Consider the following 222,886-nt stretch of genomic DNA (forward strand, 5'->3'; position numbering starts at 1 on the left):
GCTCGCCGTCGACAGGTAGTCGGCGGCGAAGCCCTCCATCTGCTCGGCGGTGACCTCGCCGTCGCCGGCCGGGGCGGGTTCGTCCTCGGTCGACGCGGATCCCGAGCCCGCCGAGGAACGCTCTCCCGCGGCCCTCGGCGCGTCGTCGGCGGATCCGCCGCGCAGGCCGACGAAGGAGACGACGGCGATCAGCGCAGCGACGGCACCTGCAGTGATCAGCCACGGCGTACGGGACCTCGTCGGCGAGGCGCGGCGCCCCGGGGCGGTCGCCGCAGGCGTCGGTTCCGCGGCCACCGCCGGCGCGACAGGCGGCACGGCGGGTTCCACGGGAGGCTCCAGCGGCCTGAAGGCTGTCGTGGCAGTGGGTCGGGCCACCGCCGTCGCTGCGGGCATCGCCTGCGTGCTCTCCAGATCCAGCTCGACGCCGGACTGCGTGGACACCGCCTCCTCGACCGCGGCCATGGTGGGTCGCGCGTCAGGGTCGTGCTGCATCATCGCCGCGACGAGCGCCGCGAGCGGCCCACCGGCCTCCAGCGTCGGCGGCGCCTCGTTGACGATGCGGTACATCGTGCCGAGCAGGTTGTCACCGACCTCGTACGGCGGGTGACCGGCCAGGGCGTGGAAGACGGTCGCACCGAGCGACCAGACGTCGCTCGCCGCCGTCGCCGTGCGTCCACTCGCGACCTCGGGCGACAGGTACGCGGGCGAGCCCGTCACCAGACCGGTCTGGGTCAGCGAGGCGTCGGCCTGTGCGCGGGCCACCCCGAAGTCCGACAGCTTGGCTACGCCGTCGTGAGTCAGCAGGATGTTCGACGGCTTCACGTCCCGGTGGACGATCCCGTGCTCGTGGGCCGCCGCGAGGGCCGCGGCGACCTGCTTGACGATCGGCGCGACCTCGGCCGGATCGAGTGCGCCGCGCTCCGCGATGAGGCCGGCGAGGCTGGGACCGTCGACATGCTCCATGACGAGCCACTGGTGCCCGCCCTCGTCGACCAGGTCGAACACCGCGACGACGTTCTGGTGGTTGATCCGCGCGGCCAGGTGGGCCTCGCGCTCGGCCCGCTGCAGGTCAGGCTCGCCGCCGCCCGGGCCCATGCCGATCTGCTTCACTGCCACGACGCGGTGAAGCACCACGTCCCGGGCCAGCCACACCGTGCCCATCCCGCCGCGACCGATCTCATGATCGAGCTCATATCTGTCCGCGAGCATCCGGCCTCCTGTCCTCGATCAACCAAACTAGGCGGTGATCGCCCAGGGGAGCACATCGACGTGGGCGCCGGGATGCGGAGAGTTCCCGATGAGCAGCCGGTCCTGTCCTGGGTCAGGGGCCAAACCCGCCAAATTTTGGCTGGAATCGCAGAGAATTAATTGGCTTCAGCTCTTGTGATCGAACACACATTCGAGTAGTGTGGGGGTATGAATCCGAAGCCCACGATCGACGCGATGCGCACTGCTGCGCAGGCGCTCTCGTCGGGTGACGTGCGCGAGACATTGCATGCGGTGCAGATGGCGCAGGACGCGTTGGATGCGGTCAAGGGTGTGCTGCTGGCGGAGCTGCAGGCCTCGAAGGATTTCGAGCTGGACGGTGCGTCGACGCTGAACACGTGGGTGCGCAACCAGCTGCACCTGAAGTCGGGGCAGGCCACGGTGCTGGTGAAGAGCGTGGCGGCGTTGCGTGACCTGCCTCTGGTGGCCGAGGCGGCGACGTCGGGGCTGATCAGCGCCGCGCACGTGCAGGTGTTCGTCTACGGGCTCGCCCACGTCGGGCTGGAGCCGATGCTCCAGCACGAAGAGGTGCTGGTCGCCGTGGCGGCCGAGAATGAGCCCGGCGTGCTGTGGGAAGCGGTCAAGCACTTGAAGGACCTCGCGCACCCTGAAGACCTCGACGAGGCCTGGAAGGGTGGGATGGACAAGGAAGACTTCGCTGTCGACGCCCTCCCCGATGGGTTCCATGTCACCGGCTTCCTCAACACCCTGACCGGGCTCAAGCTCAAGAAGGTGATGGACTCGGTGTCCGCACCGCGGGACGCCGATGACACCCGCACCGGCGCGCAGCGTCGGGTGCAGGGGTTGGACGACTTGTTGGACAGCATCCTGGGCAACGGGCTCCCGTCGGACAAGGGTGTGCGCCCGCACATGTCGGTGTTCGTGGACGCCGAGACGTTGGAGGCAGCCGCCGAACGGGTCGAGCAGGAGACCGAGCATCCCCACCTGACCCCGACCCGATGCCCGAGAGCGAACCGGCCACACTGGCCGGGCACGGGGCGATCGGCCCGCACCTGCTGATGTTCTTGTTCTGCCTGTCGGGGGTGACCGGGTTCGTGCGCGAGCAGGACCAGATCCTCAACGTCGGCCACACCAGGTACGAGCCGAACATGAAGCAGCGCAAGGCGGTCCTGGCCCGCCAACGCGGTGTCTGCGCCACCCCCGGCTGCAACCACACCCATCTGGAGGTCCACCACTCCGTGTGGTGGTCGCTGGGCGGTCGCACCGATCTCGACCAGCTCGTCGGGCTCTGCGTCCGATGCCACCACCTGGTGCACCGCGGTCTCCTGCACGTCGCGGGCAACGCGGTCGACGGGTTCGAGTTCACCAACCGCCACCAGCGGCCCGTTCGACGTCGACGACGAACCGGCTACCGCCGAGCCGCCTGACCCCGCCGGTCCGGCGGCCCGCCGGCACGTCGTCGTGCTCAGTCTCGTGCGTCGACTGCGGCGATCCGTCAGTCAGGCCCCAGCGCCCCACGCGGTGACCGAGCCGCTGATGCCGACCGTTGTCCGACCCCCGACCCAGAGCACGTCGTCGACCAGGTCGACGTGCACGCGGCCGCGCCGACCGAGGCGCGTCCCCTGCGCGGCGACGTACGACGCGGGGGCCCGGCCGGTCGACGTCAGCCACTGGCCGATCGACGCGTTGAGGCTGCCGGTCACGGGGTCCTCGCCGATCGAGCCGGGCACGAACGCCCTGACCTCGAACGCGGTCTCCCCGCCGGAGGAGTGCGGACCCACGACACCGACCTTGTCGAGCACGCCGAACGCCGAGGGGTCGGGCTCGAGCGCCAGGACGGTCTCGGCGCTGTCGAGCAGCAGTGCGGCCCAGCCGGGCCCGTTGTCGACCCACGCGGCGTCGATGACCTGGGACGGATCGAGCCCCAGGGCGGCCGTGGCCTCGTCGAGATCAGCAGCGTCGACGGGCCCGCTGCGGACCAGCGGAGGTGCGGCGAACGCGAGCCGGTCACCGTCCATGCGTACGCGCACCAGCCCGGCGGCGCACTGCTGCACCAGCTCCCCGGCGTGGGCGGGCTCCCCGCCGGCCTCGAGCCATGCGCGCGCGGTGCCGAGCGTCGGGTGGCCGGCGAACGGCAGCTCGCGCGCGGTCGTGAAGATCCGCACGCGGTAGTCGGCCTGCGGCGTCGTCGGGCGCAGCAGGAATGTCGTCTCCGACAGGTTGGTCCAGCGTGCGAACGCCGCCATCTGGGCCTCGTCGAGGTCGTCGGCGTCGTGGACGACGGCCACGGGGTTGCCGAGCGTGAGCTCGGCGGCGAACACGTCGACCTGGCTGAACGGGTGCATGAGCCGACGCTAGCAACTCCGGGTCATGCGGACCGGAACGACGGGGACCGGCTCGGGCCGTCGTCGGCGCCCTTGCGCAGCATCGGCAGGACGCGAGGTGGCACCAGCTCGGACAGCACGATCACGCTGGTGGACCGGGCGACCGATCCGGACTGGCTGATGTGCAGCAGGGTGTCCTTGAGGTCCTCGTGCGAGGTCGCGGCGATCTTGCACACGACGTCCGCATTGCCGCTCGTGATGTACGCCTCGAGGACGTTGGGCAGCGAGTCCAGCTCGGCCGTCACGGCGTCGAGTGAGCCCTGCATGATCTCGAGGGTCACGAAGGCCAGGACCGGGTGGCCGGCCGCGACGAGATCGACCGAGGGCCCGTAGCCGGTGATCACGCCGGCCTCCTCGAGCTTGGCGAGCCGGGACTGCACCGTGGCCCGAGCGACGTGGGTCAGCCGCGAGAGCTCGAGGTCCCCCACGCGCGGATGGGCGTGCATCGCCTCGACGAGCGCGACATCGAGCTGGTCCATCGTGTCTCCATCCGGTCAATCTGCCTAGTACAGGCACCCCATGGTGCACCGAGCTGGGGGGTTTGACCACCTCGAGGTGGGCCAGTTGTCCACGGCGCGGGCGTGCGGTGTGCTGGGTCACATGACCCTCGACCTCACGGATGCCGAACGCCTCGCCGATCTCGACCTCGCCCAGCTGCAGCAGCTCGTCGGACTGGTCGAGCACGACCCCACGACCGACCCGTTCCCGGTCACCGGCTGGGACGCCGTCGTGTGGGCGGTGGGCAACGCGACGCAGTCCGCCCACTTCTACATGTCGGCGTTCGGGATGGACCTCGTGGCGTACTCGGGCCCCGAGACCGGCAACCGCGACCACCACGCGTACGTCCTGGAGAGCGGCGCGGTGCGGTTCGTCCTGCGCGGCGGCGTGGCGCCGGACAGCCCCGTCGCGGACCACCACCGCCTGCACGGTGACGGCATCACCGACATCGCGCTCGAGGTGCCCGACGTCGACGTGTGCATCGACCACGCGCGGGCCGAGGGGGCCACGATCCTCGAGGAGCCGCACGACGTCAGCGACGAGCACGGCACGGTGCGGGTCGCGGCCATCGCGGCGTACGGCGACACCCGCCACACGCTCGTGGACCGCAGCCGTTACGACGGGCCCTACCTGCCCGGCTACGTCGCGCGGTCCTCGTCGCTGGTGCGCGCGGACGACGCGCCCAAGCGGATCTTCCAGGCGCTCGACCACGTCGTCGGCAACGTCGAGATCGGCCGCATGGACGAGTGGGTCGACTTCTACAACCGGATCATGGGTTTCACCAACATGGCCGAGTTCGTGGGCGACGACATCGCGACCGAGTACTCCGCGCTGATGAGCAAGGTCGTGGCCAGCGGCAACCACCGGGTCAAGTTCCCGCTCAACGAGCCGGCCGTGGGCAAGAAGAAGTCGCAGATCGACGAGTACCTCGAGTTCTACCAGGGGCCGGGCGCCCAGCACCTCGCGCTGGCCACGAACGACATCCTGGAGACGGTCGACCGGCTGCGCGCCGCGGGGATCGAGTTCCTCGCGACGCCCGACTCCTACTACACGGATCCGGCCCTGCGCGAGCGCATCGGCGAGGTGCGCGTGCCCATCGAGGAGCTCCAGTCGCGCGGCATCCTGGTCGACCGGGACGAGGACGGCTACCTCCTGCAGATCTTCACCAAGCCGATCGGCGACCGGCCCACGGTGTTCTTCGAGCTCATCGAGCGCCACGGCTCGCTGGGCTTCGGCAAGGGCAACTTCCAGGCACTGTTCGAGGCGATCGAGCGCGAGCAGGCCCGACGAGGCAACTTCTAGGCGAGGGAGCAGCTGACATGGCGCACTACCGCAGCGCGGGCCACGTCCCGCCCAAGCGCCACACCCAGCACCGGGCGCCGGACGGGGCGCTGTACCGCGAGGAGCTCATGGGGGAGGAGGGCTTCTCCTCGGACTCCTCCCTGCTCTACCACCGTGGTGTGCCGTCGGCGATCGTGGACGCCCGGCGCTGGGAGCTGCCGGACCACACCACGACGCCCAACGAGCCCCTGCTCGCGCGGCACCTCAAGCTGCACGACCTGTTCGACGGAGGTGCAGGACGGGACCTGGTCACCGGACGGCGACTCGTGCTGGCCAATGCCGACGTCCGCATCTCGTACGCCGTGGGGGCCGAGACGTCCCCGCTGTACCGCAACGCCACGGGCGACGAGTGCGTCTTCCTCGAGGACGGGTCCGGGACGCTCGAGACGGTCTTCGGGCACATCGCCTTCGGCCCCGGCGACTACCTGGTCGTCCCGCGCGCGACGACCCACCGGTGGGTCCCGGCCGGGGACGTCCGGGCGTACTGCATCGAGGCCAACAGCCACATCGCGCCGCCCAAGCGCTATCTCTCGCGCTACGGCCAGCTGCTCGAGCACGCACCGTACTGCGAGCGCGATCTCCGCGGGCCCGGTGATCCCGAGATCCGCGAGGACACCGACGTCGAGGTGTTGATCAAGCATCGCGGCTCAGGCCCGCTCGGCCTGGCCGGCTCGGTGCACGTCGTGCCGCAGCACCCGTTCGACGTCGTGGGGTGGGACGGCTGCCTGTATCCGTACGCCTTCAACGTCGCGGACTTCGAGCCGATCACGGGCCGGGTGCACCAGCCGCCGCCGGTGCACCAGGTCTTCGAGGGGGCGAACTTCGTGATCTGCAACTTCGTGCCCCGCAAGGTCGACTACCACCCGCTCGCGATCCCCGTGCCGTACTACCACTCCAACGTCGACTCCGACGAGGTCATGTTCTACGTCGCCGGCGACTACGAGGCGCGCAAGGGATCGGGCATCGGGCGCGGCTCGGTCTCTCTGCACCCGGGCGGGCACTCCCACGGGCCCCAGCCGTCAGCGATCGAGGCGAGCCTCGGCGCCGAGTCGTTCGACGAGCTCGCGGTCATGGTCGACACCTTCCGCCCGCTCGAGCTCGGCGAGGCCGGCCGGGCCTGCGACGACGGCCGCTACGCCTGGTCGTGGTCGGGGTCAGGGGCGCGCGGGTGACGGACTTCGGCCGGACGACGTTGCCGTACTGCTCGTTCGTACGCCCGGGGGAGGCGCGGGCACGGGTGGGCGTGGGCGTCGGCACGGACGTCGTCGACCTCACCGCGGCGCTGGCGACGCGCGGGCACGCGTACGCGGGACTGTTCGCGGCCGGCTCGCTCGATCCCCTGCTGACCGCCGGGCCCCGCACGTGGCACGAGGTGCGTACGTACGTCGCGGCCAACCTGGGCGCGCTCGCCGAGCACCAGGTGCCGGCCTCCGGGGTCGAGCTCGTGCTGCCGTTCGAGGTCGCCGACTACGTCGACTTCTACGCCTCCGAGCACCACGCGTCCAACGTCGGACGACTCTTCCGGCCGGACGGTGACGCGCTGACCCCCAACTGGAAGCACCTGCCCATCGGCTACCACGGCCGGGCCGGGACGGTCGTCGTCTCCGGGACGCCGATCCGCCGGCCCTCCGGACAGATGCGTGAGCGCGACGGCACCATCGCGTTCGGCCCCACCGCCAAGCTCGACCTCGAGGCCGAGATCGGCTTCGTCGTGGGCGCGGGCTCGTCCCTCGGGGAGCCGGTGCCGGTCGAGTCCTTCGACCAGCACGTCTTCGGCGTCTGTGTCGTCAACGACTGGTCCGCGCGCGACGTCCAGGCGTGGGAGTACGTGCCGCTGGGCCCGTTCCTCGGCAAGTCGTTCGCGACCTCGGTGTCACCGTGGGTCGTCCCGCTCGCGGCCCTCGCCGGCGCCCGGATCGACCCGCCTCGCCGCGACCCCGATCCGGTGGCGTACCTGCAGGACGACGAGCCCTGGGGGCTCGACCTCGAGCTCGAGATCGCCGTGAACGGGACGGTGGTGTCGCGGGCGCCGTACTCCGAGATGTACTGGACGCCCGCGCAGATGCTCGCCCACCTCACGGTCAACGGGGCCGCACTGCGCCCGGGCGACCTGTTCGCCTCCGGCACGGTCAGCGGCCCCGGACCGGGCCAGCAGGGCTCCCTGCTGGAGCTGTCCTGGAACGGCTCGCGCCCCGTGACCCTCGATGACGGGTCCACCCGCGCCTTCCTGCTCGACGGCGACCGGGTCACGATCGCGGCGACCGCACGGCTGGCCGGCGGTCGCCGGATCGCCCTCGGTCAGGTCGAGGGCCAGGTGACGTCCTGAGCTCAGCCCTCGCGATCGGGCTGGGTCTCGGGCGCCGGCTCCCGGTCAGGCTCCTCCCCGGGCTCCGGGGTGGGCAGCACCTCCGGGAACGCCGGGTCCGGCAGGTCGGGGGGCTCGGGACGGCTCGGCTGGTCCTCCTCGGGCAGCGCGGGCTCAGGGGGTGCGACGGTCATGGGTCCTCCTGGGTAGGCGTGGGCCCCGCGTACCCCACGGACTCCCCGGTCAATCAGGAGCCGTGCGTCCTGGTCAGCCCTGACGGGCCTTCAGGCGGGGGTTGTCGCGGTTGATCACGAACGTGCGTCCGTGGCGCCGGACGACCTGCGAGCCGGGCTGGTTCTTGAGCGAGCGAAGTGAGCTGCGGACCTTCATGGGATGTCCTCTCGTCTGTCGGAGAATCCGACACACATGACAACCGTTGTCAGGTAGCGACTATTCCCACGTGCCGCTGCGGCCCTCCTTGAGGGAGCCGCGACGCTTCTTGGCGTCGAGGCGGCGGCGCTGGGAGGACCTGCTCGGCCTCGTCGGGCGGCGCGGACGGTCCGGGACGATCGCCTGGCCCACGAGCTCCTCGAGGCGGACGCGGGCGTCCTCCCGGTTGCGGTGCTGCGAGCGGTACTGCGACGACACGATCGTGATCAACCCGTCCACGAGCCGGTTGCCGAGCCGGGTCGCGGCGAGCTCCTTCTGGGCAGGGGAGAGTGCGGCGGTGTCGGCGAGCGACCAGATCAGCTCGACGCGGGTGTCGGTCGTGTTGACGTGCTGGCCGCCCGCGCCGGAGGAGCGGGAGAACCGCCAGGTCATCTCGCTCTCGGGCAGGCTCAGGCGTCGGTCATGACTCATCGTCCGCCAGTATGCGGTACATGGCCTTCCGGGCCTCCTCGACCACGGCGGTGGCCTTCTCCTGCTGGGCGGGGGTGCCGGCCTGGGCGACCTGCTTCCACGCGCTGATGAACGACCGAAGGCTCGTCGAGAGCTCGTGCATCTCGCGCCGCTGGTCGCCGCGCTGGTCCTCCCACGGGGTGCCGAGCTGCTCGCGGTGCTCCGCGACGTACGCGGCGCCCTCCTCGGTGAGGGTCGCGGTCTTGCGGCCGTCGACGCGCTGGAAGCTGAGCAGTCCTTCGTCCTCGAGCTGCTGGAGCACGGGGTAGATCGAGCCGGGGCTCGGGGTCCACGACCCCTGGCTGCGCTCGCCGATCTCCTGGATGAGCTGATAGCCGTGCTTGGGCTCCTCGGCGAGCAGGAGCAGGGCGGCCGCTCGGACGTCGCCGCCCCGTCCGCCGCGTCGCCGGCCGCGTGGACGACCGGGGCCGCCGAAGCCGGGGCCGAAGCCGAGGTCGGCGCCGAGGCCGTGGTCCTGGTGGTGCCTGCCGCGCCGGCGATCGGCCGGGCGGCGCATGTCCTGGAATTCGTTGCTGTGCATGGGGTGACCCACTTTCTCATACGTCATCGACAGGTTGCCGATACCTAAACGATATATCGGTAACCTGTCGATTTCAAATGAGGGCCGGTGTCAGCCTCCCGCGACGTAGCTGTTGAGCTGGTCGCGCTCGAACTCGAGCTGCTCCATGCGGTGCTTGACCGCGTCGCCGATGCTGAGCACGCCGACGAGCCGGCCGTCCTCGAGCACGGGGACGTGGCGCACGCGGTGCTCGGTCATGATCGCCATCAGCCCGCCGAAGGAGTCCTCGGGCGAGCAGGTGCGGACGTCGGTCGTCATGATCGCGGACACCGCGACGTCGCGGGCGTTCTCGGCGCCGCGCAGCTTGCGGACGATGTCGCGCTCGGACACGATGCCGAGCACCTCGCTTCCGTCGGTGCTGACGATGAGGGCGCCGACGTTGAGATCGGCGAGCCGATCCATGAGGTCGGAGACCGTGGCATCGGGGGCGATCACGTGCACCGCGTCGCTCCCCTTGGACGACAGGACATCTTTGACGCGCATGCGCAGACTCCGTTCCTCGGTTCCCGGCACTGTAACCCCAGTCACAGTCCGGGGGCGAGCCTCACGGAGCGTCGTCGGCCGGCTCCCGCGTGAAGTCGAAGGCGCGGACGTTGTCGCGCTCGGGCGGCGGGGCGTCGTCCTCGGGCTCGTCGGTCCACGACTGGTCGGGCGGCCCCTGGTCCGGGAAGTGACCGAGATACGCCATCGCGGCGTCGTGCAGGCGGGAGTTGGTGGCCAGCGCGTTGTCGCCCCAGGGGCCCGGCGCGCCGGCGAGGCTCGTGAACGTGCCGCCGGCCTCGCGCACGATGACGTCGAGCGCGGCCATGTCCCAGATCTTGAGCTCGGGCTCGGCCGCGATGTCGACCGCACCCTCCGCGAGCAGCATGTACGACCAGAAGTCGCCGTAGGCGCGGGTCCGCCAGCAACGCCGCATCAGCGCGGCGAAGGCCTCACCCTTGCCGATCGCGTCCCACCCGCCGAGCGAGGCGTACGACAGCGAGGCACTCTCCAGGTCCGACACCTGGGAGACGCGGATCTGCCGGGAGGACATGAGCGACTTGCCCGTGAACGCACCCGTGCCCTTGCTCGCCCACCAGCGGCGGCCGAGTGCGGGCGCCGAGACGCAGCCGGCGACGATCTCGCCGTCCTCCTCCAGGGCGATGAGCGTGGCCCAGACCGGGACGCCGCGCACGAAGTTGGACGTGCCGTCGATCGGGTCGATGATCCAGCGGCGGCCACCGGGACCGGTCGAGCCCTCCTCCTCGCCCTGCTCCTCGCCGAGCACGATGTCACGGGTGCGGGCGGACTTGAGGGTGCGCCTGACGGCGGCCTCGACGGCCTGGTCGGACTCGGTCACGTACGTCATGTCCGGCTTCGTGTCGACCTCGAGATCGACCGCGAGGAAGCGTTCCATCGAGAGGTTGTCGGCGTTGTCGGCAAGCACGTGGGCGAGGCGCAGGTCGTCGTTGTACGAGTGAGCCATGGCCCTCAGGGTACGGCGTTCGCAGCGCGAAACCGCCGTCGGCACTCTGAAGCGCCTCGGCTAGTAGTCGTCCAGCTGGTCGCGACTGGCCAGGATGCGCCGGAACGACTCGACGCGCTCGGGCGCGAGCGTGCCGTCGGCGACCGCGAGGTCGAGCCCGCACTCTGGCTCGGTCGCGGAGTGCAGGCAGCCGCGGGGGCAGTCCCGCGCGGCGTCCTGCAGGTCCGGGAACGCCTTGATGATGTCGTCGACCTCGACGTGCGCGAGGCCGAACGACCGGATGCCCGGGGTGTCGATGATCCAGCCGCCGAACGGCAGCTCGAGGCTGATCGCCGAGGTCGAGGTGTGCCGGCCGCGTCCCGTCACCGCGTTGACGTAGCTCACCGAGCGGTGGGCGTCGGGCACCAGGGCGTTCACGAGCGTCGACTTGCCGACCCCGCTGTGCCCGACCAGGACGCTGGTCCGGTCGCGCAGCACATCGCGCACCGCGTCCAGGTCGCCGTCCTGGCGGGTCACCACGACGCGTACGCCGAGGGGCTCGAACATCGCGACGATCTCGTCGGGGGAGCCCAGGTCGGCCTTGGTCAGGCAGACCAGCGGCTCCATGCCGGCGTCGAACGCGGCCACGAGACAGCGGTCGATGAGACCTGCGCGCGGCGGCGGATCGGCGAGGGCGGCGACGATCACGAGCTGATCGGCATTGGCCACGATGATGCGCTCGATCGGGTCGTCGTCGTCGGCCGTGCGGCGCAGCACGGTGCGGCGGGGGGTGACCTCGACGATGCGGGCGAGTGAGCCCTCGTCGCCGCTGATGTCGCCGACGACCCGGACCTCGTCGCCGACGATGACGCCCTTGCGGCCCAGGTTGCGCGACTTCATCGCGGTGATCAGCTGCGAGCCCCGCTCGCCGGTCGAGGGATCGTCCAGCATGACCGTGTAGCGACCGCGGTCGATCGTCACGACGCGAGCGGTCGCGGCCTCGTCGTAGTTGGGCCGCACCTTGGTGCGGGGGCGGGTGTGACGCCGTGGCCGCTCGAACTTCGCGTGCTCGTCGTCGTGTCGTGCCATCGGCGTCAGACCTTCGCGGGGGCGGTCATGAGTCGCTCCCACACGGGGGCGAAGTTGGGATAGGTCTTGATCGTCGTGACGACGTTCTCCACCAGCAGATCGGGCACGCGCAGACCCAGCACGACCGCGGCGTGGGCCATGCGGTGGTCGTCGTACGTGCGGAACGTCGCGCCGTGCAGCGGCCGCGGCCGGATGAGCAGCCCGTCCTCGAGCTCTTCGGCGTCACCGCCCAGACGGTTGATCTCGGCGACGAGCGCGGCCAGCCGGTCGGTCTCGTGCCCCCGCAGGTGCGCGACGCCGGTCAGGCGCGACGGGGAGGACGCGAGGGCGGCCATCGCGGCGATCACCGGGGTCAGCTCGCCGACGTCGTGCAGGTCCAGCTCGACCCCCTTGAGCTCGGGTCCGGCCGCGAAGACGAGATCCGCCCCGTCCTGCGTCACCGTGCCGCCGAACGCGGGGACGATGTCGCGCCACGCGTCGCCGGCCTGATCGGTGTCGCGCGGCCAGTTGCGGATGCGCACGTCGCCGCCGGTCACGAGGGCGCCGGCGATGAACACGCCGGCGTTGGACAGGTCGGGCTCGATCTCGACGTCGAGCGCGTCGATCGGGCCGGGGTGCACGACCCAGCGGGCCGGCTCGTCGGTGTCGACCCGGACGCCGCGACGGCGGAGCTCGGCGATCGTCATCTCGATGTGCGGCATCGAGGGGAGCGTCGCGCCGGTGTGGCGCAGGTCGAGGCCCTGCTCGAACCGGGCACCGACGAGCAGCAGCGCCGAGACGAACTGGCTCGACGAGGACGCATCGATCTCGACGGTCCCTCCCGCCACGCGGCCGGTCCCGTGCACCGTGAACGGCAGCGAGCCCCGGCCGCCGTCGTCGACCTCGACGCCGAGCGTGCGCAGCGTCGCGATCGTGGCCGCCATCGGGCGTACGCGCGCGTGCTCGTCGCCGTCGAACGTGACGGCTGCGCGCCCGAGGGCGGCGACCAGCGGGACGAACCGCATGACGGTGCCCGCGAGCCCGCAGTCGATCGTGGCGGGCTCGGTCGCGTCCGTGCGGGCGGGCGTCACCGTCCACGTCATGCCGTCGCGGTCGATCGTGGCGCCGAGGGTCGTGAGCGCGGCCGCCATGAGGTTGGTGTCGCGCGACCCCAGCGGCCGGGTGATGACCGAGGGCCCGTCGCCGAGGGCAGCGAGGATCAGGACGCGGTTGGTCAGCGACTTGGAGCCGGGGACGAGGACCTCGCCCGAGAAGGGCGTGTCACGGTGGGGCGCGAGCCAGGGGAGCGGGTCAGTCATCGCCGCCAGCCTATCGGTCCGCGTGGTGTGGCGGCCGCGACTCAGCTGCGGATGTGGTCCAGCTGATCGGCGACGGAGGCCGCGGCCACGGACATCTTGTCCTTCGCGCGGCGCGCCAGGATCTTCTTGTGCGGGTCGGGGTCGAGCGTCGCCATGAGCAGACCGCCGGTCAGGGCCATGTTCTTCATGAAGTGGATGCGCTGGTTGGTGCGCGCCGCGGGGTCGGTCTCGTCCCAGTAGCGGTGTCCGGCGACCGTCGTGGGCGGCAGCGTGACGGCCAGGACGAACGCCGACAGGCGGGGCAGGTGCCCCGTCGCCAGACCCAGGCCCGCGGTGAGCTGCACCGCTCCGTTGACGCGCGTCAGGTTGGCGCCGTTGACCGGCACCTGCGGGGCGACCTTCTTGATCAGGTCGGCCAACCGCTGGGCCTTGGCCGCCCGCGCCCCGGGCTGCTTGAGCGCCTGCGCGCCGCCGTAGACGAACATCGAGGCGAGCATCGGACGAGCCACGGAGCGCAAGAGGGTCATGACCCATTCATACCCGACCGCGGCGGAGGGTCGCATCATGTGCGTCGGGGTGTCGGGGCCCTGTGGCAGGCTGGACGCATGTGCGGGCGCTATGCGACGACCCAGACCGCGGCCAGCCTCCACCAGGCCTTCGAGGCCGATCTGGCCGGCTCGTTCGTCGAGCCCGAGCCCGACTACAACATGGCGCCGACCAAGCTGGCGCCCGTCGTGATCGGGCGCCGCGACGAGGCGACGGACCCCTCCGCACCCGCGCGGCGCGAGCTGCTCACGGCCAAGTGGGGTCTCATCCCGAGCTGGGCCAAGGACCCGTCCATCGGCAACCGGATGATCAACGCGCGCTCGGAGACGGTCGCGGAGAAGCCCGCGTTCAAGAAGGCGTTCGCGCGGCGTCGTGCGCTGGTGCCGGCCGACGGCTACTACGAGTGGTACGCCGGAGAGCCGGCCGAGGGCAAGAAGAAGCCGACCAAGCAGCCGTTCTACATCACCCCCAAGGACGGATCGGTCCTGGCCATGGCCGGGCTCTACGAGTTCTGGAAGGACCGCGAGGCCGACGACTGGGTCATCAGCTTCACGATCTTGACGACCACGGCGGAGGACTCCCTCGGGCACGTCCACGAGCGGATGCCGTTGTTCCTCGAGCCGCAGGCCTATGACGCGTGGCTCGACCCCGCGCCACGCGGCACCGACGAGCTGCTGGGCCTGCTGATCCCTGCCGCTCCGGGACGCCTCGACGCGTTCCCCGTCTCGACGGCGGTCAACAACGTGCGCAACAACGGCCCCGAGCTGATCCTCCCCCTCCCGGCCGAGCACGCGGAATAGCCGCACCCCTCCGGCGGTTGTACGAGCCAGGAGGTCAGATGCTGACATTTGCACCGCACGACAGCGCGTCCATCACGCCACTCCGCCCCCAACGGGTTGCGGGAGTAGGCTGGGAGACGATGACTGTCACCCCTGAAACCCCCGACGCGCCTGACGCGCGGGAGACCGAGACCCCGGAGCAGCAGCAGGCCCGCTTCGAGGCGGACGCGCTGCCGTTCCTGGACCAGCTGTACTCGGCCGCGCTGCGCATGACGCGCAACCCGCACGACGCGGAGGATCTCGTCCAGGAGACCTTCTCCAAGGCGTTCAGCGCCTTCCACCAGTTCAAGCCGGGCACCAACCTGAAGGCGTGGCTGTACCGCATCCTCACCAACACGTACATCAACTCGTACCGCAAGAAGCAGCGTCAGCCGCAGCAGGTCACGGACGAGATCGAGGACTGGCAGATCGCCCGTGCCGAGTCGCACGGCTCGTCGGGGCTGAAGTCCGCCGAGATGGAGGCGCTCGAGCACCTGCCCGACAGCGACGTCAAGGACGCCCTGCAGGCGCTGCCCGAGGACTTCCGGTACGCGGTCTACCTCGCGGACGTCGAAGGTTTCCCCTACAAGGAGATCGCCGAGATCATGGACACGCCGATCGGCACCGTGATGTCCCGGCTGCACCGCGGGCGACGACTCCTGCGCGAGATGCTGGCCGACTATGCGCGCGATCGCGGCATGGCAGTGACGGGAGCAGGTGACAAGGCATGAGCGCGAGCAACTGCCAGGGGCCCGACTGCGAGAAGGCACTCGAGAACCTCTACCTGTTCATCGATCAGGAGATCGACACCGCGAGCTGCGCGGAGATCCAGAACCACATCGACGAGTGCACGGCGTGCCTGAGCGAGTACGACCTCGAGCGCGTGGTCAAGAGCCTGGTCTCGCGCTCGTGCTCCGAGGTCGCACCCGAGCCGCTGCGCGACAAGGTCCTGATGTCGATCCGCACGGTCCAGGTCACGATCACCGAGCAGAAGCAGGCCTAGACCCGCTCTCCGGTCCGATCAGGGCCGCAACGAGGAAATCCCCGTCCGATGGACGGGGATTTCTCATGTGGTGCTGAGGTCACGCGTTGGGGCGCTTTCCGTGGTTGGCGCCCTTCTTGCGACGTGCACGACGCTTGCGGCCAGTCTTGCCCATGGTTTTCCTCCTCGAAAGTCGACGACTCAGTCTCCCACAGGCGTGATCCGGGACAGAAATCGCTCCCGGTCCACCACGACGCGACGCACCTCGCCGGTGGCCAGCAGCGTCCCGTCGGCGTCCTGCGCAGCGACCTGGAAGCGGACGAGCCGACCGTCGGTGTGCACCGCGGTGGCCGTCGCCGTGACGGTCGTGCCGACAGGGCTCGCGACCAGGTGCTCGATCTCGATGCGGGTCCCGACGCTCGTCCGCTCGGCCGGCAGCTCGAGCGCGGCGCACGTCGCCTCCTCGAGCCACGCGAGGACGCGCGGGGTGGCCAGCACCTCGAGATCTCCCGAGCCGAGGGCGGCCGCGGTGTCCGCCGTGGTGACCGTGTGGGTGACGCTCGCAGTCTCCATCCCCCGACCCTAACGCCGAGGGGAGCCCCCCGTCCGCCGACGGGAGCCCCCCGTCCGCCGGGGGGAGGCTTACGTCCGCCGACGCGCGCCTTACGCGCGCGAGATGACGACCCCACCGAAGCGGGACTCGTCGATCGTGCACTCGATGCCGTCGATCCAGCACCGCCCGGTCTCCAGCACGTCCCCGGCGATCTCGCTCTGTGTGCCGGACGGCGACTCGGCGTAGAACACGACGACCCCGCCGAACGGCCCGTCGCTCAGCGCCACGATGCGGCGACCGTCCCGGTCGGCCGCTCGACGCTCGCACTCGGCGCAGACCGACGCGGGATGGCGATCGGTGTGCGGCGTCGGCGTGCCGCAGATCGGGCACGGGTGGGTCGGTGCAGCCGACGGCTCCGCCGGCGCGTCCGGTGCCCCGTGGCGGTGCCGCTGCTCGACGAGCCATCCGGTGATCAGGGTGTCCGGCGTCTCGCCCGACAGCTCGGTCATGCTGGTCTGGTAGCCGCCGTCGTAGCCGATGATCGCGGCGCGGTCACCGCCGTCGAACGCAAAGCCGCCGCAGACGAGGTCCGCCTCGAGCTCCTCGTGGGGGTACGGCGTCACGTCGACGTGCAGCAGCTCGCGGGCCTTCGCGGCCGCGGTCTCCCGGGTCAGGGTCATGGGAGGGCCTCTCGGATCGTGGCGGCGCAGGCCTCGGCCTCGCCGTCGGCGTACGTCGTGCGGGGCCAGAAGAAGCCACGCAGGCCGTCCCCCTTGGTGCGGGGGACGACGTGGACGTGCAGGTGGGGGACGCTCTGGGACACGACGTTGTTCATCGCGACGAACGTGCCCTGCGCGCCGAGACCGGACGTGAGCGCCGATGCCACCCGTTGCGCGGACGCGAACAACGGTACGAGCAGGTGCTCCGGCAGCTCGGGCAGCGTCACGACGTGCTCGCGCGGGACGAGCAGGACGTGCCCCTTGAACAGCGGTCGTACGTCGAGGAAGCCGACCACGTCCTCCGTCTCGAGCACGACCGCGGCGGGAGTCGTCCCGGCGATGATGCTGCAGAACAGGCAGTCGGGGTCGGTCATGGCTCCATCATGCCGCGGTCAGCTCGACAGGTAGCCGTCCAGCCAGGTGTAGCGGCCGCCGACCCACGTGCGCAGCGCGTCGACCTCGGCGCTCCAGGAGCCGTGGAAGACCGACCTCGGCTCGTGGTCGAGGATGGTCGGTCCGAGCGGAAGTCCCAGGCCGCCGTTGCCATCGGTGAAGTTCCGGGGGCCGGCGTCCTTGACCTCGCGACCGAGGGCCGCGACGTGGTCGGACAGGCCGGACAGGGGGCCACGGACCTGCGCCCAGCGCTTCGTGAGCGCCGCCCGGAACTCCGGGTTCGCCACGAGCTGGTTGAACCAGTGCCCCTCGGGCAGCTTGATCTGGCTGGGTGCGTACTCGCCGAAGAGCTCACCCGTGAACAGACCGGACGTCTGGTTGGCGTCGAGGTCCGTGCGGTTGCCCATCGACTGGTCGAAGTCCCACACCGGGCCCATCGCCAGCGTCCCGTCGGCCGACAGCACCATCCAGTTGCTGTTGTTGATGGCCGAGTCGAAGTTCTTGAGCAGCTCGTTGACGATGTAGTAGTCGACGAACGATCCGATGTCGATCGATGACAGGTCGCCGGCGTAGATCCCGTCCTCGGCCGCCTGGACCTGCGCGGCGACGCGCGCTTGCGTGGTGGCGTCGGGATCGTCGGGGTCCTTGAAGAAGATCTGGAACCCGCGGTCGGTCCGGAAGGCCAGGTCGTCCTCCTCGTGGGAGTCGCCCTCCAGGAGGAAGCCCCCGTCGGGCAGCTCGACGCGTCCCGGCTCTGCCTCGATGTTCTGGCCGAGCTGGTACAGGCCTCGATAGCTGCCGTCGACCCACAGCTCGGCGAACCGCATGCGGGGGGTCCAGGGCAGTCCCACGCGCCGGCTCGCCTCGAAGGCCACCTCGTTGCGCAGCATGGAGCGGTCGTAGAAGTTCGCCATGAGCGCCCAGTCCTTGCTCGCGGGGAGCCCGAGCAGGGACGTCTTCGTGTCGAGCTTGACCTTGTACGACAGCTTGATCCGCGCCCAGGACGTGCTGTTGCCACGTACGCGGAACCGCGCGGGCGTGGTCGAGGCCGCGAGATCGGATCCGCGCGGGTCGACGACGATCGTCCCCGGCACGTACGTCTCGCCGCTCGTGATCTCCTCGCCGCCGTCGGTGCGGACGTCGACCCGCGCCACGCGCGACTGGACGGCCAGGCGCACGGTGGTCGACGTGCTCGTCGGCAGTCCGGCGCCCACGACGACGGCGCGGTACTCGTGCTCGCCGGGAGTGGGCGCGTCGAACGACACGGTGGTGCGGCCGGACGCGTGGTGCGGCGCGCTTGCATCGGTGACCCAGGCGTCACCGTCCAGGCGATGGATCTCCACGCGGCGACCCGCGGCCGGTGTCGAGACGACCTCGGCGCTGACCGTGCCGCCCGGTGCGGTCGTGAGCGTCAGGGATGTGGACGCGGGGGCAGGAGCAGGCGTGACGACGGGCTTCGGCGCGGGCCGGGCGGGCTGTGCGGGCCGTACGGGCCGGACGACGAGCTTGGCCGACTTCTGGGAGCTGTACGTGTGGCCCTTGCCGTTGCGCTTGGCCTTCGGCACGTGCGTCCGGAAGGTGAGTGACGAGGCGCTCGAGCGGTACGTGAAGGAGTAGCGGCCCGAGGAGGTGCTCTTGGTCGTGCGGGCGGTCGTCCACCGTCCGCCGACGTAGCGCTGCAGCCGCACCGGACGAGCGAACTTCGGGGTCACGGTGCCCTTGAGGGTGAACGTCTTGCCCTGGACGGGCTGGGACGGGGACACCGCCAACGGTGCCACGGCCGCTGACGCCTGCGTCGGCACCACCAGACCTGTCGCCACGATTCCTGCCACCACGACCAACCTGCGCACGTACAACCTGTCTCCTTGAGTCGACAGAATTCTACGGGCATCGTTGGGCGTAGGATGGCGCTATGGCTGAGACAGAGGGCACAGACAAGCAGGCCGACATGAAGGCCAAGTTCCGCGAGGCGCTGGAGAAGAAGAAGGGCAAGCACCACGCGACGGCCGAGGGCGCCGAGCACGACGGCAGCGAGAAGTCGCACGGTGCCAACGGCCCGACGCAGTCACCGGAGTTCCGCCGCAAGAGCGTGTGACCGGACCCGGTAGCCTCGACAGGTGGCAACCCCTGACTTCACCGAGCAGACCAAGGCCCTCGACGCGACCCTGACGTCCATCGAGAAGGTCCTCGACCTCGATGCCGTGCGCAAGGAGATCGCCGAGCTGCAGGAGGAGGTCGGTGCACCCGACCTCTGGGACGACCAGGCCAATGCGCAGCGCGTGACCGGCCGGCTGTCGGTCCTGCAGGCCGAGGTCGAACGCGTCACGGGCCTGCGCCAGCGTCTCGACGACGTCGAGATCATGCACGAGATGGGCGCCGAGGAGGGCGACAGCGACACGCTGGCCGAGGCCGACTCCGAGCTGGTCCGCATCAAGAAGGCGATCGACTCCCTCGAGATCCGCACCCTGCTCTCGGGTGAGTACGACGAGCGCGATGCGCTGGTCTCGATCCGCTCGGGCGCCGGTGGCGTCGACGCGGCCGACTTCGCCCTCATGCTGCAGCGCATGTACATCCGGTGGGCCGAGCGCCACGGCTACACGGTCGAGGTCTACGACGTGTCGTACGCCGAGGAGGCGGGCATCAAGTCCACGACCTTCGCGGTCAAGGCCCCGTACGCGTACGGGACGCTCTCGGTCGAGGCGGGCACGCACCGCTTGGTGCGCATCTCGCCCTTCGACAACCAGGGCCGCCGGCAGACCTCGTTCGCCGCGATCGAGGTCGTCCCGGTGCTGGAGCAGACCGACGAGATCGACATCCCCGAGGAGGAGATCCGCGTCGACGTGTATCGCTCGTCGGGCCCCGGCGGCCAGAGCGTCAACACGACCGACTCGGCCGTGCGCCTGACGCACATCCCGACCGGCACGGTCGTCAGCTGCCAGAACGAGAAGAGCCAGCTGCAGAACAAGGCCAGCGCGATGGTGATCCTCAAGGCCAAGCTGCTCGCCCTGAAGAAGGCCGAGGAGCGTGCTCACCTCGACGAGCTGCGCGGTGACGTCCAGGCCTCGTGGGGCGACCAGATGCGCAACTACGTCCTCAACCCGTACCAGATGGTCAAGGACCTGCGCACCGAGTACGAGACCGGCAACACGCAGGCCGTGCTCGACGGCGAGATCGACGACTTCATCGAGGCCGGCATCCGCTGGCGCCGGGAGCACGGCACGGACTAGCCGTCCGGCGCCGCCACCGCTTCGTGGTCAGTGCCTCTCGTCGTCTGCGCGTGCGTCGCGGTCCTCAGCGGTGGCCTCGCGCTCCTGCTGCTCGTCGACCCGCTTCTTGACCCGCCCCATCCCGGGGACCTTGCCCAGCATCATGTTGAGCTCGCGGGTCAGGTCGAGCAAGTCGTGCAGGTCCGGACCCACGTTGCGCAGCGTCGCCATCATGGGCAGCACGTCGGTCTCGATGCGCTCGACCAGGTCGGGCAGGTGATCGAGCAGGCGGACCACGGCCTCGACCTCGTCGGGGTCGACCGTGGTGGAGAGCCGCTCCGCGATGGGCTGCAGACGCTGGATGATCGGTGCGAAGTCGTCGAACATCCGCAGCCCGCGCTCCACCGTGGGCTCGACGCTGCCGAGCAGCCCCGCCGCGCGCACGACGAGCCCGTCGGCCTGGTCGATCGTCCGGTCGATCCGGGCCACCGCCTCGTCGGCCTGGGTGTTGGTCCGGCCGATGTGGTCGATGGCCTCGTCGGCGCGGGTGTTGGTCTGGTCGATCTTGCTGATCGCGTCGTCGGCGCGGGTGTTGGTCTCGCCGATCTTGCTGATCGCGTCGTCGGCGCGGGTGTTGGTCTCGCCGATGCGCTTGATCGCGTCGTCGGCGGCCAGACGGGTGGTCTCGACCTGGTCGATCATGCCGTCGACGCGGTTGAGCAGGATCTCGGCGGCGTCCAGCAGCGCTGCCGCACGCGGCACGAGGGTGAGGGCCGTCTCGACCAGGGCCGGGCCGCGGCCGATCAGGGCCAGTGCGTCACGGGGGTCCAGGAGCGGAAGTCTCATGCCTTGACGCTAGCCCCGGGGCCCCGTCGCCGCCCGTCCAGAACCGACCGGCGCTCAGTCCGCCGAGCTGAAGGCGGCATCGAAGGCGGCTGCCGGGGCGTCGAAGAGATTGGCCTTGACGTACGCCAGCGCCTCGGGTGCGCCCACCAGCCGGTCCATGCCCGCGTCCTCCCACTCGATCGAGATCGGACCGTCGTAGCCGATCGTGTTGAGCATGCGGAAGCACGCCTCCCACGGCACGTCGCCGCGTCCGGTCGACACGAAGTCCCAGCCCCGGCGCGGATCGGCCCAGGGCAGGTGGGAGCCGAGCCGGCCGTTGCGACCGTTGCCCACCTGCTTCTTCGCGTCCTTGCAGTCGACGTGGTAGATCCGGTCCTTGAAGTCCCACAGGAAGCCGAGCGGGTCCAGGTCCTGCCAGACGAAGTGGGACGGGTCCCAGTTGAGACCGAACGCCTCGCGGTGACCGATCGCGTCGAGCGCGGCGTGGGTCGTCCAGTAGTCGTACGCGATCTCGCTCGGGTGCACCTCGTGGGCGAATCGCACGCCCTCCTCGTCGAAGACGTCGAGGATCGGGTTCCACCTGTCGGCGAAGTCCTGGTAGCCGGCCGCGATCATCGCCTCGGACGCCGGGGGGAACATCGCGACGTACTTCCAGATCGACGACCCGGTGAAACCGACGACCGTGTCGACGCCGAGCATGCGCGCGGCCCGGGCGGTGTGCTTCATCTCCTCGGCGGCCCGCTGGCGTACGCCCTCGGGATCGCCGTCGCCCCACACCCGCGCCGAGAGGATGTCGTGATGGCGCTCGTCGATCGGGTCGTCGCAGACCGCCTGGCCCTTGAGGTGGTTGGAGATCGCGTAGACCTTGAGGTCGTGCTTGGCCAGGATGTCGAGGCGGGTCTTGATGTGGTCGGGGTCCTCGACCGCGGCCCACGGGTCGAGGTGGTCGCCCCAGCAGGCGATCTCCAGGCCGTCGTAGCCCCACCCGGCGGCCAGCGCCGCGACCTCCTCGAAGGGGAGGTCGGCCCACTGGCCGGTGAACAAGGTGATGGGACGGGTCATGAGATGGCTCCGATCTGATGGGTGGTGCCGTCCGCGGCGCTCGCCTCGACAGCCGCGAGGACCCGCTGGACCGCGAGCCCGTCGGCGAAGGACGGTGCCGGGTCGGCGCCCTTGGCGATGTCGGTGACCAGGTCCACGACCTGGTGGGTGAACCCGTGCTCGTAGCCGAGGCCGTGGCCCGGGGGCCACCACGCCGCGATGTACGGGTGCGTGGCCTCGGTGACGATGATGCGACGAAAGCCCGCGACGGCCGGGTCCTCGGTCGCGTCGAACAGCTCGAGCACGTTCATGTCCTCGAAGTCGAACGCCAACGAGCCCAGCGTGCCGTTGATCTCGAGCCGCAATGCGTTCTTGCGTCCTGTCGCGAACCGGGTGGCCTCGAAGACGCCGATGGCGCCGCCGACGAAGCGGGCGGTGAAGGCGGCCGCATCGTCGACGGTCACCGGTCCGCGCTCGGCGGTGCTGGAGGAGGTGCCTCCGAGCGTGGCATGGTCGCCCCCCACGGGGCGGGTCGGGACGAACGTCTCCATGAGGCCGTTGACCGAGGCGATCGAGTCGCCGGAGACGAACTGGGCCATGTCGATGATGTGGGCGCCGATGTCTCCGAGGGCGCCTGAGCCCGCCAGGGACTTGTCGAGGCGCCAGCTGAGCGGGGCGTCCTCGTCGGCGAGCCAGTCCTGCAGGTACTGCCCCCGGATGTGGCGGATCGTGCCGATCCGGCCCGAGGCCACGAGCTGGCGGGCGAACGCCACTGCGGGCGTACGCCGGTAGGTGAAGCCGCACATCGCCCGCACTCCGCGCTCGGCGGCGGCCGCGGCGGCCTCGGCCATCGCCTCGGCCTCCTCGACCGTGTTGGCGAGCGGCTTCTCGCACAGGACGTGCTTGCCGGCCTCGAGCGCGGCGATCGCGATCTCGGCGTGGGTGTGTCCGGGGGTGCAGATGTCGATGACGTCGATGTCGTCGCGGGTGAGCAGCGCGCGCCAGTCGGTCTCGACGGACTCCCAGCCGAATCGACGGGCCACATCGGCGGCGGCGGCCTCGTCGCGGCCGCAGATCGCCGACAGGCGGGGCGTCAACGGCAGGTCGAAGAACGCGGGGGCCGTGCGCCAGGCCTGGGAGTGGGCGGCGCCCATGAAGGCGTAGCCGACCATGCCGATGCCGAGTGCGGGACGTGTGTCAGACATGGGCCAGCTTTCGTGAGGAGGGGTGGGGCGGAGGGGGACCGGGGCCCGCCACCATCGCGGCGGGCCCCGGACCGTCAGGACTCGAAGGCCGACGGGAGGTAGGTGTCGACATTCTCCTTCGTCACGACGGGAGCCGACAGCTTGAGCTGGCGCGGCACCTCGATCTCGGCGAGGTCGGACATCGACTTGCCCTGGACCAGCAGGCGGGCGAGCTTGATCCCGTCGGCGGCCTGCGTGGACGGGTAGACGACCGTCGCCTTGAGCACGGTGTTGTCGGCCTTGATGTCGCGCATGACGTTGGCCGAGCCGGCGCCGCCGATCATCGTGAACTCGTCACGGCCGGCGTTCTTGATGGCCGCCATGACGCCCACGCCCTGGTCGTCGTCGTGGTTCCACAGGTAGTCGATCTTCGGAGCGGCCTGCAGCAGGTTCGAGGCAGCCTTCTCGCCGGACTCGACGGTGAACTCGGCGGCGACCCGGTTGTCGACCTTCAGGCCGCACGACTTGAGGGCGTCCGCGAAGCCCTTCGAGCGGTCCTGCGTCAGCGGCAGCGAGTCGATGCCGGCGATCTCGGCGACCTTCAAGCCCTTCTTGCCCGCGGCGTCCTCGCAGACGAAGGTGCCGGCCGAGACGCCCATGCCGTAGTTGTCGCCCAGCACCGTGGTGCGGGCGGCGAACGGGGAGTCGAACTCGCGGTCGACGTTGATCACGATGATGCCCGCGTCCATGGCCTTCTGGGCGACCGACGTCATCGCGGCGCCGTCGAACGGCAGGAGCACGATCGCGTCGACCTTGTCGTTGATGAAGGTCTCCACCTGGGAGATCTGCAGGTTGACCTCGTTGGTGCCCTCGGCGACCTTGAGGTCGATGTCGTCGTACTCCTTGGCCTGCGCGATCGCGGACTTGGTGATCGATCCCATCCAGCCGTGGTCGGCCGCCGGGGCGGAGAAGCCGATCACGACCTTGTCGCCGGACTTGTCGTTGTCGGTGTTGCTCTTGGCGATGGCGTCGCTGGTGTCGCCATCGCCGCTCGAGCCGTTGGTGCAGGCGCCGAGGACGAGGGTGGCTGCCGCGAGTGCGCCGACGACGAGGGATCGACGGCGACGGGGGTGGGTCGTGGACATGTGGACTCCTGTGGTGGTGGGGGAGGGATGCATCGTGAGGTGCTACGTCTTGCGGTTCGCGATGCGCTGCTGCAGGAGCACGGCGATCACGATGATCACGCCCTTGGCGACGGCCTGGGCCGACGTGGAGAGGTTGTTGAGCGTGAAGACATTGGTCAGGGTGGTGAAGATGAGGACGCCGAAGAGGGTGCCGACGATCGTGCCGCGCCCACCGCTCAGCAGCGTGCCGCCGATCACGACAGCGGCGATGGCGTCGAGCTCGTAGCCGGTGCCGTGGGTGGACGAGCCGGTCGTGGTGCGCGACATCAGCATCACCGCAGCGATGCCGCAGGTCAGGCCGAGCAGCGCGTACAGGTAGACGGTGTGCCGCTGGACCTTGATGCCGGCGAGGCGGGCGGCCTCGGGGTTGCCGCCGACCGCGAACGTCCGGCGCCCGAACGTCGTGCGGTTGAGCAGGAACCAGCCGGCGACGGTGACCACGGCGAAGATGATGACGATCACCGGGATGCCGAGCGGCTCGGCATCGAAGAAGTCCAGGAAGCCCTGGTTGCGGATGATCTGGGTCTTGCGGTCCGCGATGATCTCGGCCAGGCCGCGGGCCGAGGCCAGCATCGCCAGGGTCGCGATGAACGGCACGACCCGGCCGTACGCGATCAGCACACCGTTGATCGCTCCGCACGCCGTACCGACCAGGACGGCGCTGAACACCATCGCGATCCAGCCGATGTCGTCGGCCATGGCCTGCGTACCGGTGGTCGTGGCCCACACCGATGACAGAGCCACGATGGCGCCGACGGACAGGTCGATGCCGCCGCCGGTGATGACGAACGTCATGCCGATCGACACGACACCGATCACGGCCGCGAGCCGCAGGATCGTCAGCACGTTGTCGGAGCTGGCGAAACGGTCGCCGGCGGTCACGACGCCGACGATGCACAAGATCACCAGCGCGACGACCAGGCCGAGGTTGCGGGCCAGGCCGAGATTGCCGCCGCGGTCGCCACGGGGCGGCTTGGCGGGCACGGTCAGGGAGGGATCACGCAGGGAGGCGCTCACGCGACTTCCCCCTTCTGCTCGTCGGTGGTGGGTTGGTGCTCGTGGGTGGCCAGGATGCGGTCGAGAACTCCGGAGGCGTCGATGGCGTCGCTGGGCCCGTCGTGCACGACCGAGCCCTCGGCGATGACCAGGACCCGGTCGGACAGCCCGAGCACCTCGTCGATGTCGCTGGAGACGACCACGAGGGCCACGCCGGAGTCCGCGAGCGCGCGGACCAGGTGGTAGATCTCCGCCCGGGCGCCGACGTCGACGCCCCGGGTGGGCTCGTCGAGCAGCAGGACCTTGCACGACCGCAGCAGCCAGCGGGCCAGGACGACCTTTTGCTGGTTGCCGCCCGAGAGCGTGCGCATGAGACGGTCGGGCGCATCCGGGCGGACGTCGACGGACCGGGCGGCTTCGTGGGCGGCGCGCCGCTCGGCGCCCTCGGCGGAGACGCCGAAGCGGGCGAAGCGGTCGATGCTCGCGAGGGAGATGTTGCGATAGACGGCGTCGTCGAGCATCAGTCCCTGCGACTTGCGCTCCTCGGGGCACAGGCCGAGGCCGGCCCGGACCGCCGCGTCGACCGAGCCGTTGCGCAGCCGGGTGCCGTCCACGGTCACCGAGCCGCCGGTGGCGCGCCGGGCGCCGTAGATCGTCTCGATGATCTCGCTGCGGCCGGCGCCGACGAGCCCGGCCAGGCCGATGATCTCGCCGGGACGCACCTCGAACGAGACGTCGGCGAACTCGCCGTCGCGGACCAGGTGATCCACGGTGAGGAGCGCGGGCCCGTCGGGAAGCGGGGTGGACCGTCGCGGGAAGACCGACGACACGGTGCGGCCGGTCATGAGGGTGATGAGCTCGGACGTGGGGGTGTCCTTGGCGGACAGGTCGCCGGCCACCGTGCGGCCGTCCTTGAGGACCGTGAGCCGGTCGCCGATGCGGCGGATCTCCTCGAGCCGGTGGGAGATGTACACGATGGCCGCGCCCGAGGCGCGCAGGTCCTCGACCACGCGGAACAGCCCGTCGACCTCGTCGGGGTCCAGCACGGCGGAGGGCTCGTCCATCACGATGACCCGGGCCTGGCGGGACAGGGCCCGGGCCATCGAGACGATCTGCTTGCCGGCGGCCGAGAGGCTGCCGACCTCGCGGGTGGGGCGGATCTCGGGGTGGCCGAGGGTCGCCAGGAGGCTGCGGGCCGCCTTGTTCATGTCGGCGTCGCGGGTGACGCCGCCGCGGGCGCGCTCGTGGCCGAGGAAGATGTTGTCGGCGACGCTGAGCCCGTCGACCAGGTCCAGCTCCTGGTAGATGGTCGCGATCCCGGTCGCCAGGGCGACCTGCGGATCGCTGAACGTGACCGGCTCCCCGTCCCACAGGATCGTTCCCTCGTCGACGCCGTGCGCGCCGGCCAGCACCTTGATCAGGGTCGACTTCCCCGCGCCGTTCTGGCCCAGCAGGCAGTGGACCTCGCCGGGACGGACGACCAGGTCGACACCGTCGAGGGCGCGGACGCCGGGAAACTCCTTGACGATGCCGCGCATCTCGAGCAGGGGGGCGGTTGACATGGCGTGATGCTAGTCACACGTTCTGTCGGCCGTCAAGCAAAAGTCAGACGGCGAACGACATACTTGCCTCGGCGATGCGACCCAAGGGGTGGTTTACTCATGGCCATGACTTCGTCCCCGGGGCTTCCGTCGACGCTCGTCGGCACCGGAGACCTGTTCCAGCTGATGCGGGACGGGACGCCGCGCACGCGTGGCGAGCTGGCTGCGCTGTCCTCGCTGGCCCGGTCGACCATCACGGCCCGCGTCGACGCGATGCTCTCGTCCGGCCTCCTGGAGCCCGTCGGCGAGGCGGCCTCCACGGGCGGGCGCCCGCCGACGCGTTTCGCCCTCAACCGGCGCGACCGCGTGGTCCTCGCGATCGACCTGGGCGCCTCGCACGCGAGCGTGGCCGTCAGCGACCTGTCGGGCCAGGTGCTCGCCGAGACGACCGTCGAGAGCGACATCGCCGACGGCCCCGTGATCGTGCTGGACCGGGTCTCGGCGCTCGCGGTGGATCTCCTCGCGAGCCTCGACCGGGGACCGGCCGACGTCGCGGGCGTCGGCATCGGCGTACCCGGTCCGGTCGAGCACGCGACCGGGCGACCGGCCAATCCGCCGATCATGCCGGGCTGGCACGACTTCGACGTCCCGGCACACCTCGCCCGCCAGTTCGACGGCCCGGTCCTGGTCGACAACGACGTCAACCTCATGGCCCTCGGTGAGTACGTCACGTCCTGGCAGTCCGCGCCGCACCTGTTGCTGGTCAAGGTCGCGACCGGCATCGGCGCCGGGATCGTGACCGACGGGAGGCTGCTGCGAGGGGCGCTCGGCTCCGCGGGCGACCTCGGCCACGTCCAGGTCGCCGGGGCCGCTGCGGACGTCGTGTGCCGCTGCGGCAACACCGGGTGCCTCGAGGCGGTCGCGGCCGGTCCGGCGATCGCGGCGAAGCTTCGTGCCGGGGGTCTCACGGTCGAGTCCTCGCAGGACATCGTCGATGCTGTCTCCTCGGGCGACATCGCCGCGCTGCAGGCGGTCCGCGAGGCCGGACGCGATCTCGGCTCCGTGCTGGCGACCTGCGTGAACCTGCTCAACCCGTCGGTCATCGTGATCGGCGGCAAGCTGTCGGAGGCGGGGGAGTACCTGCTCGCGGGCGTGCGTGAGGTCGTCTACCAGCGGTCCCTGCCGCTCGCGACGCACGACCTGCGCATCGTCGGCACCGCGGTGGGGAGCCAGGGCGGCATCCTCGGTGCGAGCGCGATGGTCATCGACGCGGTCCTCGCGCCCGGCGCCGTCGACGAGTACGTCGCGCGGCGGATCGCCTGACACCGGGCCTCCCACGACACTGGGGTCGACCTGCCTAGACTCGTCCGAGTGATTCGATTCGACAAGGTCACCAAGACCTATCCCGGCCAGAAGCGCCCCGCGCTCGACGCCGTCGACCTCGAGATCGAGAAGGGGGAGTTCGTCTTCCTCGTCGGCGCCTCGGGCTCCGGCAAGTCGACGTTCCTGCGCCTGATCCTTCGTGAGGCCCGCCCCACGAGCGGTCGCGTCTACGTCGCCGGCAAGGAGATCAACAAGCTCTCGAGCTGGAAGGTGCCCAAGCTGCGCCGCCAGGTCGGCACCGTGTTCCAGGACTTCCGGCTGCTGCCCAACAAGACCGTCACGGAGAACGTCGCCTTCGCGCTCGAGGTCATCGGCAAGCCGCGCAGCGAGATCAAGAAGGTCGTCCCCGAGACGCTCGAGATGGTCGGCCTGGAGGGCAAGGGTCACCGCATGCCCGATGAGCTGTCCGGCGGCGAGCAGCAGCGCGTCGCGGTGGCTCGCGCCTTCGTCAACCGACCGATGATCCTCATCGCCGACGAGCCCACCGGCAACCTCGACCCGGCCACGAGCGTCGGCATCATGAAGCTGCTCGACCGGATCAACCGCACGGACACGACCGTCGTCATGGCGACGCACGACTCGTCGATCGTGGACCAGATGCGCAAGCGGGTCATCGAGCTCGAAGGCGGACTCATCGTGCGCGATGAGGCCCGCGGCATCTACGGCTACCAGAACTAAGAGGACCCCAGCAGATGCGAAGCACCCTGAATGAGCTGCGCCAGAGCCTGTCGCGCAACCTGTCCATGTCGATCTCGCTGATCGTGACCATGACCGTGTCGTTGCTGCTGGCTGCGCTCGGTCTGCTGATCCTGGCGCAGTCGGACCGCACGGAGAAGTACTACGGTGACCGGCTGCAGCTCCAGGTCGATCTCTGCACGCGCAACTCCCCGAGCGCCAACTGCATCGGCGGCCTGACGACCAAGGCGCAGCAGGCCTCGATCGAGCAGGCGCTGCGCGAGAACTCGCAGGTCAAGTCGTTCGAGGAGCGCACGCCCGAGGAGCAGTACGAGCGCTCGCGCGTGCTCTACAGCCAGTCCGACACCGGCAAGAAGCTGCTCGAGACGCTGAGCCCCAAGTCCTTCCCCTCGACGTACTTCGTGACCCTGAACGACCCGGAGAAGTTCGACAGCGTCGAGAGCCAGCTCAGCGGCATGGAGGGCGTCGGCCGGGTCAGCTCGATCAAGGAGCTGCTCGGACCGCTGTTCACCTTCTTGGACAATCTGCGCAACGGTGCGCTCGCGATCTCGGCGCTGCTCGTCGTCGCGGCGATCCTCCAGGTGTCCAACACGATCCGCATGACAGCGTACGCCCGCCGTCGCGAGATCGGCATCATGCGACTCGTCGGGGCGTCGAGCTGGCACATCCAGCTGCCGTTCGTGCTCGAGTCGATGCTGGCCGCCCTGATCTCGGCAGCGCTCGCGGCCGGTGGGCTCGCGGCGTTCATGCAGTTCGTCGTCTACGGCTACCTGAGGGACACGTTGTCGACCACGACGACCTGGGTGGGGTGGAGCGACGCCTTCACCGTGATGGGCGAGACGACGGTGCTCGCGGTGCTGCTCGCGATGGTGCCGACACTCCTGCTGACCCGCAAATACCTCGACGTGTGACGCCCTTAGCCTAAAGTTGGGCTTGACAGTTTCTTGTCCGGCTCCATCCGTACGTCGACAGTCCCCGGGTTCCCGGGGAAACTTCCCCCAAGGTCGAGGTCATGCACAGCTCCGTCACGCACCCCAGGCACCGCCGTGCCCTGACCGCACTGGTCCTCACGGCGGCGCTCGTCGCGTCCCTCGCCACTCCGTCGTTCGCGGACCGCAAGGACGATCTCGAGAAGCAGAAGAAGGACGCCAACCGCGAGCAGACCGAGGCCAAGAAGCACCTCGACGCCTCGACCGCGGAGCTGGAGAAGGCCGCGGCCGCGCTGCGGGTCGCGCAGGGCAAGCTCGACGCCGCAGAGGCGAACCTCGGACGTACGCGCGGCAAGCTCGCGACGGCCCAGGCGGTCGACGACCAGATGCAGCTCGAGCTCGAGCGCAGCGAGGCCAAGCTGCGCAAGGCCCGCGCCAAGCTCAAGAAGGGCCAGAAGCAGCTCAAGGCCTCGGAGTCCTCGGTCGAGGAGTTCGCGGTGCAGCAGGCGCTCCAGGGCGACCGCAGGCTCAATGCGGTCAGCGGACTGCTCCGCGGCGAGGACACCGAGCAGTTCAGCGAGCAGATGAGCCTCAACACGGTCGTGGGCGATCAGCAGGTGGCCACGATGCAGCGCCTCGACGCCACCCGGGTGATCCTCAAGCTCAAGCGCGAGAAGGTGCAGAAGCTGCGCGACGAGGTGCAGGTGAAGCGTGCGCAGGCCGCCGCGAACCTGGTGGAGATGCAGCGCCTCGAGGAGGTCGCCGAGGGGCAGGCCGCCCAGGTCGCGAAGCTCGTCAAGGCACGTCAGGAGATCCGCAACTCCGCGTCCGCCGCCGTCGCCGAGGACGAGCGGCAGTACCGCGAGAAGGTCGCAGAGGCGAACCGACTGGCCGCGCAGCTGCGCGCGCTGGCGGCCAAGCAGGTCAAGTCCGGCGGCAAGGGGTCCGGCGGCGACAGCGGGGGCGCGCTGTCGTACCCCGTGGCCGGTCCGATCACCTCGCCGTTCGGCATGCGCCGGCACCCGATCACGGGGGTCTACAAGCTCCACGACGGCACCGACTTCGGCGTCGGTTGCGGCACGCCCATCCGGGCTGCGGCCAGCGGCACCGTGATTCAGCAGTACTTCAACGCGGCGTACGGCAACCGCGTGATCCTCAACAACGGCGTCAAGCGCGGTGTCAACGTCGTGACGACCTACAACCACCTGTCGCGCTTCGCAGTCGGGGCCGGGAGCAAGGTCTCACGCGGCCAGGTCATCGGCTACGTCGGCTCGACCGGCTACTCGACCGGCTGCCACCTGCACTTCATGGTGCTCAGCAACGGCAACACGGTGAACCCCATGGGCTGGCTGTGAGACGGATCGAGTCGAGCGTCGTCGTCGCGGTCGACCCGGCGGTGGCGTTCCGCGTCTCCCAGACCACGGGCGAGACGCGCCTGCGGTGGGACCCGTTCATCCAGGAGCAGCACTTCCTCGACGGCGCGAGCGCGCCCGCCAAGGGCGTACGCACCGAGACCCGGCACCGCTCGCGGCTGCGGATGGTCAGCGAGTACGTCTCGTTCAACCCTCCGACCAACGTGGGGATGAAGATGACGCAGGGGCCGTGGTTCTTCGAGTCGTTCGCGGGTGGATGGCGTTTCGCGCCCGAGCCGGGCGGCGGCTGCCGAGCCACGTGGCGCTACAGCTTCGGCTGCCGTCCGCGGTGGCTCGCTCCGATCGCCGAGCGCATCGGCGCGGTCGTGCTGCGGCGTGACATCGATCGGCGGATCGCCGGATTCGCCCGCGGATGCGCCGATCCGGTCGTGGTCGCGGCCGCCGGCGGATGATCTTCACCCAGAGGTGACACAATGGTCCGGTGGCCAAGGAAACCGGGCGCAAGCTCGTTGCGCAGAACAAGAAGGCGCGCCACGACTATCACATCGAGGACACGTTCGAGGCCGGCATGGTCTTGACCGGCACCGAGGTGAAGTCGTTGCGTGCAGGTCGCGCATCCCTGGTGGACGGCTTCGGCGAGATCGAGCGCGGCGAGGCGTGGCTGCTCGGGGTGCACATCCCCGAGTACACGCAGGGCACGTGGACCAACCATGAGACCCGGCGACGCCGCAAGCTCCTGCTGAATCGCAGCGAGATCGACCGCATCGAGCGTCGTACAACCGAGAAGGGCCTGACGATCGTCCCGCTCTCGCTGTACTTCAAGGACGGTCGCGCGAAGGTCGAGATCGCCCTGGCCCGCGGCAAGAAGACGTACGACAAGCGCCATGCGATCGCCGAGCGCACCGCGACCCGTGAGGCCGAGCGCGATCTCGGGCGTCGCCTCAAGGGCATGCACTAGTGGCGCTGGAGGACTCCGATCTTCCGGCCCTGACCGCCGCCCTCGGCCTGCCCGGCCTCGTGGACGTGCACGCACACTTCATGCCGCCACAGGTGCTGGCGAAGGTGTGGGCCTACTTCGACTCCGCCGGTCCGCTGCTGGGCCGACCGTGGCCGATCACGTACCGCACGAGCGACGAGGAGCGGGTCGAGCACCTGCGCTCGATGGGCGTCAGGCGGTTCTCCGCGCTGTCCTACGCCCACCGCCCGGGTGTCGCGGGGTTCATGAACGAGTGGACCCGCGACTTCGCCGAGCGCACGCCCGACGCCCTGTGGTCGGCGACGTTCTATCCCGAGCCGGAGGCTGCGACGTACGTGCCGCAGCTCATCGAGGAAGGCGTCGAGGTCTTCAAGGTCCACGTGCAGGTCGGCGACTTCGCGCCGAACGATCCGCTGCTCGAGCCCGTGTGGGGCGTGCTGGCCGAGAGCGGGACGCCGATCGTGCTGCACGCAGGCTCGGGGCCGGCACCGGGTCACCACACCGGACCCTCAGGGGTCGCGGACGTGCTGTCGCGCCACCCGGACCTGGCCCTGGTCATCGCCCACCTCGGGATGCCCGAGATCGACGAGTTCCTCGACCTCGCCGAGCGGCACGACAACGTCCGGCTGGACACCACGATGGCGTTCGTCGACTTCTGGGACGAGCCCGTCCCGCACGGCGTGCCCGCCAGGCTGCTCGACCTGCAGGAGCGGATCCTGTTCGGCACCGACTTCCCCAACATCCCCTATGCGTACGCGCACCAGGTCGAGGTGCTGCAGCGGCTCGACCTCGGCGACGACTGGATGCGAAGCGTGCTGTGGCACAACGGGGCCGAGCTGTTCGGCGTCGACGCATGAGCGGTCACCTGGCGTGAACGCCGGCACCATCCGTCTCGCGTCCGCGCAGGGCAGATGGGTGCTGGCAGCCATGATCCTCGGCTCGGGCATGGCCTTCCTCGACGGCTCGATCGTCGGTCTGGCGCTGCCGGCGATGAACGCCGACCTCGACGCCGGGGCCGCGGGGGTGCAGTGGATCGTCAACGCGTACACGCTCACCCTGGCCGCCCTGATCCTCGTCGGCGGCTCGCTGGGGGACCGCCTGGGTCGCCGCAGGGTCTTCGTGATCGGCGTCGTGTGGTTCGCCGCGGCGTCGGTCCTGTGCGCGGCCGCACCCACGATCGAGGTGCTGGTCGCCGCTCGCGGGCTCCAGGGGGTGGGCGCCGCGCTGCTGACGCCGGGCAGCCTGGCGATCATCTCGGCGTCGTTCGCGCCCGAGGACCGGGGACCGGCGATCGGCTTCTGGTCAGGTCTGTCGGGCGTCACGACGGCCATCGGCCCCTTGGTCGGCGGCTGGCTCGTCGACACGACCGGCTGGCGTGGCATCTTCTGGATCAACCTCCCGCTCGCGGCGCTCGTGGTCTGGATCGCGATCCGTCACGTGCCGGAGACGTCCGGTGACCAGGACCGGATCGACTACGCGGGCGCGGGGCTGACCGCGGCGGGCCTGGCGGCTCTCACCTACGGTCTGGTCGAGAAGTCCTGGCTGTGGGGAGGAGCGGGGCTCGTCCTCATGGTGGTGTTCGTCGTCCACCAAAGGCTCACCCCCCACACGCTCGTGCCCCTCGCGCTGTTCGCGGACCGGATCTTCACCGCGGCGAACATCTGCACGTTCGCGATCTACGGGGCGCTCGCGGCCTCGGGATTCCTGCTCGTGCAGCAGCTGCAGTACGTCTCGGGGTTCTCGCCACTGGTCGCGGGTCTTGCGAGCGTGCCGATGACGATCATCATGCTGCTGTTCTCGGCCCGGGCCGGCGCGCTGGGGACGCGGATCGGCCCGCGCTGGCCCATGACCTTCGGCCCGCTGATCGCGGCGGTGGGCCTGCTGCTGATGCTGCGCATCGGCGAGGACGCGAGCTTCTGGCTCGACGTCCTGCCTGCGTCGGTCGTCTTCGGTATCGGGATCACGACGCTGGTGGCTCCGCTCACGACCGCGGTCCTGGCCGCCGCACCCATGCAGCAGACCGGGATCGCCTCGGGCATCAACAACGCCGTCGCGCGTACGGCCTCCCTGCTCGCGGTGGCGGCGATCCCCCCGATCGCCGGGATCACGGGGCGGGACTTCGATGATCCGGACGTCTTCGGCCCCGGGTTCGACACCGGCATCGTCATCTGCGCCGGGATGCTCGTGGTGGCGGCTGCGTGTGCCGTGGGACTCATCCGCGGGTCCACGGTGAGCCCCGCGGCGCTCAGGTCGGAATGAATGGCTCGGACTTGTCGTTGTGAGCAGGTAGAGTGATGGTGTTGCCTCGGCAACGATTGACAACTCAAGAGGGGCTGATCGGTTTCGACTAAGGTCGTTCGATTCAGGTGAAGCGGGTAGAGGATCCAGGGTTATCTCTTTAACGATCTCTGGAAACCAACAAGTGCCGATTCCAAGCGCACTGACTTCGCCCTCGCTGCTTAAGCGATAGGTGAAGGGCTGGCCCGGGGGTGTTCCCGCTCCGGATCGCCAGTCTCATTTAGGGGACTTGCTGATCACACGGCGTCGCAGCGTGTGATCGGGACTTTTCTGCGACTGAGCCCGTCGGCGACGCGTCTGTTCGAGCGCCGGGGCTGAGAAAAGCGACTAGACAGACTGCACCCGGAGAAGCCCTGACTCAGCGCCGTAGGACCGGGGTTCGATTCCCCGCAGCTCCACGACACGACAATGCCCCCCGCCATCCCCGTTCCTGGGATGGCGGGGGGCATTGTCATGTCGTGAAACCGCCGAGTGGATCGAGTGGGCCCCTCCCCGCGGCGCCCCACCGCGGCGAAGCCGCCCGCGGGCGCCGCCAGCAAGGGATCCCCGCAGCGCCCCACCGCCTGCGGGCGCTGCCAGCAAGGGATCCCCGCAGATCCATTCTCATCTTGCGGGTGACCCAGCCAGGTCTAGCGTGTGCCCATGAGCACCTTCACCGACGCCCAGATCGAAGACGCCCTCGAGGGCCTGCCCGGCTGGTCGCAGGAGGGTGAGGCGATCGTGAAGTCGTACGAGTTCGACGACTTCGGCGCCGCGATCGCCTTCATCAATCGGGCCGCAGGTCCCATCACCGAGATGGACCACCATCCCGAGTGGACCAACGTCTACAACCGGGTCGACATCCGGCTCAGCAGCCATGACGTCGGCGGGGTCACCGATCGGGACGTCCGACTGGCCAAGGTCATCGAACGCGTGGCCGCGGCGTCGTAGGGCCTCAGGCCCAGAGGTCGCTGCCGAACTGGAACCAGATGGCCGCGAGGACAGCGACGTACCACAGGATCGTGATCAGCAGCGTCCAGTCGTTCACGAAGCGCGAGACCGGGTTGCCGGGCAGGAACTCGCGCAGGTTGCGCGCAGTGAGCCACACGAAGATCGGGATCATGACCGACCAGACCACCATGCACCACGGGCAGAGCTTTTCGATCGAGTAGATGCTCTGCGACTGCAGCCAGGTCACGAAGGCGATGCCGAACACCGCGCCGGCCTGCAGGCCGAGCCACACGAAGTCGGGCAGGCGTACCCGCGCGGCGATCAGCACGCCCAGGGTCATGACGATCGCGAAGCCGGCCACGCCCATGAGCGGGTTGGGGAAGCCGAACACCGAGGCCTGGTCGGTGTTGATGACGCCGCCGCAGCTGACGAAGGCGTTGATGTCGCAGCCGAGCGCCTTGTCGGGCTCCTGGAGGAACTTGACCTTGTCGATGATGAGGATGGCAGCAGCGAGCATGCCGATCGCGCCGCCCAGGGCGAGCAGCCAGCCGAGGCCGCGATCGTTCGGCTCGTAGACGTCAACGTCGGAGTCGGCGACGGTCCTCTGGTCAGTCATGACAGTGATCCTAGAGCGAGCGCGCAACCGACCGGTCCCGTACCCGCCCAGATCTGCGGGCTCCTGCACGGTCCGTGGCCGCGAAAGCGTGCAGGAGTCCGCAGATCTGGGTTGGGGGTGCCTCAGGGCTGGCAGTGGGGGCACCAGAAGACGTTGCGCTCGGAGGTCGGCCGGTCGCCCAGCTGTCCGTTGAGCAACCGGGTGCCGCAGCGGCGGCAGCGGGCCCGCTCTCGGCTGTAGACCCACCGGTCCTCGCCGCTGCGGGTGCTGCCGGTGAACGAGCGCTCGATGCGCGACTTGTTGACGTCGAGCATGCGTTGGCCGCGGGAGATGACCCGCGCGACGTCTGGCACGTCACCGACGCGCCGGTGCGGCGACAGACCCATGATGAACAGCAGCTCGTTGACGTACTCGTTGCCGAATCCCGCGAGGTTGCGCTGGTCCATCAGGGCCAGGAACACCGGGCGGTCGGGGTCGGCCGAGACCCGGCGCACGGCCTCGTCGAGGTCCCAGTCCGGTCCGAGCAGATCGGGACCGAGATGGCCGATCGCCTCGGCCTCGTCGCTGCGGGCGAGGACCTCCAGGATGCCGAGGGAGTAGCCGATCGCCTGCCACTCCTGGTTCTCCAGGACTGCACGGGCGGAGTGCCCGGGCCGCCGCCAGTCGGTGCCGATCCGCTGGACGTGCCAGGCGCCCTCCATCTTCAGGTGCGAGTGGATCGAGTGCTCGGGCGTGCGGATCAACAGGTGCTTGCCGTGGCTCACGACCTCGTCGACACGAGAGCCGGACAGATCGACCGTCGCGAAGGCGGGCACCCGGAAGTCGGTGCGCGTCAGCACGCGGCCGGCCAGGGCCTCGCGGAGGTGGTGGGCAGTGCGCCAGACGGTGTCTCCCTCAGGCATCGAGTCGAAGCCCCTTGATCGTGCGCTCGAAGCCCGCCTCGGCCAACGCCTCGCCGAACGGGCTGGGCGCGACCGGCTGGCCGTCGACGGTCTCGATCGTCAGCCGGCTGATGCGCCGGCCGCGGACCGTGGCCGCCAGCGAGGTGGCGGCGGCGGCGAGGCGCGCGGGATGGTCGTCGAACACCAGTGCCTTCTTGCCTCCCCGCTCGAGATAGACCACGAGCCGGCCGTCGTGCAGGACCACCAGCGAGCCGGCCTTGCGGGCCGGTCGGTGCCGGGTCGAGTCTGCCTCTGCGGCGCGCCCGGGCCAGGGCAGGGCCGCGCCGTAGGGATTGGCCGGGTCGGTCGCGGCCAGCGTCAGGGCGCGCGCATCGGTGGGCCGGTCGTCGTCGGTCGCGTGGGCGCGCATGCGGTCGACCGTGGAGGTCGCGGCGAACTGGGCGGCCCCCAACGTCTCGATGTAGTAGCCACGCAGCACCGAGCCGGTCTGCTCGAGCTCGCGCAGCACGCGGTAGATGCCTGCGAACCCGCCTGGCGTCTGCTCGGCCATGACCGATCCCCGCGTCACGACGCCGTAGCGGCCGATGAGCGCCTCGGTGCGGGCCAGCTGCAGTGCGGTGGGGTCGCTGGTCGTCTCGGCGAGTGCGAACCACCGCCCGCTCACGGTCGGCGGGCCCTGCGCCGCGACGCGGGGCGAACGGGGTCGGCGGCCGTGGATGCGGGCCCGGGGCGTGGGCCTGGTCGTGCGGTGGGCGCCGCCTCGACCCACGAGCGTGCGCAGCGGCGCGAAGGTGTCGTTGCTGACCTGCCCGCTCCAGACCAGGTCCCACAGCGCCTCGGTCACCAGCGTGTGGTCGGGCAGGCCGTTGTCGGTGCCGAGCGCGTCGACGAGCTGGCGGAACAAGAAGGCGCCGCCTCCGGCGAGCGCCTCGACGATCGCGGTGTGCAGCGCGTCGGTCTCGCCCGGCTGGGCGCCCGCAGCGCGCAGCACGAAATCGGCGGGATGCAGCTGGACCCAGCCGTCGTTGCCGGGCAGCGTGCCCGCGCCGGACCACACCACCTCACCGGCCGAGGTCAGCTCGTCGAGCATCGCGGGGGAGTAGTCCCGGACGCGGGCGGGCAGGACCAGGGACTCCCAGGCCGAGGCCGGCAGCGCGAGGCCGGCCAGCTGGTCGATCACGGTCAGGACGCCGTCGGGGCCGCGCAGGCTGCCGCCGACGCCTTGCCAGGACGGCAGGAAGCGGGCGAACGTGCCGGGATCGACCGGCTCGACCTGCTGGCGGGCGGCAGCCAGCGAGCGCGACCGGATGCGGCGCAGGACACCGGGCTCGACCCATTCGCTGCCCGTCGCCTGGGGCCGGAACTCGCCCTCGGTCAGCCGTCCGTCGCGGGACAGCCGGCGCAGGACCTGCTGCACCACGGCGGTGCCGAGGCCGAAGCGCTCGGCGACCTCCTGGGTCGTGAACGGTCCGTGGGTGCGGGTGTGCCGGGAGATCAGGTCGGTCAGCGGATCGGCGGGGGACTCGAGGTACGCCTCGGAGACGCCGAGCGGGATCACCACGCCGAGGGCGTCGCGCAGCCGTCCGGCGTCCTCCACGACGGCCCAGCGGATCTCGCCGACCATCGACACCTCGATCGCGCGACGGGCCTCGCGCAGCTCGCCCAGCCACGTCGCGGCGTGCACCGCGACGTCGGGCTGCAGACGGGCGGCGACCTCCGCCTCGGTGAGCGGGCCCAGCATCCGCAGGAGGTCCGCGACGCCCTCGACGTCCTTGGCCTGCCGGTCCGCGGTGAGTCGCTGCAGCTCGCGCTCGGTGCGCTCGAGCACGTCGGGGTCGAGCAGCTCGCGCAGCTCGGCCCGGCCGAGCAGCTCGGCGAGCAGCGTGGGGTCGAGCGTCAGGGCCGAGGCCCGGCGCTCGGCCAGCGGCGTGTCGCCCTCGTAGAGGAACGCCGCGACGTAGCCGAACAGGAGGTTCTGGGCGAACGGCGAGGCGCGCTCGGTGGTGACCTCGGCGATCTGCACCTCACGGGAAGCCAGGCGCCGGGTCAGGGCGGTGAGGGCCGGCAGGTCGTAGACGTCCTGGAGGCACTCGCGCGCGGTCTCGAGCAGGATCGGGAAGGTCGGGTACTTGCGGGCGACGTCGAGCAGCTGCGCCGAGCGCTGGCGCTGCTGCCACAAGGGGGCGCGCGATCCGGGGTTGCGGCGGGGCAGGAGCAGCGCGCGGGCCGCGCACTCGCGGAACCGCGACGCGAACAGGGCGGAGCCGCCGACCTCCTCGGTGACGATCTTGTCGAGCTCGTCGGCCTCGAAGACGAACAGGTCGGCGCCCGGGGGCTCGGTCTCGGTGTCGGGGATGCGCGCGACGATGCCGTCGTCGCTGGCCACGACCGAGCCGTCCATCCCGTAGCGCTCGACGATGCGGGCGGCGACGGCCAGGGCCCACGGGGCGTGGACGCGGCGACCGAACGGCGAGTGCAGGACGACCCGCCAGTCGCCGAGCTCGTCGCGGAACCGCTCGACCACGAGCGTGCGGTCGGACGGGATCTGCCCGGTCGCGGCCTTCTGCTCGCCGAGGTAGGCGGCCAGGTTGTCCGAGGCCCGCCGGTCCAGGCCGAGTCCGGCCGTCTGCTGGGCGAGCTGCTCGGCCGAGAGGGCCGCGGCCTCACGCACGAACGCGCCGATCGCCTCGCCGAGCTCATGGGGTCGACCGATCGCGTCGCCCTTCCAGAACGGCAGCCGCGCGGGCTGGCCGAATGCGGGCGTGACGTTGACCCGGTCGTGGGTGATCTCCTGGATGCGCCAGCTCGTGGCGCCGAGGGCGAAGACGTCGTTGATCCGCGACTCGTAGACCATCTCCTCGTCGAGCTCGCCGACCTTGCGGGAGCCGGTCTCCTCGGTGCCGGCCGCGAGGAAGACCCCGAACATGCCGCGGTCGGGGATCGTCCCGCCGCTGGTGACGGCCAGGCGCTGGGCGCCGGGCCGACCCGTGATCGTCCCGGCGTCGCGGTCCCACACCAGGCGTGGGCGCAGCTCGGCGAACTCGTCGGAGGGATAGCGGCCCGACAACAGGTCGAGTGTCGCGTCGTAGGCCGACCGGGGCAGCGTCGCGAACGGGGCGCTGCGTCGGACGGTGTCGAACCACTCCTCGACGTCGAGGCTCTCCAGCGCGGTCGCGGCGACGGTCTGCTGGGCGAGGATGTCGAGCGGGTTGGCCGGGATGTCGAGCCGCTCGATCAGGCCCTGCTGCATGCGTGCGGTGGTCACGGTGGCCCCGAGCAGGTCCTGGCGTGACGTGGGATAGAGCACGCCGCGGGACAGCTCGCCGACCTGGTGACCCGCGCGGCCGACCCGCTGCAGCGCGCTCGCGACCGACGGTGGCGTCGACACCAGCACGACCAGGTCGACCGCGCCCATGTCGATGCCCAGCTCCAGGCTCGACGTCGCCACGACGCACCGCAGCCGGCCCGACTTGAGCTCGTCCTCGATCAGCGCCCGCTGGTCCTTGCTGACCGAGCCGTGGTGGGCGCGCGCCAGCACGGGCTCGGCCCCCTCGGACTGTGCGCTGCCGCCCATCAGCTGGGCGGGGGGACGGGGGGAGACCCGGGGCACCGACTCGGCCTCGAGGTGCTTGACGTACGCCTCGTTGAGGCGCGCGGTGAGGCGTTCGGCCACACCGCGGGAGTTGACGAAGACGATCGTCGAGCGGTGCTCGAGGACCCGGCGCATCACGGACTCCTCGACGTGTGGCCAGATGCTGCCGCGCGGTGCGTCCTCCTCGAGGGCGCGGGCGCCGCTGCCCTCGTCGCGGGGCGGCGCCGGGATGCTGGTCATGTCCTCGACCGGGACCTCGACGTGCATCTCGAGGCGGCTGGGCGACTCGGGGGCGACGACGCGCACCGGGCTGGACCCGGCGAGGAAACGGGCCACCTCGTCGTGCGGGCGCACCGTCGCGCTCAGGCCGATCCGTCGCGCGGGGGTGTCGAGCAGGGCGTCGAGCCGCTCGAGCGACACCGCCAGGTGGGCGCCCCGCTTGGTGCCGGCCACGGCATGGATCTCATCGACGATCACGGTGTCGACGCTGCGCAGCGTCTCGCGCGCGGCCGAGGTGAGCATGAGGAACAGCGACTCGGGCGTCGTGATGAGGATGTCGGGGGGGCGGGTGACGAGGGCGCGCCGGTCGCGCGGGGAGGTGTCGCCCGAGCGGACGCCGACAGTGACCTCCTGGAACTCGTCGCCGCGCCGTGCCGCGGCCTGCGTGATGCCGACCAGGGGCGAGCGCAGGTTGCGCTCGACGTCGACGGCGAGCGCCTTGAGCGGCGAGATGTAGAGCACCCGGGTGCCCTCCGACTGCTCCGCGTGCATCAGCCGGTCGATCGCCGAGAGGAACGCCGCGAGCGTCTTGCCCGAGCCGGTCGGCGCGACGACCAGCACGTGCTCGTCGCCGGCGACGCCGTCCCACGCGCCCATCTGGGCGGGGGTCGGGGCCTCGAAGGACTCGGTGAACCACGCCCGGGTCGCGGGCGCGAACCTGGCGAGCGGATCGGGCATGCCCCCATGGTTCCAGCCGGGTACGACAACCGCTCGGTGTGGAGCACTGGACGCACCCGACCGCGTACGCTGTTCATCGCCCGCTCGAAGAACAGGAGAGATGCCCGACGTGTCGGACACCAGCCTGAAGTGGTTGACCGCGCTGGTCGCCGCAGGCCTCGTCGCGGTCGTCGCGCTCGGCTCGATCGTCGGCTCGCGCTCGGTGGCCGAGGCCCTGCGACCCGCGTCCGAGCAGGCGTTGGCCGCTGCCGGCCTCGACGGCGTCTCGGTCACGTTCGAGGGCCGGGAGGCCTCGCTCAGCGGCGGCAGCGGGACCGATCTGCGTGAGGCGCGCGAGGTCGTGGAGGGAGTCGACGGCGTGCGCTGGGCGCGGGTCGTTGACGGCCCGGACACCGATGCGCAGGAGCGGGTCGACGCCTCCGCCCCCGACGCGTCGACGATCGCCCTCGAGCGCACGTCGCGCGGAGTCGCGATCAGCGGCGTCGTGCCCGACGCAGACGCAGCCGCCGGCATCAAGGCCGCCGTCTCCCTCACCTACGGGGTCACGGTCTCGGGCGATCTGAGGGTGGACCCCGACGTGGAGGCGGCCCGGTGGGTGGGCGCGTTCCCGGGCGTGCTGGGGGACGTCATCGCCGTCCGTGACCTGCAGCTCACGATCGACGGGGCCGACACCGCGAGGATCCGGGGCACCGTCCGCAGCACGGCAGGACGAGACCGCGTCGTCGATCTCCTCGCGACCGCGATGCCGGACCTGGAGGTCGACGACGATCTCACGATCGACCACGGCGGGCTCGGCCGGGACGACGCGGCAGTCCTCGACGGCACGAGGATCGTCTTCCCGACAGGTGCTGCGTACCTCACCGGTCAGGACGGCGCGGCCCTCGCGGCAGTGGCCGACGTGATGCGTCGCCACGACGACGTCCGGATCGAGGTCGGCGCCCACGTCGGTCCGAAGGACCCCGAGCAGGGGCAGGTGCTGGGCCGGGACCGGGCCGCGGCCGTGACGTCCTACCTCGTCGGCCTCGGGATCGATCCCGACCGCATCTCGCAGCGGACCTACGCCTCGCCCTCGGCGGGGATCAGCGCGACCGACGAGCGGTACCGCCGCGTCGACCTCGTCGTGAAGGAGGGCTGAGCGATGTCGAGCCACACGATCGGCGAGATCGCCATCTGGCTGCTCGGCGCCGGAGTGCTGGGATTCGTCCTCGGCTGGCTGGTGCGCGAGCTGCAGGTGCGGGCCCGCAGGCGACGGGCCCCGGGCCCCGTCATGAAGGCTGCGCCCTCGCCCGAGCCGAAGCCCGAACCCCGGCCGGAGCCGGAGCCGGAACCCGAGCCGGAACCGGAACCGAAGCCGGAACCCGAGCCGAAACCCGAGCCCGGGCCGAAGCCGCGCTCGCGCGGTGTCGAGCCGCCGTCGGCCGACCACGTCATCAAGGGCAACACGTCCTCGAAGATCTATCACCTCCCGGACAGCCCCGCGTACGCCCGGACCAAGGCCGGCGCGTGGTTCCGCACCGAGGCCGAGGCCGAGGAGGCGGGCTTCCGCAAGGCCGGCGCGCCCCGCAGGAACGCCCCCAAGAAGGCTCAGGCCCCGAAGGCGCCGACGAAGAAGAAGCCGCCCGAGGAGCCTGACGGGGCCTGAGGCACGCCTCCTTGGGAGACAACCTGGCATGGGGCATGCTGGCCGCATGAACCTGCGTCTCCTGGTTGCGGCGACCGCCGCGTCCCTCGCTCTGGCCGCCTGCAGCTCCTCCTCGGACTCCACGCAGAAGGCGTCGCCCGAGCCGAGCAAGGGCACAGCGAAGCAGCTGGTGGAGGTGTCCCCGCTCACGGGCAAGGCGATGAAGAAGGGTCGTCCGGACAACCCCGTCTTCGTCGTGAAGATCGAGAACACGATCGGCGGAGCGCCGCAGTACGGTCTCGACCAGGCCGACCTGGTCATCGAGGAGCTCGTCGAGGGCGGACTGACACGCCTCGCCGCCTTCTACTACTCCTCGCTGCCGTCCAAGGTCGGCCACGTGCGCTCGCTGCGCACCAGCGACATCGGCATCGCGGGCCCCGTCGGGGGCCAGATCGTCGCGTCCGGCGGCGCCACCGGGGCGTACAACAAGGTCAAGGGCGCCGGCATCAAGGTCTTCTCCGAGGATGACGGTGCTCCTGGCTTCAGCAGCGATCCGCTGAAGGTCCGCCCCTACAACCGCCTGATCGACCTCAAGACCGTGGCCCGCAACGCCAAGGCCACGACGATCCCCGGGCCGTACCTGCCGTGGTCGCAGGGCTCGGACCCCACGCCGAAGCCCTCGAGCTCGACCGGCGCGACGGCGACGCCCAAGCCGAAGAAGGCGACGACCGCGACCGTGCGGTTCTCGCCCTCGACCGCGACGTCGTGGGCGCTCAAGGGCCGCAAGTGGGTCCGCACGAACGGCCACGCCGAGGCCGGCAAGGACTTCGAGGCCGACACCATGATCGTGCTGTCGTGCCGTGTGGGCGATGCGGGTTACACCGATCCCGCGGGCAATCCCGTGCCGGAGACCGTGTTCGAGGGCAGTGGGGAGGCGCGGATCTTCCACGGCAACCGCGTGACCTCGGTGACATGGGTCAAGCCGGGGCTCACCAAGGGGCTGCGGTTCAGGACCGCGGACGGCAAGCCGTACCGCATCGAGCCCGGCAAGGTGTTCCTGGAGCTGGTGCCCGAGGGCGACGGCGGGGTCAGCTTCAGCTGATCGGGTGCCCCTCCTGCGGCAGCAGCCGCAGGCCGGTCAGGAGCGCACCGATCGTGGCCTTGACCTCCTCGCTGGCCGCGTCCGGGTCGTCGGCGTCCGACACGTACTCCGAGGCCGAGCGGATCGCGCCGTAGAAGACGGCGGCGAAGGCCTCGCCCAGGCCGTCGGCGTCGCCGAGATCGGCCAGCAGGTCGTCCACGACCCGCTGGACGATGCCGAACGACGAGGCCTTCTCGGCCTCGTGCCAGCGCTCGTGACCGAGGGCGACCGGGCCCTCCTGCATGCAGATGCGGCGGAACTGCGGCTGGCGGCAGACCTGGAGGAACTTGTCCATGCCGATCTGCGCCCGCTCCCACGGGTCCTTCGAGGCGTTGATCGACTTCTCGATCTCGGCGGTCGTCGACTCCTGCACGCGCAGGAAGACGTTCTCGAACAGCGCGAGCTTGCTCGGGAAGTGGTGGTAGAGCGCACCCTTGGTGACCCGCGCGGCCGCAACGACCTCGTCGAGGGACGTGCCTGCGTAGCCGTGATCGGTGAACAGGGTCGTCGCGCTGTCCAGGAGGGCCTTCTTGGTGCTCGAGGAGTAGTCCTGGCGACGTGTGGTCTTGGTGGTCTTGCGAGCGGTGCGCAGGACGCTCTTCGTCACGCGTGCGGGATGGGACATGGCACCGAGTCTACGGTGATCGGCGTCTCGTGCCCCGAATCACAGCGCCCGAGGTTTGCCTGTACCGCCGGTCGGTCACATACTGAGAGTACGTACCGAGAGTATGTAACTCTCGGTTTCCGACGGAACAGGAAGGAGCAGACCCATGACCTGGGATGCTTACAACCGTCGCAAGGAATCTCTTCGCGGGATGCTGGCTGTCAAGGACGCCCACCGCGACCTCAGCCTCACCGAGCTCATCGACGCCACCGAGGGTGGGCGGGACGCCTTCCCGACCGACACCGACGCGCTCTTCGAGCTCCAGATGACCTGGTTCCAGCGGCTCAGCGGGCACATGGAGCGGCTCATCTGCGAGGGCCAGGAGGACCCCGGCATGGTCGCGGTGACGGCGTGGGTCAGCACGGCCGCCGATCTGCCGTCCGTCCGCGCCCTGCTCGACGCCCACCGGGACGAGCCCGCGCTGCGCAAGGCGTTCGCGAAGGAGCTGGCCTACCTCGCGACCTCGGCGGGTGTGCCGCCGCACCGGGGCCAGCAGATCCAGGACTCGGCCCGCAGGACGTGGGCCACCCGTGCGCCGAGCCGGCAGGACGACGTGCACCGGGGCGGGCTGCTGTCCCGTCTGCGCAACGCGATCGCTGCCTGAGCGGATCGGCGCGGACGTCAGTCGAGCTTGGCTGCGATGCCGGTGATCTGCTCGCCGACCTCGATGTCGATCGACTTGCGGATCTCGGAGCGGAAGATCCCCAGCGTGACCTGGCTCGCGATCGGCAGGAGGCCGTCCACGAGGTCGATGATGCGGCGCCAGTCGTGCTCGGGCAGGCCCGCGTCGATGAACGGCTGGATCAGCTCGGTCACGACCTCGCGCACGAACGTGTCCGCGATGGTCCGCAGGTGGGACTGCAGCACGGGGAACAGGGAGATGACCGACTCCGGCGGCAGGCCGAGCGTCACGGCCGCGGCACCCGCACGCACCACCGCGGGCTCCATGAGGCGTACGCGGTCGCCGTCGAGCTTCTCGACCAGCCCCAAGCCCACCATCGACTCGATCAGGGCGTCGTCGCGCTCGACGCCGGCGAGGGCTGCGAGGTCCTCGCGCGACATGATCTCGGCGTCACCCTCGTCGGGGAGGTCGAGGATCGTCATGAGGTCGAGGGTGTGCCCCGCGGCGTGGTGCGGGGTGTTCTGGATCGCCTTCTCGATCGCCGCGAGCGTGAAGCCGCGCTCGAGCAGCTGACGCACGAGCTGCAGCCGCTGCAGGTGCTCGCGGTTGTAGTAGCCCGTGCGGCCCGCGAGGCGGGGTGCGTCGATCAGCCCGCGCGCGGCGTACGCACGCACGTTGCGCACGGTCATCTGCGCCCGAGCCGCGAGCTCGTCGATCGTGAGCTCCTCGCCGGTGCCCGCGTCGTCAGCCATGCCACGAGCATAGGGCTTTCGGCAGTGTCGCCTGGTGGAGCACCACGGGGCATCATGGAGACATGGACTCCCTGCGCGGAACGATGCTGGTGGCCACCCCGGCCATCGAGGCGGGTCCCTTCCTGCGCAGCGTCGTGTTCCTGCTCGACCACGACCAGGACGGTGCACTCGGCGTGATCGTCAACCGTCCGCTGGACACCGCCGAGGTCGACGACGTCCTGCCGGACTGGGCCGGCCTCGTCAACGCGCCGGTGTGTCTGTTCGAGGGCGGACCGGTCGCGATGGACTCCGCGCTCGCGCTGGGCGTCATCGCGGACGTCCCGCCCCTCGGCTGGCGGCAGATGGCAGGTCGGGTCGGGCTGATCGACCTCGACGGGCCGTTGCCGGCGAGCGGTGAGCTGTACGGTCTGCGGGTCTTCGCCGGCTATGCGGGCTGGGGTCCCGGACAGCTCGAGGAGGAGATCGCGGAGGGCGCCTGGCTCGTCGTCGTGGCCGAGGACGGCGATCTCATCTCGCCTCACCCCGAGACGCTGTGGCGCGACGTCCTGCGGCGCCAGGACGACGACATCCGATTCTGGGCGACATTCCCGGACGACCCGTCGGCGAACTAGGAAACGGTCTCGGGCACTCGTTAGACTGTCGCCGTGGCTTTCTTCCAGCGTGGTTCGCAGACGGCACTCGACGAGCGCACCGACGAGCGTGTCGACCAGCGCCCCGAGGAAGGCGATCACGAGCGCTTCTCGCACTACGTGCCCAAGGACGAGCTGACCGAGGCCATGGTCATGGGCACGCCCGTCATCGCCCTGTGCGGCAAGGTGTGGACGCCCAGCCGCGATCCGCAGAGGTTCCCGGTCTGCCCCGAGTGCAAGGACATCTGGGAAGGTCTCGACAAGGGCGACGAGGGGGATCCGTCGGGTGACGCGTAGCCAGCACCTCCGGGTCTGGCAGCGCGAGGCGTTCGAGCTCTACCAACGCACGCAACCGAGCGACTTCCTCACTGTCGCCACGCCCGGAGCCGGCAAGACCACGTTCGCCCTGACGATCGCCGCCGACCTCCTCGCGAAGGGGATCGTCGAGCGGATCGTCATCGTGACGCCCACCGACCACCTCAAGACGCAGTGGGCGCTGGCCGCCTCGGGCATCGGCATCGCGATCGATCCGACGCTGCCGAGCCAGGGGGCGCTCGGCTCGGGCTTCCAGGGCTTCGCGGTCACGTACGCGGGCCTTGCGGTCAACCCCAATGCGTACCGCGCCCGCATCGAGCACCGCTCGACGATGGTGATCATGGACGAGGTCCACCATGCCGGCGACGCGCTGACGTGGGGAGACGCCGTCCAGGAGGCCTGCGAGCCCGCGGTCCGGCGGCTCGCGCTGACCGGCACCCCGTTCCGCTCCGACGACAACCCCATCCCGTTCGTGACGTACGCCCCGCAGGTTGACGGCACCGTCGCGAGCGTCGCGGACTACTCCTACGGCTACGGCCACGCGCTCAAGGACGGCGTCGTGCGTCCCGTGCTGTTCATGGCCTACTCGGGCCGGATGCACTGGCGCACCCGTGCGGGCGACGAGGTCGCGGCCCGGCTCGGCGAGCCGCTCGACCGCGCCGCGACGGCCCAGGCGCTGCGCACCGCGCTCGACCCCAACGGCTCGTGGATCCCCGAGGTGCTCACCGCGGCGCACACCAGACTCAACGAGGTGCGCCGGCACGTCCCCGACGCGGGGGGCCTGGTGATCGCGAGCGATCAGGACAGCGCTCGTGCGTACGCCTCGGTGCTGGCCGAGATCACGGGCCTGAAGCCGACCGTGGTGCTGTCCGACGAGCCCGGCAGCAGCGCCAAGATCGCCGAGTTCTCGGCCGGCATGACGCCGTGGATGGTCGCGGTCCGCATGGTCTCCGAGGGCGTGGACATCCCGCGGCTGTCGGTCGGCGTGTACGCGACGACGACCTCGACACCGCTCTACTTCGCCCAGGCCGTGGGCCGCTTCGTGCGTGCCCGGCGCAAGGGTGAGACGGCCTCGATCTTCGTGCCGAGCGTGCCGCGCCTGCTCGAGCTGGCCTCGGACCTGGAGGCCCAGCGCGATCACGTGATCGGACGCGCGGTCAAGGACGAGGACGATCTGTTCGCCGCCGAGGCCGAGCTCATCGCCAAGGCGCAGGAGGACCAGGGCGCCTCCGACCAGCTGGGGGAGTACCGCGCGCTCGCGAGCGACGCCTCGTTCGACCGGCTCGTCTACGACGGCGGCGAGTTCGGCTACGACGCGCTCTCCGACGACGACGGCGAGCTCGACTTCCTGGGCATCCCCGGCCTGCTCGACCCCGATCAGGTCGCCGAGCTGCTGAAGACGGCACGGGCCAAGCGGGCCCGGGACAAGGCGGCCCGCGCGGAGCCCGAGATCGCGGCCGACGTCGCGTTCGAGCGCCGAAGCGAGCTGCGCCGTGAGCTGCAGGCGCTCGTCGGCGCGTGGCACCACCGCACGGGCGCCCCCCACGGCGTCACCCACAGCCGGCTGCGCTCGCAGTGCGGCGGACCTCCTGCGGCACAGGCCTCGTCGGCCGAGCTGCAGGCGCGGATCGACGCGATCCGGGCGTGGGCGCTCAAGGCGTCCGGCTAGGGTTCGTCGACCACCTCTCGCCGCGCGCGACATGAGCCGAAGGACCTGCCGTTGAGCACCATGGCCCCCCGCACCCGACTGTTCGCTCGACTCATGCGGCTGGTCGAGAAGGGCATCGAGGAGGTCGAGGACCTGCCGGCCCACCGCGCGAAGCGGGTGCGGCTGCAGCGCTCCGCCGTCGGGCAGCGCATCTTCGGCCGGGTCCACGCGCACGCCACGCAGCAGGAGATCACGATCGGCTCGGGATCCCGCGCGCTCGTGCACCGGCCCACGGGTGTCGCGGGACCGCTGCCGTGCGTCGTCAACTTCCACGGCGGCGGCTGGGTCCAGGGCAATCCCGAGCAGTCCGGCTGGCTCGCGAGCGGCGTCGCGGTCGGCGCCCGGGCGGTCGTGATCTCGCCGTCGTACCGGCTGGCCCCGGACGCCCCGTTCCCGGCCGGCGTGGAGGACTGCTGGGATGCGCTCACGTGGGTCGTCGACCACGCGGACGAGCTGGGCGTCGACCCCTCGCGCATCTCGCTGATGGGTGACAGCGCGGGCGGCAACCTCGCCGCGGTCATGACGCTGCTGGCCCGCGACGCGGGTGGACCCGAGATCCGGTCCCAGGTGCTGGTCTATCCCGGCGTCGAGATGTACGACCGATGGCCCTCGGAGGACCGGAACGCCGAGGCGCCCGTGCTGACGTCGCGCAACATGCGGGCGTACGTCCGGCTCTACCTCGACGCGCAGCACGGCACCGAGGACTTCCGCGCCTCCCCGATCCGGGCGGCCTCCCACGCAGGGCTGCCCAAGGCGTTCATCCTCACCGCGGAGCACGATCCGCTGCTCGACAACGGCTCGAGGTATCGCGATGCGCTCGTGGAGGCGGGGGTGCCGGTCCGCTACGTCGAGTACGAGGGCGCGATCCACGGCTTCCTCAGCCTGCCCGGCGTCGTGCCGGTCGCCCGGCGCGCCCTCGACGACATCGTGGACTTCCTCCGCGCGACGGCGTAGCACGATCCGCCGGGCATTGTGACAGCGTCACTGTCTCGGTAGTGTCCGGACATGAGGCGAGATCACTGGCAGCGTGAGATCGATCGACTCGACCCCGAGACGCAGTACGAGCAGATCGTCCGGATCACCGCGATGCACGAGTTCCCGTGGGACTCGCAGCAGGCGCTCAGCTTCGCGCTGTTCCGCACGTACGCGGTGCCCTCGATCGGTCGCCTGCTGCACGAGACCGGTGAGTTCACCGGCGCGACGCAGAAGCGGCACGACGACACCGCGCTGATCCTGGAGACGCTGGCCGCCGAGGGTCTGGACTCGCCGGACGGCCGGGCCGGGGTGCGCCGGATGAACCAGATGCACGGCAGCTACGACATCTCCAATGACGACCTGCGCTACGTGCTCTCGACGTTCGTGGTGACCCCGGTGCGGTGGATCACGAGGTACGGCTGGCGGCCCGGGCTCGACGCGGAGAAGACGGCGACCTGCGCTACTACCAGCGGCTCGGCCGGCTCATGGGCATTCGCGACATCCCCGCCGACTACGACGGGTTCGCCGAGCTGATGGACGCCTACGAGCGCGACACGTACGCGTTCGACCCCCGGTCCCGGGCGGTGGCCGATGCGACCCTCGACCTGTTCGTGGGCTTCTACCCGCGGCCGCTTCGCCCGGCGATGCGCCGGTTCAGCATCGCGCTGCTGGACGACCACCTGCGCGAGACGTTTGGCTATCCGCGGCCGCCGCGGCTCGTGACCGCGCTCGCCCACGGGTCGCTGGTGGCCCGCGGCCGGATCGTCCGGTTCCTCCCGCCCCGCCGCAGGCCGGCGTTCCTGCGCGACACCCACCGCATCCGTTCCTATCCGGGCGGGTTCATGATCGAGCGGCTCGGCACGTTCCCGGCGACGATGCCGCAGGACGGCAGCTCGCCCAGGGGCTGAATTGAGGTTGCCGGAAGGACGGGGCGTGCTCACCATGGAGAGATCCGCCTCGACGACAGGACCGATCATGAGACATCTTCGTTGGGCGGTGGGACTCGCCGCAGCGGCCGTGGTCGCGACCGTCCTGCCCGCCTCCGCCCACCCCGCCCAGGACCGACGCCCCGCGCCACCGGATCGCATCGAGCTCCCGGCCGGCTGGCTGCCCGAGGGCATCACCACCGACGGCAAGAATCTCTACTCCGGGTCCCGTGCCGACGGCGCGATCCTGAAGATCGGCATCGCGTCGGGACGCACCACCCGCTTCGCCGGGGCAACCGGACGCGTCGCGGTCGGCATCGACTACGACCGGCGCCGCGACGTCCTGTGGGTCGCCGGGGGCGCCGGCAAGGAGGTGCGTGCGCAGGACGCCGACACCGGCAAGGTCCTGGCGACGTACGCCTTCCCGAGCGCGAGTGCGCGGTTCGTCAACGACCTGACCGTGACCCGCAGCGGCGTCCATGCGACCGACTCGCTGTCGAAGGAGCTGCTGGTCGTCCCGTTCACGCGCGGGCGGAGCACCAAGCTGCCCGCAGCCGGGCGGGCCAAGATCGTGCCGTTGACCGGCGATCTTCAGCTCGCGGCGGGCAACAACCTCAACGGCATCGTGAGCTACGGCAAGGCACTGGTCGCGGTGCAGAGCAACACCGGTCTGCTCCTTCGCATCGACCCGCGATCGGGCCGGACCCGCCAGATCGACACCGGCGGCGCGACCTTCGTCAACGGTGACGGGCTCGAGCGGGGTCGTGGGGTGCTCTACGTCGTGCAGAACCGGCTCAACAAGATCGCGGTCGTCGACCTCGACCGGCGGCAGCGGACCGGGGAGCTCGTCGACACGATCGAGCGGGCCGACTTCGCGGACGAGATCGACGTGCCCAGCACGGTCGCCCTCGTGAAGGACTCGCTGTTCGTGGTCAACGCCCGGTTCGGGACGCCGAGCCCGGAGACGGCTGCTTACTGGATCACGCGCGCGGACGCTCGACGCTGACGCCAGGACCGCCACGCGCCGGTTGACCACAGCGCCCAGAGCACGAGCAGCGGCTGGAAGAGCAGCCGTACGGCGCGGGCGCGGTCCGAGTCGAGCCCGAAGGCGTCCGTCCTGGTGACCAGCTGGGAGATGTTGCCGGGGAAGATCGCGACGAAGAAGGCCGCCACGACCCATCCCACGGTGGCCCGGTGGCGTCGCGGTGCGGCGATCAGCGCCCCGCCGAGGGTCAGCTCGGCGACACCCGAGGCGAGCACCACGAGATCGGTGTCGACGGGGATCCATGGCGGCACCTGGGCGGAGAACTCCTGACGCGCGAAGGTCAGGTGGCTGGTGCCGGCGAACAACAGCATCGCGCCGAGGGCTAGGCGCCCGGTCGTGCGCACGGGGGAGGTCAAGGGCATGCGCACCAGCGTTCCTCAAGGGCAGCGTGTGCGCACGACGGAGGACGCCGGCCCACGAGCTCGGGCAGGCATTCGCCCAAGGGTCGGCGGCCGTTCACCGCGCGGTCGAGGTCTGTTGCGCTGACGTCGACAGCATGCGTCGCATGTCACCTCACACGAAGCCACCGCGCCCGTCGCGCCTGGCACCGATGATTCGATCGATCGTCCGACCGGCCCTCGTCGGCGTCACCGCTGGGGCCCTGGCCGCCATCGTGCTGCCCGCGACCGGCGCCGGCGCCGGCGAGCCCGACCGGAGCTTCCACCGCACCGCGACCTACCCGGTCCACAAGAACCTGCCCAAGGACGTGCCTGCCGGGTCCGAGACGGTCGCCGAGATCTCGGACGTCTCCGCGGACGGCAAGACGCTCGTCTACACGGACGCCCTCGGCAAGCGGATCGGCTTCCTGGACATCAGCGACCCGGACGAGCCGGTCGGCGCCGGCAGCCTCTCGCTCGCGCAGCTCGGCGACACCGACGACCAGCCGACCTCGGTCGCGGTCGTCGGCCGGTACGTCCTGGTCGTCGTCGACACCAGTGACAGCTTCACCAAGCCGTCCGGGCGCCTCGACATCGTGCGCATGGCCGACTCCAAGCTCATCCGCAGCATCGACCTGGAGGGCCTGCCCGACTCGATCGACATCAGCGCCGACGAGTCCTACGCGGCCATCGCGATCGAGAACCAGCGCGACGAGGAGGCCAAGCCGGTCGGACGCGCCAAGGGCGATCTTCCACAGCTGCCCGCCGGGTTCGTACAGGTCATCGACCTGACCGGTGGCCCCACCACGTGGGAGAAGCACCGGCTCGACCTGGTCCAGCCCGACGGGACGGCCCTCCCGTCGTTCATCGCTGCCGGCCTGACCGAGCCCACCGATCCCGAGCCGGAGTACGTCTCGATCAACGCCGACAACAAGCTGGCGCTGACCCTGCAGGAGAACAACGGCATCGCGATCATCGACCTGAGGACCCGTGCCATCGAGAAGGTCTTCTCGGCCGGTGCCGTGTCGGGCTCGGGCTTCGACACCACGAAGGACGGCAAGATCTCGTTCACCGACTCGCTGACCGACGTCGTGCGCGAGCCCGACTCGATCGCCTGGGTCGACGACACCCACGTGGCCACGGCCAACGAGGGCGACTGGAAGGGCGGCTCCCGCGGCTGGACGGTCTTCGACGCCCGTGACGGCAGCGTGACCTGGGACGCCGGCAACAGCTTCGAGAAGATCGCCGTGCGCCACGGCTTGTACAACGACGACCGAGCCGCCAAGAAGGGGGCCGAGCCCGAGGGTCTGGCGGTCGCGACGATCGGCGGCGTGCGGTACGCGTTCGTCGGCTCCGAGCGCAGCAACGTCGTCGCGGTGTACGACGTCGCCGATCCGGCTGCGCCGGTGTTCAAGCAGATCCTGCCGACGACCAACGGTCCCGAGGGCATCCTGCCGATCCCGGGCCGCGACCTGCTCGCCGTCTCCAGCGAGACCGATGCCGCCGCGAGCGGCGTGCGCGCCAGCGTCAGCCTGTACCGGCTCGGTGACGGTGCGGCGGCCTTCCCGTCGATCGTCGCAGACGACATCGACGGCAACCCGATCGGCTGGAGCGCCCTCGGTGCGCTGAGCGCCAAGCCGGGCGACGCCGGCACGATCTACGCTGCGTCCGACACGGTGCTCAAGCCCGGCCAGATCTTCACGGTCGACGTGACCAGGACACCGGCCCGCATCACCTCGGCCCTGACGGTCACGAAGGACGGGGTGGGTGCGGACCTGGACGTCGAGGGGATCTTCGCCCGTCCGCAGGGCGGATTCTGGCTGGCCAACGAGGGCGCCACGGGCCCGGCCAACAAGCTGTACCGCACGGATGGGTCCGGGGCGATCCAGCAGACGGTCGACCTGCCGGCCGACATCACCTCGCACATCAAGAACTGGGGCCTGGAGGGCGTGACGGCCACCAACGACGCCGAGGGTGAGCACGTGTTCGTCGTCATCCAGCGCCAGCTGTGGACCGATGTCACCGACCAGACCGAGACGGTCGACGGCGACGACATCGCCCGCATCGGACGCTACGACGTCGCCGACGGCACCTGGCACTGGTTCGGCTACGAGATGAACAGCCCCAAGCGCGACGGCGCGGACTGGGTCGGGCTGTCCGAGATCACGGCCGTCGACGACGACACCTTCGCGGTGATCGAGCGAGACAAGCTCAACGGCCCGAACGCCCGCAACAAGCGCATCTACACCGTCGACGTGCCGACGAGCGATCCCGCGTCGGGCACGCTGCCGATCGTCGACAAGAAGTTGGCGATCGACGTGCTGCCGAAGCTGCGTGCGACCAACGGCTGGACGCAGGAGAAGCTCGAGGGCTTCACGGTCGCGGCCGATGGCGCGATCTACGCAGTCACCGACAACGACGGCCTCAAGGACGCCACGGGCGAGACCGTGCTGCTGCGCCTCGGCGAGGCGACCACCGTGTTCGCCGATCAGCTCCGGAGCACCACGACGCTGTCGCTGCCCAGCCGGGCGGCGGTCCACGGCCAGAAGCTGACCGCGACCGTGACGGTCACGGGGGGCGCGGGCGTCGTGCCCACCGGCCGCGTCCGGGTGCTCGACGGCAGCACCGTGGTGGGCGCGGGGGTCGTGCAGGACGGACGGGCCAAGGTCGCGCTGAGCAGGCTGGGCATCGGCGCGCGCCGACTGGTGGCTCAGTACACCGGTGACGCGCGGACGGTCGGTGGCACGAGCGCGGCGTTCGACCTGACGGTCGGGAAGGCCCCGACGACCACCACGCTCTCGATCGCCAAGACATCGGCGAAGAAGGGGGCGCGGGTCACCGCGCGGGTCACCGTCATCGCGGCAGGCGTCGCGCCGTCCGGACGCGTGCAGATCAAGGACGGCTCGCGGGTCGTCAAGACGGTCTGGGTCAACGGCAGGACCCGCTCGGTCAAGATTCGTCTGACGTCCACCGGCAAGCGCGCGCTGCGCGCCTTCTACCTGGGCTCGGGCACCACCGAGGCGTCCACCTCGGCGATCGACCGGGTGCGTGTCAAGAAGAAGTAGCCGGCTAGAACCAGATGCTGAGGTACGGCTCGACCGGGGCGCGGAACATCCGGTCGAGCCGTTCGGCGTCCCCGGTCAGGCTGCCGGCGGCGATGAGCGTACGTGCGGGGACGCCGCCGAGGTACAGAGAACCGAGCGCGTTGACCGTCATCCACACATCGGCCGGGTCGTCGGTGGCCGTCACGGTGGCCTCGCCCTCCGCGTCCACGTCGACGGCCCACGTGCCGGCCGCGAAGCCGAGCGGGTCGTCGACCGAGATCACCAACCGGCCCGGCTCCCCGTACGACCGGGCGCCCAGCGCGGCCGGCACGTCGAGCACGCGCACCCAGAGATGGTCGAGCTCGTTGACCCGCACGGCCCGGAAGTCGTCGATCATCCAGCGCAGCGGCTCGTCGACGGGTCGCAGGTGCGCCGTGACGGTCGAGACCAGGTCCACCTCCAGGAGGTAACGCCACAGCCCGGCGTACGCATCGGGTGTCGCCGCGACGAGCGTGCGGACCTTGAGCTCGTGGTCGGCGAAGTCCGCAGGATCCATCGTGAGGTCGTAGACCGCGAAGCCCTGCGGCGTCCCGTCGGCGTCGTCGTAGCGGACGATCCGCAGCTTCTTGGCATCCTTGTCGCCGGGCCCCAGGCCGAGCTGGCGGGTCCACAGGTGGCCCGCGTACGACATCTCACCGGGACGGCCGAGGCGCACCCGCTCCACGATCGCCGGTCCGTCGTCGCGCATCTGCTCGGCCGTCACGAGGCGGACGCGACCGTCCGGGACGGGACCGGTCCACCGGACGCGGCGGGTCGAGATCGTCAGGTCACGCGCGAAGGCAGCGGGGGCGTAGCCGAAGCGGGCGTAGATCGTGGACTCCGAGACGGTCAGCATCGCGACCGGCAGGTCGAGGGCGAGCGCGGTGCGCAGCTCGGCCTCCATCAGTGCGCGGGCGATGCCGCGACGGCGGTGGGTCGGCGAGACCGTGACCCCACTGACGGCCCACGCGGGGACCGCGCGCCGTCCGGGAACCGTCAGGTCGGCAGGCCAGCAGATCGTGGTGGCCACGGGCTGCTCGGGGATGCCCGCGGTGTCGTCGAAGACGCCCACGAGGCGCCGGTCCACCTCGAGGCCGCGGTGCCGCTGGGCGATCGTCTCCGGGCTGGGCGCTGCGTCGTGGAAGCCGCGGGTCTCGGCCCGGAACCACGCCTCGTACGCGGCGGCATCGGTGCCGTCGACGACGGCCAGGCGCAGTCCCTCGTCGGCCAGGCGCGCCCGTGAGGTCTCGTCGATGGGGAGGTCGGCGGAGGAGGTGCTCATCACACCAACCTAACGCCGGGGTGCGCCGGCCAGGGCTCAGGCCGTCGAGACACCGGCTGCGGTCCACTCCTCATGCACGCGGGGCAGGTTGTCGGGCGAGACGGCAGCCGTGAGCCCCTGCAGCACGCGCACCGCGAAGCCCTCGCCCGCGGCGTCGAGGGCCGTTGCGCGGACGCAGTAGTCGGTCGCGATGCCGCAGACGTCCACGGTGTCGACGCCCTCGGCTCGCAGCCAGTCCGCGAGCGTCACGCCGTCGGCCGAGGCGCCCTCGAAGCCGGAGTACGCGGCGGCGTACTCACCCTTGAAGAAGATCTCGGCGAACATCTCGGGCGTCAGTGGCGGGTGCAGCCGCTCGCCCTCGGTGCCCACGACGCAGTGCCGCGGCCAGGAGTCCACGAAGTCCGGCGTGTCCGAGAAGTGCTCGCCGGGATCGATGTGGTGGTCCCGGGTCGCGACCACGGTCGCGTACGCCCCGGAGCCGATCAGGTCCGCGACGTCCTGCGCGACCCGGGCTCCGCCCTCGACGGCGAGAGAGCCGCCCTCGCAGAAGTCGTGCTGGACGTCGACGACGATCAGGGCGGTGCTCATGCCGGGGTCTCCTCGTAGACGGTGTCCAGGACGGGATCGGACTTGGACAGCTGGCGGGCGGGCAGCGGGAGCTCCGCGAGGGACGCCCTGTGGCGGTCGCGGGACTCCTCGAGGGACTCGGAGTGGATCCGCTTGCCGTCGCGAACCAGCTCGACGAGCAGGGGGCGGTCGTTGTCGTCGTGGACGGGTGTCCCGCCGACGCCGATCACCTCCGCCTCGGCGCGGCCGTTCGGCCCGAGGCGTCGCAGGGCGTACTTGCGGCCGCCGACCGAGACCTTGTCCGCGCTCCTCTTGGCGACCGAGATCATCTGGCCGTCGTCGTCCGCGCGGGACACGAGCTTGTAGACGAAGCCGCTGGTGGGGACGCCGGAGCCGGTCACGAGCGAGGTGCCGACGCCGTAGCCGTCGACCGGGGCCACCGCGAGCGCCGCGATCGCGTACTCGTCGAGATCGCTGGTGACGGTGATGCGGGTCCTGGTCGCGCCCAGCTCGTCGAGCTGCTGGCGAACGGTGCGGGCCAGCGCCACCAGGTCACCGGAGTCGAGCCGGACCCCGCCGAGCTCGCCACCGGCCAGGTCGACCGCGGCGCGGATCGCCTCGGGGATGTCGTACGTGTCGACCAAGAGGGTCGTGCCGGGGCCGAGGGACTGCACCTGGGCCTCGAAGGCCTCGCGCTCGGTGTCGTGCAGCAGCGTGAACGAGTGGGCGCTGGTCCCGGTCGTCGGGATGCCGTAGGTGCGACCGGCCTCGAGGTTCGAGGTGGCCGCGAAGCCGGCGATGTAGGCGGCGCGGGCCGCCGCGACGGCAGCGGCCTCGTGCGTACGGCGCGAGCCCATCTCGATGCACGGCCGGTCGCCTGCTGCGGTGATCATGCGCGATGCGGCGGTCGCGATCGCCGAGTCGTGGTTGAGCACCGACAGCAGCAGCGTCTCCAGGACGACGCTCTCGGCGAACGTGCCCTCCACGATCATCACGGGGGACTGGGGGAAGTAGATCTCCCCGTCGGGATAGCCCCAGATCGAGCCGGTGAACCGGTAGTCGGCGAGCCAGGCGATGGTGTCGTCGTCGACGACGCCCTCCTCGCGGAGCCACGCGAGCTCCGGCTCGCCGAAGCGGAAGTCGGCGAGGGCGTCCAGCGCCCGGCCCACGCCGGCGACGACACCGTAGCGGCGTCCTCCCGACAGGCGACGAGCGAACAGCTCGAACACCGAGCGGCGCTGGGCCGTCCCGTTGCGCAGGGTCGCCTGCAGCATCGTGAGCTCGTAGCGATCGGTCAGCAGGGCGGTGCTGGGTGTGGTCACGGGGTCCAGCCTAGGACCGACGGCGCGTGGTTTCGCGTCGTCAGGTGCCTGCGACACAATGGGGGCGTGACCACCCCGAGCCCCGTCGAGATCGCCGAGCCCGACGCCGACATCGTCGTCGAGCTCGAGAACCCCTGGGTCACCATCGTCTGGAACGACCCGGTCAACCTGATGTCCTACGTCGCGTACGTGTTCCGCAACTACTTCGGCTACACCGAGGAGAAGGCCCACGAGCTCATGCTGAAGGTGCACCACGACGGCAAGGCGGTCGTCTCGAGCGGCAGCCGCGAGGAGATGGAGCGACACGTGCAGGCCATGCACGAGTACGGGCTGTGGGCCACGCTCGAGCGGCAGGACGCATGAAGCCGTTCAAGCGCCGCCGTCGCGGCGGGATCACGGCGACGTTCGAGATCGGCGAGGCGCACCTGCTGGCCAACCTCGCGGGCCAGGTCATCGAGCTGCTGCGCGACCGCAACGGGGTCGAGGAGTCCGACGCCGATCCGCTCGCCACCCAGCTCGGCATGGGCGGGCCGTCCCTGCCCCCGGAGGACCCCGTGCTGCAGCGGCTGCTGCCCGACGCGTACCGGGGCGACCCCGACGACGCGGGGGAGTTCCGCCGGTTCACCGAGCGGGGACTGACCTCGGCGAAGGTGCAGAACGCCGAGACGCTGATCGGCTCGCTCGTCGACGGCGGGCTGACCTTCGAGGGGGTCCCCGACGAGCACGGCGATCCCGTCGAGGTCGAGCTCGACCCCGGCGAGGTGCAGGCCTGGCTGCGCGCGCTGACCGACATCCGTCTGGCGCTGGCCGTGCGGCTCGGCATCGAGACCGACGAGGACACGATGCTGGTGGCCGAGTCCGAGGACGAGGCCGTCGCTGCGATGTCCGACATCTTCGACTGGCTCGGCTACGTGCAGGAGACGTTGATCGCAGCCCTGGAGTGACGCTTCCGGCACGGGCCCGTCTCGCGGCGCGGTCGCCGTCGGGCCGCCGTGGCGATGGTCGATAAACTCACGGCGTGCTGACCATCGACCGAGCCACGCATGACGCGATCATCGCGCATGCCCGCCGCGACCACCCTGACGAGGCGTGCGGCGTCGTCGCCGGCCCGATCGGCTCGGACGTCCCCGCGCGACTGATCCCGATGCTCAACGCCGCGATGTCGCCCACGTTCTACGAGTTCGACTCCGGCGACCTGCTGCGCCTCTACCGCGAGATGGACGACAACGACGAGGAGCCGGTCGTCATCTACCACTCGCACACCGCGACCGAGGCGTATCCGTCCCGGACGGACGTCAACCTCGCCGGCGAGCCCGGCGCCCACTACGTGCTCGTCTCGACCCGCGACGGAGCCCACGAGTCCGGTCCGGTCGACTTCCGGTCGTACCGGATCGTCGACGGCGAGGTCACCGAGGAAGAAGTTCGGGTCGTCGAGGCTTATACAGATGTAGCGCCCACCGAAACGTCACAACAGAAGGCAGAGCACTGATGGCCATCGAGGTCCGTATCCCCACCATCCTGCGTCCCCTCACCGGCGGCGAGCGCGCCGTCGAGGGCAAGGGGTCGACCGTCGCCGAGCTGATCGACCAGCTCGAGCTCGATCACGAGGGCATCAAGGACCGGCTGCTCGAGAACGGTCAGGCCCGCCGGTTCGTCAACATCTACGTGAACGACGAGGACATCCGCTTCACCGGTGGCCTCGAGACCGCGGTCGCCGACGGCGACACCGTGGTCATCCTGCCGGCCGTGGCCGGCGGATCCGCCGACCTCTCCTGATTGGAACGCCGTGCGTTTTGACTCCCTGATCGACTCGGTCGGCGGTACGCCCCTGGTAGGGCTGCCGTCCCTGTCGCCGTCCCCGGACGTGCGGCTGTGGGCCAAGCTCGAGGACCACAACCCGACGGGTTCGATCAAGGACCGCGCGGCGCTGCAGATGATCCTGCAGGCGGAGAAGGACGGCCGGCTGTCGCCCGGGTGCACGATCCTGGAGCCGACCAGCGGCAACACCGGCATCTCCCTGGCGATGGTGGCCCGGCAGCGCGGCTACGAGATCGTCTGCGTGATGCCCGAGAACACGTCGATCGAGCGCACCCAGCTGCTGACGATGTGGGGCGCGAAGATCATCCCCTCGCCCGCGGCAGGCGGCTCCAACGAGGCTGTGCGGGTGGCCAAGGGGCTCGCAGCGGAGCACCCCGACTGGGTCATGCTCTACCAGTACGGCAACCCGGCCAACGCCGAGGCGCACTACGTCGGCACGGGGCCGGAGATCCTCGCGGACCTGCCCGAGGTGACCCACTTCGTCGCAGGCCTCGGCACGACCGGCACCCTGATGGGGGTCGGCCGGTTCTTCCGCGAGCACAAGCCCGACGTGCGCATCGTGGCCGCCGAGCCCCGCTACGGGGAGCTGGTCTACGGGCTGCGCAACCTCGACGAAGGATTCGTCCCCGAGCTCTACGACGCCTCGCTGATCGACTCCCGGTTCTCGGTGGGTCCCCGCGACGCGGTCCGCCGGGTCCGCGAGCTCGTCGAGCGCGAAGGCATCTTCGCGGGTGTCTCGACCGGCGCGATCCTGCACGCCGCGCTCGCCCAGGCGGCCAAGTGCATCAAGGCCGGCGAGAGCGCCGACATCGTGTTCGTGGTGTGTGACGGCGGCTGGAAGTATCTGTCCACCGGCGCGTACGAGGGCACCCTCGACGAGGCCGAGGACAAGCTCGACGGCCAGCTCTGGGCATAGGCCGGGCGCTCAGGCGTCGGCCCGGGCGCGCTCCTGGCGCAAGGTCGGCACGATCAGCAGCACGAGCCCGACCACCAGCCAGGCGAGCATGACGAGCACGGGACCGCGCACGCCGGCGTTGTCGAAGTAGACGATGCCGCGGATCGCACTGGTCGCCGCGCCCGGTGGCAACCACGGACCGATCGCGCTGAAGAACGGCGGCAGCAGATTCGTCGGGAACGCGCCGCCCGCGCTCGGATTGCCCAGCACCACGAACAGCACGATCGCCACACCGATCCCGAGCACGCCCACCCACGCCTCGCACGCGAGGGTGAACACCGTCACCGCGAAGACCAGCAGGGCGCCGAACGCTGCGAGCGGCCAGTAGCCGTGGTCGAGGGCGTCGAGCCACGGCCCGACGATCCAGGCGCCACCCAGGCCTGACAGCACCGAGTAGACCGCGACCCGAGCGATCCGGATGCCCAGTCGGCGCCTGCTCGGCAGCCGCTCGCCCTCGGTGATCCCGAGGATGGACGCTGCGAGATAGCCGCCGACGACCCAGCCCACCGCGAGGTAGAACGCGCTGAGCCCGAGGTCGTCGCCCTTGCCGGCGGGGACCACGTCGGAGATCTTCACGGGGCGCTGCTGCTCGGCGGCCACCGTCTTGACGACCTTCTCGATCGCCTCGGACAACGACGACCCTTCCGCGCTCGCGACGAGCAGCTGATAGCCCTGCTCACCGAGGACCAGCACGGCGCCCACCGAGCGGTCCTTCAGCTTGCGGCGGCCCTCCGCCTCGTCCTTGACGACGGTGGCCTTGAGCGGCTTGTCGTCCAGACCGTTGAGCGTCCTGGCCATCTCTTGGGCGAGCTGTTCCGGCGCACCCGCCGGCGGCGCCACCGCGATCGGCGCCTTGTCCGGCTTGGGGCTGTGGAAGGCCCCGACGTAGCTCGCGGTGAAGCCCAGCTGGATCAGCAGCACGCCGATGAGCAGGACGACCGGGCTGAGCACGGGACCGGTGGAGAAGGACGACGAGGCGTGGGTGGACTCGGACACGGGTCAGATCCTTCGTTGGGGCCCTGGGGGCTCGGACGTTACCCGCGGACCTGCCGTCGCACCCGGGACCAAGGTCGCACCGCCCGGGCGCCCGTCCCCACCGGGCGCGGTGGACCTGCCACCTACGAGGTCGGTTCGGCTTCGTACGGTGGAGGAAGCACCGCGCCAACGGCAAACGGTGGGGGAAGCACCGCGACGGCCGCTCGGCTACCCTCGACCTCGTGAGCCAGATCGTGGTCTTCTCCGGAAGCGCGCACCGCCCCCTTGCCGAGAAGATCTGTTCCGAGCTGGGGCAGCCGTTGTCCGCCTCCGAGACGGCGCGGTTCAGCAATGACTGCCTGCAGGTGCAGCTGCTGGCCAACTGCCGGCGCAAGGACGTCTACATCATCCAGCCCCTGGTCCCGCCGACGCAGGACCACCTCATGGAGCTGCTCCTGATGATCGACGCGGCCCGCGGAGCGAGTGCCGCCTCCGTGACGGCCGTGATCCCGCACTACGCGTACGCCCGCTCGGACAAGAAGGATGCGTCGCGGATCTCGATCGGCGGACGTCTCGTGGCCGACATGCTGACCACCGCGGGCGCCGACCGGGTCGTGACGATGACCCTGCACGCTCCGCAGGTGCACGGCTTCTTCAGCGTCCCGGTCGACCACCTCACCGCGATCGGCGAGCTGGCCGACCACTTCCGCGGCCGCGACCTGACCGGCACGGTCGTCGTGTCGCCCGATCTCGGCAACGCCAAGACCGCCTCACTGTTCGCGCGTCTGCTCGGCGTCCCCGTCGCTGCGGGCAGCAAGCAGCGCCAGGCCGACGACAAGGTCGTCATCGACGCGATCGTCGGCGACGTCGCGGGCAAGAAGGCGATCGTCCTCGACGACGAGATCGCGACCGGCGGCTCGATCATCGAGCTCATGGACAAGCTGGCCCAGGAGGGCTGCACCGAGGCGTCGGTCGCGTGCACGCACGGACTGTTCACGGGCAAGGCCGTCGAGCGGCTCCGCAACCACCCCTCGATCACCGAGGTCGTGACGACCGACACCGTCCCACGGCCGGCCGACTGGCCCGAGCTGCAGGTCCGATCGGTCGCAGGCCTGTTCGCCGAGGCGATCGCCCGGATCCACGCGGGGGAGTCGGTCTCCTCGTTGTTCGACGGGGTCGACCCGGCCCACGCCCCGCCCCAGCCCAAGCTCCCGCTCTGACCCCGGCCCGGCCCGGGTGGAATGCGGGTCACATGTGATCTGGGGCCCGTTCACTTTGTCGCCGCACCCTGCGGCCGTAGGGTTCAACGTTGTGAGTGACGCACCGATCGGCATCTTCGACTCAGGCTTCGGCGGTCTGACGGTCGCGCGTGCCGTCCTCGACCAGCTGCCCCACGAGCCGGTGCTCTACCTCGGTGACACGGCCCGCCAGCCCTACGGTCCCAAGCCCATCTCCGAGGTCCGCGAGTACGCCCTGGAGTGCCTCGACCACCTCGTGGCCCAGGGCGTCAAGGCCCTCGTGATCGCCTGCAACTCCGCGAGCGCCGCAGTCCTGCGCGATGCGCGCGAGCGGTACGACGTGCCGGTCGTCGAGGTCATCGTCCCGGCCACCCGACGTGCGGTCAGCGCGACCCGCAACGGCGTCGTCGGCGTGATCTGCACCGAGGCGACCGCCACCTCGCGGGCGTACGACGATGCGTTCGCGGCCAATCCCGGCATCACGCTGCACACGCAGGCCTGCCCCCGGTTCGTCGAGCTCGTCGAGCAGGGAGTGACGAGCGGTCCCGAGCTGTTGTCGGTCGCGGAGGGCTATCTCGCACGCCTGATCGATCTCGACGTCGACACCCTTGTTCTCGGATGCACCCACTACCCGCTCCTGACGGGCGTACTGTCCTACGTCATGGGCGATGGTGTGACGCTCGTCTCGAGCGCAGAGGAGACGGCCAAGGACGTCTACAGGCTCCTGGTGCGCGAGGGGCTCGAGCGCGACGCCGCGCTGCCCTCACCTGCCCACGGCTTCCTGACGACGGGCCGGCCCGAGGAGTTCCGCACGCTCGCGCGACGCTTCCTCGGCCCCGAGGTCGAGTCCGTGACCCAGTTCTCGTGGATGGGCGCGGCATGAAGCTGACCGTCATCGGCTGCGCCGGATCGTTCGCGGGGCCCGACTCGCCCGCGAGCTGCTATCTGCTCGAGGCTCCGTTCGAGGGCCGCACCTACCGCCTCCTGGTCGATCTCGGCAGCGGCGCGTTCGGTGCGCTGCAGCGGCACAGCACGATCCGCGACATCGACGCGATCGCGCTGTCCCACCTGCACGCGGACCACTGCTTCGACATGTCGGGCTTCTACGTCGTGAGCCGTTATCACCCCGACGGCGCCTTCGCGCAGATCCCCGTCCACGCCCCCGAGGGAGCCGGGGACTTCCTCGTCTCGGCCTACGGCCTCGAGGAGCGGGACGGGATGAGGGAGCAGTTCGACTTCAGCCCGTGGGCGGACGGCGGCACGGTCCAGCTGGGACCGTTCACGGTCACCTCGGTCCGGGTCAACCACCCCGTCCCGGCGTTCGCGTTCCGCATCGCGACCGACACCCACTCCTTGGCGTACTCCGGTGACACCGGCCCCACCGAGGCCCTGGCCGCCCTGGTCGAGGGCGTGGACGTCTTCCTGTGCGAGGCCTCCTTCGTGGAGTCCGGCAGCAACCCGCCCGATCTGCACCTGACCGGCGCGGAGGCCGGGACGTACGCCACGCGCGGCAAGGTGGGCCGTCTCCTCGTGACGCACATCCCCTCCTGGACCGATCGAGCCGAGGTCGAGTCCGACGTCAAGAGCACCTGGGACGGAGCGTTCGAGCTGGTCGCCGCCGGCTCGACCTACGAGCTCTGATCCGTGCCGGGCAGGGGCCGACCGCCCCGATAGGCTCGAGACATGACCCGCGAAGATGGCCGCCAGGCCGATCAGCTCCGTCCCGTGACCATCACCCGCAACTGGCTCGACCACGCGCAGGGCTCATGCCTCATCGAGTTCGGCAAGACCAAGGTGCTGTGCGCCGCGAGCGCGAGCGAGGGCGTCCCGCGCTGGCGCAAGGGCTTAGGCCTCGGCTGGGTCACCGCGGAGTACGCGATGCTGCCCCAGGCCACGCATGACCGCTCGGCTCGTGAGTCGGTCAAGGGGCGCATCGGCGGCCGCACGCACGAGATCTCCCGGCTGGTGGGCCGGTCGCTGCGGATGGCGATCGACTACAAGGCCCTCGGTGAGAACACGATCACGATCGACTGCGACGTCCTGCAGGCCGACGGCGGCACCCGCACCGCGGCGATCACCGGCGCGTACATCGCACTGGCCGACGCGGTCGAGCACCTGCGCGGCAAGGGAGCGCTCGCGGGTGAGCCTCTCGTCGAGTCCGTCGCCGCGATCAGCGTGGGCATCATCGACGGCGTCCCGCTGCTCGACCTGCCGTACGTCGAGGACGTCCGCGCCGAGACCGACATGAACGTCGTCATGACCGGCTCGGGCAAGTTCGTCGAGGTGCAGGGCACCGCGGAGGGCGCGCCGTTCGACAAGGCCGAGCTCGACGCGCTGCTCGAGCTCGCGGCCGCGGGCTGCGCCGACCTGACCCGCCTGCAGAACGAGGCCCTCGGCCGATGAGCAGGGTCGTGCTGGCGTCCAACAACGCCAAGAAGCTCGCCGAGCTGCGGCGCATCCTCGAGCCGCTCGTCCCGGGCATCGAGGTGCTGGGGCTTGCGGACTTCCCGGCGTACGACGAGCCCGCCGAGACCGAGCCGACCTTCGAGGGCAATGCGCTCATCAAGGCGCGCGCCGCCCTGCGGGCGACGGGGCTGCCGTCGCTGGCCGACGACTCGGGCCTGTGCGTCGACGCCCTCAACGGGATGCCGGGTGTGCTGTCGGCGCGATGGTCCGGCGTCCCCAAGAGCGAGGGCGGCGACGCGGCCAACAACCGGCTGCTGCTCAGCCAGCTCTCCGACGTCCCGGCGGAGCGGCGCACGGCACAGTTCCGGTGCGCGATGGCGCTGTGCACGCCCGAGGGTCTCGAGCTCGTCGAGCACGGCGAGATGGCAGGGCGGATCCTGACGGCCGAGCACGGCGGGGGCGGCTTCGGCTACGACCCGCTGTTCGCGGCCGACGGGTTCGAGGTGTCGACCGCCGAGCTCGACCCGGCCGACAAGGACCGCATCAGCCACCGCGGCAAGGCTCTGGCGGCGATCGCGCCGGCCGTCGTGGCGGCCCTGACCGCCTAGGACTCACTCCAGGGCGCGGATGACGCGGCGGGCGATCGCAGCGCTGCCGTGGCGGTTGGGGTGCACGCCGTCGACGACGCGGGACGCCGTCAGGGCACCCGCGGTGCTGATGAACTCGAAGCCGTGCGCCTCGGCCTGCGCCCGCACGATGCCGGTGATGCGCACGCCCGTCCTGGCGTCGAGCGGGCCCCACGGGGGACCCAGCACGATGACGCGGGTCGTGGCCGGCACGAACGTCTTCACGGTGTCGAGGTAGGTGCCGACTGCGTGGTCGATCTCGTGGTCGGTCGACGGGACGAACATCCCGTCGGCACAGCGTGCCCAGTCGTTGCGGCCCCCCTCGACGAACAGGATCGACGGTGCCGCGCCCGCGTAGACCTCGGTGCGGTCGATGAACCGGTTGCCCTCGCACCGGTGACCGGGGCGCAGGTAGCCCGACCCGGACTGGGCGTACGTGCGGACGTCCGCGCCGAAGCGGTGCCCGACGATGCTCCACCAGCCCTGGCGCTCATCGCCCGGCGAGTCGTTGTAGCGCGCGGTGATCGAGTCACCCACCACGACGATGCCCCGAGGCGCGAGCACCGACTCCTCGTGGGTCTGCCCGCCCTGCGCGCCCTGCCAGGCCACGAACGGCCCGAGCACGAGGGCCACCACGAAGGCGATGACGACCGGCCGGCGGGCCGTCTTCCTGGACAGGGTCATGGTGCGCTTGTCTTCTTTCCCGAGAGAGCACACTCTACGCCTGCCGGCGCCCACCCGGACCGGATCTGCCGAAGACGGCGCGAGGGTCCCGTGCGTCAGCTCGGCAGGGCGAAGTCCTGCTGGCGCCACGCCTCGAAGACTGCGACCGAGGCGGTGTTGGCCAGGTTCATCGACCGACGGCCGGGCAGCATCGGGAGCCGGACGCGGGCCTCGACCCGTGGATCGTCCAGCACCTGCTCCGGCAGGCCCGTCGGCTCGGGACCGAACAGCAGGACGTCGCCCGGCTCGTACGCGACGTCGGTGTAGAGCTGCTCGCCGCGGGCGGTGAACGCGAACACCCGGCTGGGCGCGAGCGCCTCCAGTGCGGCGTCGAGGTCCGGGTGGACCGTCATGACGGCGAGGTCGTGGTAGTCCAGCCCGGCCCGCCTGAGCTTGGACTCCTCCAGGTCGAAGCCCAGCGGCTCGACGAGGTGGAGCTCGGCGCCCGTCACGGCGGCGAGGCGGATCGCGGCGCCGGTGTTGCCCGCGATGCGGGGCTCGAAGAACAGGATGCGGAACATCAGTGGGGCCTCCGGTGGAGAACGAGGTGGACGAGGAGCCCCGCGACGAGCGCCCAGAACGCCGAGCCGATGCCCAGTGCCGAGACGCCCGAGGCGGCGACCAGGAAGGTGATGACGGCGGCCTCCCGGCCCGCGCGGTGCGAGACGGCGCCCTCGAGGGCGTCCGCGAGCGTACCGAGCAGGGCGAGCCCCGCGACGGTCGCGATGACGCCCACGGGCGCGACCGCGACGAGGGCCGCGAGTGCGGCCGAGCCGACGCCCAGCACGACGTACGTGCCGGCGGCGGACTGAGCCGCGATCCACCGTCTGCGGGGATCCGGGCCCGCCGGGGGACCGGCGGCGAGGGCTGCGCTGATCGCGGCGAGGTTGACCGAGTGCCCGCCCGCGGGCGCGCCGGCGACCGTCGCGACGCCGGTGGCCACGATCGCGCCGCGCCACGGGACGTCGTACCCGAGGGACTTCATGATCGCGACGCCCGGGACGTTCTGCGACGCCATCGTCACGACGTACAGGGGCAGCGCGATGCCGATCATCGCCGCCCAGCTCCAGGCGGGCGTCGTGAGCGAGAGCTCGGGAAGGAGCGAGGATCCCGCGATCGAGGTGCCGTGGCGCACCATGTCGACGCCGATGACCAGGCCCGCGCAGGCGAATGCCGCCGGGACCGCCCACCGCGGGGCGAACCTGACCCCGAGCAGCCACACGAGCGCGATGGGCAGGATCGCCCCGGGGTTCTGCTTGACCGCGGTGACCGGTTGCAGGCACAGCTCGAGCACGACGCCCGCGAGCATGGCCTGGGCGATCGGCGCAGGGATGCGGGAGATGAGCCGCCCGAGGGCCGGCCACAGCCCTGTGAGGACATATGCGGCGCCTGCGACGAGGAAGGCGCCGATCGCGACCGGCCAGCCGCCGTCGAGGGCCTCGGTGCCGGCGAGCAGGGCCGCGCCGGGGGTGGACCAGGCCAGGATCAACGGCATCCGGTAGCGGGTGCTGAGCCAGCACATCGCGGCAGCCTGGGTGAGGCAGAGGGCCAGGAGCCCGGACGCCGCCTGGGAGGGGGTCGCGCCCACCGCGTGCAAGCCGGTCAGGACGACGGCGAACGAGCTGGTGTAGCCCACGAGGACCGCGACGACACCTGCGCTGATCGGCTGCTGCAGATCGCCGCCCGCCGTCCGCCCGCGCTTCATGGTGAATCACCCTAGACTCCTCGACCATGGCCACTCCCCAGCGCGTCCACGTCACGCACACGTACACGTCCGATCCCGCCACGGTCTTCGAGAGGCTGTCGGAGCACGAGAACCTCGGACCGGTCCTTGGCGCCAAGGTCGCGCGGGTCTCGGACGGTGACACGTCCCGCAACGGGGTCGGATCGACCCGCAGCCTGAAGATCGGTCCGCTCCCGGCCTTCCACGAGACCACGACGGTCGCGGAGCCGAACACCCTGATCGAGTACGCGATCACCAAGGGCAGCCCGCTGAAGGGGCACTGGGGTCGTCAGGTGCTCACCCGGACCACGGACGGCGGGACCCTGCTGGACTACACGATCGGCTTCGACATGGCCGTGCCCGGTGCTGCCGCCGTGGTCGGCAAGATCCTGCAGGCCTCGATCAGCAAGGGAATCGGCAAGCTCGCTCCCTAGGCGCTCAGCAGGTCCCAGACGCGGGCCGTCTGCGCCTCGACGTCACCGGGATGGATCTGCTGGAAGTTGCGTCCGCCCCGACCGAACGTCTGGGTCACCGCCGCGGGGACGAGGGCCGGGTCGACCTCGACCCATGCGCAGTCGCGCACGTGGACGAGGTCGACCTCGGCGCCGTCGTCGTCGCGTCGCCGCGGGCCGTGGATCCTGCCCACGTACGTCGAGCCGCCCGGGACGCGCGTCCACACGAACGAGCCGTCGGGGGCGTCGACCAGCCGCTGGAGCCGGCGCTCGGCCCCCTCGTCGGTGGGCTCTCCCATGCCGCACAGCCCGAGGCGCAGCGCCCGCTCGAGCGTCCCCGAGTGCGGGACCTCGTCACTGCGCGAGCGCATCGGGGCGCGGTACACCGGCGACGTCACCGCGGCGACCGTCGAGCCATCAGCTCAGGATGCCGCCGAGGATGCCGCCGCCGACGGCCGCGGCCGCGACGTTGCCGCCCTGTCCGCCACCGCCCTGCTGGTAGGCAGGTCCCTCGGACGGCTGGACCACGACGAAGCCCGGGCCGTGGAACGCGTACTGGAACGCCTCGCCGGAGCCGCCACGCAGCGTCGAGCGCATGCTCATGCTGTTGTGCAGCTGCGGGGCGAGGTTCGCGGACCAGCAGACCGCGGCATTGATGTCGACGAAGGTCGGCTGCTGCGAGCAGTCCAGGATCATCGGATCGCCGTCGGCGACCAGCGCGACCTGACCGTGGCCGTTGACGATCGTGTTGAACAGGCCACCCGCGGCGACGCCGACGCCCTTGACCCGACGGATGTCGTGGTCGAGGGTCGCATCGAATGCGAGCAGGTTGCGGCCGTTGATCGAGATGCCGTCGCCCTCGAGGTTGAGGATGAAGACGTTCTTGGCGGTGTCGGCGAAGAAGACCTCACCCTGTCCCGCGACCGTCATGAGCGGGTTGTCCTCGCTCGTGACGACCTTCTTCATGAGCTTGCCGATGCTGCCCGCCGACTTGTGCTCGAAGGTCACCTGGCCCTGGTAGGCGACCATGACGCCCTTGGTCGCCAGGACGGGTGCGCCCAACGTGACCTTGAGCATGCGGGGGTTCTGCAGGACGAACCGCTCCGAGGTCTGCACCTCGAGATTCGCCTGCGCGAACAGATCGGACTTCATGGCCGGGCCCTTCTCTCCTGATGGATCACTGAGTGGGAGGCATGTGCGTCACCACCGTGACTCCCAGCCTAGGCGATCGTCCGTCCCCGACCTCACGGACAGGTCTGATCAAGGGGTGGCCACGTCGGCCCCCGCAGGTGCGCCGCAGCACCCGCCGTCGCCGGAGGTCTCCGCCTCGTCGAAGAGGCCTGAGCCGCCGCACACCCCGGAGTCGGGAAGCGTCAGCTCCACGCGTGCCGCCGACTCGTGGTCACCGGCGATCTCGGCCACCACGGAGCGGACCTGCTCGAAACCGGTCATCGCCAGGAACGACGTGGCGCGGCCGTAGCTCTTCATCCCGGCGAGATAGAAGCCGGCGTCGGGCTGAGCCAGCTCCTTCGCTCCGTGCGGGTAGACCGTGCCGCACGAGTGGACGTTGGGATCGATCAGGGGGGCGAGGTCCCGCGGTGCCTGCAGGACCGCATCGAGGTCGAGACGGATCTCGGTCAGGATCGACAGGTCCGGACGGAAGCCGGTCAGCACGATGACCTCGTCGACGTCGGCGACGCTCTCGCCGTCGAACGAGGTCAGCGTGAGCTGACCGTTGCTCTGGGTCTTGACGGCTGCCGTGCGAAAACCGGTGACGGTGTCGACCCTTCCGGACTCGACGACCTTCTGGGCTCTCGCGCCGAGTGCGCCACGCTCAGCGAGCTCATCGTTCTCTCCGCCGCCGAACGCGTTGCCGGTGGTGGGGCGCCGGACGAGCCAGCTGACCGTGGTGCCGTCGAGATCGGCGAGGTTCACCAGTGCCGTCTTCGCCGAGACGCCGGTTCCCGCCACGACCACATGTGTTCCCGCGTACCGGGCGCGGACGCTGTCGTCCTGGAGGTCGGGGACCCGGTAGGTGATGCGCTGGGATGCCGTGCGTTCACCGACAGCGGGCAGCCCGTCGCCACCGAGAGGGTTGGCGCCGAACCAGGTGCCGGAGCAGTCGATGACGGCGCGGGCGTGGATCCGCTGCTCGCTGCCTGCACTGTCCACGTGGACGGTGAAGGGTGCGTCGTCCCGGCCAGAGTCCACGATGAGGTCGCGACCCCGTTTCGCGACGCCCGTGACGGTCGCGCCGTAGTGGACCGCTCCTCCCAGGGCATCGGCCAGGGGCTGGAGGTAGTCGGACGCCCACGTGCCGCCTGTCGGGTATCGCCTCGGGTCCGGCTCGGACCAGCCCGCCTCCGCCAAGACCTTCGCGGCCTCCGGGTCGATGAGCTGCGACCAGGGCGAGAAGAGACGGATGTGGTCCCACTCGCGGACGGCTGCGCCCGCGGTGGTTCCTGATTCGAGGACGATGAAGTCGATGCCGCGGTTGTGCAGGTTGGCTGCTGCAGCGAGTCCGATGGGTCCTGCCCCGATGACGACGACCGGGAGGTCGGCGGTCATCGCGGTCGTCCAGCCGACTGGGCCGGGGCGAGGGAGGCGATGAGACCTTCGATGCGCGTCCTGATCTCGTCGCGCACCTGGCGGACGGTCTCGATGCCCTTGCCCGCGGGGTCGGTCAGCTCCCAGTCCTCGTAGCGCTTGCCGGGGAAGTAGGGGCACTCGTCGCCACATCCCATGGTGATCACGACGTCGGAGGCCTGGACGGCTTCGGTGGACAGCTTCTTGGGCTGCTCCGTGGCGATGTCGATGCCGATCTCGGCCATCGCCTCCACGGCCACGGGATTGATCCGGTTGCCGGGCATCGAGCCCGCGGACAGCGCCTCGATGGAGCCGCCGGACAGCTCCTTGAGGAAGCCGGCGGCCATCTGCGAGCGGCCTGCGTTGTGGACGCAGACGAACAGCACGGTGGGCTTGGAGGTGGTCATGAGCGTGCTCCTTCGGTGGGGAAGAACCTGCGTGCCCACAGGGACACGTAGACGAGGCCGACCAGGACGGGCACCTCGATGAGCGGGCCGACGACCCCGGCGAGCGCCTGGCCGGACGTGATGCCGAACGTGCCGATGGCAACGGCGATGGCCAGCTCGAAGTTGTTGCCTGCAGCGGTGAAGGCGAGCGTCGCGGTCTTGGCGTAGCCGAGACCGAGCCGGCGTCCCATGACCATGCCGAGCGCGAAGGTGATGGCGAAGTAGGCAAGCAGGGGCAGCGCGATGCGGACGACGTCCCACGGGTTGCTGATGATGGCATCGCCTTGCAGCGCGAACAGCAGGACGATGGTGAACAGCAGGCCGTAGAGCGCCCAGGGACCGAGCTTCGGCAGGAAGGTGTCCTCGTACCAGTCGCGACCCCTGGTGCGCTCACCGATGAGTCTGGTGGCGAACCCGGCGAGGAGAGGGATGCCCAGGAACACCAGGACGCTGGCGGTGATGGCCCACACGGAGAAGTCGGCGCTCGTGGTCGAGAGCCCGAGCCATCCCGGCAGGGTCTGCAGGTAGAACCAGCCGAGCGCGGCGAATGCGAAGACCTGGAAGACCGAGTTGATGGCGACCAGCACGGCGGCGGCCTCGCGGTCTCCGCAGGCCAGATCGTTCCAGATCAGGACCATCGCGATGCAGCGGGCGAGGCCGACGATGATCAGGCCGGTTCGGTACTCCGGCAGGTCTGGCAGGAGGAGCCACGCCAGGGCGAACATGAGTGCAGGTCCGATGAGCCAGTTCATGACGAGCGAGGCGCCGAGCAGGCGCCTGTCGCCGGTGACGCGGGCCGTCTCGCTGTACCTCACCTTCGCCAGGACCGGGTACATCATGACCAGCAGTCCGATGGCGATGGGCACCGAGACCGAGCCCACGGTGAACGAGTCGAGGGCGTCGGTGAGGTCGGTCCATGTGCGACCCAGGACCAGACCCACCGCCATGGCGACCGCGATCCAGACGGGCAGGAGCCGGTCGAGTCGGGACAGGCGACCCACGATCGCGTCGTCCGGTCCGCCCCTGGGCCGCTCGCTCACGGTGTCGCTCACTGGTCTCCTTGGTCGTTCGTCCGGGGCTCCACATTCATCGACTGGCGTCGATATAGACACCGTATCAACGCATCGACGCATGTCAATGCAGCAGGCATACTGGGTCCATGACGTCCTTGCTGCCCGCGCCTGACACCGGCTCCGAGATCTGCTGCGCGCCCATCACCAAGGACGCGATGAGCGAGGAGAATGCGATCCTGCTGGCCGGCAAGTTCAAGGCCATCGGCGATCCGACGCGCCTGAGGCTGCTCTCGCTGATCGCGGCCCACGAAGGCGGCGAGGCGTGCGTCTGCGACCTGAACGAACCGGTCGCGCTCTCGCAGCCGACGGTCTCGCACCACCTCAAGGTGCTCGTCGACGCGGGTCTGCTGACCCGCAGCAAGCGCGGAACCTGGTCGTTCTACGCTCTGGTGCCGGGCGCCCTGGACAACCTGGCCGCAGTGCTCGACACCCCCGCGTCATAGACGACAGGTGTCAGGTCACGGAGTGTCGGTGACAGGACTTGAACCTGCACGCTCGAAAGCACAGGAACCTAAATCCTGCGTGTCTACCAGTTCCACCACACCGACTCGGGATCCAGAATAGGCCCTGCGTCAGGCGCCGAGTCCCAGGTCCTTGCGAAGCTTGGCGACGTGGCCCGTGGCCTTGACGTTGTACTGCGCGAGCGTGATCTTCCCGTCCTCGACCACGAACGTCGACCGGATGACCCCCTGCACGACCTTGCCGTAGAGCTTCTTCTCCCCGAAGGCGCCCCACTGCGTCAGGACCTGCTTCTCCGGATCCGACAGGAGCTGGATCGTGAGGCCGTCCCGCTCGCGGAACGCCGCGAGCTTCTCGGGCTTGTCGGGGGAGATGCCGAGCACGGTGTAGCCCTCGGCCTGCAGGCGGTCGATCGAGTCGCTGAAGTCACAGGCCTGCTTGGTGCAGCCCGGTGTCATCGCGGCCGGGTAGAAGTAGACGATGACCTTGCCCGTCTGGGCGGACAGGGTGACAGGCTCTCCGGCGTCGTTGACGAGGGTGAAGTCAGGTGCGGTGTCTCCGGGCTGCAGGCGGGTCGTCATAGGTCCTATCCTTGCGTATGTGTGCGAGCCGACGGCTCGCACGTCCGTAGGTTCCCAAGTGAGCGAGGCACGACGTGGCGAACGCCCAATCCGATGAGCTGGTCGACGAGATCGAGGTCATCCGCGAGCGTCTGGCGGTCACCGTCGACCAGCTGGTCGACCGGTCCAACCCCAAGAACATCGCCCGCCGCGGGCTGGAGAACCTCAAGGGCCGCTTCATCGACGAGACCGGCTCACCCCGACTCGAGACGATCATCCCGGTCGTGGGCGGCACGCTCGCGGTCATCGCGGGCATCGTCGTGATCCGCAAGCTGCTGCGCTGACCATGTCCGGCAGGCTCCCGATCCGCATGCTGGCAGACCGCCTCCTCGTCTCCCTCGACGAGGACAGCGGTGACCGTCGATCGACCGGCGGCATCGTGATCCCGGCCACCGCCGCACTCGGCAAGCGGCTGTCCTGGGCGCGCGTCGAGGCGATCGGCGCCCACGTCCGCTCGGTCGAGGTCGGCGATCGGGTGCTGTTCGACCCCGAGGACCGGTCCGAGGTCGAGGTGCGGGGCGAGGACCTCGTCCTCCTGCGCGAGCGCGATCTGCACGCCGTCGCGTCCGAGCGCATCGAGGAAGGCCAGACGGGCCTCTACCTGTGAGCCCGGCTGTGGTGTCGTGAGCCCGTCCCGTGACGACGCCCCGCGTCGGCGGATCCGGCTGCCGCACTCGCAGCTGACCTGGTCGGACCGGCTCCGCATGCTGCGCAAGCGGTGGCGGCTGCTGCTGCGCCTCGGCGGGGCGACCGCGGTCGCGTACTTCGTCTCGACGCACCTGCTGGGGCACTCGCAGGCGTTCTTCGCGCCGATCTCGGCGGTCATCGTCATCATCGCCGGCGCCGGCCTGCGGGCTCGTACGCTCTTCGAGCTCGTGCTCGGGGTGGCGCTCGGCGTGCTGGTGGGCGAGCTCCTGATCCTTCTCATCGGGCGCGGGACGTGGCAGATCGCGCTCGTCGTCGTGCTCACCATCGTGGTGTGCACGCTGCTGGGCATCAAGGGTCTCGCGATGACACAGGCGGCCAACTCCTCGGTCCTGCTGGCTGCCGTGCTGCCGGGCGTGAACGCCGGCAACCCCGCCGTCACCCGCTTCCTCGATGCGCTGATCGGTGGGTGCGCCGGCCTCGCGATGATCCTGCTGGTGCCGCGCAATGCCGTGCGCGACATCGACATCGAGGTGCAGTCGCTGCTCAAGCGGCTCGCCGGCGTGCTGGGCCTCATCGCCGAGGCGATGCGCCTGCAGGACACCGACGTGGCCGAGCGGGCGCTGGACGAGGCCCGGGCGATGCAGCCGGGCCTGCAGGCGCTCGAGAGCACGGCGGCCAGCGTCTCGGAGATCACCCGGATGTCACCGATGCGGTGGAAGCAGCGCGAGCACGTGGGCATGTACGTCGGGGCGATCCGCGACTTCGACAACGCGATCCGCGACGCCCGGGTGCTGGCACGGCGCACCGCGGCGATGCTGCGGCACCACGAGCAGGCGCCGGCGGGGATGGATCTGGCGGCGAAGTCGCTGGCGCGGGCCGTCGAGATCTTCGCGGACGACCTGTCCGAGCGCGACGACTTCGAGGAGGCGCGGCGCGAGCTGGTCGACGCGGCCCGGATCGCCGTCACGGCTCTGCCCGGTGCGATGACCATGAACACAGCCGCGATCGCGGCACAGGTGCGGTCGCTCGCGGCCGACCTGCTGTACGCGAGCGGCTCGACCCGCGACGAGATCGACGAGCGGCTGGACTTCGACTGAGCCTTCGGGGTGCGCAAAAGGTTTCGGCCTGACGTGGCGCCGTGTTGGTCCCACGTTCACCCGGGTCCGGTGGGCTCGGCGCATGAACTCATCCACGGGAAAGACCAGCAGGCGCACCGTCGTCAGCCTCGCAGTGGCGGCAGTCGTCGTCGGCGCGGGGACGGCCGGCGCCATCGGGGCGGGCCAGGATCTCTCGAAGCACGGGGGAGCAGCTCGCCTGTCGGGCGATCAGACCAAGCAGGTCAGGCAGGCCGTCGAGGGCGGCCGTGCAGACAACGTCATCCTCCTCATCGGCGACGGCATGGGCGACTCCGAGATCACCTCCGCGCGTGACTACGAGCACGGTGCCGGAGGTCGCTTCCCCGGCATCGACGCACTGCCGCTGACGGGTCAGTACACGACGTACTCGCTGACCAAGGACGGCAGGACCGACTACGTGCCGGACTCCGCCGCGACGGGCAGCGCCTGGTCGACGGGCACCAAGACGTACGACAACGCGATCTCGGTCGACATCCGGGGCAAGGCCCAGCCCACGCTGCTCGAGCTCGCCAAGAGGCGCGGCCTCAAGACCGGCAACGTGAGCACCGCCGAGCTCCAGGACGCGACGCCCGCGGTGCAGGTCGCGCACATCTCGGCCCGCTCCTGCTACGGCCCGGTCAAGACGTCGACGACGTGCCCCGAGGCCGCACGCGAGAACGGTGGCCGGGGCTCGATCTCCGAGCAGCTGCTGGACACCCGCCCCGACGTGAGCCTGGGTGGCGGCGCGGCGACGTTCGCCGAGAAGGCCAAAGCCGGCACGTTCAAGGACCTGTCCCTGCTCGACCAGGCCGAGCGGCGCGGCTACCAGCTGCCCACGGATCTCAGCTCGCTCGACAAGATCACCAAGGCCGACCAGAAGCAGCCGGTGCTCGGACTGTTCGCCCCGGGCAACTTCCCGGTGCGCTGGACGGGGCCTGCGGCGACGTCCGACGGTGGCAAGAAGGCGCCGGCCCGCTGCACGGCCAACCCGGCGCGCACGTCCTCGTTGCCCTCCCTCGCGGCGATGACCAAGAAGTCGATCAGGCTGCTCGACACCCGCGGGTCGAAGGGATTCTTCCTGCAGGTCGAGGGGGCGAGCATCGACAAGCAGGATCACGCGGCCGATGCGTGTGGCCAGATCGGCGAGACGGTCGACCTGGACGAGGCCGTCAAGGTCGCGCTGGACTTCGCCAAGAAGGACGGCCACACCACGGTCATCGTGACCGCGGACCACGCCCACACCAGCCAGATCGTCGAGGCCGGCAGCACGACCCCCGGTCTCACGACGAACCTGCTGACCAACGAGGGCAGCCCGCTGACGATCAACTACGGCACGTCCGCGGCGGGTGGCTCGCAGCAGCACACGGGCAGCCAGCTGCGGATCGCCGCGTACGGACCGCAGGCGGCGAACGTGGTCGGGCTGACCGACCAGACCGACCTGTTCTTCACGATCTCGCGAGCACTCGCGCTCACGAAGCGGTAGGGCCACACCATGACGGCCGGCCGTTGGGACACGCTCCCGGCGGCCGGCTCCGGCGGTGTGGTGGACATCACACCCGACGTGCGCTACCGTCTTTCGGTGGCTTCGGACGGAGCCCGCCACAACGCACCAGACCAGTACAGAGGAGGTGGACCCATGAAGGACATCATCACGACACCCCGCGGACGCAACGTCCGTCACGTCGTCGCGTTTTTCGCCGGATCCGCCTCCGAGGCAGTGCACCTGACGTAGCCCACACCTGTGTCGGCTGCTTGCCGCTTCGGATCTTCGATCCGGGGCGGTTTTTTTGTTGTCCGCCCACGACCCACCCGCCCGAATCACCAGAAAGGAGGCGCGCCATGACCACGCCGATCGACACCCGACGCATGCCCGCACACACCACGACCCCGACCTCTTCCACCCCGAAGGCCGGATCAGCAGGAGAGGGGGTGAACGCAGTGGCACTCTTCGAGTCCCGTCGGGTCCGCGGTCCGCGCGCCTGGGACGAGCTGTCCGAGATCGATCGTCAAGTGCTCCTGGAAGAAGTGCGTCAGCGTCGCAAGTACCAGGCGCTGAAGACGCAGATCTACTCCGAGCTCTACGGCATACGCGCCAACAAGTAGGGCACGATCCCCTCGCTGGGGAGGGGCCGGACCCCTCCTCAGCGAGAGGCGATCGCCTCGGCGAAGGCCAGGATCCGCTGGGCGTCGCGGACGTGCAGCTCCTCGACCATCCGGCCGTTGAAGGTCACGACGCCCTGACCGGCCGCCTTGGCCTCGTCGAAGGTTGAGATCATCTCGCGCGCGTGCGCGATGTCCTCCTCCGAGGGAGCGAACGCGACGTTGGCCGGCTCGACCTGGCTGGGATGGATCAACGTCTTGCCGTCGAAGCCCATCTCCCGGCCCTGGCGCGCCTCGGCCTCGAAGGCCTCGAGATCCTTCACGTCGTTGAAGACGCCGTCGATGATCACCTTGCCCGCGGCGCGGGCGGCCAGCAGCGACAGCGAGAGGGCGGTGAGCACGAGCGGGTTGCGACCCGGCACGTGCAGGCCGTACGTCTCGTTGACCACGTCGTTGGTGCCCATCACCAGCACGGTCAGACGCTCGTGCGCGGCGCAGATCTCCTCGGCGTGCAACAGCCCGACCGGGGTCTCGATCATGGCCCAGAGCTTGGTCTTCTCCGGTGCGCCGGCCCGCTCGAGGGCGGCCACGAGCTCGATGACCTCGTGCGCCGAGTTGACCTTGGGCACCAGCACCGCATCGGGGCCGGCCGCGGCCGCCGCCGCGATGTCGTCCGCGTGCCACTGCGTGCCGATCCCGTTGACGCGGATCGCGAGCTCGCGGTGACCGTACTCGCCGGACTGCACCGCCGCACAGACCCGCTCGCGGGCCTCGACCTTGGCGTCGGGGGAGACGGCGTCCTCGAGGTCGAGGATGAGGGCGTCCGCGTCGATGCCCTTGGCCTTCTCGAGCGCGCGCTCGTTGGCGCCCGGCATGTAGAGGACGGAACGTCGGGGGCGCAGGGTCGTGCTGGTCATGGGATCTCCTCAGAGGTCGTAGGCGGCGGCGAGCTCGGGGTCGCGCTCGGCGAGCGCCTTGGCGAGGTCGAGCATGACCAGGCACTGCTTGCAGGACGCGTCGTCCTCCATCTTGCCGTTGATCATGACCGCACCGGAGCCGTCACCCATCGCCTCGACGACCTCCTTGGCGTGCGCGACGTCGGCCGGGTCGGGGGAGAAGACCCGCTTGGCGATGTCGATCTGCACGGGGTGCAGGCTCCACGCGCCGACGCAGCCGAGCAGGAACGCGTTGCGGAACTGGTCCTCGCACGCGACGACGTCCTTGATGTCGCCGAACGGTCCGTAGAAGGGCAGCACGTCGTTGGCGGCGCACGCGTCGACCATGCGAGCGATCGTGTAGTGCCACAGATCCTGCTGGTACGTCGTGCGGCCTTGCGTGAGGTCCTCGCCGGTGGGGTCCTGGCGCACCAGGTAGCCCGGGTGGCCGCCCCCGACGCGGGTCGTCTTCATCCGCCGGCTGGCGGCGAGATCGGCCGGTCCGAGCGAGATGCCCTGCATGCGAGGGCTGGCGGCGGCGATCTCCTCGACGTTCGTCATGCCCTCGGCGGTCTCGAGGATCGCGTGGACGAGGATCGGCCGGGTGAGGCCGGCGCGTGCCTCGAGCTGCGCGAGCAGGCGGTCGACGTAGTGGATGTCCTGGGCGCCTTCGACCTTGGGCACCATGACGACGTCGAGCTTGTCGCCGATCTCGGTCACCAGCGTGATCAGGTCGTCGAGGGCCCACGGGGAGTCGAGACTGTTGATGCGCGTCCAGAGCTGCGTCTGGCCGAAGTCGGTCTGCTTGGCGATGTCGACCAGGCCCTGGCGGGCGGCTTCCTTGTTCTCGGTCTTGATCGCGTCCTCGAGGTTGCCGAGGATGATGTCGACCTTGGGTGCGATGTCGGGCACCTTGGCGGCCATCTTGGGGTTGCTGGGGTCGAAGAAGTGGATCATCCGGCTCGGCCGGAACGGGATGTCCGCAACCGGTGCGGGCGCACCCACGGCGAGGGGACGGAGGAAAGCTCGGGGATTGCGCACGCGGCTCACTTCTCTTGATCGACGGAGTCTGCGGGAGACAAACTATCGGCCAGTATCTCCACCGCGATCCGGCCACGGATAGGGCGGGGGTCACACTCCCCGGACGCCCCGGCGGCCCGCCGTACCGCTGGCCGCGGTTTCCCAGGAGGACCCCGAAACCTGACACGGCACCCCGGTCGTACCAAGGGTGACGCGTCAGGAACCGGGGTGATGCACTGCGGATTCCCAGGTTCTCCTGGGAATCTGCGGCGGCGGGCGGGCCCGACCGCCGCGGCATGACTCCGCGGGGGGTGCACACTGAGTCCGTGGAGTCCGCAGCACCGACCAGGGGCACCCTCCGGGTGTACCTCGGGGCCTCGCCCGGGGTCGGCAAGACGTACGCGATGCTCGCCGAGGGGCGCCGTCGCGCCGAGCGCGGTGCGGACGTGGTGGTCGGCCTCGTGGAGACGCACGGACGCCCACGCACGGCCGAGCAGATCGGCGATCTCGAGGTGCTGCCCCGTCTCGAGGTCGAGCGCGGGGCGACGATCCAGCAGGAGCTGGACCTCGCGGGTCTCCTCGCGCGGTCGCCCCAGGTGGCGCTCGTGGACGAGCTCGCCCACACCAACGTCCCTGGCCTCACGCACGAGAAGCGGTGGCAGGACGTCGAGGACCTTCTCGCCGCCGGCATCTGCGTCATCACGACCGTCAACATCCAGCACCTCGAGTCGCTCAACGACGTCGTCGAGTCGATCACCGGTGTACGCCAGCGCGAGACCGTGCCCGACACCGTGGTCCGCCGGGCCGATGCCATCGAGCTGGTGGACATGAGCCCGCAGGCACTGCGCAGACGCATGGCGCACGGCAACATCTACGCTCCGGAGCAGGTCGACCCGGCCCTGTCCCACTTCTTTCGCGAAGGCAACCTGACGGCGCTGCGCGAGCTCGCGCTGCTGTGGCTGGCCGACCGCGTCGACGAGGGCATGGAGCGCTACCGGACCGATCACGAGATCGAGTCCACCTGGGCGACCCGCGAGCGCATCGTGGTCGCGGTGACCGGTGGGCCGGAGTCCGAGGGGCTGCTGCGCCGGGCCGCCCGCATCGCCTCCAGGACCGGGGGAGGGGAGTGGCTCGCTCTGTACGTCAGCCGGGGCGACGGCCTGGTGACGATGGACCCTGCACGGCTGCACCGGCTGCACGCCGTCACCGAGGACATGGGTGGGACGTTCCACACGGTCGTCGGCGACGACGCCGCCGCGGCGATCCTCGACTTCGCGCGGGCCGAGAACGCGACCCAGGTCGTCATCGGGGCGAGCCGTCGCGGCCGGCTGTCGACGCTGGTCGACCCGGGTGTCGGCGAGACCGTCATCGCCACGTCCGGTGACGTCGACGTCCACATCGTCACGCACGAGGAGGCACGTCGGCCCCGCGGTGGCGGACGGCGTACGCGCAGCGGCCTCAGCCGGCAGCGCCTGGTCGCGGGGCACCTGCTCGGGGCGCTGGGTCCCTTCGTCCTGTCCGGGCTGCTGCTGCTCACCGACGACCTGCTCGGACTGCCGTCCGAGGCCATGGCCCTCATGGCACTGGTCGTGGCCACCGCGATCGTGGGCGGCCGCTGGCCCGCGGTCGTGTGCTCCCTGGTCAGCGGCTTCGCGCTCAACTTCTTCTTCACGCCGCCTCTGCGGACGTTCTCGATCGCCAGCACCGACAACGGGGTCGCGGTGGTGCTGTTCGTGGCGGTCGGGATCGCGGTGTCCTCGGTCGTGGGACTCGCCGCGCGCCGGACGGCCGAGGCCGACAGGTCCTCGGCCGAGGCGGAGGCGCTCACCGTGCTGTCGCACAGCCTCCTGCACGCGGGCGACGAGCAGAGCCTGCTGGCCGGCGCGTGCGAGCTGTTCGGCATGCGGGGCGCCGCGATCGTCCGCACGGCGGACGGCGAGATCGTGGCGGCGTACGGCGAGGCGACGCTGCCCTGGAGCGACGCCGACGCCGCGGTGCCGGTCGACGACGACACGATGCTCGTGCTGACGGGGCGGCCGCCGGCAGCAGCCGACCAACGGCTCCTCAAGGCGTACGCCGCGCACGCCTCGGTGCTGGCGGAGCGTCGGCGTGCGATGCACGACGCAGCCGAGCGGCGCGCGCTGGCCGAGGCGGACCAGACCCGGACCGCGCTCCTCGCCGCGGTCTCGCACGACCTGCGCTCGCCCTTGGCTGCGGTGAAGGCTGCGATCAGCAGCCTGCGCAGCACCGACGTGGTGTGGTCGGCGGCCGACGAGCAGGCCCTGCTCGCGACCGTGGAGGAGGGTGCGGACCGCCTCGACGACCTCGTGACCAACCTCCTCGACATGAGCCGCCTTCGTCTCGGAGCCGTCAGGCCCCACGTCGACGAGGTCGATCTCAGGAGTGCGGTCGCGTCCGTGCTGGGCTTGCTGCCTGACCGCGACCGGGTGGACGTGAGGATCGTCCCGGTCGCGTCCCTCGTCGCGGCCGACACAGGGCTCGTGGAGCGTGTGCTGGCCAACCTGATCGGCAACGCCGTGACCTACGCGCCGGCGCCCGCGCGGATCGTCGTCGACGCGACACCGGTGGCCGACCGCGCGGTGATCCGCGTCGCCGACACCGGCCCCGGCGTACCGGCCCCCCAGCGCGAGCGGCTGTTCGAGCCGTTCCAGCGTCTCGGGGACGTCCCCCGAGGTGAGGGAGTCGGCCTGGGCCTGGCCGTGGCCCGCGGACTGACCGAGGCCATGGGCGGTACGTTGACCGCCGAGGACACGCCCGGCGGCGGGCTCACGTTCGTCCTCGATCTGCCCCTGACAGGAGGGTTGCGGTGACGGTCGTGCTCGCGGTCGACGACGACCGGGCGATCCTGCGGACCCTCACGATCAACCTGCGGGCACGCGACTACGAGGTGGAGTGGGCCACGGACGGCCGTTCGGCGCTCCAGGTCGTCGACGAACGAATGCCCGACGTGATCATCCTCGATCTCGGCCTCCCGGACCTCGACGGCGTGGAGGTCCTGCGGCGCCTGCGCAGCTTCAGCCAGGTGCCGGTGGTCGTGCTGTCGGCCCGCCACGACTCCGACGACAAGGTCGAGGCGCTCGACGCGGGCGCCGACGACTACGTCACGAAACCGTTCGACATGGCTGAGCTCCTCGCGCGGGTGCGGGCCGCGGCCCGGCGCAGCGCGGCGAGCGATGCGCCGCTCGTGGTCGAGAGCGGCGACGTGCGACTCGACGTGACCGAGCGCCGTGCGACGCGCGCCGGCGAGGAGGTCCGCCTCACCCCGACGGAGTGGCACATCGTGGAGGTGCTGGCGCGGCGACGGGGGCGTCTGGTGCGCCAGAGTGAGCTGTTGCACGAGGTGTGGGGGCCGGGCTACGACCGCGAGACCAACTACCTGCGGGTCTACCTGGCGCAGCTGCGTCGCAAGCTCGAGGTCGATCCGTCGCGGCCGCGGCTGTTCCTGACCGATCCGGGGATCGGCTACCGCCTGGTGGCCTGACGGCGCTGCGCTGCGGCACTCAGTCGTCGCTGCTGGCGAGCCCGCGACGGGCCGACAGCAGGTCGAGCTCGGGCCGCCGGGAGACGAAGTCCTCGACCTTGTCCAGCACGTCGATCACGTGCTGGCTGTCCCCTGCGACGAGGCCCACGCCGATCCCGGCGCGCCGGTACAGGTCCAGGCTCCCGGTCTCGGACGCGGACACCGTGAACGTCCTTCGCAGGTCGGCGACCAACGGGCGTACGAGCGCCCGCTTCTCCTTCAGCGTGTGGACGTCACCCAGCAAGACGTCGAGCTCGACCCAGCCGATCCACATCAGTCGAAGAGCTCGGAGAGCCAGTGCTCCTTGCGCTTCTTGCGGTAGGGCTGCTGATCGCGCCGCCGGTCGTCGTAGCGGGGCTCGCTGTAGCTCGGCTCGCTGTAGCTCGGCTGGGCGCGCTGCGGAGGCGGCGGTGCCGTCTCGGACGCCGCGCGGTCGATGATCTTGTCGAGCTCGCCGCGGTCGAGCCAGACGCCTCGGCAGTCGGGGCAGTAGTCGATCTCGATGCCGGAACGCTCGCTCATCACGAGGGTGGCACCGTCGGTCGGACACTTCATGTGGGGTTCCTCCTTGTCTGTCCAACTGGATCGGGGCCCGCAGAGTTCCCGGACCCCCTGATCAGCTGCATGCGACGCACGTCACCGCGACGGGACGCGCCTCGAGCCGCTCGTGGGCGATCGGCCGTCCGCAGACCGTGCACACGCCGTACGTCCCTGCGTCGAGGCGTTCCAGCGCCTCGACGATGTCGGCGAGGTGCTTCTCGGCCTGTGCGACGAGGGCGCTGACCTGCGAGCGCTCGAAGGCGATCGTCGCACCCTCCGGATCATGCTCGTCGTCGGCATTGGAGCCCTCCGACGCGGCGATGATCCCGGCGACGTCCTGCTGCAGGAGAGCGAGCCTGGCTCGCGTGCTGGAGCGGTCGGCCTCGAGCCGTGACCTGGCGTCCATCGGGTCTCCTGGGTCGGTCGTGGGCCGGACGAAAAAGCCCCGGTTCGCATCTCTGCGTACCGGGGCCTCTCGCGCTGGTGCGGCATCAGGGACTCGAACCCCGAACCCGCTGATTAAGAGTCAGCTGCTCTGCCAATTGAGCTAATGCCGCGCGGGAAGAAACACTATCAGGGCACCTGCCGAAGCTTGTAATCGAGTACCGCATGAGCTGCGTTGTGGCCGCCGATCCCGCTCACCGCACCGCCTCTGCGAGCGCCGCTCCCGCACAGCAGGACGCGGGGATGGCGGGTCGCGACCCCCCATTTCTCCCCGGGGTGGCGGGCCTTCTCGTCCTCCTCGAGCCACGGCCACTGCAGGTCGCCGTGGAAGATGTGGCCGCCGGGCATGCCGAGCGCCGACTCGATCTGCGCGGGCGTCTTGTGCTCGACGCCGATGATGAGGGGCTCGATCGGCTCCGCGAGGTGCTCGTCGAGCGCCGCGATCACCTGGGCGTACGCGAGCTCCGCGGCCGCGTCGTCGGGCAGCACCTCGTACGGGGTGTGCAGGCCGAAGTAGGTGAGCGTCTGGGCCTCGGTCGCGGCGAGCTCGGGTCCGAGGATCGACCGGTCGGTCAGGGTGTGGCAGTAGAGCTCGCCGGCGGCGCGCTCGGGCAGCAGGCCGGAAGCGGCGCGGGTGTACGCGGCCTCGAGCTCGCTCATCGACTCGCCGACGTGGAACGTGCCGGCGAACGCGACCGCCGGGTCGATCCCGGACGTCAACCGTGGCAGGCGCGAGACCAGCAGGTTGATCTTGAACTGGGAGCCGGACGGCTTGGGCGGCGCGGGATCGCCGAGCAGGCGCGCCAGCACGTACGGGGCGACGCCGCTGAGCAGCCAGTCCGCGGTGACCGTGAAGCCCTCGCCGCGTGCGGTGACCCCGTCGTCGCGGGTCTCGATCGAGGTGACCTCGGCGTCCGTGCGGATGTCGACGCCAGTCTCCCGCGCGACCCGCTCGAGCTCGCCGGTCACGGCACCCATGCCGCCGACGGGGACCCGCCACTCGCCGGTGCCGTTCCCGATCAGGTGGTACAGGAAGCACCGGTTCTGGACCAGGGACCGGTCGTGCAGCGACGCGAACGTGCCGATCAGCGCGTCCGTGCCGACGACGCCGCGGACCAGGTCGTGGGAGAAGCGACGCTCGATCGCGGTGCCGATGGGCTCGTCGACCAGATCCGTCCAGATCGCCATCTCGACCTGGTCGCGGAGCTCCCCGATGTGCGGCAGGGGCGACAGCAGCGTGGGCGCGATGGCGTCGGCCACGGTCTCGACCTCGGCGTAGAAGCGCCGCCAGGCGTCCAGCTCCTCGTCCGAGCCGGTCACGGCGCGGAACGACTCCTCGGTGGCCGGTCCCGGCACGGTCTCGACCAGCAGGCCACCGCCCTCGTACGGGGAGTACGACGCGGTGTCCCGGGACCGCAGCTCGAGCCGCAGGCCCAGGTCGTCGATCAGCTGCTGGGGCATCAGGCTCACGAGGTAGGAGTAGCGCGACAACCGTGCGTCCACCCCCTCGAACGGTCGTGCGCTGACTGCGGCGCCACCGACGTGGGGCAGGCGCTCCAGCACCGTGACGTCCCGGCCCGCCCGTGCGAGATAGATCGAGGCGACCAGGGCGTTGTGCCCGCCTCCGACGATGACGACGTCCGTGGACGTCGAGTGGTCATCCGACATGCTTCAGGGCCTCTCTCCTGGTCAGTGCACTCATGGTGTCGGAGTGCGAGTCCACGAACGCGCGCACCCAGTCCGGGTCCACCCGGGGCATGGTCCCGCAGCGCCCAGCCGATCGCCTTGCGAAGGAAGAACCGGCCGTCGTCGAGACTGGGCTCGATCACCTCCGCCAGCAGCTCGACGTCGGTTCGCTCGCGTCGTCCGAGCTGGCTGATGATCGCGAGGCGCCGCAGCCACATGTCGTCATCGGTGCACCAGGCCCGCACGACGGCGGCCGTCTCGGTCGGGTGGGTGTCGTGCAGGGTCGCCACGTGGTGGGCCAGCTCGTCCACGTGATCCCACCAGGCCCCTGTCGTGGCCAGGTGGGCGTAGAGCGGCACGAGGTCGAGCTCGCCGGCCGCGATCGGTCGGCGCAGCAAGGAAGCGGCGGCGTAGCGCTCCTCGCGGAACGCCGCGTGGTCCCACAGCTCGCGGACAGCCCGGGTGAGGTCGTCGAGCGTCTGCGGGGGGTGCGCGCGAGCGGCAGCAGTGGTGACCCTGCGGACGGTCGGTCGTGGAACGCCGAGGAAGGGCATCGCCGACTTCATGTACGCCTGCATCTGCGGTGCGCGGACGGGATCGGCCGCACCGCGCAGCCCTGCCCTGATCGCGTCGACGAGGGCGGCTGCGCTCATGGGGAGATCGTACGGGACCGCTTGCAGGTAGTTGAATGTTGAACTACTCTGGTGTCTCGACCAAGGGAGAAGACCATGCCTGCTGTGAACGTGACCGACTGGACCGTCCTGCCCCGGGTGGCCCCGGGACCCACGCAGCGGGAGGACCGTGCGCCCCTCAGCGTCAGCACGGCTCCCGTCGGCTACGAGGGCGAGGGCTTCCCGGTGCGTCGCGCCTTCGCAGGCGTCGACCCGGCCCGGCTCGATCCGTTCATCCACATGGACCAGATGGGCGAGGTCGACTATGCGCCGGGGGAGCCCAAGGGGACGCCGTGGCACCCGCACCGCGGCTTCGAGACGGTGACCTACATGATCGACGGCGTCATGGACCACCAGGACACCCACGGGGGAGGCGGCTCGATCACCGACGGCGACACCCAGTGGATGACCGCCGGCAGCGGGCTGCTCCACATCGAGACGCCTCCCGAGTGGCTCGTCACCAGCGGCGGACTGTTCCACGGCCTGCAGCTGTGGGTCAACCTCCCGCGGGCCGACAAGTGGTTGCCGCCGCACTACCAGGACATCCGCGGCGGCGACGTGGGCCTGGCGTCCAGCCCGGATGCCGGTGCCCTGCTGCGGGTCATCGCGGGTGAGGTCGACGGCGTCTCGGGACCGGGCTCGACCCACACCCCGATGGCGATGGTGCACGCGACGCTCCTGCCGGGCGCGGAGATGACCGTCCCGTGGCGCACCGACTTCAACGCGCTGGTCTACGTCATGGCCGGATCCGGACACGTGGGGCGCGAGCGACGTCCGGTCCGGTCCGGACAGCTGGCCGTCCTCGGCCACGGCGAGACGATCACGGTCGGCGCCGACCAGCAGCAGGACGGCCGCACACCCGCCCTGGAGGTCGTCCTCCTCGGTGGGCTGCCGATCCGCGAGCCCATCGCCTGGGCCGGGCCGTTCGTCATGAACACCAAGGCCGAGGTCGTGCAGGCGTTCGAGGACTTCCGCAAGGGGCGTCTCGGCACCATCCCGACGGTTCCGCACGCGGACCTTCACGGGGAGATGCTGCAGGACTAGCGGGTCAGGCGTCTTCCCGCTCGACCGCGGGGCTGTGGTCGGAGGCGACCCCGCGGGCTGCGGCCTCGCTGACCGACTGTCCCAGCCACGCCGAGACCTCCCAGCCGAGCCTGCTCGAGCCCTCGACCACGACGATGCCGGTGTTGACGACGTAGTGCGTGCTGACGAACTCCAGGTCGACGTTGAGGGTCCGGGTGGCGCACCACGCGCGGATGATCGCCCCGTGGCTGACCAGCGCCACGGTGCCCACTCCCAAGGCCTCGGCCTCGGCGACGACCTCGTCGAACCGGGCGATGACCTCCTCGCCGGTCTCGGCGCCCGGCATGCGGACGTCCAGGTGCCCGCCGCACCAGGTCAGCAACGTCGAGACGTACTGGTGCACGGACTCCGCGTCGGTGTTGCCCTCGACGTCGCCGGCCGAGATCTCCCGCAGCCCCGGGCGGACGATCGGCTCGATGCCGCGGGCCGCGGCGAGGGGAGCGGCCGTCAGGTGCGTCCGCACCATCGACGAGACGAAGATGGCGTCGATCGTGTCGCCCGACAAGGCGTCGACGAGCTCTTCGGCCTGCTCCTGGCCGAGGTCGGTGAGTCCCGGCCCGGGGACCGTCGACTCGAGGACACCGGCGACGTTGGCGGGGGTCTGCCCGTGACGGATCAGGATGAGGCGCATGCCCTGAGCGTACGGATAGGGTCGGCGGCATGGCGAAGTATGTGGGCGCGATCGACCAGGGCACGACCAGCACACGGTTCATGATCTTCGACCACGACGGCCACGAGGTCGCTCGTCATCAGCTCGAGCACGAGCAGATCCTGCCGCGGGCCGGGTGGGTCGAGCACGATCCGCACGAGATCTGGGAGGCGACGCAGGACGTCGTCGAGGCTGCGCTCGGCCGCGCCGGCATCACGGCCGACGACCTGGTCGCGATCGGCGTCACCAACCAGCGCGAGACCACGGTCGTGTGGGACCGGCGCACGGGCGAGCCCTACTACAACGCGATCGTGTGGCAGGACACCCGCACGGACACCGTCGTCTCGGCGCTCGACAAGACCGATGCGGGACGGCTGATCCACGAGCGCGCCGGTCTGCCGCCCGCGCCCTACTTCGCGGGCAGCAAGATCCAGTGGATCCTGGGCAATGTCGACGGCGTCCGCTCCGACGCCGAGGCGGGGCACGCGATCTTCGGCACGATCGACAGCTGGCTCATCTGGTGGCTGACCGGCGGCCCCGACGGCGGTCTGCACATGACGGACGTGACCAACGCCAGCCGCACGATGCTGATGGACCTCGAGACGCTCGAGTGGGACGACGAGCTGCTCGCGCTGTTCGACGTCCCGCGGTCGATGCTTCCCGAGATCCGGTCCTCGTCGGAGGTGTACGGGACGACCACCGCTGACGGCCCGTTCGGCGGTGAGGTGTCCATCGCCGGCGACCTGGGCGACCAGCACGCAGCTCTTGTCGGCCAGGTGTGCTTCCAGCCCGGCGAGCTCAAGAACACCTACGGCACCGGCAACTTCCTGGTGCTGAACACCGGCACCGACATCGTCCGGTCCGACAACGGGCTCCTGACGACGCTGGCGTACAAGCTGGGCGATGCGCCGGCCGTGTACGCCCTGGAGGGCTCGATCGCCGTCACCGGCTCGGCGATCCAGTGGCTGCGCGACCAGCTGGGCCTCATCAAGGCCGCCGCCGAGACCGAGGGGTTGGCGGCGAGCGTGGACGACAACGGCGGCGTGTACTTCGTGCCGGCGTTCTCGGGCCTGTTCGCACCGTACTGGCGCTCCGACGCCCGCGGGGTCATCGTGGGCCTGTCGCGCTACAACACCGTCGCGCACATCGCGCGGGCCGCGCTGGAGGCGATCTGCTACCAGAGCCGTGACGTCGTCGACGCGATGATCGCCGACGCCGACCTGGACCTGGAGATCCTGCGGGTCGACGGGGGAGTGACCGCCAACGACCTGTGCATGCAGATCCAGGCCGACATCCTGGGCGTGCCGGTGAGCCGCCCCGTCGTGGCCGAGACGACGGCGCTCGGGGCCGCGTACGCCGCCGGGCTGGCGACGGGCTTCTGGTCCAGCACGGACGAGCTGGTCGCCAACTGGAACGAGTCGATGCGCTGGGAATCGACCTCGACGCAGGAGCAGCGCGACACCGGGCACGCCCAGTGGAAGAAGGCGGTCGACCGCACCCTGGGCTGGGTCGATCTCGGCTGACGCCTGTCCGTGGCCGGGCGTAGCCTGCGGAGATGAGACGCTACGTGGACGAGGACCTGCAGGGTGCGGAGCTGCGCGAGTGCAACCTGAACCGCACCCGGATGATCGGCGTGCAGATGCAGGGCGCGGTGATCGACGGGCTGGTGACCGACCTCGTGGTCAACGGCGTCGAGGTCACGCAGTACGTCGAGGCCGAGCTCGACCGTCGTCACCCGGTGCGCCTGCTCCTGCGCTCGGACGATGTGGCCGACCTGCGCCGAGGGTGGCAGCAGCTCGGCACCGACTGGGCGGCGACCGTGGCGCGCATGCGGCAGTCGCCCGGCATCGAGCACGAGAGCGTGAACGACGAGTGGTCGGCCGTGCAGACGCTGCGCCACCTGGTCTTCGTCCACGACTCGTGGTTCCGGCGCTGCTGCCTCGGCTCGACCGATCTGTTCACGCCGATGGGCCTGGGCATCGACTCGGTGCCAGACCGGGAGGAGCAAGGGCTCGACCCGTCGGTGGAGCCGACGCTCGACGAGGTGCTGGCGGTCCGCCACGAGCAGGCGGCAGAGCTCGAGCGCTGGCTGGACTCGGTGACGTCCGAGCAGCTCCGCGAGCCGGCACCGGTCCCCGACGACGACATGTGGCCGCCGTACGCACGGGGACGGTCGCTGCGGCAATGCTTCGGCACGGTGCTGGGCGAGGAGCTGCAGCACCACCGGTTCTGCGTGCGTGACCTCGACCTCATCGAGGGATCCGCCGCGGGCTGACCCGCCTCGTGCGCCGAACGCGGTTAGTCCGTTCGGCCCTGTACTGATTGACTGAGGCCATGCGTCCCGTCGCCCTCTCTCCCGAGAATCGCCAAGCGGCGCTCGACGCCATGGCGTCGACGCCGCTCGACATCCTGGTCATCGGCGGCGGGGTGGTCGGCGGCGGTGCCGCCCTCGACGCGGCGACCCGCGGGCTGAGCGTGGGTCTCGTCGAAGCGCGTGACTTCGCCTCCGGCACGTCGAGCCGCTCGAGCAAGCTCATGCACGGTGGCCTGCGGTACCTGGAGATGCTGGACTTCCGTCTCGTCGCCGAGGCGTTGAAGGAGCGCGGCCTGAGCCTGCAGAAGCTCGCGCCGCACCTCGTCCGCGAAGTCGGCTTCCTCTATCCATTGACCCATCGGGTCTGGGAGCGGTTCTACGCGGGCTCCGGCGTCGCGCTGTACGACGCGATGAGCAAGGCCTCCGGCTACGGCCAGGACGTGCCGCTGCACCGCCACCTCACGCGTCGCGGTGCCCGGCGGATGATGCCCGCGCTGCGCAAGGACGCCCTGGTCGGCGCGCTGCACTACTACGACGGCCAGGTCGACGACGCCCGTCACACGATGTTCCTGTCGCGGACCGCCGCGGCGTACGGGGCGCACGTCGCGAGCCGCACCCGCGTGATCGACCTGCTGCGCGAGGGCGACCGGGTCGTCGGTGCACGGGTCAAGGACCTGGAGTCGGGCGCCGAGTTCGACGTCCGGGCCCGCCAGGTCGTCAACGCGAGCGGCGTCTGGACCGACGAGACCCAGTCGTTCGCGGGGGAGCGGGGCCAGTTCCACGTCCGCGCGAGCAAGGGCGTGCACCTCGTGGTCCCGCGCGATCGCATCCGCGGCGAGTCCGGGCTGATCCTGCGCACCGAGAAGTCGGTGCTGTTCGTGATCCCGTGGGGACGGCACTGGATCATCGGGACGACCGACACCGACTGGTCGCTGTCCAAGGACCACCCGGCGGCGAGCCGCAGCGACATCGACTACCTGCTCGACCACGTCAACAGCGTCCTCGTCGAGCCCCTGACCCACGACGACGTCGAGGGCGTCTATGCGGGCCTGCGGCCCCTGCTGGCGGGCGAGGACGCGGCCACGAGCAAGCTGTCGCGCGAGCACGCCGTCGGCACCGCCGTGAAGGGCCTGGTCGTGATCGCGGGCGGCAAGTACACGACGTACCGCGTGATGGCCAAGGATGCAGTGGACGCAGCAGTGCACGGCCTGTCCACGCAGCTCGACCGGAACGCGCCGGCGTCCGTGACCGAGGACGTGCCCCTGCTCGGCGCGGAGGGCTATCGCGCGCTCTGGAACCAGCGGCACATGATCGCCGCCTCCAGCGGTCTCGGCGTGGGGCGCATCGAGCACCTGCTGCACCGCTACGGCTCGCTCATCGACGAGGTGCTCGACCTCGTCGCCGAGCGTCCCGATCTCGGCCGTCCGCTGACCGGGGCCGACGACTACCTGCGCGCCGAGATCGTCTACGCGGCCTCGCACGAGGGCGCCCGCCACCTCGACGACGCGATCGCCCGCCGCACCCGCATCTCGATCGAGACCTTCGACCGTGGCACCGCGTGCGCCGCCGAGGTCGCCGAGCTCATGGCCGGCGTGCTGGGCTGGACGGACGCCCAACGGGACAATGAGGTCGACCACTACCTCAAGCGAGTGGCGGCCGAGAGGGAGAGCCAGACCATGCCAGATGACGAGACCGCCGACGCCGCCCGCATGGGTGCCGAGGACGTCGTGCCGGTGTCGACCCGCACCACCGAGGAGAGCGCTTCATGACCGAGCAGGAGGTCATCGCGGACTACGACGTCCGCTCGCCCGCCTCGCGGACGCTGCTGACCGTCATCGGGACCATCGTGTTCGTGCTGGTGGCCGGAGGGCTCGTCCTGGGCGCGTCCGTCCTGATGCGCGACACCAAGGTCTCGACGAGCGTGGTCGAGATCGGCGAATCGGCCCAGATCGTCGTCGACGCCGGCTCGGCCGACGTGCGCATCGTGCAGGGCAAGCCGGACGTCGTGCACGTCGAGGCGCGCGTCACGAGCGGTCTTCGCAAGACGGACTACGAGATCGGCCGCCTCGGCGACGACATCAGGATCGCCTCCGGCTGCCAGGCCTGGTTCAACCCCGGCTGCGGTGTCGAGACCACGATCGAGATCCCCAAGGGCTTCCCCGTCGTGGTCAAGACCAGCTCGGGCGACGTCGTGGCCGACACGATCGAGGAGGGCGTGCTGACGGTGCGAACCGGCAGCGGCAACATCTCCGGCACCGCGCTGGACGTCGACGAGCTCGCCGCGGACACCGTGACGGGCGACATCTCGGCGGACTTCCGCACCCAGCCGTTCGCGTTGAAGGCCAGCACCCGCAGCGGCGACATCTCCGCGTCGATCCCGCAGGGCGATCGCACGTACGGCGTCGAGGCGACGTCCCTGTCGGGAAAGGTCTCGTCCAAGATCGCCTCCGACGAGGACGGCAAGGGCTTCATCCGCGCGACCACCCGCAGCGGCGACATCTCGCTGCGCCACAAGTGAGCGCTTCGCCCCCGTGACACGGCAAGACCCCCGGACCGAGGTCACGGGGGTCTTCGTGGGGTGGACGACGGGACTTGAACCCGCGGCCACCGGCACCACAAGCCGGTGCTCTACCAACTGAGCTACGCCCACCACGCGTGCCGGGCATGCGCCCGGCACGGCGTTGAGAAGTCTAACGCAGGTCGTGCGGTGCCGTGGACCGGGTCAGGCTCGACCCGTCACCGAGCCCGACACCTCGGCCGCAATCGCCTTCGCAGTGTCCGAGTCGATGCCCGGCTCGGGGGTGAAGACCGCGCGACGGTAGTAGCGCAGCTCCTCGATGCTCTCCTGGATGTCGACGAGCGCCCGGTGCTCACCACCCTTGGCCGGAGCGGCGAAGTAGGCCCGGGGGAACCACTGGCGCGAGAGCTCCTTGATCGAGGAGACGTCGATGACGCGGTAGTGCAGCCAGCCCTCGAGCTCGGCCATGTCCCGGGCCAGGAACGTGCGGTCGGTGCCGATCGTGTTGCCGGCCATGGGTGCCTTGCGGGGCTCCTTGACGAACTCGCGGACGTACGTGAGGACCTGCTCCTCGGCCTCGCGCAGGCTGAGGCCCGCCTCGAGCTCGGTGATGAGGCCCGACGTCGTGTGCATCTGCGTCACGAAGTCGTTCATCTGGTCGAGGGCGGCCTGCGGCGGCTTGATCACCAGGTCCACGCCGTCGCCGAGGACGTTGAGGTCGTAGTCGGTGACCAGGGCCGCCACCTCGACCAGCGCATCGGTCTCCAAGGAGAGCCCGGTCATCTCACAGTCGATCCACACCAGCTTGTCATTCACGTTCCGCACACTACTGCGAGGTGCGGCAGGGGGCCGAGCACGGCCCGGTACGCTCGTATGGAACCTTCCACGACCGTGCCGCGTTGGTCAGTGTGGTGACCGGCGGGACGTCGTGTGCGTCCCCACCCGAACAGAGGTCGCGATCGACGCGACAGACAGACGAAGGAACGACATGGCGAACGATCGACAGGAACGGGCTGCGCGCGCAGAGCAGATGCGCAAGGAGCGGGAGAAGGCCGACCGCAAGCAGCGCAACCTCATCACGGTGGGCATCGTGGTGATCGTCATTGCCCTCATCGCCGTGGCGGGTGTCGCCATCAAGAGCACCAGCGACGACCGCAAGAAGAACGAGACGCTGGTCGAGCCCGCCAACGCCAACAAGGACTACGGCATCGTCTACACCCAGAAGGACGCGACGGGCAAGGCCCCGGCCGCGGACGCCGCCAAGCCGGTCCGGGTGACCGTCTACGAGGACTTCCTGTGCCCCGGCTGCGGTGCCCTCGAGCAGACCGCCGGCTCGTTCCTGAGCCAGCAGGTCGCGGACGGCAACATCGAGATCGAGTACCGCCCCTATGCGTTCTTGACGCAGCAGAGCACGAACGAGTACTCGCAGCGCGCCTGGAACGCCGCGGTCTGCGTCGCCGACAAGGGCGGTCCCAAGGCGTTCAAGGCCTTCCACGACATCTTGTTCGCGAACCAGCCGCAGGAGGGTGGCCCCGGTCCCGACGACGATCAGCTGATCGCGTGGGCCAAGGAAGCCGGCGTCACCGGCATCGACAGCTGCGTGACCAAGCAGACCTTCACCCCGTGGGTCGAGGACGCCCTCGAGCAGGGCAAGGACGACGGTGTCTCCGGCACCCCGACCGTGCGCGTCGACGGCAAGGACGTCAGCGGCAAGGACAACACGATCCCGACCGTCGCCGACATCCAGAAGGCGATCGACGCGGCCAAGAAGTCCTAGGCCGCCAGGGTCCATCCGCACGCAGCCGCCGCAACGCCCAGCACCAGCATCACCGAGGCGTTGACGGCGGCTGCTGCGTACCTGCGGTCGATCGCGAGCTGGACGGTGTCTGTGCTCGCGGTGCTGAACGTGGTGTAGCCGCCGAGGAAGCCCGTGCCGAGGATCGTCAGCCAGGTGCTGTCGGTCGCGAGCCCCACGAGCAGGCCGAGTGCGAACGAGCCGGTGACGTTGATGACCAGCGTCGCCCACGGGAGCCGATGCGAGGTGCGGGGGGTGATCCAGGCGCCGACCGACCAGCGGGCGCCGGCGCCGAGACCTCCCGCGAGGGCCATGAGCAGGGTCGTCATCGCACCGTCGCCCGTGCCGCAGCGATGCCGGCTCCGGCCGCGACGAGCCCCGCCACGACCGACCCCACGGCGTACGTCAGCCCGAGCGCGACGTGGTCGCCGCGCAGCAGGGCGTGCGTCTGGACGGCGAGGGCGCTGTACGTCGTGAAGCCGCCGAGGAAGCCTGTGCCCGCGAGCAGACGCAGGGTGCGCCCGGACCCCCTGTCGTCGCCGCGCAGGATGAGAGCGGCGAGCAGGGCGCCCAGGACGAACGAGCCGGCAACGTTGACCGCGAACGTCCCGGCCGGGAACAGCTGTCCGTCGTCGAGCCGGTCGGTGACGGCGAACCGGGTCAACGTCCCCGCCGCCCCCCCGAGTGCGACCAGCGCGAACGATCTCACGCGTCCATCAGACCACGCAGGAGGGTGAGGGCGATCGCCACCATGACGATCGCGATCACCCCGTCGAGCACGCGCCACGCGCCGGGCCGGGCGAAGACGGGTCGGAGCAACCGTGCTCCGTAGCCGAGGGTCGTGAACCAGACGAGGCTGCCGGTGGTCGCGCCGAGGCCGAACCACCAGCGGTCGTCCCCGTGGGTCCCCGCCACGGAGCCCAGCAGCACCACGGTGTCGAGGTAGACGTGCGGGTTGAGCCACGTCAGCGCCGCGGTCGTGCCGACCACCTGCCACAGGGGAGTGGCCGAGCCGGCGTCCTCGGCGGCGAGCGCGGCGGGCCGCCAGGCACGCCGGGCGGCGAGCGCGGCGTACGTCAGCAGGAAGGCCGCGCCACCGACGCGCATCACGTCCACCAGCCACGGGGCGAGGTCGAGCAGCGAGCCGAGGCCGCCGATCCCGAGAAGGATCAGAAAGGCGTCCGAGAGGGCGCAGACCGCCACCACGGCCAGCACGTGCTCGCGGCGAAGGCCCTGTCGCAGGACGTACGCGTTCTGGGCACCGATCGCGATGATCAGGGAGAGCCCGAAGCCGAATCCGGAGGCAGCGGCAACGAGTGCGGGGGAGTTCACGGGGTCGACGCTAGGGGGCGGTGGTGCTGAAGTCCAACGAATGTTTCTGAAGTTCCATTAGCATTGCTTCACATGGACCTGGCCCAGCTGGAGGCGCTCGCCGCGGTCGTCGACGAGGGATCGTTCGACGCCGCCGCGGGTGCGCTGCACCTCACCCCGTCGGCGGTCAGCCAGCGCATCAAGGCGCTCGAGGCGTCCGCCGGCCAGGTCCTCGTGCGACGGACCCGACCGGCAGCCGCGACCGACGCCGGAGCGGCGTACGTGCGGCTCGCCCGTCAGGTCGCCGCGCTGGTGCACGAGACCCAGGCCCGGGTCGGGGTCGACTCGGTCGTCACGGTGCCGATCGCGGTCAACGCGGACTCGATGGCCACGTGGCTGCTGCCGGCGCTCGCGACCTTGCCGCCCACCGTGTCGTTCGACCTGCGCCGCGACGACCAGGCCCACACCGCCGACCTCCTGCGCTCGGGCAGCGTGATGGGTGCGATCACCTCGGACGCCCAACCCGTGCAGGGCTGCCGCTCAGAGCGGCTCGGTGCGATGCGCTACCGACCGATGGCCACCCCCGGACTGGTCGAGCAGTGGTTCGCCGGTGGCGTCGACGCCGCCTCGCTGGCGCGTGCGCCGATGGTCGTGTTCGACCGCCGTGACGACCTGCAGGACCAGTACCTCCGACGTCGATCGCGGTCGCGGCTGTCGCCGCCGCGGCACCACGTCCCGGCCACGGCCGACTTCGCCCAGGCGGTGCTCCTCGGCCTCGGGTGGGGGATGCTGCCCGACGAGCAGAGCCTGGAGCCCGAGCGGCAGGGGAGCCTCGTCGAGCTCGACCCAGGTCAGCACGTCGACGTCGCGCTGCACTGGCAGCAGTGGACGTTGCACACCCCCGCCCTCGATGCCGTGGCCGATGCGATCCGGGAGGCGGCTGCTCGGCAGCTGCGCTGAGGCGCGGTGCGTACGCCACCGTTCGGGGCTCGATCGAGCCTCGAACGGTGGAGGATCCACCGCGCCGACGTCATACGGTGGAGGATCCACCGCGCCGCGTGCAGCTGGGAATCATTCCCACCTGGCCGTGGTTGAGCATCGTGCACGGGCACTCCGTGCTGGATCGAAGGAGATCTCCCATGGCACGCAAGAGCAACGACGTCCGACCCGTCGTTACGCTGCGCTCGACCGCCGGCACCGGTTCGAGCTACGTCACGCGCAAGAACCGCCGCAACGATCCCGACCGCCTGGTTCTGCGCAAGTTCGACCCGGTGCTGCGCCAGCACGTCGAGTTCCGCGAGACGCGCTGATCCGTCGGCCGGGAGGCCGGATCGACGCCGTCAGGCAGGCACGCTCCCGGCGCCGCGGCGCAGCATCGCGGCGCCGGTCGGCGACAGCGGTTCGAGGGTGTCCGCCATCAGCTCGGCCGTGGTGATGATGGTCGACGCGGGCACGTCCTCTCGCAGGAGATCGCACAACCAGGTGAGAAGGTGCTGCACGATGCTCGGGTCGTCGGTCAGCACGGCAGCGGCCGTGTGACGCAGGATCCACACGAGGTCCTCCCGTGTGCGGGCGTGCTGATACGCCGTCATGCTGGACAGCTCCGGGAAGGCGGCCATCATCCGGTCCTGCGCGGCGCTGACGGTGGCCTCGTCGGGAGCGTCGAGCATGAGGATCTCGGCGCTCACGTCGCGACTGCGACCCGTGAGTGCCGGTGGCGTCCCGAGGATCAGCTCGGCGTCGTGCGCCCAGCGGTCGGCGCCGATCGCGTCCGCCCGACGGGAGCTGTCGCCGAACGCGCGCCCACCGGCGATCACCGGAACTCCCGCGTCGTGTGCGGCCGCGACGCAGCCGGCGGCGCCGATGAGGTTGGTGGGCATCGTGCAGGACAGCGCCAGGACGTCGATGTCGCCGGCAGACAGACGTCGGTGCAGGTGCCGGACCGGCATGGAGGGTCCGAGCATGGTGACCCGCACCCGGCCCGTGGCGCCGGCGATGGCAGCCGCCATCCGGGCCGGCATGCTGTGCCACTCGCCCTCGGCACACGCCACCGCGACATGGTGCGTGGGTGCCTCCGACCGGGGCGTCGCGGCGTACGTCAGGGCGGAGAGCGCACTGTCGGTGACCGACGTGGCCACGTGCTCATCCGCCACGGACCACCGCCCTGTCTCCCAGAGCCGACCGGTGCGGACCTGGGCCGGTCCGAGGACGTGCTTGATGATCTCGATCATCGGCGCGCCCTCGTCCAGGAGCCCCACGACCAGGTCGCTCGCCGCCCGGGGATCGAAGGCGTCGACCGCGCGCACGTACTGATCGGCCGATGCGGTGAGGCTCTTCATGTGGTCACGCCTTCCGCGTCGTCGTCGACGCGCACGGTGCGATCACGGCCGTGCGTCTTGCCGTCGTACATCGCGGCGTCGGCCCGCTGCAGGGCCGCCCGGCCGCCGCGCTCGTCCACCTCCGCGACGCCGATCGTGAGTCCGATCAGCGCAGCGGTCCGGGGCCGCTCGACCTCCCACTGGTGCCGCATCCGGTCGCACGTGGCCGCGAGACGCGCCGCATCCTGCCTGGGTGCCAGGGCCACGAACTCGTCGCCGCCGTAGCGGCCGCAGACACCGTCCGCGCCAAAGGTGCGAAGCAGCAAGGCGCCGAAGGCCCGCAGCGCTGCGTCGCCTGCGGCGTGGCCGTGCGTGTCGTTCGCTGCCTTGAAGTGGTCGAGGTCGATCAGGCACACGCTGTCGCCCGGCACCGCCCGCGACAGGCGGCGCATCCAGGCGCGGCGGGTCAGGACACCGGTCAGGTGATCGTGGGTGGCCTCCTCGTCGCGGCGCTGCTGGGCCTGCAGGCGCGAGATCACGAGCCGTGCCGCCTCGAGGAAGTCCGGCAGGATCGCGCCGAGGCGCATCGCCGCGACGCTGACGGGATCGGCGAACGGCAGGACGGGCTCGGACAGGCCGAGGGAAACGTCCACCGGGACGGTCATGGCCGGGTCGGCGTACCGGGCGACGACCAGGGCGCCGCCGAGGTCGTGGACCAACGTGGACACGATGGCGCCTACCTCGTCCGCGGACTGGGCTCTCAACAGGGCCTGGGTGGCCGCGAGCTCTGCGCCGACCGCCGAGGTGTCCTGCGAGTTCGTACCCGGAGGATATGCGCGACCGCTGTCGTGCCGCGCGTGCGCAGGTCGCGCTGCCGCGACGGACGGCGGGACGAGGTGGTCGTGACCGCGTCGTCCCCGCTCCTCGGTCATCGCGTCACCATCTTCTTCTCGTCCTTGCCTCGCTTGCCTCGGCGATCCGTGCTCTTCGTGGCCCTACCGAGGGCGGGGGAACCCTTTCGCAGCTCGCGATGGCCTCGGGCAGGCGTTCGAGAGGCACCGGCGCCGACCAGAGGTAGCCCTGTCCTTGGTGGCACCCGATGGCGCGGAGAAAGGCGTACTGCTCGACGGTCTCCACGCCCTCGACGATCGTGGTGGCGTTCACGGACGAGGCCAGGTGGACGACGCTCGTGCAGATCGCCTCGTCATCGACGAGGCGTCCGATGCCTGCCACGAACTCGCGGTCGATCTTGATCGTGTCGATCGGGTAGCGGCGCAGGGAGTGCAGTGAGCTGTAGCCGGTGCCGAAGTCGTCGATCGCGACCCTGACCCCCAGGTCCGCCAGCGCCTCGAGCGTGCGGACGACGACGTCCTCGTCCTGGACGAGGGCTGACTCGGTCACCTCGATCATGAGTCGACCCGGTCGGATGCCGGCGCGTGCGAGCGCCTCCTGCACGGTGGTGACCGTCCGCTGGTCGAGCTGCAGCACCGAGAAATTGACAGCGATGTCGAGCTCGCGCCCCTCGTGGGTCAGGGCGCCGGCGTCCTGGATGGCCTGATCCAGGACCCAGTCACCGAGCTGGCGGATGAGTCCCATCCTCTCCGCCAGAGCGATGAACTGGCTCGGGGGCACCTCACCCAGCACGGGGTGGTGCCATCGCGCGAGCGCCTCGACCGCGACGACCTGCCCGGTCGTGAGGTCGACGACCGGCTGGTAGTGCAGGACGATCTGGTCGGAGGCCTCGGTCACTCCGGCCCGCAGCTCGGTCTCCATCATCGTGCGGTGCTGGGCGGCCTCCCTCAGCTCCGGCGTGAACACCACGACGGTCCCCGCGCCTCGGGCCCTGGCCTCGGTCAGGGCCAGGGCGGCCGAGCACAGGGTTCGCTCCGGGCCCCAGCCCGGTGCGTGTCGTACGACCCCGACGCTGGCCGAGACCTGGACGGGCAGGGCAGGTGGGCCGAAAGGTCGTTCCAACGTCCTGACGAGCCCCTCGCCGAGCTCGGCCACCTCCGCAGGACCCGCACCGTCGAGGTCGCGCCACAGCACCATGAGCTCGCCGTCGGAGGTGCGGCCCACGGTGTCGCCAGGCCGTAGATGGGCCAGGAGCCGGTCGGTCACCTCGCGAAGGACGCCGTCCCCCGGAGGGTGCTGCAGCTGGTCGTCGCCGCGTGCGTGGCTCGAGAGATCGAGGTGCGCCACCGCGACACCGAGCCCGTCGCGCTCGGCATCGGCGATCGCCCGCCCCAGCAGATCCGCCAGCGCCGCGTGCTCCTCCACTTTGTCCTCTGCTGGGTCCAGTCGCGCCCAGAGGTCCACGTGACCGGCGGGGGCGCCACTCGCGATCATGAGCGACGTCTCGGGCTGCGCGGTCCGCAACGCGCCGGTGAGCTCCACGTCCGGGACGGTCTGCAACCCGTCCACGACGATGACGTCGAAGCGCTCGGCGGACAGCCGTGACAGGGCCGCCGGCAGGCCGAGCTCGACCTCCAGCTCGAGGTCGGCAGGGGCAAGACGTTCGCCGAGCACGACCTGCACCAGGTCCGCATCGGTCGAGCGGTTCGCGACGACCAGCACCCGCAGGGGTGCGCTCACGGCCTCTGGCGACGCCGCGTGCCTGCCATCGCGCCCTTCGAGGGCCCAGGCGATACGAAGTGTCCTCATGACTGCCTGGGTGCTCTCTCGTGGTGGCTCCGCCCAGCACGAGGAAGGGGCCGACGAAAAGGCGTCGGTGCGTGCGGAGGGCGGCCGCCAGCATCAGGGGCGTGCTCACGCACGCCCGTCCTCGTCAGAGCCTAACCGTGCGGACCGGTCGGCGAGACAGCCTTTCCGGATTCGGTGACGTGCGACGCGTCACAGGGTCGGGGAGTGCGCCCGGCAGGATTCGAACCTGCGACCTAGAGATTAGAAGGCTCTTGCTCTATCCAGCTGAGCTACGGGCGCGCTGAGCCCACACTATCTGCGCAGGTTTCCGGGCACGCGATGTCCCGGCGATCACTCCTGGCATGCCCTACGCTCTGACGCGTGACCGACGTGACGGCCAGCCCGTTTCCCCGTGCGCTGCCGCGATACCGCGAACCGGTTCGTCAGCGGGGGCGGACGGCCCTCATCGTCCTGTTCGTGCTCATCGCCCTGGCGGGAGTGGTCGGCGGGGTGATCCTGTCGCTGACGGCCGGCGACTCCGAGGGAACCGGGCTGTCGTTGTTCTACGCGATGATCCCGTTGCCGCTGCTGTGGCTCGTCTACTGGTGGCTGGACCGCTACGAGCCCGAGCCGCGCCGCTACAAGTTCGCGGCCTTCGTATGGGGTGGCGTGGTCGCGGTGGCGATCGCGATCTCGGTGGAGGTGTGGGCGCAGAAGGCCTTCGACCTGAGCGAGGACGCGACGGCCTCGTTCATCGCGCCGCTTGCCGAGGAGCCCGCGAAGTGCCTGTTCCTGCTGCTCACGTTCGTCCGCGCGCGCCGGGTCATCGACGGGGTGCTCGACGGGCTGGTCTATGCCGGCATCGTCGGCATCGGCTTCGCGTTCATCGAGAACATCGGCTACTACGCCAGCAGCTACACCGGGAGCGCCGACTACCAGCTGGCCGGCGCAGAGGGCGCCACCAGCACGTTCATCGTGCGAGGTCTGTTCAGCCCGCTCGCCCACCCCCTGTTCACCTCCGCGTTCGGCATCGCGATCGGCCTGGCGGTGTCGCAGAGGTCGAAGATCGCGCGGGTCCTCACCTGCGCGGTCGGCCTCCTGGTCAGCATCGGTCTGCACGCCCTGTGGAACGGCTCGCTCAGCTATGACGAGAGCGGGGTCGCGTTCGTGCTGGCGTACCTCGCGCTCGGATCCCTGCTCGTGGTCATCGCCGTGGTCGCGATAATCGCCCGCGTGCGGCAGGTCCGCGTCCTGGAGCGCTCGCTGTCGTACGTCGCGCAGCGCGGCTGGATCCACCCGGCCGAGATCCCGTACCTGTCGCGGTTCAGCTATCGCAAGGCTGCGCGTCGGTACGCCAAGCAGAACTACGGCAAGGTGGCCGCCCAGGCGGTCGCCCGCTATCAACGGCTCGCGAGCGAGATGGCGTTCCTGCACGACGCCCTCATGAGCGGGCGGTCCAAGCCTGACGGGGTCCAGCGGACGTACGCACTGCTCGACGAGATGTACGCGTTGCGCCCGCTGCTGCGCCTCCCGCCCGCCCTGCACAGCACCACGCGTCACTACTGACTCGGGCGCCGCACATGCGGTGGACACCTGCTGGTCCGGTGTCGACTAATCTGGTGGTGCACCCACCCAACAGACCCGAGCCGACGAGAGGAGCAGCCCGTGCCCGGCGACCACGCACCGGCCGAGCTCCTCGCGGCGATGAGCTCAGTCCTCCTCAACGTGCGCGACGTCCGGCTGCCCCTCGACACCCCCGGTGTCGCCGAGGCGCGTCGCACCCAGGCGGCCCTGACCGACCAGCTCTCCGACTACGTCCTGCCGCGCCTGGTGCAGCTCGACGCCCCGCTGCTGGTGGTCGTGGGTGGCTCGACCGGCGCGGGCAAGTCGACCCTCGTCAACTCCCTGGTCGGCGAGCGGGTGACCGAGTCCGGAGTCCTGCGGCCCACGACGCGCTCGCCCGTGCTGGTGCACCACCCCGACGACGCCGAGTGGTTCAGCCCTGACCGGATCCTGCCCGACATGCCGCGGACGTTCGAGATCGGCAACGACTCGTACGCCCTGCGGCTCGCGAGCTCGACGAAGATCCCGCCGGGACTCGCGATCCTGGACGCGCCCGACGTCGACTCGATCGACCAGGGCAACCGCGATCTGGCCGCTCAGCTGCTCGCCGCGGCCGATCTGTGGCTGTTCGTCACGTCCGCCGCGCGCTACGCCGACCAGGTCCCGTGGGACTACCTGCGCCAGGCCGCCGAGCGCAGCACGTCTGTCGCGGTCGTCCTCGACCGTACGAGCGACGAGGCCGTGACCGAGGTGCGCGGCCACCTGGCGCGGATGATGACGTCGCGCGGCCTCTCGGACTCGCCGCTCTTCACGGTGCCCGAGTCCGCCCTCGACAGCGACGGGCTGCTGCCGCCGGAGGCCGTCGCGCCGATGGTCGGCTGGCTCCACGACCTCGCTGCGGACCCCAAGGCGCGCCAGCTGGTCGTCCGTCGCACGCTCGACGGAGCCGTCCGGCACGTGGTCATGCGCGCGCACGACGTCGCGGACGCCCTCGACGCCCAGATCGAGGTCGCCGAGTCCTGCTACCGCGAGGCCGAGACGGTGCAGCGCACGGCGCTCGACCAGATCTCGACCCAGACCTCCGACGGCAGCCTGCTGCGGGGCGAGGTGCTCGCGCGCTGGCAGGAGTTCGTCGGCACCGGTGAGCTGCTGAGGTCCGTCGAGGAGAAGGTCAGCCGCATCCGCGACCGGTTCGTGGACGGCATGACCGGCAAGCGCACCCGTGCGACCGAGGTGCTCGACGCGATCGAGTCCGCCACCTGCATGCTGCTGGTCGAGCACGCGGAGTCCGCGGCCGAGCAGATCTCGCGCTCGTGGACCTCGACGCGTCCGGGTCGGCACCTGCTGGACGCGCAGCGCGGCTTCGACCGTGCCTCCCGTGACTTCCGCGTCCGTGCCGAGCGCATGGTCCACGACTGGCGGCAGTCGGTCCTCGAGCTCGTACGGGTCGAGGGTGCCGACAAGCGCATGACGACGACGTTCCTGGCCTTCGGCGTCAACGGCATCTCCGTCGCGCTGGTCGTGACGATGCTCGCGCGTACGTCCGACGGTGGCGAGGCGGCCGCCGGGCGCAAGCTGCTCGACGCGATCTTCGGCGCGTCCGCCGTCGACGACATGGTCGAGCGGGCCCACGCGGACCTGGACTCGCGGGTCGCGGCGCTCTTCGAGGTCGAGGTCACCCGGTTCCACGCCCTCCTCGACTCACCCGAGACGTTCAAGTCCGTCCAGGCGGGCCTGCGCGAGTCGGCACGGCAGGCCGAATACGCTCGGCACGCCGACTTCCTCGACACAGAATCGACCTCATGACCGACACCGTCAGCGCCGTCAATCCCGCCGACGAGACGTTCGACGGGGTCCGCAACGACGTCGCGACACGTCTGGAAGGTCTGACCCGTGCGGTGGACGCGGCCCACGGACGCGTCGACGAGGAGATCCTGGCTCCCGCCAAGACGCTCGCCGGCCGTGCCGCCGAGAGGCTGACGCTGTCGGGTGAGCACACGATCGTCGCCCTCGCCGGCGCCACGGGCTCGGGCAAGTCCTCGCTGTTCAACGCACTGACCGATCTCGAGCTGGCCGGCGTCGGCGTGCGCCGCCCGACCACGTCGTGGGCGCTGGCGTGCGCGTGGGGGCCGGACGGCGCCCAGGGCCTGCTGGAGTGGATGGGCATCCCGGCACGGCACCAGGTCTCGCGCATGAGCATGCTCGACCAGTCCTCCGAGGACACCAAGCTCGAGGGCCTCGTCCTGGTCGACCTGCCCGACCACGACTCCACCGAGGTCTCGCACCACCTCGAGATGGACCGGCTGGTCAAGTACGCCGACCTGATCGTGTGGGTGCTGGACCCGCAGAAGTACGCGGACGCCGCGATCCATGAGCGCTACATCCGGCCCATGGCGTCCTACAGCGACGTCACGCTGGTCGTGCTCAACCAGATCGACCGCATCCCGTTCGAGGACCGCGACCGCGCACTGGCCGACGTACGCCGCATCCTGGCCGACGAGGGCCTGCCCGACGTGCCGGTCATCGGCGTCTCGGCGACCCGCGGCGACGGCGTCGACGACCTCAAGCGCGAGCTGGCGTCCCGCATCCGGGCCAAGACCTCCGCCAAGGCCCGCCTCGCCTCAGACATCTCGGCCGCTGCCGCCTCGATCGCCCGGGTCGGCGGGTCCGCCGCGGCGCCCGGCATCAGCCCGGCCGACCGTCAGGCGCTCGACGAGGCGCTCCTGGAGTGCGCCGGTGTGCCGCAGCTGGTGGACGCCATCGAGGCCTCGACCCGTCGCCGCGCGGTCCTGCGCACGGGGTGGCCGTTCGCGCGCTGGGCCAGCCGTCTCGGCAAGGCGCCGCTGGACGAGCTCGAGCTGGGCGACGACCTGACGATCTCGTCGCTCGCGAGCAGCGCGGTGCCCGCAGGGGGCAGCGTCCAGAGGGCCAACGCCGAGCTGGCGATCCGCGACGTCGCGGAGAAGGCTGCCGTGGGCCTGGAGCGCCCGTGGCGCGACGCCGTCCGCGGTGCCGCCACTGCTGGCGGCGGCGACATCATCGGTGAGCTCGACCGCGCCGTGCGCGACACCACCGCCGACATCTCCAGGTCGCCGATGTGGTGGAGGGTCGTCCAGGCCGTCCAGCTGCTGGCCGTCGTCGCGGTCCTCGCCGGGGTGGTCTGGCTGGTCGCCGAAGGGATCGGCGCACTGATCTCTGCCGACCTGCCCGATCGTGGCAGCGTCGGCATCGTGCCGCTGGTCGTGGTCATCGCGCTCGGTGCCTTTTTCGGCGGCATCGTCCTGGCGGTGCTGTCGCGCATCGCTGCGGGCGTCGGCGGACGCCGCAGGGCCCAGCGGGCCGAGCGCGAGCTGCGCGCCGCGATCGACCAGGTGGCGACCGAGAAGGTCATCGCCCCCATCCAGTCCGAGCTCGACGCCTACGGCACGTACCGCTCGGGCATCCTCACCGCGCTCGAGGGCGGACCCGCGGAGGCACCCGCAGCGTAGGGTCCCCGGGCCGCGGTCGATAGGCTGGGGGGCATGGCTGAATACGTGCTTTCCCTGCGCAACGTCCGCAAGGCCCACGGCGACAAGGTGGTGCTGGACAACGTCACGCTGTCGTTCCTGCACGGCGCCAAGATCGGCGTCGTCGGACCCAACGGCATGGGCAAGTCGTCCCTGCTCAAGCTCATGGCCGGCCTCGACCACCCCAACAACGGCGATCTCGTCCGTGACCCCGATGCGACGGTGGGAATGCTCCAGCAGGAGCCCCCGCTGACCGAGGGCAAGACGGTGCTCGAGAACGTCGAGGAGGCCGTCGCGGAGATCAAGGGCAAGCTCGACCGGTTCAACGCCATCAGCGAGGAGCTCGCGAGCCCCGACGCCGACTACGACACCCTCCTGGCCGAGATGGGCGATCTGCAGACCGATCTGGACACCCACAACGCGTGGGAGCTGGACTCGCGTCTCGACCAGGCCATGGACGCGCTGCGCTGCCCGCCCCCGGACGAGCTCGTCGACCACCTGTCCGGTGGTGAGCGCCGCCGCGTGGCGCTGTGCAAGCTGCTGCTTCAGCAGCCCGACCTGCTCCTGCTCGACGAGCCCACCAACCACCTGGACGCCGAGAGCGTGCAGTGGCTCGAGGGACACCTCAAGTCGTACCCCGGCGCAGTGCTCGCCGTGACGCACGACCGCTACTTCCTCGACAACGTCGCTGAGTGGATCGCCGAGGTCGACCGCGGCTCGATCCACGGCTACGAGGGCAACTACTCCACGTACCTCGAGACCAAGAAGGAACGTCTCAAGATCGAGGGGCAGAAGGACGCCAAGCGGGCCAAGATGCTCGAGCGCGAGCTCGACTGGGTCCGCTCCAACGCGAAGGGCCGCCAGACCAAGTCGAAGTCGCGTCTGGCCCGCTACGAGGAGCTCGCCGCCGAGGCCGAGAAGGCGCGCAAGATCGACACCAGCGAGATCAACATCCCGGCCGGTCCGCGACTCGGTGACGTCGTGCTCGACGCGAAGGGCCTGACCAAGGCGTTCGACGGACGCGTCCTGTGGGACGACATCTCGTTCACGCTCCCGCGTGCCGGCATCGTCGGCGTCGTCGGCCCCAACGGCGTGGGCAAGACCACGCTGTTCCGCATGATCACCGGCGAGGAGAAGCCGGACTCCGGCACGCTCGAGGTCGGCAAGACCGTCAAGATCGGCTACGCCGACCAGAACCGTGGGGACATCGACGGCAACAAGAACGTCTGGGAGGTCGTGTCCGAGGGGCTCGACTTCATCAAGGTCGCCAACTTCGAGATGAACAGCCGCGCGTACGTCGCGTCGTTCGGCTTCAAGGGTGCCGACCAGCAGAAGAAGGCCAGCGTGCTGTCCGGTGGTGAGCGCAACCGCCTCAACCTCGCACTGACCCTCAAGCAGGGCGGCAACATGCTGCTGCTCGATGAGCCGACCAACGACCTGGACGTCGAGACCCTGTCGTCGCTCGAGGACGCCCTGCTGGACTTCCCGGGCTGCGCCGTCGTGACGTCGCACGACCGGTGGTTCCTCGATCGCATCGCGACCCACATCCTGGCGTGGGAGGGCACCGACGAGAAGCCCGGCCAGTGGTTCTGGTTCGAGGGCAACTTCCAGGCGTACGAGGACAACAAGATCGAGCGCCTCGGCGTCGACGCCGCCCGTCCGCACCGCGTCACCCACCGCCGCCTCACCCGCGACTGACCCCAGGGGGGACCGCCCCCGCCCCCGCCCCGATTTGCGGAGTCCTGCACGTTTTTCCTCACGAATTCGGTGCAAGAGTCCGCAAATCTGGGACGGGGGCGGCTCGGGCGGTGGGGTCACATTGCCTGCTGGAGAGCCTGACGTACGCGGATCGCGGCGGACCGCGGATTCCTCATGTCCGCCGCGGTGATGACGATGACCCGCCACCCGGCGGCCTCGAGCTGCTCGCGACGCAAGTGGTCCCACTGGCGCTGCTGGGCGTCTCGCTCGTGCTGCCAGCCGTCGTACTCCACCAGCACCTTCCATCGCCGGAACACCAGGTCGCCCTTCGCGAGCCACCGCCCCTGGTCATCGAGGATGTCGACGTTGACCTCGGGCTCGGGCAGGCCGATGCAGTGCAGCTCCCAGCGCAGGTGCGACTCCTGCACCGAGGCGACGTGGTCGCGGACGAGCGGGGCGATGCGCCGTGCCCGTCTGACCCCGTCCAGGTGCGACTCGATGACGTACGCCCGCAGGTCGAGCAGGTCGACCTCGCCGTGGGCGACGAGCCAGTCGCCGGCCGCCAGCAGGTCGCGGCCGGACAGCAGGGTTGCGGCGTCGACGAACGTGCGGCGCGGCCCCAGCACCGGCAGCCCGTCGAGCTCGATCGGGTGCAGACGCCCCTGACGACGGTGCAGCACGATGCCGCGCCGCTCGACCTCCGACCAGGTGCTGATCGAGAAGTGCAACGGAAACGTCCGGCCGAGGTGCAGCCCGCGGAGGCCCAGCGCGGTCGTGTGGCTGGCCGCGGCCCCCGGTGGCAGCACGAGTCGCGCGGCCTCGGCGTGGAGCCGCAGGGTGGGCTCGGTCTCGGCGAGGCGGTATACCCCCGGCCGGACCATGGCGAAGCGCGGGCCCTGCAGGCTGCGCCGGGTCAGGCCCGCCCTCTCGGCATCGGCGACGGTGAACACGCGACCGCGCAGGGCGGCAGGGATGGCGTACATGGTGCGAGCCTGCGCTGGGGAGGGGAGTCCGCGCAGCCGGGTCTCGCCGAGGTGTGGACCGAGCACACGGCGTTCACCGCCTGTGGACACCCCGATCTGCGGAGGTCTGCACGCTTTTGAGCCGGAATTCCGTGCAGGAGTCCGCAAATCTGGGCGGGTCAGAACTTCTTGCCGTTGAGGTCCTCCAGGACCTTTTGCATGATGCGGCCCATGGCCTCGAGGTCGGCTGCGTCGGCGTTCTCGATCAGATAGCTGTGGACGCCCCGGACGTGGGTGTGCGCGGCGGCCTCGAGGACGCTGAATCCCTGGTCGGTGAGGATCGCCGACACGCCGCGGCCGTCGTTGGAGCACTGGCCACGGCGGACGATGCCCTCGCGCTCGAGTCGGGCGATCGTGTGGGTCACGCGGCTGCGGGAGTGCGACACCGCGTCGGCCAGCTCGGCCATGCGGATCGACCGGTCGGGGGACTCCGAGAGCCGGACGAGGATCTCGTACTCGGGCATGGACAGACCGTGTGCTGCCCGCAGGTCGCGGTCGAGTCGATCCATCAGCACGGTCGTCCCGCCGAGGAACGATCGCCAGATGCGCTGCTGCTCGGTGCTGAGCCACGGGGTCTCGGTCACGGTCTCCATGCCTGCCATCCTATGTCGCGCCTGGGCTGGTTGAAAGTTAAACAACGTGCTACAGTCCATCTAGTTGAAGTATCAACTAAAACTTTCGAGGAGACACCATGAGCACCGCCATCGCAGTCACCGCCGGCACCTGGAACCTGGACCCGACCCACACCGAGATCGGCTTCACCGTCCGCCACCTGATGAGCAAGGTCCGCGGCAAGTTCGAGACGTTCGAGGGATCCATCGTCACGGCGGAGAACCCGGCCGACTCGTCGGTCAAGGTCGCGATCGACCTCAGCTCGATCAACACCGGCACCGCCGACCGTGACGCGCACCTGCGCTCCGGCGACTTCTTCGGTGTCGACACCTACCCGACGATGACGTTCACCTCGACCGGTGTCGTCCACAAGGGCGACAACGAGTTCGTGGTGACCGGCGATCTCGCGATCAAGGACGTGACGAAGCCGGTCGAGCTCGAGGTCGAGTTCCTCGGCGAGGGCGGCGACCCGTGGGGCGGTACGCGTGTGGGCGTCGAGGCCACCACGACGATCAGCCGCAAGGAGTTCGGCATCGACTTCAACATCCCCGTGGGCGGCGATACCGTCATGATCGGCGACAAGATCGCGATCAACATCGTCGCCGAGGCCGTCCTCCAGGCCTGAGCCGACCTACGCCGGTTCGGGCCGGACCGCGGTCATCCGCACCGCGAGCTCGGCGTGCAACGCCGCGAGCTCGTCGCCCGAGCGCGAGCCGCCCGGCTCGAACCACCGCACGAGATCGACACCGAGGGACAGCAGCGAGAACGCCGTCCCGGGGATGTCGGTGACATCCAGGACGCCCTGGTCGACCCCGTCGGCCAGGGCGTCCTGCATCGTCCGCTCGATGCTGCGGCGCAGGGTCGCGACCTCGGCCCGGTGCTCGGGCGTGAGTGCGTGGTACTCGTACTGCACGATTCGCCCGACCCGGCTGTTGTCGGCGTGCCACAGGCTGAAGTCGTAGACCATCGTCCGCAGCCGCTCGACCGGATCGGCGCTCGAGGCGGCCGCCCGGTTGATCACGCCGAGGGCCGCGCGGTGCCCGTCCAGGCTGACGGTGAAGAGCAGGCTCTCCTTGGAGTCGTGATGGACGTAGACCGCCGCGGGGCTCATGCCGGCGCGGGACGCGATGTCGCGCGTCGTGGTCGCGGCGAAGCCCTTCTCGGCGAACGCCTCGACGGCTGCGTGGATGAGTCGTTCGCGTGCCGTGACGGTCGTCATGTCGCACCTCCTGATGGTTGACAGCATGACGGAGGGCTTGCATGCTAAGCAAGCGCTTAGTTCACATGTCCACCACATTCTCCACCAGAGGGACCCCATGCAGCGGATGATCTTCGACGAGGACCACGACGCCTTCCGCGACTCGTGCGCGGCCTTCGTCGGCAAGCACGTGACGCCCGATCTCGAGACGTACGTGACGGACAAGGCCATCCCGCGCAAGTTCTGGCTGGCCGCGGGTGCCGAGGGCTTCCTCGGCCTGGAGATCCCCGAGGAGTTCGGCGGCTCGGACGCAGGTGACTTCCGCTTCAACGCGGTGTTCGCCGAGGAGCTGTCCAAGCTCAATGCCGCGCTGCCGTCGTGCGTCGCGATCCACACCGACATCGCGGTGCCCTACCTCGTCGACCTCGGGACCGACGAGCAGAAGCAGCGGTGGCTGCCCGGCTGCGCCAGCGGCGAGATCCTCACCGCGATCGGCATGACCGAGCCGGGCGGCGGGTCCGACCTCGCAGCTCTGAAGACCACCGCGGTGCGGGACGGCGACGAGTGGGTCATCAACGGGTCCAAGACGTTCATCACCAACGGCTTCTCGGCCGACCTGGTCCTGACGGCCGTGCGCACCTCGCCCGAGAAGGGCGCCAAGGGCATCACGCTGTTCGGCATCGAGGCGAACGATCCGGGCTTCAGCCGCGGCCGCAAGCTCGACAAGGTCGGCAACGAGGAGGCCGACACGGCCGAGCTGTTCTTCGAGAACGTCCGGCTCGGCGACGACCGCGTCATCGGGGAGGTCGACCGTGGCTTCATCTACATGATGGAGCGCCTGCCGCAGGAGCGGCTCACGTGCTCAGTCGCGAACATCGCGCACGCCAAGCAGATCCTGCTCGAGACCATCCAGTACGCCAAGGACCGGCACGCCTTCAAGCAGCCGATCGGCAGCCTGCAGCACAACAAGTTCCTGCTCGCCGAGCTCGTCACCAAGATCGAGGTCGCCGAGTCGTACGTCGACCAGGCCGTGCTCGCGCACTCGCGGGGCGAGCTCACCGCGATCGACGCCGCGAAGACCAAGTGGTGGTCGTCCGAGGTCCAGAACGACGTCCTCGACCACTGCGTGCAGCTCTACGGCGGCTACGGGTACATGAACGAGTACCGCGTCGCCCGGGCCTGGCGCGATGCCCGCGTGAGCAAGATCTGGGCCGGCTCCAACGAGATCATGAAAGAGCTCATCGGCCGCGACCTCGGCTTCTGAGTCACCCCCACCCGAAAGGCACGACCATGCCCGAAGCAGTCATCGTCTCCACCGCTCGCTCGCCGATCGGCCGCGCCAACAAGGGCTCGCTCAAGGACATGCGTCCTGACGACCTGACCGTCCAGATGGTCCAGGCCGCGCTGGCCAAGGTGCCGGGGCTCGATCCCCGCGACATCACCGACCTGCACCTCGGGGTCGGTCAGCCCGCCGGCGAGGCCGGACACAACCTGGCCCGCGCAGTCGCGGTCCTGTCCGGCTTCGACCACCTGCCCGGCGTGACGGTCAACCGCTACTGCTCGTCGTCGCTGCAGACGACCCGCATGGCGTTCCACGCGATCAAGGCCGGCGAGGGCGATGCGTTCATCTCCGCGGGCGTCGAGACGGTCAGCCGGTTCGCCAACGGCTACGCCGACGGGCCCGGGTCGGAGAACCCGCAGTTCGCGGACGCCGTCGCCCGCACCGCGAAGCGCGCCGAGGGCGGTGCGGACACGTGGACCGATCCCCGCGAGGGGGGCGAGCTGCCCGATCTCTACATCGCGATGGGCCAGACGGCCGAGAACGTCGCGCAGCACCTCGGCATGAGCCGGCAGGAGCAGGACGAGTTCGGCGTGCGCAGCCAGAACCTCGCCGAGAAGGCCATCGCCGACGGCTTCTGGGCCAAGGACATCACCCCGGTCACGCTGCCCGACGGCACGGTCGTGTCGACCGACGACGGACCGCGCGCGGGCGTGACGCTCGAGGCCGTGAGCCAGCTCAAGCCGGTCTTCCGCCCCGACGGCACCGTCACCGCCGGCAACTGCTGCGCGCTCAACGACGGTGCCGCCGCAGTCGTGATCATGAGTGACACCAAGGCCAAGGAGCTCGGCCTGACGCCGCTGGCTCGCATCGTGTCGACCGCCGTCACGGGCCTGTCGCCCGAGATCATGGGTCTCGGACCGGTCGAGGCGATCCCGGCCGCCCTGCGCAATGCGGGCATGGGCATCGACGACATCGACCTGTACGAGATCAACGAGGCGTTCGCGGTGCAGGCCTGGGGCTCGGCCAAGCAGCTCGGCATCCCGATGGACAAGCTCAACGTCAACGGCGGCGCGATCGCTGTCGGTCACCCGTTCGGCATGACGGGCGCGCGCATCACCAGCACCCTCATCAACTCGATGCAGCACCACGACAAGCAGTTCGGCGTCGAGTCGATGTGCGTGGGCGGCGGCATGGGCATGGCGATGGTCCTGGAGCGGCTCTCCTGATGGGACGCTTCGACGGCAAGGTCGCGATCGTCACCGGCGCGAGCCGGGGGATCGGGCTCGCGATCGCCGAGCGGTTCGTCGCCGACGGTGGACGGGTGTGCATCACGGCCCGCAAGCCCCTGGCGCTGGCCGAGGCGGTCGAGCAGCTGGGCGGCCCCGAGCGGGCGATCTTCGTCGCGGGCGCTGCGGACGACGCGGCGCACCAGGACGAGGTCATCGCGACGACGACAGAGGCCTTCGGGCCGGTCGACTTCCTGGTCAACAACACCGGCATCAACCCGGCGTACGGCCGCATGGTCGACATCGACCTCGACGCCGCGGCCAAGATCTTCCAGGTCAACGTGGTCGCGGCGATCGCGTGGGCGCAGAAGGTCTACCGCGCCTCGATGTCCGAGCGGGGCGGGGCGATCGTCAACATCGCGTCGGTCGCGGGCCTGCGCCCGGCGCCCGGCATCGGCACGTACGGGGCGTCCAAGGCGGCGCTGATCCACGTGACGGAGGAGCTCGCGGTCGAGCTGGGCCCCGACATCCGCGTCAACGCGGTCGCACCGGCGGTCGTGAAGACCCGGTTCGCCGAGGCGCTCTACGCGGGACGCGAGGAGGAGGTCTCTGCGCCGTACCCGCTGAAGCGGCTCGGGGTGCCGGACGACATCGGCTCGGTCGTGGCCTTCCTGCTCTCGGAGGACTCGGCCTGGATGACCGGCCAGACGCTCACGATCGACGGCGGCGTCCTGCTGACCGGCGGCGTCTGACCCCTCACACGGGGCGTTCGGGCGGCGGTGACCCAGGTCACGTGAGAAACATGAGGGATTCCTCAACTTAAAGTTGAGGAATCCCTCATGTTTTGCGAGGATGGTGGTACCGACCGTCGATTCAGCGACGGCAGGACCGAGGGATCTCTTTGTGACGACGTTCGACACCGCTCTGGCCGCGACCCACACGAACGAGCGCCGTGGAGCACTCGTCGACCGTCTCGTCGCCGGGACGCCGTACGCGATCGGGTTCGGCGGTCAGGGATCGCCGTGGCTCGAGCCGCTGGCCGGCCTGATCCGCGACTTCGCCCTCGAGGCGGAGCTGGAGTCGCTCGTCGCGCAGGCCGAGGAGCGCCTCAGCCCGGTCGCGGCCGAGCTCGCCCGTGTGGGCGTTGCGTTCAGCCCGCTGGCCTGGGCCGACGTGATCGCGGTCGGCGAGTCCGCCGAGGACGACGACGCACCGCAGCTGCCCGACTCCGCGGTCCTGGACGCGCCCGGTGCGTCGGTGCCCGGCATCCTGCTTGCGCAGCTCGCGGGCATCCGTGCCCTCCACCGGCAGGGCATCGATCCGCAGGTCGTCCCGCCGGCGGCCGTCATCGGCCACTCGCAAGGCCACCTCGCGACCCAGTCGTTTGCCGGCGTCCCGGACGTCGAGCTGCTCGCCGTCGCACGTCTGATGGGGGCCGCGGCGCAGCTGGTCGGGCGTCGTCGGGGACTTCTCGGGCAGACCATGCTCAGCGTCTCCGGCGTGGCACCTGAACGGGTCGACGAGATCCTGGCGGCGCTGCCGTCCTCCCTGCGCGTCGTGTCGCGCCTGCGCAACGGTCGCCGCAGCGTGGTGCTGTCCGGTCCCGCCGAGGGACTGCGCGCCGTCGAGGCGCACTTCGCAGACGTCGCCGCCGCCGAGAAGGCCGCTCGCGACCGCAAGGCCACCGGCGGCACGCCGTTCGCCCCCGTGCTGGAGCCCCTCCCGGCCCGGCTCGCGTTCCACCACCCCGATCTCTCCGAGGCGGCCGATCTCGTCTCGACGTGGGCGGCCGCGTGCGGCCTGGACGCCGAGCGGGCCCACGCCCTGACGATGCGCTCGATCGTCGACCCGGTCGACTGGGTCGGCTCGCTCGAGCAGGCCATGGGTGCCGGCGTCTCGTGGATCCTCGACCTCGGCCCGGGCGATCTCGCCGCACGGCTGTCGTCGCGCGAGCTGAGCATCCGCGGTGCCGGTGTCATCGCCACCACGACGCGCCGCGGGCACCGCGAGCTCACGGCAGCCGGCGCGACACCTCGCCTCGCGACCCCGTGGTCCGCGTACGAGCCCACGGTCGTGACCCTGCCCGACGGCACCCTGCACGCGGAGACCCGCTTCACCCGCCTGACCGGCAAGTCGCCGATCCTGCTGGCCGGCATGACCCCGACCACGGTCGACCCGCAGATCGTCGCGGCGGCGGCGAACGCCGGATTCTGGGCCGAGCTCGCGGGCGGCGGCCAGGTCACGGAGGAGATCTTCGCCGAGCACGTCGCACAGCTCGGCGAGCTGCTGACGCCCGGCAGCACGTACCAGTTCAACTCGCTGTTCCTCGACCCGTACCTGTGGAAGCTGCAGCTCGGGCAGAAGCGTCTGGTCCAGCGCGCCCGCGCGGCCGGCTCACCGATCGACGGTGTCGTCGTGACCGCGGGCATCCCCGAGCTCGAGGACGCCGTCGCGCTCGTGGAGGAGCTCCGCGAGGCCGCGATCACGCACGTCGTGTTCAAGCCCGGCACGGTCAAGCAGATCCGCCAGGTCGTCGCGATCGCCAAGGCCGTCGCCCCGACCCCCGTGCACATCCAGATCGAGGGCGGCAAGGCCGGCGGCCACCACTCGTGGGAGGAGCTGGACGACCTCCTCCTCGCGACGTACGGCGATCTGCGCGCACTGGACAACGTCGTGGTCTGCGTCGGCGGCGGCATCGGCACCCCGGAGGTCGCCGCGGCGTACCTCACGGGGGAGTGGGCGCGCCGCCACGGCTACCCGCTCATGCCGATCGACGGCATCCTGGTCGGCACCGCCGCGATGGCGACGCTGGAGGCGACGACGTCCCAGGCCGTCAAGCAGCTGCTCGTCGAGACGCGCGGCACCGACACCTGGGTCGGCGCAGGCTCCGCCAAGGGCGGCATGGCCTCGGGCCGCAGCCAGCTCGGCGCCGACATCCACGAGATCGACAACACCGCGTCGCGCACGGGTCGCCTGCTCGACGAGGTCGCCGGCGACGCCGCCGCGGTCGCCGATCGCCGTGACGAGATCATCGAGGCGCTCGATCGCACCGCCAAGCCCTACTTCGGTGACGTCGCCACCATGACGTACGCGCAGTGGCTGCAGCGCTATCTCGAGCTGTCCGGCACGCCGACCTGGCTCGACGTCACGCTGCGCGACCGGTTCGCAGCGATGCTGCAGCGCGCCGAGGCGCGCCTGCACGAGGCCGACCGCGGCGAGATCCCGACGCTGTTCGGCGACGCCTCCGCGCTGGACGACGGCGCCGCAGCCCTCCGGACGCTGCTGGATGCCTACCCGCACGCCGAAGGCGTCACCATCCACCCCGCCGACGTGCTGTTCTTCGTCGACCAGTGCCGCACCCCGGGCAAGCCGGTCAACTTCGTGCCCGTGCTGGACCAGGACGTGCGCCGCTGGTGGCGCTCTGACTCGCTGTGGCAGGCACACGACGCCCGCTACGCCGCGGACGAGGTCTGCGTGATCCCCGGGACCGTGTCGGTCGCCGGCATCGACCGGGTCGACGAGCCGGTCGCCGAGCTGCTGCGCCGCTTCGAGGACGCCACGATCGACGGGCTGCTGGCCGCGGGCCGCTCCCCGCAGCGGGTCACCGGTCGCCGGCGCGAGGACGATGCGGGCGACGTGCTGTCGCTCGTGCTGGCCGCGCCCGACCTGGTCTGGGCCGGTCGCACGGTGCGCAACCCCGTCCACAAGCTCGGTGCCGATTGGGTCATCGTCGACGCCCAGCGCGCCGAGCACCCGGAGACCGGGGCTGCCCTCGTCCAGGTCGACGCGCGGACGGCCGAGCTGACCGTCCCGATGACGCGGCCGCTGACGCTGCGCATCACGGTCGACGACTCGGTGCTCACGGGCGCCGCCCCCCAGGTGACCACGGACAGCGCGGTCGAGGCGATGAGCGCGCTCGTCGCCGGAGCGGCCGGTGGCGACGTCCCGCACGTCGGCGCCGGACGCGCGGCGGTCACGGTGGACTGGGACCCCGACCTGGTCGCGGACCACGCCGGGGTGACCGGGGGCGACGTGCCGGTGCACCCCGTGCCCGACGTGCTCGTCGGCCTCGCCTGGCCCTCGGTGTTCGCGGTGCTGGGCGATGCCACCACGGACGGCGTCCCCGTGATCGAGGGCATGCTCGACCTGGTCCACCTCGACCACGCGATCCGCCTCACCGGCTCGCTCCCGACCGGCCCGTCCCGTCTGGGCGTCTCCTCGGTGCTCGACTCGGTCGAGGACACCGACTTCGGCCGGGTCGTGGCCGTCGACGTGACGATCTCCTCGCCCGCCGGTGAGGTCGCCACGCTGCGTGAGCGCTTCGCGATCCGCGGACGCACGGGTGCCGGCCAGCTCGTCGACCCGCCCCGCGCGGGCGGCGCCCTGGGCGACGACGTCCGCGACACCCCCCGCAAGTCGCGCGGCTCGGCGACGCTCGTCGCACCGTCGGACCTGCGGGCGTTCGCGGCCGTGACCGGCGACCACAACCCGATCCACACCAGCGTCGCGGCGGCCCGCCTTGCCGGGCTCGGTGCCCCGATCGTCCACGGCATGTGGATCTCGGCCGCCGCCCAGCAGGTCGTGTCCGACCGGCGCATCACCGGGTGGACCACCCGCTTCCTCGCTCCGCTCGCTCCGGGCGCCCCGGTGTCGGTCTCGGCCGACCGGGTCGGCCTGGACGCCGGCGCCGAGGTCGTCGACGTCACGGTGCGCTCCGGGGGAGACGTCGTGATGTCGGCGACCGCGCGCCTCGAGGCCCCCCGCACGGCGTACGCGTTCCCGGGCCAGGGCATCCAGCACCCCGGCATGGGCATGGCCGCGTACCAGCGGTCCAAGGCAGCGCGTGAGATCTGGGACCGCGCGGACGCCCACACCCGCGAGGCCCTCGGCTTCTCGATCCTCACGGTCGTGCGGGACAACCCCACGACCCTCGTGACCCGCGGGACTACCCACAAGCACCCCGATGGTGTCCTGTTCCTGACCCAGTTCACCCAGGTCGCGATGGCGGTCCTCGGCGCGGCCCAGATGGCCGAGCTGCGCGAGTCCGGGGCGTTCGTCGAGGGATCGATCCTCGCGGGCCACTCGGTGGGCGAGTACAACGCGCTGGCCGCCGTCTCGGGCGTCATCCCGCTCGAGGCGGTCGTCGAGGTCGTCTTCCAGCGCGGCTCGGTCATGCACGCCCTCGTGCCGCGTGACGCCCACGGGCGCAGCGACTACCGCCTCGCGGCGATCCGGCCCTCGCAGATCGGTCTCACCGACGCCGACGTCACGGACTTCGTCAACGGCATCGCCGAGCGCACGGGCGAGTTCCTCCAGATCGTCAACTACAACCTGCGTGACTCGCAGTACGCGATCGCCGGCACGGTCAAGGGCCTCGAGGTGCTCGAGGCCGAGGTCACCCGGCGCCGGGCCGAGTTCGGCGGCAAGGCCGCCTTCATCCTGGTGCCCGGCATCGACGTGCCGTTCCACTCCACGGTGCTGCACAGCGGTGTGCCGGACTTCCGCGACCGCCTGCAGGAGCTCCTGCCCGCGACGATCGACCCGTCGATCCTGACGGGCCGCTACGTCCCCAACCTCGTGCCGCGCCCGTTCACGCTGGACCGTGCATTCCTGCAGGAGATCGCCGATCTCGTGCCGTCCGCGCCTCTGGACGGGGTCCTCGCTGACTACGACGCCTGGGACAGCCGCCCCGGTGAGCTGTGCCGCCTCGTGCTGATCGAGCTGCTGGCCTGGCAGTTCGCCAGCCCGGTGCGCTGGATCGAGACGCAGGACCTGTTCTTCACGCCGATCGAGGACGGCGGGCTCGGTGTCGAGCGCTTCGTCGAGATCGGCGTCGGCCAGTCGCCGACGGTCGCCAACCTGGCCTCGTCGACGCTCAAGCTGCCCGGCCGCATCGGCCCGGCGGTCGAGGTGCTGAACTTCGAGCGCGACAACGCCGCGGTGTTCGCGACCGACGAGGAGCAGATCGTCCACGAGGAGGAGGCTCCGGCCGACTCGGCCCCGGCCGACACCGCCGCTCCCGCCGCGGCGCCCGCGCCTGCGGCGGCGACGTCCAGCGGACCGCGCCCGGCCGACCTCACGTTCGACGCCGCCGACGCGACCACCCTGCTGATCGCGTGGTGGACCAAGATGCGCCTGGACCAGATCGGCGCCGCGGACTCGATCGAGTCGCTGTGCGACGGTGCGTCCTCGCGGCGCAACCAGCTGCTGGTCGACCTCGGCGGCGAGCTCGGGCTCGGCGCGATCGACGGCGCTGCGGACGCCGACCTCCCCACGCTGTCCGCCCAGGTCAAGGGCCTGGCCCGGGGCTACAAGCCCTTCGGCCCGGTGCTCACCGAGGCGTTGGGCGACCACCTCAAGAAGGTGCTCGGCCCCACCGGGCGGCGTCAGGCGGCCGTCGCCGAGCGCGTCACCGACGTGTGGCAGCTCGGCCCCGGCTGGGCCAGCCACGTCCTCGCCGAGCTCGCGATGGCGAGCCGGGAGGGCTCCAGCGTGCGCGGCGGCGAGTTCGGCTCGCTGACGCAGATCGCCTCGGGTGCAGACGTCGACTCAGCCGTCGACGCGAGCGTCCAGGCCGTTGCCGCCCGTCACGGCGTCAGCGTCGACCTGCCCTCCAGCGGCGGGGGAGAGGCCACGATCGACGCGGCTGCTCTCGGCGAGTTCACCGCCCAGATCACCGGACCGGACGGCGTCCTCGCCTCATCGGCTCGTCTCGTGCTCGACCAGCTGGGTCTCACCGAGACGCCGGTCGCGGTCGAGCCCGATCAGGCCGACGCGGTCGTCCTGGCCCGGGTGGAGGCAGAGCTCGGCAGCGACTGGGCCAAGCTCACGGCCCCGGCGTTCGACCCGATGAAGGCGGTCCTGCTGGACGACCGGTGGGCCAGCGCTCGCGAGGACCTCGCACGGATCGCGGTCGGCGAGACGGTCGACGCGAGCTTCGTGGGGGCCGGCGCGGTCGTCGCCGCCCAGGCCACCTGGTGGTCCACCCACACCGACGACACCGAGCTGGCGGACCGCTTCCGGCAGATCGCGGCCGACGCGGGCGCGAGCCCGTCGGGTCGCTGGGCCGACGACCTCGCGGTCGTGACCGGCGCCAGCCGCGGCTCGATCGCGGCCGGCATCACCGGCCAGCTGCTCGCGGGCGGGGCGACGGTCGTCGCCACGACCTCGGGCATGGGACCGGACAAGCTCGCCTTCTTCAAGGAGCTCTACCGCACGCATGCGGTGCACGGTGCCGCCCTGTGGGTCGTCCCGGCCAACATGGCCTCGTTCGCGGACGTCGACGCCCTCTCGACCTGGATCAGCTCCGAGCAGACCCAGACCCGCGCGGGCGCCACGACGGTGCTGAAGCCGGCGATGACTCCCACGCTGCTGTTCCCGTTCGCTGCGGGACGCGTCGCAGGCGACCTCACCGACGCGGGCAGCCGCACCGAGGTCGACATGCGGATCCTGCTGTGGTCGGTCGAGCGCCTCATCGGCGCCCTGTCCTCGCACGGGCAGGACCATGACATCGACGCCAAGCTGCACGTGGTCCTGCCGGGCTCGCCCAACCGGGGCATGTTCGGCGGCGACGGCGGCTACGGCGAGGCCAAGTCCGCCCTCGACGCCCTCGTGGCGCGCTGGTCGGCGGAGCGTACGTGGGGCGAGCGCGTCACGCTGGCCCACGCGATCATCGGCTGGGTGCGCGGCACCGGGCTGATGGGCGCCAACGACCCGCTCGTCGACGCGGTCGAGGCCGCCGGCGTCCGCACGTGGACGCCGGACGACATGGCGTCCGCGCTGCTCGAGACCTGCGAGCCCGCGGCTCGTGCGTCCGCGCTGACCGAGCCGATCACGGTCGACCTCACCGGTGGGCTCGGCGGCACGAAGATCGACATGAAGGCCTTGGCCGAGGGCATCGAGGCCCCGGCCGCTCCCGCGAAGGACGACACCGCGACCATCACGGCGCTCGCCCCGTCGCCGGCTCAGCTCGACCGCGTCGAGCAGCTCGACTGGGCCGACGTCCAGGCGCGTCCCGAGGACCTCGTGGTCATCGTGGGCGCCGGGGAGCTCGGCCCGTACGGCTCGGCACGCACCCGCTTCGAGATGGAGGTCTTCGACCAGCTGTCGGCGGCCGGCGTCCTCGAGCTGGCCTGGTCGACCGGACTGGTCAGCTGGGACGAGCAGGGCGGTGGGTGGTTCGACACCGCGACGCAGGACAAGGTCGACGAGGCCGATCTCGTCGAGCGCTACGAGGACGCGGTCCGCGAGGCGGTCGGCATCCGCCGCTACGTCGACGAGGGCACGATGGTCGACAACTCGGCTCCGCTGCTGACGTCGGTCTACCTCGACAAGGACCTGACGTTCACGGTCGGCAACGAGTCCGAGGCGCGTGCACTGCGCGACGCGGACCCCGAGCGGACCACCATCGCGGCCACGGCCGACGGTGACTGGACCGTGACCCGCAAGGCGGGCACCGAGATCCGCGTCCCGCGTCGCATGCAGCTGACCCGCACGGTCGGCGGCCAGATCCCGACGGGCTTCGACCCGACGGTCTGGGGCGTCCCGGCCGAGATGGTCGAGTCGATCGACCGGGTCGCGCTGTGGAACCTCATCTGCACGGTCGATGCGTTCTTGTCCAGCGGCTTCTCACCGTCCGAGCTCATGCGCTGGGTCCACCCCGCGCTCGTGGCCAACACGCAGGGCACCGGCATGGGTGGCATGCAGTCGATGCAGTCGCTCTACCTCGACACCCTGCTGGGCGAGAGCAAGGCCAACGACATCCTGCAGGAGGCGCTGCCCAACGTGATCGCGGCGCACGTCGTGCAGTCCTACGTCGGCTCGTACGGCGCGATGGTCCATCCCGTCGCCGCCTGCGCCACCACGGCCGTCTCGGTCGAGGAGGGCGTCGACAAGATCCGGCTCGGCAAGGCTGAGTTCGCGGTCTCGGGCGGCTTCGACGACCTGAGCGTCGAGGGCATCGTCGGGTTCGCGGACATGTCGGCCACCGCCGACTCGGCCGCGATGCGCGCGAAGGGCATCGAGGACCGCTACTTCAGCCGGGGCAACGATCGTCGCTACGGCGGCTTCGTCGAGTCGCAGGGCGGCGGCACGATCCTGCTGGCCCGCGGCGACGTCGCGGCCCGCATGGGTCTGCCCGTGCTGGGGGTCGTGGCCTACGCCGGATCGTTCGCGGACGGCGTGCACACCTCGATCCCGGCGCCCGGCATCGGCGCCCTGGCGGCAGGTCTCGGCGGACGCGAGTCCGCGCTGGCCCGTGGCCTGGCGACCGTGGGCCTGACCGCCGACGACGTCGCGGTGCTGTCCAAGCACGACACCTCGACCGGGGTCAACGAGCGCAACGAGTCCGAGCTGCACGAGCGGCTCGCCGCAGCGATCGGCCGCAGCCACGGCAACCCGCTGTTCGTGATCTCGCAGAAGTCCCTGACCGGACACTCCAAGGGCGGTGCGGCGGCGTTCCAGATCATCGGGCTCTGCCAGGTGCTGACGGGCGGGGTCGTCCCGCCCAACCGCAGCCTCGACTGCGTCATGGACGAGCTCGCGGAGCACGAGCACCTCGTGTGGCTGCGTGAGCCGCTCGCGACCGGTCAGCTCAAGGCCGGGCTCGTCACGAGCCTCGGCTTCGGTCACGTCGCCGGCCTGCTGGCGATCGTGCACCCACAAGCATTCCTCGCGACCTTGCCGGCCGCGGACCGCGATGCGTACGCCCAGCGTGCGCAGGCCCGTGCCATCGAGGGCCGGATGCGGATCGTCCGGGCGATGTATGGGGGCCCCTCCCTGTACGAGCGCCCGGCGGACCGTCGTCTCGGTAGCGAGGGAGTGCGGACCCGGGAGGCTGGAATGCTCCTGGACCCGCAGGCACGACTCGGGGAGGACGGCGCCTACGACGGCGTCGGCTGCCGGTGACGATCGTCGGTGTCGGGGTTGATCTGGTCCACGTTCCCTCATTCGAGGACCAGCTCGACACACCCGGCACCGGCTTCATCGCCGGCTTCCTCCCCGGGGAGCGGAGTGACGCGCGGAGTCATCCCTCCGACGCTGCGCGTCACTTCGCGGCCCGCTGGGCGGCCAAGGAGGCCGTCATCAAGGCCTGGTCCGCGTCGATGTTCGGCCAGGCGCCGGTCATGGACGAGCACGTCCACCACCTGATCGAGCTGGTCTCGGACGCTTGGGGGCGCCCGCGGATCCGCCTGCACGGCGAGGTCGCCAAGCACCTGGCGGGCCATGAGCTCGAGGTCTCCCTCAGTCACGACGGGGACTACGCGATCGCGTACGTCGTGCTCTCGCGGCCCTAGACCAGGACCGGGACCGCGAGGGGCGACCGGGCGATCGCCAGGGCCACCGCGCCCAGCACCTCGGCACGTGAGCCGAGCTCGCCGGCGACGACGGGGACGAGGGACTCGTCGGAGGGTGGCACCCCGCGCTGCAACGTCTCGACGATCCCGCCCATGAGCGGGGCCCCTGCCGCCGCGGTGCGTCCGCCGATCACGACCAGGTCCGGGTCGAGCATCGTGCAGACCCCCGCCAGCGCGGTCCCGACCGCGCGGCCCGCGTCGGCGACGATGCGCACCGCTCCCGGGTCGCCGGCCCGGCAGGCCTCCAGCACGTCGTCGAGGTCGGGGGTGCGGCCGTCGGCGCGCGTCGGGAGCGCTGCGGCGAGCGCGTCAGCCCCGGCCACGGTCTCGAGGCAGCCCCGGTTGCCGCAGCGGCAGACCCGTCCGCCCGGCGCGACCACGACGTGGCCGAACTCGCCGGCCACCCCCTTGGCCCCGTGATAGGGCCGGCCGTCCAGGAACAGGCCCGCGCCGACCCCCTCGGCGAGCATCACGTAGACGAGGTTGCGCGTGGTCCGCGCCGCGCCGAAGAAGCGCTCGGCGGTCGCGCCGAGGTTGGCGTCGTTGCCCACCTGCACGGGCACGCCGAGCCGCTCGCCCAGCGCCGCGGCCACGTCGATGTCGTGCCAGGTCGTGAGCAGCGCCGGGCCGTGGCGTGGTCGCGTCGGCACGGGCGAGGACACCGCGACACCTGCGCCCAGGAGCCGCTCGCGGGCGAGGCCCGCCTCCGCGAGCAGCTCGTTCGTGGTCTCCTCGACGTAGGTGAGTGCCGCGTCGGCGTGATGGTCGACGTCGAGGTCCACCAGCACCTCCGCCAGCACGGACCCGGCGAGATCGGCCAGGGCGAGCCGGATGCCGTCGTGACGCAGGTGGATGCCCAGCACGGCCCCGCCGCTCGGCTCCAGCGTCAGGCGCGTGGGGGGACGGCCGGTCTGGTGGGGCGAGGGCCCGCCGACCCGGTCGGTGCCCTCGGCGAGCAGCCCGTCGGCGAGCAGCTCGTTGACCAGGCTGCTGACGGTCGTGCGGGAGAGGCCGGTGGCCCGGACGATGTCGACCCTGCTCGTGGCGCCGCCGGCCTGGACCGCGTGGAGGACGAGCCCGCGGTTGCGCCGACGCAGCGTTTCGAGGGAGCCGGGGGCGTTCACGCGCCTCATGCTACTTCGGTCGGAGCGCGGCCGAAGTATTTCCTTGTTACCCGTGAGTTAATCCTTGACGCGGATTAAGTCACGACCTAGGTTCGGGAGCACGCCGCGGGGGCGTGGCCATCAGGGTCATGTCACGGCGTCATCGAGGGGAACCACCAGCATGAGACGAAAGGTCCTTGCCACCGCAGTGGTGGCCGCACTGACGGGGACGGCGGCGTTCCAGGCCGTCACCACGACAGCGTCGACGGCATCGAGCTCGCACGGAACGAGCGATCCCGTCTACCTGAACACCCGCTACTCGCCGGAGGAGCGGGCCGCCGACCTCGTGTCGCGCATGACGCTCGCCGAAAAGGCCAGCCAGATGAACAGCAGCCGCGCCGCGGCGATCCCACGCCTGGGCGTCGCAGCGTACGGCTGGTGGAACGAGGCCGCGCACGGCGTCGCCCGCGAGCAGACGACCGACAACAGCAATCCGCCGATCCTGACCAACACGACGTCGTACCCGGTGTCGCTGTCGCTGGGATCGACCTGGAACCCCGAGCTGATGTACGACGAGGCGAGCCTGATCGGCGACGAGGCCCGCGACGTCGTGCAGGACAACCAGCGCGACCTCGACTTCTGGTCGCCGACGGTCAACCTCGGACGCGACCCCCGCTGGGGCCGCAACGACGAGACCTACAGCGAGGATCCCTACCTGACCACCGCGATCGCGTCGAAGTTCGTGAACGGCATGGAGGGCAAGGACGAGAACGGCAGGCTGCTGCGTGAGGGCAGGGGCTATCTCAAGACCCTGACGACGCTCAAGCACTTCGCGGCCAACAACAGCGAGTTCAACCGCCGCAACGGCTCGTCCGACATGGACGACCGCACGCTGCGCGAGTACTACACCGCGCAGTTCCGCAGCATCGTGCAGAAGTCGCAGCCGGGCTCGATCATGAGCTCGTACAACCGCGTCAACGGGACCCCGGCCGCCGCCGACGTCTACCTGATCGACACGCTGGCCCGCAAGACCTTCGGGTTCAAGGGCTACTTCACGTCCGACTGCGACGCGATCTACGAGATCCAGGCCGGCCACAAGTGGCAGCCGCCGGGATATCCCCGCCCGCTGAACCAGGTCGAGCGCCACGCGTTCGCCAACAGCGCCGGCGAGGACCTGGACTGCAACCAGGGCTACCACGACCAGTACAACTACGCGAACACCGTGCCGACCGCGGTCGCGCAGGGCATCACGACGCAGACAGGTCTCTACACCGAGAACGACGTCGACGTCTCGGTCGTCCGGCTGTTCACCGCCCGCATGCGGCTCGGCGAGTTCGACGACGAGTCGAAGGTCCCGTGGGTCCGTGAGGCCCGCAAGCGCCTCGCGCCCGGCACGTGGACCAACAGCGACGCCAACAACGCCGTCACGCAGACGCCCGAGCGGCTCGCGATGGCCCGCAAGGCTGCGGACCAGAGCCTCGTGCTGCTCAAGAACGATGCCGTGAAGGCCTCGGGCAAGCGTGCCGCCACGCTGCTGCCGCTGCAGGTGCCCCGTCGTGGCTCCTACAAGGTCGCCGTGGTCGGACCGTACGCCAACCCGGAGTCGATGTACCTCGGTGGCTACAGCAGCATCCAGGGCGCGGCCGGCAAGTCCAACCAGGTCAACGGCTTCCAGGGCATCTCGAAGGCCGTCAAGGCCATCGACCCGCAGGCCACGGTCGACTACCTGCCGGGACTCTCGGCCGACCACAACACGGTCATCGCTGCCGACGTCGCCAAGACCAAGGGCTACGACGCCGTCGTGGTCTATGCCGGCACCGACAACAAGACCGCGGACGAGGACACCGACCGCAAGTCGCTCGCGCTCCCCGGGGCGCAGGCACAGCTGATCGAGCAGGTCGCCGACGCCAACCCGCGCACGGTGGCCTACCTCGAGACGATGGGTCAGGTCGACGTCGAGTCGTTCAAGGCCAAGGTGCCCGCGATCCTGTGGAGCTCCTACAACGGTCAGCGCAAGGGTGAGGGGCTCGCCGACGTGCTGCTCGGTCGCCACAACCCGAGCGGCCACCTGCCGTTCACGTGGTACCGGTCGGTCGACCAGCTGCCCGACATCGCCGACTACGGCATCCGCCCGACCGCGACGACCCAGGGTCGTACGTACCAGTACTTCACCGGACCGGTGTCGTACGCGTTCGGACATGGCCTCGGCTACTCGTCGTTCCGCTACTCCCAGGTGCGCGTCAACCGCTCGTCGGTGGACGCCAACGGCCGGGTGACGGTCACGGCGAGGGCGACCAACACGGGCCGGGCGACCGGCACGGACGTCGTGCAGCTCTACGCGGCGACGCCCGACGCCAGCCCCGCCCTCGAGCGGCCGATCAAGCGACTGGCCGGCTTCGAGCGGGTGACCCTCAAGCCGGGTCGCAGCACCACGGTCCGCATGCAGGTCAAGATCGCCGATCTCGCGTTCTACGACGAGGCGCGCAAGCGCTACGCCGTCGACCAGGGCCGGTACGAGCTGCAGCTGGCGTCGTCGTCCCGGAACGTCCTGGGTCGCGCGACGACGAGGGTGCGTGGCTCGCTCGACGCGGTCCCGTCCGTCGTCACCGCGAATCCGCACACCGCGGCGGACGCGGCGCGGGACGTCCCGCAGCGGGTGTTCTTCGCCAAGGGCGACGTGATCGACCCGCAGGTGACCGTGACCCTGAGCGACGACCGGATCTTCGGCCACGTCACGAAGGGCAGGAGTGTCGACCTCCCGGCGGGCATGACGGTGACCTACCGGAGCAACCGGCCCCAGGTCGTCGACGTCTCCCGCCGAGGGGTCGTCAAGGCCACGGGCAAGGGCGTCGCGACCGTGACCGCGAAGGTCCGGTACCACGGCAGGACCGCGACCGGCACGTTCGTGGTCCACGTCGGCTAGCCCGACGCACGGCAGGACGGCCCGTCCCCCTCGGGGGGCGGGCCGCTCTGCGTGTCAGGTGTGCTCGGCGCTCAGCAGGTACGCCGCGAGGAGCCGCTTCAGCTCGATGATCGACTCGCTGTGCTCCTGGCCGTCACGGATCGAGAAGTTCAGCATCGAGTAGACGACGTGGACGAGCACCTCGGCCATGATCGTGCGTCGTTCGCGGGGGGTGCTGGGCGTCAGGGGGGCCAGCGCACGGGCGACCTCGGCGGCCAGCTCGCGCTCGGTGACGGCCGCGGTGGCCCGGGTCGCCGGAGTCGACTGCACCGCGAGCCACACGGCCCGCCGGGACGGGTCGTTGACCCACAGCGCGGCCATGTGGTCGATGAACCGGTCGAGGAACTTGAGCCAGTCCAGCGACGGGATGGCCTCGGCGAAGCTCTGCAGCTCGTGGCGCACCGCGACGGCGTCGACGCGGTCGAGCTCGCACACGATGACGTACTTGTTCTGGAAGAACTGGTAGAGCGTCCCGATGGGCAGGCCGGCGCGGCTCGCGACCTCCTCGCACGTGAACGACTCGAAACCCACCTCGAGCAGCAGCTCACGCGCCACCAGCAGCAGGTGGTCGAACTTCTTGTGGCTGCGCTCCTGGGTCGGGCGGCGCCGGGGTTCGAGGATCTCGGCCGTCACGGGCGCCACCCTAGCGTGAAGCGGCCCGTCCCGCGTCGATCAAGGGGGCGATCATGTCGCCGATGCCGTCGAAGCCGGTGCCGACGGTCTGTCCCTGCGAGTGGCGAAAGTGGATGCCCTCCAGGATCACCGCGAGCTTGAAGAACGCCAGCGACAGGTGGAATCCGATGTCGCCGACGTCGCGTCCCGACCCCGCGGCGTAGCGCTCGACGACCTCGTCATGACCGAGGTAGCCCGGCGCCCGCGGCGCATCCGTCACGACGGCGCCGCCCTCGACGGGGGCCACCTCGCCGAGCTGCTGGTAGGCCAGCAGCAGCGCGACGTCGCTGAGCGGGTCACCGAGGGTGCTCATCTCCCAGTCCAGCACGGCGGTGACCTGGTCCGCGTCGTCGACCAGGAGGTTGTCGAGCCGGAAGTCGCCGTGGACGATCGTGCCGTCCCCGGACTCCGGGACGTTCGCGTCGAGGTACGCGACGAGCTCGTCCATGCCGGGCAGCTCGCGGCTGGTCGACGCGGCGAGCTGCTTCTTCCAGCGCGACACCTGGCGACCGACGTAGCCGTCGGGGCGGCCGAACTCGGCCAGCCCGACCTCGCGGTGGTCGACCGCGTGGAGCGCCACGAGCGTGTCGACCATGCGGCCGGTGATCTCGCGGGTGCGCTGCTCGCCGAGCTCCTCGAGCTGCGACGCGCGGGCGTACGGCGTGCCGCTCACCCGCTCCATGACGTAGAACGGGGCGCCGAGGACCTCGGTGTCCTCGCACAGGGCGATCATGCGCGGCACCGGGACGTCGGTGGGCGCGAGCGCCGCCATGACGCGGTGCTCGCGGGCCATGTCGTGCGCGGTGGCGAGGACGTGCCCCAAGGGGGGACGCCGGACGACGTAGTCGTGCACGCCGTCGGTGACGAAGTACGTCAAGTTGGACTTGCCGCCCGTGACGAGAGTCGCCTCGAACGGTCCGGCCACGGCGTCCGGGGACTGCCGGGCGAGCCATGCCGCCACGGCCGCGCTGTCCAGCCCCTTGGGGTCACTCATGTCGTCAGTCCTTCGGTCCGCCGGCCACGTAGATGACCTGTCCCGAGACGAAGCCGGCCCCCTCGCTGACGAGGAACGACGCGGTGTGGGCGATGTCCTCGGGCTGTCCGACGCGCTGCACCGGGATCTGCTCGGCGCTGTACTTGATGAAGTCGTCGAACGGCACCTTCATGCGCTCGGCCGTCGCGGCGGTCATGTCGGTCTGGATGAAGCCCGGCGCGATCGCGTTGGCGGTGATGCCGAACTTGCCGAGCTCGATCGCGAGCGTCTTGGTGAAGCCCTGCAGTCCGGCCTTGGCCGCGGAGTAGTTCGCCTGGCCGCGGTTGCCGAGCGCCGACGTGGACGACAGGTTGACGATGCGCCCGTAGCCTGCCTCGGTCATGTGTCGCTGCGCGTACTTGGACATCAGGAACGAGCCCCGCAGGTGGACCCCCATGACCAGGTCCCAGTCCTCGACCGACATCTTGAACAGCAGGTTGTCGCGCAGGATGCCCGCGTTGTTGACCAGGACGGTCGGGGCGCCGAGACCCTCGACGATCGTGTCGAAGGCGGCGGCGACCTGCTCCTCGTTGCTCACGTCGGCGCCCACGGCGAGGGCCTTGCCACCCGCGGCGGTGATCGCGTCGACGGTCGTGGCGCACGCGGAGGCGTCGAGGTCGACCACGGCGACCTGGAATCCGTCGGCGGCGAGACGCTTGGCGACTGCGGCGCCGATGCCTCGTGCGGCGCCGGTCACGATCGCGGTACGGGTTTCACTCACGGTGTTCTCCTCCAAGGGGACGGTCTAAGCGCTTGCTTAGTGGCACGGTATCGCAGGTCACCCCGCCTGCGCGAGGGATTGCGCCTCGCCTCCAGCTGCCCGTATCCCTCATCGCCGGTCCCGTGCCCGCGCCAAGGGGACGCAGGATGAGGGTTCGTGGTTGCTCCAGCTGCCCGTATCCCTCATCGCCGGTCCCGCGTCCGCGCCGGGGGGACGCAGGGTGAGGGTTTGTGGTCGCTCCGGCTGCCCGTATCCCTCATCGCCGGTCCCGCTCTCGCGTCGGGGGGACGCAGGGTGAGGGTTTGTGGTCGCTCCGGCTGCCCGTAACCCTCATCGCCGGTCCCGCCCTCGCGCCGAGGGGACGCAGGGTGAGGGTTTGTGGTCGCCACGGCTGCCCCAAACCCTCATCGCCGGTCCCGCCACCGCGCGCACTGGCGCGGCAAATATGAGGGATCCCTCATCTTTGTGTATAGTTGAGGAAAACCTCATGTTTAGGAGTCGACGTGTCGAAGCTCGATCACCCCACGGTCGTCGAGGCCGCAGGGCCTGCTGACCAGCGCGAGGTGCTCACGCAGCGCCGAGCCGCCCGGTTCGCACGCGTCGAGCCCAAGGGCAAGAGGGTCTACACGGCCCGCGAACGGGCCGAGATGCTCCTGGACGAGGGCTCCTTCGTCGAGATGACGCCGATGCGCTCGGCGGGAGCAGGCGCCGGCAGCGGTGTCGTCGCCGGGTGGGGCACGACCGACGGCCACTCGGTCGTCGTGGTGTCCCACGACGCGGCGGTCGCGTCCGGCGCGATCGGCGCCGTCATGGCCGAGAGCATCCAGAAGGCCCAGCGGTTCGCTATCGACAAGGGCTACCCGATCGTCTACATCAACGACTCCGGCGGAGCCCGCATCCACGACGGCATCTTCGCGCTGCACGGATGCGGCGGCATCTTCGCGCTCAACATCGAGGCGCAGAGCCGCATCCCGCAGATCTCGCTGATCCTCGGGCCGTGCGCGGGCGCCGCGGCGTACTCACCGGCGCTCACCGACTGGACGATCATGGTCAAGGAGCAGGGGCAGATGTTCCTGACCGGCCCCGACATCGTCAAGGCCGCGACGGGGGAGGACGCGACCGCCGAGGACATCGGCGGCTCGGCGCTCCACACGCAGGTCAGCGGTGTTGCCCACCTCGAGGTCGACAGCGAGGAGGAGGCCTTCGACGCGACCCGGCTGCTGCTCTCGTTCCTGCCCACGCACAAGGGCGGCAAGCAGAAGCGCCACGACTCGGTCCCGGCCAACCCCCGGGCCGCCGCCGCGCTGCCGACGCTGGTCCCGGAGAAGTCGAGCGTCGTGTTCGACATGAACAAGCTGCTCGACGGGGTGCTGGACAACGGCGCTCGTCTCGAGCTGATGCCGACCCACGCGCCGAGCATCCTGACGCTGTTCGCCCGGCTCGACGGTCACGCCGTGGGCGTCCTGGCCAATCAGCCCAACGCCCGCGGCGGCATCCTGGACTCCAAGGCCTCGGTCAAGGCAGCCCGGTTCGTGGAGTTCTGCGGCCGCTTCGACCTGCCCGTCCTGACGTTCGTCGACGTGCCCGGCTTCCTGCCCGGCACGGTCGAGGAGGGGCGCGGTGTCATCACGCATGGCGCCAAGCTCCTCAAGGCGTACGTCGAGACCAAGAGCCCCAAGCTCACGGTCGTCGTGCGCAAGTCCTACGGCGGTGCGTACATCGCGATGGGCTCGGCCTCGCTCGGCGCGCACGCCAACTGGGCGTGGTCCGGCTCGGAGATCGCGGTGATGGGTCCCGGTGGGGCGGTGGCGCTGCTGCACCGCCGCGCCCTCAAGGAGGCCGAGGAGCCCACGGTCCTGCGCGACGAGCTCGCCGCGGTCTATCGCGAGGAGGTCGCCCGCCCGTACCTCGCGGCCGAGGCCGGCATCGTGGACGACGTGATCCACCCCGAGGAGACCCGGGACCGCATGATCGGTGCGATGCGCATGCTGACCCACGGCGCGGGTGAGTGATGTTCCTCGCGCGCGCAGAGATCGTCTCGAACGTCTGGAAGATCGTCGCCCGGGAGGGCGACCAGGTCGGCCGCGGTGACGTGCTGGCGGTGCTGGAGTCCATGAAGATGGAGATCCCGCTCGTGGCACCCGTGAGCGGTCACGTCAGCAAGATCCTGGTGGAGCTCGGGCAGATCGTCCAGGAGGGTGACCCCGTCATGGAGATCGACGAGACGGCGAGCGCCTGACGTCTGGCATCATCGGCGGGTGCCCGTCGACTCCCACACGTACGAGCTGCCCATGCGCTGGGCCGACCTCGACTCCCTGAACCACGTCAACAACGTCGTCTACCTCGACTACGCGGCCGAGGCGCGGGCGGCCCTCGTGGACGCGGGCCTGCCCGTGGACGACGGGGCCGTCTCGGAGATGACGGTGCGCTTCCTGCGACCCATGGCCCTCGGCCACGATCCGGTCAGGGTCGAGTCGAGGCTCACGGACGCCGGGCTGACGCAGGACGTCTGCGTGGTCCGCGACGGACAGCGCACCGATCACGCGCAGGTCGTCACCAGCTTCGGCCCGCGCGAGGACGCGGTGCCGCGGGTCCACGCCGAGCCCAAGGACGTACGGGTGCGGCGAGCCGATCTGGACGCGTCGGGCGTGGTGCGCCCCACCAAGGTGTTCGAGCTCTTCCAGGAGATCCGGGTCCTCCACGTGGCGACCAGGATCGACGTGCTCCTTCCGGGCAGCTTCGTCGTCGGGACCTCCCGGGTGGCACTGCGCCGCTCCATCGTCTGGCGCCCCGAGCCGTACACCGCCGGCACCTGGATCAGTCGCGTGGGTCAGGCGTCGTTCGAGATCCGGTGCGAGATCACCGACGGCACCCACGTGCTCGCGGACTCCACCACGACGCTCGTCGGCTTCGACCTGGCCACGCAGTCGTCCCGTCGCTTCGGCGACCTCGAGCGCGCGCAGCTGCTCGCGCTCGTGCAGGACTGAGGCGGCTCAGCCCGCTCAGCTCAGCCGTGCGAGTTCACCATGAACTGCGCGGCGTGCTGGACGTACGCCCAGAACTGCGCGTCGTGCTCGGGGGACAGGTCGGCCTTGTCGAGCGCGGCACGGAAGTGCTTGAGCCAGTGGTCGCGGGCGCGCTCGTCGACGACGAACGACACGTGCCGCATGCGCAGGCGGGGGTGCCCACGCTGCTCGGAGTACGTCGTGGGGCCGCCCCAGTACTGCTCGAGGAACATCGTGAACCGATGCGCGGCAGGGGCGAGGTCCTCCTCGGGATACAGCGGCCGCAGCACCTCGTCGGTCGCGACACCCTCGTAGAAGGTGTCCACGATCTGCTTGATCGTGTCGTGGCCGCCGATCGCGTCGTAGAAGGTCTGCTCAGCGCCGGTCTGCTCAGCGTCTTGGGTGCTCATGCCTCTTCACCATTCATGTGGACTGTCGGGAACGTCGTGGGGATGCGGATGCCCGCGCGGTCGAACTCGGCCTTGATGCGCCGACGCATCGCCCTCGCGACCAGCCACTGCTGCGCGGGGGCGGTCTTCAGCACGACGCGGACCACGACACCATCCTTGTCGAAGCGCTCGACGCCCCAGACCTCAGGTGCCTCGATGATGACGTCGTGGAACTGCGGCTCCTCGTAGGTCGAGGTGGCCACGTCCTGCAGGATCTGCTGGACCTTGTCGAGATCGGCCTCGTAGGAGACCGTGACGTCGAGGACCGTCCGCGCCCAGTTCTGGCTCTGGTTGCCGACCCGGAGGATCTCGCCGTTGCGGACGTACCAGACCGTGCCGTTGACGTCGCGCAGGCGGGTGACCCGCAGCCCGACCGCCTCGACCGTGCCGGACGCCTCACCGAGGTCGACCGTGTCACCGACGCCGTACTGGTCCTCGAGGATCATGAAGATGCCGGACAGGAAGTCCTTCACCAGGTTCTGGGCGCCGAAGCCGAGCGCGACGCCGACGATGCCGGCGCTCGCGATGATCGGGGCGATGTTGATGCCCAGCTTCGCGAGCGCCGAGATCGTGACGACCGCCATGATCATGCCGGTCGCGACGCTCTTGAGCAGCGAGCCCATCGTCTCGGCGCGCTGCTGGCGTCGCTGGTGGACGGCGGGCTTCAGGTCCGCGAGGAACTCGCCGGCCCGCGAGTTCGCGATGACGCCCGGCACCGCGCCCTTGCCGGCGCGGGCGACCAGGCGGTCGATCGAGCGGCAGACGAACCAGCGGAACGCGAGGCCGACGACGATGACGAGCAGAATCGCGCCCGGAGTCGCCACGAACCAGTCCCAGGCGCGCTCTGCGGGGATGTCCCAGTCGACCTTGAAGGTGTTCTCGTCGAGGTGAGGCATTGCTCCAGCCTACGGGTGGATACGATGGACCCCATGAGGACTCCTGCTCGCCTGTTGACCGTCGCCCTCTCGTTCGCCGTGCTGTTCGTCGCGGGCTCCGCCGCGGCCATGGCCGACGCCCCCACGGGTGGCGCGTGGCCCGACGGCGAGAAGAAGAGCACGCTCGACCTGCTGCTGGTCTTCGGCGGTGGCACCCTCGTGCTGTTCGTCGTGGTGTCGCTCTTCGGCCTGCTGACCGCGCGCAACAACTACGTGCCCCCGTCGCCGAGCACCGAGCTCTCGACGTCGGGCGACCACACGCCCAAGCACCGCTGAGCGACTCCTAGCGCGGAGCCATCCGCAGGGCGCCGTCCATCCTGATGGTCTCGCCGTTGAGGTAGTCGTGGTCGACGATCATCGTCACGAGCTTGGCGTACTCGCCGGGCTCGCACAGGCGCTGCGGGAACGGGATGCCCGCGGCCAGGCCGGCCCGGAACTCCTCGCTGACGGTCGCGAGCATCGGCGTGTTGACGATGCCCGGCGCGATCGTGCAGACCCGGATGCCGTACTGCGCGAGATCGCGGGCGGCCGGCAGAGTCATGCCGACGATGCCGCCCTTGGAGGACGCGTACGCGACCTGGCCGATCTGGCCGTCGTACGCCGCGATCGAGGCGGTGTTGACGATGACGCCGCGCTGTCCGTTCTCGTCCGGCTCGGTCGCGGCGATGGCCTCCGAGGCCAGCGCGAGCACCGTGAAGCTGCCGACCAGGTTGATCTGGACGATCTTGGCGTACAGGCCGAGGTCATGGACGCCCTTGCGGCCGAGGATACGTGCGGACGGGCCGATGCCGGCGCAGTTGACGACCGTGCGCAGCGGCGCGCCCTCGCTCGCCGTGGCGACCGCCGTGCGGACCTGCTGCTCGTCGGTGACGTCGGCGGCGAGGTAGGACACGCCGGGCACCTGCGGCGCCTGCTCGATCGCACCCGGGAGGTCGATCGCGTAGACGGTGGCGCCCTTCTCGGCGAGGGCGAGTGCGGTCGCGGCGCCGAGCCCGGAGGCTCCTCCGGTCACGATGGCTGCGGTGTCGTTGAGCTGCATGGTTCTCTTCCTTCAGTGTCGCTGGGGGTGGGTGGGGTCAGCGTGCGAGGTTGCGGCTGATGACGAGGCGCTGGATCTGGTTGGTGCCCTCGAAGATCTGCATGACCTTGGCCTCGCGCATGAAGCGCTCGGCCGGGAAGTCCTTGGTGTAGCCCGCGCCGCCGAGCACCTGCACGGCGTCGGTGGTCACCTTCATCGCGTTGTCGGTGCAGACCATCTTGGCGATCGACGCCTGCCGCGAGTACGGGCGTCCGGCGTCCTTCAGGCGGGCAGCGGCGAGGTACGTCGCGCGGGCGGACTCGACCGCGGCGGCCATGTCGGCCAGCACGAAGGCGAGGCCCTGGTGGTCGATGATCGCGCGGCCGAACGTCTCGCGCTCCTTGGCGTACCGGACCGCGACGTCGAGCGCCTCCTGCGCCAGGCCTGTCGCGACCGCAGCGATGCCGAGACGGCCGGCGTCGAGCCCGGCCAGCGCGATCGACAGCCCCTGGCCCTCCTCGCCGAGGCGCCGCTCGACCGGGACGCGGACGTCGTCGAACAGCATCGTGGCCGTCGTGGACGACATCAGCCCCATCTTGCTCTCGGGGGTGTCCGCGCTCAGGCCGGGCGTGTCGGCCGGGACGAGGAAGCAGGAGATCCCGCGCCCGCCGTCATCGCTGGTGCGCGCCATGACCTTGTAGAAGTCGGCCTTGCCGCCGTGCGTGGTCCACGCCTTGGCGCCGTTGATGACGTAGTCGTCTCCCTCGCGCACCGCGCGGGTGCGCATCGCGGCGGGATCGGAGCCGGCGTGGGCCTCGGACAGGCAGTACGCGCCCAGCTGCTCACCCGAGAGCATCTCCGGCAGCCACGACTCCTTCTGCTGCTGCGTGCCGGCCGTGAACAGGCCGAAGCACGACAGAGCGTGCACGCTGACGCCCACACCCACCGACGCGGACGCGGACGCGATCTCCTCGAGCGCCTGGAGGTACACCTCGTACGACTGCCCGCCGCCACCGAGCTCCTCGGGATACGGCAGCGACAGCAGGCCCGCACGCCCCAGCGTGCGGAAGATCTCGCGGGGGAACTCCGCACGTGCATCGAGATCGACGATCACCGGCCGCAGGTCCTTCGCGACGATGCTGCGCGTCAGCTCGATCAGGTCGGTGGACTCCTCGGTCGGCATGAGACGTTCGGCCGGCATGTTCCCTCCTCAGTGGGTCAGTACCAGGCACAGTACCGGAGGATCATCTCTGGTACCGTCCGGGGCATGGCTCAGCGAACCGCGACGGCGCGCACGTCCGCGCTGCTCGACGAGCTCGTCCCGGTGATCCTCGCCGAGGGATTCCTCGACCTGAGCATGGCCGACGTGGCCCGGCGCCTGCGCTGCTCGAAGAGCACCCTGTACGGCATCGCCGCCAGCAAGGAGCAGCTGCTCGTCACGGTGGTGCGGACGTTCTTCCGCGGGGCGACCGAGCGGGTCGAGCGGGCCGTCGCGGACGCCGGCACGCCCATGGACCGCATCGGGGTCTACCTCGAGGCGATCTCGGTCGAGCTCGCACCCGCGTCGCCGCAGTTCTTCGCCGACGTCGACGCGTTCGAGCCCGCGCGGGAGATCTACCGCGACAACACCCGCGCCGCGGCCCGCCGCGTGCAGGAGCTGGTCCAGCAGGCCGATCCGTCGGCGGACGCGCGCTTCATCGGTGCCGTGGCCGGGCAGGTCATGGAGTCGATCCACCGGGGTGACATCCGGGCCTCGACCGGCCTCGACGACTCTGCGGCCTACCGCTCCCTCGCCGAGCTGATCGTCGCGGGGCTGTTCGGGGGCGGTGCGCTCGCGTCCACGTGAGCCCAGCCGGTGGACGCGGGCGCACCGCCGCAGGGGGGCTCAGGGGCTGAGGACGTCCCGCATCGGCGGGCGCTGGACCGTGGTGATCGTGCGCTCGCCCATGCGCATCTCGGCGCCCTCGCGGTGGAACACGACCGCGGTGCTCTCGACGGACTCCCGCACCCCGGGTGCGGTGCGGAGGTCGAAGGCGGCCTGCACGTGCTGGGCCATCGCGCTGAGCGCCGCGAGGTCCTGGTGGCGGTGCCGCCGCAGGCCGAGGTCGACCTGGGCCATCGCCGAGAGGCCGTGCTCGCGCAGGACGTCGATCATGAGCCCGATGTCGACGCCGTAGTCCGAGACGAACGGGATCGTGAGCAGGGCGTCGGCGCGGAACGCGCACTCGCCCGCGAGCGGCTGGACGAACCCTGACAGCAGGGGAGTGCGGTCCAGGATGAGTGGCCGCGCGACGAGCTCGGTGACCCGGCCGCCGCCCGACGAGCGTGGCGGGCCGGACGACCACGGACGGTCGTAGAACGCCTTGACGAAGACGAGGTCGTCCTCGAGGAGGAGGGGGCCGAGCAGGCCGATCACGAAGTCGGCGGTGAACTCCTGGACGTCGGCGTCCAGGTAGATGCCGATGTCGCCGGTCATGACCGCGAGGGCCTTCCACATCGCCTCGCCCTTGCCCGGGCGGCTGCCCACGTGCGGGACGACCTCGTCGACGTGGAACACCGTCGCCCCGGCCTCGGCCGCGATGTCGGCGGTGGCGTCGGTCGAGTGAGAGTCGATCACGATGATCTCGTCGACGAGCGGCACGCGGTCCATCAGCTCCGAGCGCAGCGTCGTCACGATCGCCCCCACGGTGGCTGCCTCGTCGCGTGCGGGGATGAGGACGCTGACGCGGGTGTCCCGCTTCGCGGCGACGAGCGCGGCCGGGTCGAACTGGTCGAAGCGGTACGTGTGGGTGCCGAACCACGCCGCCGCGTCACGCAAGGCCGCGCACCGCCCGGGCCGGGGGTCGGTCCCCGCGGATGCTCGCCACCATCTCGAGCACCCGCAGAGTGCCCGGGACGTCGTGGGCGCGGAACGCCGCCGCACCGGCCGCCGCGGCGAGGGCCGTCGCCGCGAGGGTGCCCTCGCGGCGCTGGTCGACCGGCTGCCCCAGCGTCTCGCCGATGAAGTCCTTGTTGGACAGCGCCATGAGCACGGGCCACCCGGTGGCGACGAGCTCGTCGACGCGGCGCAGCAGCTCCAGGCCGTGCCACGTGTTCTTGCCGAAGTCGTGCGTGGGATCGATCAGGACGCCCTCGCGCGGCACGCCTCGCGCGACCAGCGCCTCAGCCGCTCGGGTGGTCTGGTCGATCACGTCACGGACCACGTCGTCGTAGTGGATGCGGTGCGGACGCGTGCGCGGCACCGCGCCACCGGTGTGCGAGCACACGAAACCGAGCGAGAACTCGGCGGCGACGTCGGCGAGCCCCACGTCGGCGCCTGCCCAGGTGTCGTTGATGAGGTCGGCGCCGGCCTCCGCGCACCGGCGGCCGACCTCCGCGCGCCACGTGTCGATGCTGAGGACCGCGTCGGGGAACTCCTCACGCACCGCGGCCAGGAACGGCACCGTGCGCCGGATCTCCTCCGTGACGTCGACCTCGGACCCCGGGCCGGCCTTCACGCCGCCGACGTCGATGATGTCGGCGCCGGCGGCGATCGCGGCCCGCACGGCGTCCCGGGCCGCCCCGTCGGCGTACGTCGCACCCTTGTCGAAGAACGAGTCGGGCGTGCGGTTGACGATCGCCATCACCAGCGCACGGTCACGACGGACCCGCCGGCCGCGAAAGACCAGGTCGACGGTCACGGGGTCCCGCCGGTCAGGACGCGGCCTGTGCCTTGAGGGCGCGAGCGAGGTCGTCGCGGCCCTCGGACACGTAGCGGACGGCCGCGGCGTTGGCCTGGGTCGAGGAGAGCCAGGCGTCGACCTTGTCGAGGGTCGTCTGCGACGGGTTCGCGAGCGGGAACAGATAGACCAGGGCGACCTGGCCGATCCAGACGCCGAGGTCGTCGACGATCGTCGAGGCCATCTCGAGATAGCGGTCGACGAACGGCTCGAGCACGTCGGCCTGGCCCGAGACCTGGAACGCGACCGCCGTCTGGCGTCGGGTCTCGTTGGGCGTCGACGGATCGACCGCCGCGGCCTGCCACGCGGCCTCCTTGGCCTCGGCCAGCGGGCGGATCGCCCGGGCCGCGGCCGCCCGCTCCTTGCCCGAGATCGTGTTGTCGGCCTCGAGGGTCGCATCGATCTCGGCCTCGTCGGCCTCGCCGAGGCGGGCCAGGGCCGTGATGAGCGTCCAGCGCAGGTCGGTGTCCAGGGTCAGCCCCTCGAGCGAGCCGTCGAGCAGCTCGCGCAGGAACGTCGGGCTCGACGCCGCGGAGGCGTACGCGCGCACGAGCGCCAGCTGGTGGTCGCTGCCGGGCTCGGCGGCGTCGACGAGCGACCGGAGGCCGGACTCCCAGCGGGCCTGGAGCTCGGGGCGCGCATCGTCCGCGGTGTAGAGGTTGACCGCGCTGTTGCCCTGGCGCAGCAGGGAGCTGACGGCGGTCAGATCGGTCTCGGAGCCGACGCCGGCGAGGACCAGGGTGACGAAGTCGGCTCCGGAGAGCTCGGCGTCGCGGGTCATGTCCCACGCCGATCCCCAGCACAGTGCGCGGGGGAGCGACTCCTCGAAGGTCGCGATGCTGTCGACGAGGGTTGCGAAGGAGCGCTCGTCGAGACGGATCTTGGCGTAGGTCAGGTCGTCGTCGTTGAGCAGCACCAGGTCGGGCTGGCTGCGGCCGATGAGCTCGGGGATCTCGGTGGACGCACCGCGGATGTCGGTCTCGACCCGCTCGGTGCGCACGAGCTTGCCGTCGACGCGGTCGTACAGGCCGATCGCGATGCGGTGGCGGCGCAGCGTCGGGTACGCCTCGATCGCGGTCTGCTCGACCGAGAACGACGTGAAGGCGCCCGCGTCGTCGGTGTCGAACGCCGCGCGGAGCGTGTTGACCCCGGAGGTCTGCAGCCACTCCTTGCTCCAGTCGCCGAGCTCGCGGCCCGAGGCCTGCTCGAGCTCGACCAGCAGGTCCGACAGCTGGGTGTTGCCGTAGGCGTGCTTGTCGAAGTAGGCGCGCAGACCCGCGAAGAAGTCCTTCTCACCGACCCAGGCGACGAGCTGCTTGAGCGCGGAGGCGCCCTTGGCGTACGTGATGCCGTCGAAGTTGGCCTCGACCGCGTGCAGGTCGTAGTTGTCGGCCGCGATCGGGTGGGTCGAGGGCAGCTGGTCCTGGCGGTAGGCCCAGTTCTTGCGGGCGTTGGTGAAGCTCGTCCACGCATCGGTGAAGCGGGTCGCGTTGGTGGAGGCGTGCGAGGCCGCGAACTCCGCGAACGACTCGTTGAGCCACAGGTCGTCCCACCACTTCATGGTCACGAGATCGCCGAACCACATGTGCGCCATCTCGTGCAGGATCGTGTTGGCGCGGCTCTCGTACGCTGCGACGGTCTGGCGGCTGCGGAAGATCATCTCGTCGCGGAACGTCACCGCGCCGGCGTTCTCCATCGCGCCCATGTTGTACTCCGGCACGAACAGCTGGTCGTACTTGCCGAACGGGTACGCCATCTCGAACGCGCCCTCGAAGAACTCGAAGCCCTGCTTCGTGATGAGGAAGATGTCGTCGGCGTCGAGGTGCTCGCGGACCGACTGGCGGCAGAAGATGCCGAGCGGGATCTCGCCGTACGGCCCGGAGTAGGAGTCGGTGACCGAGACGTACTCGCCCGCGATGAGGGCTGTGATGTACGTCGACATGCGCTTGGTCGGTGCGAAGTGCCACGTGGAGACGCCGTCGGCGCCGGCCTCGGGCTCCGGGGTGGGGGAGTTGGACACGACGGCCCAGTGCGAAGGGGCGGTGACGTGGAAGACGAACGTCGCCTTGAGGTCGGGCTGCTCGAACGTCGCGAACACGCGGCGGGCGTCCGGCACCTCGAACTGGGTGTAGAGGTAGACCAGCCCGTCGACGGGGTCGACGAAGCGGTGCAGTCCCTCGCCCGAGTGCGAGTAGGCCATCGTCGCGTCCACGACCAGGGTGTTGGTCTCCTGCAGGCCGTCCAGCGGGATGCGGCTGTCGGCGTAGACCGAGGGGTCGACCGGCTCGCCGTTCAGGGTGATCGAGGAGATCTCGGCGTCCACGAGGTCGACGAACGTCGAGGCGCCCGGGGTCGCGCCGAACGTGATCGTCGTCACGGAGCCGAAGCGGCTCTCGGAGTCGAGGGTGAGGTCGAGCTGGACGTCGTACGTCTCGGTGGAGACGGTCGAGGCGCGCTCGCTGGCTTCTTCGCGGGTGAGATTCGTACCAGGCATGTGACCATGCTTTCACGGGTCCCGGCCCCCGACGAGTCGGGTGGACCGGCCGGGGTCGGGCAGGATGGTGCCATGCAGATTCCGTTCGCAGCCTCCGAACGATCGACCGTCGGGATCGAGTGGGAGCTCGCCCTGGTCGACTCCGACTCCGGTGACCTGCGCCAGGTCGCGCAGACGGTGCTCGACGCGGTCGCCCCCGAGGGCGCCGATCAGCACCCGCACATCCGCCAGGAGCTGTTGCTCAACACCGTCGAGGTGGTCTCCGGCGTGTGCCGGACGGTCGGCGAGGCGGGCGCCGACCTGCAGCGCGCGATCGACGAGATCCGTGAGGTGACCGATCCGCTGCGCGTCGAGCTCATGTGCGCCGGCACGCACCCGTTCGCGAACTGGACCCATCAAAAGGTCACCGACAAGGAGCGCTACGCGACCCTCATCGACCGTACGCAGTGGTGGGGCCGGCAGATGCTGATCTACGGCGTGCACGTGCACGTGGGCATCGAGGACCGCGACAAGGTGCTGCCGATCAGCCGGGCGATGCTGACCTACTACGGCCACCTCCAGGCGCTCAGCGCCTCGTCGCCGTTCTGGGGCGGCAAGGAGACGGGGTACGCCTCGAACCGCGCGCTGATGTTCCAGCAGCTGCCGACCGCCGGGCTGCCGTTCCAGTTCGAGGAGTGGGGCCAGCTCGAGGGCTACGTCGAGGACATGCTGCACACCGGCGTGATCGACGTGTTCGACGAGATCCGGTGGGACCTGCGGCCGTCCCCCAAGTTCGGCACGCTGGAGGTGCGCGTGTGCGACGGCATCCCGACGATGTCGGAGCTGCTGAGCATCTCGGCGCTGACCCACTGCCTGGTCGAGCACTTCTCGTCCGAGCTCGACGCCGGACGCGAGCTGCCGACCATCCCGCCGTGGTTCGCGCAGGAGAACAAGTGGCGCTCGGCCCGTTACGGCATGGACGCGATCCTCATCCTCGACAAGCACGCCGAGGAGGACCTCATCACGACCGACCTGCACCGCCTGCTCGACACGCTCGAGCCCGTGGCCGAGCGCCTCGGCTGCGTCGAGGAGCTCGGCGGGATCCACGACGTCGTCGCCGGCGGGGCCTCCTACCAGCGCCAGCGCCGGGTCGCGGCGCTCAACGGCGGAGAGCTCGACGCGGTGGTGGGCTCGCTGGTCGAGGAAATGCGCGCGGGCCGTCCGGTGTTGCACCCGTCATGACCTCCACCGACACCGCCACCGCGCCCGCCGACACCGATCTGGAGAACGTCGACTTCTGGTTCGACCCGTTGTGCCCGTTCGCCTGGATCACCTCCCGCTGGATGCTCGAGGTGGAGAAGGTCCGCCCGGTCCACACGACGTTCCACGTCATGAGCCTGTCGGTGCTCAACGCCGACAAGGACGTGCCGGAGGAGTACAAGGAGATGCTCGAGCGCGGCTGGGGCCCGGTCCGCATCGCGATCGCCGTCGAGCAGCAGCACGGCACCGAGGCGCTGCGCCCGTTCTACACCGCGATCGGCACCCGCAAGCACAACCAGGACCGCGAGTTCGACAAGGAGATGTACGTCGAGGCGCTGGCCGAGGCCGGCCTGCCGACCGAGCTCGCCGCTGCCGCCGACGACGCGTCCCTCGATGCCGCCGTCCGCGCATCGCACCAGGGCGGCATCGAGCGCGTCGGCGAGGAGGTCGGCACGCCCGTGATCGCCCTCGGAGGGGTGTCGTTCTTCGGCCCGGTCCTGCAGAGCATCCCCAAGGGCGAGACCGCCGGCACGGTCTTCGACGGCGCCCGCGCGCTCGCCTCGTTCCCGGACTTCTTCGAGCTCAAGCGCTCGCGCACGGGCGAGCTGTCGTTCGACTGAGCACATGAGCCTGCACCCCGCGTCCCGGACGCTTCTCGCGCAGCTCGAGGCCGGTGACGAGCTCCGGCTGCCGGGCGACCTGGACGCGATCCGCTCGGGCGCCCGTGCGGCGGCGATGGCTGCTCCGAAGATCGGCCTCGACTGGGTCGACGACGTGGACGCGGACGGCGTCCCGTGCCGGCTCTACCGGCCGCGGGTCGGCGCCCCCGTCGCGCTGTACGTCCACGGGGGCGGCTGGGTGCTGCACGACCTGGAGACGCACGACGCCTTCTGCCGCTACCTCGCCCACCGGACGGGCTGGGCGCTGCTCGCGGTCGACTACCGCCGCGCCCCCGAGCACCCGTACCCCGCACCCCTCGACGATGTGCAGACCGCCGCACGCTGGCTGCGTTCCCACGCCCGCGAGCACCGGGTCGACGCCTCCTTCCTGCCGGGGATCGGCGACTCGTCCGGCGCCAACCTCGTCGCAGGCCTGTGCGTGCGCGATCCCTCGGCCCTGGACTTCCAGGTCCTGATCTACCCGCCCGTGGACCGCCGTGCCGAGCTCCCGCCGCAGCTGGCCACCGCAGCCCTGGACGGCGAGACGATGGACTGGTTCTGGGACGCGTACGCCCCGGGGGAGGCAGCGGACCACCCGGAGGTGTCGGTGACCCGTGCGGCCAACCTCGCCGAGCACCCCGCCGCGTACGTCCTGACCAACGAGCACGACGTGCTGCGGGACCAGGCCGAGACGTACGCCGCCCGGCTCGCGGAGGCCGGGGTGGACGTCGTCGCCCACCGTGCGCTGGGGATGGTCCACTCGTTCTGGCGCCAGCCCGAGCTGTTCGAGGCTTCGCGATCGGCCGTCGTGACGGTGGGCGCACTGCTCGACACCCGCAGGTCTGGCACGCGCTGACTGGCATACTGTCCGGGTGACCCCGGACGTGCCGACCGATCAGGCCGTCGCGGAGACCCCGATCGACCTGCGGCGTCGTCACCGGCTCATGTTCGTCGCGGCGTTCGGTGTGCTGCTCGTCGCGGCCATCCTGCTCGAGCGTGGGCTGGTGCCGATCCTCGTCGTGGCAGCGCTGACCCTCGCCGCCCTCATCGACCCGCGGCTCGGCGAGCGTCCGCCGTGGACCCATGGTCTCCCGGGCGTCCCCGACGGTCCGCCGAAGCAGAGCCGGATCCCTCCGGTGGTCTACCTCGTGTCGAGCGTCGTCACGCTCGTCGCGACCGCGGTGCTCGTCGCGCTCGGCCCCCCGACGTGGGCCTTCGTCGTCCTGGCCGTGCTTGCGGCGGTGGCCTGGTTCGTCTCCGCGGAGAGCGCGTGGCGCTACGCCCTGCACTCGTGGCGGGTGCGCCGCGGCCTCCGGGCGTACGCCCCGACGACGGCGATGGGCTACGCGGGCCGGTCGGGTGCGCCGTGGCAGCTGCGGATGTGGGAGCCCTACATCCTGCGCTCGGGCGAGCCGAACATCGTGGTCAACCTGCACGAGAAGTACGCCCGGATGATCCTCAAGGACGCGGGCCTGTCGTCGCCGTTCGTCCAGCTCGGATCGCGCGGCTTCGACGACCTCGACGGCGTGCTGGTGCCCTCGCTCAAGGCCGTGTTCTACGTGCAGAACGCGCGGGCGAACGCGGGCTTCATGGCGCACAAGCGGCTCACCCACGTGTGGCTCAACCACGGCGACTCCGACAAGCCGGCCAACTTCAACCCGCGCCACGCCCTCTACGACAAGCTGGTCGTGTGCGGCCAGGCCGGCATCGACCGCTACGCGAACCACGGCATCCACGTCGATCCGGAGAAGTTCGTGATCCTGGGCCGGCCGCAGGCCTCACGGGTCAAGCAGGCGTACGGGCCGATCGCGGATCGCGATCCCAAGGTCGTGCTCTACGCGCCGACCTGGCACGGGCTCGACGACGCGGTCAACTTCTCCTCCCTCGAGCGCGGACCCGAGATCGTGCGGGCGCTGATCGAGCGCGGCGTCACGGTCATCTTCCGGCCCCATCCGCTGAGCTATCGCTGGCGCATCCGGCGCGCCGTCGTCCAGGAGATCCGCGAGATCCTCAAGGCCGACAAGTCGACGTCGGACCGCAAGCACCTGTGGGGACGCACGGTCGACAAGAAGTGGACGGTCGCGGGCTGCGCCAACCGCTCGCACGCGCTCATCTCCGACGTGTCCAGCGTCGTGTCGGACTACCTGCAGTCCGAGAAGCCCTACGCGATGACGAGCATGCGGGCGTCCGTCGAGGACTTCCGGGCGGAGTTCTCGGTGGCCGAGACCGCGTACGTGCTGCTCGGCGACCTGTCCAACCTCGACGAGGTGCTGGACGATCTGCTCGTGCGCGACCCGCTGGCCGAGGAGCGTCGCGAGCGCAAGCGCTACGTGCTGGGCGACTTCGTGGGCCGCGAGTCCGAGGACGCCTTCGCCCAGTTCGTGCGAGAGCTCGTCCGAGGCGCTTGACGCACCGGTTGAGCGGGCTGGGAGACTTCTGCCATGCGCGTCCACATCGCCGCCGACCACGCCGGCTACGAGCTCAAGTCCCACCTCATCTCCTGGCTGACCGCCAACGGCTACGAGCCGGTCGACCACGGAGCGCACACGTACGACGCGGAGGACGACTACCCGCCGTTCTGCATCGCGGCGTCGGAGGCGGCCGTCGCGGAGCCGGGCTCCCTCGCGATCGTCATCGGCGGCTCCGGCAACGGTGAGCAGATCGCGGCCAACAAGGTCAAGGGCGCCCGCGCGGCACTGGCCTGGAGCACCGAGACCGCATCGCTCGCGCGCCAGCACAACAATGCCCAGGTCGTGGCCGTCGGCGCCCGCATGCACTCCGAGGAGGAGGCGACCGCGATCGTCGAGGCGTTCTTGACCACGCAGTGGAGCGAGGCCGCCCGGCACCAGCGCCGCATCGACATGCTCCTGTCCTACGAGGAGACCGGCGAGCTTGCCTGAGGGGCACACCCTTCACCGGCTGGCCGCGGACCTCGCCGGGACGTACGTCGGACGGCAGGTCCGCTCGAGCAGCCCGCAGGGGCGGTTCGAGGCGGCGGCCGCGCGCCTGGACCGGCGCGTGCTCGAGGGCGCCGAGGCGTACGGCAAGCACCTGTTCGTGTCGTTCGAGGGCACCGAGGAGCAGGTCCACGTGCATCTCGGCCTCTACGGCACGTTCCTGATCTCACCGGGCGTCGGACGTCCCGTGGTGGGCCAGGTGCGGTGGCGCCTGGAGGCGCAGGACACCGCGGACCTGCGCGGGCCCAATGCGTGCGAGCTGCTGACGCCGCCCGCGGTCGAGCAGATCCTGGGGCGTCTCGGGCCCGATCCGCTGCGGGCGGACGCCGACCCCGATCTCGCGTGGCACCGCATCCACCGCTCCGACACGCCGATAGCGGCGCTCCTGATGGACCAGAAGGTCCTCGCGGGCGTCGGCAACGTGTATCGCGCCGAGGTGCTGTTCCGCCAGCGCGTCGCCCCGATGACCGCGGGCCGGCGGATCCCGCGGGTGCGATGGGACGCGATGTGGGCTGATCTCGTGGCCCTCATGCAGGTCGGCGTCGAGCGCGGCCGGATCGACACCGTCCGGCCCGAGCACGAACCGCAGGCGATGGGCCGCGATCCCCGCGCGGACGACCACGGCGGCGAGGTCTACGTGTACCGCCGTGACGGTCAGCCCTGCCTCGTGTGCGGGACGCCGGTGCGCCGGCGGGACGTGGCGGGCAGAAACCTGTTTTGGTGTCCCTCCTGCCAGCAACGTCGTTAGTCTTTTGGGTGTGACCAGCAGATTCCGGCGGGCCCTGCCCGGGGTTGCCGGCTACCTCGACGACCGCATCGTGCGATGGCGCACCGGTACGGCCGAGGGGCAGGTCGCGGTGCTGTCGGTGCTCATCGCGATGTGCGCTGCGCTGCTGGTCGGCTCGCTGGCCAGCTATGACACGTTCCCCGCCCCGGTGTTCGTGATCCCGCTGCTGCTCGGCGCGATGGCGCTGCGCTACCGGACGCTGCTGACGTTGGTGCTGGTGATCGTCGTGTGCGTCGCGGTCGCGGTGACGCGCCAGTACGTCGTGGCGGTAGCCGACGGCGACCAGGGCCTCACCGCGAGCCGCGTCAGCACGCTGGTCGTCCTCGCGCTGGCGGCCGCGATCGTGCTGTACGAGTCCAGCCGGCGCCGCAGCGGCCTCCCCGGTCCGCTGGGCGAGGCCATGCTCATCGACCTGCGCGACAAGCTGCAGGCGCAGGGTCTCGTGCCCCAGCTGCCCGAGGGGTGGGACTCGCAGTCCGCGATGCTCTCCGCTGGCGGGGCCAAGTTCGCCGGTGACTTCCTGGTCGCCAACCTCACCGAGGACGAGACCCGGCTCGAGATGGTCCTGGTCGACGTGTGCGGCAAGGGCGTCGGAGCGGGCACCCAGTCCCTGCAGTTCGCCGGCGCCCTCGGGGGCCTGATCGGCGCGCTGCCACCTCTGGGCCTGTTCGCGGCCGGCAACGACTTCTTGCTGCGCCAGCACTGGGACGAGGGATTCGCGACCGCGGTGCACGTCTCGGTCGACCTCGCCACGGGGGACTACTCGATCACCAACGCCGGCCACCCTCCCGCGCTGCGCTGGAATGCCGCGTCGGGGGACTGGGAGATCGACGGCGCGCGCGGCACGGCGCTCGGCATCACGCAGCGTCCCGACCTGCACCAGACCGTGGGCCGGCTCGAGACCGGCGATGCGTTGATGTTCTACACCGACGGGGTCGTCGAGACCCGCACCCAGGACTTCACGACCGGGATCGAGTGGCTGCGGGACGCAGCGCGCACGGTCGTGGCCTCTGGCTTCGACCAGGCCGCCCGCCGCATCATCAAGCTCGTGTCGTCGGGCGACGACGACCGCGCGGTGCTGATCCTCAGCCGTCCCGGTGTCGCAGTCCCGCTGGTGCTCGAGGCCCCTGAGCTTGAGCGCCTGCCCGCGAACGACGCGGCGGTGAACGAAGAAAGGGCCCCTCGATGAGGGGCCCCTTCAGCTGAGCGGACGACGAGACTCGAACTCGCAACATTCTGCTTGGAAGGCAGAGACTCTAGCCAATTGAGTTACGTCCGCAGGTGCTGCCGAAGCAGCGCAACCATGATGCCACAGCCCTCCCACCGGCCGTGAATCGCCCGCCCCCATCCGCCGACGAGTCACGCACGGACGCCGAGGAGTCACGTACGGACGGCGAGGAGTCACGTACGGACACCGCAGGTGACTCCTCAGCGTCCGTGCGTGACTCGTCAGCGAACGGGGATGACGAGGTCGGCGTGGTGGCGGGGACGGTCACGTGCGAGGTAGGCCTCCTCCTGCTCGGCCCACACGTCCCAGAACGGCGCGTACGTCTCGCCGTCCCGACCGAGCGCACGCGCACGGCGTACGTCCGTCGGCGCGTCGAGCCAGATCAGCAGGCTCAGGTAGGGCCGGATCACGGCCGCCCCGCTGCCCACCCCGTCGAGCACGAGCAACGGCGCAGGAGGCACCCGCAGCGGGGGAGCGGGCTCGTCGCGCACCCACGACCAGCGTGGCGCGACCCCGGTGCCGCCCGCCGCGATCGCTTCCAGGACGCCGGCGACCAGGGGCGGCGTGGCCGCCAGCCCGTGCCAGCCTGGATAGACGTCGTCGAGGTGCAGCACGGCCGCGCCGGTCGCCTCGACGAGACCAGCCGTGAACTCGGTCTTGCCCGCCCCGCTGCGTCCGTCGACCGCGACGACCGTGGTCGAGCCGCACGCGGGCGCACGGTCCGCGATCAGCTCGACGAGCGCGTCGTACCGATGCAGGGCCACGGCCCCAGTGTCCACTAGACTGACGCGGCTACGGGATGTAGCGCAGCTTGGTAGCGCGCGCCGTTTGGGGCGGTGAGGTCGCAGGTTCGAATCCTGTCATCCCGACACATCACGTCGATCCGTCCGGGCACGCCCGCAGGACGGTGGCGCATTATCGTGGATTCCGCAGACATGAGAGACTGGACGGACGCTTTGACGGCCGTCCACGGCCGCAGCGGGTCGCACGACCCCCCATTCGAGATCATGCAGGAGTCAAACACGTGAAAAGCACCACCGAGACACTGAGCCCGACACGGGTCAAGCTCACCATCGAGGTGCCGTTCGAGGAGCTCAAGCCCAGTCTTGACGCCGCCTACAAGACCATCGGCTCGCAGATCACGATCCCCGGCTTCCGCAAGGGCAAGGTCCCCGCGGCGATCGTCGACCAGCGCATCGGACGCGGCGCGGTCCTCGACGAGGCGCTCAACTCGGCACTGCCCGGCTGGTACAGCCAGGCGCTCCAGGACACCAACCTGCAGCCGCTGAGCCAGCCCGAGATCGACCTGTCGAAGTTCGAGGACGGTGAGACCATCGAGATCACCGCCGAGCTCGACGTCCGCCCCGAGCTGACGATCCCCGACGTCTCCTCGATCGAGGTCACCGTCGAGGACGCCACCGTCACCGACGAGGACGTCGACCAGCAGCTCTCCGCCCTGCGTGAGCGCTTCGCGACGTTCGCCGAGGTCGACCGTCCCGTCGCCGAGGGCGACTTCCTGACGATCGACCTGTCCGCCGCGCAGAACGGCGAGGAGATCCCCGAGGCCCAGGCCGCGGGCATGCCCTACTCGGTCGGCAAGGCCACGATGCTCGAGGGCCTCGACGAGGCGCTGATCGGCCTGTCGGCCGGCGAGTCCAAGACGTTCACGACCCAGCTGGTCGGCGGCGAGCTCGCCGGTCAGGACGTCGACGTCACCGTCACGGTCAAGGACGTCAAGGAGCAGCAGCTCCCCGAGCTCGATGAGGAGTTCGCCCAGACCGCGTCGGAGTTCGACACGATCGAGGAGCTCCGCGCCGACGTCACCGACCGCGTGACCCGCGGCAAGCGCATGGAGCAGGCCAACGAGGCGCGCGACCTCGTCCTGGACGAGATCGTCAGCCAGACCGACGCCCCGCTGCCCGAGAGCCTCGTCACCGAGGAGATCGCCAGCCGCCGTCAGCAGATCGAGCAGCAGCTCGCGATGGCCGGCGTCCCGTTCGAGCAGTACCTCGACGACGAGAAGCAGACCGTCGACGAGTTCGAGGCCGAGCTCGAGAAGCGGGTCCGCGACTCGCTCGTGGCGCAGTTCGTGCTCGACCAGGTCGTCGCGAACGAGGAGTTCGGCATCGACGACAGCGAGCTGTCGCAGCACATCATGCGCCGCGCGCAGCAGTCGGGCGAGGACCCCAACTCGTACATCCAGCACATCATGGAGCACAACCACGTGCCCGAGATGGTCAGCGAGGTGCTGCGCGGCAAGGCGCTGGCGTCCCTCGTGGAGTCCGCGAAGGTCACCGACAAGTCGGGCAACGTCATCGAGCTGTCCAAGCTGCGCGCCGATGGCACGTTCGCGGACGACAACGAGGGCGACGACGAGAGCACCGAGGAGACGCCCACCGAGGCGTGAGCAGGTCCTCGGCTCGCACCGTTTCTCATTCCTGCCCCGTGACGGCAGGATGGGCACATGCCTGCTGAGCCCGTACGGACGACGGACGTCGCCGCGCTGGCGCTGGACTACGGCGATCGCCTGATCGTCGGGACCGCGCGCGAGATGCATCGTGCCGCCTCGGCACGCGTCTTCAAGGCCACTCGTGTGGTCGGGGGACGCGTGCCGGAGTCGTTGCACGACGCCGTGGTGACGTCCGTCTACGGCGCCATCTCGGGGGCCCTGCGGGTCTCGAGCGGGTCCGTGCGCGCGCTGGCCGCGCGCGGCGTGGGTCGTCCGATCGAGACGAGCCGCCGCGGCCGACTGGTCGTTGCCGCGGTCAACGGCCTGATCGGCGACGAGCTGCGCGCGCTCGGCGATCCGCAGGCGATCACGATGGCCGTACGCCTCGAGGGCGACGACGTCCCCGCCGCCTCCTGGCAGCTCGGCGAGGCGTTCCGGGACGCCACGAGTCACCCCGTGATCTTCGTCCACGGCCTGTGCGAGAACGACGAGTCGTGGTCCAACGGCGCCGCCGCGCACGGCACGACGTACCCGGACCGGATCGCGGCCGAGACCGACGGCACCCCCGTGCTGATCCGCTACAACACGGGTCTGCACATCTCCGAGAACGGTCAGCACCTGGACGCCCTCGTCCAGCAGATCGTCGCCCACTGGCCCGTGCCGGTCACGCGCATCACCCTCGTCGGTCACTCGATGGGAGGCCTGGTGGCCCGTGCCGCGACCAACCACGCGACGGCGTCCGGCCAGACCTGGCAGCACCTGGTGCGCGACGTGGTGTGCCTCGGCACGCCGCACGCGGGCGCCAACCTGGAGAAGGTGGCGCACCTGGGGTCTCGGCTGCTGACGTTCTGGCCCGAGTCGACGCCGTTCAGCACGCTGCTCGAGCACCGCTCGGCAGGGATCGTCGACCTGCGCCACGGCTACATCACCCGTGACGAGTGGGAGGGTCAGGACCTCACGGGGCAGTGGGGCCTCGACCGCATCGCTGCGGCGCCCCTGCCGCACGCGGAGTACCACTTCGTCGCGGCGACGCTGGGCGCGTCGCAGGGGCATCCGCTCAGCTCGGTGCTGGGCGACCTGCTGGTGCACTTCTCGTCCGCGACGGGCGTGGGGCGTACCGGGCCGATCGTCGAGGGCGCCCGGTTCGAGTACCTCCCGAGCGCGCACCACTTCGCACTGCTCAACCATCCGCAGGTCGGCGACTGGCTCGTCGAGTGGCTCAACGCGCGCACCCGCAGCCCTCGCGCGCTGCCCGCGCCGCGTCAGGCCTGACACGACCTGGTCATCTGGATAGGCTCGGGCGACCCCACACTCCCGAGGAGCCCCATGCCCAATCAGCAGCTGATCGACGGCACGATCGACATCGACGCCAGCCCCGCCACGGTCTGGGCCGTGGTGTCCGACCTGCGTCGCATGGGGGAGCGCAGCCCGCAGTGCCGCCGCATGTTCGTCCTCGGCAAGGAGATCGGTCTCGGCACCCGGACCTTCAACATCAACCGACAGGGCTGGAAGCGCTGGCCCACGAACGCCAAGGTGGTCGCGTTCGAGCCCGAGCGCAAGATCGCGTTCCAGATCCTGGAGAACCGCACGATCTGGACGTACGAGCTGGAGCCCACCGCGACGGGCACGCGCCTGACGGAGTCGCGCACGACGCCCCGTGGCGTGGCTGCGGTGTCGAACTTCGCGACTGACAAGATCCTGGGCGGGACGGACCGGTTCGAGGCTGATCTGAAGGACGGCATCCGGCACACATTGGAGCAGGTCAAGGCCGCGGCGGAGGCCGCCTGATGGGTCAACCGCCCCTCGAGGCGTCCATCGAGATCGCGGCCCCGCCCGCGGCCGTGTGGACCGCTGTGTCCGATCTCAGGGCCATGAAGGACCGCAGTCCCGAGCTCGTCAGGACCTGGTTGCTGGGCCGGCCCGGGCTGGGCTGCCGGGGCGTCCACCTCAACCGGCGCAAGGTCGTCGTGTGGCCCACGTTCAGCCGCATCACCCGGTGGAAGGACCCGGCACGGGACTCCGGCCGCGGGGCGCTGGCGTTCCACGTCATGCCCACCGACGTCGAGTGGTCGTACGAGCTGCAGCCCACGGACGGCGGGACGCTGGTGACCGAGCGGCGCTCGGCCATGCCCGCGGCCGGCCCGGTCGTGAGCGCGATGGCGCGGTTCCTGCTGGGCGGGGCCGATCACCACGACACCGAGCTCCTCGCCGGCATGCACCGCACCCTCGAGGCCCTCAAGTCAGACCTCGAACGCTGAGGGGAGCCCCCCGTCCGCTGAGGAGAGCCTCCGGTTCGCTGAGGGGAGGCCGCGGTTCGCTGAGGGGAGACTCCAACCCGCGCGTCGGCGGACGTAAGGCTTGCGTCGGCGGACGGGAGGCGCGCGTCGGCGGACGGGAGGCGCGCGTCAGCGGTCGACGAGGGTGAGCTCGAAGGCGTAGAGGTCGGGGCGGTACGCGTGCCGGCCGTACTCGACCGCGCGCCCGGCGTTGTCGTACGCGGTGCGCTGCATCGTGAGCAGGGGCGCCCCCTTGCGCTCGCGCAGCAGGCGTCCCTCGTCAACCGTCGCACCGCGCGCGCCGATCCGCTGGCGGGCCACCCGCATCACGATGCCGGAGTCGCGCAGGTACGCGTACAGCCCGGTCTCGGCCAGGTCGACCTGCTCGAGGTCGACGACATCGATGGGGATGAAGTTGTGCATGAGGGCCAGCGGCTCCTTGTCGACGAACCGCAGCCGCTCCAGCGACCACACGTCGGCGCCCTTGCTGAGCTGCAGCTCGCGCGCGACGTCCTCGTCGGCGGGGACCCTGCCGATCGCGATGACCTCGGTGCGCGGCTTCTGGCCCGCCGCGCTGAGGTCGTCGTGCAGGCTGGTCAGCTCGACCGAGCGGCGGATCTTGCCGTGGACGACCTGGGTGCCGACACCGCGCTTGCGCACGAGCATGCCCTTGTCGACGAGGACCTGGATCGCCTGCCGCATCGTGGGTCGGGACAGGCCCAGGTCGGCCGCGAGCGAGATCTCGTTGTCGATGCGCTCGCCCGGCGCGATGGTGCCGTCGAGTATCGCCTTCTCGAACTGCTCGGCCACCTGGAAGTACAGCGGGACGGGGCTGGAACGATCGAGGGTGAAGCGAGGGCCGGCCATGCACGCAAATGTATCGCCAACCGAGGCCATGTCCATATGTCATGACATATGCTTGACAGCCCCGTGTGCCGTGGGACACACTCCTTCGTATCGACTTTGTCACGACAAATAGAAATCCGAGGAACCTGTGTCGACGACCCTTGACCCCCAGGGCCTGACCCCCGTACGCATCGCCGGTGCGCCGATCTCGTGGGGCGTGTGCGAAGTGCCCGACTGGGGCTACCAGATGCCCGCCGAGCGGGTCCTGACCGAGATGCAGTCCCTCGGGCTGAGCGCGACCGAGTTCGGTCCGGACGGCTTCCTGCCCGAGGACCCGCAGGAGAAGGCGGAGTTCCTGGCCAGCTACGGGATGCACGCGGTCGGCGGCTTCCTGCCGATCCTCCTGCACGATCCCGCGCACGACCCCATGCCCGAGGTCGACGCGTACATCGACGCCTGCCTGGCCGCCCGCGCCGGCGTGGTCGTGCTCGCCGCGTCGACAGGAGTCGAGGGCTACGACGCCCGGCCGGTCCTCGACGAGCTGCAGTGGAAGACGCTGCTGACCAACCTCGACCGCATCGCCGCCCACGCGCTCGAGCGCGGCGTCGTCGCGGCGATCCACCCCCACATCGGCACGGTCGTCGAGGACGCCGGCGAGGTCCAGCGCGTCCTGGACGGCTCGCGCATCGGCCTGTGCATCGACACCGGCCACCTGGCCGCGGCCGGCGCCGACCCCGTCGCGATCACGCTGGCCAATCTCTCCCGCGTCAAGCACGTGCACCTCAAGGACGTCGACGCCGCAGCCGCCGCGCGGGTCGTGTCGGGCGAGGTCGCGTTCGCGGACGCCGTCGCCGCCGGCATGTGGCGGGTCCTCGGCCAGGGCGACGTCGACATCAGCGCGATGATCGCCGCCCTGCGCACGCACGGCTACGACGGCTGGTACGTGCTGGAGCAGGACGTGATGTTCAAGAACGGTGCCCCCGAGGGTGAGGGCCCCGTCGCGGACGTCCGCTCGTGCCTGGACTTCGTGAGGGCGGCTCTCGCATGAGTGCCCACGAGCTCATCGCGATGGGACGCGTCGGCGTCGACATCTATCCCGAGCAGATCGGTGTCGGCCTCGAGGACGTCACGTCCTTCGGCAAGTTCCTCGGCGGCAGCGCGACCAACGTGGCGGTCGCCGCGGCACGCCTCGGCCACCGCTCCGCGATCGTGACCCGCACGGGCGACGACCCGTTCGGCCGCTTCATCCACGCCGAGCTGGTCAAGTTCGGCGTCGACGACCAGTACGTCACGCCGGTCGAAGGGCTGCCGACCCCGGTCGTGTTCTGCGAGATCTTCCCGCCGGACGACTTCCCGCTCTACTTCTACCGTGAGCCGAAGGCGCCCGACCTGGAGATCTCGGTGGACGAGCTGGACTTCGACGCGATCCGCGCCGCGGACGTCTTCTGGGCGACGGTCACCGGCCTGTCGCAGGAGCCCAGCCGGGAGGCCACCCTCGCAGCGCTCGAGGCTCGCGGCAAGAATGGGATCACCGTGCTCGACCTCGACTACCGCCCCATGTTCTGGGACTCCGCCGCCTCGGCCACCGCCCAGGTGCAGGCGGCACTTCCGCACGTCACGGTGGCCGTCGGCAACCGTGAGGAGTGCGAGGTCGCGGTGGGGGAGACCGATCCGCAGGCCGCCGCCAAGGCGCTGCGTGGCCTCGGCATCGAGCTCGCGATCGTCAAGCAGGGCCCGGCCGGTGTGCTCGGCGTCCGCGGCGAGGAGTCCGTCGTGGTCCCGCCCGTCGCTGTCGACGTCGTCAACGGCCTCGGCGCGGGCGACGCATTCGGCGGCTCGCTGGTCCACGGCCTGCTCAACGGATGGGACCTGGACCGCATGCTCTCGTTCTCCAACGCGGCCGGGGCGTATGTCGCCGGCCAGCTGTCGTGCGCCGACGCGATGCCCACCGTCGACCAGGTCGACGCCGTTCTCGCCCAAGGAAGGGTCCGATGACCGCCGTCACCGCCCAGGACATCGCGGGGCTCGTCACGATCCGTGCCGAGCACCCCGAGCGTGTCGCCGAGATGGCCGCCGCGCGCACCCAGCCGGCCGGACTCGTCGGCAGCACCGGACGGCTGCTGCTCGTCGCGGCCGACCACCCTGCTCGCGGCGCACTGCGCGCCGGCGACGACCCGCTCGCGATGGGTGATCGGGCCGAGCTGCTGAGCCGCATGGTCCGCGCCCTCGACCGGCCCGGCGTCGACGGGGTCCTCGGCACGGCGGACGTCGTGGAGGACCTGCTCCTGCTCGGCGCGCTCGACGGCAAGGTCGTGATCGGCTCGATGAACCGCGGGGGCCTCGCCGGGACGACCTTCGAGATCGACGACCGCTTCACGGGGTACGACGCCCGGTCGATCGCGTCGGCGGGCTACCAGGGCGGCAAGATGCTGTTCCGCATCGACCCGGACGATCCCGCGACCCCCGCGACCATGCAGGCCTGCGCGCAGGCCGTCGCCGAGCTCGCCGAGCACCGCATGATGGCGATGGTCGAGCCGTTCATCTCCGGGCGCGACGAGTCCGGCCGCATGCGCAACGACCTGTCCACCGAGTCGGTCATCCGCTCGGCGACCGTCGCGGCAGGTCTCGCGCCCACCTCGGCGTACACCTGGCTGAAGCTCCCGGTCGTCGAGGACATGGAGGCGGTCCTCGCCGCGTCCACCCTCCCGGTGGTGCTGCTGGGCGGCGAGGTCTCCAGCGACCAGGACGCCCAGTTCGCGACCTGGTCCAAGGCGCTCGCGAGCCCGGCCGTCCGCGGCATGGTCGTGGGCCGGTCCCTGCTCTTCCCGCCCGGCGGCAACGTCGAGGACGCCGTGGACGCCACCGTGGAGATGATGACGGCATGAGCCTGGTGCTGCGAGCGGGCGAGGCGGCCACCGGGCCGTACGCCCTCGAGGTCACGCCCGAGTCCGCGGGCTGGGAGCACAGCGGCCTGAGGATCCTGGTGCTGGCCCCCGGCCAGTCGGAGCAGATCGAGACCGGCGACTCCGAGCACATGGTGCTGTCGCTCGGCGGCGCGGCCGAGCTGACGGTCGACGGCGAGTCGTTCACGCTGCTCGGGCGCACCGGCGTGTTCGACGGCCCGAGCGACGTCGTCTACGCCCCGCGGGACGCCCACGTGAGCATCTCGTCCGCCGCCGGTGGACGCTTCGCGCTGGCCTCGGCCCGCTGCCGCAACCGCCTCGCCCCGGCGTACCTCCCAGCGGGCGACGTGCCGGTCGAGATGCGCGGCGCGGGCCAGGCGAGCCGCCAGGTCAACAACTTCGGCGTCCCGGGCGTGCTCGAGGCGGACCGCCTCATCGCGTGCGAGGTGCTGACCCCCGGCGGCAACTGGTCGTCCTACCCGCCGCACAAGCACGACCAGGAGCGTGACGGCGAGACCCGGCTCGAGGAGATCTACTACTTCGAGGTCGCGGACGGCCCGGCCGGTCCGGGCATCGGCTTCCAGCGGGTCTACGGCCACGCCGACGCCGACATCGACATCTCCGCGGAGGTGCGCAGCGGTGACGCCGTCCTCATCCCGCACGGCTGGCACGGCCCGTCGATGGCCGCCCCCGGCTACGACCTGTACTACCTCAACGTCATGGCCGGTCCCGGCGAGGAACGGGCCTGGCTGATCTGTGACGATCCGGCACACGCATGGGTCCGTGACACCTGGGCCGACCAGGCCGTCGACCCCCGCCTCCCGTTCGGGAAGGAAGAGCACTCATGACCACCTTGACCGTCGCACAGGCGACCGTCCGCTTCCTCGAGGCCCAGTACACCTCGCGCGACGGAGTCGAGCAGCCGTTCTTCGCGGGGTGCTGGGGCATCTTCGGCCACGGCAACGTCGCAGGCGTGGGCCAGGCGCTGCTCGAGCGCGAGCAGTCCGGCGACCCCTCGCACCTGCGCTTCTTCCACGGCCGCAACGAGCAGGCCATGGTGCACGCCGCGGTGGCGTACGCCCGCCAGCGCGACCGGCTCGCGGCCATGGCGGTCACGGCGTCGGTCGGTCCCGGCGCGACCAACATGGTCACCGGCGCGGCCCTGGCCACGATCAACCGGCTCCCGGTGCTGCTGCTGCCCGGCGACACGTTCGCGACGCGCGTCGCGAGTCCCGTCCTGCAGGAGCTGGAGAACACCCAGCAGGGCGATCTGTCGGTCAACGACGTGTTCCGCCCCGTGTCGGTGCACTTCGACCGGGTCGACCGTCCCGAGCAGCTGGCGTCGGCCCTGCTGCACGCGACCCGCATCCTCACCGACCCGGCCGAGACCGGCGCCGTGACGCTCGCACTGCCGCAGGACGTGCAGGCCGAGGCGTACGACTTCCCGGACGAGCTGTTCGCCAAGCGGGTCTGGCACGTCGCCCGCCCCGTGCCGGAGCCCTCCGCGCTCGCCCGCGCCGTCGCCGCGATCCGGTCGGCCCGCAGGCCGCTGGTCGTCGCAGGCGGCGGCGTCACGTACTCGCAGGCCAACGACGCGCTGCGCACATTCGTCGAGGCGACCGGAATCCCGGTCGGGGAGTCGCAGGCCGGCAAGGGCGCGCTGCCGTACGACCACCCGCAGTCGGTGGGCGCGATCGGCTCGACCGGCACGACCGCGGCCAATGCGCTGGCGGAGGACGCGGACGTCGTGATCGGCGTCGGCACCCGGTTCAGCGACTTCACGACGGCCTCCCGCACGGTCTTCCAGGGCGACGGCGTCACGTTCGTCAACCTCAACGTGTCGGCGTTCGACACGCACAAGCACTCCGCGGTCAGCCTCGTCGCCGACGCGCGAGAGGGGCTCACGGCGCTGACCGCGGCCCTCGAGGGCTGGACCGCCGATCCCGCGCACACCGCCCGCGCCACCGAGCTGGCCCGGGAGTGGGACGCGATCGTCCAGCGCGCGTACGACGGCGAGGGCGCACCCCAGGTCGCCGACGGTCTCGCGATCCAGTCGCAGGTCATCGGCGCGGTCAACGAGCTGTCCGATCCGCGCGACGTGGTGGTGTGCGCGGCCGGCTCGATGCCCGGCGACCTGCACAAGCTGTGGCGCACACGCGACCGCAAGGGCTATCACGTCGAGTACGGCTTCTCCTGCATGGGATATGAGATCGCCGGCGGCCTCGGCGTCAAGATGGCCGCGCTCGACACGGACGACGCGCGCGACGTGTTCGTCATGGTCGGAGACGGTTCGTACCTCATGATGAACACCGAGCTGGTCACGGCCGTGGCCGAGGGAGTCAAGGTGATCGTGGTGCTGGTGCAGAACCACGGCTACGCCTCGATCGGGGCGCTGTCGCAGTCGCTCGGCTCGCAGCGCTTCGGCACCGCGTACCGCTACCGCACCGACACCGGCCTCGACGGCGACAAGCTGCCGGTCGACCTCGCGGCGAACGCCGCGAGCCTCGGCGCCGACGTGCTGTCGGCCTCCGGCATCGAGGACTTCCGCGCCGCGGTGCTGAAGGCCAAGGAGTCGACTCGCACGACGGTCATCCACGTCGAGACCGACCCGCTGGTCCCCGCCCCCGACAGCCCCGCGTGGTGGGACGTCCCGGTCGCCGAGGTGTCGGCGCTCGACTCGACCCGCGAGGCCCGTCGGACGTACGACGAGCACAAGACCCGCCAGCGTCCCTTCCTGACGCCGGCCTCCGAGACGAAGGATCGATCATGACGCAGTACAACCACTACATCGGTGGACGAAGCTTCGAGGGCGAGAGCGACCGCTTCGGCGACGTGTACGACCCCGCGCGCGGCATCGCGAAGTCGCAGGTGCGCTTGGCGACCGCAGGTGACGTCGACGCGGCGGTGCAGGCCGCGCGGACCGCGTTCGAGACGTGGGGCGAGACGTCGGTGACCGCACGCTCGCGGGTCATGTTCGCCTTCCGCCAGCTGCTGGTCGAGCACGAGGACGAGCTCGCAGCCCTCATCTCCTCTGAGCACGGCAAGACGCTCGACGACGCGCGCGGCGAGGTCGTCCGCGGTCGCGAGGTCGTCGAGTTCGCCTGCGGCATCCCGCAGCTGCTCAAGGGCGAGTACAGCGACAGCGTCTCGGGCGGTGTCGACTCCCACACGTTCCGCCAGCCGATCGGCGTCGTCGCCGGCATCACGCCGTTCAACTTCCCGATCATGGTCCCGTTGTGGATGCACCCGGTCGCGATCGCGACCGGCAACACGTTCATCCTCAAGCCGTCCGAGCGGGTGCCCGGCGCGTCCGACCTGGTGGCTCGCCTCTACACCGAGGCCGGGCTGCCCGACGGGGTGTTCAACGTCGTCCACGGCGACAAGGTCGCGGTCGACGCGATCCTGGAGCACCCCGACATCGCGGGCGTCTCGTTCGTCGGCTCCACGCCGATCGCACGGTACGTCCACGAGAACGCCTCGCGCACCGGCAAGCGGGTGCAGGCCCTCGGCGGTGCGAAGAACCACGCCGTCGTGATGCCCGATGCGGACCTGGACTTCGCCGCCGACCACATCGTCGCGGCCGGCTACGGCTCGGCGGGCCAGCGCTGCATGGCGATCTCGGCCGTCGTCGCGGTCGGCCCGGTCGCGGATGCGCTGGTCGAGAAGATCCGCGAGCGCAGCGTCGACCTGAAGGTGTCGGTCGGCACCGACCCGGACGCCGAGATGGGACCGGTCGTCACGGCCGCGTCGCGCGACCGGGTCGTGGACTACATCGGTCAGGGCGAGGCGGACGGAGCCACGGTCGTCGTGGACGGCCGCGACCTGGTCGTCGAGGAGTTCGAGGAAGGCTTCTTCGTGGGCCCCTCGCTGCTCGACGGCGTCACCACCGACATGTCGGTCTACACCGACGAGATCTTCGGACCCGTGCTCACCGTGCTGCGGGTTCCGACGCTGGAAGCCGCCCTCGAGCTCATCAACTCGAATCCGTACGGCAACGGCACAGCAGTGTTCACTTCCTCGGGTGAGGTGGCACGAACCTTCCAGCGGAAGGTCCAGGTGGGCATGATCGGCATCAACGTGCCGGTCCCCGTCCCGATGGCCTTCCACTCCTTCGGAGGCTGGAAGGACTCGCTCTTTGGGGACCACCACATCCACGGTCCCGAAGGAGTGCGGTTCTATACACAGGCAAAGGTGGTCACCACGCGGTGGCCGCACGTCAGTGAGGAATCACTCGCCCAGCTCAACTTCCCGACGGCTCAATGACGTCGGGTCTCACGTGAAGACAAGGAACGCACTGATGAAGACAGTCACATCGAAGAAGAAGGCGCTGAGGCTCGCCGGCGTCGCCGTGGTGGTCGGCTCGCTGCTCGCGGCGTGCAGCGGCACCGGCAAGGATGACGACGCGACCAAGGACAACGCCAAGGACCTCAAGTACGCCGTGATCACCCACAGCGGCCCGGGCGACGCGTTCTGGGACCGGGTCAAGTCCGGCGCCGAGAAGGCCGGCGAGGACTACGGCGTCGAGATCAAGTACAGCGCAGATCCCGATCCGGCTCAGCAGTCCCAGCTCATCGACAGCGCGGTGGCCGACAAGTACAACGGCATCGTGGTGTCGATGGCCAACCCCGACGGGCTCGAGGACGCGATCAAGAAGGCCGTCGCCGCGGGCATCCCCGTCGTGACGATCAACTCCGGCGTGGACCGCTTCAAGGAGTTCGGCGCGATCACGCACATCGGTCAGACCGAGACCATCGCCGGCGAGGCCGTGGGCGAGCGTCTGAAGGCGGACGGCGCCAAGAACGCCATCTGCGTCATCCAGGAGGCCGGCAACGTCGGTCTGGAGGAGCGCTGCAAGGCGGTCGCCGAGACCTTCGGCGGCAAGATCTCCAACCTGCAGGTCGACGGCACCGACGACAGCGCGGTCCAGGCCACGATCACCTCCAAGCTGCAGACCGACAAGAGCATCGACACCGTCCTGACCCTCGGCGGTCAGTACGCGATCGACGCGGTCGGCTCGGTCGAGGAGTCCGGCAGCTCGGCGAAGGTCGCGACCTTCGATCTCTCCGAGGACGTCATCAAGAACATCCAGGACGGCAAGATCACGTTCGCCGTGGACCAGCAGCCGTACGTCCAGGGCTTCCTGGGCGTCACGACGCTGTACCTCAAGGACGTCAACGGCAATGATGTCGGCGGCGGCCAGCCGGTCAACTCCGGCCCGGCCTTCATCACCAAGGACAACGCCGACGAGGTCCTGAAGTTCGCCGCAAACGGAACCCGCTGACCTGACCCCGGGGCCCGGCCCGTCCGGGCCCCGGGTCCACCAGCCCGACATTGGAGCAGAACATGGCGACAGCCACCGTGGGAGACGAGCGCATCGCGCGGACGTCCACCCTCACCAAACTCATGAAACGTCCGGAGATCGGCGCGTTGGCCGCGGCCGTCGTCATCTTCGTGTTCTTCGCGGTCAGCACCGACACGTTCGCCAGGTCCCAGGGAGTGGCGACGTGGCTGTCCGGGGCATCGACGATCGGCATCATGGCGGTCGCCGTCGCGCTCCTGATGATCGGCGGTGAGTTCGACCTCTCCGCGGGTGCCATCACCGGCACGACCGGCCTCGTCGTGGGCATCCTGACGACCGAGTACGGGCTCAACGTCTGGGCCGCGATCTTCGTCTCCCTCGCGATCGCGCTGTTCATCGGACTGGTCAACGGCATCCTCGTGATGCGCACGGGGCTGCCGAGCTTCATCGTCACCCTGGGGACGTTCTTCGTGCTCCAGGGCGTCAACCTCGCCGGCACGAAGGCGCTCATCGGCCAGGTCGCGATCCAGGGCCTCAGCAACGTGCCCTTCTACGACCAGGCGCAGGCGGTCTTCGGCGGCTCGATCGACATCAACGGCTCGGCCGCCGGCGGCCAGCTGCGCATCTCGGTCTTCTGGTGGCTCGGCGTCACGGCCCTGGCCACGTGGGTCCTGCTGCGTACGCGCGTGGGCAACTGGATCTTCGCCGTGGGCGGAGCCCAGACGTCCGCCCGCCAGGTCGGTGTCCCGGTCTTCAAGACCAAGGTCGGCCTGTTCATGACCACCGCCGGTGCAGGCTGGCTGGTCGGCATGCTGCTCGTGTTCCGCACCTCCACGGTGCAGGCCGGCACGGGCGTCGGCCAGGAGTTCATCTACATCATCTGCGCCGTGGTCGGTGGCTGCCTGATGACCGGCGGCTACGGATCGGCGATCGGCGCCGCATTCGGTGCGCTGATCTACAGCATGGTCAACGCGGGCATCGTCTACAGCGGCTGGGAGAACGACTGGCTGTTCGCCTTCCTCGGCGTGATGCTGCTGGTGGCCGTGCTCCTCAACGAATGGGTTCGCAAACGAGCGGAGTTGGCACGATGAGCAAGAAGACAGCATCCTCACCCGTCACCACGGCGGCCGTGCCTCCGGCGCCCGGCACCCCGATCATCGAGGTCCGGAGCATCGGCAAGCGCTACGGCAACATCATCGCGCTGAGCGACGTCTCGACGTCGGTCCGCGCAGGCGAGGTCACCTGCGTCCTGGGTGACAACGGCGCCGGCAAGTCGACGTTCATCAAGATCCTGGCCGGTGCGCACGAGCACACCGACGGGGAGCTGTTGATCGACGGCGAGCCGACGACGCTGTCCAGCCCCCGCGCGGCGCTCGAGCTCGGCATCGCGACGGTCTACCAGGACCTCGCGGTCGTCCCGCTCATGCCGGTGTGGCGCAACTTCTTCCTCGGCAGCGAGCTCTCGAAGGGCGTGGGCCCGTTCCGCAAGCTCGACATCGACGAGATGAAGCGCATCACCAAGGTCGAGCTGGCCGCGATGGGCATCGACCTGCGCGACGTCGAGCAGCCCATCGGGACGCTGTCCGGCGGCGAGCGGCAGTGCGTGGCGATCGCCCGCGCCGTCTACTTCGGCGCGCGGGTGCTCATCCTGGACGAGCCCACCGCCGCTCTCGGCGTGAAGCAGTCCGGCGTCGTGCTGCGCTACATCGCCAAGGCGCGCGATCGTGGCCTCGGCGTCGTGTTCATCACCCACAACCCGCACCACGCATACCCGGTGGGCGACCGCTTCATGCTGCTGCGTCGCGGCAAGAGCATGGGCGACTTCCCCAAGAGCGAGATGACGCTCGACGAGCTGACGTCGGCCATGGCCGGCGGCGCGGAGCTGGAGTCGCTCGCCCACGAGCTGGAGAAGACCATGGGCCCCGAGTCCTCGCTGGCACAGGAGCTGAAGGCCGAGGCCACGTGACGAACGACCTTCGCGTCGGCATCGTCGGATTCGGGTGGATGGGCCAGGTGCACGCACGTGCCCTGTCCCGTCTGCTCCAGCACTATCCCGACGCACCGCTGCGCCCCCGCCTCGTGGCGGTCGCGGACAACGCGCCGGACGACCGCACCCAGCGGGCCGCCGCGGCGTACGGCTTCGAGCACCTGCTGAGCGACTGGCGTGAGCTGGTCGCGCACGAGGAGGTGGACCTGGTCTGCGTGACCGGGCCCAACTTCATCCACCGTGACGTCGCGGTCGCCGCGGCGCAGGCGGGCAAGCACCTGTGGGTCGAGAAGCCCGCAGGTCGCGACTCGGCCGAGACCGCGGAGATCGCGGCAGCCGTCGAGGCCGCGGGCGTACAGGCTGCGACCGGCTTCAACTACCGCAACGTCCCGGCCGTCGAGCGGGCCCGCTCGATCGTCGCGTCGGGTCGCATCGGCACGGTCGAGCACACCACGGTGCGATTCCTCGCCGACTACTCGGCCGATCCGGACGCGGCGCTGTCGTGGCGGTTCCAGAACGAGTTCTCCGGCAGCGGGGTGCTGGGCGACCTGGTCAGCCACGCCGCCGACCTGGTGCAGCACGTCGTCGCGCCGATCGAGGAGCTCGTGGTGGACCGGGCGACGTTCATCCCGCAGCGGCGGGCGGCGCTGCCGGGAGCCATGCACTACGAGAGGGGCGCCGGCGAGCTCGGGGACGTGGAGAACGAGGACTACGTCAGCGCGCTGCTGCGCCTCGCCGACGGCTCGCGGGGGATCCTGGAGTCCAGCCGCACCGCGGTGGGGGAGCAGAACACGTACGGCTTCGAGGTGCACGGCACCCGGGGCGCGGTCGCGTGGGACTTCCGGCGGATGAACGAGCTGCGGGTGTGCGAGGGGCAGGACTACCTCAACGCGTTCTACGCCACGCAGTACGCGGGTCCCGGCGACGGGGAGCTCAGCGCGTTCCAGCCCGGCACCAACAACCCGATCGGGTTCGACGACCTCAAGGTCGTCGAGGCGCGCCGCCTCGTCGAGTCGATCGCGACGGGCAAGCCCGTCGGCGCCACGATCCACGACGCGCTGGCCGCCGCCCGGGTCGTCGATGCGATGATCCTTTCCGCAGACGAACGAAAGTGGGTCACCCTGTGAGCCTTCGTGTGGGTGTCATCGGTGCGGGTGCGATGGGTGCCGACCACATCAGGACCATCTCCTCGAGCGTGCCGGCAGCGCGCGTCTCGGCGGTCTACGACTTCAACCGAGACACCGCCTACGCCGCGGCCTCGCCGGTCGGAGCCGATGTGGTGGGCTCGGCCGAGGAGCTGGTCGACTCCTCCAGCGTGGACGCGGTCATCATCGCGTCGCCGGACCGAACGCACGCCGACCTGGTCCGCTACTGCCTGGCGGCCGGCAAGCAGGTGCTGTGCGAGAAGCCGCTGGCCGTCACGGCCGACGAGGCGTACGGCGTGGTGGAGGCCGAGGCGGCGGGTGGTCGCCGGCTGCTGCAGGTGGGCTTCATGCGTCGCTACGATCCCGGGTTCGTCGCGCTCCGGCGCACGGTCACGGACGGGATCGTGGGCGACGTACGGCTCGTGCACGCGATCCACCGCAACGCCTCGAGCAGCACCAGCACCGACGACGCGGGTCTCATCACGGGCTCGATGATCCACGAGCTCGACACGGTCGCGTGGCTGCTCGACGACGAGATCGCCTCGATCCGGGTGGAGTCGCCGATCGTCGAGGGCTTCCGCGATCCGCAGCTCGCCACGATCTGGATGCGCGGCGGGGCGATGGTCACCGCCGAGGTTTTCGTCAACGCGGGCTACGGGTACGACGTGCGGTGCGAGGTCGTCGGCTCCCAGGGCACCGCGTCGTTGGCGCCCTCGTCGCCGGTCAGCACGCGCGTCGCCGGTGTCGACGGCGTGCCGGTGCGGGACGACTTCGTCGCGCACTTCGCGGACGCCTACCGGATCGAGCTGTCGACCTGGGCCGCGGAGGCGCTGACGGGCACGACGTCGGGCCCGAGCGCATGGGACGGCTACGTCGCCAACGCCGTCGCGGAGGCGGGCGTCGCCTCGCTCGCGTCCGGTGCGCGGGAGCCGGTGATCCTGAAGGACCGGCCGACGCTCTACGCCTGAGTCTCGCGGGCGGCGGCCGTGGTCTCGCGGGCGATGAGGTGCGGGGTCAGGACGACCTGGCGCGGCTGACCGCCCTGCGCCAGGTCGAGGGCACCGGCGACGGCGCTCTCGGCCATCTCCTCGGGGTTCTGCGAGACCGTCGTCATCTGGGCGTGCGGTGAGATGGCCAGGCGCGAGTCGTCGTAGCCCGTCACGGAGACGTCGCCGGGCACGTCCACGCGCGAGCGCACGAGGTGGTCGAGCACGCCTGCCGCGCAACGGTCGTTGAACGCGACGACCGCAGTGGGCGGGTCGGCGGACTCCAGCAGCTCGCGCATCCCACGGCTGCCGTCCTGCTCGGTGAGACCTCCGGTCACCACGCGGGACGAGTCCTGCGCACCGTGGCGTCGTACGGCAGCGAGGAAGCCCGCCCGGCGCTCCGCGGCGCCCGGAGCCGTGCCGCCGTCGACGTGCGCGATCCTCCGGTGCCCGAGGCCGATCAGGTGGTCCACCGCGAGGCCGACCCCGGTCACGTCGTCGCTGCGCACCGACGACACGCCCGCCGCCGCGCCGTCGCGGACGACGAGCAGCACCGGGACCGTCGCGGAGACCTGCCGGATGCTCTCGTCGTCGAGCATCGACCCGAGCAGCACCGCGACCTCGCACCGCTCGCGCAGCAGCGCCTGGATCGCGACGTCCTCGTCGCGGGTCGGGGCGACCGCGCTGATCGCGAGATCGTAGCCACGGGCGGCGGCGGCCGCGTACAAGTGCTCCACGAGGTCGCCGTGGAAGGGCTGCTGCAGGTCAAACGTGACGCCGATCAGGCGTGAGCTGGACTGGCGGAGCTTGCGGGCGCGCTCGTCGCGGACGTAGCCCATGCTGTCGGCGATCCGGCGGACGCGCTCGCGGGTCGCGTCACTCGCGCCGGGCGCTCCGCGCATCACGATCGAGACGAGGGCGGTCGAGACGCCGGCCTCGCGGGCCACGTGGGCGAGGGTCGGCCGCGAGCCCGTGGGACGCGGGGGTGGCTGGTCCGGCACGCCTCGTCCTCTCCGCTGGTGCGACTGCCCGGGGGCAGTTGACCCGGTGGTGGGGGCAGTCTATCGTTCGTCATCTAGAACGTTCTAGTTTCGAAGGAATCCTCATGCTCGTTCCCCCTGTCCGCATCGGCCTGATCGGGGCCGGCCGCATCGGCGCCTCGCACGCGTCGGTCATCGCCCGCCGAGTCCCTGAGGCGACTCTCGTCGCCGTGGCCGACCCCCGTCCCGGCGCCGCCGCCGCGGTCGCCGAGCCGCTCGGTGCCCGCGGGGAGACGTCTGTCGAGGACGTCCTGACGGCGGACGACGTCGACGCGGTCGTCATCGCGGCCTCGTCGGTCGCGCATGCGGGGCTCATCGTGGCCGCGGCCGAGGCGGGCAAGCACGTCTTCAGCGAGAAGCCTGCGGGCATGAGCCTGGACGAGATCGACGCCGCCCGTACGGCCACGGCCCGCGCCGGGGTCGCGTTCCAGGTCGGCTTCAACCGACGCTTCGCCCGGGAGTTCGTCGCCGCCCACGACGCGATCGCGTCGGGACGGCTCGGGACCGTGCGGCAGCTGCGTTCGCTGACCCGCGACCCCGGCCGCGGGCCGGCCGATCCCGACGCGGTCCCGGAGTGGACGATCTTCACCCAGACGCTGATCCACGACTTCGACACCCTCAACTGGCTCAACCCCGGGGCCCGCGCCGTGGACGTCGTCGCGACGGCCGGCTCGCTGACCGCCCCCGGCCACCCGACGCTGCTCGACCACGCGACCGTGGTCATCCGCTACGACAACGGCGCGATCGCGACCGCCGAGGCCAGCTTCGCCGCGACGTACGGCTATGACGTGCGAGGCGAGGTGCTCGGCTCGGAGGGCATGGTCACGATGGGCGAGGGCGCGCAGTCGTCCCTGCGTCTGCACGACGCGACCGGCCGGCTGGCCACGACTGCGCACAGCGACACCGACCTGCTGATCGACGCGTACACCGGCGAGCTCGCCGAGCTCGCGAACGCCGTCCGGGAGGGGCGTCAGCCGTCCGTGACCGGTGACGACGCGTTCGCGGCGTTCGCGATCGCGCAGGCGTGCATCGACTCCATGACCTCCGGCGGCCGTGCGGAGGTGGCCCGATGAGCCGTCTCGCGGTGTGCTCGGAGATGGTCTACACGGATCTGCCGCACCTCGAGCGGGTCGCGCGCATCCGCGACGCCGGCTTCGCGGTCGAGATCTGGGACTGGACGCAGAAGGACGCCGACGCGCTGGTCGCGACCGGCGCGGAGTTCACCTCGATGACCGGCTACGTGACGGGCGACCTGGTGACCCCTGCGGGCGCCGACGACCTGCTGCGCACCGCCGAGCAGTCGATCCCGTTCGCCCAGGCCATCGGATGCCCGTCGCTCAACCTGCACGGGACCGGCCTGGGGGAGGGCGGCATCCCCGTCCTGCCGGTCGAGGTCGTGACCGGGGACATGTGGCTCGCCGCCGTGCGTACGCTCTCGCGTGTCGCCGAGCTGGGGGAGAGGCACGGCGTGACCTTCGTGCTGGAGAACCTCAACACCGAGGTCGACCACCCGGGCGTCCCGTTCGCGAAGGCGGCCGACACGCTCGCACTGGTGAGCGCGGTCGACAGCCCGCACCTGAAGATGAACCTGGACCTGTATCACGCGCAGATCGGCGAGGGGAACCTCGCGGAGATGATCAGGCGGGCCGTCCCGCACGTCGGCGAGGTGCAGGTCGCCGACGTCCCGGGGCGCTGCGAGCCGGGCACCGGTGAGGTCCGCTGGTCGTACGTCGCGCAGGTGCTCGCCGACGCGGGCTACGACGGGGTCATCGCGATGGAGGCCTTCGCCTCCCAGCCCGGCACCGCAGGCTCGGACCTGGCCCTGACCCGCTTCCGCGACGCCTTCACCCTCTGACCCCCCACGCTGAGGCGTGCCTCCGGTTCGCTGACGCGTGCCTCCGGGACGTCCCGTCGGCGTACGAGAGGCTCCCCTCGGCGGACCGGAGGCGCGCCTCAGCGGTGGGGGTGGAAGGCGGCGGGGGCGTTGTAGGGCGTCACGACGTGGACCGGCGAGGGCACGGAGCGGATCGGGCCCGGCAGCGCGCCGTGGGCCTGCATGACCGCGCGGCATGCGCGCCGCATGTCGTCGCGGAGGTCGTGGTGCAGCACCGCCGACAGTTGATGCTGCCGCAGCAGCACGGCGTTGTCGTCGTCGAGGTCGTGCGCGACGAGCACGCGACACTCCCGGCCCGCGTGTGCGAATGCGTCGAGCGTCGCGACGTTGCCGCCGCCGATCGAGTAGACCGCGTCGATCGACGGGTCCGCCACGAGCGCCCGGGTGACGGCTCGGAGCATCGTGGCGTCGAGGCCGTCGGTGCCGGCCACCTCGCGGACGACTCGCCCGGGCGCGAGAGCGGCCATCGTCCGTCGGAAGCCGTCTCCCCGATCGCCTTCGCCGCGAAAGTCCGCACTGCTGAGCGTCATCAGCACCGAGCCCCGCGCGCCCCACTGCGTGACGAGATATGCGGCGGTGGCCCCTGCCGCGTGGTTGTCGATGCCGACGTACGCCACGCGCCGGCTTCCGGGCAGATCCGTCACGAGGGTCACCACCGGGATGCCGCGCTCGACGAGGTCGTCGACCGCCGCGACGACCTCGGGTGCGTCGGGCGCCTTGAGGATCACGCCGTGGGACCCCCGCCGGGCGATGCGCGCGAGCGTACGCACGACGTCCGCGACCGAGCTCGCTTCCTGCAGGTGGAACCGCGACCGCACGACGGCCGGCCGCAGGTGGGGCAGCTCGGCCTCGAGGGCGGCACGCACGGCGCTCGAGAAGCGCTCAGGCGTCTGCATCACGAGATCGACGATGAAGGTGCGTCCCGCGATCCGTACCTGGCCGGCCTGGCGGTCGAGCTCAGCGATCGCCTGCTGGACCTCTTTGACGGTGCTCGGCCTCACCCCGGGACGGTGGTTCACGACCCGGTCGACGGTCGCGAGGCTCAAACCGGACTGCTGGGCGATCTCGCGCAGGCGGTACGGGTGCGCCATCCGGCCTCCCGGGGTCTCGTCGTGAGGTGTTCTTGAGGTGTTTTCACCTCCCTGCAGCCTACGCCGAGCACTAGCGTCGGGGATCAGACATCGACCCGAGGAGCACCATGACCGCGATGACGAACGGCGCGCACGCGCCGCGCCTGAGCGAGGCCGACTGCGACATCGACGACTTCGCGTCCGTCGTGTCGGCGACCACCGACCTCGCCGCGTACCCCCGCGCGGACCGCCTCGAGCAGGGCGTCCTCGTGTACGACTCGGCGTCGCTGCGAGCCGCCGCGGCGACCCCCGACGGCGTGGTCGAGGTCGAGGGCGAGCTCGCCCGCGCCCTGAGCGACGGCCCGGGCATCGTGGTGCTCCAGGGTGCGTTCACCGACGGGGCCGTCGTCGACCGGGTGACCGCCGTGTTCGACGCGATCATCGAGGACGAGCGCGCCGCCGGCACCGCGCCGGGCGACCACTTCGCAAAGCCCGGCGCCAACAGCCGGGTCTGGAACGCGTTGGAGAAGCTCGCGGTCCGCGACCCCGAGGCGTTCGTCGACTACTACGCCAACGACGTCCTGGCGCTGATCTCCCGGGCGTGGCTGGGCCCGGGCTACCAGATGACCTCGCAGGTCAACGTCGTTCGTCCCGGCGGTGTGGCGCAGGAGCCGCACCGCGACTACCACCTCGGTTTCTTGTCCAACGAGGTCGTCGAGCGCTATCCCGCGCACGTGCACGTCCTGTCCCCGGTGCTGACGCTGCAGGGGGCGGTGGCCCACTCCGACATGCCGGTGGAGAGCGGTCCCACGATGTACCTGCCGCACTCGCACAAGTACGTCCCCGGTTACCTCGCGTGGCGGCTCGAGGAGTTCAAGGACTACTTCGCCGAGCACCACGTGCAGCTGCCGCTCGCGAAGGGCGACGCGGCGTTCTTCAACCCCGCGCTGTTCCACGGCGCCGGCACCAACGTGTCGGTCGACGTCCAGCGCATGGCCAACCTGCTGCAGGTGTCGTCGGGCTTCGGCCGGGCGATGGAGGCCGTCGACCGTGGGCGGATGTCCAAGGCCGTCTATCCCGTCCTCGCTGAGCGCCGCGCGGGCGGCACGGGCGCGGCCGACCTCGCCCACGCGATCGCCGCGACCGCCGAGGGCTATCCGTTCCCGACCAACCTCGACCGCGACCAGCCGATCGGGGGCCTGACCCCGCTCTCGCAGGCCGAGCTGCTGCACCAGGCGCTCGACGAGGGCTGGCCGCCCGCGCAGGTGGACGCCGCGCTCGACGCGTACGCCGACCGCCGCCGCACCGATGTCTGAGCCGCTGCTCGCAGGTCGGGTCCTGCTGGTCAGTGGCGGCACGCAAGGGGTGGGTGGCGGGATCGCCCGGGCCGCGCTGCGCGAGGGCGCCACCGTCGTGGTGACCGGTCGACGCCCCGACGTCGGCGAGGCGTTCGTCAGGGATCTCGGCGGCGACTCGTCGTACGTCCGGTGCGACGTCGCGGACGTCGAGCAGGCGAGGGATGCGGTGGCCGAGACCATCCGACGTCACGGGCGCGTCGACAGCCTGGTCAACGCCGCGGGGCTCACGAGCCGCGGCAGCCTGCTGGACACCTCTCCCGAGCTGTTCGACCAGCACGTCGCGGTCAACCTCAAGGCCCCGTTCTTCATGATGCAGGCGGCCGTGGGCGACATGATCCGCCGCGGCGAGCCGGGCACGATCGTCAACATCTCGACGATGTCCTCGCACGGCGGGCAGCCGCACCTCGCGCCGTACTCCGCGACCAAGGCCGGTCTCGTGGGGCTGACCCGCAATGCGGCCCACGCGCACCGCTGGGACCGGATCCGCATCAACGGCGTCAACATCGGCTGGACCGAGACCGAGGGGGAGGACGTCGTGCAACGCGAGTTCCACGACGCGGACGACACGTGGGTGGAGAAGGCGGGCTCCTCGCTGCCGATGGGGCAGCTCGGACAGGTCGACGACGTCGCTGCCCTGGTCGTCCTCCTGCTGTCGGAGCGCAGCGGTGTCGTCACCGGTTCGGTCATCGACTGGGACCAGCAGGTCATCGGCGGCCTGGACTGAGCACGGCGGCGGCGCGCCGTCACGCTGTCAGCGAACAGCCGTGTTTTCGCGTGTGTTCCTCACGGCTCCCGTCTAGGTTGGGACACGTGAACACATCGGACAGCTCCAGCCCACTGTCGCCGAGGATGGCCGGCGAGGCCGGCCCCTCGGATCTCGACGGCCACATCTACCAGCGACTCCTCAAGGAACGCATCGTGTTCCTCGGCTCGGAGGTTCGCGACTCCAACTCCAACGCGATCTGCGCGCAGATGCTGCTGCTCAACGCCGAGGACCCGCAGGCGGACATCTACCTGTACATCAACTCCCCGGGCGGCTCCGTCGACTCGGGCATGGCGATCTACGACACGATGCAGTTCATCTCGAACGACGTCGCGACGTTCGGCATGGGCCTGGCCGCGTCGATGGGACAGTTCCTCCTCGCCGCAGGCACCGCCGGCAAGCGCTACGCCCTGCCGCACGCGCGCATCATGATGCACCAGCCCTCGGGCGGCATCGGCGGATCCGCCTCCGACATCAAGATCCAGGCTGAGCAGAGCGTCCTGCTCAAGAAGCAGCTCAACCAGCTGCAGTCCCTGCACAGCGGCCAGTCGGTCGAGCAGATCGAGCTCGACTCCGACCGCGACCGGTGGTTCACGCCGGAGCAGGCCAAGGAGTACGGCCTCATCGACCACGTGGTCTCGAGCGCAGGAGACATCACATGAGCTACTACATCCCGCAGTGGGAAGAGCGCACGAGCTACGGCTTCCGTCGCATCGACCCCTACACCAAGCTGTTCGAGGACCGCATCATCATGCTGGGCACCCCGATCAGCGACGACGTCGCCAACGCGGTCATGGCGCAGCTCATGTCGCTGCAGGCCATGGACCCCGACCGCGACATCAGCATCTACATCAACAGCCCCGGTGGCTCGTTCACGGCGCTCACGGCGATCTACGACACGATCCGCTACATCAAGCCGGACGTGCAGACGCTGTGCCTGGGCCAGGCCGCTTCGGCCGCTGCGATCCTGCTCGCGGCCGGTACGCCGGGCAAGCGTCTCGCGCTGCCCAACAGCCGCATCCTGATCCACCAGCCCTACACCGAGGGTACCGGCGGCCAGATCTCGGACCTGGAGATCCAGGCCAACGAGATCTTCCGCATGCGTGAGCTGATGGAGCGCATGCTGGCCGACGCGACCGGCAAGCCGATCGAGGAGATCAGCAAGGACGTCGACCGCGACAAGATCCTCACTGCCCAGCAGGCGGTGGAGTACGGCCTCGTCGACGAGGTGCTCGACACGCTGAAGGTCCCCGCGATCTAGCAGCACCTCGGCAAGACGCACCATGACAACCGGTGCGGTGACCGAGACGACGGGGGCTTTCGCCGCTACGGTGGAGGCTGACGTCGTCTCGGTCGCATTCCGGCCCGACCGGGCGACGTAGGCAGCAACCGTACGAAGGGATTTCCCGCATGGCTCGCATTGGTGAAACAGCCGATCTGCTGAAGTGCTCTTTCTGTGGAAAGAGTCAGAAGCAGGTCAAGAAGCTCATCGCCGGGCCGGGTGTCTACATCTGCGACGAGTGCATCGATCTGTGCAACGAGATCATCGAGGAAGAGCTCGCCGAAGGCGCTGAGCTGAGCCTCGGCGAGCTGCCCAAGCCCCAGGAGATCTTCGACTTCCTCAACGGCTACGTGATCGGTCAGGACGGCGCCAAGAAGTCGCTGGCCGTCGCGGTCTACAACCACTACAAGCGCGTCCAGGCACAGGCCTCGGGTGCGCGCAGCAAGGACGACCAGGTCGAGCTGGCCAAGTCCAACATCCTGCTCGTCGGCCCCACGGGCTGTGGCAAGACGTACCTCGCGCAGACCTTGGCGCGCATGCTCAACGTGCCGTTCGCGATCGCCGACGCCACGGCGCTGACCGAGGCCGGCTATGTCGGCGAGGACGTCGAGAACATCCTGCTCAAGCTCATCCAGGCGGCCGACTACGACGTCAAGAAGGCCGAGACGGGCATCATCTACATCGATGAGGTCGACAAGATCTCCCGCAAGAGCGAGAACCCCTCGATCACCCGTGACGTGTCCGGCGAGGGCGTCCAGCAGGCGCTGCTGAAGATCCTCGAGGGCACGACCGCCTCGGTCCCGCCGCAGGGCGGCCGCAAGCACCCGCACCAGGAGTTCATCCAGATCGACACCACCAACGTGCTGTTCATCGTGGGTGGGGCGTTCGCCGGTCTCGACCAGATCATCGAGGGCCGCAGCGGCAAGATGAGCCTGGGCTTCAACACGTCCAAGCAGGACATCGGTGCCGCGGTCGAGCCGCACAAGCTCTACTCCAAGGTGCTGCCCGAGGATCTGCTCAAGTTCGGCCTGATCCCCGAGTTCATCGGTCGCCTCCCGGTCATCGCGGCGGTCGACAACCTCGACAAGGACGCGCTGGTCGCGATCCTCACCAAGCCCCGCAACGCGCTGACCAAGCAGTACGTCCGGCTGTTCGAGATCGACGGTGTCGAGCTGGAGTTCAGCCAGGAGGCGAGCGAGGCGATGGCCGAGCTGGCCCTTGAGCGAGGTACCGGCGCTCGTGGCCTGCGCTCGATCATCGAGGCCGTGCTCGAGCCGGTGATGTACGAGATCCCGAGCCGCGAGGACGTCGCCAAGGTCGTCGTGACCGCAGCAACCGTCTCCGGCGACGAGGGACCGCAGATCCTCACCCACGACGAGGTCGCCAAGAAGGCCTCCTAGCCTGTCGTCTCGCGATGCCGACCCCGGCTACCTGCCGGTAGGTTGAGCCCATGACTTCCGTCGACATCGCCCTGCTCGGTGCCACCGGCTTCACCGGGACCCTCACCGCCGAGTACCTCGGCACCCACCTCCCGCCCGGCGGGACGTGGGCGATCGCCGGACGCAACCAGGCCAAGCTCGAGCAGGTCGCCGAGCGGGTCGAGGCCCTCGGTGGCGTCCGTCCCGAGATCATCTCGGCCGACATCGGCAACGCCGACTCGATGTCCGCCCTGGCCAGGAGCACGCGTGTGCTCGCGACCACGGTCGGTCCGTACGTCCAGCACGGCGAGCCCGCGGTCAAGGCGGCGGCAGAGGCCGGCATCGCGTACGTCGACCTCACGGGCGAGCCGGAGTTCGTCGATCGCATGTGGCTGAAGTACGACGCCGTGGCACGGGAGACCGGGGCGCGCCTCGTCCACGCGTGCGGCTTCGACTCGATCCCGTACGACCTCGGCGTGCTCTACACGGTCGAGCAGCTGCCCGAGGGCGTGCCGATCGACGTCAAGGGCTACATCCGTGCCGGCGGCACCGCCTCGGGCGGCACCTACCACTCCGCCGTGGGTGCGTTCTCGCGCATCCGTCAGGCGGCCGCGACGGCTGCCGAGCGCAGGAAGAACGAGCCGCGTCCCGAAGGGCGCACGGTCCGCGGTGGCGGCGGCACAATAGGCCGCGGCGCCGGAGGCAAGGGCTGGGCCCTGCCGCTGCCGACCATCGACCCGCAGATCGTCCTGCGGTCCGCCCGGTCGCTGGACCGCTACGGACCGGCGTTCACCTATTCGCACTTCGCCCAGTTCAAGAAGCTGCCGATGCTTGCCGGCACCCTCGCGGGGGCCGCGGTGGTCGTGGCGGGGGCGCAGCTGCGGCCCACCCGCTCGCTGCTGCTCAAGCTGCGCGACCAGGGCGACGGCCCCGACGAGGCCAAGCGCGAGGCATCGTGGTTCTCCTTGCGGCTCATCGGCGAGGGCGGCGGCCGGACCGTCACGACCCAGGTCAGCGGCGGCGACCCCGGCTACACCGAGACGGCCAAGATGCTGAGCGAGTCGGCCCTCTGTCTCGCGTTCGACGACGTGCCCAAGGTCTCGGGGCAGACGACCACGGCCGTCGCGATGGGCGATCCGCTGATCGAGCGTCTGCAGGCCGCGGGCATCACGTTCCGGACGTTGTAGCGGCGCCGGGGCCACGTCCGTTCGTCCCTGTACGGGGCGGAACGGCGGGCGTAGCGTGGAGCGATGTACCTGAACGAGGTCCTCGGCGTCCTCTCGTCCGCTGACGGGCCACCCGGGCTGCTCCCGGCCCGGCAGCAGATGGCCATGTCGCTCGGGTGGCACATCATCCTCGCGTGCTTCGGCGTCGCGTTCCCGACGATGATCTTCGTGGTCCACCGCCGAGGGATCGTCAGGAACGACCCCGTGGCCCTCGGCCTGGCGCGGCGGTGGGCCAAGGTCTCCGCGGTGCTGTTCGCGATCGGTGCCGTGTCCGGCACGGTCCTCAGCTTCGAGATGGGTCTGCTCTGGCCCGGTCTGATGGGTCCGTTCGGCGACGTCCTGGGGCTGCCGTTCGCCTTCGAGGGACTGTCCTTCTTCGTCGAGGCCATCTTCCTCGGCATCTACCTGTACGGCTGGGACCGGATGCCTCCACGGCGTCACCTGATGATGCTGATCCCGATGGCCATCGCGGGCGTGGTGGGCACGTTCTGCGTCGTGGCGGTCAATGCCTGGATGAACAACCCGACGGGGTTCACGTTCGTCCCGGCCACGGGGACGACGCCCGCGCAGGTCACCGACGTCAACCCGTGGCGGGCGATGTTCAACGACGGGGTGTGGCTGCAGTTCGCGCACATGTGGGTCGGCGCCTTCATGCTGGTCGGTTTCGTCGTCGCGGGCGTCTACGCGGCCGGGATGCTGAAGGGCCGCCGCGACGCTCACCACCGCCTCGGGTTCACGGTTCCGTTCGTCTTCGCGTCGGTCGCCTCGGTGCTCCAGCCGGTCATCGGCCACCTCCTCGGCCTGCGCCTCGCGGAGACCCAGCCCTCGAAGCTCGCTGCGTTCGAGCTCGCGACCACGACCGAGAGCCCCGCACCGTTGCGCCTGGGTGGCCTGCTCATCGACGGCGAGGTGCGCTGGGCGTTCGACATCCCCCGACTCGGCTCGATCATCGCGCGCAACTCGTTCACCAAGGGGGTGCAGGGGCTCGACACGATCCCGCTCGAGGACCAGCCGCCGGTGAACATCACCCACGTCGCGTTCCAGGTCATGGTGGCGATCGGCTCGCTGCTGCTCGTCGCGGCCGTCGCGTTCTGGTTCGCCCGCTGGCGCGGTCATGACTTCACCGGCAACCGATGGTTCCTGCGCTTCGCCGTCGTCGCGGGTCCGCTCGCGGTCGTCGCGCTCGAGTGCGGCTGGGTCGCGACCGAGGTCGGGCGTCAGCCGTGGACCGTGTGGCAGGTGCTGCGCACCGAGGACGCGGCCAGCATGAGCAGCGGGCTGTGGTGGAGCTACGCCGTCGCGTTCGTGGTGTACGTCGGCATGACGGTCGGCGCGTTCATCGTGCTCCGGTCGATGGCACGTCGATGGCGTGCCGGGGACGAGGAGCTCCCGGCGCCCTACGGGCCTCCCGCGGCCCGGCCCGACGAGAGGTCCCGGCGATGAGCCTCGCAGTCGCGGTGGCCGTGGCGCTGTTCGTCGGGGTGCTTGCGTACGCCCTGTTCGGCGGGGCCGACTTCGGCTCGGGATTCTTCGATCTGACGGCCGGCAGCGCCGAGGAGGGGGCCGAGCTGCGGCTGCTCATCGACCACAGCATCGGACCCGTGTGGGAGGCCAACCACGTCTGGCTGATCTACGTGCTGGTGATGTGGTGGACAGGGTTCCCCGAGACATTCGCGGCCACCACCACGACCCTGATCCTGCCGCTGGCCCTGGCGCTCCTCGGGATCGTCCTGCGGGGAGCGAGCTTCGCGTTCCGCAAGTACTCCGGCTCCCTCGCCCAGGCGCGGATCTTCGGGGCCGTGTTCGCGGGCTCGTCGCTGATCACCCCCTTCTTCCTCGGCGCGGTGGCCGGTGCGGTGGCGTCGGGTCGGGTGCCCGCCGAGGGCAACGGCCCCGTGCTGGACTCATGGCTGCACCCCACGTCGCTGTTCGGAGGCGTGATCGCGGTCGGGGCCTGCATCTTCCTCGCCGGGACGTTCCTCACCGCGGACGCGCAGCGGTCGGGCCACGAAGCGCTCGCCGAGAGGCTGCGGGTCAAGACCCTGGGGGTGGGCATCGTGACCGGGGGGATCGTGTTCGCGGCTCTGGTGCCGATACGTCACGACGCGCCCACGCTGAGCGATCGTCTGCTCGGCGTCGCGACCCCGCTCATCGTGGTGTCCGGGATCGCGGGCGCGGCCACCCTGGTGCTGCTGTGGCGGCGGCGCCACGCCGTCGCGCGGGTCGCCGCGGCCGTCAGTGTCGCGGCCGTGATCCTCGGCTGGGGCGTCGCGCAGTATCCGTGGATGCTCGTCGACCAGGTCACGATCGAGGACGCCGCAGGTGCGCGCTCGACCCTGATCGGCCTGCTCATCGTGGTCGCCCTCGCGGGCGTCATCGTCCTGCCCTCCCTGGCCTACCTGTTCTGGCTCACCCAGACCGAGGAGTGGAGCAGAGACGACGAGCACGACTCGACGTCGCCCCGCCCGAGCGGTGGATCCGCCACCATATAGGCCCGAGATCCGCCGCATACGGTGGCAGACGCACCGCCGGGCCGCAGTTTCCCAGGTTCTCCTGGGAAACTGCGGCCCGGGCGGGCGGGGGTCAGTCGGTGGTGGCGGGGGTGGCGTCGACGGTGAAGGCCGAGGCCGAGTCGTCGACGGTCAGGACCGGGTCGGCGGTGACGCGACCGGCGGCCAGCACGTCGGCGAGGGCGACCCGGAGCAGGTCGAGATCCGCGGCGGACGCGCGCACGGTCAGGGCCGCGATCTCGGTCTTCTGACTGACCTTGGCGACCGACTTGGCACCGCGGACGTCCGCGAGCACCGCTGCGGCAGCGGTCAGGACCGCGGGGTCCTGCTCGGCCGTCGTCAGGTCGGTCGTGTTGTCTGGCCACACCGAGCGGTGGATCGACCCCTCCTGCCACCACGACCAGACCTCCTCGGTCACGTAGGGCAGGAACGGGGCGAGCAGGCGCAGCTGGACCGACAGGGCGAGGACGAAGGCGCTCTTGGCGGAAGCGCCGCCCTCGTCGGCACGACGGGCGCGCTCCTTGACCAGCTCGAGGTAGTCGTCGCAGAAGTCCCAGAAGAACTTCTCGGTGACCTCGAGCGCGGTCGCGTAGTCGTACGCCTCGAAGGCCGCAGTCACCTCGTCCACGACCCCGCGCAGGCGGGTCAGCATCGCCAGGTCGATCGGCTCGGTGACGCGGGCCGGATCGAGGTACGAGGCGTCGGCCCCGAGGCCGTACTGCTCCTCGGGGGCGAGCACGAACTTGCTGGCGTTGAGCACCTTCATCGCCAGGCGGCGACCCACCTTCATCTGGGCCTCGTCGAACGGCGAGTCCGCACCCGGGCGGGCACCGGCCGCACGCCAGCGGACGGCGTCGGCGCCGTACTTGTCGAGGATCTCGTCGGGGACGACGACATTGCCCTTGGACTTGCTCATCTTCTTGCGGTCGGGATCCACGACGAAGCCCGACAGCGCGGTGTGGGTCCACGGCACGCAGCCGTGCTCGAGGTGCGAGCGCACGACCGTGGAGAACAGCCACGTGCGGATGATGTCGTGACCCTGGGGGCGCAGGTCCATCGGGAACGTCTTGGCGAACAGCTCGGGGTCGCGCTCCCAGCCGCACACGATCTGCGGGGTGAGCGAGGACGTCGCCCAGGTGTCGAGCACGTCGGGATCGGCCATGAACCCGCCGGGCTCACCGCGCTGGGAGTCCTCGAAGCCCGGAGGCGCCTGCGACGCGGGATCCACCGGCAGGCTCGCCTCGTCGGCGAGGATCGGATCGTCGTAGACCGGCTCGCCGGCCTCGTCGAGGCGGTACCAGACCGGGAACGGGATGCCGAAGAAGCGCTGGCGCGACACGAGCCAGTCGCCGTTGAGGCCCTCGATCCAGTTGGTCAGCCGGGACTGCATGTAGGCGGGGACCCAGTCGATCTCGTCGCCGCGCGCGACGAGCTGGGCGCGCAGATCGCTCGAGCGCCCGCCGTTGGCGATGTACCACTGGCGGGTCGAGACGATCTCGAGAGGCTTGTCGCCGCGCTCGTAGAAGTTGGCCATGCGCTGCGTGGGCTTCGGGTCGCCGTCGAGATCGCCGGACTCCTTCAGCGCCGCGACGCTCAGCTCGCGGGCGGTGAACGTGGTCTTGCCGGCCAGCTCGGCGTACAGCTCACGGCCCGCGGCGTCGGTGATCCACTCGGGGACGTCGGGCAGGATGCGTCCGTCCCGGCCGATGATCGTCCGGTTGGGCAGCTGCAGCTCACGCCACCAGATCACGTCGGTCAGGTCGCCGAACGTGCAGCACATGACGATGCCCGAGCCCTTGTCGGGCTCGGCGGACGCGTGGGCGACCACGGGGACCTCGACGCCGAACAGGGGAGAGGTGACGGTCGAGCCGAAGAGCGGCTGGTAGCGCTCGTCGTCGGGGTGGGCGATGAGCGCGACGCACGCGCCGATCAGCTCGGGGCGGGTCGTCTCGATGAAGATGGGTCCGTCGGCCCCGTGGAACGCGACCCGGTGGTACGCGCCGGGGTACTCGCGCGCCTCGAGCTCAGCCTGAGCGACGGCGGTCTGATAGGTCACGTCCCACAGCGTGGGCGCATCCTGCTGGTACGCCTCGCCGCGCGCGACGTTGCGCAGGAAGGCGCGCTGCGAGACGGTCTGCGACTCGTCGCCGATCGTCGTGTACTTCTGGTCCCAGTCGACGCTGAGGCCGAGGGTCCGCCACAGCTGCTCGAAGACCTTCTCGTCCTCCTCGACCAGCTGATTGCACAGCTCGATGAAGTTGCGGCGGCTGATCGGGATCTGCCGCTTGGCGTCGGGCTTCTCCGGCGGCGTGAAGTCGGGCTCGTAGGGCAGGGTCGGGTCGCAGCGGACACCGAAGTAGTTCTGGACCCGGCGCTCGGTCGGCAGTCCGTTGTCGTCCCACCCCATGGGGTAGAACACCTCCTTGCCACGCATGCGCTGATAGCGCGCGACCAGGTCGGTGTGCGTGTAGGAGAAGACGTGACCGACGTGCAGGGAGCCGGACACCGTCGGGGGAGGGGTGTCGATCGAGAAGATCTGCTCCCGGGACTTGGTGCGGTCGAAGGCGTACGTGCCCTCGTCGGCCCACCGTGCCGACCACGTCGCCTCGAGTCCCTCGAGGACGGGCTTCTCCGGGACGCCGGTCGCAGAGCCAGATTTGCCGAGTTCGCTAGTCACAACAGTCAAGTCTAGGTGCGAGCAGCTTCACGCGGCGTGCTGGTCCTGTCCACCTCCTCGTGGGCCTGACCGTCGGTGCGGCCCAGCGCGCTCGGCCACCAGATGTGCCGCCCGAAGTCGAGGTTGAGCGCAGTGACCAGCACCGACCGGACGATGATGGTGTCGAGCAGCACCCCGACCGCCACCGCGAAGCCGAGCTCGGCCAGGAACACGACCGGCAGGGTGGCCAGGGCGGTGAACGTGCCGGCCAGGACGAAGCCGGCCGAGGTGATCACCCCGCCTGTCGCCGCGAGCCCGATGAGGGCCCCCCTGCGGGTGCCGTGCTTGAGGGCCTCCTCGCGCACCCGGGTCATCAAGAAGATGTTGTAGTCGATGCCGAGCGCCACGAGGAACACGAAGGCGAACAGCGGGAAGGACGAGTCGGTCCCCTCGAACCCGAACACGTGCCGGAACGTCAGGGCGCTGATGCCCATCGCGGCCGCGAAGGACACCACGACCGTCACGAGCAGGATCAGCGGTGCCGCGATCGAGCGCAGCAGCGCGGCCAGGATCAGCAGGACCACGACCAGGACGATGGGGATGATCAGCCGGTTGTCGGCGCTGGAGGCGGCCTGGATGTCCTTGTTGACCGCGGTGTTGCCTCCCACCAGCGCGTCGGCGCCCGCGACGTCGTGCACCGCATCCCGCGCCCGGTCGACCGTGGCGAAGGCGTCGGCGGAGTCGGGTGCCGAGGTCAGTGTGCCTTCGAGATAGGCGACGGGGCTGCCGGCCGGGCTCTTGACCTGGACCGAGCTCGCGTCGATGCCCTCGACCCCGGAGAGTGCGTCCTTGACCGCGTCAGCGCTCGAGCCTTCGGCGATGACGGCGACGGGGGAGCCGGCGCCGCCCGGGAAGTGCTTCGCGAGCTCCCTCTCCGCCAGCACCGAAGGCTGCTCCTTGGTGAACTGCTGCTCGTTGGTGAGCCCGTTGGCGTCGAGCTGGACGACGCCGAACGACAGGGCGACCAGGATCAGGGTCGTGGTGACCCAGACGGCGCGGGGCGCCTTGGCGATCTGTCGGCCGACCCGCGCCCAGATGCCGGTCTCGCTCTTGACCGGGTCGCCGAAGCGGGGCACGAACGGCCAGAAGATCCACCGCCCGAGGATGACCAGCAGCGCCGGCAGCAGGAGCATCATGACCAGCAGGGCGCACGCGATGCCGACGGCGCCGACCGGGCCGAGGCTGCTGGTCGAGTTCATCTGGGCGAACAGCAGGCACAGCAGGCCGATGATGACCGTGGCACCGCTGGCCAGGATCGCCGGGGCCGCGCGGTGCAGGGCGTGCGCCATCGCCTCGTGCCGGTCCTCGTAGTGGTGCAGCTCCTCGCGATATCGGGCCACGAGCAGCAATGCGTAGTCGACCCCCGCGCCGAGCACCAGCACGCTGAGGATGCCCGCACTCTGCGCGTTGACCGTGAGGTCGGCGTGCTTGGCCAGCAGATAGACCAGGCCCTGCGCGCTGAAGACCGCGCCCACGCCACACAGCAGGAACAGGATCGCCAGCTGCAGGCTGCGATACGTGACGAGCAGGATGATGAACACGATGGCGACGGCGGCGAGCAGCAGGATGCCGTCGATGCCGGCGAAGGACTCGGCCTGGTCCGCCCCGAGCGCCGCAGGACCGGCGATGCGTACGTCGAGGCCGCCGGCATCCCGGTCGGCGATCGCCCTGATGTCGTCGACCCGGTCGGGCAGGTCCTCCCACCCGTCGCTGCTCATGCGGACCGTCGCGAGGACCTGCAGGGCCTTGCCGTCGTCGGCCGGGATCGGACCGGTCACCTCGGTGACCGAGTCGACCCCCTTGATCTGGGCCGCGTCGGCCTTCGCCTTGGCCACGTCGGCCGGGGTGATGCCGGAGTCGCGCACGTAGAGCACGACGCCCGGGATGTCGTTGGGGTCGGAGAAGGCCTTCGACCTCTCGATCACCTTGGTGGACTCGGCGTCGCCGGGCAGCCAGGACGCCGCGTCGTTGTCCTGGACGCTCGTGAGCTTGGCGCCGAGGGAGGCCAGGACGAAGATCGTCAGCAGGCCGAGCGCCATCACCACCCACTTGGCCCAACGATGCGTCACCCATCCCGCGATGCTCCGGTTCATGTGCCCTCCTTGGGACCGCCCCGAACGATGGTCGAATGTGATCTTCCCCACTATGCAGCGGTGTGGTGACATTTTGAACATCGGTGGTGACCCTGAGCCGTCCCCGAGGTGCTGCGATACTGGGCGGGATGACACCTACGTACGCGGAGGTCGAGCGCGCGCTCCTCGGCCGTTGGCCCGAGACCCGCCTCGAGCCCTCCCTCGATCGCATCGCCGCCCTGTGCCGCCTCCTGGGGGACCCGCAGGCGGCCTATCCCCTGGTCCACCTCACCGGGACGAACGGCAAGACGTCGACGAGCCGCATGATCGACACCCTGCTGCGCGCGCTGGACCTGCGCACCGGACGCTTCACCAGCCCGCACCTGCAGTCGATGACTGAGCGCATCAGCCTCGACGGGGCGCCCCTGTCCGAGGCCCTGTTCGTCGAGGCGTTCGCGGACGTCGCGGCGTACGCGCAGATCGTCGACGACTCGTCGGCGCACCCCCTGTCGTACTTCGAGATGATGGTCGCGATGGCGTTCGCGGCCTTTGCCGACGCCCCCGTCGACGTCGCCGTGGTCGAGGTCGGCATGGGCGGCTCGTGGGACGCGACCAACGTCGCGAACGGTCAGGTCGCGGTCATCACCCCGATCGGCGTGGACCACGCGGCCTATCTCGGTGACCGCCCCGAGATCATCGCGGTCGAGAAGGCCGGCATCATCAAGCCCGGCTCGCACACCATCCTCGCCGAGCAGGCACCCGAGGTCATGGACGTGCTGATGCGACGGGTGCTGGACGTCGGCTCGGTCGCGCTGCACGAGGGCACCGACTTCGGCGTCGGCTCACGTGTCACCGCGATCGGTGGGCAGCAGATCGACCTGCAGGGCCTGTCGGGCACGTACGACGACATCTTCCTGCCGCTGCACGGCGCCCACCAGGCGCACAACGCGGCGTACGCCCTCGCGGCCGTCGAGGCCTTCACGGGCAGCAAGCAGCTCGACGCCGATCTCGTCCGCGACGCGTTCAGGCAGGTCACCTCGCCGGGGCGCCTCGAGGTCGTGCGGCGCAGCCCCACGGTGCTGCTCGACGCGGCGCACAACCCCCACGGCGCCCGCGCGACGATCGAGGCCGTCCAGGAGGCGTTCTCGTTCAGCCCGCTCATCGGGGTCGTGGGCGTCATGGCCGACAAGGACGTCGAGGAGATGCTCCGCGTCTTCGAGCCGGTCATGGCCGAGATCGTGTGCACGCAGAACAGCACCCCGCGGGCGATGCCGGCGGTCGAGCTGGCCGAGCTCGCGGCCGACATCTTCGGCGAGGAGCGGGTGACCCTGGTCTCCCGGCTCGACGACGCACTCGAGCGGGCGATCCAGAAGGCGGACGCCGCCGAGGGCTACGACGACGCGATCGGCAGCGGTGGCGTGCTCGTGACAGGCTCGGTCGTCACGGTCGGCGAGGCGCGCGTCCTGCTCGGAGGGGGTGTCGCGTGAGGGGCATGTGCGCGGCGATGCTGACGCTCGAGGCGATCATCCTCGGGCTCAGCGTGCCGGTGATGATCTCGGTCGAGGACGTCGACACGACGTGGGCGCTCGTCGTCGGGATCGGGCTGGCTGTCCTGTGCCTCCTGGTGGCCGGCTCGCTGCGCCGGCCTCAGGCGTACCTGGTCGGTCACGCGATCCAGGTCGGCGCGATCGCGATGGGCTTCCTCGTGCCGATCATGTTCTTCGTCGGGCTGATGTTCGCTGCCCTGTGGTTCGGCGCGTTCTTCCTCGGACGCCGCATCGAGGCCGACAAGGCGCGATGGGCGCAGGAGGCAGCGCGGGAGGACTGAGGGGGGTGTCTTCGGCGGCGCACCGCGCTACTGTCGAGGGCATGGTGCGGGTGCTGGCAGTGGCCGACGAGGAGGTCCTCGGGGTCCGTTCTCGTCTGCGAGACCTCGACGTCGACCTGGTGATCGGCGCCGGCGACCTGCAGTGGGACTACCTCGCGTCGATCCGGTCCGCGCTGGACGTGCCCGGTGTCTTCGTGCCCGGCAACCACGACCCCCGGACGGGCCCCGGCCACACCGGACCGGCGGGATTCGTCAACGCCGACGGCCGGGTCGTCGAGGTCGGCGGCCTGCGCATCGCGGGTCTCGGGGGCTGTGTCCGCTACAACGCCGGCCCCCACCAGTACACCCAGAAGGAGTACGACGCGCGAGCCAAGCAGCTGCTCCGCAGCGCCCGTCGCGCGGGCCCGGTCGACGTCCTGCTGACCCATGCGCCGCCGCTGGGACTGGGCGACGAGCCCGATCCCAGCCATCTCGGCATCTCTGCTCTCCACGGCGTCCTCGCCGAGCTCGAGCCCACGTGGCACCTGCACGGCCACGTCCACCCGTTCGGGATGCTCAAGGCCGATCGGTCGGTCGGTCGGACGACGGTCCGCAACGTGATCCCGTGGGACGTCCTCGAGATCGAGGCCCGCTCGGTCGTGCCGGTCTCGACCCGGTCGCGCCGGAGCGCCTGATGGTCAGCAGCTCGGGGTCCCCGCGGGTCGACGCCGAGAGCGACTTCATGCGGGCCCGTCGCCACCAGGTGCTGTCGGCCCTGGCGGCGCGGCTGCGCAACGACACCGAGGACACCGTGCAGTCGATGTCGTTCGACGAGGTCGTGGACGCCCTGGGCCGCCGGTCCGAGCACTACGTGGGGCACAAGGTCATCCCGCTCGACGCGATCGTGGGATCTGTCGACAAGGCGCGCGACTTCGATCGCCGCTTCCGTCCGACCTCGACGGTCAACCGTCAGCGCTGGGAACGGCTGGCGCGGGCCAGCCGGACGGGGGAGGTGATCCCGCCGATCGACGTCTACCAGATCGGCGAGTACTACTTCGTCCGCGACGGACACCATCGCGTCTCGGTGGCGCGCAGCCTCGGCGTCGAGCTGATCGAGGCCCGGGTGACCGCGATCGAGACGTTCCTCTCGCCCGTGGGCATCGACGCCCGCGCGAGCCTGGAGCTCAAGTTCTGGCGACGGCTGATGCTCCAGCGCGTCCCGTTCACGGGCGAGGCGCGCGCGTCCGTCGCGGTCGACCGGCCCTCGGACTACGGCCGCATCGCCGAGGCGGTCGAGGCGTGGGCCACACGCACGATGCATGCCGAGCACGCCTACATGGATCCCGAGACGATGGCCGCCCGCTGGTACGCCGAGGAGTTCCAGCCCGTCGTGCAGATGATCGAGGAGGCTGGCGTGCGCGGCGACGACGAGCGGCCCGCAGAGGCGTACCTGCGCGTCGCCGAGGAGCGCTACCGCCTCATCCGCGAGCACGAGTGGAACGCCGAGGTCATCAAGGCCGTCGCCGGCAAGGGCCGCAAGAAGCGCTGACCCATCCCCCTGGCCGCGGATTCCCAGGAGAACCCCGAAATCTTCAGCCGCTCGCCCGGAGCGCCGGAACCCGGCACATCACCCCGGTTGCAACAAGGGTGACGTGCCGGGTTCCGGGGTTCTCCTGGGAATCCGCGGCCGGGGGCTAGAGCCCGACGGTCAGGTTCTCGCCCGACGAGGGGTCGAACAGGTGCATCTTGTCGGTGTCGATGAACAGCGTGGTGTCGGAGTCCTCCTGCACGGTGCTGGCGGCGTCGAGCGAGACCACGAGCTGGGTGCGCAGGGAGTCGCTGTCGGACTCGCGGGCGAGCTCGCGCAGCTGGTCCTGCACCTTGGCCTCGGCCTCGTAGGGGACGTAGGCGTACTGCTGGTCACCGAGCCACTCGCGGACGTCGATGTGCGCCTTGAAGGTGCGGGCGGTGTCGACCTCGTCGGAATGCAGGACCGAGACGTCCTCGAAGTGCTCGGGGCGGATGCCGGCCATGAGCAGGCCCTTGCCCGCGGTGCGCTCGGCCTTGGCGGGCGGTAGCGGGAACGTGCCGAACGGGAGCGTGATCTCATTGCCCTCGACCGTGGCCGGCAGGAAGTTCATCGGCGGGGAGCCGATGAAGCCGGCGACGAACAGGTTGACCGGCTGCTCGTAGAGCTCGCGCGGTGTCGCGAGCTGCTGCAGGATGCCGCGCTTCATGACCGCGACCCGGTCGCCGAGCGTCATGGCCTCGGTCTGGTCGTGGGTCACGTAGACGGTCGTGATGCCGAGCTGCTTCTGCAGACGGGCGATCTCGGTGCGCATCTGTCCGCGGAGCTTGGCGTCGAGGTTGGACAGCGGCTCGTCGAACAGGAAGGCCCTGGCGTCGCGCACGATCGCCCGTCCCATCGCGACGCGCTGGCGCTGGCCGCCCGAGAGGTTGGCGGGCTTGCGCTGGAGGTGCTCGTCGAGGTCGAGGGTCTTGCTGGCCGCACGCACCTTCTCGTCGACCTCGCTGTCCTTCATCTTGGCCAGGCGCAGCGGGAAGGCGATGTTCTCGTAGACCGTCAGGTGCGGGTAGAGCGCGTAGTTCTGGAACACCATGGACAGGTTGCGGTCGCGCGGTGCGAGGTCGTTGACCCGCTCGCCGCCGATGATCATGTCGCCCGACGTGATGTCCTCGAGCCCCACGATCATGCGCAGGAGCGTGGACTTGCCGCACCCCGACGGCCCGACCAGGATCATGAACTCGCCGTCGGCGACGTCGATGCTGACGTCGTTGACCGCCGGGAACCCGTCTCCGTACTTCTTGACGATGTGCTTCATCTCGATGGCTGCCATGGGATCAACCCTTCACTGCGCCGGCGGTCAGGCCGGCGACGATCTTGCGCTGGAAGAACAGGACGAGGACGACGATGGGGACCGTGGCGACCACGGCTCCCGCGGCCAGCAGGGACGAGGGCCGGTTGAACGGGTCATCGCCGACGAAGAACGACAGGGCGGCGGGGATGGGGCGGGCGCGCTCGGTCGACGTCAGGGAGATGCCGAACACGAAGTCGTTCCACGCGAAGAAGAAGGTCAGGATCGCTGCGGTGAACACGCCGGGCGCGGCCAGCGGGACGATGACCTTGCGGAAGGCCTGCCACGACGTGGCGCCGTCGACCTGCGCGGCCTGCTCCATCTCCCACGGGATCTCGCGGAAGAACGCGGAGAGGGTCCAGATCGCCAGTGGCAGCGTGAACGACATGTAGGGGATGATCAGGCCGAGCCACGTGTCGTAGATGCCGAACGCGCGCCACATGTCGAACAGCGGGCCGACCAGCGACACGACCGGGAACATCGCGATCACGAGCGCGGTGGTGAGCACGAACTTCTTGCCCTTGAACTCCAGGCGGGCGATCGCGTAGGCCGCGAGGGTCGCGATGACGACCGACAGCAGGGTCGCGATGAGCGAGATGCCGATCGAGTTGAAGATCGCCTGCCGGAACTGCCCGTCCTGCAGGACGTCGGAGTAGTTGGACCAGCCGGCGCCGCCGCCCGAGGACGGGAAGAAGCCGGGACTGCCGACCCTGACGGCTTCCTGGGACTTGAACGACAGCGAGATGATCCACGCGACCGGCAGCAGGCACCAGATGAGGATCAGCGCGCAGCCGAGGATCGTGCCGAGGTTGGCCTTCAGGCTCTTGCCCATGTCAGCTCTCCTGCCGTGCGTCGGCGAGGTTGACCCGGAACAGCTTGACGATCACGAACGCGACCACCAGCACCGAGAGGAACAGGAGCACGGACAGTGCCGAGCCGATGCCGAGCTGGAACTGCTCGATCACCTGCCGATAGGTGAGGAACGAGATCGACTCGGTGCCGTTGGCGCCGGCCGTCATGACGAAGATGTTGTCGAAGATGCGGTACGCGTCGAGGGCGCGGAACAGCACGGCGACCATGATCGCGGCCCGCATGTTGGGCAGGATCACCTTGAAGAGGCGCTGCCACCACGTGGCACCGTCCACCTTGGCGGCCTCCAGCATGTCCTCGGACACCTGGGCCAGCCCCGCCAGGAGCAGCAGTGACATGAACGGCGTCGTCTTCCAGATCTCCGAGGCCATGATCGCGAGCATCGAGGACCAGTACTGGCCGAACCAGTTGAAGTCGTCCGGCGTGAACGGAAGCCAGCTGTTGACGAATCCGTTGGTGTTGGAGAACGCGAACTGCCACGCGAAGCCCGAGACGACCGTGATGACGCCGTAGGGGATGAGGATCGAGGTGCGGATCACGCCGCGGGCGAAGATGACCTTGTGCATGACCATCGCGAACGCGAAGCCGATCACGAGCTCGACGGCCACCGTGATGATCATGATCCCCACGGTGTTCAACGTCGTTTTCCAGAACAACCAGTCGCTCAGTGCCGTGGCGTAGTTGGCCAGGCCGACGAACTCGCGGGCGTCGGGATCGGTGAGCGAGTAGTTGAACAGGGACAGGTAGAGCGCCCGCAGCATCGGGAACGCCGTGACGAGCAGCATCAGCACCAGGGCCGGCGCCACCAGCTTGCGGGCCAGCGAGTTCTCGGCCCGCGAGCGGTCCGAGTCCGGCGGCCTGGTGTCCTCGGCCGGATCGACCGCGGTCTGTACGTAGGTGGTCACAGCAGGGCCTCCCCCTTCAGGATCTGGTTGAGGAAGTCTGCGGACTTCTTGGGCGTGCCGGCGCCGACCGAGCTGGGTGAGTGCCAGCGGGACTGCAGGGCGCTCGAGATCTGGCTGTAGAACGCGCTCTTGGGCCGGGTGCCGGCCGAGTCGATGCTCTGGCTGAACAGGGTGAGCAGATCCGGCGGGAATGCCTTCTTGAGCTCTTCGGAGTCGTACACGGATCCGCGTGACGGCATGAAGCCGTTGTTGACCCCGAGGGCGACCTGGGCGTCGGCGTCGGTGACGCACATCGCAGCCTGCTGGGCGAAGTCGCGGTGCTTGGTGTAGGCGCCGACGCCGATCGCAATGCCGCCGAGGGGAGGTCGTGACTCCTCGCCCTCGACCGTCTCGGGGTAGCGGGCCCAGCCGAGGTCCTCGAACTGTGCCTCGTCCTTGGGGCCGCCGGGCTTGCCGATCAGGCCCTCGTAGTTCTTGTAGACGAAGGTCCAGTTGGTCATGAACTCGCCGGCGCCCTGCTCGGGGAACATCGCGCCGAGGCTCGTGCCCTCGTTGGACGTCGTGAAGTCGGGCTGCTTGGCGGTCGACTTGGCGAGCTTCTCGATCACGGCGGCCGCGGCCTTGCCGGCCTCGGAGTCGATCGTGACCTTCGCGTCCCGCCCGTCCTCCACCGTCGAGGGGTCCAGGATGTTGCCGCCGGCACCCTGGATCAGCGAGTTGATCCACACGACGTAGGCCTCGTACTTGCTGGCCTGGACACCGATCGTGCCGTCGTGGTCGGCGGCGGCGTCGATGATCTGGTCCCAGGTCACCGGCTGGCTCATGTCGAGCCCGGCCGCCTCCGCGAGCGACTTGCGGTACCAGAGCACCTGGGTGTTGGACCACTGCGGTGCCGCGACGACCTGGTCCTCCCACTGGACGATCTCGGCCGGGCCCTTGAGGACGTCGTCGTCGACGACCTGGTCCGCGAGCTCGCCCTCGAACGGCGCGAGCCAGTTGGCGTTCGCGAACTCCGGGATGAACACGGGGTCGAGGCTCATCAGGTCGGTCGAGCTGTCCTCGGCAGCGAGGCGACGGGCCAGCTGCGTGCGCTGGTCGGTCGCGCTGGACGGCAGGAGCTGGATCTCGATGTCGTACTCGTCGGTGCTGCAGCGCTCGGCGATCGCCGTCAGCGTCTCCTGGCCGTCGGGGTTGATGTACCAGTTGAGCGTCGGTTTGCCGCTGTCGCCGCCACAGGCGGCCAGCATGCTCATCGACAACGCCGCCACGGCGACGCCGGTGACGAGTCTGCGGATTGGTCGTACCTTCATGTGCTCCCCTTACGCCGAGCCCGGGTCCGCGGCGTGATGCGGATCACAGGATCGAGACGAACCTAGCCCTGTGCCCCGGGTAGTGCAACCGCGGGTCGGTCAGGACCTGAGCCACACTGTCTCGTCGGGGCCCACATGCCCTGCGGTGCCGGGAAAAGCGCTGGTCAGGAGCACATCGGCGCTGTCCGGAAGGGTCAACGGGTCGGTCCCGAGATTGGCCAGGACCGTCACGGACGCGTCCTCGGACGTCACCTCGAAGGCCAGCACGTCCTCCGGGTGCCCGTCGAGCCAGGTCAGATGGCCGAGGCCGAGCCGATGTGTGCGGCGTACGGCCAGGAGCGCCCGGTAGAGGCTCAGCGTCGAGCCCGGATCGTCCCGCTGGCGGTCGACCGCGAGCGCGCCGAACTCGGCCGGCTGCGGCAGCCAGGACCGCTCGCCCGGCCCGAAGCCGTACGACGGCGCGTCGCCCTCCCACGGCATCGGGACGCGGCAGCCGTCGCGGCCGCGCTGGGTGTGGCCCGAGCGCTCCCAGGTCGGGTCCTGGCGGCTCTCGTCGGGCAGGCGGGTGGCCTCCGGCAGGCCGAGCTCCTCACCCTGGAACAGGTAGGCCGAGCCGGGCAGCGCGAGCATCACCGCGGTGGCGGCGCGAGCCCGGCGCAGCCCCAGGACGGGATCGGGCTGCGGGTCGTCCGCGCCGATGCCGGCAATGCGCTGCAGACCGGGGTGCTGCGGGTAGCCGAGGCGGGTCGCATGCCGTACGACGTCGTGGTTGGACAGGACCCAGGTCTGCGGCGCACCGACGGCCCCCGCCTGGGCGAGCGACCGGGTGATGGACGCGCGCTGCTCGTCCGGGAGCCATGGCGTCATCAGGTACTCGAAGTTGAACGACTGGTGCAGCTCGTCCGCGCGGACGTACTGCGCGAGTGCCTGGGCCGGCAGGACCCACGCCTCGGCGCACAGGATGCGGTCGGCGTCCTCGCCCTCCACCGCGTACGAGTCGGCGAGCCGGCGCCAGCTGCGATAGATCTCGTGGACGCCGGGCTGGTCCCACATGGGCGCGAGCGCGGTCGCGTCCACGTTCGCGTCGAGCGTGAGATCGGTGTCGGGGAGATCCTCGAACTTGACCAGCCCGTGCGCGACGTCGATGCGGAAGCCGTCGACCCCACGATCGAGCCAGAAGCGCAGGACGTCCTCGAGCTCGTCGCGCACCTCGGGGTTGGTCCAGTCGAAGTCGGGCTGGGAGGTGTCGAACATGTGCAGGTACCACTGGCCGGGGGTGCCGTCCGGCTCGGTGACGCGGGTCCAGGCGGGGCCGCCGAACATGCTGGTCCAGTTGTTGGGCGGGAGCCGGCCTTCGTCGCTGCCGTCGCGGAACAGGTAGCGCGCGCGCTCACGGCTGCCGGGTGGGGACGCGAGTGCGGCGCGGAACCACGGGTGCGCGTCGGAGGAGTGGTTGGGGACGATGTCGACGATGACCCGCAGCCCGAGCCCGTGGGCCCGGGCGACCAGGGCGTCGAATGCGGCGAGATCGCCGAAGAGGGGGTCGACGTCGCGGTAGTCGGCCACGTCGTAGCCGCCGTCGCGCTGAGGAGAGGTGTAGAACGGCGACAGCCACACGGCGTCCACGCCGAGCTCGGCGAGGTGGGGGAGCCGCTCGGTGATGCCCGGCAGGTCACCGATGCCGTCGCCGTCGGAGTCGGCCCACGAGCGGGGGTAGACCTGGTAGATCACTGCGTCGCGCCACCACTGCCGCCCTGGTCCTGCCACGTCGCCGCCCCCTTCGCAGGCACCCAGCGCGCCCCGTCCCGTCCAACGTACGCAGGGCCTGCGAAGGCGTCCACGGGTGGACCCGGCGACGGCGCGGTAGATTTGATGTATGGCCCAACGCACACTCGTCCTCATCAAGCCCGACGCGGTCCGCCGTGGACTCGTGGGTCAGGTGCTGTCCCGGTACGAGCACAAGGGGCTGGCCCTGGTCGCCATGGAGCAGCGCACGATCGACGCCGCCCAGGCCGACGCTCACTACGCCGAGCACGTCGAGAAGCCTTGGTATCCGCCGCTGCGCGAGTTCGCGACGTCCGGACCCCTCGTGGCGCTCGTGCTGGAAGGTGACGAGGCCATCTCGGTCGTCCGCCAGCTCAACGGTGCGACCGACGGTCGTCAGGCCGCTCCCGGCACGATCCGCGGCGACATGTCGCTGTCGAACCGCGAGAACCTCGTGCACGCGTCCGACTCCGAGGAGTCCGCGGCCCGCGAGATCGCCCTCTGGTTCCCGTCTCTCTGACCTCATCGGCTGCCCGCGCCGCCCGCCCGTCGACCGATCTTTCGACGTTTCGGTACCCCGGGCAGCGTCAACGTCGTCTAATCAGACGGCGGCGCGACGGAACTTTCGACGTCTGCGCAGTTCGGACGGCGTCAACGTCGTCAGGTCGTTCGGCCTCCCCGTCCAGCCCAGGGCTTGCGCCATGCGGACGAGCTGTCCCGCCACGACGCGCTGCTCGCGACGGATCGTGTACGAGGAGAACACCAGCAGACGCTCGCCGCCGATCACGATCTCGTTGCACGGGTCAGGTCCTCGCTCCATCTCATGACGGCGAGGTGGGGGATTCCGTGCACCTCGGCCGACATCCCGAGCTGCTCCCAGCTGGCGTCGAGGAAGTAGGTGCCGTCGGGGGCGCGCACGCGACGCTGTCGGCTCGGGCGAGGCAGCCCGGCCCAGTCGCACACCTCGGCGAAGTCACGCTCGGGCAGTGACTGGATACCACCTGCGGCGTCCAGGATCGACTCCACGATCAGCGCGCGATGACGGCACGGGCCGCGCCGTGTGAGTGCGTCGCGCAGGTGCGCGGTGCTCGTCAGGCGCTGCTGCACGCCGGCGACGACGATCGCCCGCGCCCGGCGTTCGTTCTGCGTCCAGCTCGCGGCGTCCACCAGGCTGCGGGCCGGCCGCGTACGTCGGGGCGTGCGCAGGGGATGGACGTCGCGGTCGTCGAGCTGGGTGCTCCACCGCACCTCCAGCCCGCGCCGGGAGGGCCTGCGCGCGCCGGACGGGAGCACGATCTGCGGAAGCTCGGGCGTGAAGCCGTCGAAGTCGTCCTGTGCCAGGGCGGTCAGACCCGCCAACGCGGCCCCGTCGGCGGCCGACGCCAGCGCGACGGCGATCTCCTGCTCGCGGGTGAGCGGGCCGTTGTGGAGCACGACCACCCCGCGGCACGGCTTCTGCCACATCCCGCGGTCCACCTTGTTGCGCACGACCCCCAGGCCGAATCGTCGGGCGGCTTCTGCTGTCCTGAGCACCTGGTCCATGCCTCGACCATGGTCGCGGGAGCTGGGCCGGTCCTCTTCCGGCGTTCGCGCTGTGGAGGGGCGGGCCGGCCCGGCGCGCTTGTGGACGTTGACTCGTCGACGTTGGTGCTGCCGGAGCTACCGAAACGCCGAAAGATCGGTCCGGGACGGGGCGGGGCGGTCAGGCGTAGGTGGGCATACGGAGGTGGTGGACGACCTCGTGGAACTGGCCGCGGACGTCCTCGGGGAGCCAGATGACGTCATTGGACATCGAGGCCATGTCGACGTCCTCCTGCAGGGTGACGACGTCGCGGACCTGTCGGGGGTGGTCGCGCACGCGGTCCTCGAGCTCGATGAGGGAGATGCGCATCGTGACGCCGAACGGATTGGGGTTGACCAGGCCGATGCCCCAGAACTCGGCCGGATCGGCCGTCGCCTTCTGCTCCAGGTCGATCATCACCGACTTGACGTCCTGCTCCAAGGCGGGGTGGTCGACCTCCTCCACGGCCGCGAGCTCGACCCGCACCCCGCGCACGAGATGCGCGCCCTGGCCGTCGAAGCGCAGGACGTCGGTGAGGGTGCCGCCCGCAGGAAGCACCGGTCCGCCGCGGTGGGAGCCGTTGACGCCCTGCGTGACCACGTGGGGCAGCTCGCGGCCGTAGACGTCGTAGGCCACGAAGCGCAGCGTGGGGAGCACCGAGACCTCGGTGTTGTTGCGGATCGTGAGCACCTGGTCGAGCGAGCCGTCGGTCGAGACCGAGGTGTACTTCACGTTGAACGGCGGGGGCGTGCGCTGACGTCGCTTCACACCATCGAGCCTATCGCCGGGCCACTCGTCCGATCGCCCGTGGGCCGGGCGGTCTCAGGTCTCCCAGGACCTGGTCTCCCGGCGTCTTCGCGGAGACAAGTCGGCGATCATGCGACAGGATGTCTGCCGAGAGCGAACACATGCGTGGTCTTGTCGAGGCTCGGGTAACGTTCGTACGTCCGGGCGGTGAGATATCGCGCAGAGAAGCAGGGGGAGCGTGGCGTGCGTGAAGTCGCGTTGGAGGAGGCACGGCCGTCGATGATCGGGGACGCAGCGGCGGAAGCTGCGAAGCTCCGGGCGGAGCTGGAGATGTCTCAGCGTGAGCTCGCTCAGGCCAGGCGTCAGCTGGAGGAGCAGGCCGAGCGCGCCGCTGCCCATGAGGTCGCGCAACGGCGCCTGCGACAGCTGGCGACCCGCCTCGATCAGCGGCTCACGCGGAGCGAGTCCGTCTCCGGGGTCCGCGGCTGGTTGAAGCGGCGTCAGCTCTCGACCATGCCGCGCACCGAGGAGGACGACGCCCTCGCGGTCCTGAGGTCGTCGAGCCTGATGAAAGGAGCCTGGTACCTGACGCGCTATCCGGAGGTCGTCTCGACCGGGCTCAGCCCTGCGTTGCACTACCTCCGTGTCGGCGCGGCCCAGCACAAGGATCCAGGCCCGGCGTTCAACACCCGCAAGTACCTGGCTCAGCACCCCGATCTGCCTCGTGACGTCAACCCCTTGGTGCACTTCCACGCAGCCAATCCTGGCCCGGCGGCATGAGGGCTCCGGCCGGAATCGATCATCCACTCCTGCACGAGCACCGTCTGCTGCCCAGCGGCCAGCGGCTGCGGCGGGAGATGGAGCTGGTCGCCGAGCTCATCGACCTTCCCTACTACCGGACGAACACCCCCGGGGTCGGCGACCTCGACCCGGTCGAGCACTTCTGCCGTCGAGGCTGGCGCGAGCTGCGAAAGCCCAGCCAGGACTTCGACGTGTGGTGGTACTGGATGGCCCACCTGGATCCGGCCGACGACTCACTGAACCCGCTGGTCCACTACGCCCTCGTGGGGCGCGAGCTCGGCCTGTCCACGCGGCCCGCGACGACGAAGGCCGGGCCCGGACATCGGCTGCCGACCACCCGTCCCGTTCGTCGCGCATGCCTCGTGGCGGGTTTCGACACGGATGGCGTGGTGGACCCGTCGGTGGTCTCGTTGATCGCCGAGCTCAGTCGTCACGGCGACGTGTTCTACCTGTTCGACGGCTACCTGGACGCCGCCGAACTGGCGAAGGTCGAGGACATCACGGTGGCCAGCTGGGCCATCCGTCACGGCGCCTACGACTTCGGCTCGTACTCGCGCCTGGCCAGCGACCTCGTCGGATGGGACCGACTGGCAACGTACGACGAAGTTGTCCTGGTGAACGACAGCTGCTTCGTGGTGCGTCCTCTGGACGAGGTGTTCGCCACGATGGCTGAGCGGGAGTGTGATTGGTGGGGACTTCAGGCGACCAAGGGCATCGTGGACGCGCCCAGCCTGCCCCCGAACCGAATCACCTCCCCGGTCCCGGTGGACACGGTTCGCAGCGAGCTGCTGGACGGGTTCGAGGACGATCCGGTGTACAACTTCCACCTGGGGTCGTACTTCCTGGCCTTCCGGCGCCCGGTCCTCGAGAGCGCCGAGTTCCGTCGACTGATCGAGTCAGTCGTTCCTCAGCCCTCGAAGCGGTTGATCGTCCTCAAGTACGAGATCGGCCTCACTCATCTCCTGGTGGGGAGCGGGTTCACCTTCGACACGTTCATGGACCGCGTATACCCGTTCCATCCGATGTTCTCCGATTGGTACTTCACGATGCTGGAGCGGGGCTTCCCGCTGCTCAAAAGGTTCCTGCTCTATCGCAATCATTACGACGTCCCGGACCTCGCCCGATGGAAGGAGCGTGTGCTGGCTGTCGTCCCCGACGCGGACGTCGATCAAATCGAGCAGACGCTGCTGCGGGCGACGCCGGATGATCAGCTCCAGCGGAGCATGGCGATCAGCGTGGACGACGATGGCCAGGTCGTCGTGCCCGAGGTGGTCTCGGTCGAGGAGTACCGGCGGCGCAACCGCAAGACGGCGAAGCGCCCCGACTCGTGGGTGTTCGCAGTGGATCGCAGGACCCATCGCCTTCCCGACAACAGCCGGGCGATCTTCGAGGCGGTGAAGGACGACCCGAGCATCACGAAGATCCTGTTGACCCGCTCCCGTCGACTTGAGCTGTCCGGAGCGAACGTCATCACGGCGCCCTTGCTGAGCCCGGCCGGCCGCGAGCATCTGCTCAGCTCGGGAACGGTCCTCGTCGAGGAAGCCCCCCGCCCGACTCTCGACGCGCCGGTCCTGGCCAAGCACCAGACCATCGTCGTGGTGCGACGGGGACTGCAGCTGGAGAAGTCAGGGCGGACACTCCAGGGGCCGAGACGCATGCCGGCAAGCAGGGGGGCCCGGACGGATCCTCCGGCACTCGCTCATCCGCTTCCGCCGTCCGTCGTGACGGGGCTGCTGGTCGCGTCCGACCTCGACCAGCTGGCAACTCTTGCCACGCACTGGCCGGCTTCCTTCGAGCACGGGTGGCGGACAGGAGTACCGGCCCACGACTTCCTGCTCGGCGAGGAAGACGCCCTGCCTGCGGATCTTCATGCCCAGCTCGAGGACGTACGCCGTCAGCTGCGCGGACGCCGGCTCCTGCTATTCGCCCCGACGCGGCGGGCGAGCGGGACGAGGCGCGCGCCTCATGACTTCTCCAAGTCGGAGATCGAGTCACTGCAGGTATGGTGCGATCGGCACGACTTCGTGCTGGGACTGCGGGAGGTGGAGAACGACCTCGAGCGTGCCTATTCGACTCAGCTTGGCGGGGTGGCTCTGGATCTCTCGCCACGCAGGTACCCGTCGGCGCATGCAGTTCTGCGCGCCGCGGGCGTCGTGCTCACGGACTACTCAGGGCTCGCTCTGGACTTCGCCGCCACAGGCAAGCCGGTCGTGAGCTTCGCCCACGACCTGGAGACGGCCGCCGACTCCCTCCTGTACGACCTGCATCACTTCTTCCCAGGCCCGGTCGCGGAGACGTTCGAGGCACTCGGCCCGGCGCTCGATCTCGTCGCAGAAGGAATCTCGGCACCGCACCACCGCCGTGTCCGGGACATGCTGATCGATCACCGGGACGGACACAACACCGAACGTGTGCTGGAGCGGCTCATGACGCAGGTCGAAGGAGCAGGTCGATGACCACCGACGTCGAGGAGTTCTGGGCGGCCTGGACGAGACTCGTCGGCGAGTGGGCAGGCCGTGAGTCGGCGGGACCGACGACCGGGGACGTCCTGCTGCGCGCGGCGCTTCGAGATGGATTGCCGGACCTAAGTGCTCAGCCGTCCGTGGACGTCACGGCGGCCGACCTGCTGGCCTGCGAGATCGCCCTGGTTCGCATGGCCGGGGAGATCGATGACGAGGTCTACCGGCTGGCCACGCCCGGCCGGCCCCCTCGCAACCTGGACGCCGTCGCCGATTTCTGCCGTCATGGCTGGCGCAACGTTCGCAACCCCCATCCCGGCTTCGACGTCTGGTGGTACTGGAACGAGTATCTCGATCCTGCGGACGAGCGGCTCAATCCCTACCTGCACTATCTGCTGGTCGGCAGGCGTGCAGGTCTGCGTGGAGTCCCTCTGCGCACGCACCACGAGCGCCCAGCAGCGCTCCCCGCGAGCCCCCCTGCGCGCAGGGCCTGCCTCTTCGCGGGCTTCGACGTCGACGGAGTCATGGACCCGTATGTGATCGCCTACGTGCGCGAGCTGAGTCGCTTCGCTGACGTCTACTACTTGGCGGCGTGCCGGATGAACGACGGCGAGCTCGACAAGCTGGACGGCCTCGTCGCCGGGGCCTGGGCCGTGCCTCACGACCGCTACGACTTCGGGTCCTACTCGATGCTGGCCAAGGACCTGGTCGGGTGGGACGCCCTCGAGGAGTATGACGAGGTGCTGCTGGTCAACGACAGCTGCTATCTGCTCCGACCACTCGACGACATGTTCGCCTCGATGGCGAGCCGGGAGTGCGACTGGTGGGGGGTGCAGCTCACCTCGCGATGGTTCGACGGGGCGGGAGACAGCCGCGCACCGATCCCGATCGAGCAGGTGCGCGAACAGATGCCGAGGACCGTCATGCACCCTGACGAGTACCCGCACGTCGGATCGTACTTCCTGGCGTTCCGCAAGCCCGTCGTCAGCGACCTCGGCTGGCGCAAGAGGCTCGAGAACGTCCAGCCGCAGAGGACCAAGATCCGGATCGTCTACAAGTACGAGACCGGCACCACGCAGTACCTCGTGGGGCAGGGCTATCACTTCGACACGTTCGTGGACGCGTTGCACCCTTATCACCCGATGTACAGCGCGGGAACGTTCGATCGCATCGCCGAGGGCCTGCCGCTTCTCAAGCGGCAGCTGATCTGGGAGAACCCCTACTCAGTCCCGGACATGCGTGACTGGAAGGACCGCGTGCTTGCCGCGGCGCCGACGGCGGACGTCGAGACGATGGAACGCAATCTCCTGCGGGTGGCCCCGGACGACAGGCTGCACCGTAGCTTCTCGATCGTGACCCGGGAGGACGGCACAGTCGAGCGACCGGCACCCTTGAACGACAAGCGATTCCGCGTGGCCGACAACCGGACGCCGACGTTCGACCACTGGTGGGCGTTCCCGGTGTGCGCCTACGACCACACGCTGGCCGGCAACGAGCGCGCATTGTTCGAGCAGGTGCGCAACGACCCCTCGATCAAGAAGATCATCCTGACCAGGTCCCGACGGATCGAGCTGACAGGTGAGAACGTCGTGACGTTTCCGATCGACAGTCCGGAGGGACAGCACCACCTCTTGCGCTCGGGGCAGATCTTCGTCAAGCACGGTCCTGCGATCAACCTTCCGAACCCCGTCGACACGACGACGCACAATGTCATCAACCTCTGGCACGGCATCCCGCTCAAGCGGTTCGGCCTGGCGTCGGCCCGCGTCAGCGACCGCCTGCGGGAGGTGATGATTCGCAATCACAGTGGTTCGCGCGCGGTGATCACATCGAGCCGTATGGACACGTTGGCCATGTCGGCGGCATTCTTCCCTGCGTCGTATCCCGACATGTGGCCCACCGGCCTGCCTCGCAACGACTTCATCCTGCGGGAGGAGGAACGGCTGCCAAATGACCTGCGGGAGGCGCTCGAGCGGCTCCGTGAGGAGCTGGCGGGACGGCGTCTCGTCCTGTTCCTTCCCACGTTCCGCGAAGGGCAGGGGGAGTCGCAGTACCACTTCGACGAGTCCGAGCTCACCTGGCTCGAGGAGTGGGCGGAGCGCCAGCATGCGGTGATCGGCGTCCGGGAGCACATGGCCGATCGTGCCCGAACCTACTCGCGGGCGCTGCTGCCGCTTGGAGCGATCGACCTGTCGTCACGTCGGTACCCGGACCTTGAGATCATCTACCGCGTCGCGGACGCCCTGATCAGTGACTACTCGAGCTGCCTCGTGGACTTCCTCATGACGGGCAAGCCGATCATGAGCTTCGCGTACGACTACGACCGCTACAGCTCATCCGAACGCGGTCTGTTCCATGAGCTCGACCGGGTGCTGCCGAGCCCGGTGTGCCGGACGTTCAAGGACCTCGCCACAGCCCTCGACGCTGCCTTCGAGCCGCGGTCCAGCGAGGAGCTGGAGGAGTACGACTGGAAGCGGCGGATCTTCTTCGATCATCTTGACGACGAGGCGTCGCGGCGGGTGGTGCAGAAGGTCAAGGCGCTGTATCTCCACGACGACTGACGCCTGGCGTCGCGGGGCGTGAGCGTGTCGACGAGATGTCCATTCGCTGAACAGTGCGTGAGCCTCTCGCTTGGTGTGCTGGAGATCACGTAGCATGATCGAGTCCCAGCCCCACCGCCGAGGATGCGTGCACCATCGCCATCAAGGACCGTCTACCGCCCGAGCCACGCCGCCGCATGGGGCGCATCAAGCGCGCCGTTCTCGATCAGCCCGAGCCGCGCCCTCGTCCGGCCAAGAAGAAGAAGGCGCCGAAGCCCGCACCGAAGGTCCCCGCCGGCGTCGCGGACCCCAAGCCGACCCTCACGCGCCTCGAGCTGCGCCGCCAGTCGGTCCTGGCAGGACAGGGTGAGAACCCCTCGATCCTCGAGATAGGCCCGGCGCACAACCCGATCCTGCCGCGGCGCGAGGGCTACGACACGCGCAACGTGGACTACCTCGACCGAGCCGGCCTGATCGACAAGTACAAGGACTTCTCGCAGTACTCTCCCGACGACATCGAGGACGTCGACTACGTGCTGCCCCCGGGCGCCAAGATGTCCGAGGAGATCCCCGACCGCTTCGACGTCGTCCTCGCCTCGCACGTGCTGGAGCACACGACCTCGTTGATCGACTTCCTCGACGAGTGCGCGCGGCTGACCAAGCCCGAGGGCGTCGTCGCGCTCGTGGTCCCCGATCACCGCTTCTGCTTCGACCGGTTCCGTCCACGGACGTCGCTGGGCGCGATCATCGACGCCTCACTCGACCCCAAGGGCGTGCACTCCGTCGGCACCATGACCGAGTTCATGATGAACGCCGTGCGACACCGCAAGTCGACGTCGTGGGCGCCGGGACACCGGGGCGACTACGACTTCCTGCACGGCCTCGACGCCGCGAAGGCAAAGGCCGAGGAGGCGAAGGGCGAGACCTACATCGACGTGCACCACTGGATCTTCTCCCCGAACCACCTGCGCCTGCTGCTGAGCGATCTGCACGACCTGGGCTACCTGGGCCTTCGCGAGTGGTCGTTCCACCCGACGGTCGGTCACGAGTTCTTCCTCAACCTCAGCCCGGCCGGCGACGGTCCGGGCATCGCCCGCGAGGAGCTCCTGATGCTGGCGGACGCCGAGCAGCGTGATCTGGACGTGCCCACGTTCGCCCAGCGCGAGCCGGCCGAGGCCCAGTCGTAGATGGCCGACATGACGCACGGTGGTGCCGGTCCGCAGGTGAAGATCGTCGCCACGCTGATGGTGAGGGACGAGGTCGACATCATCGCGGCGATGGTGGAGCACCACCTCGCGCAGGGGATCGACCTGATCATCGCGACGGACAACGGCTCCGTCGACGGCACCCGCGAGGTGCTGGCCGAGTACGCCGAGCGAGGCGTGGTCGAGCTGCACGACTACCTCGTCCACGACAAGAACCAGACCGGCGTGGTCTCCTCGATGGCCTCCCGCGCGTACACCGAGCACGGGGCCGACTGGGTGATCAACGTCGACGCTGACGAGTTCTTCGTCCCGGTCGACCGCTCGTCGACCGTCCGCGACGTGCTCGCCCGCGTGCCGCGCGAGCTCGGCTCGTTCTCGGTCCCGGTCACCAACCTGACGGGCCGGCCGGCTCCTGACGGTGCCGGCATCCTGCGCCTCACGTGGCGCGACGAGCGTGAGGAGTCGACCCTCATGGAGACCGTCGCGCTCCACGCCCACCCGACGTCGGTCGTGGTGCACGTGGGCCAGGCGGACGTCGTCGTGCAGCAGGGCAATCACGGCGTCAGCATCCCCAGCACGGGCCAGCCCGATCCCTCGCTCGGCCTGGAGGTGCTGCACGTGCCGTGGCGGTCCTTCCGGCAGTACGGCAGCAAGGTCCAGAACACCGGCGAGTCGTACGAGGCGAACCCGGGCCTGCGGCCGAGTCCCCGGCACCACGGCATGCGCGACTTCCGGTTCCTGCGGGCAGGGGTCCTCGAGGACCTCTACATCGTTCGCCACCGCCTCGCGGACGACGAGCCCGGCTTCCGCGAGGAGCGCCTGCTGGCCGACTCGCTGACCGACCTGCTCGCGTCGGGACGGGCGGTCCTGCCCGAGCGGCTCCGCCCCCTGCTGGTGCAGGACGAGCCCGGATACGACCCCGAACGGGTCGAGGCGGCCCGCTCGGTCGCAGCGATCGTCGTGCCGCTGGAGCTGGAGCACCTGACGGCCAGCGAGGCGTGGCGCGACGCGTTCCGCAAGGAGCAGTCGCGCGTCAAGCGGCTGCGGCGCCAGGTGAAGACCCTCGAGAGCGACGCGTCGGCGAAGACTGCCGCCACGCCGCCCTCGAGTGCCCTGCGGCGGCTGAAGCGGCGTGTCGGGCGGCGGTTGACCGCCCGCGGGTGACGGACCTGCACGAGGCGCAGGTTTTCGTGCGCGTGCGTCGAGCGCCTACCCTTGAGGAATGTCCGTCGAGTCTGTCTTCCCCCGCCTGGAACCCCTGCTGCCGTCGATCGGCAAGCCCATCCAGTACGTCGGTGGCGAGCTCAACGCGACCAGCAAGGAGTGGGACTCCGCCGAGGTCCGCTGGGCGCTGATGTACCCCGACGCGTACGAGGTGGGCCTGCCCAACCAGGGCGTGCAGATCCTGTACGAGGTGCTGAACGAGCGTGACTGGATCCTGGCCGAGCGCACGTACGCGGTCTTCAGTGACATGGAGAAGGTCATGCGGGCCAACGACATCCCGCAGTTCACGGTCGACGCCCACCGGCCTGTCCGGGCGTTCGACCTGATGGGGATCTCGTTCTCGACCGAGCTCGGCTACACCAACTTCCTGACCGCGATCGACCTCGCGGGCATGCCGCTGCACGCGGTCGACCGCGGCGGCGAGGACCCCATCGTGATCGCGGGCGGCCACTCGGCGTTCAACCCCGAGCCGATCGCCGACTTCATCGACGCCGCAGTGCTGGGCGACGGCGAGGAGATCGTGCTGGCGATCAGCGCCGTCGTCCGCGAGTGGAAGGCCGAGGGCTGCCCCGGCGGCCGCGACGAGGTGCTGCTGCGCCTCGCGAAGTCCGGCGGCGTCTACGTCCCCAAGTTCTACGACGTGAGCTACCTGCCCGACGGACGCATCCAGCGCGTCGCGCCCAACCGTCCCGGCGTCCCGTGGCGCATCGCGAAGCACACGCTGATGGACCTCGACGCGTGGCCGTACCCCAAGAACCCGCTGGTCCCGCTCGCCGAGACCGTCCACGAGCGCTTCAGCGTCGAGATCTTCCGGGGCTGCACGCGCGGCTGCCGCTTCTGCCAGGCCGGCATGATCACCCGCCCGGTCCGCGAGCGCTCGATCGAGGGCATCGGCCAGATGGTGCAGAACGGCCTGGACAAGACCGGCTTCGAGGAGGTCGGCCTGCTCAGCCTGTCGAGCGCCGACCACACCGAGATCGGCGAGGTCGCCAAGCAGCTGGGTGACCGCTACGAGGGCACCAACACCTCGCTGTCGCTGCCGTCGACGCGGGTGGACGCCTTCAACATCACCCTCGCCAACGAGTTCAGCCGCAACGGCCGCCGCTCGGGGCTGACGTTCGCCCCGGAGGGCGGCAGTGACCGGTTGCGCAAGGTCATCAACAAGATGGTGTCCGAGGACGACCTGATCCAGACGGTCGCGGCGGCGTACTCGCACGGCTGGCGCCAGGTGAAGCTCTACTTCATGTGCGGTCTGCCGACCGAGACCGACGAGGACGTCATGCAGATCGGCGAGCTCGCCAAACGCGTCATCCAGACCGGTCGCGAGGTGTCCGGACGTCACGACATCCGCTGCACGGTGTCGATCGGCGGCTTCGTGCCCAAGCCGCACACCCCGTTCCAGTGGGCCTCCCAGCTCGACCACGAGACGACCGACGCTCGGCTGCAGAAGCTGCGTGACTTCGTCCGGGCCGACAAGAAGTTCGGCAAGTCGATCGGTTTTCGCTACCACGACGGCAAGCCCGGCATCATCGAAGGACTCCTGTCCCGCGGCGACCGTCGCGTCGGCCGGGTCATCGAGGCCGTGTGGCGTGACGGCGGCCGTTTCGACGGCTGGAGCGAGCACTTCTCGTACGAGCGCTGGGCGCGCATGGCCGACGAGGCGCTGGCCGACGAGCCGGTCGACCTCGACTGGTTCACGACGCGCGAGCGCGAGTACGCCGAGGTGCTCCCGTGGGACCACCTGGACGCCGGACTCGACCGTGACTGGCTCTGGGAGGACTGGCAGGACGCTCTCGACCCCTCGGGCGCTCTCGAGGTCGAGGACTGCCGCTGGACCCCGTGCTTCGACTGTGGCGTGTGCCCGCAGATGGACACCGAGATCCAGATCGGCCCGACCGGCAAGACTCTGCTGCCGCTCACCGTCGTCTGAGCAACGACCATGTCGTCTCGCGTCGTGCAGGCCGGCGCTGTGTAGGCTCTGCCTGCGCTGCGAATGGTCCGCTGTGCGCATCCCCGCACTCGGAGGAACAGGTTGATGACGAAGGTGAACAAGGGCCGTGCCCTGCTGCTGGTGATCGCTGCGGGAGCGCTGCTCGGGCTGGTGGCGGCGGTCGCGTCGTGGCACGACGTGGCCATCGCGTCCTTCGGGCTCACGGGCGTCGTGGCCTTCGCGTGGATCGCCCTGTGGGCGCGCTCGGTCACCCGATCCGTGGCGCGTCTGCAGAAGAAGGTCAACGCGACCGCGTCCGCGACGAAGAAGCTGCCGGCCGCGGGCGACGTCACCGAGCTCGCTGATGCGTTGGCACAGGTCCGGGCCGCTGTCGACCGGATCGAGCGGACGCAGACCCACCAGCTGCCCGCGACCCAACGACTGCTGACCGAGGTGCGCGAGATCGTGGTCTCGGTGCAGCGCATCCCGAGCTCGACCGTCGAGCTCGAGCGGCTGTACGACCGGATCGTCGACCACGACCGCCTGATGCCCGAGCTGGGCAACTGGGCCCTGTCGCCGCGGACCGTGGCCTGGGTCGCCGAGCACATCGCGACCACGCCGATCGACACGATCGTCGAGTGCGGCTCCGGCAGCTCGACGGTGTGGTGGGCCACGGCCTTCGAGCGTCGTGGTGGACCGGGGCGGATCGTGTCGCTCGAGTCCAGCGCCGAGTACGCCGAGATCACCCGCGGCCGGATCGCGGCGCTGGGGCTGTCCCACCGTGCCGAGGTCATCCACGCGCCGCTCGTGGACCTGGCACTGCCGGGCCGGGACCCGCACCCCTGGTACGACCTGTCGGTGCTGCCGGCCGACCTCACCCGGATCGACCTGCTCTTCGTGGACGGTCCCGTGGGCGCGATCGCGCCGCAGGTGCGCTACCCGGGCTTCCCGATGCTGGCCGACCGCCTGCCCGCAGGTGCCCTGGTGATCCTCGACGACACCCCGCGTCCGGAGGAGACCGAGATCGCCGAGCGCTGGATGCGTGAGCGTCCTGCAGGTCGCCGCCTGACGATCGCGGAGCAGCTGGACCGTTCGATCGTCTTCCGGGTCGACGTCGACGCCGAGTGAGGGCCTGCGGCCGATGGAGGGCCTGAGGTAGGGAGCGCGCGTCTGAGGTAGCGGCCCGCGGGGAAGTTACGGCATTCGCCCGATGTGGCGCAGGTGCCTCAGCGACGACTGTGGGTGATGTCGAACAACCCCGAAAGGACCGACATCATGTTCACCGAATACACCGCCCAGGTCGCCGTCCAGCAGCGCGAGCGCGAGCTCACCGAACGTCTCGAGCGTCGACGCGTCGAGGCTGAGCGCGCCGTGGCCGAGCACGGTGGGGAGCGCCTCGCCTTCGTCGCCTACCTCGCACGCCAGAGTCGCGCCGCCCGGTCCGTCGGCAGCCGTCCCAAGGCCGTCGGCTGAGCGGTCAGTCGTGCACCGGACGCACGAGGGTGTCCTCGAGCATCACGGGCCGCGCGACGACCGTGCCGGCGACTGCGATGACGACCGTCAGGAGCATCAGCGCGATGATCGGCGCGTCCCAGGACCCGGTCATGTCGTGCAGGGCACCCACCCCGAACGGGCCGATCCCGGCGAGCAGATAGCCGAGTCCCTGCGTCGTCACCGAGAGAGTCGCCGTCCCGGCCGTGGTCCGCGTGCGCCGGGCGATCATGGTCAGCGTCCACGTGAACGCCCCGCCGCCCAGCCCCAGCAGGATCGCCCAGAGCCACGGCAGGGTCGACGGGGCGAGCAGCACCCCGAGCCAGCCTGCGGCCGTCAGCGCAGCGAAGCCCCACGGCAGGTGGGGCCGGTCGCCGACCCGGGCGATCAGCCAGGGGAGTCCGAGCGTGAGCGGGATGCCGACCGCGCTGAGCAGACCGAGCAGCGCACCGGCGTACCCCGAGGAGACCCCCGCGTCGCCCAGCATCTCGGGGAACCAGCCGAACTGGGCGTAGGCGGCGGCGGACTGCGCGGCGAAGACCAGCAGCATCGCCCACGCGAGGGGAGAGCGGGCCACCGCTCGCATCGGCAGCCGCTCCTCGTCGACCGGGGCTGTGTGGACGTCGCGCCGCAGCATCAACAGCCACGGCACGAGCGCGACCCCCGTCAGCACGGCCCACAGGCCGATGCCGGGCCGCCATCCGCCGAAGGCGTCGGCCAGCGGGACGGTGCCGACCGATGCGGCGGCGGCGCCACCCATGAGGGCCGCCCCGTAGAGCGAGCTCATCAGCGCGATCCGGTCGGGGAAGTGGGCCTTGACCAGCGGCGGCAGGATCACGTTGCCGACCGCCGCCCCCGCCAGGGCGACCACGCTGCACAACAGGAACACCGTCTCGTCGTGCACGACGGACCGCAGCACCAGGCCGATCGTCAGCAGCACGAGCACCAGGGCCGCGGAGCGGTGCAGGCCCAGGCGGCGCACCGATCCGGCCGAGCCCACCCCGAACGCGGCGAAGCAGATGACCGGCAGGGTCGTGAGGACGCCGGCCACCGTCGCGGTCATGCCCAGGTCGTCGCGGACCTGCTCGAGCACCACCCCGACGCTGCCGACGGCGACGCGCAGGTTGACGGCCAGCAGGACGATCGCGGCGCCCACGAGCCACCTGCCTCCGGCGGTGGGGGTGGGGGAGGGAGTCGTCACCGACCCATTGTCCCCGGGGCGGCGCAGGTAACCTCGACGGGTGACGACCCTCGAGGGAACCCCCAATCCCGAAGCCCCCAACCCGCAGCTGCCCATCGTGCAGAAGCTGCGCATCCGCTACGCCAAGCGAGGCCGGCTGCGGTTCACCAGCCACCGGGACTTCGCCCGGGCCTTTGAGCGGGCGGTCCGCCGTGCGGGCATCCCGATCGGCTTCTCGTCCGGGTTCACCCCACACCCCAAGATCTCGTACGCGAACGCGTCACCGACCGGTGCGGCCAGCGAGGCGGAGTACCTCGAGATCGGGATGACCCGGCCCGTCGACGCGGACGAGGTGCGGGAGGCGCTCGACTCGGCCCTCCCTCCCGGTCTCGACATCGTCGACGTCGTGGTGGCCCGTCCCGGAGCCCTGGCCGACCGGCTCGAAGCCAGTGCGTGGCAGATCGCGCTGCCGGGGGTGACGCAGGAGCACGCGAGCGCGGCCGTCGCGGGATTCCTCGCCGCCGACGAGGTCCTCATCGAGCGGATGATGAAGCGCGGCCTCCGTACGCTCGACTGCCGGGCCGCCGTCCTGCACCTGTCCGCGCATTCCTCGGAGACCTTGAGCGGTCCATGTGCGATACTGGAAGTGGTCGTGCGACACGACACACCGTCGATACGACCAGACGACGTTCTTGCCGGACTCCGTTCCAGCGGGGGCCTCGAGCTCGAGCAGACGCCCATCGCGACTCGCTTGGCCCAGGGTCCTCTCATCGCGGAGGATGGCACGGTAGGCGATCCACTTGCCTACGACCGCGACGCATCCTGACCGGGTGACGACCGCGGCGGCAAGTGGGGGAGTCGATGTGACAGACCGTAGTTCGCCGTCACACCCCGGCGCGTGGCGCAGGGGTTGACCGAAGCTTCAGGTCCGCAGTGCCGGACCGCATACGTGCCCCGGGCCGATCACGATCGGCGCAGGGCGAAGGAGAGCGCATGCTCGACGACAACGAGAACCCAGCAGAATCCACCACCTCGGCGCCGACCACCCGGCGTCGCGCCGCAGGTCGTCCGGCGGGTCCGCCCGCGGCCGTGAGCTTCTCGGCCCCGGTGGCGCCGCCCAAGCAGGCGGAGCCGGCCGAGGTCGAGCCGCAGGACGACGACGCCGAGGTCGACGAGGCTCCCGAGGAGCAGCCGGTCAGGCGCTCGTCGAGCCGGCGGGCCCCACGCAAGGCCGCGGCCAAGGCCCCGATCACCTCCGACGACGACGAGGCGGACGCCGACGAGCCGGCGCATGAGCCCGTCGCCCCGGTGTCGGCCGTCGCTGCGATGTTCCAGGCCCCCGAGCCGGTCGTGGCCCCGGCCAGGGCGCAGAAGGTCGAGCCCGACGAGACCAGCGCCGTCGCCGAGAGCGATGACGAGGGTGACTCCGACGACGACGATCCGGACGCCCCGCGCCGCCGTCGCCGCAGCCGCGGGGGACGCCGCCGCCGCAAGGGCGAGTCCGACACCGACGAGACGTCCGAGGGCGACTCCGAGGAGGAGACCGAGGACGACGGCAACGGCGGCACGCGTCGCCGCCGGCGCCGGGCCCGCGCCGGCGAGGGTGCAGACGTCCAGCCCGACGACCCCGAGAACACCGTCGTGCGTGTTCGCAGCGGACGCAGCGCCGAGGACGAGATCACCGGCGTCGCCGGCTCGACCCGGCTCGAGGCCAAGAAGCAGCGCCGCCGCGAGGGCCGCGAGGCCGGACGCCGTCGGGCCCCGATCGTCTCGGAGGCCGAGTTCCTGGCCCGCCGCGAGTCGGTCAACCGCGAGATGGTCGTGCGCCAGCGCGACGACTACACGCAGATCGCCGTGATCGAGGACAAGGTCCTCGTCGAGCACTACGTGGCCCGCGAGTCCCAGACGTCGATCATCGGCAACGTCTACCTCGGCAAGGTCCAGAACGTGCTCCCGAGCATGGAGGCCGCCTTCGTCGACATCGGCGCGGGCCGCAACGCCGTGCTCTACGCCGGCGAGGTCGACTGGACCACGCTCGGCAACGGCAAGGCCCGCAAGATCGAGGACGCCCTCTCGCCCGGTCAGACCATCCTCGTCCAGGTGTCCAAGGACCCCATCGGCCAGAAGGGCGCCCGTCTGACGAGCCAGATCAGCCTGCCGGGCCGGTTCCTCGTCCTCGTGCCCGGCGGCCAGACCAGCGGCATCTCGCGCAAGCTGCCCGAGAACGAGCGCGCCCGCCTCAAGGCGCTGCTCAAGGAGGTCCTCCCGGACAACACCGGCGTGATCGTGCGCACGGCTGCCGAGGGAGCGACCGAGGAGCAGCTGACCCGCGACGTCACCGCCCTGAGCGCCCGCTGGGAGGTCATCGAGGCCAAGGTCGCCGCCGGAAAGGCGCCCGAGCTGCTCTACTCCGAGCCCGACCTGATGATCAAGGTCGTCCGCGACCTGTTCAACGAGGACTTCCACCAGCTCGTCGTCGAGGGTGACGACGCCTGGGACATGATCAAGGGCTACATCGACCACGTGGCACCCGATCTCGCCGAGCGTGTCACGCGCTGGGAGGGCGAGACCGACGCCTTCACGGCGTACCGCCTCGACGAGCAGATCCACAAGGCCCTCGACCGCAAGGTGTTCCTGCCGTCGGGCGGCTCGCTGGTGATCGACCGCACCGAGGCCATGACCGTCGTCGACGTCAACACCGGCAAGTACACCGGCTCGGGGGGCAACCTCGAGGAGACCGTCACCAAGAACAACCTGGAGGCGGCCGAGGAGGTCGTGCGCCAGCTCCGGCTGCGCGACATCGGCGGCATCATCGTCGTCGACTTCATCGACATGGTCCTGGAGAGCAACCGCGATCTCGTGCTCCGCCGTCTCGTGGAGTGCCTCGGTCGTGACCGCACGCGCCACCAGGTGGCCGAGGTGACCTCGCTCGGACTGGTCCAGATGACGCGCAAGCGCATCGGCACCGGCCTGCTCGAGTCGTTCAGCCACGAGTGCGAGCACTGCCACGGCCGGGGCGTCATGATCCAGGACGCGCCCGTCGAGCCCCGCAAGGACGAGCAGCGCCGGGGCACCCGTGGCGGTCGAGGTGGCGGACGCAACAGCGGCGGCAACCAGAACAGCGGCGGCAACAACGGCGGCAACCGGGGCAAGGAGACCGCCCCGCAGAACGGCGGCCGCCGCGACGACCAGCAGGAATCGACCTCCGAGCAGCCCTCGGCGGCCGAGACACCCGTCACGTCCGAGACGGTCCCGCCTGTCGCAGCCCGTCCGCTCGACGTCCCGGCCCCGGCCGGGCCGCCGCCCCCGCCCCCGCCGCCGCCCGCGGTGGAGGCGCCCCGTGCTGATGCCGGTGCCGCAGTCTCGATGGACGCTCCGGCGCCCGTCGAGCAGGCTGCCCCGGTGAAGAGGACGACCCGCAAGCGCGGGTCTGCCTCGAAGCCTGCCGGGCCCCCGGCAGCGCCTCAATCGTCGCCCGCACCCGCGGACGGCGACCCCGGAGAGGGCCCCGTTTTGACCAGCGAGGGTCTGGCTCCGTAAACTAGTCCTTCGGTGCGCTCAGCGTGCCGTTCGAGCGCGTATCCCGCTTCCTTGCGGGCGCGCCCCCAGAGCTGAAATGAGTGAGGATTCCGTGGTGTACGCAATCGTGCGCAGTGGCGGCAAGCAGCAGAAGGTTGCTGTGGGCGACGTCATCCAGATCGACAAGGTCCTGCAGGCCGACGGCGAGAGCTTCTCTCTGCCCGCCGTGCTCTTCGTCGATGGCGACAAGGTGACGGCTGACGCCGACGCGCTGGCCAAGATCACCGTGACCGCCGAGGTCGTCGGTGACGCGAAGGGCCCCAAGATCGTCATCCAGAAGTACAAGAACAAGACCGGCTACAAGAAGCGTCAGGGTCACCGTCAGAAGTACACCCAGGTGAAGATCACCGGGATCAAGTAGAGGACTGGACAGATGGCACACAAAAAGGGCGCAGCCTCCACCAAGAACGGCCGCGATTCCAATGCCCAGCGACTGGGTGTGAAGCGCTTCGGCGGTCAGCTCGTCAACGCCGGCGAGATCATCGTCCGCCAGCGTGGCACGCACTTCCACCCCGGCACCAACGTCGGCCGTGGCGGTGACGACACCCTCTTCGCCCTCTCGGCAGGAGCCGTGGAGTTCGGCCGTCGCCGTGGGCGCAAGGTCGTCAACATCGTCCCGGCCGATCTCGTCGCGGCCAGCCCGACTGAGTAGTACGCGAACACCAGATCTGCGCTCGTCGCAGACAACGAAGGGGCCGTCCGCAGACGCGGACTGGTCCCTTCGTCCCATTTAACGCCCCGTCATGCGGGGCCAGTACGGAAAAGAGCGGCCTGTGGCTGTCCCCAGCTTCGTCGACAAGGTGACGCTCCACGTCGCTGGCGGGTCCGGTGGCGACGGTGTCGCCTCGGTCCATCGTGAAAAGTTCAAGCCCCTCGGCGGTCCCGACGGTGGCAACGGCGGCAACGGTGGTGACGTCATCCTGCAGGTCGGGGCAGACGTCACGACCCTGATCGACTACCACCACGAGCCGCACCGCCGGGGCACCAACGGCGCCCCCGGTGCCGGCAGCAACCGCAGCGGCAGCAACGGCGAGGACCTCGTCCTTCGCGTGCCCGACGGCACCGTCGTCAAGGACGCCTCGGGAGAGGTGCTGGCGGACCTCATCGGTCCCGGCACCGAGCTCGTCATCGCAGCAGGCGGACGCGGCGGCCTGGGCAACGCGGCCCTGGCCTCGTCCAAGCGCAAGGCACCCGGCTTCGCGCTGAAGGGCGAGCCGGGCGATGAGCTCACGATCACGCTCGAGCTCAAGGTCGTCGCCGACGTCGGCCTCATCGGCTTCCCGAGCGCGGGCAAGTCCAGCCTCATCGCGGCGCTGTCACGGGCCCGGCCCAAGATCGCCGACTACCCGTTCACGACCCTCGTGCCCAACCTCGGTGTCGTCACCGCCGGCTCCACGACGTTCACCGTCGCCGACGTCCCGGGCCTCATCGAGGGCGCGAGCGAGGGCCGAGGGCTGGGGCACGACTTCCTGCGCCACGTCGAGCGCTGCGCGGCCCTGGTGCACGTGATCGACTGCGCGACCGTGGACCCCGGACGTGACCCGCTGAGCGATCTCGACGTCATCGAGGCCGAGCTCAAGGCGTACGCCGAGGCGACCGGCAGCGATCTGCTGGACCGGCCCCGACTCGTGGCGCTCAACAAGACGGACGTGCCCGACGCCAAGGAGATCGCCGGCTTCGTGCGGGACGAGCTCGAGGCCCGTGGGCTGGACGTCTACGACGTCTCGGCAGCGAGCCACGCCGGTCTGCGCGAGCTCTCGTTCGCGATGGCCGAGATCGTCGCCTCCCGCCGGGCCGAGACGCCAGTCGCCGAGGTGACCCGGATCGTGCTGCGGCCCAAGGCCGAGGCCGGCGTGGGCCGCGAGTTCACGATCGACCAGGTCAACGGCCAGTGGATCGTCCGCGGTGAGAAGCCCAAGCGCTGGGTGCGACAGACCGATTTCGCGAATGACGAGGCCGTCGGCTTCCTGGCCGACCGGCTCAACCGGCTGGGCGTCGAGGACGAGCTGCTCAAGCGCGGTGCGCGGGCCGGCGACGACGTCGTCATCGGCGACGAGGACAACGCCGTGGTGTTCGACTTCGACCCGCAGATCCCGGCCGGCGCCGAGGTGCTCGGCCGCCGTGGCGAGGACCTGCGCATCGACCAGTCCGACCGCCGCACCAACGTCCAGCGCCGCGAGGAGCTCGCGGCACGACGGGCGCACGAGGCGGAGATCCGTGAGGCTCGAGAGAGCGGACGTCCCGAGAGCTCGGCTGCGACGCCGGACTGGACGTTCCCCGAGGACGACCCGGCGCTGGACGGAGACGACTCGGACGAGGACCGGCGCTAGTGCGCATCGTCGTCAAGGTGGGCTCGTCCTCGCTGAGCTCGGCGAGCGGCGGTCTTGACGGCGTGCGCGTCGACGCCCTGGTCGACGCGCTGGCGGCCGCACGAGCGCGCGGGGACGAGATCGTCCTGGTCAGCTCCGGCGCGATCGCGGCCGGACTGGCCCCGCTCGGACTGCGTCGGCGGCCGCGCGATCTCGCAACCCAGCAGGCGGCCGCGAGCGTGGGGCAGGGTGCGCTGATCGCCCGCTACGCCGAGCGCTTCGCGAGTCACGGTCTGATCGTCGGGCAGGTGCTGCTGACGGCCGACGACGTCACGCGCCGCAGCCACTACCGCAACGCGTTCCAGACGTTCGCCCGGCTGCTCGAGCTGGGTGTGGTCCCGGTGGTCAACGAGAACGACACCGTGGCCACGAGCGAGATCCGTTTCGGCGACAACGACCGCCTCGCGGCGCTGGTGTCCCACCTCGTCCACGCCGACCAGCTGGTGCTGCTGTCGGACGTCGACGGTCTCTACGACGGTGACCCGTCGCGCGAGGACACCCACCTGATCTCGGACGTCCACGGTGAGGCGGATCTCGAGGCACTCGACATCGTGCGGCCGAGCGCGTCGTCGATCGGCACGGGCGGCATGGTCACCAAGGTCGAGGCGGCGCGCATCGCGACGGGCGCCGGCATCCCGGTGCTCCTGACGTCCGCGGCGCAGGCCGACCAGGCGCTGTCGGGGGCGTCGGTGGGCACCCGGTTCCACGCGACCGGTCGTCGGCGTCCGACCCGGCTCCTGTGGCTGGCCCACGCGAGCAACACCGAGGGCAGCGTGCATCTCGACGCGGGGGCCGTCCGGGCGCTGACGCTGCGCAAGGCCTCGTTGCTCCCCGCGGGGATCACGGGCGTCGAGGGCCCGTTCACGGCCGGCGACCCGATCGACCTCGTCGGTCCCGACGGCGTCGTCATCGCCCGCGGCATCGTCAACTACGACTCCGACGAGCTGCCCCAGCTCATGGGGAGGTCGACGCACGAGCTGGCCGCAACCCTCGGCGCGAGCTATGAGCGCGAGGTCGTCCACCGCGACGACCTCATGCTGGTCTGACGGGGCCCCGACTAGGATCGGCGGCATGAAGCAGCAGGTGCACGACGCCGCCCGACGCGCGCGGATCGCAGCCGGGACCCTCGCGGTCACGAACCGAGCGACCAAGGACGCCGCCCTCCACGCGATGGCCGACGCCCTCGTGGCCGGCACCGAGACGATCCTGACGGCCAACTCCGCCGACGTCGAGGCCGCCCGCGCGGCGGGCACGCCCGACAACGTCCTGGACCGGCTGCGTCTCGACGAGGACCGCGTCGCGGCCTTCGCCGACGGGGTCCGCTCGATCGCCGTGCTGCCCGATCCGGTGGGTGAGGTCGTGCGCGGCTCGACGTTGCCCAACGGGCTGCGCGTGCGTCAGGTCCGGGTGCCGATGGGCGTCATCGGCATGATCTACGAGGGACGCCCCAACGTCACCGCAGACGCGGCCGCGATCTGCCTCAAGGCCGGCAGCGCCGTGCTCCTGCGCGGCTCGTCCTCGGCGGCGCGGTCCAACGCCGCGATCATCGCGATCATGCGGGACGCGCTGACCGCCACGGGACTGCCCGCGGACGCGATCCAGCAGATCAGCGCCGACGACCGCTCGTCCGCTACGCACCTCATGCAGGCGCGGGGGCTCGTCGACCTGGTGATCCCGCGCGGGGGAGCGGGCCTCATCCAGGCCGTCGTCGAGCAGTCCACCGTGCCGGTCATCGAGACCGGCGTGGGCAACTGCCACGTCTACGTCGACGCGGCGGCCGATCTCGACATGGCGCTCGACATCGTGCTCAACGCCAAGACCCACCGCACGAGCGTCTGCAACGCGGCGGAGTCGCTGTTGGTGCACCAGGACGTGGCCGATGTCTTCGTGCCCCGTGTCGTGGCCGCCCTCCACAACGCCGGCGTCACGATCCACGGCGACGAGAGCTTCTGTGCGGTCGACGAGCGGGTCATGCCGGCGACCGCCGAGGACTACGCCCAGGAGTACCTCTCGCTCGACATCTCCGCGAAGGTCGTGGCCTCGATCGACGAGGCCCTCGACCACATCCGGGAGTTCTCCTCGGGGCACACCGAGGCCATCGTCACGGGCTCCCTCGCGGCGTCCACACGCTTCACGACGGGGGTGGACTCGGCCGCGATCATGATCAACGCCTCGACGCGATTCACCGATGGCGGCGAGCTGGGATTCGGTGCCGAGATCGGCATCTCGACCCAGAAGCTGCACGCCCGCGGACCCATGGGCCTGACCGAGATGACCACCACGACGTTCATCGTCACGGGCGACGGTCACGTGCGGTAGAGCACTGGGATAGATTGTCCTCATGCATTCGTTCATCGCCGCTGCCGAAGAGACCGAGCACCTGCGCGACATCGGCATCGAGCCGTGGGCCGTGGGCGTCATCGCCTTTGCCATCCTCATGGTCCTGCTGTTCGCCCTGCTGTCCTTCGGCAAGGGCCGCGAGCACTCCTGACCCCCGTGAGCACCGGACGCCGACGCGTCGGCGTCATGGGCGGCACCTTTGACCCCATCCACCACGGGCACCTCGTGGCGGCGAGCGAGGTGCAGTCCTGGTTCGACCTCGACGAGGTGGTGTTCGTCCCGACGGGACAGCCGTGGCAGAAGGTCGACCGCGACGTCTCGCCGGCCGAGGACCGCTACCTCATGACCGTCATCGCGACCGCGGCCAATCCCCGGTTCACGGTCAGCCGCGTCGACATCGACCGGCAGGGACCGACCTACACGATCGACACCCTGCGCGACCTGTCGGAGCTGCACCCGGACGCGGACCTGTACTTCATCACGGGCGCCGACGCCATGGCAGCGCTGCTGACCTGGCGCGATCACGACGAGCTGTTCGAGCTCGCCCAGTTCGTCGGCTGCACCCGTCCGGGGCACGAGATGGACGACACGACCCTCGAGGGCCTGCCCCGCGAGCACATCACCCTCGTCGAGATCCCCGCGCTGGCGATCTCCTCGACGGACTGCCGCCAACGTGTCGAGCACGGCGAGCCGGTCTGGTACCTCGTGCCGGACGGCGTCGTGCAGTACATCGGCAAGCACGACCTCTACCGTGACATCCACCGACCGAAGGCACCGACTCATGACCGCCACTGACCGCGCCGTCGAGCTGACCCGAGCAGCGGCAGCGGCCGCCGAGGACAAGCTCGCCCAGGACGTCATCGCGTTCGATGTCTCCGAGCAGCTCGCACTGACCGACGTCTTCCTGCTGTGCTCCGGCTCCAGCCCGCGCCAGGTCAAGGCGATCCAGGACGCGGTCGAGGAGAAGATGATCGAGCTGGGCGTCAAGGCCGTGCGCCGCGAGGGCGAGCGCGAGGGCCGATGGGTCCTGCTCGACTTCCAGGACATCGTCGTGCACGTCCAGCACCAGGAGGAGCGCGTGTTCTACGCGCTCGAGCGACTCTGGAGCGACTGCCCGGTCGTCACGCTGGCATGACCCGCCAGGTCGTGCTGTGGCGCCACGGGCGCACCGAGTGGAACGTCGCCGGGCGCGTCCAGGGGCAGAGCGACATCCCCCTCGACGAGGTCGGTCACGCCCAGGCGCAGGAGGCTGCGAGCCGCCTGGCCACCCTCAGGCCGCACCGCATCCTCAGCTCGGACCTGCAGCGGGCCCGCGACACCGCGGCGTACCTCGGTGCGTTCACCGGTCTGGAGGTCGAGCTGGACCAGCGCTTCCGCGAGCTCAACTTCGGTGCCCGCGAGGGGCTGACGTGGCGCGAGGCGTGGGACCGGATGCCCGAGGGCATGCAGGCGTGGGTCGACGGCGACGAGACGCAGATCCCCGGGAGCGAGACCCACCTGCAGGCGGGGGAGCGCTTCGCCGAGGGCCTGGAGTCGGCTCTCGCGTCGCTGCCCGCGGACAGCATCCTCGTCGTCGTCGCCCACGGTGCGGTGCTCCGCACGGGCATCTGCAGCTTCCTGGGCATCCCTCGCGCGCACTGGGGCACGTTCGGCGCGCTCAACAACTGCGCGTGGTCGGTCATCGAGGAGACACCGTGGCGTCCCGACACGAGCTGGCGGCTCACGGAGTGGAACGCCGGAACCCTTCCGGTTCCAGTGATGTCCGACGAGGAGTGACCCCGGATTGGGTCTTTCGGAGCGGACCGGCTAATATTGGCGAGGCCCCTGAGGGGGACACCGCGGGGCATTGGCGCAGTTGGTAGCGCGCTTCCATGGCATGGAAGAGGTCAGGAGTTCGAATCTCCTATGCTCCACCGCACAGCACGTTGAACGCCCTTCCCGGACCGGGAGGGGCGTTCGTCGTTCGTGGTCCCCGACCGGGTCCCGGGACCCGCTGCTGACGGGCCCGGGGGACGCCGGCGAGTTGGTACGGTGGCGGGCGTGTCCCGGGTGACGATGCGATCGGCGTTCATCGCGGTGACAGTGACGATTGCGGGCCTGCACCTGGTCGCCGTCACCCTGGCCGCCCTGCCGCCCAACCGCTACAGCGACGCGACGGCGTCCCGCACCGGCTATCTCGAGCCCTACTTCGCGCAGAACTGGCGGCTGTTCGCTCCCGCTCCCGTCGCGCAGGATCGCGAGGTCCTGTTCCAGGGCTCGTACGTCGGCGACGACGGCACGGCGCGGCGTACCGCATGGGTCAGCTGGACCGGTGTCGAGCTGGACCTGATCCGGCACCGGCTGGTGGGTGGCCGCGCGGGATACGTCACCAACAAGCTCTACGGGCCGCTCAGCCAGCGTTATCGCGGCCTGGGGCTGGCCCAGCGGGCGATCGCCGACCGCACGGACGAGACGGCGCCACCGTCGTGGAGCGAGCTGAGGGCCGACCTGTCGGCCGGGGGAGCAGATCCCGTCCGCGTCCGGACCTACGTCCTCTACGAGGAGGCGGCGGCGCGACTGGGGACCGAGGTGCTGGAGGCCCGGACGGGTCATGAGCTCACCGCCGTTCGCTATCGGCTGCGCGCGCACTCCGTGGTGCCCTACGCGCAGCGCACGGGCTCGGAGGCCGATCGGCAGGCCGCCCGGCCGGCACCGACCCAGCGGGAGAGCGGCTGGCGTGTCCCGACGACCGGCAGCACCCGCGAGCGCGACGCCGTCGCGGCGTTCGACCGGAGGCACCGATGATCGAGCGCGCGGTGGGCTGGCTCAGTCAGGAGAAGCACTCGACGTACGGGCTGGCCGTCACCCGCATGATCCTGGGGCTCGTCGTGGCGAGCCAGCTCGTCGTCAACTGGGGCGACCGGCACTACACGTGGGGCGACGGGGCGGAGTGGACCGCGCCGGTCCGCGACGCGACGTCCTGGCCGTCCTTTCTCGGCCTGTTCGGCCGACTGGACGGGAGGGCCTTCGACGCGCTCTACCTCCTGACGATCGTCTTCGGGGTGCTCCTGATGGTCGGCTACCGCACCCGCGCCACCGCGATCGTGACGCTGTTCCTGTGGATGTCCCTCTACGTCGCGAACCCGTTCGTGGGCTCGGGCGGAGACGCCGTGCTGCGCATGGTCCTGCTCTACCTGTGCTTCACCGACGCAGGACTGCGCTGGTCGGTCGATGCCCGCCAGCGTGCCGAGCGAGGGGAGATCCGGCCGTACGTGCCGACGTGGGCCTCGGCCACGCTGCACAACCTGGCGACGATCCTGATCATCCACCAGGTCGTCATGGTCTACGTCGGATCGGCCTTCTGGAAGCTGCAGAGCGAGCGCTGGATGGACGGGACGGCGGTCTACTACCCGCTGCAGACCGACGCGTACTCACCGTGGCACGACTGGCTGCAGCCCTTGTACGCCAACGGGCTCGTGATCGGCGGCGCGACGTACCTCGCGATCGTCGTGCAGCTGTTCTTCCCGGTGCTGCTGATCCATCGGCCCACCCGGCTGATCGCGCTCGTGCTGATCACCGGGATGCACCTGGGCATCGGCCTGTTCATGGGGATCTTGTACTTCTCGCTCGTCATGATCGCGGTCGACATGATCCTGGTGAGCGACTCGTCGTGGCACCGCATCGCCGCTGCGGTACGCGCTCGCGGCAGGCGGCCGGTCCCGCAGCCTCCGTCCCGGGTGTGACGCAGGCCCTGTAACCGGGAGTGACATTTCTTGTCTCCGGCTCTCGGAGATCCTGTAAATGTGGTTTAAGGTTGCGGAGCACGCACTCCCATGCTCCGCACCCGCCTCGACCGCGCTCCACGACGCGCGGCGGGCAAAAAAAGAAGTCAAGGGGAACTCCCACATGAAGAAAACGCTTGCCAAGAACTCCCTGGCAGCCGGGCTGGCGACACTCATCGTCACGGCCGGTCTGTCGTTCTCCGCCAACGGCGCGCCGGCCCCGGTCGCGTCGGCCGATGCCAGCGCGGTGAGGGGCACCGGCCTCTTCGAGGCTCTCGACGGTGGCACCTGTGAGGCCGTCCAGCCCACCGGCGCCACGACCGGTCGGTGCGGCGAAGGTCTTGACACCAACAGCATCGACGCGTTCTCGCAGAACGCGTCGGCAGGGGTCGACAAGGACCTCAACGGTGTGTCGGAAGCCAGCGCCAGCGTCGCGCCGATCGAGGCCCTCGACCTGCAGACGACCCTGGATCTCACGGACCTCGTGGAGGACCTCGGCGAGGTCGAGACCGGGACGGTCCTGGATCCGATCCTGACCGGGCTGGTCGGCGACGGCAGCATCATCGGCGAGCTGCTCCGCACGCTGCTCCTCCCGGTCACCGAGGCCGTCGACACCGTGCTCGGCCAGGCGCTGGGGACGATCGACACCTCACTGCCGGTCACCCTCCGCGTGGGCGCGGTCAACGCCTCGGCCGAGGCCGAGCCGGGCCGGGCGACCGGTGAGAGCTCCGTTGCCGGTCTCGAGCTCGTCGTCACGCTCGGCACCGAGGAGATCGTCGTGCCGGTCACGCTCGGCACCGGCGTCAACGCGGACCTGCTGGTCGGTGCGCCGCAGGACCTGGTCGACGGGATCATCGCCGGGCTGAGCGACACGCTGACCAGGAGCCTCGGTGGGGCCCTCGGCGCCCTCAGCCCGCAGCTCGAGGCGCTCAACGCGCAGCTCGTCGGGCCGCTGCTCGACGCACTGGAGCCGACCCTGCTGGCGGGCCTGTCCGATGCGCTCGAGCCGCTCGTGAGCGGCACGGTCAACAAGCAGGTCGCGGCCTCGCCCGGCGAGCTCGAGGTCACGGCGCTGAGCCTGACGCTCCTCGGCGGCAACACGCTCGACCTGGCACGGGTCCACGTCGGGCCCAACCGGGTCGGCGAGGCAGCCGACGATGCGGACGCGGCAGCTGATGCCGACTCTGATGCCGACTCCGACTCCGACGCGGACTCGGCGGGCGACGCTGATGCCGATGCTGCGAGCGACGCGGATGCGGACGCCGACGCCGATGCCGATGCGGTGGCCGACGCCGACGCG

The 222,886-nt window shown here is 70.3% G+C and carries 219 protein-coding genes, 7 tRNA genes, 1 other RNA gene and 1 pseudogene (2 of these 228 only partly in view); 136 read left to right on the forward strand and 92 right to left on the reverse strand.

Translation table 11 applies throughout. The features are described from left to right. Positions 1 to 1,209: the 5' portion of a serine/threonine-protein kinase gene (locus tag GEV27_RS16320; RefSeq protein ID WP_153935105.1), read on the reverse strand. Its footprint begins 249 nt before the window's first position; 1,209 of the gene's 1,458 nt are visible here — the first part of the coding sequence; its start codon is at positions 1,207 to 1,209; its stop codon lies beyond the left edge, outside the window. Positions 1,210 to 1,443: 234 nt separating this feature from the next. Here GEV27_RS16320 and GEV27_RS16325 point away from each other — a divergent pair, with 234 nt between their 5' ends. Beyond that, a complete protein-coding gene (locus GEV27_RS16325) occupies positions 1,444 to 2,286 on the forward strand; it encodes a DUF222 domain-containing protein (protein ID WP_194944238.1) in 843 nt (280 codons plus the stop codon). Then, positions 2,226 to 2,654 carry an HNH endonuclease gene (locus GEV27_RS16330; RefSeq protein ID WP_153935107.1) on the forward strand — a complete coding sequence of 143 codons (429 nt, stop codon included), beginning with the start codon at positions 2,226 to 2,228 and terminating at the stop codon, positions 2,652 to 2,654. Before GEV27_RS16325 ends, GEV27_RS16330 begins: the two co-directional genes overlap by 61 nt. A gap of 72 nt (positions 2,655 to 2,726) precedes the next feature. Here the strand turns inward: GEV27_RS16330 and GEV27_RS16335 are convergent, their stop codons facing one another. Then, a complete protein-coding gene (locus GEV27_RS16335; RefSeq protein WP_153935108.1) occupies positions 2,727 to 3,572 on the reverse strand; it encodes a PhzF family phenazine biosynthesis protein in 846 nt (281 codons plus the stop codon). 23 nt (positions 3,573 to 3,595) lie between these two features. Next, positions 3,596 to 4,090: an Lrp/AsnC family transcriptional regulator gene (locus GEV27_RS16340; protein WP_153651930.1), complete on the reverse strand. Its 495-nt coding sequence runs from the start codon at positions 4,088 to 4,090 to the stop codon at positions 3,596 to 3,598. Positions 4,091 to 4,211: 121 nt separating this feature from the next. Between GEV27_RS16340 and hppD the strand changes: the two genes are divergently transcribed. The 3 genes from hppD to fahA are packed head-to-tail and all read left to right on the forward strand — an operon-like array spanning position 4,212 to position 7,776. After that, positions 4,212 to 5,411, forward strand: coding sequence for a 4-hydroxyphenylpyruvate dioxygenase (gene hppD, locus GEV27_RS16345; RefSeq protein WP_153935109.1), 1,200 nt, complete (start codon positions 4,212 to 4,214; stop codon positions 5,409 to 5,411). Between the two features lie 17 nt (positions 5,412 to 5,428). Next, positions 5,429 to 6,622: a homogentisate 1,2-dioxygenase gene (locus GEV27_RS16350; RefSeq protein ID WP_153935110.1), complete on the forward strand. Its 1,194-nt coding sequence runs from the start codon at positions 5,429 to 5,431 to the stop codon at positions 6,620 to 6,622. Further along, positions 6,619 to 7,776: a fumarylacetoacetase gene (gene fahA / locus GEV27_RS16355; RefSeq protein ID WP_309222327.1), complete on the forward strand. Its 1,158-nt coding sequence runs from the start codon at positions 6,619 to 6,621 to the stop codon at positions 7,774 to 7,776. The genes GEV27_RS16350 and fahA overlap by 4 nt, the downstream gene beginning before the upstream one ends. A gap of 2 nt (positions 7,777 to 7,778) precedes the next feature. On the opposite strand, the gene GEV27_RS16360 is transcribed toward fahA, so the two are convergent. The 9 genes from GEV27_RS16360 to GEV27_RS16400 form a co-directional block, all read right to left on the reverse strand. Beyond that, complete coding sequence (locus tag GEV27_RS16360; RefSeq protein ID WP_153935111.1) at positions 7,779 to 7,949, reverse strand: hypothetical protein; 171 nt, start codon at positions 7,947 to 7,949, stop codon at positions 7,779 to 7,781. Positions 7,950 to 8,022: 73 nt separating this feature from the next. Then, on the reverse strand, positions 8,023 to 8,145 hold the full coding sequence (gene ykgO / locus GEV27_RS16365; protein ID WP_153651935.1) for a type B 50S ribosomal protein L36: 123 nt from the start codon (positions 8,143 to 8,145) through the stop codon (positions 8,023 to 8,025). A gap of 60 nt (positions 8,146 to 8,205) precedes the next feature. Next, positions 8,206 to 8,616 carry an alternative ribosome rescue aminoacyl-tRNA hydrolase ArfB gene (gene arfB, locus GEV27_RS16370; protein WP_153935112.1) on the reverse strand — a complete coding sequence of 137 codons (411 nt, stop codon included), beginning with the start codon at positions 8,614 to 8,616 and terminating at the stop codon, positions 8,206 to 8,208. Further along, entirely contained in the window at positions 8,606 to 9,196 is a 591-nt protein-coding gene (locus GEV27_RS16375; protein WP_208430853.1) for a PadR family transcriptional regulator, read from the reverse strand. Before GEV27_RS16375 ends, arfB begins: the two co-directional genes overlap by 11 nt. Before the next feature lie 90 nt (positions 9,197 to 9,286). Then, on the reverse strand, positions 9,287 to 9,718 hold the full coding sequence (locus GEV27_RS16380; protein WP_153651938.1) for a CBS domain-containing protein: 432 nt from the start codon (positions 9,716 to 9,718) through the stop codon (positions 9,287 to 9,289). A 61-nt stretch (positions 9,719 to 9,779) separates the two neighbouring features. Beyond that, entirely contained in the window at positions 9,780 to 10,700 is a 921-nt protein-coding gene (locus tag GEV27_RS16385; RefSeq protein WP_153651939.1) for an inositol monophosphatase family protein, read from the reverse strand. Between the two features lie 60 nt (positions 10,701 to 10,760). Then, positions 10,761 to 11,768 (reverse strand): ribosome small subunit-dependent GTPase A, encoded by a 1,008-nt coding sequence (gene rsgA, locus GEV27_RS16390; protein ID WP_153651940.1) that lies wholly within the window; start codon positions 11,766 to 11,768, stop codon positions 10,761 to 10,763. 5 nt (positions 11,769 to 11,773) lie between these two features. Beyond that, the gene (gene aroA, locus GEV27_RS16395) at positions 11,774 to 13,066 is read right to left on the reverse strand and encodes a 3-phosphoshikimate 1-carboxyvinyltransferase (protein ID WP_153935113.1); all 1,293 of its coding nucleotides are present in this window, start codon (positions 13,064 to 13,066) and stop codon (positions 11,774 to 11,776) included. Between the two features lie 41 nt (positions 13,067 to 13,107). Next, a complete protein-coding gene (locus GEV27_RS16400) occupies positions 13,108 to 13,593 on the reverse strand; it encodes a DoxX family protein (protein WP_153651942.1) in 486 nt (161 codons plus the stop codon). 78 nt (positions 13,594 to 13,671) lie between these two features. Here GEV27_RS16400 and GEV27_RS16405 point away from each other — a divergent pair, with 78 nt between their 5' ends. The 3 genes from GEV27_RS16405 to rsrA all read left to right on the forward strand — a co-directional run bounded on the left by GEV27_RS16405 (position 13,672) and on the right by rsrA (position 15,433). Continuing rightward, complete coding sequence (locus tag GEV27_RS16405; protein WP_153935114.1) at positions 13,672 to 14,412, forward strand: SOS response-associated peptidase; 741 nt, start codon at positions 13,672 to 13,674, stop codon at positions 14,410 to 14,412. 119 nt (positions 14,413 to 14,531) lie between these two features. After that, the gene (locus GEV27_RS16410; protein WP_153651944.1) at positions 14,532 to 15,161 is read left to right on the forward strand and encodes a sigma-70 family RNA polymerase sigma factor; all 630 of its coding nucleotides are present in this window, start codon (positions 14,532 to 14,534) and stop codon (positions 15,159 to 15,161) included. Then, positions 15,158 to 15,433, forward strand: a complete 276-nt coding sequence (gene rsrA, locus GEV27_RS16415; protein WP_153911751.1) for a mycothiol system anti-sigma-R factor — start codon at positions 15,158 to 15,160, stop codon at positions 15,431 to 15,433. Before GEV27_RS16410 ends, rsrA begins: the two co-directional genes overlap by 4 nt. A 79-nt stretch (positions 15,434 to 15,512) precedes the next feature. Here the strand turns inward: rsrA and GEV27_RS18335 are convergent, their stop codons facing one another. From GEV27_RS18335 to GEV27_RS16435, 5 genes are all read right to left on the reverse strand, one after another. After that, positions 15,513 to 15,587 carry a 50S ribosomal protein bL37 gene (locus GEV27_RS18335; RefSeq protein ID WP_369797015.1) on the reverse strand — a complete coding sequence of 25 codons (75 nt, stop codon included), beginning with the start codon at positions 15,585 to 15,587 and terminating at the stop codon, positions 15,513 to 15,515. A gap of 26 nt (positions 15,588 to 15,613) precedes the next feature. After that, positions 15,614 to 15,985, reverse strand: coding sequence for a thioesterase family protein (locus GEV27_RS16420; RefSeq protein WP_153651946.1), 372 nt, complete (start codon positions 15,983 to 15,985; stop codon positions 15,614 to 15,616). Positions 15,986 to 16,075: 90 nt separating this feature from the next. Then, complete coding sequence (locus GEV27_RS16425) at positions 16,076 to 16,645, reverse strand: hypothetical protein (protein WP_153935115.1); 570 nt, start codon at positions 16,643 to 16,645, stop codon at positions 16,076 to 16,078. Further along, complete coding sequence (locus GEV27_RS16430; RefSeq protein ID WP_153935116.1) at positions 16,642 to 17,058, reverse strand: HIT family protein; 417 nt, start codon at positions 17,056 to 17,058, stop codon at positions 16,642 to 16,644. Before GEV27_RS16430 ends, GEV27_RS16425 begins: the two co-directional genes overlap by 4 nt. A gap of 18 nt (positions 17,059 to 17,076) precedes the next feature. After that, a complete protein-coding gene (locus tag GEV27_RS16435) occupies positions 17,077 to 18,909 on the reverse strand; it encodes a CotH kinase family protein (protein WP_194944239.1) in 1,833 nt (610 codons plus the stop codon). Between the two features lie 80 nt (positions 18,910 to 18,989). On the opposite strand from GEV27_RS16435, the gene GEV27_RS16440 reads away from it, so the two are divergent. Both GEV27_RS16440 and prfB read left to right on the forward strand, forming a co-directional pair. After that, entirely contained in the window at positions 18,990 to 19,172 is a 183-nt protein-coding gene (locus GEV27_RS16440) for a DUF5302 domain-containing protein (RefSeq protein WP_153651950.1), read from the forward strand. A gap of 22 nt (positions 19,173 to 19,194) precedes the next feature. Beyond that, positions 19,195 to 20,304: a peptide chain release factor 2 gene (gene prfB, locus GEV27_RS16445; RefSeq protein ID WP_153651951.1), complete on the forward strand. Its 1,110-nt coding sequence runs from the start codon at positions 19,195 to 19,197 to the stop codon at positions 20,302 to 20,304. Between the two features lie 27 nt (positions 20,305 to 20,331). On the opposite strand, the gene GEV27_RS16450 is transcribed toward prfB, so the two are convergent. From GEV27_RS16450 to GEV27_RS16475, 6 genes are all read right to left on the reverse strand, one after another. Further along, positions 20,332 to 21,129, reverse strand: a complete 798-nt coding sequence (locus GEV27_RS16450; protein WP_153935118.1) for a hypothetical protein — start codon at positions 21,127 to 21,129, stop codon at positions 20,332 to 20,334. A gap of 54 nt (positions 21,130 to 21,183) precedes the next feature. Beyond that, positions 21,184 to 22,191: a sugar phosphate isomerase/epimerase gene (locus tag GEV27_RS16455; RefSeq protein WP_153651953.1), complete on the reverse strand. Its 1,008-nt coding sequence runs from the start codon at positions 22,189 to 22,191 to the stop codon at positions 21,184 to 21,186. Beyond that, the gene (locus GEV27_RS16460; RefSeq protein WP_153651954.1) at positions 22,188 to 23,375 is read right to left on the reverse strand and encodes a Gfo/Idh/MocA family protein; all 1,188 of its coding nucleotides are present in this window, start codon (positions 23,373 to 23,375) and stop codon (positions 22,188 to 22,190) included. Before GEV27_RS16460 ends, GEV27_RS16455 begins: the two co-directional genes overlap by 4 nt. Positions 23,376 to 23,449: 74 nt before the next feature. Beyond that, positions 23,450 to 24,499, reverse strand: coding sequence for a substrate-binding domain-containing protein (locus GEV27_RS16465; protein ID WP_153651955.1), 1,050 nt, complete (start codon positions 24,497 to 24,499; stop codon positions 23,450 to 23,452). A gap of 42 nt (positions 24,500 to 24,541) precedes the next feature. After that, entirely contained in the window at positions 24,542 to 25,555 is a 1,014-nt protein-coding gene (locus tag GEV27_RS16470; RefSeq protein ID WP_309222328.1) for an ABC transporter permease, read from the reverse strand. After that, positions 25,552 to 27,096 carry a sugar ABC transporter ATP-binding protein gene (locus GEV27_RS16475; protein WP_228765364.1) on the reverse strand — a complete coding sequence of 515 codons (1,545 nt, stop codon included), beginning with the start codon at positions 27,094 to 27,096 and terminating at the stop codon, positions 25,552 to 25,554. The genes GEV27_RS16470 and GEV27_RS16475 overlap by 4 nt, the downstream gene beginning before the upstream one ends. Positions 27,097 to 27,201: 105 nt before the next feature. On the opposite strand from GEV27_RS16475, the gene GEV27_RS16480 reads away from it, so the two are divergent. From GEV27_RS16480 to GEV27_RS16525, 10 genes are all read left to right on the forward strand, one after another. Continuing rightward, on the forward strand, positions 27,202 to 28,398 hold the full coding sequence (locus tag GEV27_RS16480; protein ID WP_153651957.1) for an ROK family transcriptional regulator: 1,197 nt from the start codon (positions 27,202 to 27,204) through the stop codon (positions 28,396 to 28,398). A gap of 48 nt (positions 28,399 to 28,446) precedes the next feature. Continuing rightward, the gene (gene ftsE, locus GEV27_RS16485; protein WP_309222329.1) at positions 28,447 to 29,136 is read left to right on the forward strand and encodes a cell division ATP-binding protein FtsE; all 690 of its coding nucleotides are present in this window, start codon (positions 28,447 to 28,449) and stop codon (positions 29,134 to 29,136) included. Positions 29,137 to 29,150: 14 nt separating this feature from the next. Next, positions 29,151 to 30,065: a permease-like cell division protein FtsX gene (ftsX, locus tag GEV27_RS16490; RefSeq protein WP_153651959.1), complete on the forward strand. Its 915-nt coding sequence runs from the start codon at positions 29,151 to 29,153 to the stop codon at positions 30,063 to 30,065. Positions 30,066 to 30,166: 101 nt separating this feature from the next. Then, positions 30,167 to 31,438 (forward strand): M23 family metallopeptidase, encoded by a 1,272-nt coding sequence (locus GEV27_RS16495; protein ID WP_153935120.1) that lies wholly within the window; start codon positions 30,167 to 30,169, stop codon positions 31,436 to 31,438. Next, positions 31,435 to 31,908 (forward strand): SRPBCC family protein, encoded by a 474-nt coding sequence (locus GEV27_RS16500; RefSeq protein ID WP_153651961.1) that lies wholly within the window; start codon positions 31,435 to 31,437, stop codon positions 31,906 to 31,908. Before GEV27_RS16495 ends, GEV27_RS16500 begins: the two co-directional genes overlap by 4 nt. A gap of 29 nt (positions 31,909 to 31,937) precedes the next feature. Next, the gene (smpB, locus tag GEV27_RS16505; protein WP_153651962.1) at positions 31,938 to 32,414 is read left to right on the forward strand and encodes an SsrA-binding protein SmpB; all 477 of its coding nucleotides are present in this window, start codon (positions 31,938 to 31,940) and stop codon (positions 32,412 to 32,414) included. Next, positions 32,414 to 33,289, forward strand: a complete 876-nt coding sequence (locus tag GEV27_RS16510; protein WP_243838923.1) for an amidohydrolase family protein — start codon at positions 32,414 to 32,416, stop codon at positions 33,287 to 33,289. The genes smpB and GEV27_RS16510 overlap by 1 nt, the downstream gene beginning before the upstream one ends. Before the next feature lie 13 nt (positions 33,290 to 33,302). Further along, positions 33,303 to 34,691: an MFS transporter gene (locus GEV27_RS16515; RefSeq protein ID WP_309222330.1), complete on the forward strand. Its 1,389-nt coding sequence runs from the start codon at positions 33,303 to 33,305 to the stop codon at positions 34,689 to 34,691. Between the two features lie 70 nt (positions 34,692 to 34,761). After that, positions 34,762 to 35,131, forward strand: a transfer-messenger RNA (tmRNA) gene (gene ssrA, locus GEV27_RS16520). Between the two features lie 241 nt (positions 35,132 to 35,372). Continuing rightward, positions 35,373 to 35,660, forward strand: coding sequence for a 4a-hydroxytetrahydrobiopterin dehydratase (locus GEV27_RS16525; protein ID WP_153651964.1), 288 nt, complete (start codon positions 35,373 to 35,375; stop codon positions 35,658 to 35,660). Positions 35,661 to 35,664: 4 nt separating this feature from the next. On the opposite strand, the gene GEV27_RS16530 is transcribed toward GEV27_RS16525, so the two are convergent. From GEV27_RS16530 to GEV27_RS16540, 3 genes are all read right to left on the reverse strand, one after another. Then, complete coding sequence (locus GEV27_RS16530) at positions 35,665 to 36,276, reverse strand: vitamin K epoxide reductase family protein (RefSeq protein ID WP_153651965.1); 612 nt, start codon at positions 36,274 to 36,276, stop codon at positions 35,665 to 35,667. A 122-nt stretch (positions 36,277 to 36,398) separates the two neighbouring features. Next, positions 36,399 to 37,178 (reverse strand): DNA-formamidopyrimidine glycosylase family protein, encoded by a 780-nt coding sequence (locus GEV27_RS16535; protein ID WP_153651966.1) that lies wholly within the window; start codon positions 37,176 to 37,178, stop codon positions 36,399 to 36,401. After that, positions 37,171 to 41,727, reverse strand: coding sequence for an ATP-dependent helicase (locus GEV27_RS16540; protein WP_153935122.1), 4,557 nt, complete (start codon positions 41,725 to 41,727; stop codon positions 37,171 to 37,173). The genes GEV27_RS16535 and GEV27_RS16540 overlap by 8 nt, the downstream gene beginning before the upstream one ends. Positions 41,728 to 41,827: 100 nt before the next feature. Here GEV27_RS16540 and GEV27_RS16545 point away from each other — a divergent pair, with 100 nt between their 5' ends. From GEV27_RS16545 to GEV27_RS16555, 3 genes are read left to right on the forward strand one after another with little or no spacing between them, the layout of a single operon-like run. Further along, positions 41,828 to 42,862: an OmpA family protein gene (locus tag GEV27_RS16545; RefSeq protein WP_153911737.1), complete on the forward strand. Its 1,035-nt coding sequence runs from the start codon at positions 41,828 to 41,830 to the stop codon at positions 42,860 to 42,862. A gap of 3 nt (positions 42,863 to 42,865) precedes the next feature. Further along, the gene (locus GEV27_RS16550) at positions 42,866 to 43,369 is read left to right on the forward strand and encodes a hypothetical protein (RefSeq protein ID WP_153935124.1); all 504 of its coding nucleotides are present in this window, start codon (positions 42,866 to 42,868) and stop codon (positions 43,367 to 43,369) included. A gap of 46 nt (positions 43,370 to 43,415) precedes the next feature. Further along, the gene (locus GEV27_RS16555) at positions 43,416 to 44,450 is read left to right on the forward strand and encodes a DUF3048 domain-containing protein (RefSeq protein ID WP_194839964.1); all 1,035 of its coding nucleotides are present in this window, start codon (positions 43,416 to 43,418) and stop codon (positions 44,448 to 44,450) included. Here the strand turns inward: GEV27_RS16555 and GEV27_RS16560 are convergent. After that, the gene (locus tag GEV27_RS16560; RefSeq protein ID WP_153651971.1) at positions 44,443 to 45,114 is read right to left on the reverse strand and encodes a TetR/AcrR family transcriptional regulator; all 672 of its coding nucleotides are present in this window, start codon (positions 45,112 to 45,114) and stop codon (positions 44,443 to 44,445) included. The two genes, GEV27_RS16555 and GEV27_RS16560, sit on opposite strands and share 8 nt — an antisense overlap. A 145-nt stretch (positions 45,115 to 45,259) precedes the next feature. On the opposite strand from GEV27_RS16560, the gene GEV27_RS16565 reads away from it, so the two are divergent. Continuing rightward, positions 45,260 to 45,757 carry a hypothetical protein gene (locus GEV27_RS16565; RefSeq protein WP_153651972.1) on the forward strand — a complete coding sequence of 166 codons (498 nt, stop codon included), beginning with the start codon at positions 45,260 to 45,262 and terminating at the stop codon, positions 45,755 to 45,757. 17 nt (positions 45,758 to 45,774) lie between these two features. Here GEV27_RS16565 and GEV27_RS16570 read toward each other — a convergent pair whose 3' ends face one another. Then, positions 45,775 to 46,527 (reverse strand): MerR family transcriptional regulator, encoded by a 753-nt coding sequence (locus GEV27_RS16570; protein ID WP_153651973.1) that lies wholly within the window; start codon positions 46,525 to 46,527, stop codon positions 45,775 to 45,777. Positions 46,528 to 46,589: 62 nt separating this feature from the next. On the opposite strand from GEV27_RS16570, the gene GEV27_RS16575 reads away from it, so the two are divergent. From GEV27_RS16575 to GEV27_RS16600, 7 genes are all read left to right on the forward strand, one after another. Further along, positions 46,590 to 47,138, forward strand: a complete 549-nt coding sequence (locus tag GEV27_RS16575) for a YqgE/AlgH family protein (RefSeq protein WP_153651974.1) — start codon at positions 46,590 to 46,592, stop codon at positions 47,136 to 47,138. Between the two features lie 33 nt (positions 47,139 to 47,171). Next, positions 47,172 to 47,453: a DUF3039 domain-containing protein gene (locus GEV27_RS17895; RefSeq protein ID WP_153651975.1), complete on the forward strand. Its 282-nt coding sequence runs from the start codon at positions 47,172 to 47,174 to the stop codon at positions 47,451 to 47,453. Further along, a complete protein-coding gene (locus tag GEV27_RS16585) occupies positions 47,443 to 49,140 on the forward strand; it encodes a DEAD/DEAH box helicase (RefSeq protein WP_194944240.1) in 1,698 nt (565 codons plus the stop codon). The genes GEV27_RS17895 and GEV27_RS16585 overlap by 11 nt, the downstream gene beginning before the upstream one ends. Positions 49,141 to 49,200: 60 nt before the next feature. Continuing rightward, positions 49,201 to 50,133: an alpha/beta hydrolase gene (locus tag GEV27_RS16590; RefSeq protein WP_153935209.1), complete on the forward strand. Its 933-nt coding sequence runs from the start codon at positions 49,201 to 49,203 to the stop codon at positions 50,131 to 50,133. A 51-nt stretch (positions 50,134 to 50,184) separates the two neighbouring features. Further along, a complete protein-coding gene (locus GEV27_RS17900; RefSeq protein ID WP_228765365.1) occupies positions 50,185 to 50,688 on the forward strand; it encodes a hypothetical protein in 504 nt (167 codons plus the stop codon). Next, a complete protein-coding gene (locus GEV27_RS17905; protein ID WP_228765366.1) occupies positions 50,640 to 51,062 on the forward strand; it encodes an oxygenase MpaB family protein in 423 nt (140 codons plus the stop codon). Before GEV27_RS17900 ends, GEV27_RS17905 begins: the two co-directional genes overlap by 49 nt. 67 nt (positions 51,063 to 51,129) lie before the next feature. Then, a complete protein-coding gene (locus tag GEV27_RS16600) occupies positions 51,130 to 52,086 on the forward strand; it encodes a superoxide dismutase (RefSeq protein ID WP_153935125.1) in 957 nt (318 codons plus the stop codon). Here GEV27_RS16600 and GEV27_RS16605 read toward each other — a convergent pair. Then, complete coding sequence (locus tag GEV27_RS16605; protein WP_153651979.1) at positions 52,053 to 52,487, reverse strand: hypothetical protein; 435 nt, start codon at positions 52,485 to 52,487, stop codon at positions 52,053 to 52,055. The two genes, GEV27_RS16600 and GEV27_RS16605, sit on opposite strands and share 34 nt — an antisense overlap. Before the next feature lie 188 nt (positions 52,488 to 52,675). Between GEV27_RS16605 and GEV27_RS16610 the strand changes: the two genes are divergently transcribed. Continuing rightward, positions 52,676 to 55,567, forward strand: coding sequence for an esterase-like activity of phytase family protein (locus GEV27_RS16610; RefSeq protein WP_153935126.1), 2,892 nt, complete (start codon positions 52,676 to 52,678; stop codon positions 55,565 to 55,567). A 4-nt stretch (positions 55,568 to 55,571) separates the two neighbouring features. Here GEV27_RS16610 and GEV27_RS16615 read toward each other — a convergent pair whose 3' ends face one another. The 3 genes from GEV27_RS16615 to GEV27_RS16625 are packed head-to-tail and all read right to left on the reverse strand — an operon-like array spanning position 55,572 to position 58,756. After that, positions 55,572 to 56,867 (reverse strand): GNAT family N-acetyltransferase, encoded by a 1,296-nt coding sequence (locus GEV27_RS16615; protein WP_153935127.1) that lies wholly within the window; start codon positions 56,865 to 56,867, stop codon positions 55,572 to 55,574. A gap of 36 nt (positions 56,868 to 56,903) precedes the next feature. After that, on the reverse strand, positions 56,904 to 57,455 hold the full coding sequence (locus tag GEV27_RS16620; protein ID WP_153935128.1) for an isochorismatase family protein: 552 nt from the start codon (positions 57,453 to 57,455) through the stop codon (positions 56,904 to 56,906). After that, entirely contained in the window at positions 57,452 to 58,756 is a 1,305-nt protein-coding gene (locus tag GEV27_RS16625) for a nicotinate phosphoribosyltransferase (protein WP_153651983.1), read from the reverse strand. Before GEV27_RS16625 ends, GEV27_RS16620 begins: the two co-directional genes overlap by 4 nt. A 66-nt stretch (positions 58,757 to 58,822) precedes the next feature. Between GEV27_RS16625 and clpS the strand changes: the two genes are divergently transcribed. The 5 genes from clpS to GEV27_RS16645 all read left to right on the forward strand — a co-directional run bounded on the left by clpS (position 58,823) and on the right by GEV27_RS16645 (position 61,490). Further along, the gene (gene clpS / locus GEV27_RS17910; RefSeq protein ID WP_153651984.1) at positions 58,823 to 59,119 is read left to right on the forward strand and encodes an ATP-dependent Clp protease adapter ClpS; all 297 of its coding nucleotides are present in this window, start codon (positions 58,823 to 58,825) and stop codon (positions 59,117 to 59,119) included. Then, complete coding sequence (locus tag GEV27_RS16630; RefSeq protein WP_153935130.1) at positions 59,116 to 59,700, forward strand: DUF2017 domain-containing protein; 585 nt, start codon at positions 59,116 to 59,118, stop codon at positions 59,698 to 59,700. Before clpS ends, GEV27_RS16630 begins: the two co-directional genes overlap by 4 nt. A 74-nt stretch (positions 59,701 to 59,774) precedes the next feature. After that, positions 59,775 to 60,245, forward strand: coding sequence for a Mov34/MPN/PAD-1 family protein (locus GEV27_RS16635; protein ID WP_153651986.1), 471 nt, complete (start codon positions 59,775 to 59,777; stop codon positions 60,243 to 60,245). Next, on the forward strand, positions 60,245 to 60,532 hold the full coding sequence (locus tag GEV27_RS16640) for a MoaD family protein (RefSeq protein ID WP_153651987.1): 288 nt from the start codon (positions 60,245 to 60,247) through the stop codon (positions 60,530 to 60,532). The genes GEV27_RS16635 and GEV27_RS16640 overlap by 1 nt, the downstream gene beginning before the upstream one ends. A gap of 10 nt (positions 60,533 to 60,542) precedes the next feature. Next, positions 60,543 to 61,490, forward strand: a complete 948-nt coding sequence (locus GEV27_RS16645) for a PLP-dependent cysteine synthase family protein (RefSeq protein WP_153651988.1) — start codon at positions 60,543 to 60,545, stop codon at positions 61,488 to 61,490. Positions 61,491 to 61,499: 9 nt separating this feature from the next. On the opposite strand, the gene GEV27_RS16650 is transcribed toward GEV27_RS16645, so the two are convergent. After that, entirely contained in the window at positions 61,500 to 62,525 is a 1,026-nt protein-coding gene (locus GEV27_RS16650) for an ABC transporter permease (protein WP_228765367.1), read from the reverse strand. Positions 62,526 to 62,746: 221 nt separating this feature from the next. Between GEV27_RS16650 and GEV27_RS16655 the strand changes: the two genes are divergently transcribed. The 5 genes from GEV27_RS16655 to rdgB all read left to right on the forward strand — a co-directional run bounded on the left by GEV27_RS16655 (position 62,747) and on the right by rdgB (position 66,756). Further along, positions 62,747 to 63,724: a ribose-phosphate pyrophosphokinase gene (locus tag GEV27_RS16655; protein WP_153651989.1), complete on the forward strand. Its 978-nt coding sequence runs from the start codon at positions 62,747 to 62,749 to the stop codon at positions 63,722 to 63,724. Between the two features lie 91 nt (positions 63,725 to 63,815). Continuing rightward, entirely contained in the window at positions 63,816 to 64,625 is an 810-nt protein-coding gene (gene murI / locus GEV27_RS16660) for a glutamate racemase (RefSeq protein WP_309222331.1), read from the forward strand. Continuing rightward, positions 64,622 to 65,383, forward strand: a complete 762-nt coding sequence (locus tag GEV27_RS16665; protein WP_153911726.1) for an MBL fold metallo-hydrolase — start codon at positions 64,622 to 64,624, stop codon at positions 65,381 to 65,383. The genes murI and GEV27_RS16665 overlap by 4 nt, the downstream gene beginning before the upstream one ends. 42 nt (positions 65,384 to 65,425) lie before the next feature. Beyond that, positions 65,426 to 66,145 (forward strand): ribonuclease PH, encoded by a 720-nt coding sequence (gene rph, locus GEV27_RS16670; protein ID WP_153935132.1) that lies wholly within the window; start codon positions 65,426 to 65,428, stop codon positions 66,143 to 66,145. Further along, on the forward strand, positions 66,142 to 66,756 hold the full coding sequence (gene rdgB, locus GEV27_RS16675) for an RdgB/HAM1 family non-canonical purine NTP pyrophosphatase (protein ID WP_153935133.1): 615 nt from the start codon (positions 66,142 to 66,144) through the stop codon (positions 66,754 to 66,756). The genes rph and rdgB overlap by 4 nt, the downstream gene beginning before the upstream one ends. Positions 66,757 to 66,759: 3 nt before the next feature. Here rdgB and GEV27_RS16680 read toward each other — a convergent pair whose 3' ends face one another. The 3 genes from GEV27_RS16680 to GEV27_RS16690 form a co-directional block, all read right to left on the reverse strand. Beyond that, positions 66,760 to 67,458: an SGNH/GDSL hydrolase family protein gene (locus GEV27_RS16680; protein WP_153911724.1), complete on the reverse strand. Its 699-nt coding sequence runs from the start codon at positions 67,456 to 67,458 to the stop codon at positions 66,760 to 66,762. 95 nt (positions 67,459 to 67,553) lie between these two features. Continuing rightward, complete coding sequence (locus GEV27_RS16685; RefSeq protein WP_153651995.1) at positions 67,554 to 68,018, reverse strand: tRNA (cytidine(34)-2'-O)-methyltransferase; 465 nt, start codon at positions 68,016 to 68,018, stop codon at positions 67,554 to 67,556. Next, positions 68,018 to 69,202 (reverse strand): benzoate/H(+) symporter BenE family transporter, encoded by a 1,185-nt coding sequence (locus tag GEV27_RS16690; RefSeq protein WP_153935134.1) that lies wholly within the window; start codon positions 69,200 to 69,202, stop codon positions 68,018 to 68,020. The genes GEV27_RS16685 and GEV27_RS16690 overlap by 1 nt, the downstream gene beginning before the upstream one ends. Positions 69,203 to 69,228: 26 nt before the next feature. On the opposite strand from GEV27_RS16690, the gene GEV27_RS16695 reads away from it, so the two are divergent. After that, complete coding sequence (locus GEV27_RS16695) at positions 69,229 to 69,654, forward strand: SRPBCC family protein (RefSeq protein ID WP_153651997.1); 426 nt, start codon at positions 69,229 to 69,231, stop codon at positions 69,652 to 69,654. Here GEV27_RS16695 and GEV27_RS16700 read toward each other — a convergent pair. The 5 genes from GEV27_RS16700 to arsB all read right to left on the reverse strand — a co-directional run bounded on the left by GEV27_RS16700 (position 69,651) and on the right by arsB (position 73,756). Next, positions 69,651 to 70,070 (reverse strand): GAF domain-containing protein, encoded by a 420-nt coding sequence (locus GEV27_RS16700; RefSeq protein WP_309222332.1) that lies wholly within the window; start codon positions 70,068 to 70,070, stop codon positions 69,651 to 69,653. The genes GEV27_RS16695 and GEV27_RS16700 overlap by 4 nt on opposite strands. Before the next feature lie 19 nt (positions 70,071 to 70,089). Further along, positions 70,090 to 70,824 (reverse strand): AIM24 family protein, encoded by a 735-nt coding sequence (locus GEV27_RS16705; protein ID WP_153651998.1) that lies wholly within the window; start codon positions 70,822 to 70,824, stop codon positions 70,090 to 70,092. 108 nt (positions 70,825 to 70,932) lie between these two features. Further along, on the reverse strand, positions 70,933 to 72,240 hold the full coding sequence (locus GEV27_RS16710; RefSeq protein WP_153935135.1) for an NAD(P)-binding domain-containing protein: 1,308 nt from the start codon (positions 72,238 to 72,240) through the stop codon (positions 70,933 to 70,935). Continuing rightward, entirely contained in the window at positions 72,237 to 72,665 is a 429-nt protein-coding gene (locus GEV27_RS16715; RefSeq protein WP_153935136.1) for an arsenate reductase ArsC, read from the reverse strand. The genes GEV27_RS16710 and GEV27_RS16715 overlap by 4 nt, the downstream gene beginning before the upstream one ends. Next, positions 72,662 to 73,756 (reverse strand): ACR3 family arsenite efflux transporter, encoded by a 1,095-nt coding sequence (gene arsB, locus GEV27_RS16720; RefSeq protein ID WP_309222333.1) that lies wholly within the window; start codon positions 73,754 to 73,756, stop codon positions 72,662 to 72,664. Before arsB ends, GEV27_RS16715 begins: the two co-directional genes overlap by 4 nt. Positions 73,757 to 73,863: 107 nt before the next feature. On the opposite strand from arsB, the gene GEV27_RS16725 reads away from it, so the two are divergent. Further along, positions 73,864 to 74,220, forward strand: coding sequence for a metalloregulator ArsR/SmtB family transcription factor (locus GEV27_RS16725; RefSeq protein WP_153935138.1), 357 nt, complete (start codon positions 73,864 to 73,866; stop codon positions 74,218 to 74,220). Between the two features lie 23 nt (positions 74,221 to 74,243). On the opposite strand, the gene GEV27_RS16730 is transcribed toward GEV27_RS16725, so the two are convergent. Both GEV27_RS16730 and bcp read right to left on the reverse strand, forming a co-directional pair. After that, positions 74,244 to 74,325, reverse strand: a tRNA-Leu gene (locus GEV27_RS16730). Positions 74,326 to 74,349: 24 nt separating this feature from the next. Next, on the reverse strand, positions 74,350 to 74,817 hold the full coding sequence (bcp, locus tag GEV27_RS16735) for a thioredoxin-dependent thiol peroxidase (protein WP_153911715.1): 468 nt from the start codon (positions 74,815 to 74,817) through the stop codon (positions 74,350 to 74,352). 74 nt (positions 74,818 to 74,891) lie between these two features. Between bcp and GEV27_RS16740 the strand changes: the two genes are divergently transcribed. The 5 genes from GEV27_RS16740 (at position 74,892) to GEV27_RS16760 (ending at position 78,722) form a co-directional block, all read left to right on the forward strand. Beyond that, positions 74,892 to 75,140 (forward strand): DUF3618 domain-containing protein, encoded by a 249-nt coding sequence (locus GEV27_RS16740; RefSeq protein ID WP_153652004.1) that lies wholly within the window; start codon positions 74,892 to 74,894, stop codon positions 75,138 to 75,140. Positions 75,141 to 75,142: 2 nt separating this feature from the next. After that, positions 75,143 to 75,463 (forward strand): co-chaperone GroES, encoded by a 321-nt coding sequence (locus GEV27_RS16745; RefSeq protein ID WP_153652005.1) that lies wholly within the window; start codon positions 75,143 to 75,145, stop codon positions 75,461 to 75,463. Between the two features lie 16 nt (positions 75,464 to 75,479). Continuing rightward, positions 75,480 to 76,601: an aromatic acid exporter family protein gene (locus GEV27_RS16750; protein ID WP_153652006.1), complete on the forward strand. Its 1,122-nt coding sequence runs from the start codon at positions 75,480 to 75,482 to the stop codon at positions 76,599 to 76,601. A gap of 82 nt (positions 76,602 to 76,683) precedes the next feature. Next, a complete protein-coding gene (gene phoA / locus GEV27_RS16755; RefSeq protein WP_153935139.1) occupies positions 76,684 to 78,102 on the forward strand; it encodes an alkaline phosphatase in 1,419 nt (472 codons plus the stop codon). 356 nt (positions 78,103 to 78,458) lie between these two features. Next, positions 78,459 to 78,722 carry a hypothetical protein gene (locus GEV27_RS16760; protein WP_153935140.1) on the forward strand — a complete coding sequence of 88 codons (264 nt, stop codon included), beginning with the start codon at positions 78,459 to 78,461 and terminating at the stop codon, positions 78,720 to 78,722. Between the two features lie 38 nt (positions 78,723 to 78,760). Here the strand turns inward: GEV27_RS16760 and GEV27_RS16765 are convergent, their stop codons facing one another. Both GEV27_RS16765 and GEV27_RS16770 read right to left on the reverse strand, forming a co-directional pair. Further along, positions 78,761 to 79,636: a CoA ester lyase gene (locus GEV27_RS16765; RefSeq protein ID WP_153935141.1), complete on the reverse strand. Its 876-nt coding sequence runs from the start codon at positions 79,634 to 79,636 to the stop codon at positions 78,761 to 78,763. Positions 79,637 to 79,645: 9 nt separating this feature from the next. Continuing rightward, positions 79,646 to 80,695 carry a CoA ester lyase gene (locus GEV27_RS16770; protein WP_309222334.1) on the reverse strand — a complete coding sequence of 350 codons (1,050 nt, stop codon included), beginning with the start codon at positions 80,693 to 80,695 and terminating at the stop codon, positions 79,646 to 79,648. A gap of 305 nt (positions 80,696 to 81,000) precedes the next feature. Here GEV27_RS16770 and GEV27_RS16775 point away from each other — a divergent pair, with 305 nt between their 5' ends. Both GEV27_RS16775 and GEV27_RS16780 read left to right on the forward strand, forming a co-directional pair. After that, positions 81,001 to 83,505 (forward strand): ATP-binding protein, encoded by a 2,505-nt coding sequence (locus GEV27_RS16775; protein ID WP_309222335.1) that lies wholly within the window; start codon positions 81,001 to 81,003, stop codon positions 83,503 to 83,505. Further along, positions 83,502 to 84,176 (forward strand): response regulator, encoded by a 675-nt coding sequence (locus GEV27_RS16780; protein ID WP_153652011.1) that lies wholly within the window; start codon positions 83,502 to 83,504, stop codon positions 84,174 to 84,176. The genes GEV27_RS16775 and GEV27_RS16780 overlap by 4 nt, the downstream gene beginning before the upstream one ends. A 19-nt stretch (positions 84,177 to 84,195) precedes the next feature. Here the strand turns inward: GEV27_RS16780 and GEV27_RS16785 are convergent, their stop codons facing one another. The 7 genes and pseudogenes from GEV27_RS16785 to GEV27_RS16810 all read right to left on the reverse strand — a co-directional run. Then, entirely contained in the window at positions 84,196 to 84,489 is a 294-nt protein-coding gene (locus GEV27_RS16785; RefSeq protein ID WP_153935143.1) for a DUF503 domain-containing protein, read from the reverse strand. Then, positions 84,489 to 84,770, reverse strand: coding sequence for a zf-TFIIB domain-containing protein (locus GEV27_RS16790; protein WP_153652013.1), 282 nt, complete (start codon positions 84,768 to 84,770; stop codon positions 84,489 to 84,491). The genes GEV27_RS16785 and GEV27_RS16790 overlap by 1 nt, the downstream gene beginning before the upstream one ends. Positions 84,771 to 84,831: 61 nt before the next feature. Then, positions 84,832 to 85,161, reverse strand: a complete 330-nt coding sequence (locus GEV27_RS16795; RefSeq protein WP_153911709.1) for a TraR/DksA C4-type zinc finger protein — start codon at positions 85,159 to 85,161, stop codon at positions 84,832 to 84,834. Positions 85,162 to 85,236: 75 nt separating this feature from the next. Then, a tRNA-Lys gene (locus GEV27_RS16800) sits at positions 85,237 to 85,312 on the reverse strand. 16 nt (positions 85,313 to 85,328) lie between these two features. Beyond that, entirely contained in the window at positions 85,329 to 86,867 is a 1,539-nt protein-coding gene (locus tag GEV27_RS16805) for an NAD(P)/FAD-dependent oxidoreductase (RefSeq protein ID WP_153935144.1), read from the reverse strand. Then, positions 86,857 to 86,958 (reverse strand): DNA alkylation repair protein, encoded by a 102-nt coding sequence (locus GEV27_RS18340; protein ID WP_375335597.1) that lies wholly within the window; start codon positions 86,956 to 86,958, stop codon positions 86,857 to 86,859. Before GEV27_RS18340 ends, GEV27_RS16805 begins: the two co-directional genes overlap by 11 nt. 58 nt (positions 86,959 to 87,016) lie before the next feature. Next, a pseudogene (locus GEV27_RS16810) lies at positions 87,017 to 87,538 on the reverse strand (DNA alkylation repair protein); the annotation flags it as partial. Positions 87,539 to 87,613: 75 nt separating this feature from the next. Between GEV27_RS16810 and GEV27_RS16815 the strand changes: the two are divergent. After that, entirely contained in the window at positions 87,614 to 88,600 is a 987-nt protein-coding gene (locus GEV27_RS16815) for a pirin family protein (RefSeq protein ID WP_153911706.1), read from the forward strand. A gap of 4 nt (positions 88,601 to 88,604) precedes the next feature. Here GEV27_RS16815 and GEV27_RS16820 read toward each other — a convergent pair whose 3' ends face one another. After that, a complete protein-coding gene (locus tag GEV27_RS16820; protein WP_153652018.1) occupies positions 88,605 to 89,270 on the reverse strand; it encodes a histidine phosphatase family protein in 666 nt (221 codons plus the stop codon). Between the two features lie 29 nt (positions 89,271 to 89,299). Here GEV27_RS16820 and glpK point away from each other — a divergent pair, with 29 nt between their 5' ends. Genes glpK through GEV27_RS16840 form a run of 4 tightly spaced genes read left to right on the forward strand, consistent with a single transcriptional unit; the run spans position 89,300 to position 94,120 of the window. After that, positions 89,300 to 90,811 (forward strand): glycerol kinase GlpK, encoded by a 1,512-nt coding sequence (gene glpK / locus GEV27_RS16825; RefSeq protein ID WP_153911704.1) that lies wholly within the window; start codon positions 89,300 to 89,302, stop codon positions 90,809 to 90,811. Between the two features lie 32 nt (positions 90,812 to 90,843). Continuing rightward, positions 90,844 to 91,563 carry a DinB family protein gene (locus GEV27_RS16830; protein ID WP_153935145.1) on the forward strand — a complete coding sequence of 240 codons (720 nt, stop codon included), beginning with the start codon at positions 90,844 to 90,846 and terminating at the stop codon, positions 91,561 to 91,563. A 59-nt stretch (positions 91,564 to 91,622) separates the two neighbouring features. Beyond that, entirely contained in the window at positions 91,623 to 93,371 is a 1,749-nt protein-coding gene (locus tag GEV27_RS16835) for a glycerol-3-phosphate dehydrogenase/oxidase (protein ID WP_153935146.1), read from the forward strand. Beyond that, positions 93,368 to 94,120 carry a DUF4097 family beta strand repeat-containing protein gene (locus GEV27_RS16840; RefSeq protein ID WP_153935147.1) on the forward strand — a complete coding sequence of 251 codons (753 nt, stop codon included), beginning with the start codon at positions 93,368 to 93,370 and terminating at the stop codon, positions 94,118 to 94,120. Before GEV27_RS16835 ends, GEV27_RS16840 begins: the two co-directional genes overlap by 4 nt. Positions 94,121 to 94,176: 56 nt before the next feature. On the opposite strand, the gene GEV27_RS16845 is transcribed toward GEV27_RS16840, so the two are convergent. Beyond that, a tRNA-His gene (locus GEV27_RS16845) sits at positions 94,177 to 94,252 on the reverse strand. Positions 94,253 to 94,324: 72 nt separating this feature from the next. Next, positions 94,325 to 94,936, reverse strand: a complete 612-nt coding sequence (gene orn / locus GEV27_RS16850) for an oligoribonuclease (protein ID WP_153652023.1) — start codon at positions 94,934 to 94,936, stop codon at positions 94,325 to 94,327. A gap of 172 nt (positions 94,937 to 95,108) precedes the next feature. On the opposite strand from orn, the gene GEV27_RS16855 reads away from it, so the two are divergent. After that, positions 95,109 to 95,897 (forward strand): thioredoxin domain-containing protein, encoded by a 789-nt coding sequence (locus GEV27_RS16855; RefSeq protein ID WP_153652024.1) that lies wholly within the window; start codon positions 95,109 to 95,111, stop codon positions 95,895 to 95,897. On the opposite strand, the gene crcB is transcribed toward GEV27_RS16855, so the two are convergent. The 3 genes from crcB to GEV27_RS16870 are packed head-to-tail and all read right to left on the reverse strand — an operon-like array spanning position 95,894 to position 97,247. Then, positions 95,894 to 96,244 carry a fluoride efflux transporter CrcB gene (gene crcB / locus GEV27_RS16860; RefSeq protein WP_153935148.1) on the reverse strand — a complete coding sequence of 117 codons (351 nt, stop codon included), beginning with the start codon at positions 96,242 to 96,244 and terminating at the stop codon, positions 95,894 to 95,896. The two genes, GEV27_RS16855 and crcB, sit on opposite strands and share 4 nt — an antisense overlap. Next, positions 96,241 to 96,624: a CrcB family protein gene (locus GEV27_RS16865; RefSeq protein WP_309222336.1), complete on the reverse strand. Its 384-nt coding sequence runs from the start codon at positions 96,622 to 96,624 to the stop codon at positions 96,241 to 96,243. Before GEV27_RS16865 ends, crcB begins: the two co-directional genes overlap by 4 nt. After that, positions 96,621 to 97,247 (reverse strand): LysE/ArgO family amino acid transporter, encoded by a 627-nt coding sequence (locus tag GEV27_RS16870; protein ID WP_153652027.1) that lies wholly within the window; start codon positions 97,245 to 97,247, stop codon positions 96,621 to 96,623. Before GEV27_RS16870 ends, GEV27_RS16865 begins: the two co-directional genes overlap by 4 nt. A gap of 72 nt (positions 97,248 to 97,319) precedes the next feature. On the opposite strand from GEV27_RS16870, the gene GEV27_RS16875 reads away from it, so the two are divergent. Both GEV27_RS16875 and rpmG read left to right on the forward strand, forming a co-directional pair. Further along, positions 97,320 to 98,186, forward strand: coding sequence for a LysR family transcriptional regulator ArgP (locus GEV27_RS16875; RefSeq protein WP_153911699.1), 867 nt, complete (start codon positions 97,320 to 97,322; stop codon positions 98,184 to 98,186). Positions 98,187 to 98,365: 179 nt separating this feature from the next. Next, the gene (gene rpmG / locus GEV27_RS16880) at positions 98,366 to 98,536 is read left to right on the forward strand and encodes a 50S ribosomal protein L33 (protein WP_153652029.1); all 171 of its coding nucleotides are present in this window, start codon (positions 98,366 to 98,368) and stop codon (positions 98,534 to 98,536) included. Between the two features lie 30 nt (positions 98,537 to 98,566). On the opposite strand, the gene GEV27_RS16885 is transcribed toward rpmG, so the two are convergent. From GEV27_RS16885 to GEV27_RS16900, 4 genes are all read right to left on the reverse strand, one after another. Next, positions 98,567 to 99,565, reverse strand: coding sequence for a B12-binding domain-containing protein (locus GEV27_RS16885; RefSeq protein ID WP_153935149.1), 999 nt, complete (start codon positions 99,563 to 99,565; stop codon positions 98,567 to 98,569). Further along, positions 99,562 to 100,476, reverse strand: coding sequence for a GGDEF domain-containing protein (locus GEV27_RS16890; protein ID WP_153935150.1), 915 nt, complete (start codon positions 100,474 to 100,476; stop codon positions 99,562 to 99,564). Before GEV27_RS16890 ends, GEV27_RS16885 begins: the two co-directional genes overlap by 4 nt. A 4-nt stretch (positions 100,477 to 100,480) precedes the next feature. After that, the gene (locus tag GEV27_RS16895) at positions 100,481 to 102,136 is read right to left on the reverse strand and encodes a bifunctional diguanylate cyclase/phosphodiesterase (protein WP_194944241.1); all 1,656 of its coding nucleotides are present in this window, start codon (positions 102,134 to 102,136) and stop codon (positions 100,481 to 100,483) included. 274 nt (positions 102,137 to 102,410) lie between these two features. Beyond that, positions 102,411 to 102,484, reverse strand: a tRNA-Arg gene (locus GEV27_RS16900). 81 nt (positions 102,485 to 102,565) lie between these two features. Here GEV27_RS16900 and GEV27_RS16905 point away from each other — a divergent pair. The 4 genes from GEV27_RS16905 to ettA all read left to right on the forward strand — a co-directional run bounded on the left by GEV27_RS16905 (position 102,566) and on the right by ettA (position 108,951). After that, positions 102,566 to 103,750 (forward strand): PrsW family intramembrane metalloprotease, encoded by a 1,185-nt coding sequence (locus GEV27_RS16905; RefSeq protein WP_153935152.1) that lies wholly within the window; start codon positions 102,566 to 102,568, stop codon positions 103,748 to 103,750. Positions 103,751 to 103,849: 99 nt separating this feature from the next. After that, positions 103,850 to 105,553 (forward strand): dynamin family protein, encoded by a 1,704-nt coding sequence (locus GEV27_RS16910; RefSeq protein WP_309222337.1) that lies wholly within the window; start codon positions 103,850 to 103,852, stop codon positions 105,551 to 105,553. Next, positions 105,550 to 107,235, forward strand: a complete 1,686-nt coding sequence (locus GEV27_RS16915) for a GTPase (protein WP_153935153.1) — start codon at positions 105,550 to 105,552, stop codon at positions 107,233 to 107,235. Before GEV27_RS16910 ends, GEV27_RS16915 begins: the two co-directional genes overlap by 4 nt. Positions 107,236 to 107,268: 33 nt before the next feature. Further along, on the forward strand, positions 107,269 to 108,951 hold the full coding sequence (gene ettA, locus GEV27_RS16920) for an energy-dependent translational throttle protein EttA (RefSeq protein ID WP_153652035.1): 1,683 nt from the start codon (positions 107,269 to 107,271) through the stop codon (positions 108,949 to 108,951). 116 nt (positions 108,952 to 109,067) lie between these two features. Here the strand turns inward: ettA and GEV27_RS16925 are convergent, their stop codons facing one another. Then, positions 109,068 to 109,934, reverse strand: coding sequence for a DUF559 domain-containing protein (locus GEV27_RS16925; RefSeq protein WP_153935154.1), 867 nt, complete (start codon positions 109,932 to 109,934; stop codon positions 109,068 to 109,070). A 158-nt stretch (positions 109,935 to 110,092) separates the two neighbouring features. Continuing rightward, complete coding sequence (locus GEV27_RS16930; RefSeq protein WP_194839966.1) at positions 110,093 to 110,566, reverse strand: MarR family winged helix-turn-helix transcriptional regulator; 474 nt, start codon at positions 110,564 to 110,566, stop codon at positions 110,093 to 110,095. Between the two features lie 98 nt (positions 110,567 to 110,664). On the opposite strand from GEV27_RS16930, the gene GEV27_RS16935 reads away from it, so the two are divergent. Continuing rightward, a complete protein-coding gene (locus GEV27_RS16935) occupies positions 110,665 to 111,210 on the forward strand; it encodes a YceI family protein (protein ID WP_153652038.1) in 546 nt (181 codons plus the stop codon). Between the two features lie 6 nt (positions 111,211 to 111,216). Here the strand turns inward: GEV27_RS16935 and GEV27_RS16940 are convergent, their stop codons facing one another. Continuing rightward, the gene (locus GEV27_RS16940; protein ID WP_153911692.1) at positions 111,217 to 111,804 is read right to left on the reverse strand and encodes a TetR/AcrR family transcriptional regulator; all 588 of its coding nucleotides are present in this window, start codon (positions 111,802 to 111,804) and stop codon (positions 111,217 to 111,219) included. 97 nt (positions 111,805 to 111,901) lie between these two features. Between GEV27_RS16940 and GEV27_RS16945 the strand changes: the two genes are divergently transcribed. The 5 genes from GEV27_RS16945 (at position 111,902) to GEV27_RS16965 (ending at position 124,586) form a co-directional block, all read left to right on the forward strand. Then, positions 111,902 to 113,047, forward strand: a complete 1,146-nt coding sequence (locus GEV27_RS16945) for an acyl-CoA dehydrogenase family protein (protein ID WP_153911691.1) — start codon at positions 111,902 to 111,904, stop codon at positions 113,045 to 113,047. A gap of 26 nt (positions 113,048 to 113,073) precedes the next feature. Further along, complete coding sequence (locus tag GEV27_RS16950; protein WP_153911690.1) at positions 113,074 to 114,291, forward strand: acetyl-CoA C-acetyltransferase; 1,218 nt, start codon at positions 113,074 to 113,076, stop codon at positions 114,289 to 114,291. Beyond that, positions 114,291 to 115,043, forward strand: coding sequence for an SDR family oxidoreductase (locus tag GEV27_RS16955; RefSeq protein WP_208430849.1), 753 nt, complete (start codon positions 114,291 to 114,293; stop codon positions 115,041 to 115,043). The genes GEV27_RS16950 and GEV27_RS16955 overlap by 1 nt, the downstream gene beginning before the upstream one ends. 151 nt (positions 115,044 to 115,194) lie before the next feature. Then, entirely contained in the window at positions 115,195 to 124,197 is a 9,003-nt protein-coding gene (locus GEV27_RS16960; protein WP_309222338.1) for a polyketide synthase, read from the forward strand. Further along, a complete protein-coding gene (locus GEV27_RS16965) occupies positions 124,194 to 124,586 on the forward strand; it encodes a holo-ACP synthase (protein WP_309222339.1) in 393 nt (130 codons plus the stop codon). The genes GEV27_RS16960 and GEV27_RS16965 overlap by 4 nt, the downstream gene beginning before the upstream one ends. Here GEV27_RS16965 and GEV27_RS16970 read toward each other — a convergent pair. Next, positions 124,583 to 125,770 (reverse strand): ROK family transcriptional regulator, encoded by a 1,188-nt coding sequence (locus tag GEV27_RS16970; RefSeq protein ID WP_194944243.1) that lies wholly within the window; start codon positions 125,768 to 125,770, stop codon positions 124,583 to 124,585. The genes GEV27_RS16965 and GEV27_RS16970 overlap by 4 nt on opposite strands. Before the next feature lie 160 nt (positions 125,771 to 125,930). On the opposite strand from GEV27_RS16970, the gene GEV27_RS16975 reads away from it, so the two are divergent. Next, on the forward strand, positions 125,931 to 128,672 hold the full coding sequence (locus tag GEV27_RS16975; RefSeq protein WP_153935156.1) for a glycoside hydrolase family 3 C-terminal domain-containing protein: 2,742 nt from the start codon (positions 125,931 to 125,933) through the stop codon (positions 128,670 to 128,672). A gap of 54 nt (positions 128,673 to 128,726) precedes the next feature. Here GEV27_RS16975 and GEV27_RS16980 read toward each other — a convergent pair whose 3' ends face one another. The 3 genes from GEV27_RS16980 to GEV27_RS16990 are packed head-to-tail and all read right to left on the reverse strand — an operon-like array spanning position 128,727 to position 131,137. Beyond that, on the reverse strand, positions 128,727 to 129,344 hold the full coding sequence (locus GEV27_RS16980) for a TetR family transcriptional regulator (protein ID WP_243838933.1): 618 nt from the start codon (positions 129,342 to 129,344) through the stop codon (positions 128,727 to 128,729). Positions 129,345 to 129,354: 10 nt separating this feature from the next. Continuing rightward, a complete protein-coding gene (locus GEV27_RS16985) occupies positions 129,355 to 130,377 on the reverse strand; it encodes a phosphotransferase family protein (protein ID WP_153652047.1) in 1,023 nt (340 codons plus the stop codon). Between the two features lie 4 nt (positions 130,378 to 130,381). Next, positions 130,382 to 131,137 carry an SDR family NAD(P)-dependent oxidoreductase gene (locus GEV27_RS16990; protein ID WP_309222340.1) on the reverse strand — a complete coding sequence of 252 codons (756 nt, stop codon included), beginning with the start codon at positions 131,135 to 131,137 and terminating at the stop codon, positions 130,382 to 130,384. A gap of 503 nt (positions 131,138 to 131,640) precedes the next feature. Here GEV27_RS16990 and GEV27_RS16995 point away from each other — a divergent pair. The 3 genes from GEV27_RS16995 to GEV27_RS17005 are packed head-to-tail and all read left to right on the forward strand — an operon-like array spanning position 131,641 to position 134,124. Then, positions 131,641 to 133,149, forward strand: a complete 1,509-nt coding sequence (locus GEV27_RS16995) for an acyl-CoA carboxylase subunit beta (protein WP_243838934.1) — start codon at positions 131,641 to 131,643, stop codon at positions 133,147 to 133,149. Further along, positions 133,149 to 133,376, forward strand: coding sequence for a biotin/lipoyl-binding carrier protein (locus GEV27_RS17000; protein ID WP_153652049.1), 228 nt, complete (start codon positions 133,149 to 133,151; stop codon positions 133,374 to 133,376). The genes GEV27_RS16995 and GEV27_RS17000 overlap by 1 nt, the downstream gene beginning before the upstream one ends. Positions 133,377 to 133,395: 19 nt before the next feature. Next, positions 133,396 to 134,124 carry a thioesterase family protein gene (locus tag GEV27_RS17005; RefSeq protein WP_153911684.1) on the forward strand — a complete coding sequence of 243 codons (729 nt, stop codon included), beginning with the start codon at positions 133,396 to 133,398 and terminating at the stop codon, positions 134,122 to 134,124. A 20-nt stretch (positions 134,125 to 134,144) separates the two neighbouring features. On the opposite strand, the gene GEV27_RS17010 is transcribed toward GEV27_RS17005, so the two are convergent. Further along, positions 134,145 to 134,552 (reverse strand): globin, encoded by a 408-nt coding sequence (locus GEV27_RS17010; RefSeq protein ID WP_153911683.1) that lies wholly within the window; start codon positions 134,550 to 134,552, stop codon positions 134,145 to 134,147. Then, positions 134,549 to 135,487, reverse strand: coding sequence for a mechanosensitive ion channel family protein (locus GEV27_RS17015; protein ID WP_153652052.1), 939 nt, complete (start codon positions 135,485 to 135,487; stop codon positions 134,549 to 134,551). The genes GEV27_RS17010 and GEV27_RS17015 overlap by 4 nt, the downstream gene beginning before the upstream one ends. Positions 135,488 to 135,520: 33 nt before the next feature. Between GEV27_RS17015 and GEV27_RS17020 the strand changes: the two genes are divergently transcribed. Continuing rightward, positions 135,521 to 135,802 (forward strand): hypothetical protein, encoded by a 282-nt coding sequence (locus GEV27_RS17020; protein ID WP_153935158.1) that lies wholly within the window; start codon positions 135,521 to 135,523, stop codon positions 135,800 to 135,802. Between the two features lie 7 nt (positions 135,803 to 135,809). Here GEV27_RS17020 and GEV27_RS17025 read toward each other — a convergent pair whose 3' ends face one another. Together GEV27_RS17025 and GEV27_RS17030 are read right to left on the reverse strand one after the other, a co-directional pair. Further along, on the reverse strand, positions 135,810 to 136,565 hold the full coding sequence (locus GEV27_RS17025) for an SDR family NAD(P)-dependent oxidoreductase (RefSeq protein ID WP_153652054.1): 756 nt from the start codon (positions 136,563 to 136,565) through the stop codon (positions 135,810 to 135,812). A gap of 37 nt (positions 136,566 to 136,602) precedes the next feature. Continuing rightward, entirely contained in the window at positions 136,603 to 137,745 is a 1,143-nt protein-coding gene (locus GEV27_RS17030) for an acyl-CoA dehydrogenase family protein (RefSeq protein WP_153935159.1), read from the reverse strand. Between the two features lie 66 nt (positions 137,746 to 137,811). Here GEV27_RS17030 and GEV27_RS17035 point away from each other — a divergent pair, with 66 nt between their 5' ends. After that, a complete protein-coding gene (locus GEV27_RS17035; protein WP_153652056.1) occupies positions 137,812 to 138,390 on the forward strand; it encodes a TetR/AcrR family transcriptional regulator in 579 nt (192 codons plus the stop codon). A 39-nt stretch (positions 138,391 to 138,429) separates the two neighbouring features. On the opposite strand, the gene GEV27_RS17040 is transcribed toward GEV27_RS17035, so the two are convergent. The 3 genes from GEV27_RS17040 to pepN are packed head-to-tail and all read right to left on the reverse strand — an operon-like array spanning position 138,430 to position 142,757. Further along, positions 138,430 to 139,362, reverse strand: a complete 933-nt coding sequence (locus GEV27_RS17040; protein WP_153935160.1) for a glucosyl-3-phosphoglycerate synthase — start codon at positions 139,360 to 139,362, stop codon at positions 138,430 to 138,432. Continuing rightward, a complete protein-coding gene (gene folP, locus GEV27_RS17045; protein WP_309222341.1) occupies positions 139,355 to 140,224 on the reverse strand; it encodes a dihydropteroate synthase in 870 nt (289 codons plus the stop codon). Before folP ends, GEV27_RS17040 begins: the two co-directional genes overlap by 8 nt. Positions 140,225 to 140,237: 13 nt before the next feature. Then, a complete protein-coding gene (gene pepN, locus GEV27_RS17050) occupies positions 140,238 to 142,757 on the reverse strand; it encodes an aminopeptidase N (RefSeq protein WP_153935161.1) in 2,520 nt (839 codons plus the stop codon). A gap of 72 nt (positions 142,758 to 142,829) precedes the next feature. On the opposite strand from pepN, the gene GEV27_RS17055 reads away from it, so the two are divergent. Genes GEV27_RS17055 through GEV27_RS18290 form a run of 7 tightly spaced genes read left to right on the forward strand, consistent with a single transcriptional unit; the run spans position 142,830 to position 149,588 of the window. After that, positions 142,830 to 143,978: a glutamate--cysteine ligase gene (locus tag GEV27_RS17055; RefSeq protein WP_153652059.1), complete on the forward strand. Its 1,149-nt coding sequence runs from the start codon at positions 142,830 to 142,832 to the stop codon at positions 143,976 to 143,978. After that, on the forward strand, positions 143,975 to 144,616 hold the full coding sequence (locus tag GEV27_RS17060) for a disulfide bond formation protein DsbA (protein WP_153935162.1): 642 nt from the start codon (positions 143,975 to 143,977) through the stop codon (positions 144,614 to 144,616). The genes GEV27_RS17055 and GEV27_RS17060 overlap by 4 nt, the downstream gene beginning before the upstream one ends. A gap of 4 nt (positions 144,617 to 144,620) precedes the next feature. Further along, the gene (locus GEV27_RS17065) at positions 144,621 to 145,511 is read left to right on the forward strand and encodes an alpha/beta hydrolase (RefSeq protein ID WP_153935163.1); all 891 of its coding nucleotides are present in this window, start codon (positions 144,621 to 144,623) and stop codon (positions 145,509 to 145,511) included. A 16-nt stretch (positions 145,512 to 145,527) separates the two neighbouring features. After that, the gene (locus GEV27_RS18285) at positions 145,528 to 147,063 is read left to right on the forward strand and encodes a CDP-glycerol glycerophosphotransferase family protein (RefSeq protein ID WP_153935164.1); all 1,536 of its coding nucleotides are present in this window, start codon (positions 145,528 to 145,530) and stop codon (positions 147,061 to 147,063) included. Positions 147,064 to 147,096: 33 nt separating this feature from the next. Further along, on the forward strand, positions 147,097 to 147,555 hold the full coding sequence (locus GEV27_RS17075; protein WP_153652063.1) for a ribose-5-phosphate isomerase: 459 nt from the start codon (positions 147,097 to 147,099) through the stop codon (positions 147,553 to 147,555). Next, entirely contained in the window at positions 147,548 to 148,360 is an 813-nt protein-coding gene (locus GEV27_RS17080) for an Fpg/Nei family DNA glycosylase (RefSeq protein ID WP_153911672.1), read from the forward strand. The genes GEV27_RS17075 and GEV27_RS17080 overlap by 8 nt, the downstream gene beginning before the upstream one ends. 10 nt (positions 148,361 to 148,370) lie before the next feature. Further along, the gene (locus GEV27_RS18290; protein ID WP_153935165.1) at positions 148,371 to 149,588 is read left to right on the forward strand and encodes a PP2C family protein-serine/threonine phosphatase; all 1,218 of its coding nucleotides are present in this window, start codon (positions 148,371 to 148,373) and stop codon (positions 149,586 to 149,588) included. 16 nt (positions 149,589 to 149,604) lie between these two features. Here the strand turns inward: GEV27_RS18290 and GEV27_RS17090 are convergent. Together GEV27_RS17090 and GEV27_RS17095 are read right to left on the reverse strand one after the other, a co-directional pair. Beyond that, a tRNA-Gly gene (locus GEV27_RS17090) sits at positions 149,605 to 149,678 on the reverse strand. Between the two features lie 170 nt (positions 149,679 to 149,848). Further along, a complete protein-coding gene (locus GEV27_RS17095; RefSeq protein WP_153935166.1) occupies positions 149,849 to 150,391 on the reverse strand; it encodes a hypothetical protein in 543 nt (180 codons plus the stop codon). 31 nt (positions 150,392 to 150,422) lie between these two features. Between GEV27_RS17095 and GEV27_RS17100 the strand changes: the two genes are divergently transcribed. The 5 genes from GEV27_RS17100 (at position 150,423) to GEV27_RS17120 (ending at position 154,334) form a co-directional block, all read left to right on the forward strand. Further along, positions 150,423 to 150,496: transfer RNA gene (locus GEV27_RS17100), tRNA-Pro, on the forward strand. Positions 150,497 to 150,651: 155 nt separating this feature from the next. After that, positions 150,652 to 152,034 carry a trigger factor gene (gene tig, locus GEV27_RS17105; protein ID WP_309222342.1) on the forward strand — a complete coding sequence of 461 codons (1,383 nt, stop codon included), beginning with the start codon at positions 150,652 to 150,654 and terminating at the stop codon, positions 152,032 to 152,034. Between the two features lie 57 nt (positions 152,035 to 152,091). Then, positions 152,092 to 153,348 (forward strand): triacylglycerol lipase, encoded by a 1,257-nt coding sequence (locus GEV27_RS17110; RefSeq protein WP_153935167.1) that lies wholly within the window; start codon positions 152,092 to 152,094, stop codon positions 153,346 to 153,348. 54 nt (positions 153,349 to 153,402) lie between these two features. After that, positions 153,403 to 153,864, forward strand: coding sequence for an SRPBCC family protein (locus GEV27_RS17115; RefSeq protein ID WP_153911669.1), 462 nt, complete (start codon positions 153,403 to 153,405; stop codon positions 153,862 to 153,864). Beyond that, a complete protein-coding gene (locus tag GEV27_RS17120) occupies positions 153,864 to 154,334 on the forward strand; it encodes an SRPBCC family protein (RefSeq protein WP_153935168.1) in 471 nt (156 codons plus the stop codon). The genes GEV27_RS17115 and GEV27_RS17120 overlap by 1 nt, the downstream gene beginning before the upstream one ends. A 147-nt stretch (positions 154,335 to 154,481) precedes the next feature. Here the strand turns inward: GEV27_RS17120 and GEV27_RS17125 are convergent, their stop codons facing one another. Further along, positions 154,482 to 155,219 (reverse strand): GntR family transcriptional regulator, encoded by a 738-nt coding sequence (locus GEV27_RS17125; RefSeq protein ID WP_153652071.1) that lies wholly within the window; start codon positions 155,217 to 155,219, stop codon positions 154,482 to 154,484. Between the two features lie 127 nt (positions 155,220 to 155,346). Here GEV27_RS17125 and GEV27_RS17130 point away from each other — a divergent pair, with 127 nt between their 5' ends. The 11 genes from GEV27_RS17130 to GEV27_RS18295 all read left to right on the forward strand — a co-directional run bounded on the left by GEV27_RS17130 (position 155,347) and on the right by GEV27_RS18295 (position 167,500). Then, the gene (locus GEV27_RS17130) at positions 155,347 to 156,246 is read left to right on the forward strand and encodes a TIM barrel protein (RefSeq protein ID WP_243838936.1); all 900 of its coding nucleotides are present in this window, start codon (positions 155,347 to 155,349) and stop codon (positions 156,244 to 156,246) included. Continuing rightward, entirely contained in the window at positions 156,243 to 157,193 is a 951-nt protein-coding gene (iolC, locus tag GEV27_RS17135; protein ID WP_153911666.1) for a 5-dehydro-2-deoxygluconokinase, read from the forward strand. The genes GEV27_RS17130 and iolC overlap by 4 nt, the downstream gene beginning before the upstream one ends. Beyond that, positions 157,190 to 158,083, forward strand: a complete 894-nt coding sequence (locus GEV27_RS17140; RefSeq protein ID WP_153935169.1) for an aldolase — start codon at positions 157,190 to 157,192, stop codon at positions 158,081 to 158,083. The genes iolC and GEV27_RS17140 overlap by 4 nt, the downstream gene beginning before the upstream one ends. Then, positions 158,080 to 158,949 carry a 5-deoxy-glucuronate isomerase gene (gene iolB, locus GEV27_RS17145; protein WP_153935170.1) on the forward strand — a complete coding sequence of 290 codons (870 nt, stop codon included), beginning with the start codon at positions 158,080 to 158,082 and terminating at the stop codon, positions 158,947 to 158,949. The genes GEV27_RS17140 and iolB overlap by 4 nt, the downstream gene beginning before the upstream one ends. Then, positions 158,946 to 160,871: a 3D-(3,5/4)-trihydroxycyclohexane-1,2-dione acylhydrolase (decyclizing) gene (gene iolD, locus GEV27_RS17150; RefSeq protein ID WP_153652074.1), complete on the forward strand. Its 1,926-nt coding sequence runs from the start codon at positions 158,946 to 158,948 to the stop codon at positions 160,869 to 160,871. Before iolB ends, iolD begins: the two co-directional genes overlap by 4 nt. Then, entirely contained in the window at positions 160,868 to 162,364 is a 1,497-nt protein-coding gene (locus GEV27_RS17155; RefSeq protein ID WP_153935171.1) for a CoA-acylating methylmalonate-semialdehyde dehydrogenase, read from the forward strand. The genes iolD and GEV27_RS17155 overlap by 4 nt, the downstream gene beginning before the upstream one ends. A gap of 34 nt (positions 162,365 to 162,398) precedes the next feature. Then, positions 162,399 to 163,382, forward strand: coding sequence for a sugar ABC transporter substrate-binding protein (locus GEV27_RS17160; RefSeq protein WP_153652076.1), 984 nt, complete (start codon positions 162,399 to 162,401; stop codon positions 163,380 to 163,382). A 62-nt stretch (positions 163,383 to 163,444) separates the two neighbouring features. After that, on the forward strand, positions 163,445 to 164,491 hold the full coding sequence (locus GEV27_RS17165) for an ABC transporter permease (RefSeq protein ID WP_153652077.1): 1,047 nt from the start codon (positions 163,445 to 163,447) through the stop codon (positions 164,489 to 164,491). Then, complete coding sequence (locus GEV27_RS17170) at positions 164,488 to 165,366, forward strand: ATP-binding cassette domain-containing protein (protein ID WP_153652078.1); 879 nt, start codon at positions 164,488 to 164,490, stop codon at positions 165,364 to 165,366. Before GEV27_RS17165 ends, GEV27_RS17170 begins: the two co-directional genes overlap by 4 nt. Continuing rightward, a complete protein-coding gene (locus tag GEV27_RS17175; protein WP_309222343.1) occupies positions 165,363 to 166,514 on the forward strand; it encodes a Gfo/Idh/MocA family oxidoreductase in 1,152 nt (383 codons plus the stop codon). Before GEV27_RS17170 ends, GEV27_RS17175 begins: the two co-directional genes overlap by 4 nt. Further along, positions 166,511 to 167,500 (forward strand): Gfo/Idh/MocA family oxidoreductase, encoded by a 990-nt coding sequence (locus tag GEV27_RS18295; protein WP_153935172.1) that lies wholly within the window; start codon positions 166,511 to 166,513, stop codon positions 167,498 to 167,500. Before GEV27_RS17175 ends, GEV27_RS18295 begins: the two co-directional genes overlap by 4 nt. Here the strand turns inward: GEV27_RS18295 and GEV27_RS17185 are convergent. Beyond that, entirely contained in the window at positions 167,491 to 168,519 is a 1,029-nt protein-coding gene (locus GEV27_RS17185) for a LacI family DNA-binding transcriptional regulator (protein ID WP_309222344.1), read from the reverse strand. The genes GEV27_RS18295 and GEV27_RS17185 overlap by 10 nt on opposite strands. Before the next feature lie 104 nt (positions 168,520 to 168,623). On the opposite strand from GEV27_RS17185, the gene GEV27_RS17190 reads away from it, so the two are divergent. Then, entirely contained in the window at positions 168,624 to 169,631 is a 1,008-nt protein-coding gene (locus GEV27_RS17190; RefSeq protein ID WP_153911659.1) for a Gfo/Idh/MocA family oxidoreductase, read from the forward strand. Further along, on the forward strand, positions 169,628 to 170,413 hold the full coding sequence (locus tag GEV27_RS17195) for a TIM barrel protein (protein ID WP_153935173.1): 786 nt from the start codon (positions 169,628 to 169,630) through the stop codon (positions 170,411 to 170,413). The genes GEV27_RS17190 and GEV27_RS17195 overlap by 4 nt, the downstream gene beginning before the upstream one ends. Before the next feature lie 98 nt (positions 170,414 to 170,511). Here GEV27_RS17195 and GEV27_RS17200 read toward each other — a convergent pair whose 3' ends face one another. Further along, positions 170,512 to 171,543, reverse strand: a complete 1,032-nt coding sequence (locus tag GEV27_RS17200) for a LacI family DNA-binding transcriptional regulator (protein ID WP_153935174.1) — start codon at positions 171,541 to 171,543, stop codon at positions 170,512 to 170,514. 107 nt (positions 171,544 to 171,650) lie between these two features. Between GEV27_RS17200 and GEV27_RS17205 the strand changes: the two genes are divergently transcribed. The 8 genes from GEV27_RS17205 (at position 171,651) to GEV27_RS17240 (ending at position 180,061) form a co-directional block, all read left to right on the forward strand. Beyond that, entirely contained in the window at positions 171,651 to 172,838 is a 1,188-nt protein-coding gene (locus GEV27_RS17205) for a phytanoyl-CoA dioxygenase family protein (protein WP_153652084.1), read from the forward strand. Further along, positions 172,831 to 173,604: an SDR family oxidoreductase gene (locus GEV27_RS17210; RefSeq protein ID WP_153911657.1), complete on the forward strand. Its 774-nt coding sequence runs from the start codon at positions 172,831 to 172,833 to the stop codon at positions 173,602 to 173,604. The genes GEV27_RS17205 and GEV27_RS17210 overlap by 8 nt, the downstream gene beginning before the upstream one ends. 125 nt (positions 173,605 to 173,729) lie before the next feature. Continuing rightward, complete coding sequence (locus GEV27_RS17215) at positions 173,730 to 174,305, forward strand: ATP-dependent Clp protease proteolytic subunit (protein WP_153654977.1); 576 nt, start codon at positions 173,730 to 173,732, stop codon at positions 174,303 to 174,305. Then, positions 174,302 to 174,904, forward strand: a complete 603-nt coding sequence (locus GEV27_RS17220) for an ATP-dependent Clp protease proteolytic subunit (RefSeq protein ID WP_153652086.1) — start codon at positions 174,302 to 174,304, stop codon at positions 174,902 to 174,904. The genes GEV27_RS17215 and GEV27_RS17220 overlap by 4 nt, the downstream gene beginning before the upstream one ends. Positions 174,905 to 175,053: 149 nt before the next feature. Then, entirely contained in the window at positions 175,054 to 176,325 is a 1,272-nt protein-coding gene (clpX, locus tag GEV27_RS17225; protein ID WP_153652087.1) for an ATP-dependent Clp protease ATP-binding subunit ClpX, read from the forward strand. 50 nt (positions 176,326 to 176,375) lie between these two features. Next, positions 176,376 to 177,530, forward strand: coding sequence for a trans-acting enoyl reductase family protein (locus GEV27_RS17230; protein WP_153911656.1), 1,155 nt, complete (start codon positions 176,376 to 176,378; stop codon positions 177,528 to 177,530). Positions 177,531 to 177,593: 63 nt separating this feature from the next. Next, positions 177,594 to 179,012, forward strand: a complete 1,419-nt coding sequence (locus GEV27_RS17235; RefSeq protein ID WP_228765368.1) for a cytochrome ubiquinol oxidase subunit I — start codon at positions 177,594 to 177,596, stop codon at positions 179,010 to 179,012. Beyond that, a complete protein-coding gene (locus tag GEV27_RS17240) occupies positions 179,009 to 180,061 on the forward strand; it encodes a cytochrome d ubiquinol oxidase subunit II (RefSeq protein WP_153935175.1) in 1,053 nt (350 codons plus the stop codon). Before GEV27_RS17235 ends, GEV27_RS17240 begins: the two co-directional genes overlap by 4 nt. A gap of 91 nt (positions 180,062 to 180,152) precedes the next feature. Here the strand turns inward: GEV27_RS17240 and valS are convergent, their stop codons facing one another. Beyond that, a complete protein-coding gene (valS, locus tag GEV27_RS17245; RefSeq protein ID WP_309222345.1) occupies positions 180,153 to 182,756 on the reverse strand; it encodes a valine--tRNA ligase in 2,604 nt (867 codons plus the stop codon). A gap of 11 nt (positions 182,757 to 182,767) precedes the next feature. Beyond that, positions 182,768 to 184,888: an MMPL family transporter gene (locus GEV27_RS17250; protein WP_153652091.1), complete on the reverse strand. Its 2,121-nt coding sequence runs from the start codon at positions 184,886 to 184,888 to the stop codon at positions 182,768 to 182,770. Between the two features lie 128 nt (positions 184,889 to 185,016). Here GEV27_RS17250 and GEV27_RS17255 point away from each other — a divergent pair, with 128 nt between their 5' ends. Genes GEV27_RS17255 through GEV27_RS17270 form a run of 4 tightly spaced genes read left to right on the forward strand, consistent with a single transcriptional unit; the run spans position 185,017 to position 188,223 of the window. After that, positions 185,017 to 186,354, forward strand: a complete 1,338-nt coding sequence (locus GEV27_RS17255; protein ID WP_153935177.1) for a folylpolyglutamate synthase/dihydrofolate synthase family protein — start codon at positions 185,017 to 185,019, stop codon at positions 186,352 to 186,354. Between the two features lie 5 nt (positions 186,355 to 186,359). After that, entirely contained in the window at positions 186,360 to 186,695 is a 336-nt protein-coding gene (locus GEV27_RS17260) for a DUF4233 domain-containing protein (protein ID WP_153654979.1), read from the forward strand. Between the two features lie 41 nt (positions 186,696 to 186,736). Beyond that, positions 186,737 to 187,369 (forward strand): metallophosphoesterase, encoded by a 633-nt coding sequence (locus tag GEV27_RS17265; protein ID WP_153935178.1) that lies wholly within the window; start codon positions 186,737 to 186,739, stop codon positions 187,367 to 187,369. Then, on the forward strand, positions 187,300 to 188,223 hold the full coding sequence (locus tag GEV27_RS17270) for a hypothetical protein (RefSeq protein WP_228765369.1): 924 nt from the start codon (positions 187,300 to 187,302) through the stop codon (positions 188,221 to 188,223). The genes GEV27_RS17265 and GEV27_RS17270 overlap by 70 nt, the downstream gene beginning before the upstream one ends. Before the next feature lie 145 nt (positions 188,224 to 188,368). Here the strand turns inward: GEV27_RS17270 and GEV27_RS17275 are convergent, their stop codons facing one another. From GEV27_RS17275 to GEV27_RS17295, 5 genes are all read right to left on the reverse strand, one after another. Continuing rightward, on the reverse strand, positions 188,369 to 189,532 hold the full coding sequence (locus GEV27_RS17275) for an ABC transporter ATP-binding protein (RefSeq protein WP_153652095.1): 1,164 nt from the start codon (positions 189,530 to 189,532) through the stop codon (positions 188,369 to 188,371). Positions 189,533 to 189,536: 4 nt separating this feature from the next. Beyond that, complete coding sequence (locus GEV27_RS17280; protein WP_153652096.1) at positions 189,537 to 190,382, reverse strand: carbohydrate ABC transporter permease; 846 nt, start codon at positions 190,380 to 190,382, stop codon at positions 189,537 to 189,539. A gap of 1 nt (position 190,383) precedes the next feature. Next, a complete protein-coding gene (locus GEV27_RS17285) occupies positions 190,384 to 191,325 on the reverse strand; it encodes a carbohydrate ABC transporter permease (RefSeq protein ID WP_243838941.1) in 942 nt (313 codons plus the stop codon). Further along, the gene (locus tag GEV27_RS17290) at positions 191,322 to 192,635 is read right to left on the reverse strand and encodes an extracellular solute-binding protein (RefSeq protein WP_153652097.1); all 1,314 of its coding nucleotides are present in this window, start codon (positions 192,633 to 192,635) and stop codon (positions 191,322 to 191,324) included. The genes GEV27_RS17285 and GEV27_RS17290 overlap by 4 nt, the downstream gene beginning before the upstream one ends. Before the next feature lie 99 nt (positions 192,636 to 192,734). After that, positions 192,735 to 194,402 (reverse strand): glycoside hydrolase family 13 protein, encoded by a 1,668-nt coding sequence (locus GEV27_RS17295; RefSeq protein WP_243838942.1) that lies wholly within the window; start codon positions 194,400 to 194,402, stop codon positions 192,735 to 192,737. Positions 194,403 to 194,511: 109 nt separating this feature from the next. Here GEV27_RS17295 and ndk point away from each other — a divergent pair, with 109 nt between their 5' ends. Continuing rightward, positions 194,512 to 194,919, forward strand: coding sequence for a nucleoside-diphosphate kinase (gene ndk / locus GEV27_RS17300; protein WP_153652099.1), 408 nt, complete (start codon positions 194,512 to 194,514; stop codon positions 194,917 to 194,919). Positions 194,920 to 195,000: 81 nt separating this feature from the next. Here ndk and GEV27_RS17305 read toward each other — a convergent pair whose 3' ends face one another. From GEV27_RS17305 to GEV27_RS17315, 3 genes are all read right to left on the reverse strand, one after another. After that, positions 195,001 to 195,219, reverse strand: a complete 219-nt coding sequence (locus GEV27_RS17305; RefSeq protein WP_153935179.1) for a hypothetical protein — start codon at positions 195,217 to 195,219, stop codon at positions 195,001 to 195,003. Next, positions 195,183 to 195,941: a hypothetical protein gene (locus GEV27_RS17310; protein ID WP_153935180.1), complete on the reverse strand. Its 759-nt coding sequence runs from the start codon at positions 195,939 to 195,941 to the stop codon at positions 195,183 to 195,185. The genes GEV27_RS17305 and GEV27_RS17310 overlap by 37 nt, the downstream gene beginning before the upstream one ends. A gap of 160 nt (positions 195,942 to 196,101) precedes the next feature. Then, positions 196,102 to 196,728, reverse strand: a complete 627-nt coding sequence (locus GEV27_RS17315) for a hypothetical protein (protein ID WP_153652101.1) — start codon at positions 196,726 to 196,728, stop codon at positions 196,102 to 196,104. Between the two features lie 258 nt (positions 196,729 to 196,986). Here GEV27_RS17315 and GEV27_RS17925 point away from each other — a divergent pair, with 258 nt between their 5' ends. The 8 genes from GEV27_RS17925 to GEV27_RS17355 all read left to right on the forward strand — a co-directional run bounded on the left by GEV27_RS17925 (position 196,987) and on the right by GEV27_RS17355 (position 208,339). After that, positions 196,987 to 197,487 carry a hypothetical protein gene (locus GEV27_RS17925; RefSeq protein WP_228765370.1) on the forward strand — a complete coding sequence of 167 codons (501 nt, stop codon included), beginning with the start codon at positions 196,987 to 196,989 and terminating at the stop codon, positions 197,485 to 197,487. Beyond that, positions 197,484 to 199,964: a rhamnan synthesis F family protein gene (locus GEV27_RS17325; protein WP_153935181.1), complete on the forward strand. Its 2,481-nt coding sequence runs from the start codon at positions 197,484 to 197,486 to the stop codon at positions 199,962 to 199,964. Before GEV27_RS17925 ends, GEV27_RS17325 begins: the two co-directional genes overlap by 4 nt. After that, positions 199,961 to 202,528: a CDP-glycerol glycerophosphotransferase family protein gene (locus tag GEV27_RS17330; protein ID WP_153935182.1), complete on the forward strand. Its 2,568-nt coding sequence runs from the start codon at positions 199,961 to 199,963 to the stop codon at positions 202,526 to 202,528. Before GEV27_RS17325 ends, GEV27_RS17330 begins: the two co-directional genes overlap by 4 nt. Before the next feature lie 176 nt (positions 202,529 to 202,704). Next, the gene (locus tag GEV27_RS17335; RefSeq protein WP_153652104.1) at positions 202,705 to 203,694 is read left to right on the forward strand and encodes a bifunctional 2-polyprenyl-6-hydroxyphenol methylase/3-demethylubiquinol 3-O-methyltransferase UbiG; all 990 of its coding nucleotides are present in this window, start codon (positions 202,705 to 202,707) and stop codon (positions 203,692 to 203,694) included. A gap of 9 nt (positions 203,695 to 203,703) precedes the next feature. Further along, a complete protein-coding gene (locus GEV27_RS17340) occupies positions 203,704 to 204,876 on the forward strand; it encodes a glycosyltransferase family 2 protein (protein WP_194839969.1) in 1,173 nt (390 codons plus the stop codon). Positions 204,877 to 204,934: 58 nt separating this feature from the next. Continuing rightward, positions 204,935 to 206,866 carry a TIGR03960 family B12-binding radical SAM protein gene (locus GEV27_RS17345; RefSeq protein ID WP_153652106.1) on the forward strand — a complete coding sequence of 644 codons (1,932 nt, stop codon included), beginning with the start codon at positions 204,935 to 204,937 and terminating at the stop codon, positions 206,864 to 206,866. Between the two features lie 105 nt (positions 206,867 to 206,971). Further along, positions 206,972 to 207,994: a class I SAM-dependent methyltransferase gene (locus GEV27_RS17350; RefSeq protein WP_153935183.1), complete on the forward strand. Its 1,023-nt coding sequence runs from the start codon at positions 206,972 to 206,974 to the stop codon at positions 207,992 to 207,994. A gap of 147 nt (positions 207,995 to 208,141) precedes the next feature. After that, positions 208,142 to 208,339 (forward strand): hypothetical protein, encoded by a 198-nt coding sequence (locus GEV27_RS17355; RefSeq protein ID WP_153652108.1) that lies wholly within the window; start codon positions 208,142 to 208,144, stop codon positions 208,337 to 208,339. 4 nt (positions 208,340 to 208,343) lie between these two features. On the opposite strand, the gene GEV27_RS17360 is transcribed toward GEV27_RS17355, so the two are convergent. Continuing rightward, positions 208,344 to 209,558, reverse strand: coding sequence for an MFS transporter (locus GEV27_RS17360; protein WP_194944244.1), 1,215 nt, complete (start codon positions 209,556 to 209,558; stop codon positions 208,344 to 208,346). Between the two features lie 40 nt (positions 209,559 to 209,598). On the opposite strand from GEV27_RS17360, the gene GEV27_RS17365 reads away from it, so the two are divergent. From GEV27_RS17365 to GEV27_RS17435, 15 genes are all read left to right on the forward strand, one after another. Next, positions 209,599 to 210,363: a TIGR03936 family radical SAM-associated protein gene (locus tag GEV27_RS17365; RefSeq protein ID WP_309222346.1), complete on the forward strand. Its 765-nt coding sequence runs from the start codon at positions 209,599 to 209,601 to the stop codon at positions 210,361 to 210,363. A 167-nt stretch (positions 210,364 to 210,530) separates the two neighbouring features. Beyond that, positions 210,531 to 213,077, forward strand: coding sequence for an Rne/Rng family ribonuclease (locus tag GEV27_RS17370; protein ID WP_153935185.1), 2,547 nt, complete (start codon positions 210,531 to 210,533; stop codon positions 213,075 to 213,077). Between the two features lie 94 nt (positions 213,078 to 213,171). Further along, complete coding sequence (gene rplU / locus GEV27_RS17375) at positions 213,172 to 213,477, forward strand: 50S ribosomal protein L21 (protein ID WP_194839972.1); 306 nt, start codon at positions 213,172 to 213,174, stop codon at positions 213,475 to 213,477. Positions 213,478 to 213,489: 12 nt separating this feature from the next. Next, positions 213,490 to 213,768, forward strand: coding sequence for a 50S ribosomal protein L27 (rpmA, locus tag GEV27_RS17380; protein WP_153652113.1), 279 nt, complete (start codon positions 213,490 to 213,492; stop codon positions 213,766 to 213,768). Between the two features lie 121 nt (positions 213,769 to 213,889). Continuing rightward, positions 213,890 to 215,446 (forward strand): GTPase ObgE, encoded by a 1,557-nt coding sequence (gene obgE, locus GEV27_RS17385; RefSeq protein ID WP_243838944.1) that lies wholly within the window; start codon positions 213,890 to 213,892, stop codon positions 215,444 to 215,446. Continuing rightward, positions 215,446 to 216,531, forward strand: coding sequence for a glutamate 5-kinase (proB, locus tag GEV27_RS17390; protein ID WP_153652115.1), 1,086 nt, complete (start codon positions 215,446 to 215,448; stop codon positions 216,529 to 216,531). Before obgE ends, proB begins: the two co-directional genes overlap by 1 nt. A gap of 25 nt (positions 216,532 to 216,556) precedes the next feature. Then, entirely contained in the window at positions 216,557 to 217,804 is a 1,248-nt protein-coding gene (locus GEV27_RS17395; protein ID WP_153935187.1) for a glutamate-5-semialdehyde dehydrogenase, read from the forward strand. Positions 217,805 to 217,826: 22 nt separating this feature from the next. Continuing rightward, entirely contained in the window at positions 217,827 to 217,976 is a 150-nt protein-coding gene (locus GEV27_RS17400; protein ID WP_153911640.1) for a hypothetical protein, read from the forward strand. Between the two features lie 5 nt (positions 217,977 to 217,981). Next, positions 217,982 to 218,620: a nicotinate-nucleotide adenylyltransferase gene (gene nadD / locus GEV27_RS17405; protein ID WP_279586760.1), complete on the forward strand. Its 639-nt coding sequence runs from the start codon at positions 217,982 to 217,984 to the stop codon at positions 218,618 to 218,620. Further along, positions 218,607 to 218,960 (forward strand): ribosome silencing factor, encoded by a 354-nt coding sequence (gene rsfS / locus GEV27_RS17410; RefSeq protein WP_153652118.1) that lies wholly within the window; start codon positions 218,607 to 218,609, stop codon positions 218,958 to 218,960. Before nadD ends, rsfS begins: the two co-directional genes overlap by 14 nt. Beyond that, the gene (locus GEV27_RS17415; RefSeq protein ID WP_153652119.1) at positions 218,957 to 219,601 is read left to right on the forward strand and encodes a histidine phosphatase family protein; all 645 of its coding nucleotides are present in this window, start codon (positions 218,957 to 218,959) and stop codon (positions 219,599 to 219,601) included. Before rsfS ends, GEV27_RS17415 begins: the two co-directional genes overlap by 4 nt. Before the next feature lie 64 nt (positions 219,602 to 219,665). Then, positions 219,666 to 219,738 (forward strand) — tRNA-Ala (locus GEV27_RS17420). A 127-nt stretch (positions 219,739 to 219,865) separates the two neighbouring features. Next, positions 219,866 to 220,609 carry a DUF5819 family protein gene (locus GEV27_RS17425; RefSeq protein WP_153935188.1) on the forward strand — a complete coding sequence of 248 codons (744 nt, stop codon included), beginning with the start codon at positions 219,866 to 219,868 and terminating at the stop codon, positions 220,607 to 220,609. Next, positions 220,606 to 221,547, forward strand: a complete 942-nt coding sequence (locus GEV27_RS17430; protein ID WP_153935189.1) for an HTTM domain-containing protein — start codon at positions 220,606 to 220,608, stop codon at positions 221,545 to 221,547. Before GEV27_RS17425 ends, GEV27_RS17430 begins: the two co-directional genes overlap by 4 nt. Positions 221,548 to 221,710: 163 nt before the next feature. Beyond that, positions 221,711 to 222,886, forward strand: the 5' portion of a protein-coding gene (locus tag GEV27_RS17435; protein ID WP_153935190.1) for a hypothetical protein. The gene runs 144 nt beyond the window's last position; the window shows 1,176 of its 1,320 coding nt (coding positions 1–1,176); it begins with the start codon at positions 221,711 to 221,713; its stop codon lies beyond the right edge, outside the window.

Source organism: Aeromicrobium sp. S22, assembly GCF_009661045.1.
In the GTDB taxonomy this organism is placed as follows: Bacteria; Actinomycetota; Actinomycetes; order Propionibacteriales; family Nocardioidaceae; genus Aeromicrobium; species Aeromicrobium yanjiei.

Bases quoted from the DNA above. Each gene is read 5' to 3' on its own strand.
- GEV27_RS17335 (WP_153652104.1), top strand. From the start codon at position 202,705: ATGGGGCGCATCAAGCGCGCCGTTCTCGATCAGCCCGAGCCGCGCCCT.
- rpmA (WP_153652113.1), top strand. From the start codon at position 213,490: ATGGCACACAAAAAGGGCGCAGCCTCCACCAAGAACGGCCGCGATTCC.
- GEV27_RS17415 (WP_153652119.1), top strand. From the start codon at position 218,957: ATGACCCGCCAGGTCGTGCTGTGGCGCCACGGGCGCACCGAGTGGAAC.
- GEV27_RS16815 (WP_153911706.1), top strand. From the start codon at position 87,614: ATGCCTGCTGTGAACGTGACCGACTGGACCGTCCTGCCCCGGGTGGCC.
- GEV27_RS16760 (WP_153935140.1), top strand. From the start codon at position 78,459: ATGACCACGCCGATCGACACCCGACGCATGCCCGCACACACCACGACC.
- GEV27_RS16805 (WP_153935144.1), bottom strand. From the start codon at position 86,867: ATGTCGGATGACCACTCGACGTCCACGGACGTCGTCATCGTCGGAGGC.
- iolB (WP_153935170.1), top strand. From the start codon at position 158,080: ATGAGCCTGGTGCTGCGAGCGGGCGAGGCGGCCACCGGGCCGTACGCC.
- GEV27_RS16855 (WP_153652024.1), top strand. From the start codon at position 95,109: ATGGCGAACGATCGACAGGAACGGGCTGCGCGCGCAGAGCAGATGCGC.
- GEV27_RS16945 (WP_153911691.1), top strand. From the start codon at position 111,902: ATGCAGCGGATGATCTTCGACGAGGACCACGACGCCTTCCGCGACTCG.
- GEV27_RS16925 (WP_153935154.1), bottom strand. From the start codon at position 109,934: ATGTACGCCATCCCTGCCGCCCTGCGCGGTCGCGTGTTCACCGTCGCC.
- GEV27_RS16950 (WP_153911690.1), top strand. From the start codon at position 113,074: ATGCCCGAAGCAGTCATCGTCTCCACCGCTCGCTCGCCGATCGGCCGC.
- GEV27_RS17215 (WP_153654977.1), top strand. From the start codon at position 173,730: ATGGCCGGCGAGGCCGGCCCCTCGGATCTCGACGGCCACATCTACCAG.
- GEV27_RS17355 (WP_153652108.1), top strand. From the start codon at position 208,142: ATGTTCACCGAATACACCGCCCAGGTCGCCGTCCAGCAGCGCGAGCGC.
- GEV27_RS16680 (WP_153911724.1), bottom strand. From the start codon at position 67,458: ATGACCCTGTCCAGGAAGACGGCCCGCCGGCCGGTCGTCATCGCCTTC.
- bcp (WP_153911715.1), bottom strand. From the start codon at position 74,817: ATGACGACCCGCCTGCAGCCCGGAGACACCGCACCTGACTTCACCCTC.
- GEV27_RS16690 (WP_153935134.1), bottom strand. From the start codon at position 69,202: ATGAAGCGCGGGCGGACGGCGGGCGGCGATCTGCAGCAGCCGATCAGC.
- GEV27_RS16400 (WP_153651942.1), bottom strand. From the start codon at position 13,593: ATGACCCTCTTGCGCTCCGTGGCTCGTCCGATGCTCGCCTCGATGTTC.
- GEV27_RS16560 (WP_153651971.1), bottom strand. From the start codon at position 45,114: ATGTCCCATCCCGCACGCGTGACGAAGAGCGTCCTGCGCACCGCTCGC.
- GEV27_RS17230 (WP_153911656.1), top strand. From the start codon at position 176,376: ATGACTTCCGTCGACATCGCCCTGCTCGGTGCCACCGGCTTCACCGGG.
- GEV27_RS16530 (WP_153651965.1), bottom strand. From the start codon at position 36,276: ATGACTGACCAGAGGACCGTCGCCGACTCCGACGTTGACGTCTACGAG.
- GEV27_RS17275 (WP_153652095.1), bottom strand. From the start codon at position 189,532: ATGGCAGCCATCGAGATGAAGCACATCGTCAAGAAGTACGGAGACGGG.
- GEV27_RS16535 (WP_153651966.1), bottom strand. From the start codon at position 37,178: ATGCCTGAGGGAGACACCGTCTGGCGCACTGCCCACCACCTCCGCGAG.
- GEV27_RS16640 (WP_153651987.1), top strand. From the start codon at position 60,245: ATGGCCATCGAGGTCCGTATCCCCACCATCCTGCGTCCCCTCACCGGC.
- glpK (WP_153911704.1), top strand. From the start codon at position 89,300: ATGGCGAAGTATGTGGGCGCGATCGACCAGGGCACGACCAGCACACGG.
- GEV27_RS17190 (WP_153911659.1), top strand. From the start codon at position 168,624: ATGCTCGTTCCCCCTGTCCGCATCGGCCTGATCGGGGCCGGCCGCATC.
- GEV27_RS16930 (WP_194839966.1), bottom strand. From the start codon at position 110,566: ATGGAGACCGTGACCGAGACCCCGTGGCTCAGCACCGAGCAGCAGCGC.
- GEV27_RS17195 (WP_153935173.1), top strand. From the start codon at position 169,628: ATGAGCCGTCTCGCGGTGTGCTCGGAGATGGTCTACACGGATCTGCCG.
- GEV27_RS16405 (WP_153935114.1), top strand. From the start codon at position 13,672: ATGTGCGGGCGCTATGCGACGACCCAGACCGCGGCCAGCCTCCACCAG.
- GEV27_RS16630 (WP_153935130.1), top strand. From the start codon at position 59,116: ATGAAGCCGTTCAAGCGCCGCCGTCGCGGCGGGATCACGGCGACGTTC.
- GEV27_RS16820 (WP_153652018.1), bottom strand. From the start codon at position 89,270: ATGCGCCTCATCCTGATCCGTCACGGGCAGACCCCCGCCAACGTCGCC.
- GEV27_RS17255 (WP_153935177.1), top strand. From the start codon at position 185,017: ATGACACCTACGTACGCGGAGGTCGAGCGCGCGCTCCTCGGCCGTTGG.
- GEV27_RS16830 (WP_153935145.1), top strand. From the start codon at position 90,844: ATGAGACGCTACGTGGACGAGGACCTGCAGGGTGCGGAGCTGCGCGAG.
- pepN (WP_153935161.1), bottom strand. From the start codon at position 142,757: ATGCCTGGTACGAATCTCACCCGCGAAGAAGCCAGCGAGCGCGCCTCG.
- GEV27_RS16410 (WP_153651944.1), top strand. From the start codon at position 14,532: ATGACTGTCACCCCTGAAACCCCCGACGCGCCTGACGCGCGGGAGACC.
- GEV27_RS16600 (WP_153935125.1), top strand. From the start codon at position 51,130: ATGAGACATCTTCGTTGGGCGGTGGGACTCGCCGCAGCGGCCGTGGTC.
- GEV27_RS16565 (WP_153651972.1), top strand. From the start codon at position 45,260: ATGACCTGGGATGCTTACAACCGTCGCAAGGAATCTCTTCGCGGGATG.
- GEV27_RS17325 (WP_153935181.1), top strand. From the start codon at position 197,484: ATGAGGGCTCCGGCCGGAATCGATCATCCACTCCTGCACGAGCACCGT.
- GEV27_RS17035 (WP_153652056.1), top strand. From the start codon at position 137,812: ATGGCTCAGCGAACCGCGACGGCGCGCACGTCCGCGCTGCTCGACGAG.
- GEV27_RS16375 (WP_208430853.1), bottom strand. From the start codon at position 9,196: ATGCACAGCAACGAATTCCAGGACATGCGCCGCCCGGCCGATCGCCGG.
- GEV27_RS16695 (WP_153651997.1), top strand. From the start codon at position 69,229: ATGGCCACTCCCCAGCGCGTCCACGTCACGCACACGTACACGTCCGAT.
- GEV27_RS17350 (WP_153935183.1), top strand. From the start codon at position 206,972: ATGACGAAGGTGAACAAGGGCCGTGCCCTGCTGCTGGTGATCGCTGCG.
- GEV27_RS16360 (WP_153935111.1), bottom strand. From the start codon at position 7,949: ATGACCGTCGCACCCCCTGAGCCCGCGCTGCCCGAGGAGGACCAGCCG.
- GEV27_RS16380 (WP_153651938.1), bottom strand. From the start codon at position 9,718: ATGCGCGTCAAAGATGTCCTGTCGTCCAAGGGGAGCGACGCGGTGCAC.
- GEV27_RS16480 (WP_153651957.1), top strand. From the start codon at position 27,202: ATGACTTCGTCCCCGGGGCTTCCGTCGACGCTCGTCGGCACCGGAGAC.
- GEV27_RS17160 (WP_153652076.1), top strand. From the start codon at position 162,399: ATGAAGACAGTCACATCGAAGAAGAAGGCGCTGAGGCTCGCCGGCGTC.
- GEV27_RS16605 (WP_153651979.1), bottom strand. From the start codon at position 52,487: ATGCCCTTGACCTCCCCCGTGCGCACGACCGGGCGCCTAGCCCTCGGC.
- GEV27_RS17925 (WP_228765370.1), top strand. From the start codon at position 196,987: ATGATCGGGGACGCAGCGGCGGAAGCTGCGAAGCTCCGGGCGGAGCTG.
- GEV27_RS17055 (WP_153652059.1), top strand. From the start codon at position 142,830: ATGCAGATTCCGTTCGCAGCCTCCGAACGATCGACCGTCGGGATCGAG.
- GEV27_RS16545 (WP_153911737.1), top strand. From the start codon at position 41,828: ATGCCCGACGTGTCGGACACCAGCCTGAAGTGGTTGACCGCGCTGGTC.
- GEV27_RS17115 (WP_153911669.1), top strand. From the start codon at position 153,403: ATGCCCAATCAGCAGCTGATCGACGGCACGATCGACATCGACGCCAGC.
- GEV27_RS16875 (WP_153911699.1), top strand. From the start codon at position 97,320: ATGGACCTGGCCCAGCTGGAGGCGCTCGCCGCGGTCGTCGACGAGGGA.
- GEV27_RS17430 (WP_153935189.1), top strand. From the start codon at position 220,606: ATGATCGAGCGCGCGGTGGGCTGGCTCAGTCAGGAGAAGCACTCGACG.
- GEV27_RS17280 (WP_153652096.1), bottom strand. From the start codon at position 190,382: ATGGGCAAGAGCCTGAAGGCCAACCTCGGCACGATCCTCGGCTGCGCG.
- GEV27_RS16935 (WP_153652038.1), top strand. From the start codon at position 110,665: ATGAGCACCGCCATCGCAGTCACCGCCGGCACCTGGAACCTGGACCCG.
- GEV27_RS17030 (WP_153935159.1), bottom strand. From the start codon at position 137,745: ATGCCGGCCGAACGTCTCATGCCGACCGAGGAGTCCACCGACCTGATC.
- GEV27_RS17310 (WP_153935180.1), bottom strand. From the start codon at position 195,941: ATGGACCAGGTGCTCAGGACAGCAGAAGCCGCCCGACGATTCGGCCTG.
- rsrA (WP_153911751.1), top strand. From the start codon at position 15,158: ATGAGCGCGAGCAACTGCCAGGGGCCCGACTGCGAGAAGGCACTCGAG.
- GEV27_RS18340 (WP_375335597.1), bottom strand. From the start codon at position 86,958: ATGCCCCGGGTGGACCCGGACTGGGTGCGCGCGTTCGTGGACTCGCAC.
- rph (WP_153935132.1), top strand. From the start codon at position 65,426: ATGACCCGCGAAGATGGCCGCCAGGCCGATCAGCTCCGTCCCGTGACC.
- GEV27_RS16475 (WP_228765364.1), bottom strand. From the start codon at position 27,096: ATGTCAACCGCCCCCCTGCTCGAGATGCGCGGCATCGTCAAGGAGTTT.
- GEV27_RS17370 (WP_153935185.1), top strand. From the start codon at position 210,531: ATGCTCGACGACAACGAGAACCCAGCAGAATCCACCACCTCGGCGCCG.
- GEV27_RS17110 (WP_153935167.1), top strand. From the start codon at position 152,092: ATGCCTGCTGAGCCCGTACGGACGACGGACGTCGCCGCGCTGGCGCTG.
- aroA (WP_153935113.1), bottom strand. From the start codon at position 13,066: ATGACTGACCCGCTCCCCTGGCTCGCGCCCCACCGTGACACGCCCTTC.
- GEV27_RS16955 (WP_208430849.1), top strand. From the start codon at position 114,291: ATGGGACGCTTCGACGGCAAGGTCGCGATCGTCACCGGCGCGAGCCGG.
- GEV27_RS16975 (WP_153935156.1), top strand. From the start codon at position 125,931: ATGAGACGAAAGGTCCTTGCCACCGCAGTGGTGGCCGCACTGACGGGG.
- ftsX (WP_153651959.1), top strand. From the start codon at position 29,151: ATGCGAAGCACCCTGAATGAGCTGCGCCAGAGCCTGTCGCGCAACCTG.
- GEV27_RS16685 (WP_153651995.1), bottom strand. From the start codon at position 68,018: ATGTTCCGCATCCTGTTCTTCGAGCCCCGCATCGCGGGCAACACCGGC.
- GEV27_RS17235 (WP_228765368.1), top strand. From the start codon at position 177,594: ATGTACCTGAACGAGGTCCTCGGCGTCCTCTCGTCCGCTGACGGGCCA.
- phoA (WP_153935139.1), top strand. From the start codon at position 76,684: ATGAACTCATCCACGGGAAAGACCAGCAGGCGCACCGTCGTCAGCCTC.
- GEV27_RS17120 (WP_153935168.1), top strand. From the start codon at position 153,864: ATGGGTCAACCGCCCCTCGAGGCGTCCATCGAGATCGCGGCCCCGCCC.
- GEV27_RS16790 (WP_153652013.1), bottom strand. From the start codon at position 84,770: ATGAAGTGTCCGACCGACGGTGCCACCCTCGTGATGAGCGAGCGTTCC.
- GEV27_RS17400 (WP_153911640.1), top strand. From the start codon at position 217,827: ATGCATTCGTTCATCGCCGCTGCCGAAGAGACCGAGCACCTGCGCGAC.
- GEV27_RS17905 (WP_228765366.1), top strand. From the start codon at position 50,640: ATGGGCATTCGCGACATCCCCGCCGACTACGACGGGTTCGCCGAGCTG.
- GEV27_RS16465 (WP_153651955.1), bottom strand. From the start codon at position 24,499: ATGTCCACGACCCACCCCCGTCGCCGTCGATCCCTCGTCGTCGGCGCA.
- GEV27_RS16785 (WP_153935143.1), bottom strand. From the start codon at position 84,489: ATGTGGATCGGCTGGGTCGAGCTCGACGTCTTGCTGGGTGACGTCCAC.
- GEV27_RS17220 (WP_153652086.1), top strand. From the start codon at position 174,302: ATGAGCTACTACATCCCGCAGTGGGAAGAGCGCACGAGCTACGGCTTC.
- GEV27_RS16555 (WP_194839964.1), top strand. From the start codon at position 43,416: ATGAACCTGCGTCTCCTGGTTGCGGCGACCGCCGCGTCCCTCGCTCTG.
- GEV27_RS16710 (WP_153935135.1), bottom strand. From the start codon at position 72,240: ATGACCGCCGACCTCCCGGTCGTCGTCATCGGGGCAGGACCCATCGGA.
- GEV27_RS17290 (WP_153652097.1), bottom strand. From the start codon at position 192,635: ATGAAGGTACGACCAATCCGCAGACTCGTCACCGGCGTCGCCGTGGCG.
- GEV27_RS17155 (WP_153935171.1), top strand. From the start codon at position 160,868: ATGACGCAGTACAACCACTACATCGGTGGACGAAGCTTCGAGGGCGAG.
- GEV27_RS16840 (WP_153935147.1), top strand. From the start codon at position 93,368: ATGACCGAGCAGGAGGTCATCGCGGACTACGACGTCCGCTCGCCCGCC.
- GEV27_RS16450 (WP_153935118.1), bottom strand. From the start codon at position 21,129: ATGAGACTTCCGCTCCTGGACCCCCGTGACGCACTGGCCCTGATCGGC.
- GEV27_RS16765 (WP_153935141.1), bottom strand. From the start codon at position 79,636: ATGACCAGCACGACCCTGCGCCCCCGACGTTCCGTCCTCTACATGCCG.
- GEV27_RS17240 (WP_153935175.1), top strand. From the start codon at position 179,009: ATGAGCCTCGCAGTCGCGGTGGCCGTGGCGCTGTTCGTCGGGGTGCTT.
- GEV27_RS16495 (WP_153935120.1), top strand. From the start codon at position 30,167: ATGCACAGCTCCGTCACGCACCCCAGGCACCGCCGTGCCCTGACCGCA.
- GEV27_RS16985 (WP_153652047.1), bottom strand. From the start codon at position 130,377: ATGAGTGACCCCAAGGGGCTGGACAGCGCGGCCGTGGCGGCATGGCTC.
- GEV27_RS17250 (WP_153652091.1), bottom strand. From the start codon at position 184,888: ATGAACCGGAGCATCGCGGGATGGGTGACGCATCGTTGGGCCAAGTGG.
- GEV27_RS17020 (WP_153935158.1), top strand. From the start codon at position 135,521: ATGAGGACTCCTGCTCGCCTGTTGACCGTCGCCCTCTCGTTCGCCGTG.
- ykgO (WP_153651935.1), bottom strand. From the start codon at position 8,145: ATGAAGGTCCGCAGCTCACTTCGCTCGCTCAAGAACCAGCCCGGCTCG.
- iolD (WP_153652074.1), top strand. From the start codon at position 158,946: ATGACCACCTTGACCGTCGCACAGGCGACCGTCCGCTTCCTCGAGGCC.
- GEV27_RS17330 (WP_153935182.1), top strand. From the start codon at position 199,961: ATGACCACCGACGTCGAGGAGTTCTGGGCGGCCTGGACGAGACTCGTC.
- GEV27_RS16525 (WP_153651964.1), top strand. From the start codon at position 35,373: ATGAGCACCTTCACCGACGCCCAGATCGAAGACGCCCTCGAGGGCCTG.
- GEV27_RS16420 (WP_153651946.1), bottom strand. From the start codon at position 15,985: ATGGAGACTGCGAGCGTCACCCACACGGTCACCACGGCGGACACCGCG.
- arfB (WP_153935112.1), bottom strand. From the start codon at position 8,616: ATGAGTCATGACCGACGCCTGAGCCTGCCCGAGAGCGAGATGACCTGG.
- GEV27_RS17210 (WP_153911657.1), top strand. From the start codon at position 172,831: ATGTCTGAGCCGCTGCTCGCAGGTCGGGTCCTGCTGGTCAGTGGCGGC.
- GEV27_RS17900 (WP_228765365.1), top strand. From the start codon at position 50,185: ATGAGGCGAGATCACTGGCAGCGTGAGATCGATCGACTCGACCCCGAG.
- GEV27_RS16745 (WP_153652005.1), top strand. From the start codon at position 75,143: ATGTCCGGCAGGCTCCCGATCCGCATGCTGGCAGACCGCCTCCTCGTC.
- GEV27_RS16335 (WP_153935108.1), bottom strand. From the start codon at position 3,572: ATGCACCCGTTCAGCCAGGTCGACGTGTTCGCCGCCGAGCTCACGCTC.
- GEV27_RS17340 (WP_194839969.1), top strand. From the start codon at position 203,704: ATGACGCACGGTGGTGCCGGTCCGCAGGTGAAGATCGTCGCCACGCTG.
- GEV27_RS16795 (WP_153911709.1), bottom strand. From the start codon at position 85,161: ATGGACGCCAGGTCACGGCTCGAGGCCGACCGCTCCAGCACGCGAGCC.
- GEV27_RS17345 (WP_153652106.1), top strand. From the start codon at position 204,935: ATGTCCGTCGAGTCTGTCTTCCCCCGCCTGGAACCCCTGCTGCCGTCG.
- GEV27_RS16385 (WP_153651939.1), bottom strand. From the start codon at position 10,700: ATGGCTCACTCGTACAACGACGACCTGCGCCTCGCCCACGTGCTTGCC.
- GEV27_RS16835 (WP_153935146.1), top strand. From the start codon at position 91,623: ATGCGTCCCGTCGCCCTCTCTCCCGAGAATCGCCAAGCGGCGCTCGAC.
- GEV27_RS17065 (WP_153935163.1), top strand. From the start codon at position 144,621: ATGAGCCTGCACCCCGCGTCCCGGACGCTTCTCGCGCAGCTCGAGGCC.
- crcB (WP_153935148.1), bottom strand. From the start codon at position 96,244: ATGACGACCCTGCTCATGGCCCTCGCGGGAGGTCTCGGCGCCGGCGCC.
- GEV27_RS16665 (WP_153911726.1), top strand. From the start codon at position 64,622: ATGAAGCTGACCGTCATCGGCTGCGCCGGATCGTTCGCGGGGCCCGAC.
- GEV27_RS16440 (WP_153651950.1), top strand. From the start codon at position 18,990: ATGGCTGAGACAGAGGGCACAGACAAGCAGGCCGACATGAAGGCCAAG.
- GEV27_RS16550 (WP_153935124.1), top strand. From the start codon at position 42,866: ATGTCGAGCCACACGATCGGCGAGATCGCCATCTGGCTGCTCGGCGCC.
- GEV27_RS16350 (WP_153935110.1), top strand. From the start codon at position 5,429: ATGGCGCACTACCGCAGCGCGGGCCACGTCCCGCCCAAGCGCCACACC.
- GEV27_RS16325 (WP_194944238.1), top strand. From the start codon at position 1,444: ATGCGCACTGCTGCGCAGGCGCTCTCGTCGGGTGACGTGCGCGAGACA.
- GEV27_RS16610 (WP_153935126.1), top strand. From the start codon at position 52,676: ATGATTCGATCGATCGTCCGACCGGCCCTCGTCGGCGTCACCGCTGGG.
- GEV27_RS17010 (WP_153911683.1), bottom strand. From the start codon at position 134,552: ATGAGCACCCAAGACGCTGAGCAGACCGGCGCTGAGCAGACCTTCTAC.
- GEV27_RS16590 (WP_153935209.1), top strand. From the start codon at position 49,201: ATGGCCCCCCGCACCCGACTGTTCGCTCGACTCATGCGGCTGGTCGAG.
- GEV27_RS16425 (WP_153935115.1), bottom strand. From the start codon at position 16,645: ATGACCCTGACCCGGGAGACCGCGGCCGCGAAGGCCCGCGAGCTGCTG.
- GEV27_RS17015 (WP_153652052.1), bottom strand. From the start codon at position 135,487: ATGCCTCACCTCGACGAGAACACCTTCAAGGTCGACTGGGACATCCCC.
- GEV27_RS16890 (WP_153935150.1), bottom strand. From the start codon at position 100,476: ATGACCGAGGAGCGGGGACGACGCGGTCACGACCACCTCGTCCCGCCG.
- GEV27_RS17205 (WP_153652084.1), top strand. From the start codon at position 171,651: ATGACCGCGATGACGAACGGCGCGCACGCGCCGCGCCTGAGCGAGGCC.
- iolC (WP_153911666.1), top strand. From the start codon at position 156,243: ATGAGTGCCCACGAGCTCATCGCGATGGGACGCGTCGGCGTCGACATC.
- GEV27_RS16340 (WP_153651930.1), bottom strand. From the start codon at position 4,090: ATGGACCAGCTCGATGTCGCGCTCGTCGAGGCGATGCACGCCCATCCG.
- hppD (WP_153935109.1), top strand. From the start codon at position 4,212: ATGACCCTCGACCTCACGGATGCCGAACGCCTCGCCGATCTCGACCTC.
- rpmG (WP_153652029.1), top strand. From the start codon at position 98,366: ATGGCACGCAAGAGCAACGACGTCCGACCCGTCGTTACGCTGCGCTCG.
- GEV27_RS16455 (WP_153651953.1), bottom strand. From the start codon at position 22,191: ATGACCCGTCCCATCACCTTGTTCACCGGCCAGTGGGCCGACCTCCCC.
- GEV27_RS17060 (WP_153935162.1), top strand. From the start codon at position 143,975: ATGACCTCCACCGACACCGCCACCGCGCCCGCCGACACCGATCTGGAG.
- GEV27_RS17265 (WP_153935178.1), top strand. From the start codon at position 186,737: ATGGTGCGGGTGCTGGCAGTGGCCGACGAGGAGGTCCTCGGGGTCCGT.
- GEV27_RS16540 (WP_153935122.1), bottom strand. From the start codon at position 41,727: ATGCCCGATCCGCTCGCCAGGTTCGCGCCCGCGACCCGGGCGTGGTTC.
- rsfS (WP_153652118.1), top strand. From the start codon at position 218,607: ATGACCGCCACTGACCGCGCCGTCGAGCTGACCCGAGCAGCGGCAGCG.
- GEV27_RS16615 (WP_153935127.1), bottom strand. From the start codon at position 56,867: ATGAGCACCTCCTCCGCCGACCTCCCCATCGACGAGACCTCACGGGCG.
- GEV27_RS17000 (WP_153652049.1), top strand. From the start codon at position 133,149: ATGTTCCTCGCGCGCGCAGAGATCGTCTCGAACGTCTGGAAGATCGTC.
- GEV27_RS16940 (WP_153911692.1), bottom strand. From the start codon at position 111,804: ATGACGACCGTCACGGCACGCGAACGACTCATCCACGCAGCCGTCGAG.
- GEV27_RS16715 (WP_153935136.1), bottom strand. From the start codon at position 72,665: ATGACCACCTCCAAGCCCACCGTGCTGTTCGTCTGCGTCCACAACGCA.
- GEV27_RS17305 (WP_153935179.1), bottom strand. From the start codon at position 195,219: ATGGAGCGAGGACCTGACCCGTGCAACGAGATCGTGATCGGCGGCGAG.
- clpX (WP_153652087.1), top strand. From the start codon at position 175,054: ATGGCTCGCATTGGTGAAACAGCCGATCTGCTGAAGTGCTCTTTCTGT.
- ettA (WP_153652035.1), top strand. From the start codon at position 107,269: ATGGCTGAATACGTGCTTTCCCTGCGCAACGTCCGCAAGGCCCACGGC.
- GEV27_RS16575 (WP_153651974.1), top strand. From the start codon at position 46,590: ATGGACTCCCTGCGCGGAACGATGCTGGTGGCCACCCCGGCCATCGAG.
- GEV27_RS17170 (WP_153652078.1), top strand. From the start codon at position 164,488: ATGAGCAAGAAGACAGCATCCTCACCCGTCACCACGGCGGCCGTGCCT.
- GEV27_RS17075 (WP_153652063.1), top strand. From the start codon at position 147,097: ATGCGCGTCCACATCGCCGCCGACCACGCCGGCTACGAGCTCAAGTCC.
- GEV27_RS16430 (WP_153935116.1), bottom strand. From the start codon at position 17,058: ATGACCGACCCCGACTGCCTGTTCTGCAGCATCATCGCCGGGACGACT.
- GEV27_RS17200 (WP_153935174.1), bottom strand. From the start codon at position 171,543: ATGGCGCACCCGTACCGCCTGCGCGAGATCGCCCAGCAGTCCGGTTTG.
- GEV27_RS16885 (WP_153935149.1), bottom strand. From the start codon at position 99,565: ATGAAGAGCCTCACCGCATCGGCCGATCAGTACGTGCGCGCGGTCGAC.
- rdgB (WP_153935133.1), top strand. From the start codon at position 66,142: ATGAGCAGGGTCGTGCTGGCGTCCAACAACGCCAAGAAGCTCGCCGAG.
- GEV27_RS17125 (WP_153652071.1), bottom strand. From the start codon at position 155,219: ATGGCCGGCCCTCGCTTCACCCTCGATCGTTCCAGCCCCGTCCCGCTG.
- GEV27_RS17140 (WP_153935169.1), top strand. From the start codon at position 157,190: ATGACCGCCGTCACCGCCCAGGACATCGCGGGGCTCGTCACGATCCGT.
- GEV27_RS17165 (WP_153652077.1), top strand. From the start codon at position 163,445: ATGGCGACAGCCACCGTGGGAGACGAGCGCATCGCGCGGACGTCCACC.
- GEV27_RS16330 (WP_153935107.1), top strand. From the start codon at position 2,226: ATGCCCGAGAGCGAACCGGCCACACTGGCCGGGCACGGGGCGATCGGC.
- GEV27_RS16570 (WP_153651973.1), bottom strand. From the start codon at position 46,527: ATGGCTGACGACGCGGGCACCGGCGAGGAGCTCACGATCGACGAGCTC.
- GEV27_RS16620 (WP_153935128.1), bottom strand. From the start codon at position 57,455: ATGAGCACCGCCCTGATCGTCGTCGACGTCCAGCACGACTTCTGCGAG.
- GEV27_RS16915 (WP_153935153.1), top strand. From the start codon at position 105,550: ATGACCGACACCGTCAGCGCCGTCAATCCCGCCGACGAGACGTTCGAC.
- GEV27_RS16725 (WP_153935138.1), top strand. From the start codon at position 73,864: ATGACGTCCTTGCTGCCCGCGCCTGACACCGGCTCCGAGATCTGCTGC.
- GEV27_RS16705 (WP_153651998.1), bottom strand. From the start codon at position 70,824: ATGAAGTCCGATCTGTTCGCGCAGGCGAATCTCGAGGTGCAGACCTCG.
- GEV27_RS17260 (WP_153654979.1), top strand. From the start codon at position 186,360: ATGTGCGCGGCGATGCTGACGCTCGAGGCGATCATCCTCGGGCTCAGC.
- rsgA (WP_153651940.1), bottom strand. From the start codon at position 11,768: ATGGCACGACACGACGACGAGCACGCGAAGTTCGAGCGGCCACGGCGT.
- GEV27_RS16460 (WP_153651954.1), bottom strand. From the start codon at position 23,375: ATGTCTGACACACGTCCCGCACTCGGCATCGGCATGGTCGGCTACGCC.
- ndk (WP_153652099.1), top strand. From the start codon at position 194,512: ATGGCCCAACGCACACTCGTCCTCATCAAGCCCGACGCGGTCCGCCGT.
- GEV27_RS17025 (WP_153652054.1), bottom strand. From the start codon at position 136,565: ATGCAGCTCAACGACACCGCAGCCATCGTGACCGGAGGAGCCTCCGGG.
- GEV27_RS17395 (WP_153935187.1), top strand. From the start codon at position 216,557: ATGAAGCAGCAGGTGCACGACGCCGCCCGACGCGCGCGGATCGCAGCC.